General features: G+C 72.4%; 186 protein-coding genes (1 of these 186 running past the window's edge). 65 read left to right on the forward strand and 121 right to left on the reverse strand.

Features of this window, described 5'->3' with window-relative positions; genetic code table 11:
* Positions 1–117 carry the start of an FAD-dependent oxidoreductase gene (locus IF29_RS0124440; protein WP_030258827.1) on the reverse strand. The gene continues 1017 nt to the left of window position 1, outside the view, so only the first 117 of its 1134 coding nucleotides appear in the window; the start codon lies at positions 115–117; its stop codon lies beyond the left edge, outside the window.
* Positions 118–211: 94 nt separating this feature from the next.
* Here IF29_RS0124440 and IF29_RS0124445 point away from each other — a divergent pair, with 94 nt between their 5' ends.
* Together IF29_RS0124445 and IF29_RS0124450 are read left to right on the forward strand one after the other, a co-directional pair.
* Complete coding sequence (locus IF29_RS0124445; protein ID WP_030258829.1) at positions 212–820, forward strand: TetR/AcrR family transcriptional regulator; 609 nt, start codon at positions 212–214, stop codon at positions 818–820.
* Positions 821–864: 44 nt separating this feature from the next.
* The gene (locus tag IF29_RS0124450; protein ID WP_030258832.1) at positions 865–1494 is read left to right on the forward strand and encodes a TetR/AcrR family transcriptional regulator; all 630 of its coding nucleotides are present in this window, start codon (positions 865–867) and stop codon (positions 1492–1494) included.
* Between the two features lies 1 nt (position 1495).
* Here IF29_RS0124450 and IF29_RS0124455 read toward each other — a convergent pair whose 3' ends face one another.
* Positions 1496–2749 carry an MFS transporter gene (locus tag IF29_RS0124455; RefSeq protein ID WP_084714873.1) on the reverse strand — a complete coding sequence of 418 codons (1254 nt, stop codon included), beginning with the start codon at positions 2747–2749 and terminating at the stop codon, positions 1496–1498.
* 244 nt (positions 2750–2993) lie between these two features.
* Here IF29_RS0124455 and IF29_RS0124460 point away from each other — a divergent pair, with 244 nt between their 5' ends.
* A complete protein-coding gene (locus IF29_RS0124460) occupies positions 2994–3380 on the forward strand; it encodes a hypothetical protein (RefSeq protein ID WP_030258839.1) in 387 nt (128 codons plus the stop codon).
* Between the two features lie 56 nt (positions 3381–3436).
* On the opposite strand, the gene hemQ is transcribed toward IF29_RS0124460, so the two are convergent.
* Together hemQ and hemG are read right to left on the reverse strand one after the other, a co-directional pair.
* Positions 3437–4141, reverse strand: coding sequence for a hydrogen peroxide-dependent heme synthase (gene hemQ / locus IF29_RS0124465; RefSeq protein ID WP_030258842.1), 705 nt, complete (start codon positions 4139–4141; stop codon positions 3437–3439).
* Positions 4138–5571, reverse strand: coding sequence for a protoporphyrinogen oxidase (gene hemG, locus IF29_RS0124470; protein ID WP_030258845.1), 1434 nt, complete (start codon positions 5569–5571; stop codon positions 4138–4140). Before hemG ends, hemQ begins: the two co-directional genes overlap by 4 nt.
* Positions 5572–5717: 146 nt before the next feature.
* Here hemG and IF29_RS0124475 point away from each other — a divergent pair, with 146 nt between their 5' ends.
* Positions 5718–6803 (forward strand): DUF4349 domain-containing protein, encoded by a 1086-nt coding sequence (locus tag IF29_RS0124475; RefSeq protein ID WP_198037547.1) that lies wholly within the window; start codon positions 5718–5720, stop codon positions 6801–6803.
* 124 nt (positions 6804–6927) lie between these two features.
* On the opposite strand, the gene hemE is transcribed toward IF29_RS0124475, so the two are convergent.
* A complete protein-coding gene (gene hemE, locus IF29_RS0124480; RefSeq protein WP_030258849.1) occupies positions 6928–7992 on the reverse strand; it encodes a uroporphyrinogen decarboxylase in 1065 nt (354 codons plus the stop codon).
* A gap of 115 nt (positions 7993–8107) precedes the next feature.
* Here hemE and IF29_RS0124485 point away from each other — a divergent pair, with 115 nt between their 5' ends.
* From IF29_RS0124485 to IF29_RS0124520, 8 genes are all read left to right on the forward strand, one after another.
* Complete coding sequence (locus IF29_RS0124485; protein WP_030258851.1) at positions 8108–8758, forward strand: DUF3000 domain-containing protein; 651 nt, start codon at positions 8108–8110, stop codon at positions 8756–8758.
* Between the two features lie 230 nt (positions 8759–8988).
* Positions 8989–9714: a response regulator transcription factor gene (locus IF29_RS0124490; protein ID WP_030258853.1), complete on the forward strand. Its 726-nt coding sequence runs from the start codon at positions 8989–8991 to the stop codon at positions 9712–9714.
* Between the two features lie 129 nt (positions 9715–9843).
* Positions 9844–11178 carry a ribonuclease D gene (locus IF29_RS0124495; protein ID WP_051725873.1) on the forward strand — a complete coding sequence of 445 codons (1335 nt, stop codon included), beginning with the start codon at positions 9844–9846 and terminating at the stop codon, positions 11176–11178.
* Positions 11179–11402: 224 nt separating this feature from the next.
* The gene (locus tag IF29_RS0124500) at positions 11403–12623 is read left to right on the forward strand and encodes a thiolase family protein (RefSeq protein WP_030258859.1); all 1221 of its coding nucleotides are present in this window, start codon (positions 11403–11405) and stop codon (positions 12621–12623) included.
* Positions 12623–14770, forward strand: a complete 2148-nt coding sequence (locus tag IF29_RS0124505) for a 3-hydroxyacyl-CoA dehydrogenase NAD-binding domain-containing protein (RefSeq protein ID WP_030258862.1) — start codon at positions 12623–12625, stop codon at positions 14768–14770. Before IF29_RS0124500 ends, IF29_RS0124505 begins: the two co-directional genes overlap by 1 nt.
* 153 nt (positions 14771–14923) lie before the next feature.
* Complete coding sequence (locus IF29_RS0124510; RefSeq protein ID WP_037596452.1) at positions 14924–16477, forward strand: phenylacetate--CoA ligase family protein; 1554 nt, start codon at positions 14924–14926, stop codon at positions 16475–16477.
* Positions 16478–16482: 5 nt separating this feature from the next.
* On the forward strand, positions 16483–16953 hold the full coding sequence (locus IF29_RS0124515) for a hypothetical protein (protein ID WP_051725875.1): 471 nt from the start codon (positions 16483–16485) through the stop codon (positions 16951–16953).
* The gene (locus IF29_RS0124520) at positions 16950–17906 is read left to right on the forward strand and encodes a nitroreductase family protein (protein WP_037596454.1); all 957 of its coding nucleotides are present in this window, start codon (positions 16950–16952) and stop codon (positions 17904–17906) included. Before IF29_RS0124515 ends, IF29_RS0124520 begins: the two co-directional genes overlap by 4 nt.
* Here IF29_RS0124520 and IF29_RS0124525 read toward each other — a convergent pair.
* Together IF29_RS0124525 and IF29_RS0124530 are read right to left on the reverse strand one after the other, a co-directional pair.
* Positions 17851–19170 carry an alpha-amylase family protein gene (locus tag IF29_RS0124525; RefSeq protein ID WP_030258871.1) on the reverse strand — a complete coding sequence of 440 codons (1320 nt, stop codon included), beginning with the start codon at positions 19168–19170 and terminating at the stop codon, positions 17851–17853. The two genes, IF29_RS0124520 and IF29_RS0124525, sit on opposite strands and share 56 nt — an antisense overlap.
* 13 nt (positions 19171–19183) lie before the next feature.
* Positions 19184–19663: a MarR family winged helix-turn-helix transcriptional regulator gene (locus IF29_RS0124530; RefSeq protein ID WP_051725878.1), complete on the reverse strand. Its 480-nt coding sequence runs from the start codon at positions 19661–19663 to the stop codon at positions 19184–19186.
* Positions 19664–19751: 88 nt separating this feature from the next.
* On the opposite strand from IF29_RS0124530, the gene IF29_RS48595 reads away from it, so the two are divergent.
* Positions 19752–21194 (forward strand): FUSC family protein, encoded by a 1443-nt coding sequence (locus tag IF29_RS48595; protein WP_157623911.1) that lies wholly within the window; start codon positions 19752–19754, stop codon positions 21192–21194.
* Between the two features lie 46 nt (positions 21195–21240).
* Here the strand turns inward: IF29_RS48595 and IF29_RS43825 are convergent, their stop codons facing one another.
* From IF29_RS43825 to IF29_RS0124580, 9 genes are all read right to left on the reverse strand, one after another.
* Positions 21241–22170, reverse strand: a complete 930-nt coding sequence (locus IF29_RS43825) for a thioredoxin domain-containing protein (protein WP_051725880.1) — start codon at positions 22168–22170, stop codon at positions 21241–21243.
* A gap of 159 nt (positions 22171–22329) precedes the next feature.
* Entirely contained in the window at positions 22330–23889 is a 1560-nt protein-coding gene (locus tag IF29_RS0124545) for an ArnT family glycosyltransferase (RefSeq protein ID WP_232242420.1), read from the reverse strand.
* A gap of 63 nt (positions 23890–23952) precedes the next feature.
* Entirely contained in the window at positions 23953–25857 is a 1905-nt protein-coding gene (dxs, locus tag IF29_RS0124550; protein WP_030258883.1) for a 1-deoxy-D-xylulose-5-phosphate synthase, read from the reverse strand.
* 289 nt (positions 25858–26146) lie between these two features.
* Positions 26147–27412 carry a sugar ABC transporter permease gene (locus IF29_RS0124555; protein WP_051725882.1) on the reverse strand — a complete coding sequence of 422 codons (1266 nt, stop codon included), beginning with the start codon at positions 27410–27412 and terminating at the stop codon, positions 26147–26149.
* Positions 27409–28188, reverse strand: coding sequence for an ATP-binding cassette domain-containing protein (locus tag IF29_RS0124560; RefSeq protein WP_030258887.1), 780 nt, complete (start codon positions 28186–28188; stop codon positions 27409–27411). Before IF29_RS0124560 ends, IF29_RS0124555 begins: the two co-directional genes overlap by 4 nt.
* 259 nt (positions 28189–28447) lie before the next feature.
* Positions 28448–29569 (reverse strand): sugar ABC transporter substrate-binding protein, encoded by a 1122-nt coding sequence (locus IF29_RS0124565; RefSeq protein WP_030258889.1) that lies wholly within the window; start codon positions 29567–29569, stop codon positions 28448–28450.
* Positions 29570–29690: 121 nt separating this feature from the next.
* A complete protein-coding gene (locus tag IF29_RS0124570) occupies positions 29691–30911 on the reverse strand; it encodes an ROK family transcriptional regulator (RefSeq protein ID WP_030258891.1) in 1221 nt (406 codons plus the stop codon).
* A gap of 215 nt (positions 30912–31126) precedes the next feature.
* On the reverse strand, positions 31127–32407 hold the full coding sequence (locus IF29_RS0124575; RefSeq protein ID WP_030258892.1) for an MFS transporter: 1281 nt from the start codon (positions 32405–32407) through the stop codon (positions 31127–31129).
* Positions 32408–32493: 86 nt separating this feature from the next.
* On the reverse strand, positions 32494–33873 hold the full coding sequence (locus tag IF29_RS0124580; protein ID WP_030258893.1) for a GH1 family beta-glucosidase: 1380 nt from the start codon (positions 33871–33873) through the stop codon (positions 32494–32496).
* A 107-nt stretch (positions 33874–33980) separates the two neighbouring features.
* On the opposite strand from IF29_RS0124580, the gene IF29_RS0124585 reads away from it, so the two are divergent.
* Positions 33981–34598 (forward strand): TetR/AcrR family transcriptional regulator, encoded by a 618-nt coding sequence (locus IF29_RS0124585; RefSeq protein WP_030258894.1) that lies wholly within the window; start codon positions 33981–33983, stop codon positions 34596–34598.
* A 66-nt stretch (positions 34599–34664) separates the two neighbouring features.
* Here IF29_RS0124585 and IF29_RS0124590 read toward each other — a convergent pair whose 3' ends face one another.
* Both IF29_RS0124590 and acnA read right to left on the reverse strand, forming a co-directional pair.
* The gene (locus IF29_RS0124590; RefSeq protein ID WP_030258895.1) at positions 34665–36005 is read right to left on the reverse strand and encodes a glycoside hydrolase family 18 protein; all 1341 of its coding nucleotides are present in this window, start codon (positions 36003–36005) and stop codon (positions 34665–34667) included.
* Between the two features lie 152 nt (positions 36006–36157).
* Positions 36158–38881 carry an aconitate hydratase AcnA gene (acnA, locus tag IF29_RS0124595; protein ID WP_030258897.1) on the reverse strand — a complete coding sequence of 908 codons (2724 nt, stop codon included), beginning with the start codon at positions 38879–38881 and terminating at the stop codon, positions 36158–36160.
* A 223-nt stretch (positions 38882–39104) separates the two neighbouring features.
* On the opposite strand from acnA, the gene IF29_RS46250 reads away from it, so the two are divergent.
* Positions 39105–39275 carry a hypothetical protein gene (locus tag IF29_RS46250; RefSeq protein WP_157623912.1) on the forward strand — a complete coding sequence of 57 codons (171 nt, stop codon included), beginning with the start codon at positions 39105–39107 and terminating at the stop codon, positions 39273–39275.
* 48 nt (positions 39276–39323) lie between these two features.
* On the opposite strand, the gene argF is transcribed toward IF29_RS46250, so the two are convergent.
* The 4 genes from argF to IF29_RS0124620 all read right to left on the reverse strand — a co-directional run bounded on the left by argF (position 39324) and on the right by IF29_RS0124620 (position 45112).
* Complete coding sequence (argF, locus tag IF29_RS0124605; protein ID WP_030258898.1) at positions 39324–40325, reverse strand: ornithine carbamoyltransferase; 1002 nt, start codon at positions 40323–40325, stop codon at positions 39324–39326.
* 110 nt (positions 40326–40435) lie between these two features.
* Positions 40436–40966, reverse strand: coding sequence for a GNAT family N-acetyltransferase (locus IF29_RS0124610; RefSeq protein WP_030258900.1), 531 nt, complete (start codon positions 40964–40966; stop codon positions 40436–40438).
* 67 nt (positions 40967–41033) lie between these two features.
* Positions 41034–43607: a polynucleotide kinase-phosphatase gene (locus IF29_RS0124615; protein ID WP_030258902.1), complete on the reverse strand. Its 2574-nt coding sequence runs from the start codon at positions 43605–43607 to the stop codon at positions 41034–41036.
* Entirely contained in the window at positions 43604–45112 is a 1509-nt protein-coding gene (locus tag IF29_RS0124620; RefSeq protein WP_030258903.1) for a 3' terminal RNA ribose 2'-O-methyltransferase Hen1, read from the reverse strand. Before IF29_RS0124620 ends, IF29_RS0124615 begins: the two co-directional genes overlap by 4 nt.
* 114 nt (positions 45113–45226) lie before the next feature.
* On the opposite strand from IF29_RS0124620, the gene IF29_RS0124625 reads away from it, so the two are divergent.
* The gene (locus tag IF29_RS0124625) at positions 45227–46270 is read left to right on the forward strand and encodes an NAD(P)-dependent oxidoreductase (RefSeq protein WP_030258905.1); all 1044 of its coding nucleotides are present in this window, start codon (positions 45227–45229) and stop codon (positions 46268–46270) included.
* A gap of 37 nt (positions 46271–46307) precedes the next feature.
* Here the strand turns inward: IF29_RS0124625 and IF29_RS0124630 are convergent, their stop codons facing one another.
* Both IF29_RS0124630 and IF29_RS0124635 read right to left on the reverse strand, forming a co-directional pair.
* Entirely contained in the window at positions 46308–47213 is a 906-nt protein-coding gene (locus tag IF29_RS0124630) for a GlxA family transcriptional regulator (RefSeq protein ID WP_030258907.1), read from the reverse strand.
* A gap of 6 nt (positions 47214–47219) precedes the next feature.
* The gene (locus IF29_RS0124635) at positions 47220–47780 is read right to left on the reverse strand and encodes a cysteine hydrolase family protein (protein WP_030258909.1); all 561 of its coding nucleotides are present in this window, start codon (positions 47778–47780) and stop codon (positions 47220–47222) included.
* A gap of 140 nt (positions 47781–47920) precedes the next feature.
* On the opposite strand from IF29_RS0124635, the gene dapD reads away from it, so the two are divergent.
* Positions 47921–48913: a 2,3,4,5-tetrahydropyridine-2,6-dicarboxylate N-succinyltransferase gene (dapD, locus tag IF29_RS0124640; RefSeq protein ID WP_030258912.1), complete on the forward strand. Its 993-nt coding sequence runs from the start codon at positions 47921–47923 to the stop codon at positions 48911–48913.
* A 296-nt stretch (positions 48914–49209) separates the two neighbouring features.
* Positions 49210–49395: a hypothetical protein gene (locus IF29_RS42350; protein ID WP_037596459.1), complete on the forward strand. Its 186-nt coding sequence runs from the start codon at positions 49210–49212 to the stop codon at positions 49393–49395.
* A 26-nt stretch (positions 49396–49421) separates the two neighbouring features.
* Here IF29_RS42350 and IF29_RS0124655 read toward each other — a convergent pair whose 3' ends face one another.
* The 8 genes from IF29_RS0124655 to IF29_RS0124690 form a co-directional block, all read right to left on the reverse strand.
* A complete protein-coding gene (locus IF29_RS0124655; RefSeq protein ID WP_030258914.1) occupies positions 49422–49955 on the reverse strand; it encodes a DUF6099 family protein in 534 nt (177 codons plus the stop codon).
* A gap of 149 nt (positions 49956–50104) precedes the next feature.
* Positions 50105–50458: a nucleotide pyrophosphohydrolase gene (locus IF29_RS0124660; RefSeq protein WP_030258916.1), complete on the reverse strand. Its 354-nt coding sequence runs from the start codon at positions 50456–50458 to the stop codon at positions 50105–50107.
* Positions 50451–51731 (reverse strand): AAA family ATPase, encoded by a 1281-nt coding sequence (locus IF29_RS0124665; RefSeq protein WP_051725890.1) that lies wholly within the window; start codon positions 51729–51731, stop codon positions 50451–50453. The genes IF29_RS0124660 and IF29_RS0124665 overlap by 8 nt, the downstream gene beginning before the upstream one ends.
* Before the next feature lie 7 nt (positions 51732–51738).
* Positions 51739–52584 carry a putative RNA methyltransferase gene (locus IF29_RS0124670; RefSeq protein ID WP_030258921.1) on the reverse strand — a complete coding sequence of 282 codons (846 nt, stop codon included), beginning with the start codon at positions 52582–52584 and terminating at the stop codon, positions 51739–51741.
* Positions 52585–52649: 65 nt separating this feature from the next.
* Positions 52650–53081 carry a hypothetical protein gene (locus IF29_RS0124675; RefSeq protein ID WP_030258924.1) on the reverse strand — a complete coding sequence of 144 codons (432 nt, stop codon included), beginning with the start codon at positions 53079–53081 and terminating at the stop codon, positions 52650–52652.
* Entirely contained in the window at positions 53078–53311 is a 234-nt protein-coding gene (locus IF29_RS0124680) for a toxin-antitoxin system HicB family antitoxin (protein ID WP_030258927.1), read from the reverse strand. The genes IF29_RS0124675 and IF29_RS0124680 overlap by 4 nt, the downstream gene beginning before the upstream one ends.
* A 97-nt stretch (positions 53312–53408) precedes the next feature.
* Complete coding sequence (locus IF29_RS0124685; RefSeq protein ID WP_037596463.1) at positions 53409–54770, reverse strand: class I SAM-dependent RNA methyltransferase; 1362 nt, start codon at positions 54768–54770, stop codon at positions 53409–53411.
* Positions 54767–56860, reverse strand: a complete 2094-nt coding sequence (locus IF29_RS0124690) for an APC family permease (protein WP_030258932.1) — start codon at positions 56858–56860, stop codon at positions 54767–54769. The genes IF29_RS0124685 and IF29_RS0124690 overlap by 4 nt, the downstream gene beginning before the upstream one ends.
* Positions 56861–57181: 321 nt before the next feature.
* Between IF29_RS0124690 and IF29_RS0124695 the strand changes: the two genes are divergently transcribed.
* Positions 57182–57844 carry a potassium channel family protein gene (locus tag IF29_RS0124695; protein ID WP_030258935.1) on the forward strand — a complete coding sequence of 221 codons (663 nt, stop codon included), beginning with the start codon at positions 57182–57184 and terminating at the stop codon, positions 57842–57844.
* A complete protein-coding gene (locus IF29_RS0124700; RefSeq protein ID WP_030258937.1) occupies positions 57844–58506 on the forward strand; it encodes a potassium channel family protein in 663 nt (220 codons plus the stop codon). Before IF29_RS0124695 ends, IF29_RS0124700 begins: the two co-directional genes overlap by 1 nt.
* 87 nt (positions 58507–58593) lie before the next feature.
* Here IF29_RS0124700 and IF29_RS0124705 read toward each other — a convergent pair whose 3' ends face one another.
* From IF29_RS0124705 to IF29_RS0124720, 4 genes are read right to left on the reverse strand one after another with little or no spacing between them, the layout of a single operon-like run.
* Positions 58594–59283: a DUF3159 domain-containing protein gene (locus IF29_RS0124705; protein WP_030258939.1), complete on the reverse strand. Its 690-nt coding sequence runs from the start codon at positions 59281–59283 to the stop codon at positions 58594–58596.
* 6 nt (positions 59284–59289) lie between these two features.
* Positions 59290–59688, reverse strand: a complete 399-nt coding sequence (locus IF29_RS0124710) for an OB-fold nucleic acid binding domain-containing protein (RefSeq protein ID WP_030258941.1) — start codon at positions 59686–59688, stop codon at positions 59290–59292.
* 35 nt (positions 59689–59723) lie between these two features.
* Positions 59724–60416: a response regulator gene (locus IF29_RS0124715; RefSeq protein ID WP_030258944.1), complete on the reverse strand. Its 693-nt coding sequence runs from the start codon at positions 60414–60416 to the stop codon at positions 59724–59726.
* The gene (locus IF29_RS0124720) at positions 60413–62965 is read right to left on the reverse strand and encodes a sensor histidine kinase (RefSeq protein ID WP_084714881.1); all 2553 of its coding nucleotides are present in this window, start codon (positions 62963–62965) and stop codon (positions 60413–60415) included. Before IF29_RS0124720 ends, IF29_RS0124715 begins: the two co-directional genes overlap by 4 nt.
* 214 nt (positions 62966–63179) lie before the next feature.
* On the opposite strand from IF29_RS0124720, the gene IF29_RS0124725 reads away from it, so the two are divergent.
* The 7 genes from IF29_RS0124725 to IF29_RS0124755 all read left to right on the forward strand — a co-directional run bounded on the left by IF29_RS0124725 (position 63180) and on the right by IF29_RS0124755 (position 71280).
* Entirely contained in the window at positions 63180–64598 is a 1419-nt protein-coding gene (locus tag IF29_RS0124725) for an amidase (protein WP_030258948.1), read from the forward strand.
* Between the two features lie 171 nt (positions 64599–64769).
* On the forward strand, positions 64770–65966 hold the full coding sequence (locus IF29_RS0124730; RefSeq protein ID WP_051725892.1) for an ROK family transcriptional regulator: 1197 nt from the start codon (positions 64770–64772) through the stop codon (positions 65964–65966).
* Positions 65967–66268: 302 nt separating this feature from the next.
* Positions 66269–67606, forward strand: a complete 1338-nt coding sequence (locus tag IF29_RS0124735; RefSeq protein ID WP_030258953.1) for an LLM class flavin-dependent oxidoreductase — start codon at positions 66269–66271, stop codon at positions 67604–67606.
* Positions 67607–67627: 21 nt separating this feature from the next.
* Complete coding sequence (locus IF29_RS0124740; protein ID WP_051725894.1) at positions 67628–68656, forward strand: ABC transporter substrate-binding protein; 1029 nt, start codon at positions 67628–67630, stop codon at positions 68654–68656.
* Between the two features lie 31 nt (positions 68657–68687).
* On the forward strand, positions 68688–69650 hold the full coding sequence (locus IF29_RS0124745; RefSeq protein WP_030258957.1) for a TauD/TfdA dioxygenase family protein: 963 nt from the start codon (positions 68688–68690) through the stop codon (positions 69648–69650).
* A 68-nt stretch (positions 69651–69718) separates the two neighbouring features.
* Positions 69719–70582, forward strand: coding sequence for an ABC transporter permease (locus tag IF29_RS0124750; RefSeq protein ID WP_030258959.1), 864 nt, complete (start codon positions 69719–69721; stop codon positions 70580–70582).
* 5 nt (positions 70583–70587) lie between these two features.
* The gene (locus tag IF29_RS0124755; protein WP_037596464.1) at positions 70588–71280 is read left to right on the forward strand and encodes an ABC transporter ATP-binding protein; all 693 of its coding nucleotides are present in this window, start codon (positions 70588–70590) and stop codon (positions 71278–71280) included.
* A gap of 53 nt (positions 71281–71333) precedes the next feature.
* Here the strand turns inward: IF29_RS0124755 and IF29_RS0124760 are convergent, their stop codons facing one another.
* The 7 genes from IF29_RS0124760 to IF29_RS0124790 form a co-directional block, all read right to left on the reverse strand.
* A complete protein-coding gene (locus IF29_RS0124760) occupies positions 71334–72062 on the reverse strand; it encodes an ABC transporter ATP-binding protein (protein WP_030258962.1) in 729 nt (242 codons plus the stop codon).
* The gene (locus IF29_RS0124765) at positions 72059–73075 is read right to left on the reverse strand and encodes an ABC transporter ATP-binding protein (protein WP_063757589.1); all 1017 of its coding nucleotides are present in this window, start codon (positions 73073–73075) and stop codon (positions 72059–72061) included. The genes IF29_RS0124760 and IF29_RS0124765 overlap by 4 nt, the downstream gene beginning before the upstream one ends.
* 34 nt (positions 73076–73109) lie before the next feature.
* Positions 73110–76010, reverse strand: a complete 2901-nt coding sequence (locus IF29_RS0124770; RefSeq protein WP_063757590.1) for a hypothetical protein — start codon at positions 76008–76010, stop codon at positions 73110–73112.
* On the reverse strand, positions 76007–79402 hold the full coding sequence (locus tag IF29_RS0124775) for an ABC transporter permease (protein ID WP_051725898.1): 3396 nt from the start codon (positions 79400–79402) through the stop codon (positions 76007–76009). The genes IF29_RS0124770 and IF29_RS0124775 overlap by 4 nt, the downstream gene beginning before the upstream one ends.
* A gap of 271 nt (positions 79403–79673) precedes the next feature.
* Entirely contained in the window at positions 79674–80459 is a 786-nt protein-coding gene (locus tag IF29_RS0124780) for a DUF3710 domain-containing protein (RefSeq protein ID WP_084714883.1), read from the reverse strand.
* A 2-nt stretch (positions 80460–80461) separates the two neighbouring features.
* Positions 80462–80974 carry a dUTP diphosphatase gene (dut, locus tag IF29_RS0124785; protein WP_030258975.1) on the reverse strand — a complete coding sequence of 171 codons (513 nt, stop codon included), beginning with the start codon at positions 80972–80974 and terminating at the stop codon, positions 80462–80464.
* Positions 80975–80976: 2 nt separating this feature from the next.
* Positions 80977–81567 (reverse strand): PaaI family thioesterase, encoded by a 591-nt coding sequence (locus IF29_RS0124790; protein ID WP_030258978.1) that lies wholly within the window; start codon positions 81565–81567, stop codon positions 80977–80979.
* A gap of 86 nt (positions 81568–81653) precedes the next feature.
* On the opposite strand from IF29_RS0124790, the gene IF29_RS0124795 reads away from it, so the two are divergent.
* A complete protein-coding gene (locus tag IF29_RS0124795) occupies positions 81654–82109 on the forward strand; it encodes a DUF3093 domain-containing protein (RefSeq protein WP_030258980.1) in 456 nt (151 codons plus the stop codon).
* 39 nt (positions 82110–82148) lie between these two features.
* On the opposite strand, the gene IF29_RS42355 is transcribed toward IF29_RS0124795, so the two are convergent.
* The 5 genes from IF29_RS42355 to IF29_RS0124820 form a co-directional block, all read right to left on the reverse strand.
* Positions 82149–83066 (reverse strand): hypothetical protein, encoded by a 918-nt coding sequence (locus IF29_RS42355; protein ID WP_051725900.1) that lies wholly within the window; start codon positions 83064–83066, stop codon positions 82149–82151.
* Positions 83067–83091: 25 nt separating this feature from the next.
* Positions 83092–83391, reverse strand: a complete 300-nt coding sequence (locus IF29_RS0124805) for a DUF4193 domain-containing protein (RefSeq protein ID WP_030258984.1) — start codon at positions 83389–83391, stop codon at positions 83092–83094.
* A gap of 421 nt (positions 83392–83812) precedes the next feature.
* The gene (locus IF29_RS0124810) at positions 83813–84790 is read right to left on the reverse strand and encodes an acyl-ACP desaturase (RefSeq protein ID WP_030258986.1); all 978 of its coding nucleotides are present in this window, start codon (positions 84788–84790) and stop codon (positions 83813–83815) included.
* 182 nt (positions 84791–84972) lie between these two features.
* Positions 84973–86271, reverse strand: a complete 1299-nt coding sequence (locus IF29_RS0124815) for a sensor histidine kinase (protein ID WP_051725903.1) — start codon at positions 86269–86271, stop codon at positions 84973–84975.
* Between the two features lie 3 nt (positions 86272–86274).
* Positions 86275–86928: a response regulator transcription factor gene (locus IF29_RS0124820; protein WP_030258991.1), complete on the reverse strand. Its 654-nt coding sequence runs from the start codon at positions 86926–86928 to the stop codon at positions 86275–86277.
* A gap of 378 nt (positions 86929–87306) precedes the next feature.
* Between IF29_RS0124820 and IF29_RS0124825 the strand changes: the two genes are divergently transcribed.
* Positions 87307–87489: a hypothetical protein gene (locus IF29_RS0124825; RefSeq protein WP_030258994.1), complete on the forward strand. Its 183-nt coding sequence runs from the start codon at positions 87307–87309 to the stop codon at positions 87487–87489.
* Positions 87490–87702: 213 nt separating this feature from the next.
* On the opposite strand, the gene IF29_RS0124830 is transcribed toward IF29_RS0124825, so the two are convergent.
* Both IF29_RS0124830 and IF29_RS0124835 read right to left on the reverse strand, forming a co-directional pair.
* The gene (locus IF29_RS0124830; protein WP_030258997.1) at positions 87703–88512 is read right to left on the reverse strand and encodes an inositol monophosphatase family protein; all 810 of its coding nucleotides are present in this window, start codon (positions 88510–88512) and stop codon (positions 87703–87705) included.
* A gap of 7 nt (positions 88513–88519) precedes the next feature.
* Positions 88520–89665: a ferrochelatase gene (locus IF29_RS0124835; RefSeq protein ID WP_030258999.1), complete on the reverse strand. Its 1146-nt coding sequence runs from the start codon at positions 89663–89665 to the stop codon at positions 88520–88522.
* 111 nt (positions 89666–89776) lie between these two features.
* Between IF29_RS0124835 and IF29_RS0124840 the strand changes: the two genes are divergently transcribed.
* Together IF29_RS0124840 and IF29_RS0124845 are read left to right on the forward strand one after the other, a co-directional pair.
* On the forward strand, positions 89777–91012 hold the full coding sequence (locus IF29_RS0124840; RefSeq protein ID WP_037596467.1) for an MFS transporter: 1236 nt from the start codon (positions 89777–89779) through the stop codon (positions 91010–91012).
* On the forward strand, positions 90975–92330 hold the full coding sequence (locus tag IF29_RS0124845; protein ID WP_030259004.1) for a D-arabinono-1,4-lactone oxidase: 1356 nt from the start codon (positions 90975–90977) through the stop codon (positions 92328–92330). Before IF29_RS0124840 ends, IF29_RS0124845 begins: the two co-directional genes overlap by 38 nt.
* Positions 92331–92353: 23 nt before the next feature.
* Here IF29_RS0124845 and IF29_RS46965 read toward each other — a convergent pair whose 3' ends face one another.
* Positions 92354–93157, reverse strand: coding sequence for a hypothetical protein (locus IF29_RS46965; RefSeq protein ID WP_030259006.1), 804 nt, complete (start codon positions 93155–93157; stop codon positions 92354–92356).
* A gap of 509 nt (positions 93158–93666) precedes the next feature.
* On the opposite strand from IF29_RS46965, the gene sepH reads away from it, so the two are divergent.
* Positions 93667–94734: a septation protein SepH gene (gene sepH, locus IF29_RS0124855; protein ID WP_030259008.1), complete on the forward strand. Its 1068-nt coding sequence runs from the start codon at positions 93667–93669 to the stop codon at positions 94732–94734.
* A 102-nt stretch (positions 94735–94836) separates the two neighbouring features.
* Here the strand turns inward: sepH and IF29_RS0124860 are convergent, their stop codons facing one another.
* The 5 genes from IF29_RS0124860 to IF29_RS0124880 all read right to left on the reverse strand — a co-directional run bounded on the left by IF29_RS0124860 (position 94837) and on the right by IF29_RS0124880 (position 101152).
* Complete coding sequence (locus IF29_RS0124860) at positions 94837–95688, reverse strand: sulfurtransferase (RefSeq protein ID WP_030259010.1); 852 nt, start codon at positions 95686–95688, stop codon at positions 94837–94839.
* A gap of 90 nt (positions 95689–95778) precedes the next feature.
* Positions 95779–96456, reverse strand: a complete 678-nt coding sequence (locus IF29_RS0124865) for a thymidine kinase (protein WP_030259013.1) — start codon at positions 96454–96456, stop codon at positions 95779–95781.
* A 46-nt stretch (positions 96457–96502) separates the two neighbouring features.
* Positions 96503–97669: an alkaline phosphatase family protein gene (locus tag IF29_RS0124870; RefSeq protein ID WP_030259015.1), complete on the reverse strand. Its 1167-nt coding sequence runs from the start codon at positions 97667–97669 to the stop codon at positions 96503–96505.
* Positions 97670–97732: 63 nt separating this feature from the next.
* Positions 97733–98323 carry a DUF5998 family protein gene (locus tag IF29_RS0124875; protein WP_030259018.1) on the reverse strand — a complete coding sequence of 197 codons (591 nt, stop codon included), beginning with the start codon at positions 98321–98323 and terminating at the stop codon, positions 97733–97735.
* A gap of 78 nt (positions 98324–98401) precedes the next feature.
* On the reverse strand, positions 98402–101152 hold the full coding sequence (locus IF29_RS0124880) for a bifunctional acetate--CoA ligase family protein/GNAT family N-acetyltransferase (RefSeq protein ID WP_030259020.1): 2751 nt from the start codon (positions 101150–101152) through the stop codon (positions 98402–98404).
* A 225-nt stretch (positions 101153–101377) separates the two neighbouring features.
* Between IF29_RS0124880 and IF29_RS0124885 the strand changes: the two genes are divergently transcribed.
* The 4 genes from IF29_RS0124885 to IF29_RS0124900 all read left to right on the forward strand — a co-directional run bounded on the left by IF29_RS0124885 (position 101378) and on the right by IF29_RS0124900 (position 106049).
* Positions 101378–101656: an HPr family phosphocarrier protein gene (locus IF29_RS0124885; RefSeq protein ID WP_030259022.1), complete on the forward strand. Its 279-nt coding sequence runs from the start codon at positions 101378–101380 to the stop codon at positions 101654–101656.
* A 184-nt stretch (positions 101657–101840) separates the two neighbouring features.
* The gene (locus IF29_RS0124890; RefSeq protein WP_051725906.1) at positions 101841–103625 is read left to right on the forward strand and encodes an AMP-binding protein; all 1785 of its coding nucleotides are present in this window, start codon (positions 101841–101843) and stop codon (positions 103623–103625) included.
* 244 nt (positions 103626–103869) lie between these two features.
* Positions 103870–105021, forward strand: coding sequence for an ATP-grasp domain-containing protein (locus tag IF29_RS0124895; RefSeq protein ID WP_051725907.1), 1152 nt, complete (start codon positions 103870–103872; stop codon positions 105019–105021).
* Entirely contained in the window at positions 105018–106049 is a 1032-nt protein-coding gene (locus tag IF29_RS0124900; protein ID WP_030259029.1) for a phosphotransferase family protein, read from the forward strand. The genes IF29_RS0124895 and IF29_RS0124900 overlap by 4 nt, the downstream gene beginning before the upstream one ends.
* A 40-nt stretch (positions 106050–106089) precedes the next feature.
* Here IF29_RS0124900 and IF29_RS0124905 read toward each other — a convergent pair whose 3' ends face one another.
* Complete coding sequence (locus IF29_RS0124905) at positions 106090–106728, reverse strand: MBL fold metallo-hydrolase (RefSeq protein WP_030259030.1); 639 nt, start codon at positions 106726–106728, stop codon at positions 106090–106092.
* Positions 106728–107813: an S-(hydroxymethyl)mycothiol dehydrogenase gene (locus IF29_RS0124910; RefSeq protein WP_030259033.1), complete on the reverse strand. Its 1086-nt coding sequence runs from the start codon at positions 107811–107813 to the stop codon at positions 106728–106730. The genes IF29_RS0124905 and IF29_RS0124910 overlap by 1 nt, the downstream gene beginning before the upstream one ends.
* 188 nt (positions 107814–108001) lie before the next feature.
* On the opposite strand from IF29_RS0124910, the gene IF29_RS0124915 reads away from it, so the two are divergent.
* Positions 108002–109525 (forward strand): M48 family metalloprotease, encoded by a 1524-nt coding sequence (locus IF29_RS0124915; protein WP_030259035.1) that lies wholly within the window; start codon positions 108002–108004, stop codon positions 109523–109525.
* On the opposite strand, the gene IF29_RS0124920 is transcribed toward IF29_RS0124915, so the two are convergent.
* The 3 genes from IF29_RS0124920 to IF29_RS0124930 form a co-directional block, all read right to left on the reverse strand.
* A complete protein-coding gene (locus IF29_RS0124920; protein ID WP_030259037.1) occupies positions 109515–110708 on the reverse strand; it encodes an RtcB family protein in 1194 nt (397 codons plus the stop codon). The genes IF29_RS0124915 and IF29_RS0124920 overlap by 11 nt on opposite strands.
* Before the next feature lie 334 nt (positions 110709–111042).
* Entirely contained in the window at positions 111043–112569 is a 1527-nt protein-coding gene (locus IF29_RS0124925) for an MFS transporter (RefSeq protein ID WP_030259039.1), read from the reverse strand.
* 118 nt (positions 112570–112687) lie between these two features.
* A complete protein-coding gene (locus IF29_RS0124930) occupies positions 112688–113359 on the reverse strand; it encodes a TetR/AcrR family transcriptional regulator (protein WP_030259042.1) in 672 nt (223 codons plus the stop codon).
* Positions 113360–113578: 219 nt separating this feature from the next.
* Between IF29_RS0124930 and IF29_RS0124935 the strand changes: the two genes are divergently transcribed.
* Positions 113579–114847: an MFS transporter gene (locus tag IF29_RS0124935; RefSeq protein ID WP_157623914.1), complete on the forward strand. Its 1269-nt coding sequence runs from the start codon at positions 113579–113581 to the stop codon at positions 114845–114847.
* A gap of 81 nt (positions 114848–114928) precedes the next feature.
* Here IF29_RS0124935 and IF29_RS0124940 read toward each other — a convergent pair whose 3' ends face one another.
* Both IF29_RS0124940 and IF29_RS0124945 read right to left on the reverse strand, forming a co-directional pair.
* On the reverse strand, positions 114929–116314 hold the full coding sequence (locus tag IF29_RS0124940) for a M16 family metallopeptidase (protein WP_030259047.1): 1386 nt from the start codon (positions 116312–116314) through the stop codon (positions 114929–114931).
* On the reverse strand, positions 116311–117678 hold the full coding sequence (locus IF29_RS0124945; RefSeq protein WP_030259049.1) for a M16 family metallopeptidase: 1368 nt from the start codon (positions 117676–117678) through the stop codon (positions 116311–116313). Before IF29_RS0124945 ends, IF29_RS0124940 begins: the two co-directional genes overlap by 4 nt.
* 242 nt (positions 117679–117920) lie before the next feature.
* Between IF29_RS0124945 and IF29_RS0124950 the strand changes: the two genes are divergently transcribed.
* The 3 genes from IF29_RS0124950 to IF29_RS47885 all read left to right on the forward strand — a co-directional run bounded on the left by IF29_RS0124950 (position 117921) and on the right by IF29_RS47885 (position 121779).
* On the forward strand, positions 117921–120377 hold the full coding sequence (locus IF29_RS0124950; protein ID WP_030259052.1) for a DNA gyrase/topoisomerase IV subunit A: 2457 nt from the start codon (positions 117921–117923) through the stop codon (positions 120375–120377).
* 334 nt (positions 120378–120711) lie between these two features.
* A complete protein-coding gene (locus IF29_RS0124955) occupies positions 120712–121398 on the forward strand; it encodes a DUF6082 family protein (protein WP_051725909.1) in 687 nt (228 codons plus the stop codon).
* 153 nt (positions 121399–121551) lie between these two features.
* On the forward strand, positions 121552–121779 hold the full coding sequence (locus tag IF29_RS47885) for a hypothetical protein (RefSeq protein WP_030259056.1): 228 nt from the start codon (positions 121552–121554) through the stop codon (positions 121777–121779).
* A gap of 3 nt (positions 121780–121782) precedes the next feature.
* On the opposite strand, the gene IF29_RS0124965 is transcribed toward IF29_RS47885, so the two are convergent.
* Positions 121783–123294: an IucA/IucC family protein gene (locus IF29_RS0124965; protein ID WP_030259058.1), complete on the reverse strand. Its 1512-nt coding sequence runs from the start codon at positions 123292–123294 to the stop codon at positions 121783–121785.
* 57 nt (positions 123295–123351) lie between these two features.
* On the opposite strand from IF29_RS0124965, the gene IF29_RS0124970 reads away from it, so the two are divergent.
* Positions 123352–124896 (forward strand): IucA/IucC family protein, encoded by a 1545-nt coding sequence (locus tag IF29_RS0124970; protein ID WP_030259061.1) that lies wholly within the window; start codon positions 123352–123354, stop codon positions 124894–124896.
* An 81-nt stretch (positions 124897–124977) separates the two neighbouring features.
* Positions 124978–125934 (forward strand): sucrase ferredoxin, encoded by a 957-nt coding sequence (locus IF29_RS0124975; RefSeq protein WP_037596476.1) that lies wholly within the window; start codon positions 124978–124980, stop codon positions 125932–125934.
* 109 nt (positions 125935–126043) lie between these two features.
* Here the strand turns inward: IF29_RS0124975 and IF29_RS0124980 are convergent, their stop codons facing one another.
* The 6 genes from IF29_RS0124980 to IF29_RS0125005 all read right to left on the reverse strand — a co-directional run bounded on the left by IF29_RS0124980 (position 126044) and on the right by IF29_RS0125005 (position 133251).
* Positions 126044–127669: a solute symporter family protein gene (locus IF29_RS0124980; protein ID WP_030259066.1), complete on the reverse strand. Its 1626-nt coding sequence runs from the start codon at positions 127667–127669 to the stop codon at positions 126044–126046.
* Between the two features lie 23 nt (positions 127670–127692).
* Entirely contained in the window at positions 127693–128388 is a 696-nt protein-coding gene (locus IF29_RS49065) for a DUF485 domain-containing protein (RefSeq protein ID WP_380524554.1), read from the reverse strand.
* A 129-nt stretch (positions 128389–128517) separates the two neighbouring features.
* Positions 128518–129246: a response regulator transcription factor gene (locus IF29_RS0124990; RefSeq protein WP_030259071.1), complete on the reverse strand. Its 729-nt coding sequence runs from the start codon at positions 129244–129246 to the stop codon at positions 128518–128520.
* A gap of 9 nt (positions 129247–129255) precedes the next feature.
* Positions 129256–130446, reverse strand: a complete 1191-nt coding sequence (locus IF29_RS0124995; protein ID WP_030259073.1) for a sensor histidine kinase — start codon at positions 130444–130446, stop codon at positions 129256–129258.
* A gap of 11 nt (positions 130447–130457) precedes the next feature.
* Positions 130458–130946 (reverse strand): DUF1453 family protein, encoded by a 489-nt coding sequence (locus IF29_RS0125000; RefSeq protein ID WP_030259076.1) that lies wholly within the window; start codon positions 130944–130946, stop codon positions 130458–130460.
* A 169-nt stretch (positions 130947–131115) separates the two neighbouring features.
* Entirely contained in the window at positions 131116–133251 is a 2136-nt protein-coding gene (locus IF29_RS0125005; protein WP_030259078.1) for a DNA gyrase/topoisomerase IV subunit B, read from the reverse strand.
* A gap of 611 nt (positions 133252–133862) precedes the next feature.
* Between IF29_RS0125005 and IF29_RS0125010 the strand changes: the two genes are divergently transcribed.
* Positions 133863–134093, forward strand: coding sequence for a DUF7455 domain-containing protein (locus tag IF29_RS0125010; protein WP_030259079.1), 231 nt, complete (start codon positions 133863–133865; stop codon positions 134091–134093).
* 163 nt (positions 134094–134256) lie between these two features.
* Here IF29_RS0125010 and IF29_RS0125015 read toward each other — a convergent pair whose 3' ends face one another.
* The 7 genes from IF29_RS0125015 to IF29_RS0125045 all read right to left on the reverse strand — a co-directional run bounded on the left by IF29_RS0125015 (position 134257) and on the right by IF29_RS0125045 (position 142281).
* Positions 134257–135078, reverse strand: a complete 822-nt coding sequence (locus tag IF29_RS0125015) for a S1 family peptidase (protein WP_030259082.1) — start codon at positions 135076–135078, stop codon at positions 134257–134259.
* 218 nt (positions 135079–135296) lie between these two features.
* Positions 135297–136778, reverse strand: a complete 1482-nt coding sequence (locus IF29_RS0125020; protein ID WP_030259083.1) for an RNA polymerase sigma factor — start codon at positions 136776–136778, stop codon at positions 135297–135299.
* A 349-nt stretch (positions 136779–137127) separates the two neighbouring features.
* Positions 137128–138090, reverse strand: coding sequence for a FadR/GntR family transcriptional regulator (locus IF29_RS0125025; protein ID WP_084714885.1), 963 nt, complete (start codon positions 138088–138090; stop codon positions 137128–137130).
* A 189-nt stretch (positions 138091–138279) separates the two neighbouring features.
* Complete coding sequence (locus IF29_RS0125030) at positions 138280–139035, reverse strand: hypothetical protein (protein ID WP_030259089.1); 756 nt, start codon at positions 139033–139035, stop codon at positions 138280–138282.
* Between the two features lie 4 nt (positions 139036–139039).
* On the reverse strand, positions 139040–140179 hold the full coding sequence (locus IF29_RS0125035) for an ATP-binding cassette domain-containing protein (RefSeq protein WP_051725911.1): 1140 nt from the start codon (positions 140177–140179) through the stop codon (positions 139040–139042).
* A 127-nt stretch (positions 140180–140306) separates the two neighbouring features.
* Positions 140307–141053, reverse strand: coding sequence for an NUDIX hydrolase (locus tag IF29_RS0125040; protein WP_030259093.1), 747 nt, complete (start codon positions 141051–141053; stop codon positions 140307–140309).
* A 19-nt stretch (positions 141054–141072) separates the two neighbouring features.
* On the reverse strand, positions 141073–142281 hold the full coding sequence (locus tag IF29_RS0125045; protein ID WP_051725913.1) for a DUF4192 domain-containing protein: 1209 nt from the start codon (positions 142279–142281) through the stop codon (positions 141073–141075).
* Positions 142282–142464: 183 nt separating this feature from the next.
* Here IF29_RS0125045 and IF29_RS0125050 point away from each other — a divergent pair, with 183 nt between their 5' ends.
* Both IF29_RS0125050 and IF29_RS0125055 read left to right on the forward strand, forming a co-directional pair.
* Entirely contained in the window at positions 142465–144657 is a 2193-nt protein-coding gene (locus tag IF29_RS0125050; protein ID WP_030259099.1) for a RecQ family ATP-dependent DNA helicase, read from the forward strand.
* 192 nt (positions 144658–144849) lie between these two features.
* Entirely contained in the window at positions 144850–145512 is a 663-nt protein-coding gene (locus tag IF29_RS0125055; RefSeq protein ID WP_051725914.1) for a hypothetical protein, read from the forward strand.
* 28 nt (positions 145513–145540) lie between these two features.
* Here IF29_RS0125055 and IF29_RS47890 read toward each other — a convergent pair whose 3' ends face one another.
* From IF29_RS47890 to IF29_RS0125070, 3 genes are all read right to left on the reverse strand, one after another.
* The gene (locus IF29_RS47890; RefSeq protein ID WP_232242422.1) at positions 145541–145918 is read right to left on the reverse strand and encodes a hypothetical protein; all 378 of its coding nucleotides are present in this window, start codon (positions 145916–145918) and stop codon (positions 145541–145543) included.
* Positions 145919–146375: 457 nt separating this feature from the next.
* On the reverse strand, positions 146376–147056 hold the full coding sequence (locus tag IF29_RS0125065) for a ribonuclease HII (protein ID WP_030259107.1): 681 nt from the start codon (positions 147054–147056) through the stop codon (positions 146376–146378).
* Between the two features lie 149 nt (positions 147057–147205).
* Entirely contained in the window at positions 147206–147754 is a 549-nt protein-coding gene (locus IF29_RS0125070) for a TetR/AcrR family transcriptional regulator (RefSeq protein ID WP_030259109.1), read from the reverse strand.
* 186 nt (positions 147755–147940) lie between these two features.
* Here IF29_RS0125070 and IF29_RS0125075 point away from each other — a divergent pair, with 186 nt between their 5' ends.
* Positions 147941–149527 carry an MFS transporter gene (locus tag IF29_RS0125075; RefSeq protein ID WP_051725918.1) on the forward strand — a complete coding sequence of 529 codons (1587 nt, stop codon included), beginning with the start codon at positions 147941–147943 and terminating at the stop codon, positions 149525–149527.
* Between the two features lie 140 nt (positions 149528–149667).
* Positions 149668–150597 carry a 4-hydroxy-tetrahydrodipicolinate synthase gene (gene dapA, locus IF29_RS0125080; RefSeq protein ID WP_157623915.1) on the forward strand — a complete coding sequence of 310 codons (930 nt, stop codon included), beginning with the start codon at positions 149668–149670 and terminating at the stop codon, positions 150595–150597.
* On the opposite strand, the gene IF29_RS0125085 is transcribed toward dapA, so the two are convergent.
* Positions 150561–151193: a histidine phosphatase family protein gene (locus IF29_RS0125085; protein ID WP_030259119.1), complete on the reverse strand. Its 633-nt coding sequence runs from the start codon at positions 151191–151193 to the stop codon at positions 150561–150563. The genes dapA and IF29_RS0125085 overlap by 37 nt on opposite strands.
* A gap of 100 nt (positions 151194–151293) precedes the next feature.
* Between IF29_RS0125085 and IF29_RS0125090 the strand changes: the two genes are divergently transcribed.
* Together IF29_RS0125090 and IF29_RS0125095 are read left to right on the forward strand one after the other, a co-directional pair.
* Positions 151294–151782, forward strand: coding sequence for a MarR family winged helix-turn-helix transcriptional regulator (locus tag IF29_RS0125090; protein ID WP_030259120.1), 489 nt, complete (start codon positions 151294–151296; stop codon positions 151780–151782).
* Positions 151783–151857: 75 nt separating this feature from the next.
* A complete protein-coding gene (locus tag IF29_RS0125095) occupies positions 151858–153327 on the forward strand; it encodes an MFS transporter (protein WP_037596484.1) in 1470 nt (489 codons plus the stop codon).
* 92 nt (positions 153328–153419) lie between these two features.
* Here IF29_RS0125095 and IF29_RS0125100 read toward each other — a convergent pair whose 3' ends face one another.
* Together IF29_RS0125100 and nrdR are read right to left on the reverse strand one after the other, a co-directional pair.
* Complete coding sequence (locus IF29_RS0125100; protein WP_030259126.1) at positions 153420–156326, reverse strand: vitamin B12-dependent ribonucleotide reductase; 2907 nt, start codon at positions 156324–156326, stop codon at positions 153420–153422.
* Positions 156327–156503: 177 nt separating this feature from the next.
* Complete coding sequence (gene nrdR / locus IF29_RS0125105; protein ID WP_030259129.1) at positions 156504–157004, reverse strand: transcriptional regulator NrdR; 501 nt, start codon at positions 157002–157004, stop codon at positions 156504–156506.
* Between the two features lie 680 nt (positions 157005–157684).
* On the opposite strand from nrdR, the gene lexA reads away from it, so the two are divergent.
* Positions 157685–158422, forward strand: a complete 738-nt coding sequence (gene lexA, locus IF29_RS0125110; protein WP_051725920.1) for a transcriptional repressor LexA — start codon at positions 157685–157687, stop codon at positions 158420–158422.
* A 65-nt stretch (positions 158423–158487) separates the two neighbouring features.
* Here the strand turns inward: lexA and IF29_RS0125115 are convergent, their stop codons facing one another.
* The 11 genes from IF29_RS0125115 to miaA all read right to left on the reverse strand — a co-directional run bounded on the left by IF29_RS0125115 (position 158488) and on the right by miaA (position 174683).
* Complete coding sequence (locus IF29_RS0125115; RefSeq protein WP_084714889.1) at positions 158488–160623, reverse strand: ATP-dependent DNA helicase; 2136 nt, start codon at positions 160621–160623, stop codon at positions 158488–158490.
* Between the two features lie 39 nt (positions 160624–160662).
* The gene (locus IF29_RS0125120; RefSeq protein ID WP_030259134.1) at positions 160663–162042 is read right to left on the reverse strand and encodes a lysine N(6)-hydroxylase/L-ornithine N(5)-oxygenase family protein; all 1380 of its coding nucleotides are present in this window, start codon (positions 162040–162042) and stop codon (positions 160663–160665) included.
* A 44-nt stretch (positions 162043–162086) separates the two neighbouring features.
* On the reverse strand, positions 162087–162836 hold the full coding sequence (locus tag IF29_RS0125125; RefSeq protein ID WP_380524540.1) for a GNAT family N-acetyltransferase: 750 nt from the start codon (positions 162834–162836) through the stop codon (positions 162087–162089).
* Positions 162833–164722: an IucA/IucC family protein gene (locus IF29_RS0125130; protein ID WP_063757591.1), complete on the reverse strand. Its 1890-nt coding sequence runs from the start codon at positions 164720–164722 to the stop codon at positions 162833–162835. The genes IF29_RS0125125 and IF29_RS0125130 overlap by 4 nt, the downstream gene beginning before the upstream one ends.
* Positions 164719–166239: a pyridoxal phosphate-dependent decarboxylase family protein gene (locus tag IF29_RS0125135; RefSeq protein ID WP_051725924.1), complete on the reverse strand. Its 1521-nt coding sequence runs from the start codon at positions 166237–166239 to the stop codon at positions 164719–164721. The genes IF29_RS0125130 and IF29_RS0125135 overlap by 4 nt, the downstream gene beginning before the upstream one ends.
* A complete protein-coding gene (locus IF29_RS0125140; RefSeq protein ID WP_051725960.1) occupies positions 166236–167636 on the reverse strand; it encodes a diaminobutyrate--2-oxoglutarate transaminase family protein in 1401 nt (466 codons plus the stop codon). The genes IF29_RS0125135 and IF29_RS0125140 overlap by 4 nt, the downstream gene beginning before the upstream one ends.
* Positions 167637–167908: 272 nt before the next feature.
* Entirely contained in the window at positions 167909–169456 is a 1548-nt protein-coding gene (gene hflX / locus IF29_RS0125145; protein ID WP_030259149.1) for a GTPase HflX, read from the reverse strand.
* A gap of 7 nt (positions 169457–169463) precedes the next feature.
* Positions 169464–171833, reverse strand: a complete 2370-nt coding sequence (locus IF29_RS0125150) for a RelA/SpoT family protein (protein WP_063757592.1) — start codon at positions 171831–171833, stop codon at positions 169464–169466.
* A gap of 195 nt (positions 171834–172028) precedes the next feature.
* Positions 172029–172934, reverse strand: a complete 906-nt coding sequence (gene dapF, locus IF29_RS0125155) for a diaminopimelate epimerase (protein ID WP_232242423.1) — start codon at positions 172932–172934, stop codon at positions 172029–172031.
* Between the two features lie 41 nt (positions 172935–172975).
* Positions 172976–173467 carry a hypothetical protein gene (locus IF29_RS0125160; protein WP_084714893.1) on the reverse strand — a complete coding sequence of 164 codons (492 nt, stop codon included), beginning with the start codon at positions 173465–173467 and terminating at the stop codon, positions 172976–172978.
* Positions 173468–173753: 286 nt separating this feature from the next.
* Entirely contained in the window at positions 173754–174683 is a 930-nt protein-coding gene (miaA, locus tag IF29_RS0125165; RefSeq protein ID WP_030259157.1) for a tRNA (adenosine(37)-N6)-dimethylallyltransferase MiaA, read from the reverse strand.
* 139 nt (positions 174684–174822) lie between these two features.
* Here miaA and IF29_RS0125170 point away from each other — a divergent pair, with 139 nt between their 5' ends.
* Positions 174823–175086 carry an antitoxin gene (locus tag IF29_RS0125170; RefSeq protein WP_030259163.1) on the forward strand — a complete coding sequence of 88 codons (264 nt, stop codon included), beginning with the start codon at positions 174823–174825 and terminating at the stop codon, positions 175084–175086.
* Here IF29_RS0125170 and IF29_RS0125175 read toward each other — a convergent pair whose 3' ends face one another.
* Complete coding sequence (locus IF29_RS0125175) at positions 175087–175782, reverse strand: class III extradiol dioxygenase subunit B-like domain-containing protein (protein ID WP_030259164.1); 696 nt, start codon at positions 175780–175782, stop codon at positions 175087–175089.
* Between the two features lie 33 nt (positions 175783–175815).
* Positions 175816–177303 (reverse strand): tRNA (N6-isopentenyl adenosine(37)-C2)-methylthiotransferase MiaB, encoded by a 1488-nt coding sequence (miaB, locus tag IF29_RS0125180; RefSeq protein WP_269665020.1) that lies wholly within the window; start codon positions 177301–177303, stop codon positions 175816–175818.
* A 101-nt stretch (positions 177304–177404) separates the two neighbouring features.
* On the opposite strand from miaB, the gene IF29_RS0125185 reads away from it, so the two are divergent.
* Positions 177405–178439: a TAXI family TRAP transporter solute-binding subunit gene (locus IF29_RS0125185; RefSeq protein ID WP_084714895.1), complete on the forward strand. Its 1035-nt coding sequence runs from the start codon at positions 177405–177407 to the stop codon at positions 178437–178439.
* An 8-nt stretch (positions 178440–178447) separates the two neighbouring features.
* On the opposite strand, the gene IF29_RS0125190 is transcribed toward IF29_RS0125185, so the two are convergent.
* Both IF29_RS0125190 and IF29_RS0125195 read right to left on the reverse strand, forming a co-directional pair.
* Positions 178448–179293, reverse strand: a complete 846-nt coding sequence (locus IF29_RS0125190) for a MerR family transcriptional regulator (RefSeq protein ID WP_051725929.1) — start codon at positions 179291–179293, stop codon at positions 178448–178450.
* Between the two features lie 53 nt (positions 179294–179346).
* Positions 179347–180303, reverse strand: coding sequence for an alpha/beta fold hydrolase (locus IF29_RS0125195; protein WP_063757593.1), 957 nt, complete (start codon positions 180301–180303; stop codon positions 179347–179349).
* A gap of 187 nt (positions 180304–180490) precedes the next feature.
* Here IF29_RS0125195 and IF29_RS0125200 point away from each other — a divergent pair, with 187 nt between their 5' ends.
* The gene (locus IF29_RS0125200) at positions 180491–181297 is read left to right on the forward strand and encodes a class I SAM-dependent methyltransferase (RefSeq protein WP_030259179.1); all 807 of its coding nucleotides are present in this window, start codon (positions 180491–180493) and stop codon (positions 181295–181297) included.
* A 35-nt stretch (positions 181298–181332) separates the two neighbouring features.
* Here the strand turns inward: IF29_RS0125200 and IF29_RS0125205 are convergent, their stop codons facing one another.
* Complete coding sequence (locus tag IF29_RS0125205; RefSeq protein ID WP_030259181.1) at positions 181333–182769, reverse strand: sensor histidine kinase; 1437 nt, start codon at positions 182767–182769, stop codon at positions 181333–181335.
* Complete coding sequence (locus IF29_RS0125210; RefSeq protein WP_030259183.1) at positions 182769–183524, reverse strand: response regulator transcription factor; 756 nt, start codon at positions 183522–183524, stop codon at positions 182769–182771. The genes IF29_RS0125205 and IF29_RS0125210 overlap by 1 nt, the downstream gene beginning before the upstream one ends.
* Positions 183525–183789: 265 nt before the next feature.
* Here IF29_RS0125210 and IF29_RS0125215 point away from each other — a divergent pair, with 265 nt between their 5' ends.
* The 4 genes from IF29_RS0125215 to IF29_RS0125235 all read left to right on the forward strand — a co-directional run bounded on the left by IF29_RS0125215 (position 183790) and on the right by IF29_RS0125235 (position 187769).
* On the forward strand, positions 183790–184533 hold the full coding sequence (locus tag IF29_RS0125215; protein ID WP_030259186.1) for an amino acid ABC transporter ATP-binding protein: 744 nt from the start codon (positions 183790–183792) through the stop codon (positions 184531–184533).
* Between the two features lie 193 nt (positions 184534–184726).
* Positions 184727–186349, forward strand: coding sequence for an FAD-dependent monooxygenase (locus IF29_RS0125220; RefSeq protein ID WP_051725931.1), 1623 nt, complete (start codon positions 184727–184729; stop codon positions 186347–186349).
* Positions 186350–186843: 494 nt separating this feature from the next.
* Positions 186844–187365, forward strand: a complete 522-nt coding sequence (locus IF29_RS0125230) for a cupin domain-containing protein (RefSeq protein WP_030259193.1) — start codon at positions 186844–186846, stop codon at positions 187363–187365.
* A 2-nt stretch (positions 187366–187367) separates the two neighbouring features.
* The gene (locus IF29_RS0125235) at positions 187368–187769 is read left to right on the forward strand and encodes a rhodanese-like domain-containing protein (RefSeq protein WP_380524531.1); all 402 of its coding nucleotides are present in this window, start codon (positions 187368–187370) and stop codon (positions 187767–187769) included.
* Between the two features lie 158 nt (positions 187770–187927).
* On the opposite strand, the gene rny is transcribed toward IF29_RS0125235, so the two are convergent.
* From rny to IF29_RS0125265, 6 genes are all read right to left on the reverse strand, one after another.
* A complete protein-coding gene (rny, locus tag IF29_RS0125240; RefSeq protein ID WP_030259198.1) occupies positions 187928–189352 on the reverse strand; it encodes a ribonuclease Y in 1425 nt (474 codons plus the stop codon).
* Positions 189353–189473: 121 nt separating this feature from the next.
* Entirely contained in the window at positions 189474–190145 is a 672-nt protein-coding gene (gene recX, locus IF29_RS0125245; protein WP_380524528.1) for a recombination regulator RecX, read from the reverse strand.
* Positions 190146–190147: 2 nt separating this feature from the next.
* Positions 190148–191338, reverse strand: coding sequence for a recombinase RecA (recA, locus tag IF29_RS0125250; protein WP_030259202.1), 1191 nt, complete (start codon positions 191336–191338; stop codon positions 190148–190150).
* Between the two features lie 126 nt (positions 191339–191464).
* Complete coding sequence (locus tag IF29_RS0125255; RefSeq protein ID WP_063757594.1) at positions 191465–192700, reverse strand: AI-2E family transporter; 1236 nt, start codon at positions 192698–192700, stop codon at positions 191465–191467.
* 30 nt (positions 192701–192730) lie between these two features.
* A complete protein-coding gene (locus tag IF29_RS0125260; protein WP_030259206.1) occupies positions 192731–192925 on the reverse strand; it encodes a DUF3046 domain-containing protein in 195 nt (64 codons plus the stop codon).
* A 30-nt stretch (positions 192926–192955) separates the two neighbouring features.
* Positions 192956–194503, reverse strand: coding sequence for a S8 family peptidase (locus IF29_RS0125265; RefSeq protein ID WP_084714898.1), 1548 nt, complete (start codon positions 194501–194503; stop codon positions 192956–192958).
* A gap of 206 nt (positions 194504–194709) precedes the next feature.
* On the opposite strand from IF29_RS0125265, the gene IF29_RS0125270 reads away from it, so the two are divergent.
* Positions 194710–199362, forward strand: a complete 4653-nt coding sequence (locus IF29_RS0125270) for an ATP-dependent helicase (RefSeq protein WP_084714900.1) — start codon at positions 194710–194712, stop codon at positions 199360–199362.
* On the opposite strand, the gene IF29_RS0125275 is transcribed toward IF29_RS0125270, so the two are convergent.
* From IF29_RS0125275 to IF29_RS0125315, 9 genes are all read right to left on the reverse strand, one after another.
* The gene (locus IF29_RS0125275; protein ID WP_157623917.1) at positions 199359–199649 is read right to left on the reverse strand and encodes a hypothetical protein; all 291 of its coding nucleotides are present in this window, start codon (positions 199647–199649) and stop codon (positions 199359–199361) included. The genes IF29_RS0125270 and IF29_RS0125275 overlap by 4 nt on opposite strands.
* A gap of 189 nt (positions 199650–199838) precedes the next feature.
* Positions 199839–200195 carry a helix-turn-helix domain-containing protein gene (locus IF29_RS0125280; RefSeq protein WP_030259216.1) on the reverse strand — a complete coding sequence of 119 codons (357 nt, stop codon included), beginning with the start codon at positions 200193–200195 and terminating at the stop codon, positions 199839–199841.
* Positions 200196–200387: 192 nt separating this feature from the next.
* The gene (locus IF29_RS0125285; protein ID WP_030259218.1) at positions 200388–200882 is read right to left on the reverse strand and encodes a CinA family protein; all 495 of its coding nucleotides are present in this window, start codon (positions 200880–200882) and stop codon (positions 200388–200390) included.
* Positions 200879–201487 (reverse strand): CDP-diacylglycerol--glycerol-3-phosphate 3-phosphatidyltransferase, encoded by a 609-nt coding sequence (pgsA, locus tag IF29_RS0125290; protein ID WP_051725936.1) that lies wholly within the window; start codon positions 201485–201487, stop codon positions 200879–200881. The genes IF29_RS0125285 and pgsA overlap by 4 nt, the downstream gene beginning before the upstream one ends.
* A gap of 68 nt (positions 201488–201555) precedes the next feature.
* Entirely contained in the window at positions 201556–203079 is a 1524-nt protein-coding gene (gene rimO / locus IF29_RS0125295; protein ID WP_030259222.1) for a 30S ribosomal protein S12 methylthiotransferase RimO, read from the reverse strand.
* Positions 203080–203183: 104 nt separating this feature from the next.
* Positions 203184–204104, reverse strand: a complete 921-nt coding sequence (locus tag IF29_RS0125300) for a RodZ domain-containing protein (RefSeq protein WP_030259229.1) — start codon at positions 204102–204104, stop codon at positions 203184–203186.
* Between the two features lie 220 nt (positions 204105–204324).
* Complete coding sequence (locus IF29_RS0125305; protein ID WP_030259231.1) at positions 204325–207153, reverse strand: FtsK/SpoIIIE family DNA translocase; 2829 nt, start codon at positions 207151–207153, stop codon at positions 204325–204327.
* Between the two features lie 144 nt (positions 207154–207297).
* Positions 207298–208029, reverse strand: coding sequence for a response regulator (locus tag IF29_RS0125310; RefSeq protein WP_030259232.1), 732 nt, complete (start codon positions 208027–208029; stop codon positions 207298–207300).
* A 458-nt stretch (positions 208030–208487) separates the two neighbouring features.
* Positions 208488–213203 carry a HAMP domain-containing protein gene (locus tag IF29_RS0125315; protein ID WP_084714902.1) on the reverse strand — a complete coding sequence of 1572 codons (4716 nt, stop codon included), beginning with the start codon at positions 213201–213203 and terminating at the stop codon, positions 208488–208490.
* Positions 213204–213449: 246 nt separating this feature from the next.
* Here IF29_RS0125315 and IF29_RS0125320 point away from each other — a divergent pair, with 246 nt between their 5' ends.
* The 3 genes from IF29_RS0125320 (at position 213450) to IF29_RS0125330 (ending at position 219503) form a co-directional block, all read left to right on the forward strand.
* On the forward strand, positions 213450–216122 hold the full coding sequence (locus IF29_RS0125320) for a SpoIIE family protein phosphatase (protein WP_030259237.1): 2673 nt from the start codon (positions 213450–213452) through the stop codon (positions 216120–216122).
* 96 nt (positions 216123–216218) lie between these two features.
* Entirely contained in the window at positions 216219–218675 is a 2457-nt protein-coding gene (locus tag IF29_RS46260; protein WP_051725939.1) for a cellulase family glycosylhydrolase, read from the forward strand.
* A gap of 246 nt (positions 218676–218921) precedes the next feature.
* On the forward strand, positions 218922–219503 hold the full coding sequence (locus IF29_RS0125330) for an acetate uptake transporter (RefSeq protein WP_030259242.1): 582 nt from the start codon (positions 218922–218924) through the stop codon (positions 219501–219503).
* 36 nt (positions 219504–219539) lie between these two features.
* On the opposite strand, the gene IF29_RS0125335 is transcribed toward IF29_RS0125330, so the two are convergent.
* Both IF29_RS0125335 and IF29_RS0125340 read right to left on the reverse strand, forming a co-directional pair.
* Positions 219540–220391 (reverse strand): phosphatase PAP2 family protein, encoded by an 852-nt coding sequence (locus IF29_RS0125335; protein ID WP_063757595.1) that lies wholly within the window; start codon positions 220389–220391, stop codon positions 219540–219542.
* A 161-nt stretch (positions 220392–220552) separates the two neighbouring features.
* Positions 220553–221137 carry a helix-turn-helix domain-containing protein gene (locus IF29_RS0125340; protein ID WP_084714904.1) on the reverse strand — a complete coding sequence of 195 codons (585 nt, stop codon included), beginning with the start codon at positions 221135–221137 and terminating at the stop codon, positions 220553–220555.
* Positions 221138–221201: 64 nt separating this feature from the next.
* Between IF29_RS0125340 and IF29_RS0125345 the strand changes: the two genes are divergently transcribed.
* The gene (locus IF29_RS0125345; RefSeq protein WP_051725942.1) at positions 221202–222389 is read left to right on the forward strand and encodes a benzoate/H(+) symporter BenE family transporter; all 1188 of its coding nucleotides are present in this window, start codon (positions 221202–221204) and stop codon (positions 222387–222389) included.
* On the opposite strand, the gene IF29_RS0125350 is transcribed toward IF29_RS0125345, so the two are convergent.
* The 4 genes from IF29_RS0125350 to IF29_RS0125365 form a co-directional block, all read right to left on the reverse strand.
* Positions 222338–223009 (reverse strand): VC0807 family protein, encoded by a 672-nt coding sequence (locus tag IF29_RS0125350; RefSeq protein WP_051725945.1) that lies wholly within the window; start codon positions 223007–223009, stop codon positions 222338–222340. The genes IF29_RS0125345 and IF29_RS0125350 overlap by 52 nt on opposite strands.
* On the reverse strand, positions 223006–223647 hold the full coding sequence (locus IF29_RS0125355; RefSeq protein WP_030259257.1) for a TetR/AcrR family transcriptional regulator: 642 nt from the start codon (positions 223645–223647) through the stop codon (positions 223006–223008). Before IF29_RS0125355 ends, IF29_RS0125350 begins: the two co-directional genes overlap by 4 nt.
* Positions 223648–223701: 54 nt before the next feature.
* Entirely contained in the window at positions 223702–225108 is a 1407-nt protein-coding gene (gene lpdA, locus IF29_RS0125360) for a dihydrolipoyl dehydrogenase (protein WP_030259260.1), read from the reverse strand.
* Positions 225109–225170: 62 nt separating this feature from the next.
* Complete coding sequence (locus IF29_RS0125365) at positions 225171–225587, reverse strand: DUF3224 domain-containing protein (RefSeq protein ID WP_063757596.1); 417 nt, start codon at positions 225585–225587, stop codon at positions 225171–225173.
* 179 nt (positions 225588–225766) lie between these two features.
* On the opposite strand from IF29_RS0125365, the gene IF29_RS0125370 reads away from it, so the two are divergent.
* Positions 225767–226573, forward strand: a complete 807-nt coding sequence (locus tag IF29_RS0125370) for a class I SAM-dependent methyltransferase (protein ID WP_030259265.1) — start codon at positions 225767–225769, stop codon at positions 226571–226573.
* A 108-nt stretch (positions 226574–226681) separates the two neighbouring features.
* Positions 226682–226942 carry an LLM class flavin-dependent oxidoreductase gene (locus tag IF29_RS0125375; protein WP_030259268.1) on the forward strand — a complete coding sequence of 87 codons (261 nt, stop codon included), beginning with the start codon at positions 226682–226684 and terminating at the stop codon, positions 226940–226942.
* The last annotated feature ends 116 nt before the right edge of the window (positions 226943–227058 follow it).

Genomic DNA, 227058 nt, shown 5'->3' on the forward strand with positions numbered 1-227058 from the left:
GTCCAGCAGCACGAAGTCGACGCCGGCCTCGGCCAGGGTGACGGCCAGCGCGAGCCCGGTGGGGCCGGCCCCGACGATGGCGACGGTGGTGCTTGCGGGAAGAGCTGTGGCGTTCATCCGAGCCTCCGACTGCTTGTGCCAACGTCTGTTGGCATTACTGTGCAGCAGCCCCGGCTTGAGTGTCAACAGTTGTTGGCCTACATTTGTTGGCATGACGTCCGACGAGGAACCCCCCACCGCGGCGAAGCGCTCGGACCGCACCAAGGCCACCATCCTGAGTGCGGCCCGCCGACGTTTCGCCGCCGACGGCTACGAGCGCACCACCATCCGCGCCGTCGCCGCCGACGCCGCCATCGACCCGTCCATGGTGATGCGCTACTTCGGCAGCAAGGAGCGGCTGTTCGACGCCGCCCTCACCATCGACCTGCGGCTGCCGGACCTCGGCGCCGTCGCCCCGCAGGACCTGGCCCGCACCCTGCTGCGCCACTTCCTGGACCGCTGGGAGAGCGACCCGGCCGACGACGCGCTGCTGGTGCTGCTGCGCTCGGCGGTGACCAACGAGCGGGCCGCGCTGCGGATGCACGAGATCTTCGCGACCCAGGTGGCCCCGGCCCTGGGCGCCGCGCTCGGCCCGCAGGCCGCCGCGGTGGCCCCGGTGCTCACCACGCAGTTGCTCGGGCTGGCCCTGACCCGTTATCTGGTCCGCCTCCCCGCGGTCACCGCGCTCACCCCGGAGCAGCTGGTCGACGCCCTGCTCCCGGCCGTGCAGGCCACGGTGCGGTCGGCCGGGTCGCGGCCGCCCGGTCCGACTACGCTCTGACCGGGGAAGTACCGGGATTCCGACGGAGAGTGAGGGAGCGTCCCATGGAGGAGGCCGTCGCCGGACGCGCCACCAGGGGCCGGCCGCGCAGCGAGCGCGCCAGGTCCGCCGTGCTGGAGGCGGCGGCAGAGCTGCTGGTGTCCGGTGGCATCGACGCGGTGACCATGGAGGCGATCGCGGCCCGGGCGCAGGTCAGCAAGGCCACCCTGTACAAGTGGTGGCCGTCGCGGGCGCACGTGATGCTGGAGAGCCTGTTCAGCCGGACCAGGCACACCACCGAGATCGACGAGTCCGCCCCGCTGGAGGAGGCGCTGGTCAGTCAGTTGTCTTTGGTCACACGGGAGTTCCGGGAGACCGAGACGGGTCCGCTGATGGCCGACCTGGTGGCCGCCGGTCAGGCCGACCCGGACATCCGGGCCGCGCTGGACGAGCAGTGGCTCCGCCCGCGGCGGCAGATCACCACCCGGCTGCTGCGGGCCGCGGTGGAGCGCGGTGAGCTGGATCCGGGGATCGACCTGGCGGCGGCGGTGGACCAGCTCTTCGCCCCGGTCTACTACCGGTTGCTGCTGGGCCACGAGCCGTTGCACGACGACCTGGCGGCGACGCTCACCGGGCAGTTGCTGAACGGGCTGCGGACCGGGCTGCGGACCGGGGCCGCCGCTCCGAAGGGGTGAGTCAGCCCCGGGAGCGCGCCTCGCGCAGCTGCCCCAGGGTGGAGACCACCCACACGGCCAGTCCGACCAGGGGCAGGGCGGCGCCGAGCAGGGTGACCCCGGTCCAGCCGTAGCTGTCGTGCACCGCACCCGAGACGCCGGTGGCCAGCGCGCCGCCGAGGAAGACCGAGGTCATGAAGACCGTGTTGATCCGGGCCCGGGCGTCGGCCCGGAGGCCGTAGATCTCCCGCTGGCTGAGGACCTGGTGGCTCTGGACCGCCAGGTCCAGCAGGACGCCGGCCAGGGCCAGCAGCACCAGGTTTCCGGCCCAGAGCCCGGCCAGCAGCATCGCCACCACGGCCAGGGCCAGCGCCAGTCCGCTGCCCAGCCGGCCGTGGCCGCGGTCGCCCAGCCACCCGGCCAGTGGAGCGGCGGCCGCCCCCGCCGCGCCGACCAGCGCGAACAGCCCGATCCCGACCTGGCCGAGGTGGTGACGGCCGATCAGCTCGAAGGACACCGAGGTCCAGAAGCAGCTGAAGGCGCCGAACATCAGCGCCTGGCAGAGCGCACGCCGCCGCAGCGCGGGCTCCTCGCGGACCAGCCGGCCTATGGACAGCATCAGCTGCGGGTAGGTGCTGGCGTGGTCGGGCTGCCGCTTGGGGAGCACCCGGAGCAGCAGCACCGACAGCGCCACCATGAGCACGGCGGACACCAGGTAGATGGTGCGCCAGCCCCAGGCGGCGGCGATCAGGCTGGAGACGGTGCGGGCCAGCAGGATGCCGAGCAGTAGTCCGGTCATCACGGTGCCGACGACCTTGCCGCGCTCCCGTTCGGGTGCCAGGTGGGCGGCGAGCGGAACCAGGATCTGGGCGACCACCGAGGTCATCCCGACCAGTACCGACATGGCCAGGAAGAACCCGAAGTCCGGCGAGAGCCCGGCCGCGAGCAGGGCGGCCGCGGTCACCAGCAGCGTGCGCGAGGCGAGCGCCCGGTTCTCCAGCAGGTCACCGAGCGGCAGCAGCAGGACCATGCCGAGCGCGTAGCCGAGCTGGGTGAGGGTGACCACCAGCGCGGTGCTGCCCTGGCTGACACCGAAGGCCGAGGCGATCGGGGCCAGCACCGGCTGCGCGTAGTAGATGTTGGCCACGGCCATCCCGCAGCCGATCGCGAGCACCAGGATCACCCGGCGCAACCGGGCGGGCGACAGCTCGGACGCCCCCTGGGCCGCGGGGGTGCCGGTGACCGGGGCCGGCCGGTCCTGCTGGGTGTCCCGCATGCGAACTCCTCCACGACGGCGTCCCGGTATTTACTGAACGCATCGTTCACTATACACCCGGGTCCGCGGCCCCTGGCAGCGAATGGGGCGAAGGGAGCAAGTCGCACGCCGCGCCGGAGGAAACCTCAAATCTAGCTCTGAGAATGGCGACCAGCCCTTCCCCCATCGACGGCCCGGGGAGATGCTCAGGGCCATGGAGCCGGGTGCGGGGGACCCGGCTCCTCCGCCTTTGTGGAGGTGCGGGGTGAGCCTTGACGTCTCGTTCACCGTCTCCGGTGCCGCTGTGGGGGCGGCCTCGTTGAATCTGGTGCGATGCGCGGTCCGGGGGCGGAGCCGGTCGAGGCCCGCACTCGCCGCCGCCAACCGGCTGATGGGGTGGGCCCTGCTGCTGACGCTCGCACTGGGGACCGTGGCGACGCTCGGCTGGGCCGACGACAGCATCCAGGGCACCCAGGGGCTGGACCGCAATCCGCCGGTGCTGGGCACGGCGGTCCTGTGCGCGGCCGGCACCGTCGTCATGATCGCCGCCAATGCGCTGGCCCGACGGGTCCCCGACCGGCCGTCGGTCGGCCGGGAACCCGCTGTTTCGGCGCGCCGGGACCGGTGGGGATCGGCCTCGGGCACCCGCTGACCGCGGGCCGCCCGGCTCGGTGATACTCCGTCAGTTGCCGGGCGCGCTTCGGCGGTTCAGGCCAGTCCGGCCAGCAGCTCGGCGACCGGCTTGCGGCGCCCGGTGAAGAAGGGCACCTCCTCGCGGACGTGCAGCCGGGTCTCCGAGGCACGCAGGTCGCGCATCAGGTCGACGATCCGGTAGAGGTCGTTCGCCTCGAACGCCAGCAGCCACTCGTAGTCGCCCAGTGCGAAGGAGGCGACCGTGTTGGCCCTGACGTCGGGGTAGCCGCGGGCCAGCATCCCGTGCTCCATCAGCAGCCGGCGGCGCTCGGCGTCCTCCAGCAGGTACCACTCGTAGGAGCGGACGAAGGGGTAGACGCAGACGTAGTCGCGCGGGGTCTCGTCGGCGAGGAACGCCGGGATGTGCGACTTGTTGAACTCGGCGGGGCGGTGCAGCGCCATGTTGGACCAGACCGGCTCCAGGGCGCGGCCGAGCCGGGTGCGGCGGAAGCGGTTGTACGCCTCCTGCAGGTCGTCGCTGTCCTCGGCGTGCCACCAGATCATCAGGTCGGCGTCGGCACGCAGCCCGGAGACGTCGTAGGTGCCGCGGACGGTGACGTCCTTCTCGGCGAGCTGCGCGAACAGCTCCTCGACCTCGGCCGCGTGGGCGCTGCGGTCGTCCGGCAGCACGTCCTTGAGCCGGAAGACCGACCACAGGGTGTACCGGATGACCTTGTTGAGGTCGCGTGCCTTCGGCTTGTTCTCACTGCTTTCCGTCATGCGCCCATTGTCCCTTCCCGGGCGAGCGCCCCCTGCACCAGGGTTGCCGCCCGCCAGCCGCCGGCGATGCAGGCGGGGATGCCGACGCCCTGGTAGGCCGCCCCGCACAGGGCCAGGCCCGGGAGTTCGGCGACCTGCTTCTCGATCAGGTCCACCCGGTCCAGGTGCCCGACCGGGTACTGCGGCAGCCCGGCGCGCCAGCGGGTGACCGTGCTCGCGAACGGGACGGCGGTGATCCCGGCTGCCTCGGCGAGGTCCCGCAGCGAGCGGGCGACCAGCTCGGAGTCGTCCAGGTCGAGGTCCTGCTCCTCGTTGTGGCGGCCGACCGAGGTGCGCAGCACGAAGGTGTCGGGGGCGGCCTCGGCCAACCAGCGCCACTTGTTGCTGGAGAAGGTGGACGCCTTGATCGAGCGCCCGTCCACCGGCGGCACCAGGAAGCCGCTGCCGGACAGCGCGCCCAGCTCGGAGCGGTGGAAGGCGAGGGTGACCAGTGCCATTCCGGCGTACTCGACGGCGGCCAGCCCGGCCGAGGCGGCTGGGGCCTCGACGGCCAGCAGCCGCGCCGCGGCCGGGGCCGGCACCGCGAGGACCACCGCGTCGGCCTCCAACAGCTCCTCCCCCACCTGCAGTTGCCATCCGTCGGGGGTACGGCGCAGCGAGCGCGCCTCGGCGCCGAGCCGCAGCTCGACCCCGGCGGCGCGGCAGGCCTCCGCGACCGCGACCGGGAGCCGGCCGATGCCGCCGTCGATGCCCTGGAAGACCGGGGCCGGGTTGGCCGGGGTGGCGGCCTGTAGCGCCCGCACGCCCTGGACCAGCGAACCGCCGCCCCGCGCGGTGGCCAGCAGCTGCGGGACCGCGGCGCGCAGCGACAGTGCGTCGGCGTGGCCGGCGTAGACCCCGCCGAGCAGCGGCTCGACCAGCCGGTCGACCACCTCGCGACCGAGCCGGTCGGCGATGTAGGCGCCCACCGCGACGTCGTCGCCGACCTCGGTGGCCGGGCGGTCGGGGTCCAGGTCCTCGCCGATCCTGGCCAGGCCCTCGGGCGAGACCACCCCGGAGGCAGCCAGCGCGTCCAGGTCCCCGGGCACGCCCATCACCTGTCCGGCGGGCATCGGGCGCAGCGCGCCGCGGGTCCAGATGGCGGCCTTGGCGGTGGCCGGCGGCTGCAGGGCGTCGCCCAGGCCGACCGCGCGGGCCAGGGCGACCGCCTCGGGGCGGCGGGCCAGCATCGACTCGGCGCCGAGGTCGACCGGGACCCCGGCCAGTTCGCCGGTCCTGAGCTTGCCGCCGAGGCGGTCGCCCGCCTCCAGCAGGGTGACCCGGGCGCTGCGGGGCGAGCCGTCGGCGCCGGACAGCCGCGCGGCGGCGGCGAGACCGGCGATGCCGCCGCCGACGACCACGACATGGGGCAGGGGGGCTGTGCTCTGCATGGACTTCACTCTCGCACATGCGCTCCGGTGCCCCGATCGTGACCTCGATGTGACGCCCGCACCGGGAACCTGTCGCCGGGTCGCCGGGTCCAATGGTGGAATCGGCCCGCCACGGGGCGGGCCTGCCAGAGGGGGAGGACCGGACCATGGGGCAGACGCGCACAGGACGGAACAGACGCCGGGGCACGGCGCTGGGAGCGGTGGTACTGGCCGGCGGGCTGGCGCTCGGGGCGTGCAGCGCGAGCAGCGGGACCAGCAACTCCGCTGCGGCCGGCAGCGCGGCGAACAACAAGGCAGCGGCAGCGGGAGCACCCCAGGCCCAGGCGGGGGCCGCCGGGAGCGGTTCGAGCTCGGGCAGCGGGAGTGGAAAGAGCACCGGCGGCACGTCCTCGGCGCAGTTGCAGGCCACTCAGGCCGCGCGGTCCATCATCTACACCGGTGAGATCCAGCTGCGCACCGAGGGGGTGGACGCGACCGCCGCTCGGGCGGAGGCGCTGGTGAAGTCGGCGGGCGGCTACGTCGACTCGGAGGTGACCGGCACCGTCGGCACCATCCCCTACGTCCCCTACGCGGTGTCCTCCGGCAGCGGCACCGGTTCGACGGCGCAGACGCTCTCCCCGCCCACCGACGCCAGCGGCGAGTCGGCCCAGCTGGTGCTGCGGGTTCCGGCCGTCTCCTACGACAGCGTCTTCGGCCAGTTGCAGACCCTGGGCACGGTGCTGGCCCAGCAGCGCACCGCGCAGGACGTCACCCAGCAGGTGGTGGACATCGACAGCCGGGTGAAGTCGGCGCAGGCCAGCGTGGACCGGGTGCGGGCGCTCTACGACAAGGCGCAGAGCATCGCCGACGTCACCACGCTGGAGCAGGACCTCACCCAGCGCGAGTCCGACCTGGAGTCGCTGGAGGCGCAGCAGCAGGCCCTGGAGTCGCAGGCGGCGATGTCGACGGTGACGCTGGAGCTCTACGCCAAGGCGACCGCGCCGGCTGCGCCGCACGGCAGGAGCGCGGGGGGCGCGGCGCTCTCGGCCCTGAAGAGCGGCTGGCACGCGCTCTACCTGACGTTCCGTTGGCTGCTGGTGGCGCTTGCGGCGGTGCTGCCGTTCCTGGTGCCGATCGGCCTGCTGATGTGGCTGGTGCAGGTGGTGGCGCGGCGGCGGCAGAACGCCCGGGACGCGGTTCGCGCCGAGCAGGAGCCGTCTGAGCTGGAGCCGGAGCACCAGGGGGGCTCGTGAGCGATTGCGGCTGCGGACCGTAGCTGGCTTGTCGCGCAGTTCCCCGCGCCCCTAGGGGTCTGCAACTGGCTCAGTTGCACATGCCCGGGGGCGCGGGGCCGCAGTCGAAGATCCGCCGGAGGCGCTAGCGCTGGGTGGCCTCGTGGACGTGGGCGACCAGGCGGGTGAGGGTGTCGGGGTCGGTGCTGGGCAGCACCCCGTGGCCGAGGTTGAAGACGTGGCCGCGTCCGCTCGCCTCGGCCGCCGCCAGCACCTCCTCGGTCTTGGCGCGGATCGCCGCCTCGGGGGCGAACAGCACCGTCGGGTCGAGGTTGCCCTGCAGCGCCTTGCCGGGGGCGACCCGGCGGGCGGCCTCGTCCAGCGGGACCCGCCAGTCGACGCCGACCACGTCCGCACCCGCGTCGCCCATCAGCCCGAGCAGCTCACCGGTGCCCACACCGAAGTGGATCCGGGGCACCCCGTAGCCGGCGACCGCGTCGAACACCTTGGCGCTGGCCGGCATCACCGAGCGCCGGTAGTCGTCCGGGGCCAGCGCGCCGACCCAGGAGTCGAACAGCTGCACCGCCGAGGCCCCGGCCTCGATCTGCACCTTGAGGAAGGCGGCGGTGATGTCGGCGAGCCGGTCCAGCAGCTCCTGCCACAGCTCCGGGTCGCCGTACATCAGCGCCTTGGTGTTCTCGTGGTTCTTCGACGGGCCGCCCTCGACCAGGTAGCTGGCCAGCGTGTAGGGGGCGCCGGCGAAGCCGATCAGCGGGGTGGCGCCGAGCTCGGCGGTGAGCAGGCCGATGGCCTCGGTGACGTAGCTGACGTCCCCGGGCTCCAGCGGCCGCAGCTGCTGCAGGTCGGCGCGGCTGCGGATCGGGTTGGCGATCACCGGGCCGATGCCGGGCTTGATGTCCAGGTCCACGCCGATGGCCTTGAGCGGCACCACGATGTCGCTGAAGTAGACCGCGGCGTCCACCTGGTGGCGGCGCACCGGCTGCAGGGTGATCTCCTTGACCAGCTCCGGCATCGTGCAGGAGTCCAGCATGGCGATGCCCTCGCGGACCTTCAGGTACTCGGGCAGCGACCGCCCGGCCTGGCGCATGAACCACACCGGGGTGTGCGGCACCTCCTCGCCCCGGCAGGCCCGCAGGAACGCGGAGTCCTTCACTGCATCGGAGTCTTGCACCGCACCGGACTTCGCCACTGTCTCACTCCCGCTGTCGCTCACGGCACAAATCCTCGCACGCGCGCGACCCGGTTCCGTGCCCGGCCCGTGGTGCCTCCCGCACGCGAAGGTGCCCGCGTCTTACTCTTCCGGCATGGCAGCGGTCAGCGGGCACCCAGCGAGTGAGGACGGAACCCCCGGCGTACCGCCGGTCTTCCGCGAGGCCGTGGAGGCGCTGCGCGGGACGCGGCTGCGCCCCGAGGTGGTCATCGGCGACACCCCGGCGCCGCGCAAGCTGGCCTCCTACGCCTACGCCCTGACGGCCACGGTGGAGGTGGACGGGGAGGAGCTGGCGGACGGGCGGCTGGTGCTGCTGCACGAGCCGGGCGGCCACGAGGCCTGGAACGGCGAGTTCCGGCTGGTGTCCATGGGCCGCGCCGAGCTGGAGCCGGAGATGGGCTCGGACCCGCTGCTGGGCGAGGTCGGCTGGTCCTGGCTGATGGACGCGCTGTCCCAGCAGGGCGCCCGCTGGACCGAGCCGAGCGGCACGGTCACCCGCTGCTCCTCGCAGTACTTCGGCGGCCTGGCCGAACGCGAGGGCTCCACCGAGATCGAGATCCGCGCCTCCTGGACCCCGCTGCCGCACGACCTCCCCGGCGGCGGCTTCGCCGAGCACCTGCGGGCCTGGTGCGAGCTGCTGTGCCAGTGCGCCGGCCTGCCCCCGGCGCTGCCGGCGGCTTCGGCGGGCCCGGCCGCGGCCACCGGCGGCGTGGTGCCGATGCCGATGCGCCGCCGCCCGCTCTGAAATTCGGGCAGACGTTCGGCGTGTCGACCGCTTTTGATCACTTTAGGGTGACTTACGCTCGGTCGAGTTGGTCAAAATGCACGAAGTGCCCGATTTGACGCTCACTCAATCGTGATCATTCGCTAAAGCCGGGCAACCATCATGCCGAAGCAGTCAGTGACCCTTTCCACCCGAGGACCCCACCCCATCTGCGACTGACCGGGTCTTCGAGCCATCCCTCAGGAGGCCTGGTGTCTGTTCTTCTCGAGCACCCCGCAAACCTGGTCGCCTATCGTCCGACCAAGCCCACCGCCATGGTGGTCGTCGCGGACCCCCGGGTCCGCAGCACGGTCACCCGGCACCTCTGGGCCCTGGGCGTTCGCGACGTGATCGAGGCTTCCTCACTCGCCGAGGCCCGCCCCCGGGTCGGCACCCCCCGAGACATCTGCATCGCCGACGTCCACCTCCCCGACGGGTCGGGGCTGGCGATCCTCGCCGAGACCCGCGCCGCGGGCTGGCCCAACGGCCTGGCCCTCTCCGCGGCCGACGACATCGGCGCCGTCCGCAGCGCGCTGGCCGGCGGGGTGAAGGGGTACGTCGTCACCGGCACCCGGGTCAACACCGGCCTGCCGCAGCGCCCGGGGATGGCCGGCGCCCCCGGCCTGGGCGGCCGTCCCGGCCTGCCCGGCCACCTGCGCCGTCCCGGAATGCCCGGCGGCGCTCCCGGCGGGACGCCCGGAGCCGCTCCCGGCACCCCCGGAACTCCCCCGCCGCCCGCCTACCGGGAGCTGTCCGGCCGCGAGGTGGAGGTGCTCCGGCTGGTCGCCGAGGGGCAGTCCAACAAGGCCATCGGCGTCGCCATGGGCCTGTCGGCACTCACCGTCAAGAGCCACCTCGCCCGGATCGCCCGCAAGCTCGGCACCGGCGACCGGGCCGGCATGGTCGCGGTCGCGCTGCGCACCGGAATCATCCACTAGTACGACCAGCGCCTCACCGTATGAGGGAACGTTCCTCCGCCCTCCTACGGTGAGGCGCAGCCGTGTGCGACCGTGTGCGACTGTGTGCGCGCAGGCGGACGGGAAGGCGCACGGGCGTAGGCTTGGCGCGTGACCGACGCCCGCGAAGCCACCACCGACAGCACAGACGACGCCACAGGCAGCCAGGCTGCCGGCGACGGGGCCGACACCCCGGAGGCCGGCGGTCCGGTTCCGCTGCTGGAACCTCGTGAGGGCATCCCCCCGGTGGTCGCCGACGCGGCCGCGCTCGCCGAGGTCGTGGCCCGCTTCGCGGCCGGGACCGGGCCGGTCGCCATCGACGCCGAGCGGGCCTCGGGCTACCGCTACGGACAGCGCGCCTACCTGGTGCAACTGCGCCGCCAGGGCGCCGGCAGCACCCTGATCGACCCGGTCGGCTGTCCCGACCTCTCCTCGCTGGGCGCGGCCCTGGCGGACACCGAGTGGGTGCTGCACGCCGCCACCCAGGACCTGCCCTGCCTGGCCGAGCTGGGCATGCGGCCGACCTCGCTGTTCGACACCGAGCTGGCCGGCCGGATCGCCGGCTTCCCCCGGGTCGGCCTGGGGCCGATGGTGGAGAGCGTGCTGGGCTTCACCCTGGAGAAGGGCCACTCCGCCGTCGACTGGTCCACCCGGCCGCTCCCCGAGCCGTGGCTGCGCTACGCGGCACTGGACGTCGAGGTGCTGGTGGACCTGCGGGACGCGCTGGAGGCGGAGCTGGACGCCCAGGGGAAGCTGGACTGGGCCAAGGAGGAGTTCGCCGCGATCGCCGCCGCCGGTCCCCCCGCGCCCAGGGTGGACCCCTGGCGCCGGACCTCCGGCGTGCACAAGGTGCGCCGCCGCCGGCAGCTGGCCGCCGTCAAGGAGCTGTGGCAGACCAGGGACCGGGTGGCCCGGGACCGTGACATCTCGCCGGGCCGGATCCTCTCCGACGCCGCCATCGTCACCGCGGCGCTCGCCATGCCGGCCAACATCCACGCGCTGCAGGCCCTGCCCGGCTTCGGCCCTCGGGTGCACCGCCGGGCGCTGGAGCAGTGGTTCGCCGCCGTGGAGACGGCCCGGGCGATCCCCGAGGCCCAGCTCCCGCCGCCGTCGGCCCCGCACGAGGGCCCGCCGCCGCCCCGCTCCTGGGCCGAGAAGGACCCGCTGGCCGCCGCCCGGCTCGCGGGCGCGCGCAGCGCGGTGGGAACGCTCGCCGAGTCGCTGAACCTCCCGCAGGAGAACCTGGTCTCGCCGGACCTGGTGCGCCGGGTCTCCTGGTCCCCGCCCTCCCCCGCCACCGCCGAGGCGGTGGCCACCGCGCTGCGCGGCCACGGCGCCCGCAGCTGGCAGTCGGAGCTGGTCGCGCCGGTGCTCGCCAAGGCGTTCGCGCAGGCCCGCACCCCCGCCCCGGTGCCCCCGGCGGCCTCCGCCAACGGGCAGGGCTGAGCCGGCCGCCGGGTCGACGCACAGCGCGGGAGCGCTCCAAACGGGCTGCGAAAGGGCGGCCGGAGGACTGCTCCGGGTTCGGTATGGGAAACGAAGTTACTAGCAGGTAGCATCTCTTCCAGGGACGTCGTCGACCCGTCACGGGCGGCGGCTGCCCCGCACCGGTCCAGCTGGGCCGCTACGTCATTTGGGCCCCCACATGGGGACTTGGGAGGAGAGCCACCGTGCCTCGTACCGCGAGGGACGTCGTCTTCGTCGACGGCGTCCGCACCCCGTTCGGCAAGGCCGGACCGAAGGGCATCTACGCGGAGACCCGCGCCGACGATCTGGTGATCAAGGCCATCCGCGAGCTGCTGCGACGCAACCCGAGCCTGGACCCGGCCCGCGTGGACGAGGTGGCCATCGCCGCCACCACGCAGATCGGCGACCAGGGCCTCACCCTGGGCCGCAGCGCGGCGCTGCTGGCCGGCCTGCCGAAGACGGTGCCCGGCTACTCCATCGACCGCATGTGCGCCGGCGCGATGACCGCCGCCACCTCGGTCGCCGGCGGCATCGCCTTCGGCGCCTACGACATCGCCATCGCCGGCGGCGTCGAGCACATGGGCCGCCACCCCATGGGCGAGGGCGTGGACCCCAACCCCCGCTTCCTGTCCGAGAAGGTCGTCGACGAGTCGGCGCTGTTCATGGGCATGACCGCGGAGAACCTGCACGACCGGTTCCCGCACCTGACCAAGGAGCGCTGCGACGCCTACGCCGTCCGCAGCCAGGAGAAGGCCGCCAAGGCCTACGCCAACAACGTCATCCAGCCCGACCTGGTCCCGGTCGCGGTGCGCCGCACCAATGAGGCGGCCGGTGAGACCGGCTGGGGCCTGGCCACGGTCGACGAGCCGATGCGCCCGGGCACCACCATGGAGATGCTGGCCGGTCTGAAGACCCCGTTCCGTCCGCACGGCCGGATCACCGCGGGCAACGCGGCCGGACTCAACGACGGCGCCACCGCCTCGCTGATCGCCGCCGAGGACGTGGCCCGCGAGCTGGGCCTGCCGGTCAAGATGCGGATGGTCTCCTACGCCTTCGTCGGCGTGGAGCCCGAGGTCATGGGCATCGGCCCGGTCCCGGCGACCGAGAAGGCGCTGCGCCAGGCCGGTCTGACCATCGCCGACATCGGCGCGTTCGAGATCAACGAGGCCTTCGCCATCCAGGTCCTCTCCATGCTGGACCACTTCGGCATCGCCGACGACGACGAGCGGGTCAACCCCTACGGCGGCGCGATCGCCTACGGCCACCCGCTGGCATCCTCCGGCGTCCGGCTGATGACCCAGCTGGCGCGCCGCTTCGAGGAGCGCCCCGACGTCCGCTACGGCCTGACCTCCATGTGCATCGGCATGGGCATGGGCGGAACGGTCATCTGGGAGAACCCGAACTTCACCGAGGGTGGCAAGTGATGAGCGACACCACCGCGCTGCTGAAGCGCGCCCACGAGCTGTTCCCGGACGAGGTCGTCACCTCGGCCCACGTCCGCCACCTCGACCTGCCGCTCGGCGCGGGCAAGTTCGCGCTGATCACCCTGGACAACGGCTTCGACCACACCAAGCCCACCACCTTCGGCCCCGGCTCGCTGGCCAAGCTGAGCGAGGCGCTGGACCAGGTCGAGCGCGAGGCCGCGGCCGGCGAGATCGCCGCCGTCGGCGTCACCGGCAAGCCGTTCATCTTCGCGGTCGGCGCCGACCTCAAGGGCGTCGAGGTGCTCAAGGAGCACAGCGACGCGCTGGCCATCGGCAAGGGCGGCCACGACGTCTTCAAGCGGATCGCCGCGCTGCCCGTGCCGACCTTCGCCTTCTACAACGGCGCGGCGATGGGCGGCGGCGTCGAGGTCGGCCTGCACTGCGACTACCGCACCGTCAGCACCGGCGTCCCGGCGTTCTCGCTGCCGGAGTGCTTCCTCGGCCTGGTCCCCGGCTGGGGCGGCTGCACCCTGCTGCCCAACCTGATCGGCCCGGCCAAGGCGATCACGGTCATCATCGAGAACTCGCTCTCGCAGAACCGCCAGCTCAAGGGCAAGCAGGTGTTCGACCTGGGCATCGCCGACGCGGTGTTCGCCCCGGCCGACTTCCTGGAGCAGTCACTGCTCTGGGCCGCCACCGTGCTCAAGGGCGAGACCGTCGTCGAGCGCCCGGAGATCGACCGCGGCGAGGCCTGGGACGCGGCGGTCGCGCACGGCCGCGCCATCGCCGACTCCAAGGTGCACGGCGCCGCGCCGGCCCCGTACCGGGCGCTGGACATCATCGCTGCGGCGAAGGATGCCACCCTCAAGGACGCTGCCAGTCTGCAGGCGGGCTTCGACGCCGAGGACGCGGCGCTGGCCGACCTGATCATGGGCGGCGAGCTGCGCAGCGGCATCTACGCCTTCAACCTGGTGCAGAAGCGCGGCAAGCGCCCGTTCGGCGCGCCGGACAAGTCGCTGGCCCGCCCGGTCACCAAGGTCGGCGTGGTCGGCGCGGGCCTGATGGCCTCGCAGCTGGCGCTGCTGTTCGCCCGTCAGCTCAAGGTGCCGGTGGTGCTCACCGACATCGACCAGGAGCGGGTCGACAAGGGCGTGGGCTACGTCCACGGCGAGATCGACAAGCTGCAGGCCAAGGGCCGGCTCAACCAGGACGGCGCCAACCGGCTCAAGGGCCTGGTCACCGGCTCGCTGGACAAGGCCGCCGCCTTCGGCGACGCGGACTTCGTGATCGAGGCGGTGTTCGAGGAGCTGGGCGTCAAGCAGCAGGTGTTCGCGGACGTCGAGGCCGTGGTCTCGCCGACCTGCATCCTGGCGACCAACACCTCCTCGCTGTCGGTCACCGAGATGGCCGCCAAGCTGGAGCACCCCGAGCGGGTCGTCGGCTTCCACTTCTTCAACCCGGTCGCGGTGCTGCCGCTGCTGGAGATCGTCCGGGGCGAGAGCACCGACGACGCCTCGCTGGCCACCGCGTTCGGCGTGGCCAAGAAGCTGAAGAAGACCGGCGTGCTGGTCAAGGACGCCCCGGCGTTCGTGGTCAACCGCATCCTCACCCGCTTCATGGGCGAGATCCAGACGGTCATCGACGAGGGCACCCCGATCGACACGATCGAGAAGGGCGTGGAGCCGCTGGGGCTCCCGATGTCGCCGATCGTGCTGATCGAGCTGGTCGGCCCGGCCATCGCGCTGCACGTCTCGGAGACGCTGCACGGGGCGTTCCCGGAGCGGTTCACCGTCTCCGAGAACCTGCGTCGGGTCGTCGCAGCCGGCAAGCGCGGGTTCTACACCTGGGCCTCCGGGCAGCAGGAGATCGACCCCGAGGTCGCAGCGCTGCTGCAGGTCGGCGACGTGGTGCTGACGCCCGAGCAGGTGCTCGACCGGGCGCTCACCGCGGTGGCGCAGGAGATCGCGCTGATGCTGGACGAGGGCGTGGTGGCCGAGGCGCAGGACATCGACCTGTGCCTGATCACCGGCGCGGGCTGGCCCTTCCACCTGGGCGGGATCACTCCCTACCTGGACCGGTCGGGCGTCTCCGAGCGGGTCAACGGCAAGCCGTTCCTGGCTCCCGGGATCGCCAGCGTTCCCGCGTAGTTGCTTTTAGGGGCGCGGGGAACTGCGCGACCAGCCCTCTACGAAGGTGCATGGTTGGCAGCGCAGTTCCCCGCGCCCCTGGCTGTGGTTACTCAGGGCGGATTGAGTATCCGTACGCTTACTCGGGCGCTGATGGATCGTCAACCTTGGTGCATGGGGACCTTTCTGCGCCAGTGGATGCTCCGCATCCTGAGTTTCGGGCTGACCGGGATGTACCGGGTGTACCGCTCGCACCCCGCGGTCTGGCGCGCGATGGCGCGCAACTACCGGCCGTGGATGGGCGACTTCGCCCGCCTGCACGCCTGGATGACCTGCCAGTTCGCCGCCTTGGACGTACCCGCCTACCAGGAGCACCTGGAGCGCGGGGGCTGGCGGTTCCGCTGGTTCTCACTGGCCTCGTACCCGCCCACCGACAAGGTGGGGTACGTCAAGGCGTACCCGGAGGACGCCCGCTGCTGGAAGGGCCGGGTCGAGGTCGCGGGCAGTGTGGTGGACGAGTCCTCGGGGTCGTCCGGGACCCCGTACAACTGGGTGCGCAGCCGGCGTGAGCTGAACACGGTGCACCGCAACGTGGCCGGGTACACCTCGCTGGTGTTCCCCTCCCGGCGGCTGTTCGTGATCAATGCCTACTCGATGGGCGCCTGGGCCACCGGCACCAACACCGGGATCGCGATGGCGCGGATCGCCACCGTCAAGAACACCGGTCCCGACCTCGACAAGATCGTCGACACCCTGCGCCACTTCGGCCCGCGCTACGACTACCTGGTCACCGCCTACCCCCCGTTCCTGAAGCACCTGCGGGACCGGCTGGCCGGGGAGACCTGGTTCGCCGGCTACCGGATGGCGGCCATGGTCGGCGGCGAGGGGATGACCGAGGCGCTGCGCGACTACGTCGGCGATGTGTTCGCCAAGGTCCGCTCCGGGTACGGGGCCTCGGACCTGACGATCGGCATGGGCGGCGAGACCACCTTCAGCGTCTGGCTGCGCCGTCGGATCCGCGAGGACGCCGCGTTCCGCGAGGCCTTCCTCACCACGGACGAGCAGCGGCTGCCCATGGTGTTCCAGTACAACCCGCTGGAGACCTATCTGGAGACCACCGGCGAGGGCCGCACCGGGGAGATCCTCTGCACCATCAACTCGACCGCCGTGATGGCCCCCAAGCTGCGCTACAACATCGGCGACGAGGGCACCCTGCTGAGCTTCCCCGAGGCCTGGGAGCGGATCGCCGCGCTCGCGGTCGACCGGCCCGAGCTGCTGGCCGAGGCCACCCGGACCCATCTGCGCGAGAAGATGCAGCTGCCGCTGCTGTTCCTCTACGGGCGGGCCGACTCGACCGTCTCCTACATGGGCGCCAACATCTACCCGCAGGACGTCGAGTACGGCCTCTACGAGGGCAACCCGCTGGCCGGTGCCGTCGAGGGCTTCGCGCTGGGGCTGGAGGAGGGCGCCGACCTGGAGTCCCGTCCCGTGGTCCACGTCCAGCTGCGGCCGGGGACGGCGGAGACGGAGCCGGAGCGGGAGCAGCTGGCCGAGGCCTGCCGGGCCGGGGTGCTGCGCCATCTCGCCTCCTGCAGCCGGGACTTCGCCCAGTCGATAGCCGAGGACGCCTCGGCGTCCGAGATCGCGGTATGCATCCACCCGCACGGCACCGGGCCCTTCGCGGGCAGCACCGGCATCAAGAACAGCTATCTGGTCAAGGAGGGTTGAGCCGGATGCGCAGTGACGACTTCTCGCTCGCGCCGGCGCCCGCACGGGCCGGTGCGATGTTCGTGGGGGCGACCCGCTACTCCGGCCCCAGGGCGATCCTCGCCCTCGGCCCCGGCTGGCTGCGGATGGTCCGCGAGATGAAGCGGATGAAGGGCTACGTCTGGCACAAGGTCTACTGGCGCGCGCCCTTCACCCTGGGCACCATCGCCTTCTTCACCGACCGCGACGAACTGCTGAAGTTCGCCCGCAGCAACGCCCATGCCCGGCTGATGTGCTGGCTCACCGACGAGGGAACCGGACGGGCGACCGCCGGGTGGATCCGGATCTACACGGCTGACGCGCACGGCTACACCAACGGCGTCTGGCGCGCCGAGGACGGTGCGCTCGGCCATGTCGACACCTTCGCGCCGCTCAGCACCGAGACCGAACGCGGCCTGCCCGCCCGACCGGTGAAGCACCTGTGGAAGCCGTCATGACCTGGGCCGAGGACCTCCACGCGCTGGCACCGCTGGCCGCCCGGGCGCCGAGCCCGCACAACGCCCAGCCCTGGACGGTCGGCTACGGCCAGGACTCGCTGACGATCGGCTGGGACCCGACCCGCTCGCTGCCGGTCGGCGACCCCACCCGCCGGGACCTCTACCTCTGCCTCGGCGGCTACGTCGAGACCTGGCTGATCGCCGCCACTGACGCCGGGCTCAACGCCCGCGCCGAGATCGAGGTCGACGAGGCGGCCCGCACCGTGGCCCGGCTGCTCCCCGCGGACTCCCCCCATGCCACCGACTTCACCGCCGCCGACATCGCCGGACGTGCCTGCGCCCGGGGCGGGCACCGGGCCGGGCGGCTCGACCCGGAGCAAATCGCCAGAGCCGGGCTCCAACTGACCACCACGGGGCTGACCGAGCTGCCCGCCCAGGAGTTGGCCGGGCTCGCGGTCCGGGCCGACCGCAGGCTCTGGTCCGCCCCCGGGGTCGCCGCCGAGCTGCGCGACTGGCTGCGGCTGACTCCACGTCACCCCCGGTACTACCAGGACGGGTTGACCTACCAGGCACTGGCGATGTCGCGGGCCGAGGCGGTCGGCCTGCGCGCCGTCCTGGCCGCGCGGGCCAGCCGGCCGCTGGCGCCGCTGCTGGCGTCCACCCAGTCCGGGCTGCTGCGCGGCGAGGGCAGCGTGCTGGTCCTCAGCGGCAGCCCGGAGACGGCGGAGTCCATGGTCGGGGCCGGACGCGAGCTGCTGCGGGTCTGGTACGCGCTGGCGGCCCAGGGCATTTCGGTGCATCCGCTCAGCCAGCTGATCGACTGCCCGGAGACCGAGCGCGAGCTGCGCCGCCGTGTCGGCGCCCGGCCGCTCGCGGTGTTCCGGGCCGGGCACCCGGTCAGCCCGCCTCCGCGATCGGCCCGGCTGCCGTCGCCACCAGCCAGCCGGCCGTAGGCAGTTCGGCCTCGCCCCGGTCAACGCTGCCGGGTCCGACGGCATGCCGCCAGTCGCCGTCGGGGAGCGGCAGCCGGACCGGGTCCTCCCCCAGGCTGAGCGCCACCGCGAGGCTCTGCCGCCCGTCGCTCAGGGTGTAGACCAGGGTGGTGTTGGTCAGCAGCCGGACCGTGCTGCGGGCCCGGGTCAGCCAGGGGTGGCGCCGGCGCAGGCCGATCAGCTGCTGGTGCAGCCGCTGGTGCGCGGCGCCGTACGGGGCCAAGCCGCTCGGCAGGGGCGGGAAGGCCGGACGGACCGCGTCGTCCCCGCCCACCCGCTCCTCCTTGACCCCGCGGAACGCCTGCTCGTCGCCCGAGTAGACGGACGGGTGGCCGCCGAGGGTGAGCAGCACGGCGAGGGTCGGTGCCAGGTGCCGTTCGTCGGCCAGCCTGCTGGCGATCCGGGTCACGTCGTGGTTGCCGAGGAAGGTCATCGGGACGAAGGCGTCCAGCAGCGCGTTGTGCCGGTCCAGCGCCCAGGCCAGCTCGTAGAGGTTGCGGTCGTTGCAGGAGCTCCACAGCGCCTTCCAGAGCTCGTACTGGGTGACCGAGTCCAGGCCGCCCTTGTCCACGAAGGCCGCGTAGTCCCCGTGGATCACCTCGCCGACGAACCAGACGTCCGGGAAGCGGGCCCTGACCCGGTCGGTGACGGTGCGCCAGAACGCCTGCGGGACGGTGTAGGCGGCGTCCAGGCGCCAGCCGGCGATGCCGAGCTCCAGCCAGTGGCACATCACCTCCACCACGTGGTCGGCGACGGCGGGTTCCTCGTGGTTGAGCGCGACCAGCCGGTGGTGCCCCTCGAAGGTGCGGTAGTCGCCGGTGGCCGGGTCGACGGTGAACCAGGTGGCGTACCGGGAGTCCCGGCCGCGGGCGTCCACGTCGGCGAAGGCCGGGAAGCCCCGGCCGACGTGGTTGAACACGCCGTCGAGGACGATCCGCACCCCGCGCTCCGCGGCCTGGTCGACCAGCCGGCGCAGATCCTCCTCGGTGCCCAGCCGGGTGTCGATCCGCAGATGGTCAACGGTGTCGTAACCGTGCGTCTCCGAGGCGAAGACCGGCCCGAGCGCCAGGCCGTTGCAGCCGAGCCCGACCAGGTGGTCCAGCCAGTCGGCGATGTGGGACAGGCGGTGCACCGGCGGCGCGTCGGGCGGCAGCGCCTGCGGTTCGGCCCCGGTGAAGCCCAGCGGATAGACCTGCCACCAGATGGCGTGCTCGGACCAGCGCATGGCGGGTTCCCCCTCAGTGGGTCGTGGTTCGGTGGGCGGCCTCGGTGGAGCCGGGACCGTCCTCGGCCAGACGGTCCATCAGTGATGCTGCCAGTCGAAGCACTTCACGCTCGGTAGGCGTGAGCCCGCCGAGCGCGGCGGCCAGCCAGCGGTCCCGCTCGGCCATGTCGCGCGCCAGCGCCTCGCGGCCCGCCCCGGTGAGGGCCAGCACGAACTGGCGGCGGTCGCGTTCGTCACGCGAACGGGTGATCAGACCAGTCTGCTCCAGTTCCGCGAAGACCCGGGTCAGCGACTGGGGCTGCTGGTGCTCCGCCGCGGCGAGCTCGCCGGGCGTGGCGGGGCCGCTGCGGCGCAGCCGCGCCAGGACGCTGAGCTTGTTGACGCTCAGCGCCTCGGGCGAGCGGCCGGCCCGCATCTGCCGGGCCAGCCCGGTCACCGCCTGCCGGATCTCCGCCGCTGCGGCGGCCAGTTCCTCTGGTTCTCCCGTTGCCATATTGCTACGCTATCACTTACTAATTGACTACCGCCTACTCCATAGATTGGCTCAACTAAGGGCCACAACCGGCAAGAGGTCCTACGGCATGCTGAGTAAATCCGCGCGTCATGAGCTCCGGGCGACCGCGGCGGCGATGGCCGCCGTGCTCGCGAGCTACGGCAGCACGCTGCTGCTGGAGCACCTCGCGGAGCTGCGGATCGACGTCGTGGTGCTGTCGGTGGTGCTGTCGCTGACCCTGAGCAGGACGCAGCGCGGGGCGCCCGCCGCCGACCGACTGCTGGGTCTGGTACTGCTTCCGGTCGCGGCCTTCGCCGCCGAGGGGGTCGGCACCCTGGTCGACCGGCATCCCGACGCCGGGGACGCGCTGTTCGTGCTCTGCGTCTGCGCCACCGTCTGGATCCGGCGCTTCGGGCCGCATGCGGCCAGGATCGGCACCGTGGCGGTGCTGCCGTTGGTCTCGATCCTGGTGCTCCAGGGCCCGGTGGGCGCGCCCGCCGGGGTCGCGCATGCAGGCTGGGTCGCCCTGGTGGCCCTGATCGCGGCGGGCTGGGTGCTGGTGGTGCAGGTCGGGGCGTGGCGGATCGGCCTGGGCGAGCGGGCCTGGCCGGCTCGGCGGCCCGAGCCGGCCCCGCAGACCGCCCCGCAACCGGCGCCCGGGACCGCCGGAGCGCGCCGGCTGCGGCCCAGCACCCGGATGGCGCTGCAGATGGCCACCGCGCTCGGCGCGGCCTTCATGGTGGGCCGGTACGCCTACCCCGCGCACTGGACCTGGGTGGTGCTCACCGCGTTCATCGTCTGCAGCGGCGCCCGGGGGCGCGCCGACGTGGTGCACAAGGGCGTGCTGCGCGGTGCCGGCGCCGCCCTGGGCACCCTGGTGGCGACCTGGATCGCCGGGGACTTCGGGCCCGGCGACCGCACCCCGGTGGTGCTGATCTTCGTCGTCCTGGCACTGGCGACCTGGCTGCGGAAGACCAGTTACGCGTTCTGGGCGGCCGGGGTCACCTCGGTGCTGTCGCTGCTCTACGGCTACTTCGGGGAGAGCGCGCCGGCGCTGCTGCGGACCCGGCTGCTGGAGATCCTGATCGGTGCCGTCCTCGGGATCGCGGCCTCCTGGCTGGTGCTGCCGGTGCGCACCTCCCAGGTGCTGCGCCGGCGCACCGCGGACGCGCTGGCCGCGCTGTCGGAGCTGCTGCGGACGCTGGCCGCCGAGGGGCCGCCGCAGCCGGGTCTGCTCGCCCGCCGGCAGGCGGGGTTCGAGCACAGCGTGGCCCAGCTGGACCAGCTCGCACCGGCGCTGGAGGCCAAGCGGTTCCTGGAGCGGCGCCTGCTCCCGGCGCCCTACCAGGCGGACGCCGTCGACGCGGTACGCCGGTGCCTGGCACCGACCCGCGCCCTGGTCGCCTTCGCCGCGGCGAGCGACCCGGCGCAGCCCGCGCAGCTGGCCGCCGCCTTCGGGGAGATCGACGGGGAGCTGCGGCGCCTCTCCGCCTTCTTCGGCCCGGTTCCGGCCGCACCGGCCGGCCGGTAGCGGCCCGGCGCGGCCGGTAAGGGCCGGACTTACCCGATTCCTTCCGTCAGGGAGCGCTCGGCGAGGCCGACGCGGAGGCCGGGACCGAGGGCGCCGCGCCGGCGGACGGGTCGGCGGAACCGGTACTGCTCGGGGCGGTCACCACCGCGGCTCCGCTGGGCAGCGGCGCGGCCTTGGCCGCGTTGATCACCGTGTCGATCAGCTGCTGCTGGGTGGCCTTGGCACCGTTGCCGATGAGCACCGTGGGAACGGCGGGCGAGGCCTCCCCGGAGGTGGTCATGGTCAGCACCGGGGCACCGCTGTACCCGGCGGCGGTGAAGTCCTTCTGCGAGTCCTCCACCCACACCTTGTGGTTGCCCTTGTCCACGCAGCTGCGGAACACGTCGGTGTCCAGCGCCTTGACCTTCCTGGCCAGCGAGATCAGCTTGGAGTTCGAGGCGTAGGCGTCGTCGGTCGGATCCGCCGGCTGGTTCTCCAGCAGCACCTTGCGGTACTTGCCGAAGTCGTCGACCGAGGTGTCGACGGCGCAGCCCAGCGCGTTGCCCGCCTGCAGCGAGCCGGTGCCGCCGTGGGCCGCGTCCGCCCCGGTGAGCTCCCGGTACTCGACGTTGGCCGCCCCGGAGCCGACCAGCTGGGCCAGCGTGGCGTCGTACTGCTGGGCGAAGGCCAGCGAGGCCGGGTCGCGCATGTCCTCGTAGACGGTCAGGGTGACCGCCGCGTGGCCCCAGACCGGCACCGCGAGGTTCTTCGTCCCGGTGGCCGTGGTCGGCGGGCTGAGCGTCTTGGCCTTGTGGTCACGGACCAGCGCGCCGACGAAGCCGGCGGCCACGAACACCGCGACCACGCCGATCCCGGCCACCACCCAGCGACCGGTCGAACTGCGCCGCACCGTGTCGCCGGTGCTGACCGCACCCACCTGGTCCTGCTTCGTCCCGTCGACCGGCGGGACCTTGCCCTTGCTTGCGGAGCGCTTCACTCAGCCCCTCCTCGGGGTGTCCAGGCGCGAAGGCTCAGTGGCCACGGTTTCACGTGGGGGTGCGGGGGGTCGCCCCCCGGAAGAATGCAGCACCGGATTTCTCTTTCCTCGCCGTCCAGCCGTGCACCCGACAGGATGCCATGGTTGTACGGGAGTACTTCACGCGGGGACGCGGCAGGTCTGGGCATCCTTGAGCCGGTAGATCACCGTGCTGCCGTCGGTGCCCACCCGCTGGTAGTGCGCCGCCAGCAGGGCCCGCATCGGGGCGATGTACTTGGGGGCGTACGGCGCGCCGGCGGAGTCGTCCACGACCACCTCGGGCAGCTGTTCGGACATCTCCGCGTCGAAGGTCTTCCAGGCGTTGGCCATGCCGTCGGCCACGCCCACGCTCTCCGGGTCCCGGCCGCCGGCGTAGTTGGTGAGCAGGCCCGCGGTGAGGTAGCGGGTGGCCGGCTTGCGGTCCGCCAGCCAGTACATCTCCGGGTGCATGCCCCAGACCAGTACCGAGTCCTGCGGCTTGGTGTCCTTGGTGACCTCGGCGGCCACCGACTCGGCGTGCTGCAGCGGCTGGTGCGGCCACAGGAAGCCGAGGGCGACGAACGCGGCGCTGGCCGCGAGCGAGTACACCAGCACCGGCTTCCAGCGGGCCGCCCCACGGGCCACGGCGCCGACGCCGAGCAGCACCAGCGGCGGGATCAGCTGCAGGTAGTAGTGGCCGAAGAAGTGGAACCCGGTGATCACGCCGGCCACCGAGGATCCGAACCAGATCCACAGGTCGGCGTCCTCGCGCACCCGGCGCCAGCGCCGGGCCAGCGGGACCAGCAGCCCCAGCGCGGCGACGGCCAGGATCGCGGCGTTGCCGAAGGCCCGGCCGAGCATGTTCAGCCAGGCGCCGTCCAGGGAGGCGTACTCACTGCTGCCGGTGATCACCCAGAAGGCGAAGTTCTTGACCCCGGTGGAGAGCGCGATCACCGTCACCGGCAGTCCGAAGCCGAAGGCCAGCGCCGCCAGCGAGGTGCGCGGCCGGGAGCCACCCGGCCTGCGGCTGTCCTGGCGCAGCAGCCACAGCACGGCGAACAGCACGGCCCCGCCGGTCTGCTTGGTCAGCGAGGCGGCCGCCACGGCGGCCCCGGCCGGGCCCCAGCGGCGGTTCTGAGCGAACCAGAAGGCCGCGGCGGTGGCCGGCAGCATGAAGACCTCGAAGGTCGCCGCCTGGCTGTCCTCCGGCGACAGCCCGATGGACACCAGCAGGTAGAGCGCCCCGGCCGCGGCGCCGGCCCGGTTGCCCCAGCGCTTGCGGGCGATGGCGGCCAGCAGCACCGCGGTGGCCAGGTGCGCGCCGATGGCGAGCACCCGCAGCGGCCACAGCGAGGTCGAGCCGAAGAGGGCGAAGGCGCCCTCGTAGAGCCAGGGCAGCAGCGGCGGCTTGCGGTCCACGACGGTGTCGTAGAGCACCCCGCCGCCGGCCAGCATCCTGGCCTGGGTGGCGAGGTAGCCCTCGTCCGGGCTCCAGACCGTGCGGGCGAAGGACGGCAGATGGGTGAGCACGGCCAGGGCCCCGTACAGGGGCACCAGCCGGGCCCAGTAGCCCGTGCGGATCGCTTCGCGCGCCTGCGCGGCCAGGGCGCCCGGCGAGAGGCGGCCCAGCGGCAGAGCGGCTGAGCCGCCGTTCATCCTCAGCTCGGACGAGCGGCGGCGGTCCGGCGGCTGATTCGACACAGGAGCCACGCTACCCGCTCGCTCCACGTTCACGCAGGCGGGTTTACGGGTCGCGGTCGGGGCTCACACCTCGACGGCGGCCGTGACCTTGGCGACCACGCCGGCGACCCGCTCGGCGATCGCGGGCCCGGTGAGCCCGATCTGCTCCAGGATCTCGTTGCGGGAGGCGTGGTCCAGGAACTCCTGCGGGATGCCGAAGTCGCGCAGCGGCACGTCCACCCCGGCGTCCCGCAGCGCCTGCGCGATGGTCGCGCCGACACCGCCGACCCGGCCGTTGTCCTCGACGGTGACCACCACGCGGTGCTCGGCGGCCAGCCCCGGCAGGGCCGGGTCGACCGGCTTGACCCAGCGCGGGTCGACCACGGTGCTGCTGATGCCCTGGGCGGCCAGCAGGTCGGCGGCCTCCAGGCAGGTCGCGGCCATCGCGCCGACCGAGACCAGCAGCACGTCGGCGCGGACCGGTCCGACCGGCTCGCCGCTGTCGCGCAGCACGTCCATGCCGCCGATCCGGCCCACCGCCGGGATCGCCGGGCCGACGGTGCCCTTGGAGTAGCGGACCACGGTGGGCGCGTCGGAGACCGCCACCGCCTCCCGCAGCTGGGCCCGGAGCTGGTCGGCGTCGCGCGGCGCGGCCAGCCGCAGGCCGGGGACGACCTGAAGGATCGACATGTCCCACATGCCGTTGTGGCTGGCGCCGTCGGTGCCGGTGACCCCGGCCCGGTCCAGTACGAAGGTGACCCCGCTGCGGTGCAGTGCCACGTCCATCAGGACCTGGTCGAAGCACCGGTTGAGGAAGGTCGCGTAGACCGCCACCACGGGGTGCAGCCCACCGGTGGCCAGGCCGGCCGCGCTGACCGCGGCGTGCTGCTCGGCGATGCCGACGTCGTAGGTCCGCTCCGGGAACTCCTTGGCGAACGGGGCCAGGCCGACCGGGTGCAGCATCGCCGCGGTGATCGCCACCAGGTCGCCGCGCTCGCGGCCGAGCGCCACCATCTCCTCGCCGAAGACCGAGGTCCAGTCCTGCCCGGCGGTCTTCACCGGGAGGCCGGTGTCGGGGTGGATCACCCCCACGGCGTGGAAGCGGTCCTCCTCGTTCTGCTCGGCGGCGCGGTAGCCGCGGCCCTTCTGGGTCAGGCAGTGCACGATGACCGGGCCGCCGAAGCCCTTGGCGCGCTTCAGCGCCGACTCCAGCGCCTGCTCGTCGTGGCCGTCGATCGGGCCGATGTACTTCAGGCCCAGGTCCTCGAACATGCCCTGCGGCGCGATGAAGTCCTTGAGGCCCTTCTTGGCGCCGTGCAGGGTCTCGAAGATCTGCTGGCCGACCACCGGGGTGCGCTGCAGCGCGTCCTTGCCCCAGGTGAGGAAGCGCTCGTAGCCCTGGGTGGTGCGCAGGGTGGCCAGGTGGTTGGCCATGCCGCCGATGGTGGGCGAGTAGGAGCGCTCGTTGTCGTTGACCACGATGATCAGCGGACGTTCCTGCGCCTCGGCGATGTTGTTCAGCGCCTCCCAGGCCATCCCGCCGGTCAGCGCGCCGTCGCCGATCACCGCGACCACGCTGCGGTCCGTCAGCCCCTGCAGCTCGTTGGCCTTGGCCAGGCCGTCGGCATAGCCGAGCACGGTGGAGGCGTGCGAGTTCTCGATCACGTCGTGCTCGGACTCGGCCCTGGACGGGTAGCCGGACAAGCCGCCCTTGACCCGCAGCCGGGAGAAGTCCTGACGGCCCGTGAGCAGCTTGTGGACGTAGCTCTGGTGACCGGTGTCAAAGAGGACCCGGTCCTTCGGGGAGTCGAACACCCGGTGCAGAGCCAGCGTCAGCTCGACCACGCCGAGGTTGGGGCCGAGGTGGCCGCCCGTCTTGGACACCTCCTCGACCAGGAAGCCCCGGATCTCCTCGGCCAGGACGCTGAGCTGCCCCGGGGTGAGTCGGTCCAGGTCGCGGGGTCCCCGAATGCGGGTCAGCAGGGCCACCCGTTCCTCCTTGCGTCGTCGACTCCGCCGTCGTTGGACAGCAGAGAGACATGAGTCTAGTAGGGACTGCTCCGAACGGGGGCACCTGAGGTGCCGGGTGCCGTAGCGGGGTCCCCGGGCCCGGACATGCGACTGCCCGGCACCGGAGCGGTACGGTGCCGGGCAGTCAGCGTGGCGCGGGGAGAGAGACCCCGCACCCGCGGCCACCGGCCCGGTCCGGAGCGGACCTCCCCCTCAGAGGTCCGTCCCGGAGCAGTGGGGCCGGTGGAGCAGTTGGAGCGGCGAAGCCTCAGGCGCGGCCGGAGGACTTCTGGGTGCGGCGCGACAGCGAGTCGACGACCACGGCGGCCAGCAGCACGCCACCGGTGATCATGTACTGCACCGACTGCGCCTCGCCGAGCATGAACAGGCCGGCGTTGATGGACTCGATGACCAGCATGCCGAGCAGGGCCGACCAGACCTTGCCGCGCCCGCCGAAGAGGCTGGTGCCGCCGATGACCGCGGCCGCGATGGCCATCATCAGGTTGTTGGGGTCGGAACCGCCCTGGTTGGCGGAGCTGATGGTGGCGGAGATCACCAGGCCGCCGAGGGCGGCGAAGAAACCGGAGATGGCGTAGACCGAGATCCGGATCGCGGCGACGTTGATACCGGCGCGGCGGCTGGCCTCGATGTTGCCACCGACCGCGAAGATCTTCCGGCCGTAGCTGGTGCGACGCAGCACGAAGTCGCAGATGATCAGCGCGGCGAGGAAGAACACCAGGTTGTTCGGGACACCCTTGTGCAGGTTCAGCACGTAGGCGGAGCCGAAGGCGGCGATCGCCAGCACGACCGTGCGCAGCACGATCTCACTGGTGGGGCGGAACGGGACCTTGGCGCTGCGGCGGCGGCCCTGCTCACCGAGGCTGCTGAAGAGCAGCGCGGCCACGCCGACACCGGCGAGGATGTAGGCGCCGGCGATGTCGCCGTTGAGGAAGAAGCTGTTGCCGCCGAAGAGGTGGATCAGACCGGTGTCCGGCAGGTTGATGGTGCCGGTGTCGCCGAGCAGCCACAGCATCAGGCCGTTCCAGCCCAGGAAGCCGGCCAGGGTGACCACGAAGGCCGGCACGCCGATCTTGGCGAAGACGAAGCCGTGGATCGCGCCGATGACGGCGCCGGTGGCCAGCGCCGCGATGGTGGCCAGCCAGAGGTTGACCCCGTGGGTGACCGAGAGCACCGCGAAGATGGCCGCGGACAGACCGCTGACCGAGCCGACCGACAGGTCGATCTCACCCAGCAGCAGCACGAACACCAGGCCGATGGAGAGCGTGCCGATGCCCACCATGTAGTAGGCGATGTACTCGAAGTTGGACGCGGAGAGGAAGTTGCCGTTGGACGCGGCGAAGGCGGCCCAGATCACGATCAGGCCGATGATCACGGGCAGCGAGCCGAGCTCACCACCACGGATCTTGCGCTTGAACTCGCTGATGTAGCCGGAGAAGCCCTGCTCGCGGACGAGCAGTCGCGGGTCGATGGCCTGCTCCACCGCGGGGGCCGGGGCGTCGATGTTGTTGCTCACTTGGTGGCCTCCGCCGTGCGGCTCTGGCGTCGGGTCACCGCGTTGTCGGTGGCACCGGTGATCGCGGCGATGATGGTTTCCTGGGTGGTCCCGTGGACCGGGAACGTCCCGTTGTTCTTCCCGAGGCGCAGCACGGCGACCCGGTCCGCGACCGCGCGGACGTCGACCATGTTGTGGCTGATCAGGATGACGCCGAGGCCGCGCTCACGCAGCCGCTCGACCAGGTCGAGGACCTGGGCGGTCTGCTCGACGCCGAGGGCGGCGGTGGGCTCGTCCAGGATGACGACCTTGGGGTCGCCGATCAGCGAACGGGCGATGGCCACCACCTGGCGCTGGCCGCCGGAGAGGCTGGCGACCGGGATGCGCACGCTGGGTATGCGGATGGACAGGGTGCTGAGCAGCTCCTGCGCCTTCTGCTCCATGGTGACCTCGTCCAGGGTCCCGCGGCGCTTCAACTCGCGGCCCAGGTAGAGGTTGTTGACGACGTCCAGGTTGTCGCAGAGCGCCAGGTCCTGGTAGACGGTGGCGACGCCGAGGTGCTGGGCGTCCTGCGGCCGGTTGATGGAGACCGACCTGCCCTCCCACTCGATGACGCCGTCGTCGATCGGGTGAACGCCCGCGATCGTCTTGACCAGGGTGGACTTACCGGCGCCGTTGTCACCGACCAGGGCGACCACCTCACCGGCGTGGACCTCCAGCTCGACGTCCGTCAGAACCTGGACGGCGCCGAAGCGCTTGGAGACCCCGCGCAACGCCAGTACGGGTGCGCTTGTCACGTAAACCAACTCCTTAACCACCCGGTGCCTCGGGTGGGTTGCCGCGCCGTCCCGGGCGCAGACGGGTATGCGAAACACGAACTTTCCGGGGCCCGGGACCCCGAAACCCCCGCGGACCGGATCCGGCAGCACGGGCTGATGGCCCGTCAACTGCCCATGGTCCCGCGCCGAGCCCCGCGCGGGAATCCTTCCGGCTGGTGGCCGGGGTCGGATGTCCCGCGCGGGGCGATCGGACTGGGTGCTGCTCGACTACTGCTGCTTACTGGATGCCGGCAGCGGTGCAGGCGGCCTTGTAGGCCGCGGTGCAGATGTCGCTGGCGGACCACAGGGCGTCCTTGACCACGGTCGACTCGACGTTGGCCTTGGTGACCAGCTGCGGGGTCAGCAGGTCCGAGGGGACGCTGTCGCCGGAGCCGCTGGTCTTGGTGGTGGTGGCGACCGAGGTGATGCTGGTGCCGTTCAGCAGGTCGACCGCGAGGGTGGCGGCGGCGTCGGCCTCGGGCTTGTACGCCTTGTAGACGGTGTAGGCCTGGGTGCCGGAGATGATCCGCTGGATCGCGTCGAGCTGGGCGTCCTGGCCACCGATCGGCAGGTTGGAGATGCCCGCGTTCTTCATCGAGGTGACGATACCGGCGGCCATGCCGTCGTTGGCCGAGTAGAAGCCGGCGATGTTCTTGGCGCCGATCTGGTTGATCGCGGCGGAGGCCTTCTGCGCGGCGACGTCAGCCTTCCACAGACCCGAGGCGTCGTAGGCGATGGTGACCTTGCCCTTGACCGCGGCCTGGAAGCCGGACTTGAAGTCGGCGGCGTTGGGGTCGGCCGAGTCGCCGTCGATCTCGACGATCTTGGCGGACGGGGTGGCCTTGGAGCCGAGGGCGTCCAGCAGGCCCTGGCCCTGAAGGGTACCGACGGCCACGTTGTCGAAGGAGACGTAGGCCGAGACCGGACCCTGGGCGAGGCGGTCGTACGCGATGACCTTGATGCCCTTGTCCACGGCCGCCTGGACCGAGGACTTGATCGCGGCCGAGTCCTGCGCGTCGATGATGAGGACCTTGACGCCGGCGTTGATCATGGTGGTGACCTGCTGCGCCTGGGTGGCGGCGCTGCCCGCGGCGTTGTTGTACTGCACCGTGGCGTTGGGAGCGAGCTCCTTGATCTTCGCCTCGATCAGCGGCTTGTCGAACTTCTCGTAGCGGGTGGTCTGGTTCTCCGGGAGAAGCAGACCGATGGTGCCGGTGCCGCTGGCGGCGGTGGAGCCGGTCGCGGCAGCCGAAGTGGTGGAGGAGCTGGAGCTGCTTCCGGCCTTGCCACAAGCAGCCATACCGAGCGCCATCGAGACTGCAGCAGTCGCGACGACAGTGCGGCGAAGAGAAGTGTTCATCGTGTGGGGTGCCTCCCTGACGCGGTCGCCACTTTGCGACCGAGGTGTGAGGGAGTCAACCTCCCTGGTGAGGCTGGCGTCAATAAGTAAATCCTCACCACCTGCAATCCGAACCTTTTCGTTATCTTCCTGAAGGCACGACCGCAACAGAACGGGCCGAATCCCTACCGTCGGTGGCCGGCAATGCCCCAGAGTCACCCATCTCCGACATGACCAGCGCCAATGCCCCGAGGACCTCGGCCCGGCCGCCCAACGTGCCCGGGACCACCGACAGCTGCCGCGCCGCGCTGGGGATGGCGTAGCGGGCCACGGACTCCCGGATCGGGTCCAGCACCAGGTCACCGGCCTCCGCCAGGTCGCCGCCGAGGATCACCCGACGCGGGTTCAGCAGGTTGCAGAGGTTGGCGACACCGGTGCCGATCTGCCGCCCCACGTCGGCCAGCACCCGGCGGCAGCCCAGGTCGCCGCGCTGAGCCAGCTGGACCACCTTGGAGAGGGTCAGATCGGTGCCGTGACTGCTGCTCAGCAGGTTCAGGACATGACGGGAGCCGACGAAGGTCTCCAGGCAGCCGCGGTTGCCGCAGCGGCACACCGGGCCGGACTCGTCCAGGGTGATGTGCCCGATCTCACCGGCCGTGCCGCCCGGTCCGCGGTAGATCTGACCCGAGATCACCAGGCCCGCGCCGACACCGCTGGCGACCTTGATGTAGGCCAGGTCGGACAGGCCCCGGCCGGCCCCCCAGACCAGCTCGCCGAGCGCGCCCAGGTTGGCGTCGTTGTCGACGTAGACGGGCATCCCCAGGCGGCTGGAGAGCTCGCGCCCGGGGGCGATGCCGGTCCAGCCCGGGAGGATCGCGGTGGAGCCCAGGGCCCCGGTCTCGCCGTCGATCGGCCCGGGCACGCCGAGGCCGACCCCGATCACCTTGTCGGGGCGGAAGCCGGTCTGCTCCAGCAGCCGGGCCACCAGTTGCTCGGCCCGGCCGAAACCCTGGTCCGCCGAGGCGTCGGTGTCCAGCGGCTCGCTCTCCTCGGCCAGCACCCGGTGGGCCAGGTTGCCCACCGCCACCCGGAGGTGCGAGTGGCCGAAGTCGACGCCCACCACGATCCCGGCGTCGGCGCTCAGCGAGACGCTGCGGGCCCGTCGGCCGCCGGAGGAGGTCGGGGTGACCACGACCGTGCCGACATCCTTCAGTTCCCGCACGATGTTGGACACAGTGGCGGCCGACAGGCCGGTGGTCCTGGCGATCTCGGCCTGGGTCAGTGAGCCGGCCATCCGGACCGCTCTCAGCACCCGTTCCAGATTGGCCCGATGCAGAGAGGACTGCGATCCTGGCGTGTCCACGGACATGTTCCACCCTCCCAGGACCTGGCGACCCGACCGTCCACCAGGGCCCGCCGCGACGTTGCGGCCAAGCTCAGTTACAACTTATGAAGCCTAAGCTCAGCCAATGGGGCGATGTCACGTCAAGACTGAAGGCCGATCGTTGCGAAACCTATGCCGCGATGGGGTGGGATTGGGATGGTTTGCCCAGCCGGATTCTTTGCTCTCGCTCAGGGTCAGTCGACCGAGCGGACGTTCCGCACCAGCACCCCGCCCAGCACCGTGACCACCGCCGTGGCCAGATAGAGCGCGGTGTAGCCGCCGAGCCAGGCCACGATCGGAGCGGCCAGGGCCGGCGCGAGCACCTGCGGACCCGAGTTGGCGACATTGATCACACCCAGGTCCTTGGCCCGGTCCAGGGCGGCCGGCAGCACCTGGGTCACCAGCGCCTGGTCCACCGCGAGGTAGACGCCGAATCCCGCGCCCAGGACCGCGGCGGCCGCCATCGCCGCCGTCCAGGTGTGGACGAAGGCGAGCAGCACCGCCGCCACCGCCATCACCGCGCAGCTGATCAGGACAAAGGGCTTGCGCCGTCCGCGCCGGTCGGAGATCCGGCCGACCGGGACCGCGGTCAGTGCGGCGAACAGCGTGTAGATCACGGTGAGGATCAGCACGCCGGTGCCGGGGTCGCCGTAGTGCACCGAGTCGGTCAGGTAGAAGAGCAGGTAGAGCGTCCCCAGGGCGTTCCCGAGGTTGATCAGGAAGCGGGTCAGCCAGGCCCAGGCGAAGTCCGGGTGGGCCCGGGGGCTGATCCACAGCCCGGCCAGGATCCCGCGCAGGTCCAGGGCGGGGCGCAGCGCGCGCGGCAGCACCGGCTCGGGGAAGCGCAGCACGAAGGGCAGTGCCAGCGCCACCGTGAGCAGCGCCAGGCTGCCGTAGCCGGACCAGACCCCGGTGAACAGCAGCGTGGTCAGCAGGGCCCCGAGGACCAGCCCGAAGGACTGCATGATCCCGGTCCAGCCGGAGACCTCGGCCCGCTGCTCGACCGGGACGGTGTCGGCGACCGGGGTGGTGACCCCGGCCAGCATCCCGTTCAGCCCCGCCTGCGCGAGGCACCAGCCGAGGGCCACGCCCAGCACCGAGTGCTGGGCGGCGGTGACGGCGAGTCCGGCCGCCCCGGCCAGGGCCCCGCCCACGATCCAGGGGCGGCGCCGCCCCCAGCGGCTCAGGGTGCGGTCCGACAGGGCACCGGCGAGCGGGTTGGCGACCACGGCGATCAGCGCCCCGGCCCCGGTGACCCAGGCCAGCGCCGTCGACTTGTGCGCCGGGTCGATGTGTTCGAGCTGCAGCGGCAGCAGGATCTGGATCGGCGTCATGAAGGCCATGAACACCGCCAGGGTGGACAGGCTCAGCGAAGCGGTCCAGGCCGGCCGGACCCGGACGACGGGTTCGCCGAGGCCGGCGGGGCCCGGGGCACCGGACCCGTCGAGCGGCGCGTCCACACTGAGCTCGGGCATCTGCACTCCCACCCACCGCGCATGGAACGTGAGTCGATCTCACATTTGTGCGGAGTGTAGTGGCGGGCCGGAGCGCTGGGAAGGTTTCAGCCGCTGCGGTGTCGGGAGATGCGGTGTTCGGCGATGCGGTCGCGGTACCAGGCGTAGGACGCCTTGGGCGTCCGCACCAGCGTCTCGAAGTCCACGTGGACCAGCCCGAAGCGCTGGTGGTAGCCCTCGGCCCATTCGAAGTTGTCCAGCAGCGACCAGGTGAAGTAGCCGCGGACGTCCACGCCCCGGGCGACGGCCTCGGCCACCGCGTCGATGTGGTCGCGCAGGTAGTCGATCCTGGCCCGGTCGTCGACCGCGCCGTCCAGCAGCTCGTCCGGCTGCGAGCAGCCGTTCTCGGTGATCCATAGCGGCGGCAGCGCGTCGCCGTAGCGCTCCGCGGTGCCCACCAGCAGTTCGGTCAGCCCGTCCGGCACCACCGGCCAGCCGAAGGCGGTGCGCCGGTACGGTCCGGCGGGCGCGACCGGCTCCACCGGCTCCGCCAGGTCGAAGGGCAGCAGGGCGTCCGGGGTCTCCGGCGCCTTGACCCAGGTCGGGTTGTAGTAGTTGAGGCCCAGGCCGTCGATCGGTGCGGCGATGGCCTCCAGGTCGCCGTCCCTGACCAGGCCGCCCCAACCGGGGTCGGTCAGACCGTAGCCGGACAGGTCGGGATAGCGGCCGAGCAGCAGCGGGTCGTTGAACAGCCGGTTGTGCAGGTTGTCGTAGGCCTCGGCGGCGGCGCGGTCCGCCTCGGTGTCGCCGGCCACCCGGACCGGTGTGCAGTTGTTGGCGATCAGCACCTCCTCGGCGCCGTACCGGCGCAGCTCGGCGACGGCCAGTCCGTGGCCCAGCAACTGGTGGTGCGCCACCGGGAGGGCGTCCAGCATCAGCGCGCGGCCCGGGGCGTGGATGCCGAAGGCGTAGCCGTACACCATGTGCACAAAGGGCTCGTTGAGGGTGATCCAGCGCCTGACCCGGTCGGCGAGGCGTTCGGCGACGACCGCCGCGTACTCGGCGAACCGGTATGCGGTGTCGCGGTTCAGCCAGCCGTTCTGCTGCTCCAGCGCCTGCGGCAGGTCCCAGTGGAACAGCGTGGGGGTGGGCGCGATCCCGGCCGCCAGCAGCTCGTCCACCAGTCGGTCGTAGAAGTCGAGACCGGCCTGGTTGACGGCGCCGGAACCGGTCGGCAGGATCCGCGGCCAGGAGACCGAGAAGCGGTAGGCGTCCAGGCCGAGGCCCTTCATCAGCGCCACGTCCTCGGGGAAGCGGTGGTAGTGGTCGCAGGCGGTGTCGCCGGTGTGGCCGTCGCGCACCGCGTCCGGGCGCCGGGTGAAGGTGTCCCAGACCGAATCGCCCTTGCCGTCCTCATGGGCGGCGCCCTCGATCTGGTAGGCGGCGGTGGAGGCACCCCAGGTGAACGAGGCGGGAAGCTGCGGCATGGGCGGTCCACTCCTTGCGGGGGGCGGTGGCTGGCGACGGGGTGAACATGAGCTTCACTCGCATTTCATGCTCGCCAACGCTACACCCGATCCGGCAGAGTGGGGGCATGCAGACCGCAGTACGCCGCCGCCCCGTCCAGCGCCGCAGCCTGGAGCGCTTCGAGCGGATCCTGGACTCCTGCGCCGAACTCCTGGACGAGGTCGGCTACACCGGCCTGACCACCAAGGAGGTGGCGCGCCGTGCACAGGTGCCGATCGGCACCCTGTACCAGTTCTTCCCCGGCGTCGAGGGTCTGCTCGGCGCGCTGGCCGAGCGCAATCTGGAGCACTTCACCGACCGGCTCTCCCGCCGGGTGGAGGCCGAGAAGCCCGCGCACGCGGGCACGCTGGTCGACCTCGCGGTGGAGGAGTACGTGGCCATGCACCGCGCCGTCCCCGGCTTCGGCGTGGTGGACTTCGGCGCCATCGGCATCACCGAGGACGAGCAGAACCTGCATCTGCTGGACGACGTGCTCGACAACAACTCGGCCGTGGCCGACCGGCTCTGGAGCTTCGCCGCCGACCTGCTGGGCACCGGCGCCGACCGTCCCGACCCGCGGCTCTCCCTCCGGGTCGCGCTGGAGTGCGCGGACGCCGTGCTCCGACTGGCCTTCCGCACCGATCCCGAGGGCGACCCGGCCCTGATCGCCGAGTGCAAGCGCCTGCTCCGCGGCTACCTCTCCTGACGCGGTGACAGACGGTGCCCGCCGCGCGGATCTCCGCACGGCGGGCACCCTTCAGTTGTTCAACCGTCAGAAGCCGGTGTTCAGCCCCTTGTTGAGGGCGGACATCAGGTCACCGGTGGCGGTGTCGTTGTCCAGCGACCAGGCCATCACTCCGCCGAGGCCGAGCCAGCGGGAGTAGGCGGCCTTGGACTCCAGCACCTGCGGGGTGTCGTAGCTGTAGAAGGACTGGGTGGCCGCGTCGTACTTGGTGCTGGCGCCGGTGACCCAGTTGTAGTGCAGCGTGCCCGGGGTGTTCACCAGGGTGTTGTACGGGATGCTGCCCAGGGTGCCGGTGGCCGGCTGGTACAGGCCGTTGTTCTTGGCGCCGACCCCGCTCCAGCCGTAGCCGTAGAAGGGCGTGCCGAGCACGATCTTCTTCGCCGGGACGCCGTGGCTGAGGTAGTCGCCCAGCACGCCGTCGATGCTGTAGTTGAGGTCGCCGGCCTTGGCCGGGTCGTTGGGGGCCTGGTGCAGGTTGGCGGCGTCGTTGGTCGGCCCGGTCGCCTCCCAGCTCCCGTGGAAGTCGTAGGCCATCAGGTTGAACCAGTCCACCGCCTTGGCGGCCTGGGGCAGTTCGAGCTGGGCGATCTTGGGACGGCCGGCCGCGGTGTCGGCGGTCAGCAGGTAGTGCTTCCCGGTCTGCTTGCCCAGCGCGTCCAGCTGCTTGCGGAACTCCTGCAGCAGCAGGGTGAAGTTGTGGCCGTCCTGCGGGCTGGCCTGGTTGCCGTCGTTGCCGCCGCCGCCCGGGTACTCCCAGTCGATGTCGATGCCGTCGAAGATGTTCGCCGCCGCGCCCTGACCGCCGTTGACACCGTCCAGCACCGGCAGGTCGCCCTTGATGAACTGGTCGATGCAGGAGGAGACCAGCTTGGCCCGGGACTCCGGGGTGGCCGCCGCGCTGGAGAAGTAGGCCGACCAGGTCCAGCCGCCCAGGGTGATCATCGGGTGCAGCTGCGGGTACTTGGCCTTGAGCTCGCGGAGCTGGTTGAAGTTGCCCTTCAGCGGCTGGTCGGCGGTGTCGGCGACGCCGTCGACCGCCTCGTCGGCGCCGACCGGGCGCTGGTAGTCGGCCCAGGCGTCGCCCTGTCCGGCCTGGTTGGCCTCGAAGCAGGTGCCGTCCGAACCGACGTTGCCGAAGGCGTAGTTGAGGGTGGTGAGCTTCGCGGCCTGGCCGCTGGTGTCGACCTTCTTGGCCGAGAAGCCGCTGTAGATGGACCACTGGGTGAAGAAGCCGACCCGCTGGCCCACCAGGGCCGGTGACGAGGAATGGGCGGAGGCGCTGGGGCCGGCGGCGAGAACGGTGCCGGTGGCCAGCGCGAGAACGGTGAGCAGCCCGGTGGCCTTGTGGCCGGAGACGGACAGACGCATGAGCGACCCTCTCAGGGGGTGAGCAGCGCAAAATTGGTCTGGACCAAGTGAAGAATAGGTATAGGCCAATAAACAGGCTCTGCACAAGGGGTGAGAGGAAACAGCAACGCCCCCACCGGAAGTCCGGTGGGGGCGCCGTCGGGCTGGTCTGGCTACTTGGCGATCAGCGACCGCAGCACGTACTGCAGGATGCCGCCGTTGCGGTAGTAGTCGGCCTCACCGGGGGTGTCGATGCGGACCTTGGCGTCGAACTCGACGTCGCCCGCCTTGACCTTCACGGTCTCCGGGATGCCGCCGTCGTTCAGCGCGGTCACGCCGGTGATGGAGAAGGTCTCCTCGCCGGTCAGGCCCAGGCTGTCGGCGTTGGCTCCCTCGGGGAACTGCAGCGGCAGCACGCCCATGCCGATCAGGTTGGAGCGGTGGATGCGCTCGTAGGACTCGGCGACGACGGCCTTGACGCCCAGCAGCGCGGTGCCCTTGGCGGCCCAGTCGCGGGACGAGCCCGAGCCGTACTCCTTGCCCGCCAGGATCACCAGCGGGACGCCGGCGGCCTGGTAGTTCTGCGCGGCGTCGTAGATGAACGACACCGGCGCACCCCCGTCACCTTCAGTGGACTGGGTGAAGTCGCGGGTGTAGCCGCCCTCGGTGCCGGGCGCGATCTGGTTGCGCAGCCGGATGTTGGCGAAGGTGCCGCGGATCATCACCTCGTGGTTGCCGCGGCGCGAGCCGTAGGAGTTGAAGTCGCGCTTCTCCACGCCGTGCTCGGTGAGGTACTGCGCGGCCGGGGTGCCCGGCTTGATGTTGCCGGCCGGGGAGATGTGGTCGGTGGTGACCGAGTCGCCCAGCTTGGCCAGCACCCGGGCGCCGGCGATGTCGGTGACCGGGCTGGGCTCGTGCGCCATGCCCTCGAAGTAGGGGGGCTTGCGGACGTAGGTGGACTCGCTGTCCCACTCGAAGGTGTTGCCGGTCGGGATGGGCAGCGACTGCCAGCGCTGGTCGCCCGCGAAGACGTCCGCGTAGTCCTTGGTGAACATGGCCTGGTCGATCGACGAGGCCACGACCTCGGCGATCTCCTTCTCCGACGGCCAGATGTCGGCGAGGTAGACCGGCTTGCCGTCGGCGTCGGTGCCCAGCGCGTCCCGGGTGATGTCGACGTTCATGTTGCCGGCGATGGCGTAGGCGACCACCAGCGGCGGCGAGGCCAGGTAGTTCATCTTGACGTCGGGGTTGATCCGGCCCTCGAAGTTGCGGTTGCCGGAGAGCACCGAGACGGCGGCCAGGTCGTGCTCGTTGACGGCGGCCGAGACCTCGTCGGGCAGCGGGCCGGAGTTGCCGATGCAGGTGACGCAGCCGTAGCCGACCAGGTTGAAGCCCAGCTTCTCCATGTAGGGGAGCAGGCCGGCCTTCTCGTAGTAGTCCATGACGACCTTGGACCCGGGGGCCAGCGTGGTCTTCACCCAGGGCTTGGCGTGCAGGCCCTTCTCCACGGCCTTCTTCGCGAGCAGGGCGGCGCCCAGCATCACCGAGGGGTTGGAGGTGTTGGTGCAGGAGGTGATCGAGGCGATCACCACCGCGCCGTTGTCGATCTCGTAGCTGGTGCCGTCGGGGGCGGTGACCAGGGTGGGCTTGTGGATGCCGTTGGTGACCGCCGGGGAGTCGGAGGCCGGGAAGGACTCCTTGCCCGACTCGTCGTCCACCGCGATGTAGTCGCGCACCGCGTGGCGGAACCGCTCGGCCGCCTCGGCGAGGATGACCCGGTCCTGCGGCCGCTTCGGGCCGGCGATGGAGGGGACCACGGTCGCCAGGTCCAGCTCCAGGTACTCGGAGTAGACCGGCTCGACCGAGGGGTCGTGCCACAGGCCCTGGGCCTTGGCGTAGGCCTCGACCAGGGCGAGCTGCTGCTCGCTGCGGCCGGTGAGCTTGAGGTAGGAGATGGTCTCGGCGTCGATCGGGAAGATGGCGCAGGTGGAGCCGAACTCCGGCGACATGTTGCCGATGGTGGCGCGGTTGGCGAGCGGGATGGAGCCGACGCCCTCGCCGTAGAACTCGACGAACTTGCCGACTACACCGTGCTTGCGCAGCATCTCGGTGATGGTGAGCACCAGGTCGGTGGCGGTGGCACCGGCCGGGAGCGCGCCGTTGAGCTTGAAGCCGACCACGCGCGGGATCAGCATGGAGACCGGCTGGCCCAGCATCGCGGCCTCGGCCTCGATGCCGCCGACGCCCCAGCCCAGCACGCCCAGGCCGTTGACCATGGTGGTGTGCGAGTCGGTGCCGACGCAGGTGTCGGGGTAGGCCTGGCCGTTGCGGACCATGATGGTGCGGGCCAGGTGCTCGATGTTGACCTGGTGCACGATGCCGGTGCCCGGCGGGACGACCTTGAACTCGTCGAACGCGGTCTGGCCCCAGCGCAGGAACTGGTAGCGCTCCTTGTTGCGGCCGTACTCGATCTCGACGTTCTGCGCGAAGGAGTCCTTGGTGCCGAACTTGTCGGCGATGACGGAGTGGTCGATGACCAGCTCGGCCGGGGCCAGCGGGTTGATCTTCGCCGGGTCGCCGCCGAGTTCCTTGACGGCCTCACGCATGGTCGCCAGGTCGACGACGCAGGGCACGCCGGTGAAGTCCTGCATGATCACGCGGGCGGGCGTGAACTGGATCTCCTGGCTGGGCTGCGCGGTCGCGTCCCAGTCGCCCAGCGCGCGGATGTGGTCGGCGGTGATGTTCGCGCCGTCCTCCGTGCGGAGCAGGTTCTCCAGGAGCACCTTCAGGCTGTAGGGAAGGCGCTCGGAGCCCTCGACCTTGTCCAGCTTGAAGATCTCGTACGACTCGTCGCCCACCTGCAGCGAGCTGCGGGCGTCGAAGCTGTTGGCGGACACGACTGTCTCCCTGGTGTCTCTGGTACTGGCTGTCTCTGCCTGCTGGCGTCAGCGCGGTCACGCTGAGGATATCTTGATGTCGAGATAACCATAGTGCATCCACACCGACGCGGCGAAGTAAGGACACCCTCACCCCAGGGCCCCTGAGCTGAGCGGAAGGCCGGGGCGTAACGTGACAACCGAGTGGTCCGGACGCACCGTGACGAGATCGTGAGGGACAGCCATGAGCAGTGTGTGGAACGGCATCGGCGACGCGCTGGGCACCATCATGAACGTGACCAGTGATGTGGCCCTGACCGGGTTCCTGATCGTGCTCGGGCTGCTCGTGGTCGCGGCGCCGCTGTACATGGTCTACGCCGTGCTGAGCAGCCTGCGGCCGGCGGCGCGGAAGTAGCCTCCGCGCCCCCGGTCCGGGCCACGGGCCACGGGCCACGGGCCGTACTCAGTCGCCCAGGGTGGCGACCAGGACCGCCTTGATGGTGTGCAGCCGGTTCTCGGCCTGGTCGAAGACCACCGAGTGCTCGGACTCGAACAGCTCGTCGGTGACCTCCAGCTCGGTCATACCGGTGCTGGCGTGCAGCTGCCGGGCGACCTCGGTCTCCAGGTCGTGGAAGGCCGGCAGGCAGTGCAGGAACTTCACCGCCGGATTGCCGGTGGCCCGGACGGTGTCCATGGAGACCTGGTACGGGGTCAGCAGTTCGATCCGCTCGGCCCAGACCTCCTTGGGCTCGCCCATGGAGACCCAGACGTCGGTGTAGAGGAAGTCCGCGCCGCGGACCCCCTCGGCCACGTCCGCGGTGAGGGTGATCCGCGCGCCGGTCCGCTCGGCCAGCGCCGCCGCCTCGGCCCGGACCTCGGCAGTCGGCCAGAGCCGCTCGGGGGCGACGATGCGGATGTCCATGCCGAGCAGCGCCCCGGTGACCAGCAGCGAGTTGCCCATGTTGTTGCGGGCGTCACCCAGGTAGGCCAGCGCGACCTCGGGCAGCGGCTTGGTGCTGTGCTCCTGCACGGTCAGGATGTCGGCGAGCATCTGGGTGGGGTGCCACTCGTCGGTCAGCCCGTTCCAGACCGGGACGCCGGCGTGGGCGGCCAGCTCCTCGACGACCTGCTGGCCGTGGCCCCGGTACTGGATCCCGTCGAACATCCGGCCGAGGACCCTGGCGGTGTCCTTCACCGACTCCTTGCTCCCCAGGTGGGAGCCGCTGGGGTCGAGGTAGGTGGTGTGCGCGCCCTGGTCGGCGGCGGCGACCTCGAAGGCGCAGCGGGTCCGGGTGGAGCCCTTCTCAAAGACCAGCGCGATGTTCCTGCCGCGCAGCCGGGGCTGCTCGGTGCCCGCGTACTTGGCCGCCTTCAGCTGGGCCGACAGATCGAGCAGGAAGCGGAACTCCTGGGGGGTGAAGTCCAGCTCCTTGAGGAAGTGCCGGTGCCGGAGATTGAAGGCCATCGCGGGCTCCTGGGTGACGGGGGCGGGGATCGATCCAGCAATTCTATACGTAAGTAGGCATGAATATGCGATCGACCCCGGTTCAGTCCAGGAGTTCAGTCCCAGGAGTCTCAGCCGAGGAGCAGTTCCATCTCCAGCTCCCAGGTCGAGGGGTCCAGCGGATAGGGCACGGTCACTCCGGTGCGGACGAAGCCGCGGCGCTCGTAGTAGGCGATCGCGCGGGCGTTGTCCTCGTGCACCTCCAGCAGCAGGCGTGGCACCCCGGCCTGCCGGCGGACCTGACCGCGGGCCCAGGCGATCACGGTGTCCAACAGGGCGTCGGTCACGCCCAGCTTGCCGCCGCGGTGCTCCGGGTGCACCCAGACGCCGACCAGCCAGGCGGTGTCCGGGGTGTCCTCGGGGACGTAGGCGTTCATCCCGCCGACCCAGTCGCCGGTGGCCTGCTCCACCGCGGCGTAGGAGGTGCTGCCGGGCCGGGTGCCGCGGCCGGCGCGCTGGACCCACTCCTCGGGCGTGCGGCCCAGCGCCTGCTCGTAGGTCTCCAGGTACGCCATCGGGGCGTCCTGGAGCATGGCCAGCCGCATGGTCCGGACCCGGTCGGCGTCCTCGGGCCGGACCAGGTGGATGCGGTACTCGGGCATGGGCACTCCTTGTGCTTCTTGTGCTTCTTGTGCTTCTTGCGGATGGTGAGGAGGTGGTCCGAGGCGCTCAGAGCCGGGGGTCGACCGGCTCCGACTCCAGGGCCAGGACGGCGAAGACGGCCTCGTGGACCCGCCACAGCGGCTCGCTCGCGGCGAGGCGGTCCAGCGCCTCCAGGCCGAGCGCGTACTCGCGCAGGGCGAGCGAGCGCTTGTGGCCGAGGGCGCGTGAGCGCAGCCGGTCCAGATGGGCCGGCAGCGTGTAGTCGGGACCGTAGATGATCCGCAGGTACTCGCGGCCCCTGACCTTGACCCCCGGCTGCGCCAGCCGTCCGCCCTCGGGGCGCACCAGCGAGGCCAGCGGCTTGACCACCATGCCCTCTCCCCCGGCCGCCGTCAGCTCCTCCCACCAGCGCACGGCTTCGGCCACCGACTGCTCGTCGGCGGTGTCGACCGCCAGCCGACCGGTGCGCCTGAGCAGACCGGAGTCGTCGGCGTCGACCAGGGCGTCGATCCAGGCGAGGTGCTGGTCGTGCGGACGGGTCGCCAGGTTGGCGCCCTCGGCGGCGAGGATCTGGAACGGGGCCAGCTTGATCCCGTCCAGGCCCTGCACCGGCCAGCAGTACTGCCGGTACGCCTCGGTGAAGGCGGCGGCGTCGGCCCGGCGGGCCAACTGGCGGGCCGTCAGCTCGTCGGTGGCCACGCCCCCGACGCCGCGGGCCCGGGCGGCCTCCAGCGCGGCGAGGGCCGCCGGCAGGGCCGCCCCGGCCGCCGCACCCACCGCCGCGTACTGGCGCTTGAGCAGGCCGAGCGCCTTGAGCGACCAGGGCATCAGCTCGGCGTCCAGCAGCAGCCAGTCGCTGTCGAGCTGTTCGAACAGTCCGGACCTGACCGCGGCCGAGCGCAGTCGGTCCAGGACCGCCGAGGTCAGCGCCTCGTCGTCGAGGAAGGCCCGCCCGGTGCGGGTCCAGACCGCTCCGCCGGTGGAGACGCCGAAGCGCTTCTCCAGCGCGGTGCCCTCCGCGTCGCGGCCCAGCAGCACCACGGCCCGCGAGCCCATGTGCTTCTCCTCGCAGACCACCTGGCGCACCCCGTCGGCGAGGAAGCCGGCGAAGGCGTCCTCGGGGTGCTCCAGGTAGCCGTCGCGGCGGGAGGTCGCGACCGGGGCCATGGTCGGCGGCAGGTAGGCGAGCAGCCTGGGGTCCAGCGCGAAGCGGCTCATCACCTCCAGCGCCGCGGCGGCGTTCTCCTCCTTGACGGCGACCCGGCCGTGGTGCGCCGTCTCCACGATCCGGTGGCCCTGGACGTCGGTGAGCGCCAGTGGACGGCCCTCCCTGCTGCCGGGGGCGTCGGTGGTCAGCGGGCGGACCGGCTCGTACCAGACCTGCTCGGCCTCGACCTCGACCAGCTCGCGCTCGGGGTAGCGCAGCGCGGTCATGCTGCCGCCGAAGACGGCGCCGGTGTCCAGGCAGATGGTGTTGTTGACGAAGCTCGCGGTGGGCGTGGGGGTGTGGCCGTAGACGACCAGGGCGCGGCCCCGGTACTCCTCGGCCCAGGGGTAGCGCACCGGCAGCCCGTACTCGTCGGTCTCGCCGGTGGTGTCGCCGTAGAGGGCGTGCGAGCGCACCCGGCCCGAGGTGCGGCCGTGGTACCGCTCCGGCAGCCCGGCGTGGCAGACCACCAGCCTGCCGTCGTCCAGCAGGTAGTGGCTGACCAGACCGTCGATGAAGGAGCGGACCTCGGCGACGAACCCGGCCGGCTCGGCGGCCAGCTGGTCCAGCGACTCCTGCAGGCCGTGACTGACCGTCACCTGGCGTCCGGCCAGCGCCCGGCCAAGCTTGTTCTCGTGGTTCCCCGGCACGCACAGCGCGTGGCCGGCCGCGACCATGCCCATGACCAGGCGCAGCACCCCGGGGGTGTCCGGGCCGCGGTCGACCAGGTCGCCGACGAACACCGCGGTACGGCCCTGCGGGTGCACGGCGTCCACGGCGCGCCCCTCGGCGTCACGGGCGACCTGGTAGCCCAGCCGGCCGAGCAGGGTGACCAGCTCGGAACGGCAGCCGTGGATGTCGCCGACGATGTCGAACGGCCCGCTGAGGTGCCGCAGGTCGTTGTAGCGCTTCTCCAGGACGATCTCGGCGGCCTCCACCTCGGCCACCCCGCGCAGCAGGTGGACCTTGCGGAAGCCCTCGCGCTCCAGGAACTTCAGCGAGCGCCGCAGCTCCCGCTGCTGACGGGGGATCACATGCGGGCTGAAGGCGGCGCGGTCCGGGCGCAGCGCGTTGCGCTCGGCGCAGACGCTCTCGGGGACGTCCAGCACGATGGCGACCGGCAGCACGTCGTACTCGCGGGCCAGGTTCACCAGGTGGCGCCGGGACTCGGGCTGCACGCTGGTGGCGTCCACCACCGTGAGCCGGCCCGCGGCCAGCCGCTTCCCGGCGATGTAGTGCAGCACGTCGAAGGCGTCCTTGGTGGCCGACTGGTCGTTGTCGTCGTCGGAGACCAGTCCGCGGCAGGTGTCCGAGGACAGCACCTCGGTGGGCCGGAAGTGCCGGGCGGCGAAGCTGGACTTGCCGGAACCGGTGCTGCCGACCAGGACCACCAGGGAGAGGTCGGGGACGGGGAGCTGACGCTTGTCGCTCATCGGTTCGCTGCTTCCTGCGGGCGGTCGGCGGGGGTGCGGGTGAAGGTGGCGAGCTGGGTCGGCGGACCGACCTCGGGGTCGTCGGGGCCCACCGGCGCGAAGGCGACGCCGTAGCCGTAGCTGTCGGCGACCTGCCGGGCCCAGGCCCGGAACTGGGCCCGGTCCCACTCGAAGCGGTGGTCCGGGTGGCGGACGTGACCGGCCGGCAGCGACTCCCAGCGGACGTTGTACTCGGCATTCGGAGTGGTCACCACGACCGTGCCTGGGCGTGCGGCGCCGAACACCGCGTACGCCAGCGCGGGCAGTCGCGGCGGATCGACGTGCTCGACCACCTCGGACAGGACGGCGGCGTCATAGCCGGTCAGCCTGGCGTCGGTGTAGGTCAGGGCGCCCTGGACCAGGCGGACCCGGGAGGCCTGGCGCTCGGACATCCGGTCCAGATGCAGCCGGCGCGCGGCGATGCCGAGGGCGCGCGAGGACACGTCCACGCCCAGTACCTCGGTGATCCGTGGCTCCTTGAGGAGAGCGCCGACCAGGCTTCCCTCGCCGCAGCCCAGGTCCACCACCCGGGTAGCCCCGGCGGCGCGCAGCGCCTCGAGGATGGCGGCGCGGCGCTGGACCGCGAGCGGGGTCGGCTTCTCCTCGACCGCCTGCTCGTCGGCCTCCTGCTCGGGGACGGCGTTGTCGATCTCCTCCAGCTCGCGGTCGTCCGCCTCGGCGAGACGGGCCAGCTCCAGCCGCTCCATCGCGCTGCGCGCCAGCGACCAGCGACGGGAGAAGTACCGACGGGTGATCAGGGACAGCTCGGGGTGGGTCCCCAGCCAGCCCTCCCCGACCCGGAGCAGCTTGTCGACCTCGTCCGGGGAGACCCAGTAGTGCTTGGAGTCGTCCAGCACCGGCAGCAGCACGTAGAGCTGGTTGAGGGCGTCGGCGAGCCGCCGGGTGCCGGTCAGCTCCAGGCTCACGTAGTGGGAGTCGCCCCAGTCGGGGAAGGCCGGGTCGAGCGGGATCGGCTCGGACCGCACCTGCCAGCCCAGCGGCTCGAACAGCCGGCGCACCAGCTCGGCGCCGCCGTCCTTGCCGGCTTTGGCGGGCAGCACCGGCACGGTGACGGTCAGCGGCAGCGCGGCGGCCGCCAGCTCCGGGCGCTGGTCGCAGCGGCCCTGCCGGGCGCTCTTGAACACCGTGCCGAGTGCCACCGCGAGCAGCGACGAGGCCGCGTAGGGGCGGTCGTTGACGTACTGCGCCAGCGCGCCACTCCCAGAAGTCGCCGTGGGGGAACCGCCCCGGCCCTTGCCACGGCCGCGCCGAACCAGACCCACCGGGTCGACCTCCAGCAGCAGCGCGGCGGTGCAGCGCTCGGCCCCGGCCTCGGGGTAGAAGACGTGCGCGAGGCCGTGCGAGGTGGGGAACGACTGGGCCTTGTCCGGGTGCTTGTGCAGCAGGAAGCCCAGGTCGGAGGCGGGTCGTTCGGGGGTGCCGGTGGTACTGATCGTCAGGAACACACGATCGAGTATCGCCGTAACCCCATGATCGCCCCACTGGGTTTTCGGTGCGCGGGTCCAGCAGAATGAGCCGCGCACAGCCTGCCCGGCCCCCGACGAGTCAGGATCACCACCATGCCCAGCAGCGACGCCGCCAAGCCCGTCGTCATCCTCCAGGCATCCCCGCACCCGGTCTCACGGATCTTCACCCCGGAGGCGCTGCACGCCCTGCACGAGCGGTACACCGTGGTCGACCTGGAGGGCGCCGGGCCCGGCTCCGCCGGCGAGGTCCTGGACCGGGCCCTGCCGGAGGCCTTCGCGGTCGTCGGCCAGCCCGACCTGCCCGCTGAACGCCTGGCCCGCGCACCGAAGTTGCGCGCGGTGCTGAATATCGAGGGCAACTTCTACCCCAATGTCGACTACCAGGCCTGCTTCGACCGGGGCATCCACGTCCTGGGCTGCGGCCCGGCCTACGCGCAGGCCGTCGCCGAGCACGCGCTGGGCCTCGCCCTCGACCTGGCCCGCGGCATCAGCCGGGAGGACCGGGCCTTCCGCGAGGGACGTGAGAACTACGTCGCCAGCGGCAACGCCGACGCCGTGCTGCTGCGCAACGCCGATGTGGGCTTCCTCGGCTTCGGCAACCTGGGCCGGGCGCTGCGCACCGTGCTCACCGGATTCGCGCCCACCATCAGGGTGTACGACCCCTGGCTGCCGGCCGCGGTGCTGCGCGAGCACGGGGTGCTGCCGACCGGGCTGGCCGAGACCGTCGCCAGGAGCACCTTCCTCTTCGTCCTCGCCACCGTGACCGAGGAAAGCCGGCATCTGCTGGACGCCGAGCTGCTGGCGACCGTCCCGCAGGGTGCCCGGTTGGTGCTGGTCAGCCGGGCACCCGTGGTGGACTACGACGCGCTGCTGGCCGGCGTCGCCGCCGGTCGGTTCCTGGCCGGGATCGACGTCTGGCCGGAGGAGCCGGTTCCGGCGGACCACAGCGTCCGGGCGCTGGAGGGCACGGTTCTCTCCGCGCACCGCGCGGGCGGTATCCCGGCCGCCTTCCTCAGCATCGGCGACATGGTGCTGGACGACCTCGACCTGATCGCCCGCGGCCTGCCGCCGGTCCGGATGCAGGCCGCAGCGCGGGAGCTGGTCGGCCGCTACCGCAACCGTCCGGTCACCGGCTGAGCAAGGGTCGTCGGGGCCGATCGTTCGGGCCGGTCGTTCAGGGCCTGGCGCGGAGGCGGCGGAGCATCCTGGGGTCCTCGAAGCCGACGGTGCGGGCGGCGTGGTCCACGGTGGAACCGTGCGAGATGAGGTGCTCGGCCCGCTCCAGGCGCAGCGTCTGCTGGTAGCGCAGCGGGGTGAGGCCGGTGGCGCGGGTGAAGAGACGGGTGAGGGTGCGGTCGCTGACACCGACCGCGGCCGCCAGGTCCGCCAGCGGGAGCCGGGAGTCGTAGCGGCTGTCGATGACGTCCTGGGCGCGGTGCACCGTGTCGTCCAGGTGCGAGCGGTGCCGCAGCATCGCGCTGTCCTGCTGCTCATGGCCGTTGCGGCGGGCGTAGACGACCATGTCCCTGGCGATCTGGCCTGCCGCGGCCGGGCCGTGGCGCTGGGCGACCAGATGGAGCGCCAGGTCGATACCGCTGGCGATGCCGGCGGAGGTCACCACCCGGTCGTCCACGGTGAACAGGACGTCGCGGACCACCGTCGCCCGGCGGTAGCGGGCGGCCAGCTGCTCCTGGAGGTCGTGGTGGGTGGTGCAGCGGCGGCCGTCCAGCAGTCCGGCCCGGCCCAGTGCGTCCGCCCCGGCGCAGACGCTGGCCACGGTGCCGCCGGCGGCATGGTGCTCGCGCAGCCGTCGCAGCGTGTCCGGGCCGAGCGGGGAGTCCGGCCCCAGGGAGGGCGACCGCCAGCCGGGGACCAGCAGCAGGTCCTCCGGTCCCAGCTCCGGCCAGTCGGTGTCGGCCTGCAGCGGGACGCCCTGGGCGCTGGTCACCACCGGCTGCTCGGCGACGTACCCGAGGGTGTAGTCGTGGCCGAAGTCGGCGGCGGTGGAGAAGACCTGGGCGGGCCCGGCGAGATCGAGCAGGTGCACGCCGGGCACCAGCAGGAAGACGATACGGCTCATACCGCATCATCCCAGGTCGGCGGCCCGGGCCTCCAGCTCGTCGACAGTGGCGATGTCGGCGAAGCGGTCCGCCAGGACGAACACGGTGCGCTGGACCAGTTCCTCGGTGCTGAGGGTGACCCCGTCGCGGGTGATCGGGCTGGTGGAGGTGGCGTCCGGGACGAAGGTGACCCGGTAGCCCAGGTCACTGGCGACCCTGGTGGTGGTCTCCACGCACTGTTCGGTCCGGATGCCGCAGGTCACCAGCTCGGTGACGCCGCGCTCCATCAGCTGCTGCTGCAGATTGGTGGTGGTGAACGCATTGTGGGAGGTCTTGGTCACCGTCAGGTCGCCGTCCCGGTGGTCCAGCTCCTCCAGCAGCCGGACCTGGCCGAGGGCCGGGTCGAACACGGTGTCGGTGCCGGGTTCGGAGTGCAGCACCCAGACCACGGTGTCCCCGGCGGACCTGGCCAGCGAGACCAGCCGGTTGACCGGCTCGGCGATCTTCGGGTTGTGGCTCGCGGCCCACTCCTCGGCCCGGGCGCGGAAGGATTCCTGGACGTCGATGACAAGCAGTGCTCGGCTCATGGACCCCAGTCTGTCCTGGTCAGACGGGTGCGACCAGACCCGATCGGGTCCCGGGGCGGACCGATCCGGTCATGCCGGAGGCGCTGTCCGCACAGCGGTACGGTTGGGCGGCCAGGGGGGCGATTCGTTACCGTGACGGGGTGACGAACGAATCCGCTTCCCCCTCCCCCCGTGGTGCCGTGGCCGCAGGCCTGGCCACCGTCGCCGACGACGGCACGGTCCTGGACACCTGGTTCCCCGCCCCCTCGCTGACCGCGGACCCCGGACCGGCCGGCACCGTGCTGCTGTCCGCCGCCGAGGCCACCGCCGAACTCGGTGCGGGCGTGGCCGGCGCCCTGCGCAAGGACCCGCGCCGCGGCGTGGAGGTCGTCGCGGTTCGCACCGTGATCGCCTCCCTGGACGAGAAGCCGCTGGACACCCACGACGCCTACCTGCGCCTGCACCTGCTCAGCCACCGCCTGGTGCGGCCGCACGGGCAGAGCCTGGACGGGCTGTTCGCCCTGCTCCCCAACGTCGCCTGGACCAGCATCGGCCCGGTGCCGGTGGACCGGGTCGAGTCCACCCGGCTCGCGGTCCGCGCCGAGGGCGGCCAGCTCGCCGTCTACGGCATCGACAAGTTCCCCAGGATGACGGACTACGTGGCACCCAGCGGGGTGCGTATCGCCCACGCCGACCGGGTCCGACTGGGTGCCCACCTCGCGGTCGGCACCACCGTGATGCATGAGGGCTTCGTCAACTTCAACGCCGGCACCCTGGGCACCTCCATGGTGGAGGGACGGATCTCGGCCGGCGTGGTGGTCGGCGACCACAGCGACATCGGCGGCGGCTCATCGATCATGGGCACCCTCTCCGGCGGCGGCAAGCAGGTCGTGTCGGTCGGCGAGCGCTGCCTGCTGGGCGCCAACGCCGGGATCGGGATCTCGCTGGGCAACGACTGCGTGGTCGAGGCCGGCCTCTATGTCACCGCGGGGACCAGGGTCACCCTGCCGGACGGCAAGGTCGCCAAGGCGGTGGAGCTGTCCGGGCAGGACAACCTGCTGTTCCGCCGCAACTCGCAGAGCGGCACGGTCGAGGTCATCGCCCGCTCCGGCTCCTGGGGCGGCCTCAACGCCGAGCTGCACGCGCACAACTGACGCTCTGACGGACGCGCCGAGGGGGACGGCGGTCCCTCGAACCCCTGCTCGACGGGGTCGGTCAGGTCCGGCCCGGCACTGGCCCCGCATCCCCCGTGGGTGTGACGGTCAGTGACCGGGCCACCGCGCGGCTCGTTTGCCCGCTCGGGAACGGCAACTGCCCGCCGTCCTGTCCGCCGCACCCCAGGAGGGGCACGTCCACTCGGCCTCAACCGGCGGGTTCCGTCTCGGTGACGTTGACCACCTGCGGGTTGCGTGGGGGTTCGGGGGGTCGCTCCCCGAAGGATTGGAGCACCATGTCCGAGGCATCCGTCGTACCGGAGGGCCAGAGCGCCTCCTCCCCCACCGCTGCCCCCGCCGCTCCGCAGAGCCTGCTCGCGCAGATGGAGCAGCTGCTCGCCGCGCTCAACGCCGACCTGGTGCGCCTGGACGCCGACCTCCAGTCGCCACCCCCGCACGACGCACACAGCTACGAGCCCTAGCAGGGCCGACGCCTCCACCGCCGCCGTCATGACGCGCCGCCCTCCCCCGACTGCCAGTCGCCCACCGGCAGCAGCTCCCGGCAGGCCGGGTCGACGGCGCGCAGCAACTGCGCGGCCAGGTCCTGACACTCCGCGACGGCGTCCACCGAGTCGATGCAGCGCCAGTACAGCTCCTGCTCGCCGGCCCCGCAGGCGAGCACGATCAGTGCCTCGGCGGTCTCCTGGACCAACCGGCACAGCTCGCGGAGGGCCACTGCGGTATCGGTGAGCACGGTCAGCCGCTCCGCCCTGCCGGGGCCGCCCCCGTCGTCCGGGGGCCGCCCCACGCAGGTGGCCGCATGGCCCGCCGCCTCGGCCACGGCCCGGGCGATCCCGGACGCACCGCCGCCCCCGCAGCCGGCGCCGTCCAGCAGCTCACGCTCCATCAGTTCGAGCGCCAGCACCCGGGTCACGGCCTCGACCAGGGCGCAGGCCTGCCAGCACTCCGCCAGCACCTGCGGCACACTGCGCGCCTCGGTCAGACCGTGCCTGGTGGACTTGATCAGCCTCAGCGCGTCCATGGTCGCGACCCCCTGTTGCTCCTGACTGCTCCGACGGACTCTCCGTCAGGGCACCAGCCTGGAGCAGAAGGGGGACGACCCGACGCCGACGATCACCGGCTGTGGACAACTCGGGGGGTGTGCAGAACTCCGTCACCCCCGAGGGTGAGTCAGGAACCGTCCAGCGGCGGGGTGGCCCCGGCCGGGAAGCGCTGCTCGTTGCGCTCGATCTTCGCCGCCAGCGCCGCCAGTGGATCGACTCCCAGCGCCGAGCAGAACTGCAGCAGGTAGGCCAGCACATCGGCCACCTCGTCCTCGACCCGGTGCGCCCGTACCGGGTCCTCCATCACCGCGGCGGCCTGCTCCGGGGTAAGCCACTGGAAGATCTCCAGCAGTTCGGACGCCTCCACGCTGAGCGCGGCCACCAGGTTCTTCGGCGTGTGGTACGGCCCCCAGTCGCGCGCCGCGGCGAACTCGCGCAGCCGCTGCTGGAGCAGGGGGACGTCCGGGTGTCGATCAGTCATGCGCCCATTCTCCCCGCCCGCCGGCCCCCGCCTGCGCCCCTGTCCGCACGCCCGCCTGCGCCGCCGCCGGCACCCCCACCCGCGCCGACGCCGGGGCCGGGGCTGGCGACGGCTCCAGCACGCTGTAGCCGGTCTGCGGATCGCGGCGGCAGTGCAGCACCAGCGCCTCCGGGGCCGCGCCTGCCGCCCCGTCCCGCAGCGTCGCCAGCAGCCGGGCGTGGCCGTGCCGGACCACCTCCCCGGCGAGCCGCAGCAGCTCCGCCACCTGCCCCTCGGCCAGCCCGGCGTCCAGGTCCTCGGCGAGCACCGTGAGCAGCCGGTCCACCTGGGGGACGTCGGCCGAGCTCATCTGCAGCACCCCGGGACCGGTCAGCAGCACCGTCGCGAAGGCCAGGTAGCGCAGCAGGCCGCTGCTCATCGACTCGGCCCCGGTGACCGCGGTCTCCCCCTCCCACAGCGCCGCCCGCACCCGCGCGTCGTCGCTGCGCAGCACCCCCAGCTCGCGGACCGGGTAGGGGCTGCCGGTCCGGACGCTGCGCAGCAGCTTGCCGTACCTGATCCGGCACTCGGACTGGATCCGCGCCAGCACCGCGGACAGGTTCGCCGCCGTGCTCCGCAGCCTGGCGTCGTCCCCGGCCGGGACCCAGCCCCGCATCAGCGCCGGCACCGGGTCCACCGGGAAGACCTCACGCAGCGCCGTGAGCAGGTCCTCCACCGCCGTGAGCACCCGCTGCTCGCCCGGGGTGGCCCCGGCGATCCGCAGCGGCAGCTGGGCCGCCAGCAGGCTGCCCGCCGCCAGCGGGGCGCGGATGTCGCCCTGCCGTCCGTCGCTGTGCCAGATCGCGTTGATCCGGCCCCGCGCGCGGTCCTCCTCCCCGGTGGCCAGCAGCACCCGGGCCGGTGTCCCCGGCAGCGCCCCGGTGATCCGCTCGGCGACGATCCTGGGCTCGCCGTCGGTGCGCACCGCCACCTCCAGCGAGACGGTGCCGCTCCGGGCGGTCTCCACGCTGCAGCCGAGTCGGAACCCCTGCCGGCCGTGCGGCACGCAGCCGCGCAGCCCGCCCCGGACCGGCGCCAGCGCCTCGGCCAGATCCGCGCCGCCGGCCAGTCCGGACAGCGCGGCCAACCCGTCCAGCAGATTGGACTTCCCGCTCCCCGAAACACCCTGCACCAGGGTGACCGGGGCCAGCGGCAGCACGGTGCCGACATGGGACTTGAACGCCACCAGGCGCAGTTCGCCGATGGTGGCCCGGCGCGGGGAAGGCTCGCTCACACCGGGGTCAACGAGCGAGCGGCACTTTGGTGAACCTGCTCAGGGTGACCGACGCCGTCACCGGCACTGGTTCGGGCAGCGCCGCGATCCGTTCGGCCAGCGCGGCCGGGTCGGTGTGCCAGGCACTCGGGCCCATGCCGACCACGGTGCGCACCGCCTCGTGGTCCAGCAGCAGGGTGAAGTCGTGCTCGCTGCTGCCGCCGGACTCCAGGTACGGTCCCAGCGTCGCCGCCAGCCGCTCCTCCTTCCGCCCGTCCACTCCGAGCAGGCCCAACTCGCGTACCAGTTCCGACAGGTGACGTGGCGTCGGAGTGATCGTCAGCAGCGTTCCGCCGGGCCGGAGCACCCGGCGCAGCTCCGGTCCGTTGCGCGGGGCGAAGACATTGATCACCAGGTCGGCGGCGTCGTCCCGGATCGGCAGCGGACGCCAGGCGTCGCAGACCACGGCGCCGGCCCGGGGATGCGAGCGGGCGGCCCGGCGCAGCGCGAACTTGGAGATGTCCAGGGCGATCCCGTGCGCCTCGGGCAGCGCGTCGAGCACGGCGGCGAGGTAGTGGCCGGTGCCCGCACCGAGGTCGACCACGCAGCGGGCGTCAGCGGGTGCGGCCGCTGCCAGCGCTTCGGCGACCGGGGCGTAGTGCCCGGCACTGAGGAAGGCGTCGCGGGCGGCGACCATGGCGGCGGTGTCACCGGTGCCGGTGTGCGCGTCGCCGGGCAGCAGGCTGACATAGCCCTGTCTGGCGACGTCGAAGGTGTGCCGCTGCGGGCAGCGCAGCGCGCCGCCGCCGGGACCGGCCGCGAGACCCTGCCCGCAGTGCGGGCAGACCAGGTACTCCACAACGTCCTGCAGCACGCGTCCGTCTCCCTGCGGTTCCTGCCGTGTTCTTCCTGCAATGTCAACTGAAGCCGCAGGTCAGACTAGTCGTTCTGGTCGCCCTCGGGCTCCCCGTCGGACTCCCCCTCGGCATCCGGCAGCTGGTCGACGACCCAGCCTGCCAGCCGCTGGGACGCCCCGTCGACGCCGATCCGCCCCTCCCGCACACCGCGGGCCAGGCTGCGCATCTCCCGGGTGGTGGTGGCCACGTTGGCGCCGCCGGAGACCAGGTAGGCGAAGGCCACCGCGGTGCCGAAGAGCTCGTTGTTGCGTTCCAGCGCGGGCACCCGGATCAGCTGGTGCATCAGCGCCGCGGCCCGGTCCTCGGGCTCGGGGTAGACCAGTACGTCGAAGATCTCCGCCTGGTGCCGGGTCACCGCGGCGACGAGCGAGCCGTAGTCGGTGACCCGGGGGTCGCCCGGGGTGTACTGCTCGGCGACCATGAGCAGCCAGGACAGGTCGATCTCGACGTTCAACGGCGCTGACCCGTCCCTTCGTGCTCGCCGAACTCGGCGAGGAAGGCGGCCTCGTACTCCTTCATGAACTGCGCGGCGGCGTCCACGAAGGACCTGCCGGTCTCTCCCATGTCCTGCTGGACCAGCTTCTCGATGTACTGGTTCATGCTGATCCCCTCCTGTTCCGCCCTGGAGCGGGCGATCTCGGCCGTGGTGGCGTCCACCCGGACATTGAGCTGCTTCTTTGTCATACTTCCAAGCTAGCGCGATTCCGCTAGCACGCAAGGGTCATAAGAAGAGCACTACCCATAGGACGAACCGCTCAAGAGCGGAACAGGTCACGAGGAATCAGGAGGAAACGGGCTCCAGGATCGCCACGCACTCGAAGTGCTGGGTCATCGGGAACAGGTCGAAGGCCCGCAGACTGACCGGACGGTAGCCGACGGCGGCGAAGAAGCCCAGGTCACGGGCGAGGGCGGCCGGGTCGCAGGCGACGTAGGCGATCCGGCGGGGCGTGAGCCCGGCCAGGTGGCGCACGGTGTCACGGCCCGCGCCGGAGCGCGGCGGGTCGAGCACCACCAGGTCCGTCTCGGTGATGCCGGTGCGCGGCAGCAGCCGCTCCACCTTGTCGCACTCGATCCGCACCCGGCCCTCGCCGATCAGGTCGCCGAGGTTGTGCCGGGCGTCGATCACGGACTGCTTGGACGACTCGATGCCGAGCACCGCGCCGGTCTCCCCCAGCTGGTCGGCCAGGGCGCCGGCGAACAGGCCCACGCCGCAGTACAGGTCCAGGGCGTTCTCGCCCTCCTGCGGGTCCAGGCCCTCCAGCACGGCCGAGACCAGCAGGTCCGGGGCCTCCGGGTGGATCTGCCAGAAGCCGCCCTCACTGACCCGCCAGGTCCGGCCCGCCGCCCGCTCCCGCACGAACGACCGCCCGTGCACCCGGTGCAGCCCGCCGTGGTCGTCGATCCGCATCACCGACACCGGCCGGTCCAGCTCCACGATCGGCAGCCGGGCCCCGGCCCGCGGGGTCAGGATCACCTGGCGGTCCGACGACCCGGTCGCGGCGATCGCCTCGACCGTGGCCATGCCCTCCCAGTCGCGCGCCTCCACTCCCAGCTCGGTCACCCCGGCGGCGGCGATCAGGCAGCGGTCGACCGGCTGCACCCGGTGCGAGCGGTGCCGCCGCAGACCGGCCTCGCCGGTGTCCGGGTCGACCGCGTACTGGACCCGGGTGCGCCACTGCGGCACCGTGCCGGCCGGGAGCTTGCCGCCGACCGGCTCGATGCTGCCGTCCCAGCCGGCCCCGGCCGGGTCGAGCTTGGCCAGCTGGCGCAGCTGCTCGGTGAGCACCTGCACCTTGAGCTTGCGCTGCGCGCCCGGGGTCGCGTGCTGCCAGTCGCAGCCGCCGCACTTCCCGGGACCAGCGAACGGGCAGGGCGGCTCGACCCGGTCCTTGGAGGCCTGCAGCACCTCGACCGCGTCGGCGCGCAGGAAGCGTGAGGACTCCGTGCCGTCGGTGACCTCGGCCACCACCCGCTCGCCCGGCAGCGCGTGCCGGACGAACAGCACCCGGCCCTCGTGCCGGGCCACGCAGTGGCCGCCGTGGGCGACCGGGCCCACCTCGACCTCGTACCGCTGACCGACCAGGGACGGCGCCTCGGCTTCGGCGGCGGCGGTCTCGGATCGGGTCCTGCCAGGGGGTGTCACGCGCTGCTGTCCTTGCTGTCGGTCGTCCCAGCGCCGCCCGGGCCCGGCTCGGTGTCCGCGGCGGCGCCCGCGCGCTTCTGCACGCGGAGGAGGTCTCCACGACGGATCTGCCCGGGGGCGTTCCACTCCACCGGCTTGCGACGGCGCTCGGAGGACTCCAGCTGCCAGGGTACCGAGGTCACCATGACACCCGGCGTGAACAGCAGCCGGCCCTTGAGCCGCAGTGCGCTCTGGTTGTGCAGCAGCTGCTCGTACCAGTGGCCGACCACGTACTCCGGGATGTAGACGGTGACCACGGCGCGCGGGCTGTCCTTGCGCAGCTGCCGGACGTAGTCCACGACCGGACGGGTGACCTCGCGGTACGGCGAGTGCAGCACCTTCAGCGGGATCTCGATCCCGCGCCGCTCCCAGTCCGCCTTCAGCGCCGCGGTGTCCGCCGGGTCCACGTCCACGGTCACCGCCTCCAGGGTGGAGGTGTGCGCCGAGCGCGAGAGCTGCGCGTAGGCCAGCGCCCGCAGGGTGGGCTTGTGCAGCTTGGAGACCAGCACCACCGAGTGCACCTTGGACGGCAGCACCGTCTCGTCCGGGCGCTCCTCGGCCGCGACCAGCTCGGCGGAGACCCGGTCGTAGTGCTTCCTGATCGCCTTCATCATCACGAAGAAGACCACCATCAGCAGGCAGGACATCCAGGCGCCGGACAGGAACTTGGTGCCCAGGACGACCACCAGCACGCAGGCGGTGCAGGCCAGGCCGATGCTGTTGATCACCCGGCTGCGCATCATCCGGCGGCGCACGGCCGGGTCCGTCTCGGTCTTCAGCAGCCTGGTCCAGTGCCGGATCATGCCGGTCTGGCTCATGTTGAAGGAGACGAAGACACCGATGATGTAGAGCTGGATCAGCCGGTTGGGGTCGGCGCCGTAGCCGATGATGAAGACGATCGCGACGCCGGCCAGCATGATGATGCCGTTGGAGAACGCCAGCCGGTCCCCGCGGGTGTGCAACTGGCGCGGCAGGTACCGGTCCTGGGCCAGGATCGAGCCGAGCACCGGGAAGCCGTTGAACGCGGTGTTGGCGGCCAGCACCAGGATCAGCCCGGTGACGGCGGCGATGTAGTAGAAGCCCGGCGAGAAGTTGCTGAACACGGCCTGGCTGATCTGCGCAAGCGCGGTCTTCTGGTGGTAGTCGGACGGGGCGCCGATCAACTGGGCGGTGTTCTCGGACATCTTCAGGCCGGTCAGGTTGCCCATCCAGATGATGCCGATCAGCATCACCACGGCGATGACCGCCATCATCAGCAGGGTGGTCGCGGCGTTCTTGCTCTTGGGCTTCTGGAAGGCCGGCACGCCGTTGCTGATCGCCTCCACACCGGTCAGCGCGGCGCAGCCGGAGGAGAAGGTCTTCAGCAGCAGGAAGACCATCGCGAGTCCGGCCACGTTCTCGTGTCCATGGGCCGGAACCAGGTCGAACTTGTAGCTGGCGGCGTGCATCGAGTCGCTGAGGAAGAAGTGCCGGACGGCCGCGTAGGCCATCAGGCCCAGGATGCCGACCATGAACCCGTAGGTCGGGATGGCGAAGGCCGTCCCCGACTCGCGCACCCCGCGCAGGTTCATCCCCATCAGCACCACGACCAGGGTGACCGAGATCGCCACCTCGTGGCCGTGCAGCGAGGGCACCGCGGAGACCACGTTGGCGACGCCGGAGGTGGTCGACACCGCGACGGTGAGCACGTAGTCCACCATCAGCGCCGCGGCCACGGTCAGCCCCGCGTTGGCGCCCAGGTTCACCGTGGCGACCTCGTAGTCGCCGCCGCCGCTGGGGTAGGCGTGCACGTTCTGCCGGTACGAGGCGACGACGACCAGCATCACCAGCGCCACCACGCCGCCCACCCACCAGGAGAAGTGGATGGTGGTGATACCGGCGACGGCCAGCGCGAGGAAGATCTGCTCGGGGGCGTAGGCCACCGAGGACAGTGCGTCGGACGCGAAGACCGGCAGCGCGATCCGCTTCGGCAGCAGCGTCTCACCCAGCTTGTCGCTCTGGAGGGCGCGGCCGATCAGGATCCGCTTGGGTACGTCGGTGAGTTTGGACACGACGAGGATCGTAGAGCCTGTCCTTGACGCGCCCTTAACGCCCCTCCGGAAATCAGCAGAGCGTCACTCGCCGCTCACCGGAATGTTGCGGATCGGTATCGGGAAGGTGTGAGTTCCCTCGCCCCCCTTGCCCGGCGTCGACACCTGCCCGCCAGCCGCTTCCCAGCGGACTCCTAGATCCGGACCCCTTCCGGGGTGTAACGACCCGGGTTGCACGGGTACTGCGGTTGTGTCATCGGCGCGCGAGGGTGCGACCCTGGTGCGGGCACCGGTTAAGAAGGTGCCAGGATCGAGCCGGGACATCACTCCGGAAGGACGGGCGTGCACATCGTCATCATGGGCTGCGGTCGCGTGGGTTCTGCCCTCGCGCGCACCCTCGAGAAGCAGGGGCACTCGGTCGCTGTCGTCGACCAGGACCCCACGGCGTTCCGCCGTCTCGGTTCCGGGTTCACCGGCCAGCGGGTGACCGGGGTCGGCTTCGACCAGGACACGCTCCGGGAAGCCGGGATCGAGCAGGCCGGTGCCTTCGCGGCGGTCAGCAGCGGCGACAACTCCAACATCATCGCCGCGCGGGTGGCCCGGGAGAACTTCGGCGTGGAGAACGTCGCGGCCCGGATCTACGACCCGCGCCGCGCCGAGGTCTACCAGCGCCTCGGCATCTCCACCGTGGCCACGGTCCGCTGGACCGCCGACCAGATGCTGCGCCGGCTGCTGCCCAGTGGCTCCGAGCCCAACTGGCAGGACCCCAGCGGCGCCGTGCAGCTCGCCGAGGTCCCGGTGGCGTCCGGCTGGATCGGCCACCGCCTCAGCAAGCTGGAGCAGGCCGCGGCGGTGCGGGTGGCGTTCGTCAGCCGACTGGGCGTGGGCACGCTGCCGACGCCCGAGATGGTGCTGCAGGAGGGCGACCTCGTGCACATGATGATGCGCATCGCAGATCTCGAGGCCGTCGAGGCCGTGTTCGCGAAGGGCCCGGAGGAGCACTGATGCGGGTAGCCATTGCCGGGGCCGGTGCGGTGGGACGATCCATCGCGGGCGAGCTGCTGGAGAACGGCCACGAGGTCCTCCTCGTGGACAAGAACCCCAAGTCCATCTCGGTGGAGCGGGTACCGCAGGCCGAGTGGCTGCTCGCGGACGCCTGCGAGATCACCGCGCTGGACGAGGCGGCGTTGCAGCGCTGCAACGTGGTCATCGCCGCGACCGGGGACGACAAGGTCAACCTGGTCGTCTCACTGCTGGCGAAGACCGAGTACGGCGTGCCGCGGGTGGTCGCGCGGGTGAACAACCCCAAGAACGAGTGGCTGTTCAACGAGGCCTGGGGGGTGGACGTGGCCGTCTCGACCCCGCGACTGATGTCGGCGCTGGTCGAGGAGGCGGTGAGCGTCGGCGACCTGGTCCGGCTGATGCGGTTCAGCCAGGGCGACGCCAACCTGGTGGAGATCACGCTCTCGGGGACGGCTACCGCGGTCGGACTGCGCGTCAGTGATGTGGAGTGGCCGCAGGACACTGCGCTGGTCACCATCATCCGCGAGGGCCGGGTTCTGGTTCCCAGCGGTAGCGACAGTCTTGAGGGTGGGGACGAGCTGCTGTTCGTGGCCACGGCGGAGCGGGAGCGGGAGTTGGAAGAGCTGCTGTCCAAGGAGAGCTGACGCTTCCACTCGGGGCGCGGGGTTGCTGTTCGGTCGGCGTGCACGTGTGTGCGTGGTCGGCCGCGCAGTTCCTCGCGCCCCTGGCGGTTACACGCGTTCGTGGTCGGGTTCTTCTTCTTTTTCTTCCTCTTCGGAGGCGACCTTGATGGGCGGCGGGGCCTTGGAGAGGATCAGCCAGGAGAGGTAGATGGCGACCAGCCAGGGCGGGACGCCCAGGCCGATCTTGGCGACGCCGAGCCAGGTGACGTTGCCGGCCCAGTAGAGCGGGAACAGGATCGCCGCTCGGATGGCGAAGAGCGCGACCCAGACCCAGGTGGCCTTGGTGTAGGCGGCGAGGCGGCCCGGGTTCTGGGTGCGCCAGGTCATGTTCTCGCCCAGGATCGGGCCGAGCATCACGCCGAGCAGCGGCCAGCGCACCAGGGCCGAGACGGCGTAGAGCACGCCCAGCAGCACGCCGTAGATCATGGACGGCAGGTAGAAGTCCTGGGCCTTGCCGGACTTCATGGCGATGAACGCGCCGATGGCCACGCCCAGCACCCCGCCGAAGGCGTGCTTCAGGGTCTCCCTGCGGACCAGCCGGACCACGGCGAGCAGTACCGTCACGCCGACCGCCGACCAGGCGGAGACGCCCAGCTGCTTGGTGATCGTGTACAGCAGCACGAAGACGAAGCCGGGGACGGTCATGTCGACCATGCCGCGGACCCCGCCGAAGGCGTCGATCAGCGAGGTGTCGACCTCGGTGGAATCCTTGCTGGCCAGCTTGTGACTGGGGCTCACGCGGTGCTACTCCGATCCGACAGGGCGCAGCTCGTACCGCGGGTTGAAGAGCACCCGGCGGCCTCGCGCATGACTGATCCGGCCGTGGGCCACCAGGCGGCGGCCGGGCTCTATCCCCGCGATGGAGCGGCGGCCCAGCCAGACCACGTCCAGCGCGTCGGTGCCGTCGAAGAGCTCCGCCTCCAGGGCGGGAACGCCGGCCCTGGGGCGCAGGGTCACCGCGCGCAGCGTGCCCGTCACCGTGACCTGCTGGCGGTCCTGGCAGGAGGCGATGGGCATGCAGCCGGCCTCCTCGGCGTCCTGGCGCAGCTCCTCGGCCTGGAGCTCCTCGCTGCTCGCGGCCAGCCGGTTGAGCATCCGGCGCAGACGCCCCTGCTGCCGGTCGGTTCGGATGTCACCACTCATAGCCGAAGAGTACCGCTCCGTACCACCGCGCAGGCCTACTGCTCGAAGCGGTAGCCCATGCCCGGCTCGGTGATGAAGTGCCGCGGGTGCGCCGGATCGACCTCCAGCTTGCGGCGGAGCTGCGCCATGTAGACGCGGAGGTAGTTGGTCTCGGTGCCGTAGGCCGGTCCCCAGACCTCCTGCAGCAGCTGCTTCTGGCTGACCAGCCGGCCGGCGTTGCGCACCAGCACCTCCAGCAGGTGCCATTCGGTCGGGGTGAGCCGGACGTCGGCGCCCTCGCGCTGGACCCGCTTGGCGACCAGGTCGACGGTGAAGGACTCGGTGCTGACCACCGCCTCGTCGGGGTCGGTGCCGACCGGGGCGGCCCGGCGGACCGCGGCGCGCAGCCGGGCCAGCAGTTCGTCCATGCCGAAGGGCTTGGTGACGTAGTCGTCGGCGCCGGCGTCCAGGGCCTCGACCTTCTCGTCGGAGGCGTGCCGGGCCGAGAGGACGATCACCGGGATCTTGGTCCAGCCGCGCAGCCCGCGGATGACCGTGGTGCCGTCCATGTCCGGCAGCCCGAGGTCGAGCAGCACCACGTCGGGGTGGCGGGCCGCCGCCAGCTCCAGCGCTGAGGCTCCGTCGTGGGCGGCGTCGACCTCGTAGCCGCGCGCCCTGAGGTTGATCACCAGCGCGCGGACGATCTGCGGCTCGTCGTCGACCACCAGGACCCTGGTCGCACCTGTCATTCCGGGCTGCCTTTCCCCTGCTGCTGCGTCGAGTACTGCTGAGCGGTGTGGTCGCACTGTTCGGTACGGAGGGTGAACACCATGGTGAGGCCGCCGCCCGGGGTGTCCTCGGCGGTGAGGCTGCCGCCCATGGACTCGACGAAGCCCCGGGCCACGGCGAGCCCCAGGCCGACCCCGGCGCCCCTGGGGGCGTCACCGTAGCGCTGGAAGGGCTCGAAGACCTTGTCCTTGGCCTCGTCGGGGATGCCGGGACCGTGGTCGGCGACCCGCACCTCCAGCCGGTCCGGCTCCCCGGCCAGCCGCAGCACGCTGCCGGAGACGAGGACCCGGCCCTCGCTCTGGTACTTCACGGCGTTCTCGACCACGTTCGCCAGCGCCCGTTCCAGCAGTCCGGGGTCGCCCTCCACCATCGGCAGGTCCTCGGGAACGTCCAGCCGCACCGTGCCGTCCGGGACGCCGCGCAGCGCCATCGGCACCACCTCGTCCAGGTCGAACTCGCGGACCAGCGGGACCACGCTGCCGGTCTGCAGCCGGCTCATGTCCAGCAGGTTGCCGATCAGGTGGTCCAGCCGGTCGGCGCCCTCCTCGATGCCGGCCAGCAGCTCCGCCTCGTCCTCGGCGCTCCACTGCAGGTCCTCGGTGCGCAGTGAGGAGACCGAGGCCTTGATGCCGGCCAGTGGCGTGCGCAGGTCGTGCGAGACGGCGGCCAGCAGCGCGGTGCGGATCCGGTTGCCCTCGGCCAGCCGCCGGGCCTCGGCGGCCTGCTCGCTCAGCCGGCGGCGCTCCAGCACCTCGGCCGCCTGGGCGGCGAAGGCGCCCAGCACCCGGCGGTCCCCGGCCGGGAGCACCCGTCCGGACAGCGCCAGCGCCAGCCGCTCGCCGACCGGGACGTCCACGTCGGCGTCCTCGGGGCGGTTCACCGGCGCGGGCCCGACCGAGCCGGCGCAGGTCCACGGGCCGAAGTCGTCCGCGCGTTCCAGCAGCGCCACCGACTCCATCTGGAAGGTCTCCTTGACCCGCTCCAGCAGCGCCGGCAGCGCCTTCTCGCCGCTCAGCACGCTGCCGGCGAGAAAGCTCAGGGTCTCCGCCTCGGCCCGGCTGCGGGCCGCCTCGGCGGTGCGGGAGGCGGCCAGGTCCACCACGTAGGCCACCGACAGGGCCACCGCCAGGAAGACCGCGATGGCGACGATGTTCTGCGGGTCGGCCACGGTCAGGGTGTGCAGCGGCGGGGTGAAGTACCAGTTGATCAGCAGCGAGCCGACCACCGCCGAGGCCAGCGCCGGGAACAGTCCGCCGGTGAGCGCGGCGGCCACGGTGAGGCCCAGGTAGAGCAGCATGTCGGTGCTGCCGGAGCGGGTGCCGCCGAGGATCCAGGTGAGCAGCAGCGGTCCGCCGACGCCCAGCACCCAGCCCACCGCGGTACGGGCCGGGCCCAGCCGGGCGATCCGGCGGATCGGGCGCACCCGGCCGCGGGCCACGTGCTCGTGGGTGACGATGTGCACGTCCACGTCGCCGGCCTCACGGGCGACGGTGGCGCCGACCCCCGGCCCCAGCACCCACTGCCAGGTCTTGCGCCGGCTGCTGCCCAGCACGATCTGGGTGGCGTTGACGCCCCGGGCGAAGTCCAGCAGCGCCTCGGCGGCGTTGTCGCCCAGTACCGAGTGGAAGCTGCCGCCGAGGTCCTCGACCAGGGCCCGCTGCACCGTCAGCTCCTGCGGCGAGGCACCGGTCAGCCCGTCGCTCTTGGCGACGTACACGGCCAGGATCTCGCTGCCGGAGCCCTTGGCCGCGATCCGGGCGGCCCGGCGGATCAGGGTCCGCCCCTCGGGGCCGCCGGTGAGGCCGACCACGATCCGCTCCCGGGCCTGCCAGGTGTCGCTGATCCTGTTCTCGGCCCGGTAGCGCTGCAGGTACTCGTCGACCCGGTCGGCGGTCCACAGCAGTGCCAGTTCCCGAAGCGCCGTCAGATTGCCCGGTCTGAAGTAGTTGGAGAGCGCCGCGTCGACCTTCTCCGGGGCGTAGACGTTGCCGTGCGCCAGCCGGCGCCGCAGCGCCTCGGGGGCCATGTCGACCAGCTCGATCTGCTCGGCCCGGCGCACCACCTCGTCCGGCACCGACTCCTGCTGGCGCACGCCGGTGATCCCCGCGACGACGTCCGCGAGCGACTCCAGGTGCTGGATGTTGACGGTGGAGATGACGTCGATGCCGGCGGCCAGCAGCTCCTGGACGTCCTGCCAGCGCTTGGCGTTGCGGCAGCCGGGGACGTTGGTGTGCGCCAGCTCGTCCACCAGGGCGACGGCGGGACGGCGGGCCAGCACCGCGTCCACGTCCATCTCGGAGAAGGACGCCCCCCGGTACTCCATGGAGCGGCGCGGCACCACCTCCAGACCGGCGACCAGCTCGGCGGTGTGGGCGCGGCCGTGGTCCTCGACGAAGCCGACCACCACGTCGGTGCCGCGGTCCCGGCGCCGGTGCGCCTCACCCAGCATGGCGCAGGTCTTGCCCACTCCGGGGGCAGCCCCCAGATAGATCCGCAGCCTGCCGCGCATACCTGTCCTCTGACGTCGTGCTTCCCCGTTGAGCGTACGCGAGTCGCGAGGCTGTTCCCCTGCTCAGCGCCGTCCGAAAGCTGCTTTAGCGACATCTTGACGAGTCCACCGGGGGCTGTTCGGGGTCACCCGCCGGTGCGAGGATCGGCACGCAGAGGCCGCGCCACGACCGGACGCGGCACCCGTCCGAGGCACCCGTCCGAGGGGAACCGCAATGACGCAGCTCCACGACCTGACAGCGCTGGAACAGGGCGAGTTGATCGCGACCGGGAAGCTCTCCCCGGTCGAGCTCACCGACCACTACCTGGAGCGGATCGACCGGCTGAACGCTTCCCTCGGCGCCTACATCACGGTCACCCCGGAGCTGGCCCGCGGCCAGGCGGCCGAGGCCGAGGCGGCGGTCCGGGACCGGGACGGCGCACCGCTCTCCCCGCTGCACGGGGTCCCGGTCCCGGTGAAGGACCTCAACTTCGTCGCCGGGGTCCGGGCCACCCAGGGCTCCGCCGCCAGCGCGGAGCAGATCGCGGTGGTCGACGACCACATCGTCACCAAGCTGCGCCGGGCCGGTACGGTGCTGCTCGGCAAGACCAACACCCCCGAGTTCGGGCTGCCCTGCTACACCGAGAACCAGGTCGCCCCGCCCGCGCGCACCCCCTGGGACCTGGAGTACTCGGCAGGCGGCTCCAGCGGCGGCGCCGCGGCGGCGGTGGCGGCCGGTCTCGCCCCGCTGGCCCAGGGCAGCGACGGCGGCGGCTCGATACGCATCCCGGCCTCGGTCTGCGGCCTCTTCGGGATCAAGCCCAGCCGGGGCCGGGTCAGCAGCGGCCCGACCCTCTACGACATCAGCGGCCTCAGCACCAACGGCCCGATCGCCCGCACCGTCGCGGACGCCGCCGCGCTGCTGGACGTCCTCTCCGGACCGATGCCCGGCGACTGCTACACCGCCCCGGCCCTCGGTCCCGGCGAGACCTTCGCCTCCTTTGCCCAGCGCGAGCCCGCGAGCCTGCGGGTGGCCGTGCTCACCGCCCCGCCGGTCCCGGGGCTGACCGTCCATCAGGACTGCATCGACGCCACCGAGAGCGCCGCCGAACTGCTGGCCTCGCTGGGCCACCGCACCGAACCGCTGGAACTGCCCGCCGACGACACCCTGCGCCGGGTGTTCGAGCAGGTCTGGGCGGTGATGGCGACCCAGCAGCCGGTCGCGGACGAGTCGCTGCTGATGCCGCTGACCCGCTACCTGCGCGAGGAGGGCCGCCAGGTCTCCGGCCCGGACTTCGCCACCGCGCTCTACACCTTCCGCGCCGTCGGCGCGCTGGTCGCCGGCCTGCAGGAGGAGTACGACGTCATCCTCACGCCGACGCTGGCCCAGCCCCCGGCCCTGATCGGCGCCCTGCGCGACGACGAGGACCCGTCCCAGGAGTTCGACAACCTCTCCGCGTTCACCCCGTTCACCCCTCTCTACAACGCCACCGGCCAGCCGTCGGTCAGCCTCCCGCTGCACTGGAACGAGGCCGGCCTCCCGATCGGCGTCATGCTCGGCGGCCGCTACGGCGACGAGGCGACCCTGATCTCGCTCTCCGCGCAGCTGGAGCGGATGCGCCCGTGGGCCCACCGCAAGCCGGCACTCTGGTAGGCCCGCCTGCCGGATCGGCTCGGGCGGGCCGGTGTCGCAGAAATGCCACACGGCTGCAACATGCGTCCATTGACCCTCCCGAACGGCGTTGCGACGATGCGCCTATGACCTCCTCGACCTGTCCCGGCGGCCGCTAGCCGATCCGTACCCCGCCGACCGAGGACTCCGCCGATGCCGCTCGCGCTGATCGCCACACCCGCGCCGCCGCCCGTGCCCGACCGACCCGACGGAGCGGCCGCCGTGCTCCGCGCCGCCCTGCGCCGCGGGCCGCTGGCCCGCACCACGATCAGCAGGGAGACCGGGCTGAGCCCGGCGGCCGTCTCCCGGCACGCCGCCGAACTGATGGCGCTCGGCCTGGTGTACGAGCCCCGGGAGCCGCCCTCGGCGCCGCGCCCGGGGCGGCCCCGGATCCCGCTGGACGTCGACACCGGGCGCCATCTCGCCGCCGGGGTGCACATCGCGATCCCGCAGCTGACCTTCTCGCTCACCGATCTGCGCGGCCGGGTCGTCGCCCAGGAGCGCGCCCCGCGCCGGGCCACCCCGGCCGCGGTGCTGCAGGACATCGCCGCGCTGCTGCCCGGCTTCCTGCGCCGGCACGCCGGCGGACGCTCGGTGCTGGGGCTCGGCGTGGTCACCGGCGGCTGGGTGGACCCGGAGTCCGGGGTCCTGGTCGAGAACTCCGCGCTGGGCTGGCGGGACGTACCGCTGCGGCAGGCCCTGCTGTCCGCCACCCGGCTGCCGATCCACGTGGAGAGCCACGCCCGCGCGCTGGCCCAGGCCGAACTGCTCTTCGGCGCGGGACAGCAGGGAGACCTGGTGCACCTGTTCGTGGGCAATGTGGTGGACGCGGCCATCGCCGCCGGCGGGGTGCTGCTGCGGGGGCGGCGCAACGGCGCCGGCGGCATCGCCCATCTGCCGGTGCCCGGCTCCACGACGCCCTGCCCCTGCGGCGGGACCGGATGCCTGCAGGCCACCGTCTCCGACCGGACCATGGCCGAACGCGCGGTCGCCGAGGGGATCGTGCCGCGGCCCGAACTGACCCTGCTGCTGGCCGCGGCGGCGGCCGGGGACGTCCGCGCCCTGGACCTGTGCCGGGCCCGGCTGCGGCAGATCGCCCCGGCGGTGGCACTGCTGCTGGACATGATCAGCCCGGACCTGCTGGTGCTCACCGAGGCGGTCACCCTCTACCTGCCGGAACTGCTCGACGTGCTGCACCAGGAGGTGGCGGCACGGACCCGGCAGCCGGTGGAGCAGCTGGTCCGCCCCAGCTCCTTCGGTCCCGGCGCGCTCGCGGTGGCCGCCGGGACACCGGTGCTGGCCGCCGTGCACCAGGACCCGATGGCACTGCGAACGGCCAGGTCGGCATGAGGCCCCGGGTTATTTCCAGCGCGTCAGAAACCGTTGCCGCCAAACCGGCCAGGCCGCAGACTCGGGGTATGGACGCACAGCGCAGGGCGACGATCCGGGAGGCCGCAGGCCGGCACCCGGTGAACGCCTTCCGCCTGCACCACTTCGCCGGACTCGGCTGTTAGTACAGCGCTCCGCCGCTCACCGTCCCGTCCTCCCCGTGACCGTTCCGGGGTCTGACGGCACGTCACCTTCGCACACCCATCCGAACCGAGCACCGTGCACACCGCTGCGCGCTGCCCTACGTCCCGGAGTGCTTCAGCATGCCTTCCGACCGCAGGCAACTGCACCTCAACCTCTTCCTGATGGGCGTCGGCCACCACGAGGCCGCCTGGCGCCATCCCCGCACCGACCCGGCCGGGCTGTCCTCGCTGGCGCACTACCAGCGGCTCGCGGCTACCGCCGAGACCGCCGCCTTCGACTCGGTCTTCCTGGCCGACGGGGTCGAGGGGCCGGACCCGGCCCGGGCCAACGCCTGGATCAGCCACTTCGAGCCGTTCACGCTGCTCTCCGCGCTCGCGGTGAGCACCGAGCGGATCGGCCTGATCGGCACGGTCTCCACCGGCTTCACCGAGCCCTACAACCTGGCCCGGCAGTTCGCCAGCCTGGACCACCTCAGCCAGGGCCGGGCCGGCTGGAACATCGTCACCTCGGCCGGGGACCGGGCCGCCCGCAACTTCAACCGCACCGCCAACCAGGAGCACGCGGTCCGCTACCAGCGGGCGGACGAGTACCTGGAGGTGGTGCGGGCGCTCTGGGACAGCTGGGAGGACGACGCCCTGCTGCTGGACCGGGAGAACGGGCTGGTCACCGACTCGGCCAAGCTGCACGAGATCAACCACAGCGGCGAGCACTTCCAGGTGCTGGGGCCGCTGAACATCCCGCGCGGACCGCAGGGTCATCCGCTGCTGGTCCAGGCGGGCAGTTCGGAGGACGGACGCGGCTTCGCGGCCCGGCACGCCGAGGCGGTGTTCACCGCGCAGCAGACCCTCGCCGAGGGCCAGGGCTTCTACGCCGACCTCAAGGCCCGCGCCGCCGCCCTGGGCCGTGATCCGGCCGGCATCGTGGTGCTGCCCGGCATCGTGCCGGTGCTCGGCTCCACCGAGGCCGAGGCCAAGGCGCTGGACCAGGAACTGGACGACCTGATCGATCCGACCCGGGCCATCGGCACGCTGTCCACCCTGCTCGGGGTGGACCTGAGCGACCACCCGCTGGACGCCCCGCTACCGCCGCTGCCCCCGGTCGCTGCCATCAACGGCGCCAAGAGCCGCTTCGAACTGGTCCGCGACCTGGCCGAGCGGGACGGGCTGACCCTGCGTCAACTCGTGGGCCGGCTGGGCGGCGGACGCGGGCACCAGGTGCTGGCGGGCACGCCGGAGCAGGTCGCCGACCACATCGAGCTCTGGTTCGGGCAGGGCGCGGCGGACGGCTTCAACATCATGCCGCCGATCCTGCCCGACGGCCTGGACCTCTTCGCCGAGCACGTCGTACCGCTGCTGCGCGAACGCGGGCTGTTCCGCACCGAGTACACCGGCCGGACCCTGCGCGAGCACTACGGGCTGCCGAGGCCCGCCAACCAGTACACCTCCGTCGCCGTCTGACCCTCACCCCAAGGACATCCCATGCGCAAGAGAACCGCCCTCGTCCTGCCCGCCCTCGCGGCTCTGCTGCTCCCGCTGGCCACCGCGTGCGGCGGGGCGGCCTCGGCCAGCACCGACACCGCGGGCAAGTCCGGCTCCGGCCAGGTCACCCTGCGCTTCGGCGACCAGGGCAAGACCCTGCTCACCCTGCTGCAGACCTCCGGCGAGCTGAACGGACTGCCCGGCTACAAGGTGCAGTTCGACCAGTTCAACAGCGGACCGCTGGTCAACCAGGCGCTGTCCGCCGGTGTCGTCGACGTCGGCATCATGGGCGACACCCCGGCGATCTTCGCCGCGGCGGCCAAGCTGCCGGTGGACGTGGTGGCCGCCAGCCACACCGTCGGCCCCGGCTACACCCTGCTCGCCCGGGCCGGTTCCGGCATCAAGACCCTGGCCGACCTCAAGGGCCGCAAGGTCGCCTACTCCAAGGGCACCGCCAACCAGGGCTTCCTGATCCAGGCGCTGGCCACGGCGAACCTCAAGCAGCAGGACATCACCGCGGTCGACGTGCCGCTGCAGAACGTCGGCAACCTGCTGCAGTCGGGCACCGTCGACGCCGCCACCGTCGCCGCCCAGGACCTGGTCAACTACACCAGCACCCATCCGGACGCAGTGAAGCTGATCAACGGTCAGCAGGTGTCCTCCGGCTACGCCTTCTACCTGGCCACCCAGAAGGCCCTGGCCGACCCGGCCGAACGCGCCGCGGTCAAGGACCTGGTGGGCCGGATCATCAAGGCCTACAGCTGGGCCAGGACCCACCCCGACCAGTGGATCGACGCCTACTACGTCAAGGTCAACAAGCAGACCCCGGCGATCGGGAAGCTGGTCTGGCAGAACTCGGGCGAGACGAAGTTCGCCGTGCTGGACCAGACCGTCATCAGCGCCCAGCAGCGGCAGGCCGACCTCTTCCTGGCCAACCAGCAGGTCCCCGGGAAGGTCGACGTGACCAGCGAGTTCCCGGCGGACGTCGAGCAGGAGTTCAGCACCGTCGTCGCCCCCAACCAGCAGTAGCAGCCACGCCTTTCACCTGGAGGGAACCACCATGACCGTGTCCGTCCGCACGCTCACCGTCCGCCCCGTCGCGGGGCACATCGGCGCCGACATCGACGGCGTCGACCTGGCCCTGCCCCTCTCCGAGGAGGAGGTGCAGCAGGTCAGGGCGGCGCTGCAGCGCCACAAGGTGGTGTTCTTCCGCGGCCAGGAGCTGGACCACGCCGCGCAGATCGCCTTCGCCCGGCAGTTCGGCGAGCTGACCTACGCCCACCCGCACGACGACACCCCGCCCGAGGACCACCCGGAGATCTTCACCATCGACCCGACCCGGTTCGAGGAGCGCTACGGCAAGGGCTTCCGCGAGGAGTACCGCAAGCGCCAGTACAGCTACTTCGACGGCTGGCACACCGACGTCACCGCCGCGGTGAACCCGCCGGCCGGGTCGATCCTGCGGGCCGAGCGGGTCCCGGAGTTCGGCGGCGACACCACCTGGACCAACCTGGTCGCCGCCTACCAGGGGCTGTCCGCCCCGCTGCGCGCCTTCGTCGACACCCTGCGCGCCGAGCACCGCTACGGCGGCAGCAGCAAGGTCGCCGGGGACAGCGAGTACGCCAAGCGGATCAACGAGAACCTGCTGGTCGCGGTGCACTCGGTGGTCCGGGTGCACCCGGAGACCGGGGAGCGGGCGCTGTTCGTCAACCCCGGCTTCACCAGCCACATCGTGGACGTCACGCCCGGCGAGAGCAAGCAGATCCTGGACCTGCTCTACGGCGAGATCACCCGGCCCGAGTACACCGTCCGCTTCCGCTGGGAGCCCGGCCACGTCGCCTTCTGGGACAACCGGGCCACCGCGCACCTCGCACCGCGCGACCTAGAGCACCTGGAGGTGGAGCGGCGGCTGCACCGGGTGACGCTGATCGGCGACGTCCCGGTCGGCCCGGACGGGCGCAGCTCCGAGCTGGTCTCCGGGCGCCCGTTCACCGCCGACCACCGCGTGGTCACCGCCGCCTGACCGAGCACCACCCGTACCTGCCGCCCCACGAGAAACGCCGCCCGAAGTCCTAGGAGAGGGACCAGACCATGGCGACCACCGTCACCGCACCACCCGTACCGAAGAGCCCGCCGGACTCGCCGGTACTGATCGACGCCGCGACGCTGAGCCGTCCGAACCGCACCTGGGTGCCGCTGCCGCGCTGGCTGCGGCGGCTGGCCGGTCCCGCCCTGGTGGTCGCCGTCTGGCAGTTGCTGGGCGCGACCGGCAACATCAACCCGAGGGTGCTGGCGACGCCGGCCCAGGTCGCCCAGGCGGCCTGGGAGCTGGCCAAGGACGGCGAGCTGGCGAGCAATCTGCTGGCCTCGCTGCAACGGGTCGGCAGCGGGCTGCTGATCGGGGTCGGCCTGGGGGTGCTGCTGGCGGTGCTGGCCGGGCTGTTCCGGCTGGGCGAGGAGCTGATCGACTCCACCATGCAGGTGGTCCGGGCGCTGCCGGTGCTGGGGCTGCTGCCGCTGGTGATCATCTGGTTCGGCGTCGGCGAGGAGCCCAAGATCGCCCTGGTGGCCTTCGCCGCGGCCTGCCCGGTCTACATCAACACCTATGCCGGCATCCGGGGTGTGGACAACCGGCTGGTGGAGTCCGGGCGGGTGGTCGGCCTCAACCGGCTGGGGCTGATCCGCCACGTCATCCTGCCCGGGGCGGTGCCCGGCTTCCTGGTCGGCCTGCGGTTCGCGCTCACCAGCGCCTGGCTGGTGATCATCGTCGCCGAGCAGCTCAACGCGACCAGCGGCATCGGCTACCTGATGAACCAGGCCCAGGCCTGGTACCGCACCGACATCATCGTCCTCGGACTGCTGATCTACGGCGTGCTCGGCCTGCTCGCCGACTCGCTCGTCCGCCTGCTGGAGCGCCGCCTGCTGGTCTGGCGCCGCGGATTCAACGGAGCCTGACCACCATGACGACAGCAACCACCACCGAGGCCGCACTGGCCGTCCGGGCGACCGGGGTGCACCGCTCCTTCGACGGACGCGAGGTACTGTCCGGGATCGACCTGACGCTGCACCAGGGCGAGTTCCTGGCACTGCTGGGCCGCAGCGGCTCGGGCAAGAGCACGCTGCTGCGGGCGATGGCCGGGCTCGACCCGGACTTCACCGGCGAGCTGCTGGTGCCCGAGCGGAGGTCGGTGGTCTTCCAGGACCACCGGCTGCAGCCGTGGAAGCGGGTGCTCGACAATGTCGTGCTCGGGCTGCCGCGGGCCGGTGCGAAGGAGGCCGGCCTCAATGCACTGGCCGAGGTCGGCCTGACCGAGCGGGCCCGGGACTGGCCGATCACGCTCTCCGGCGGGGAGGCCCAGCGGGCGGCGCTGGCACGGGCCCTGGTCCGGGACCCGGCACTGCTGCTGCTGGACGAGCCGTTCGGGGCGTTGGACGCACTGACCCGGCTGAAGATGCACGCGCTGCTGCGGGAGCTGTGCCGGAAACACCGGCCCGCGGTGCTGCTCGTCACCCATGACGTGGACGAGGCGATTGCGCTGGCGGATCGGGTGATCGTGCTCACCGACGGGCGGCTCGGTCCTTCGCACGAGGTGGGGGTTGGGGAGCTGCGAGGGGTGCTGCTCAAGGAGTTGGGGGTGGTGGAGGCCGGATGAAAGGTGCGGGGGCTGCGTGGCTGGGCGCGCAGTTCCCCGCGCCCCTGTTGGGCCTACTCGTCGTTGGTTATCTGACCGTCTCTCAGGTCCAGTACTCGGTCGGCGAGTTCCATCAGTTGGGGGTCGTGGGTGGCCACCAGGGCGGTGACGCCCTCGCTGCGGACCACGGCGCGCAGGAGTTGCATGATGGCGCGGCCGGTGTCGGAGTCGAGTTGGCCGGTGGGCTCGTCGGCGATGATCAGGGCCGGCTGGTTGGCCAGGGCGCGGGCGATGGCGACGCGCTGCTGCTGGCCGCCTGAGAGCTCGCCCGGGCGCTGGTTGACGTGGTCGCCGAGGCCGACCAGGGCCAGCAGCTCCTGCACCCGCTCCTCGCGCTCCCGGGGCGGGGTGCGCCGCAGCCGCATGGGAACGCCGACGTTCTCCGACGCGGTCAGGATGGGGATCAGGCCGAAGGACTGGAAGACGAAGCCGATCCGGTCCCGCCGCAGGGTCAGCAGCCCGTCCTCGCCCAGCTCGGCCAGGTCGTGGCCGTCCACCAGGATCCGGCCCGAGCTGGGCCGGTCCAGGCCGCCGACCAGGTTCAGCAGGGTGGTCTTGCCGGAGCCCGAGCGCCCCTTGAGCGCGGTCAGCTCGCCCCGCCGCGCGGTGAAGGAGACCCCGCGCAGGGCGTGGACCGCGGTGGCGCCGCTGCCGAAGGACTTGTGCAGGTCATGGACCTCCACCATCGGCGCTCCGGGCTCCGCCACGGCGGTGGCGCCCTCGGGCTCGGTGCTGCTGGTCATGCGTCGTCCCCCTCTGTCTCGGCCTGGACCTCGTCGGCGTCGGCCTTCGCCCGCTGCGCGGCCGCATCGGGCCATACTCCGATGTGATCGGTCTCCAGCGCCAGTCTCACCCGCTTGCGCATGTGCAGGCGCTCGGTGAACTCGCTCGGCAGCTGCAGTCGCCCGTTGCGGTCCAGGACCGCGTACTCCTCGGCGGTCAGCTCCTGCGCGCCGTCGTCGTCGGTGGTGATCCGGCGCAGCACCTCGGTGGAGGTGCGGCCGTTGCGGATCCGCACGGTGCGCTGGACCTGCTCGGACACCAGCGCGTCATGGGTGACCACGACCACCGTCACGCCCAGCTCCTCGTTGGCCTGGCGCAGCGCGGCGAAGATCTCCTCGCTGGTCGCGGTGTCCAGCTCGCCGGTGGGCTCGTCGGCGAACAGCACCCGGGGCCGGTTGGCGTTGGCGACCGCGATGGCGACCCGCTGCTGCTCACCGCCGGACAGCTCGCCGGGGCCGCGGTCGGCGCAGTAGCCGACCCCCATCAGGTCCAGCAGCTCGCCGGCCCGGTTGCGGCGCTCGGACCGCTTCACCCCGGCGTAGGTCATCGGCAGCATGACGTTCTCGGCCGCGGTCAGGTAGGGCAGCAGATTGCGGGAGGTCTGCTGCCAGACGAAGCCGACCGTGCCGCGCCGGTAGGCGAGCCGGTCCCGGCGCTTCATGGTGAGCAGATCGTGCCCGGCGACCTCGGCCGATCCCGCGGTGGGGACGTCCTGGCCAGAGAGGATGCCCAGCAGGGTCGACTTACCGGAACCGGAGGCGCCGATCACCGCGACCATCTCGCCGCGCGCCACGGCCAGGTCCAGGCCCTGCAGCGCCTGCACCTCGACGCCCTCGGTCTGGTAGATCCGGACCAGGTTCTCGCAGACGATCAGGCCCTCCTCCCGCTCCGGGCGGGCGGCCTCGGCCGCGCGGCGGCGCAGTTCCCCGAGGTCCGGGGCCCCGGCCCGGTCGGCCGCATGGTTGACACTCACTCTGCTCCCCCTGTCGATCGGCGTACGGTCATGATCAGGCCTCCCCGAGCCTCAGCACCCCGCCCAGGCGCCGCATGCGCAACACCGTACTCTCGACCACGGCGGCGCAGACGACCAGAGCCGCGAGGCCGGCCCCGAGCAGCGCGGTGAGCAGGTAGTCGGTATGCAGGGCCGGCGCCGCCGGCCCCCCGGTGAACTGACTGATACTCAGAGCCGGTCCCAGCAGCCGTGGTTCGAGCACCCCGACGAGGACGCCGCCGGCCGCGGCGGCCACCGCCAGCGGCACCAGCTGCAGCACCTGCAGCACCGCGGCCTGCCGTCCGGCCAGCCCCAGCGTGCGCAGGTAGGAGCTGGTGCGGCCGCGTTCGCGGGCGGTGAGGACCAGTTCCAGCGCCACCGCGAGCAGCCCGAACACCACGGCCAGCAGCGAGCAGACGGTGTAGACGTCGTCGACGATGCGCACCAGGCCGTCCCCGCGCAGGGTGCCCAGCACCTCCGCCCGGACCCGGACCTGCGCCTGCGGTCCGAGCGCGTCGGCGGCCGCGGCCGCCACGGCGGCCGGTGCCGCACCGGGGCGGGCGAACAGCAGCAGCGCGGTGCCGCCGGTCTGCTGGGCCGGCAGCAGCGGCTCCAGCGCGGTGGTGCCGACAATGACCGGCGTGTCCGCCGGGAGCCCGGCGACCAGCGGGCCGAGGACCGGGTCCTGCCGCAGCGCCGGAGTCAGCGCGCCGACCGGCTTCAGGTGCAGCGCGGTCCTGCTGCTGCCCAGCGCCGAGTCCACCACGGCCCGGAGGCTCTCGCCGTTCTCCGCGACGATCAGCCCCGGATCGGCCAGCACCGGCGCGGTGGCGCTCGCGGTGCCGGTGGCGACCGGCTTCCCGCCGTGCAGCACACCCAGGGCGCGGGCCAGCGGTCCGTCCGGGTCGGCGGCGGCCAGCTGCGCCGGGTCGACGGTGATCAGGGCCGTCTGCGGCAGGTTGGCACCGTCCTCGTCCCCGGTGAGCAGCACCGTGCGCAGGTACTCGGCCACCGTGGCGCGGACCGGCGAGGAGCCGCCGGCGGCCACCGGGGTCGGGGCGACGTCGCCCTGCTGGACCAGCGAGACGTCGGCCCCGGCGGTCCAGGCGGCGCCGACCGCCGCTCCGTCGTACACCGAGCGGGAAACCATGCCGCCGAAGACCGCGGTGCCCAGGGTGATCACCAGGACGAACAGCGCCAGGCTGGTGCCGCCGGCGTCACGGGCCGCTCCGCGCAGTCCGAGGAAGGCCACCACGCCGCCGCCGCGCCGGGAACGGCCCGCCAGCAGGCCCAGCACCAGCGGGTACAGCCGCACCAGAAGCAGCACGGCGACCAGCGCCACCAGCACCGGCACCAGGCTGAGCTGCACGTCGATCCCGGCCCCGCCGCCGCTGCCGCGCACCCGCAGGGCGACCACGCCGCCGACGCAGAGCACCAGCGCGGTGGCCTCCAGCACCAGCCGCCGGGTCCGCCGCGAGGCACGCCGGCGGACCTCCCTGGCCCGTCCCGGCTCCCTGACGGCGTACCAGGTCAGCAGCGGCACCAGCAGCAGCGCCGCCGCCGTCCCCAGCAGCGCCGCGACCGGCTGCGGGGATCCCGAGGTGCCGGTCGGAGCCGGCAGCAGGCCGAGCCGCCAGCCCAGCTCGCCGGCCAGCAGCAGCACCGGGGCGGTGACCAGGCTGCGCTGCAGCACCAGCCCGGTCGCCGAGGCGCCGCGCGAGCGCTGCAGCCGCAGGTGCACGGCGCGCCGCCGCAGCAGCAGCCGGACCGAGACCAGCACGGTGGCCAGTCCGACCGCCGCCAGCGAGGCCACCGCGAACCCGGCCAGTGCCCTGGTCTGGGCGTCCGCACCGGTGAAGGCGGTGAGCACCGGGGTGAGCCCGTCGTCGACGACGTACGACCCGGAGGGATGGGCGCCGATGGAGCAGGGGCTGTCGCCCGTGGCCGGCGAGTCGGTGCACAGCAGGTCGTTGAGGTCGATCGCCAGGTTCCTGGTGTCGGCGGCGAGGGCGGGGAGCTGCTTCACGGCGGCGTCGCCGAGCGCCACGCGGTACTCCCAGCCGACCGTGGGCAGCGGTATCCCCTGCTTCGCCAGCAGCTCCGGCGCGTCGGCGCCGACCAGGCCCTGGACGGCGATGTTCAGCGTCCCGGCCAGCTGCCCCGGGTACTCGAGCGGCTTGTCCAGGCCGGGCAACTGCCGCCAGAACTCGCTCTGCTCCTGCTCCGGCCGGTAGATCCCGACCAGCCGGACCAGCACCTCGTACCTGGGGCTGGACCGGGTGGCCTGGAACCAGAGCTCGACCTGCTGCCCCAGCCCCAGTCCGAGCAGCTTCGCCTCGCCGGTCGACAGCGCGATCCCCGGCAGCTCCCCGGCTGGGGTGCTGTCGGCCGGGGCCGCGCCCTGGACGTAGTGCAGATAGGCCGGGGCGTCGCTGATGTGATGCAGCGTCACGGACTCCTGGGTGACCCGGGGATCCACCGGCAGCGGCGAGTCGATCCCCAGCAGCTGGTAGTCCACCGTGGTCCGCACCGGACGCAGCGCCGTCCCCAGGGTGCGGCCCGCGGTGGAGACCACCGACTGTCCGCCCGACTCCAGCTGGGTGCGCAGCGCCGGGGGGTTCGGTGCTCCCAGGCCCGGCTGGGGCAGCTCCACCGGTGCGGACACGGTGAGCACAGCGCCGGCGTCGGCAGCGGCGGCCAGCCGCTGGCGCAGCGCCTGGTCCTCCTTGCCGCCCAGCTCCACCGGGCCGAGCGCGCACAGCCCGGTGAACACCGCGACCAGCACGGCCAGGCAGGCCAGCAGCGGGGCGTCCCCGCGCGCCTCGCGGCGCAGCAGCCGCAGCGAGGCGGGCCGGGCCGGACCGCGCCGGGGCGTGCCGTCCCCGGGCCCCTCGCGGCGCAGGCGCACGGCTCTCATGAGTCCTCCCCGGCTCGCAGCGTACGGACCAGGTCGACCCGGGCGAGCAGCCGGGACAGACCCATCACCACCAGGCAGATCACCACGGCCGTCGCCAGCGCGGTCAGCAGCACCGCTCCCCAGGGGACGGCCAGCCGCAGCGCCGGGAACGGTGCGTCCCCGTAGTCGTCCAGGGTCACCAGCGGCATGATCACGGCGGCCAGGCCCACCCCCAGCAGTGCTCCGGGCACGACCGCGAACAGGGTGACGCTGATCTGCTCGGCCCACAGCAGCACGGCCAGCCGACGGCTGCGGATGCCCATCGCCCGCAGCAGCGCGAACTCCCGCCTCCGCTCCCGGGTGGTGATCACCACATGGACGGTGAAACCGATCACCGCGAAGGCCGGTGCCAGCAGCCGGCACAGTTCCAGCACCGCGCGCATGCCCGAGCGGAACGGGTCGGCGCGCTGCAGCGCCGCCTCCTGGACGGTGGTCCGCGCGGTGCCGAGCCGTGGATCGGCGGCCACCGCGGCGGCCGTGGCCGTGCTGTCGGTGCTCGACAGCAGCCAGCTGTCGGGCGGTTCGGGGTCCACCCCGATGGCGAGTTCGACGGCTGTCACCGCGCGGTTGTCGGCCAGCAGGGCCGGCTGCAGGTGGTCCTGTCCCGGGATCGCCGGGATCCTGCCGACGACCACCGCTTTCAGGGTCGGCGGGTTCTCCAGTTCCCCGCCCAGGTCGAGGGTCAGCTGCTGCCCGACCGCGAGTCCCCGGCCCGCGACCACGGCGTCGTCGGCCAGCACCGGGATCGGAGCGATCCGCTTCGGGTCTATCGGGTCCACCTCCAGCACCGCCGGCGAGGTCGACGCGGTCAGCTCGCCCGGGGCCGCGGTGCTGATGACGGTGCGCAGCAGCGGACCGCCGGCGCTCGGCGCCGAGAGCGAGCACACCGCGGGGCTGAACGGATCCGGGCTGACGCTGCCGCCGGGCGCCGCGGGCGGCTGCGATCCGCAGTTCCCGGCGCTGCGGCCGGCCCCGGCCTCGGTCTCGTCCTGCCAGCTGCCGGCGGCCGGCAGCGAGTCGACCCAGGTGCCGCCGAGCCCCAACCGGTCGACGGTGAGCGTGACCGACGCGGCCCGCTGCTGACCGGCCGGCCGGACCGACAGGCCGACGAGACGCAGCGGGAAGGCGGTGCGGCTGCCGGCGGGGAGCGCCAGGGCCAGGGTGTGCCTGCTCCCGTCGGTCCCGGTCAGCGCGGCGGAGGTGCGGACCGGCTGTCCGTCCGCGTCCACCAGCAGCACTCCGAGCGTGGGCGGCGTCCAGCCGGCGGGCCGCGCACCGCCGACCTGGACCTGGACGTCCAGGTCCAGGTGGTCGCCGCGGCCGGACAGCAGCAGTCCGTAGTGCGGAACGCCCTTGGCCAGTGCGGCGATCCGGGCGGCGTAGTCGGGTCCGGCCAGGTCCTGACGGAGTGTCGGCAGCGGCGCGGCGCCCTGCCCGGGCAGTGCCGCGGCGTCGATGCCGACCAGGCTCAGCGCGGACGAGTCGCCGACGAAGCCGGTGGAGGTGACGGTCACCGGGTTCACCCCGGTGACCCCGGGGAGCTGCCGGTAGCGGCTGTGCAGCTGACCGGCCGGATACCCGACCAGGCCGTTGGTGGTGCCGACCGAGACGTCGGCCCCCACCGCGAACCGGGCCTGGTCCAGCGCCAGACCGCTCAGGCAGGCCAGCGCGGTGGTGGCGAGCGCGCCCACGGTCACCGCCATGCTCATCAGCACCACCGGACCCGCGTTGCGGTTGGAGCGCCGGCTCAACTGCCAGCCGGCCAGCGGCAGCACCAGCCCCCTCCGGAGCCGCCCGAACCGGTCCAGCGCACGCGAGGTCAGCGGCAGCAACCGGAGCAGCAGCACCGAGGCGGCGACCACGGCGACCACCGGGACCAGCACCAGCACCGGGTCCACCGTCCCGGCGACGGTCACCGTGGAGTGGTAGTGCACCAGTTGCAGGTAGCCCAGCACCGCGACCGCCAGCAGCGCCAGGTCGGCCCCGATCCGCTGCGCCGCCGCGGCCCGGTCGCTGCGGGCCCGGGCCCGGAGGGCGATGCCGCGCCCGGAGACCGTGCGCAGCACCGGCAGCAGCGCCGCCGCCGCGTGCACCAGCACGGTCAGCGCCACGGCGCCCCAGGGCGCCGCGCCGACGGTGCTCAGCGGTACCGCCCCGTCGACCAGACCGGCCCGGTGCATCCCGGAGAGCAGCGCGCCGGCCAGGAACGGCGCGGCCACCGCGGCGGGCAGCACCAGGGCGGCCCATTCGGCCGCGGCGCCGCCGAGCAGCCGCCCGGTACCGGCGCCGCGGGTCTGCTGCAGCACCAGCTCCGCGGTGCGGTGCGCGGCCAGCTGGCGGGCCGTCAGCGCCATGGTGGTGACCGCCAGCACCGCCAGCAGCGCGGTGGGCAGGTAGAGCGCCGAGCGGGCGACCACGGCGGGCCCGGCCAGGTTGCGGATGACGGTCGGCAGGTCGGTGCTGACCGTGGTGCGCTGCAGCGCCGGCGTCGCCCCGTGGTAGACCGACAGGGCGGCGTCGCTGCCGCTGAAGGTGTCCATCCGCTCGGCGAGGCCGGAGAGGGCGTCCATGGAGACCCCGGTCCTGGGGCCGATGGCCGGGACCGAGTCCCAGTGCGCGGTGACCGCCAGGTTGAACGCGCCCTGCTCGACGATCGCGGCCGGCGGGACCAGCACCAGGCTCTGGGACAGGCCGTTGCTGTCGGTGGGGTCCCCGGCGATGGCGGGCCAGAAGCCGGGGCTGGACGGCAGGGCCTGGTAGACGCCGGTGATCAGGATGTTCACCCGGACCAGCTGGGAGCTCTGCAGGGCCAGCGTCGCGCCGACGCGCAGGTGCATGGCCGAGGCCATCGCCTGGTTCACCACGGCCGGCACCGTCGTCGGGACCCCCGGGGCGGTGCGGCCGGGAGTCACCGCCGGCAGTCCGGTGAAGTCGGCCGTCGCGGCGTCGCCCGCGCCCTGCGGCCAACTGCCCTGCACCAGCCGGGCGTGCGCCGCCGCACCCTCGGTGGCGACGAAGCGCAGCCCCACCGGGGTCGCCGCGCCGCCACTGGGCGCGAGCGGCTGGACCGCGGCCAGGGACAGGCTGGTCGTGTGCGGCACCCCGGCGTAGGCGCGGTCCACGGCGGCGCGCACCGCCCGGTCTCCGGCCGCCATGCCGTCCGCCGAGAAGTCCGCGTCGACCTGCACCTGCGCGTTGGGCTGCGCGGCCAGCCTGACCGCCACCCCGGACTCCACCGCGAAGCCGGCCAGGGACGCCAGCGCCGCCAGTACCGTCCCCGCGAGCAGGACCGTCAGCGCGGCCGCGACCAGCACCAGGCCGTGCCGGGTCGACCGGCGTACCGGCGCAGGCATCCTGTGCCTCGGTCCCACGGTTCTGACAGCAACGGACACGCTGAGCCCCCGACGGCGCACGTCGTCTCGGGACGGCCGGACGGCAGGCCCCGCACACCCCCGGCCCGGCTTGGTCTAGACCAGAAGGATCTGCACAGCATGCAGCGCCCCCCGTGCGGAGATCAAGGGATCACTGGGAACCCGCAGGGATCCTTCCGCTTGCGGGCAGCAGAAAGCCGACAGGCCCCCGCAAAGGGGGCCTGTCGGCGTGCCGTGCTCAGCGGACCTCGGGTCAGCGGACCTCGGTGATCTCCGGGCCGCGCTCGAAGGGGTTCATCGGGTCGCCGCTGAAGCGGTTGGCCGGGGCCGACTGCTGCTGCGGCATCCCGTCCGCCACCATCTGGGCGTCCTCGGGGAGTTTGAGCACGATCGGGTCACGCGGGGCCATCGGGGTCTCGCCGCGGACCACCACGGTCTCCCGGAACACCTGCTCCAGCACCCCGGCCGACTCCGGCTGGACCGCCGCCTGGCCCGAGATCACACCGCGCAGGAACCAGCGCGGACCGTCACAGCCGACGAAGCGGACCACCTGCACCCCCTGGGTGCCGTCCGGGAGCTGCACCGGGACCTGGGCCCGCAGGCCCCAGCCCAGCGGGCCCTCCTCCTCGTCCACGACGCCGCCCTGCTGGGTGATGCCGGACGCGATCTCCTGGCGGACCTCGCCCCAGATCCCCTCGGACCTCGGCGCGGCGAAGGCCTGCAACTGGATGGCGCTGCTGCCGAGGACCAGGGTCGCCGCGACGATGGAGTCGCCGGCCACCTCCACCCTCAGCTCCATGCCATCGACCCCGGGCACCAGCAGGCCGCCCAGGTCGACACGGCCCTCGGCCGCGTCCTCCACCTCGGTGGAGTCCCAGGGGCCGTCGGGGCGCGGCGCGGGCGGCAGGCCCACCCGGGCATCCTCGGCGTCGTCCTCCTCCACGGAGTCCACACCTGCGACGTCCTCGCTGTCCCCGAGGGCCTCTTCGCCCTCGATCTGGTCGACAGCGTCCTCGCTCTTGGCGCGACGACGGAACACGGTCACTGTCCTTCCCGGTCGGGTACCGAAGAGATTTCCTGCCCGGCCGCGGGAATGCTAACCGCGGCATGGCCGCCCGTCGACCCGAAGCCACCGATGGCACGTGCCGATCCCGGCAGTTCCTCCACCTCGTGGAAACGGACCTTCTCGACCCGCTGGACGACCAGCTGGGCGATCCGGTCCCCGCGGCGGAAGACCACCCGCTCGCGCGGGTCGAGATTGACGACGATCACCTTGATCTCACCACGGTACCCGGCATCGACTGTTCCCGGGGCATTCACCAGCGCCAGACCGCAGCGGGCCGCCAGGCCCGAACGCGGATGCACGAAGGCCGCATATCCGTCCGGCAGCGCGATGGCCACCCCGGTGGGCAGCACCGCCCGTTCCCCGGGGGCCAGCTCGGCGTCGACTGTGGTCCGCAGATCGGCCCCGGCGTCGCCCGGATGGGCGTACGCGGGAGCGGGCAGCTCGGGGTCCAGCAGGCGCAGCAGGACGTCTACAGGGGGGTGGGTCATGACTACGGATTCACCTCGAAGGCACGGGCGCGCTTGAAGACATCGGGGTTGTCCATGACCGCCTTGATGTCCTCAGGACGGCCATGGGTGACGAAGTGGTCCAGCTGGACCTGGACGAACAGGGCCCGCGCGGATATCGCGAGCGGCCCGTCGGGGCCGTCCAGCCGTCCCTCGCCCCGGCAGTAGATCTTGCGCCCGACCACCGCGTCGACCCAGACGTGGATGGACAGGGTGGCGCCCACCGGTACCGGGCGGACGAAGTCGGTCTCCAGCCTGGCGGTCACCGAGGCGGTGTGCAGCAGCCAGTTCAGCGTGCCCAGCGCCTCGTCCATCGCGGTCACCAGCACCCCGCCGTGGGCCAGCCCGGGGCCGCCCTGGTGCGCCGGGGCGACGGTGAACTCGGCCAGCACCTCGACCCCCTCCCCGGCCCTGGCGGCCAGGCGCAGCCCGGACGGCTGCTGCGGGCCGCAGCCGAAGCAGTGCTCGTAGTGCGGGTCGATCAGGACGCCGGGCGCGGGCGCCTCGGGGTGCCTGACCGGCGGCGCGGCACCGGGCGGCGGCGTCAGGGAGGGACGGGAGGTGTGCTGGCTCACGCCCGCGACCCTACAGAACAACCCCGGCGGAACGGGAACCGAGGCCCTCTGCAAGATCGCCTGCGGTCGCGGCCCACAATGGAGCCATGTACGACGAACGCCTCACGGCTCCGCTCTCCATGTGGTTGTTCCCCGCGGGCAGCGGCATCTCCTTCGGGCTGGTCTTCTACCTCTTCGGCATCGTGCCCGGGCTGCTCGGCCTGGTCGCCGGGACGGCCGCGGCCGCGGTGCTGCTGAGCTCCTACGGCTCGGCCCGGATCCGGGTGGTGCAGGGCCTGCTGGTGGCCGGCGACGCCCGGATCCCGGTGGAGGCCCTGGGCACGGCGCATCCGCTGGACCGCGACGAGGCGCTGGCCTGGCGCACCCGCAAGGCCAACGCCCGCGCGTTCATGCTGCTGCGCTCCTACATCCCGACGGCGCTGCGGGTCGAGGTCACCGACCCGAACGACCCGACCCCCTACCTCTACCTGTCGACCCGCGACCCGGAAGGGCTGGCCGCCGCCCTGGACGCGGCCAAGCAGGAGGTCCTGAAGGCGGCCTGACGGAGGTTCAGCCCTTCGGAGGTTCAGTCCTTCAGAGGTTCAGTCCTTCGACAGCCGCGGCCGGGAGAGCGCTGCCTCCCAGTAGCCGCTCTCGGCCGGCGGCCGTCCGCGCAGGTCCTTGCGGATCTCCAGGGCGAGCTTGGCGGTGTCCCTGCGGTTCAGCGTCGCCCCCGCCAGCGCACCCACCATCAGCGGCGCCACCGACGGCAGCTTGCGCAGCCCGGTGCGGGTGAGCCGCTTGCGCAGCTGCCGGCGCAGCTCGGCGCCGGTGCCCAGGACCACCAGACTGCCCGGCTTGGACAGGTCGAGTCCGCGCCGCTGCGACCAGACGGCCAGATAGGCGCCGACGCGCTGGGAGGCGTTGCCGCCCGGCGGCTGCCCGTAGACCTGGTAGAGCTCGGCGATCATCTTGACCTCGACGGCGGCCACGGCCAGCAGCTCGGTGGCGATCTCCACCGCCATCGCGGGCGGCACCGGGAGCATGGCCACGGCGCCGACGCCGGCACCCACGGAGGCGGACGCCTTCACGGCTCCGGAGGTGATGCTGTCGGCGAGGTCCTCGGCGTTCCGCGCGCCCGGGTGCTGGGCGCGCAGCGTGGCGAGGTCACGCACGGGAATGCGGGGAGCGGCGTCCACCAGCCGGTCCACCAGGTGCAGCGCACCGCTCTTGGTCCCGGAACCCACCAGTGAGCTGCCCCTGGTCCAACCGGCCGTCAGGGTGCCCTTGAGGGAGTCCGCGAGCGAGGCCATGCGTCGGCCCCGCTCGCCCTGGGGGACGGCCTCCGCCGGAGCGGATCCGTCCCACATCTCCAGCTCGGCGGCGATCCGGGCGAGCTCGTCCTCGCTCCCGTCGTCGCCACCGCCGACCGCCGGGGCTACCGCATCCCCGGCGGTTCGATCGGTACTGCTGCCGTCACTGCTCGGCTTGCTGCTGTTTCGCTGTCGGAACGGCCTCATGAAGACCTCCCTACCCCAAAACGCGTCAGGCCGCGCAGTCCCGGCAGATGGGGTTGCCGTTCTTCTCGCTCGCCAGCTGGCTGCGGTGGTGCACCAGGAAGCAGCTCATGCAGGTGAACTCGTCGGCCTGACGGGGCAGCACCCGGACGGAGAGCTCCTCGTTGCTGAGGTCCGCGCCGGGCAGCTCGAGACCTTCGGCCGCTTCGAACTCGTCGACGTCGACCGAGCTGGTCGACTTCTCGTTCCTGCGGGCCTTCAGTTCCTCGATGCTGTCCTCGTTGAGGTCGTCATCGGTCTTGCGTGGGGTGTCGTAGTCAGTTGCCATGGTGTCGCGGGCCCCCTTTGGGTGTCTGCGGGTATCTCCAGCGCAGGTAACGCGCGGGAAGCCGGACTTGTGCCCGACCCGAGGGCGAGATTTTGCCTTACTTCAAGGCCCGTTACTCAATCGACACCCGACTCGCCCCCCAAAGAGGTGATCCGAGGGCTGTTCGAGCACCTGGGACGGCCGGGCCGGAATACCGTCCCCTTGAGCACTTACCGTGATCATGACCAGCGGAAACCTTGCCGGAGCTGCGGACCTCCGGGCACGCTGCGTCACCGGCGCGGAAATCGTGACGGAGAGCGATCGTCCGGAACCCGCCGCCGAATGGCTTGAATTGTGATGTTCATCACAGTTCTGAAAAGTCCGGACTTACCCGTACAACCTCACCGCCCCAGGGGACCCTTTCCGGCCCCCTCGGCGCCGCTCAGCCGCGCTTCTCGGCAGCGGCCGCACGGCGGGCCAGCAGGGCCGCACGGCGCTCGTCGAAGCGGCTGGCCATGCCGTCCAGGCCGTCCAGGTAGATGCCGAGCTCCTGCTGGGCCGCCAGGCCCTCCGGGCCCAGTCCGGAGACCTCCATGACCTTGAGGTGACGCAGCACCGGCTGCAGCACGTCGTCGTGGTGGATCCGCAGGTTGTAGATCCCGCCGATGGCCATCTGCGCCGCCGCCCGCTCGAAGCCGGGCATCCCGTGGCCGGGCATCCGGAAGCCGGTCACCACGTCGGCGACGGCCCGCATGGCCTGGTCCGGGGCGATCTCCAGGGCGGCCTTGAGCAGGTTGCGATAGAAGACCATGTGCAGGTTCTCGTCGGTGGCGATCCGGGCCAGCATCCGGTCGCAGACCGGGTCGCCGGAGTTGTGCCCGGTGTTGCGGTGCGAGATCCGGGTGGCCAGCTCCTGGAAGGCGACGTAGGCCACGGAGTGCAGCATCGAGTGGTTGTTGTCGGACTCGAAGCCCTCGGCCATGTGCGTCATCCGGGCCCGCTCCAGCGCCACCGGGTCGACCGCGCGGGTGGTGAGCAGGTAGTCGCGCATCACGATGGCGTGCCGGCCCTCCTCGGCCGTCCACTGGTGCACCCAGGTGCCCCAGGCGCCGTCGCGCCCGAACATGGTGGCGATCTCGTGGTGGTAGCTGGGCAGGTTGTCCTCGGTGAGCAGGTTGACCACCAGCGAGATCCGGCCGATCTCGGTGACCGGGGACTGGTCCACGGCCCAGGCCTCGCCGCCCATGATCCCGTCGAAGTCGCGCCCCAGGCTCCACGGCACGTACTCGTGCGGCATCCACTCCTTGGCGACGCCGAGGTGGCGGTTGAGCTCGCGCTCGACCACCTCCTCCAGGGCGTGGAGCAGCTGGGCGTCGCTCCACGTGGCGGAACCGGCGGGGCGGGAGGGGGCGATGGTCACGGATTCCAACTCTCGGTACGGCGTACACCTACGCCTCCGTAGGTTACGCCACCGTAGGTTGAGTCGCCATCCGATGGCAAGGGGGGTCGGCGAGGTGTGAACTGCATAAGGAAAAGCCCCGCCGACCTGGAGAAAGATCGGCGGGACCGGGTGTACGGCCCGCTGCGGCCCTGGCGGCGCGGTCAGCTCCCGGGGATGCGGACCCGCATCAGCAGGCCGCCGTCGGGGCGCGGAGACGCCTCGATGGTGCCTCCGTGCGCCCGGACCACCGAGCGGACGATGCTGAGCCCCAGACCCACGCCCTTGTCGCTGCGGGTCCGCTCCTTGCTCTTCACCCGCCGGAACGGTTCGAAGATGTGCTCCAGCTCATATCCGGGGACGACCGGACCGGTGTTGGCGACTACGATCTCGCCGGCCCCGTCGGCGGTGCCGACCGACACCTCGACCCAGCCGTTCTCCGGCCGGTTGTAGCGCACCGCGTTCTGGATCAGGTTCAGCACGATCCGCTCCAGCAGCACCCCGTTGCCCGGCACCACCACCGGTTCGACGATGCTGGTCAGCCGCACGCCGCGGGTGTTGGCCTCGGCCCTGGTCTGCTCCAGCGCCTGCCGGGCCACCTCGGCCAGGTCCACCGGGCGGCGCTCGATCAGCTCGTTGTCGCTGCGGGCCAGCAGCAGCAGACCCTCCACCAGCTGCTCGCTGCGCTCGTTGGTGGCCAGCAGGGTCTTGCCGAGCTGCTGCAGGTCCGGTGAGGCCTGCGGGTCGGAGAGCTGCACCTCCAGCAGGGTGCGGTTGATCGCCAGCGGGGTGCGCAGCTCGTGCGAGGCGTTGGCGACGAACTTCCGCTGGGACTCGAACGAGCGGTCGAGCCGCTCCAGCATCTCGTCGAAGGTGTCCGCGAGCTCCTTGAGCTCGTCGTCCGGGCCGTCCAGCTCGATCCTGCGGTGCATGTCCGAACTGGCGACCTGGCGGGCGGTCCGGGTGATCCGGCCCAGCGGGCGCAGCACCCGTCCGGCCATGGCGTAGCCGAACACGACGGCCAGGATCAGCAGCGCGATCAGGGCGCTTATCGACTTGAGGATCAGCGTGTGCAGGGCGGTGCTGGTGTGCTGGTGCTGGAGCGAGGCTATGTAGCCGCTCAGGTCGGACCCGCTTATCGGGTTGCCGTTCAGCGTCACCGTGACATCGCCGCTGGTCTTGATGGTCGGCACCTGGGTGGCCAGATTGAACGCCTGGTCCACGAACAGGTACATCACCAGCACCAGGATCAGCCCGGCCAGCAGGAACATCCCGCCGTAGAACATGGTCAGCCGGATCCGCAGGGTGGGGCGGAACGGCAGCAGCGAGGGCTCCGGCTCCAGGACGGGCCAGCCGGCGGGTGCCTTCGGCGGCTGCGGGGCCGGCTTGGCGGACGCGGGGGCGGAGGTGGACGCCGAGGCGGACGCGGAGGTGGTGGCCGGGTCGGGGACGGGCTCGTTCATCGCTCAGACCCGGTAGCCGGAGCCGGGCACGGTGATGATCACCGCGGGCTCGCCGAGCTTGCGGCGCAGCGTCATCACGGTCACCCGGACCACGTTGGTGAACGGGTCGGTGTGCTCGTCCCAGGCCTTCTCCAGCAGCTGCTCGGCCGAGACGACGGCTCCGTTGGCCCGCATCAGCACCTCCAGCACCGCGAACTCCTTGGGCGCCAGGGCCACCGGCTTGCCGTCCCTGAGCACCTCGCGGCGGCCCGGGTCCAGCGAGATCCCCTCCCGCTCCAGGACCGGCGGCAGCGGCGTGGTGGCGCGCCGGCCGAGGGCGCGCACCCGGGCCACCAGTTCGCTGAAGGCGAACGGCTTGGGGAGGTAGTCGTCCGCGCCCAGCTCCAGGCCCTCGACCCGGTCGCTGATGTCGCCGGCCGCGGTCAGCATCAGCACCCGGGTCGGCTGGCCCTCCTCGACGATCTTCCTGAGCACGTCGTCGCCGTGCACCAGCGGCAGGTCGCGGTCCAGCACGACCACGTCGTAGTCGTTCACCGCCACCCGGTCCAGGGCCGCCTGGCCGTCGTAGACCACGTCCACGGCCATGGCCTCCCGCCGGAGGCCGGTGGCGACGGCATCGGCGAGCAACTGCTCGTCCTCGACCACAAGAACCCGCAACGCAGTGGTCCCTTCAAAGAGCACAACCGTGCGACGCCCCAGCCGGGACACCGCTCACACCGTTCCATCCTGCCTGGTACGGCGGTAAAGCAGCAGTAAGCGGGCCCCGAACGGGTCGGCCGACCCTCTCGTGGAGGAATCCACCGGAATCGGAGCCACCCGCTCCAGGGGTGGCAGACGGGCCGGAAAGATCACGGAAAACGGCCCGTAATTCCCAGGATCGGCGAGGTTTCCGGGAGTTCGGGCGTGGGGAGGACGGTCTGTACACCCGCGATCACGCTTGCGCCGCAACGCGAGCTCGCACCCGCCCGTCCGTGCGACCTTCCGCACCGGGCTCCGCCCGGGGTCGCCCGAACAAGAGCAAGGGGGTCTTGCCTCATGGACGCCTTCACCGCCGGCATCCTTCAGCGCATAAGGAACGCCGAGATGGACCTGCACCGCGCCCAGGAGTCGGGGGACGACTTCCTGGCCGAGGTCGAGCAGTCCGAGCTCGACGACCTGCACCGGCTCGCCGCGGAACACGGCATCTCGGTGGCCCAGCCCGAAGCGCACGCCGCCTGACGCTGCGCTTTCCCCTCACACCCCACCCACCACCCACCCTCGCCCACAGACCTCAGATGCCCCGGACAGCAGGACCCGTCCGGGGCGTTTTGGTGTCCGGCTGCGGCGTGTGCATGGCTTGGCGCGCAGTTCCCCGCGCCCCTGGATGGTGCAACTTGCCCACAGTGCGCCAGTTGCAGCCCCCTAGGGGCGCGGGGAACTGCGCGGCCAGCCCTAGTCGTGCCAGGCGCCGAGTTCCTCCAGAAGTTGCTGCAACGGCTCGAAGAGGCCGGACGGGGCCGCTACGGTGAGTTCGGTGGAGGCGGGGTCCCCCGGACGCCCCCCGGTCAGCGCCCCCGCCTCCGTGGCGATCAGGACCCCGGCCGCGTGGTCCCACGGGTTGAGCCCGCGCTCGAAGTAGCCGTCGAGCCGTCCCGCGGCGACGTCGCACAGGTCGATCGCGGCCGAGCCGGCCCGCCGGATGTCCCGCAGCCTGGGCACCAGCTCGCGGACCACCTCGGCCTGCCGGACCCGGCGCTCGCGCAGGTACCCGAAGCCCGTGCCGACCAGTGCCTGACCCATCTCCGGGGCTTCCCCGCAGCGCAGTTGACGGCCGTTCAGGAAGGCCCCGCCGCCCCGCACCGCCTGCACGGTCTCACCGCGCGGCGGCACCTCGACCACGCCGACCAGGGTCCGCCCGTCAAGCTCGGCGGCGATGCTGACCGACCAGGCGGGGAGGCCGTAGAGGTAGTTCACCGTCCCGTCCAGCGGGTCGATCACCCAGCGGACGCCGGTGCTGCCGGCGCGGGAGGCGCCCTCCTCGCCGAGCAGGCCGTCCTCGGGGCGGCGGTCCATGATCAGCTCGGTGATCAGCTTCTCGGCGGCGAGGTCCATCTCGGTGACCACGTCGACCGAGCTGGACTTGGTCGCGGCGACGCCCAGGTCGTCCGGGCGGCCGTCGCGCAGCAGCACCCCGGCCCGGCTCGCGGCCTCCAGGGCCAGGTCGAGGAGTTCGGCCTTCAGCTCGTCCATCAGGTCGTCCATGGTCAGGTCAGTCCGTCCAGTCGGCACCGGCCGCGGCCGGAAGGGGATTGCGGAACGCCGGGCAGCAGTCCGCAGGGCATACGTCGTGGCTCGGGCCCAGCGCGCCCAGCGCGCAGCGCGCCGGGCGCTCACCGCGTGCGCTCGCGGCGCGTTCCAGTACGAGGTCGCGCACGGCCGCGGCGAAGCGCGGGTCCGCGCCGACGGTGCGGGCCCGGGAGACCGGCAGTCCCAGCTCGGCGGCCTTCTCGGCGGCCTGGGTGTCGAGGTCGTAGACGACCTCCATGTGGTCCGAGACGAAGCCGATCGGCACCATCACCACCGCCGGGGCGCCTGCGGTCGCCTGTGACTCCAGGTGGTCGCAGATGTCGGGCTCCAGCCAGGGCGTCTGCGGGGAGCCGCTGCGGCTCTGGTAGACCAGCTCCCACTCCCGCCCGGCCACCCCGGTCTCCTTGGCCACCGCCTCGGCGACCAGCCGCGCCGTCTCCAGGTGCTGCGCCACATAGGCTCCGCCCGGCATCCCCCGCGCCGGATCGTCGGGGGCGCCCGAGGTGTCCGCCAGCGCATTGGGGATGGAGTGGGTGGTGAACGCCAGCCGCGCGCCGTCGCGCACGCCCTCCGGGAGCTCCGCCAGTGCGGCCAGGGTGTTGTCGATCATCGGTTCGACGAAGCCCGGGTGGTTGTAGAAGTTGCGCAGCTTGTCCAGCCGCAGCTCGGCGGCGCCCGGCGCGCCCTCCTCCCGCAGCCGGGTCAGCGCCGCGGCCAGGTTCTCCCGGTACTGGCGGCATCCCGAGTAGTTGGCGTAGGCGCTGGTGGCCAGCACCAGCACCCGGCGCCGGCCGTCGGCCGCCAGCTCGCGCAGGGTGTCCACCAGGTAGGGGGCCCAGTTCCGGTTGCCCCAGTAGACCGGCAGGTCGAGCCCCTGGCCGGCCAGGTCGGCGCGGAGCGCCGCCAGCAGTTCGCGGTTCTGCGCGTTGATCGGGCTGACCCCGCCGAAGAGGAAGTAGTGCTGCCCGACCTCGGCCAGCCGCTCGCGCGGGATGCCGCGGCCCCGGGTCACGTTCTCCAGGAACGGCACCACGTCCTCCGGTCCCTCCGGACCGCCGAAGGAGAGCAGCAGCAGGGCGTCATAGGGACTGGTACGTGCATCGGACATGGGTCCGATCCTGCCACTAGCGGCCCGGTGGTTATTCGATTGACCACCCCCGTAAGCTGTGTAAGTTCCTCATAACCCTTACGGGTCTTTCGCACAGTCAGTTGGAGCACCGTGCTGTCCACCTACCGCCGGATCTTCGACGCCCCCGGGAGCCTGGCCTTCTCCGCCGCCGGCTTCGTCTCCCGCATGCCGTTGTCGATGACCGGCATCGGCGTCGTCACCATGCTCTCGACCCTGCGCGGCGACTACGGTCTGGCCGGGGCGGTCTCGGCGACGCTGGCGCTGTCCGCCGCCGCCCTGGGGCCGCAGGTCTCGCGCCAGGTGGACCGGTACGGGCAGGCCCGGGTGATCCTCCCGGCCACCGGGATCACCGTGGCCGCCATGGGCGTGCTGCTGCTCTGCGCCCGGTTCGACGCGCCGGCCTGGACCCTGTTCGCGGCGGCAGTCCCGGCCGGCTGCATGCCGAGCATGGGGTCGCTGGTCCGGGCCCGCTGGGCGCTGATCTACCGGGGTTCGCCGAACCTGCACACCGCCTACGCCTTCGAGTCGGTGGTGGACGAGATCGTCTTCATCATCGGCCCGATCCTCTCGGTCGGGCTGTGCACCGCGATCTTCCCCGAGGCCGGGCCGCTGGTCGCGACGGTGCTGCTGCTGACCGGGGTACTGCTGTTCGCGGCCCAGCGCGGCACCGAGCCGCCGCTGCACCCGGTCTCGGTGCAGCGCTCCGGATCGGCGCTGCGCACCCCCGGGATGTGGGTGCTGGTGCTGACCTTCGTCGGTGTGGGGACCATCTTCGGCTCGGTGGACGTGGTCACCGTGGCCTTCGCCGACCACCTGCACCACAAGGCGCTCTCCAGCGTCGTGCTGGCGGTATACGCGCTCGGCTCCTGCGTCGCCGGCATCGTCTTCGGCGCGCTGAAACTGCACGGCCCCTTGTCCAGGAGGTTCCTGCTGGGGATCCTCACCATGGCGGTGAGTATGCTGCCCCTCCTATTCGTGAAGAACCTCGTGGCCCTGGCAGCGGCACTGTTCGTCGCCGGGCTGTCCATCTCCCCCACCATGGTCACCACCATGGGGCTGGTGGAACGGATCGTCCCCGCCTCCAAGCTCACCGAGGGGATGACCTGGACCACCACGGGCCTCGCCGTCGGCGTCGCCCTCGGCTCCTCGGCGGCCGGTTGGGTGGTGGACGGGGCGGGCGCGGCGGCCGGTTACTGGGTGACCGTGACGGCCGGCGGCTTCGCCGCAGCCACGGCGTTCCTCGGGTCACGCCGACTCAGGTCGGCACCGGAACAGCAGGAGCGTGCACATGTCGACGACGACCAGCGGCAGCCCCAACCCGGCTAGCCGGGCCGCCAGCAGCGCTGCCCCGGGCGCCTGGAGCAACTGGGCCGGCAACCAGACCGCCCGGCCCCGCCGCACCGTCTCCCCCGCCTCGGTCGAGGAGCTGGCCGCCGCCGTGCGCGCCGCGGCCGAGGACGGGCAGCCGGTCAAGGCCGTCGGCAGCGGACACTCCTTCACCGCCATCGCCGCCACCGACGGCGTCCTGGTGAGCCCGGAGCGGCTGACCAAGGTCCGGGAGATCGACCACAAGGGCGGTACCGTCACCGTCGAGTCGGGCCTGCCGCTGGAGAAGCTCAACGTGCTGCTGGAGCACGCCGGCCTGGCCCTGACCAACATGGGCGACATCATGGTGCAGACCGTCGCCGGCGCGACCAGCACCGGCACCCACGGCACCGGACGCGCCTCGGGCTCGCTGGCGGCCCAGATCAAGGCCCTGGAGATAGTCCTGGCCGACGGCACGGTGACCCGCTGCTCCCCGACCGAGAACGCGGAGCTGTTCGCCGGGGCCCGGCTCGGCCTGGGCGCGCTGGGCGTGGTCAGCGCGATCACCTTCGGGGTGGAGCCGGCCTTCCAACTCACCGCCTTCGAGCAGCCGATGTCCTTCAGCGAGGTGACCGGCCGCTTCGACGAGCTGGTGACCGACAACGAGCACTTCGAGTTCTACTGGTTCCCGCACACCGAGGGCTGCTCCACCAAGCGCAACAACCGCAGCGAGGGCCCCGCGGCTCCGCTGACCCCGTTCCGGAAGTGGCTGGACGACGAGTTCATCTCCAACACCGTCTGGGAGGGCGCCTGCCGGGTCGGCCGCCGCTTCCCCGGCACCATCCCGGGCATCGCGAGGATCGCCAGCAAGGCCTGGTCCGAGCGCACCTACACGGACGTCTCCTACAAGGTGTTCACCAGCCCGCGCCGGGTGCGCTTCGTGGAGATGGAGTACGCGGTGCCGCGCGAGGCCGCGACGACCGTGCTGCGCGAGCTGAAGGCACTGGTGGACCGCTCCGGCTGGAGGATCAGCTTCCCGGTCGAGGTCCGCGTCGCCCCCGCCGACGACCTGTGGATGTCGACCGCGAGCGAGCGCGACACCGCGTACATCGCGGTGCACCTCTACCGGGGGACGACCGACCCCGGCTACTTCACCGAGGTGGAGAAGATCATGACGGCGCACCAGGGCCGCCCGCACTGGGGCAAGCTGCACACCCGCGACGCCGAGTACCTGGCCGGGGTGTACCCGCACTTCGCCGAGTTCACCGCACTGCGCGACAAGGTCGACCCCGAGCGCCGCTTCGGCAACGACTACCTGCGCAGGGTGCTCGGCGCCTGACGCCGGGGCCCGGAGCCCGGGGGCTACGGCGTCGCGGTCGAGGACGCCGTGGCGCCGGCGCCGGCAGCCGGGTCGGCGGTGCCACTGGCAGCGGTCGACGGCGTGGACGACGCCGAGGCCGAGGCGGAGGGGGCGGTGCTGGCGCTCGCCGAGGCGGACGGGGTCGGCGTACTCGCGGCGGCCGAGCTGCTGGGAGTGGCGGACGGATCGGTGCCGGAGCCGGTACCGGTGCTGCCGCCGGACGGCGTCGCCGCTGCCGAGCCGCCCTGGCCGGGGGTCTGTGAGGGGCTCCCGCCGACGCCGTCGGACGACCCGGAACCGCCGGTGCCGCCCCACACGGTGGTGCCCACGGTCTGCCCGGTGGCGAACTCGGTGATCGCGATCGGGGTCATCGCCAGCACGAACACCAGGCCGCTGACCAGGGCGTAGAACTTCCAGGTCCGCTTCCTCGCGGGCTTCCCGCCCTTGTAGACGGTGACCGACTCGTTCTCCGCCGGCGGGGCGACCTGCGCCATCATCCGGGTGTGCTCGCCGCCGGGGTCGAACGGATCGAACTGCGCGGTCGCGGCGGCCCCGTCCTTGTCGAACGCCACCACGGCGTCCGCCCTGCGGGCCGCCGCCCACTCCTCCGGCGTCTGCGCCGCCTCGACCACGGCCGGCACCCGGCTGCGGATCTCCTCGCCGGTCCGGCGGAAGACGTGCTGGAAGACCGCGCTGCCGCAGGTGGCGCCGATGCTGACCACGGCAGCGCCGATGATCGTCCCGGCCACGCCCAGGCTGGACGCAAGGATCGCGGCGCCCACGGCGGCCAGCGCACTGGCCGCCACCTGTATGAGACTCAGATCGAGGGACTTTCGCCCCTTGCTTGCCTGCCTTTGGTCCTGCTCCTGCATTACGCCCCTTTTATGCGCCTTTCTCCAACTTGTACAAGGTACGACCGTTCGAAGGCACGAACAGGTTCCAGCCAGTGCGAAGGTGTGAAGATGATCACCGTCCGCCGGTCGGTCGACCGCCATCGGAGTGGCGACCCTTGAGAATCCCGTGATTCAGGGGAGACTTGGGCAGCGAGCCGCGACACCCGGGACTCACGAATGGAGTAGTGTTCGTGACACCCGACTGCGGGTCACCTCGGCGTGCCGTTCTTGGAATCGATCCCCTCGGGATCAACTCCGGGGGCGGAGGCGGCTTCCGGAGACATTCAGGAGCCAGAGGCTGAGAAAGATTACCGTGCCATACCGGTGAGTCGCGGATAGGGGCCGACGCACCGGGTAACTCTGCAATGTTGTGGTCGGCCGCCCGTCGGCAGGTCACACTCGTTACGGGAGCAGCGACGCAGGTGACGTCGGCAGGCACCACCCGGGAGGTAACCGTGCCCGAACTGCGTGTCGTAGCCGTCAGCAATGACGGCTCACGACTGGTGCTCAAGGCCGCCGACTCGACGGAATACTTCCTTCCGATTGACGAACGGCTGCGCGCCGCCGTGCGCGGCGACCGCCCGCGGCTGGGCCAGATCGACGTCGAGAGCCACCTCCGTCCGCGCGACATCCAGGCCCGGATAAGGGCCGGGGCCAGTGCCGAGGAGGTCGCCCAGCTCGCCGGGATCTCGGTGGAGCGGGTCCGTCGCTTCGAGGGTCCGGTGCTGGCCGAGCGCGCCTTCATGGCCGAGCGCGCCCGCAAGACCTCGGTGCGCCGCCAGGGCGAGAGCACCGGTCCCCAGCTCGGTGACGCGGTCGCCGAGCGGCTGCTGCTGCGCGGCGCCGAGAAGGACAGCCACAGCTGGGACTCCTGGCGCCGCGAGGACAACACCTGGGAGATCGCCCTGGTCTTCCGGGTCGGCGGCCAACCGCAGCAGGCCCGCTGGACCTACGACCCGCCGCGGCGGCTGGTGCAGCCGCTGGACGACGAGGCCCGCTCGCTGATCGGCGAGAGCCCGCAGCGGGTCGAGGAGGAACCGACCTTCCCGTTCAAGCCCAGGATCGCCCGACTCCCCGGAGCCGACCGCGGTATGGGCATGCGCCCGATGGCACCCGAGCGCCCGCCGATGCGGGCGCCGGAACGTCCGGAGCGGCCTCCGGTGGAGGCACCGCAGGCCCCGGCACCGGCCGTGGCGGAGGCCCGGGACTCGCTGACCAGCCTGCTGGACGTGGCCGCACCGCAGCCGGCGCCGCTGGCGGCCGAACCGGTCGAGCCTGCGGCGGAGGCGGCGGAACCCGCCGCGGCGGCGGGCGCGGGGGCCGCGTACGCGGACATCCTGATGCCCCGTGCGGCGGCGCCGCACCGTGATCGGCTGATCGGCAGCACGGACCGTCAGGCCGAGGCGGACGGCGTCCGCCCCGGCCGCAGGGCGGCTGTGCCGAGCTGGGACGAGATCGTCTTCGGCACCCGCCGCAAGAAGCAGGACTGACACGCTTTTGGTTTTTGCCTTTAGGGGCGCGGGGAACTGCGCGACCAGCCCTCTACGGAGGTGCATGGTTGGCAGCGCAGTTCCCCGCGCCCCTTCAGGTCGTCAGTTGCTGGTCTCGACGGGACGGTTGGGGTCCGAGGACCATTCGCTCCAGGAGCCCGGGTACAGGGCCGCGTCGATTCCGGCGAGGCTGAGGGCCAGGATTTCGTGGGCCGCGGTGACGCCGGAGCCGCAGTAGACGGCGATCCCGGCGCCGGGATCGACCCCCAGCGCGGCGAAGCGTTCGGTGAGCTCGGCCGCAGGCCGGAAGCGGCCGTCCGGGAGGAGGTTGTCCGTGGTCGGTGCGCTGATCGCGCCGGGGATGTGGCCCGCCCGCGGGTCGATCGGCTCGGTCTCGCCCCGGTAGCGCTCGCCCGCGCGGGCGTCGAGCAGCCGTCCGGTCCCGGCCAGCACCGCCGCTGCGTCCGCGTCCACGGTGGGCAGCGTGCCCGGCGCGGGGATGAAGTCACCCTTCTCGGCGGGCGGAGCCTCCTGCTGCAGCGGCAGGCCCGCGGCCGTCCACGCGGCCAGGCCGCCGTCCAGTACCCGGACCCTGCTGTGCCCGGCCCAGCGCAGCAGCCACCAGGCCCGGGCCGCCGAAGCCGAGGTCGCGGCGTCGTAGACGACCACCTCGCGGTCGGCGCTCACTCCGGCCGACCGCATGGCCGCACCCAGGACCCCGGGGTCCGGCAGCGGGTGGCGTCCGCCCGGGCCGGCCGGGGCGGCCAGCTCCGAGTCCAGTGCGATGAAGTGCGCCCCGGGAATGTGGCCGGCGGCGTAGTCCTCGGCGCCGGGCGGCGGGGTGCCGGGCTCCCAGCGGCCGAGCTGCCAGCGGACGTCAAGCAGCGCGGGCGGGTGCTCACCGGCGAGCGCGGCGGAGAGTTCGTCGGCGGTGATCAGTGTGGTGGACTCCATGGGGATCATTGTGTCCCGTGGGAGGGGCTGGAGTCGGCCAAAGGTCCGCAGTGTTCAGGACACCGTAAGGACGGTCCGGGGGTGGCGCATTCACGCCCCCGCATTCGAACAGACTGTGTCGGTGTTGCCGAAGGGCAGGACGTCCGGCGACAGCGTTCCGGCGCCCGAGGTCGCCGCGGTCACCCGGCGGATGTGGTGCCGTCGGCACAGCACCTCGTACCCGACCTCGTCGTCATTGGTGGTGACGTCCCCGACCACCACCTGGGCACCCTCTATCACCATCACCCCGCCCACCGTGCGGGCGTTGTGGGTGGCCCGGGAGCCGCACCAGCACAGGGCCTCGACCTGGAGCACCTCGACCCGGTCGGCGAGTTCGATCAGGCGCTGCGAGCCGGGAAAGAGCCTGGTGCGGAAGTCGGTGGTGATGCCGAAGGTGAAGACGTCCACGCCCAGGTCGTCGACGACCCGGGCCAGCTGGTCCACCTGATCGGTGGTGAAGAACTGTGCCTCGTCGCAGATCAGGTAGTCGCAGCGGCCGCCGGCCGACAGTTCGGCGACCACATGGGCGTGGAAGTCCAGGCCGTCGCCGACCTCCACCGCCTGGGTGGCCAGGCCGAGCCGGCTCGACAACGTCGCTGCGCCCGCGCGGTCGTTGCGGGTGAAGATCAGGCCCTGCCGGCCGCGCGCACCGTGGTTGTGGTCCATCTGCAGAGCGAGGGTCGACTTCCCGCAGTCCATCGTTCCGGAGAAGAAGACCAGCTCAGCCATGGGGTGGGAGAAACCTTTCAGTGATTCGGTACGGGGAGGGGGCGGTTCAGCGCCGGACTTCGAGCAGCGGGACCAGCTGTTCGGCCGGGGTCATCGAGCCGTGCAGACCGACCATCGCGGACTCCCCCGGCTCGCGGCGGGTGGCGATCACCGCGATGTCGGCACTGGCGGCGGCGACCACGTCGCCGATCCGCCCGTACACCCGCTCGTCGACCACCGGGCCGAACCAACCGGCGGCGATGGCCTGGTCGCGTCCGGCGATCCACATCCGGTCGCCGAGACGCTCGCGCCACACGGCGAGCAGGTCGGCCTCGGCGCCGGGGTGGGCGTAGAGGTGCCGGGCCCGGCCCTCGCCGCCGAGCAGCAGCAGGCCCGAACGCAGGTCGGGCTCCTCGTCCACGTCGACCCGGTCGGCCGGGGCGACGTCGAGCATGCCGTGGTCCGCGGTGACGTAGAGCGCCGAACGCGGCGGCAGCTGTTCGGCGAGCCGCTGGGCCAGCCGGTCCACGGCCATCAGCTGGCCGCGCCAGGCGTCGGAGTCCACGCCGTAGCGGTGGCCCATGCCGTCGAGCTCGCTGTAGTACGTGTAGACCAGGGTCCGGTCGGCGCTGCCCAGGCACTGGGCGGCCAGGTCCATCCGCTCCTCGCCGGGGAGCATGCCGTGGAAGGCGCCACCGGACAGGGCGACCTCGGTGAGCGGGGTGAACTCGAACTTCGGCGAGGACACCTGGAAGGTCGCCACACCGGCCCGCTCGGCCAGCCGGAACACCGGGGGGTGCGGCTGCCAGGTGCGCGGGCTGACATGCGGCTGCCAGCGCAGCTGGTTCATCAGCCGGCGCTCGCCGGGGATGCGCACCATGTATCCGGCCAGGCCGTGGACGCCCGGGGGCAGCCCGGTGCCGACCGAGGCCAGGCTGGTGGCGGTGGTGGCCGGGAAGCCGGTGGTCATCGGACGGCCGCTGCCGCCCAGGGAGCTGCCGAGCAGCGAGTTGAGGAACGGCGCCTCGGCGGGGTGGGCCCGCAGCTGCTCCCAGCCGAGTCCGTCCACCAGGAACACGCAGACCCGGTCGGCCGGGGCCAGCACCAGGCCGGTGTCCGGGGGGTCCGGGATGCCGAGGCCCTTGGCCAGGGCGGGCAGCAGGTCGCTGAGGGCGCCGCTGCCGTAGGCGGGGACGGGCGCGTCGGCGGGATCGAGTATCGCGGTGGAGGTCATCGGGTCTTTGCTGGGAGGCGGCGGCTGGACGGTGGTGCGCGGGGCGGGCACAGGAACGGCGGGTCAGCCGCCCGCGGCCACCGTGGCCTCGGAGAGGGCGTGCGCGAAGGTGAGCGCCTGGGAGACCGTCTCCGGACCGTCGCCCGCCTCGCTGACCCGCAGTGACAGGTCGTCGGCGGTCGAGGAGCCGGTGTAGCCGTGGTCGGCCTCGCAGTTGGGGTCGCCGCAGGCGGCGGGCTCCAGGTCGATCCGGGAGACGGCGCCCCAACCGATCGTCAGCACCACCTCGCGGGGCAGCTGGCCCCGGGTGTAGGTCTCCGGGTTGGCGACCACGCGGCTGACCACCACGGAGGAGATCCGGTCGATCCGGACGCTCTCGGTGGAGGTGGTCGCGTACGGCACCGGCGAGCTGTCGTCGGCGCCCTGCTCGTCGGTGTGGCTGACGATGAATCGGCTGTCGGTGAGGACCAGCACGGTGACGTGGCGACGGACCTCGTTGGCGTCGAAGGTCGTCTCCTGGTGCACCAGGAAGGCGGTGACGGGCTCGGCTCCGACCGCGGACTCGACGGCCTCGATGACGAGGGTCGGGTAGTAGCCGCTGCGCTCGATCGCGGAGCGCAGCCCCTGGGTGGTGGTCATACCGGTCTTCGCCATACCTCCATCCTGGCACGTACTGCTGACACTGTGCGCCACCGCGCCCGGTCTGTCGGTGCCCGCCGTACGAGCGGGCCGCTACTGGCCGAGGGCCCGCGGGCCGAGGTCGGTACGGGCAGGGAGGTGGGCCAGCCGGACCGAGGCGCCGAGGACGGCGAGACCGTGCGGGGCGACGACCACCGGCTCCAGGGTCAGCGCGGCGACCTCGGGCAGGTCGTCGACCAGCTGGGACACCCGCAGCAGCAGTTCCTCCAGGGCGTCGGTGTCGACCGGTTCGGCACCGCGCCAGCCGAACAGCAGCGGTGCCGCCTTGATCTCCCGGACCAGCCCGGCGACATCGCGGTCGGTGGCGGGGACGAGCCGGTGCGCCAGGTCGCCGAGGAGTTCGGAGGCGGCCCCGGCCAGACCGAAGGAGAGGATGGCGCCGACGGCGGGGTCCACGGTGGCGGAGACGGTGGTGTCCACCCCGCGCGCGGCCATCGGCTGCACCACCAGCCGGGCGTCCGGGCCCAGCAGCGCGGTGGTCTCCCGGTGGGCCCGGCGCAGCTCGGTCTCGTTGGCCAGGTCCAGCCGGACGCTGCCCAGGTCGGGGCGGTGCCGCAGACCGGGGGCGGTGGCCTTGAGGGCGACCGGGTAGCCGAGTTCGGCGGCTGCCGTGACAGCTGACTGCTCGTCGGCGGCCGGGCGGGCGCAGAGCACCCGGATGCCGTAGTGCGCCAGCAGCTCGGCCGAGGCCGTCTCGTCCAGCCGCACCTCGGAGGCGCTGCTCAGCGCGGTGGCGACCTGGCGTCGGGCCGGCGCCTCGGCGACTCCGTCCAGTTCGGGGATGCGGCCGGTGTCGGTGTTGGCCCGGCGCCAGGCGGAGTGGCGGACGGCGTGGGCCAGCGCGCGGACCGCGCGTTCGGGGCGGGGGTAGGCGGGGAGGCCGGGCCGCCCCAGCTCGGGCAGCGCCAGGTGGATCAGCAGCATCGGCTTGCCGGCGGCGGCGGCCCTGGTCGCGGCGGTGGCGAGGGCCTCGGCGACGGGGTCCAGGCCGGGCCCGCCCGCTCCTGGCCGGTCCGCCTCCAGCAGGCCCGAGCCGGGGAACCGGGGCAGCTCGGCGACGCCGATGGGCGGGATGACCACGGCGACCACGACATCGCTGTCGGGCCGGTCGACGGCGGCGGTCAGCCCCGCGGTGAAGTCCTCGGGGGTGGCGCTGGTGGTGAGGTCGACCGGCGGCAGCGGCCGCAGCCCGGCGCTGAGCGCCGCGTCATGGGTGAGCAGCCCGAGCGAGTCGGAGTTGCCGACGATCGCGATCCGGTCGCCGGCCGGCAGCGGCTGGTGGGCCAGCAGGTCGGCGGTGTCGTAGAGCTCGGTGATGGTGTCCACCCGGACCACCCCGGCCTGCTGGAACAGGGTGTCCACGGTGCTGTCGTCGATCCGGGTGACGGCGGCCGCATGGCCCGCCGGGACGCTTCCGGTGTGGCGGCCGCCCTTGATCACCACGATCGGCTTGTCGGCGGCGATCCGGCGGGCGATCCGGCTGAACTTGCGGGGGTTGCCGAAGGACTCCAGGTAGAGCAGGACGACCCGGGTGGCCTCGTCCTCCTCCCAGTACTGCAGCAGGTCGTTGCCGGAGACGTCGGCGCGGTTGCCTGCGGAGGCGAAAGAGGACAGGCCGAGGCCGCGCCGTTGGGCGGCCTCCAGCAGGGCGGCGCCGATGGCGCCGGACTGGCTGAAGACGCCGAGCGGGCCCCGGGCCGGGAGCTGCGGCGAGAGGGAGGCGTTGAGCCGGACCGCGGGGTCGGTGTTGAGCAGCCCGAAGGCGTTGGGACCGATCACCCGCATCCCGGCGGCCCGGGCCTGGCGGACCAGGTCGCGCTGCCGGGCCCGTCCGGTGACGCCGGTCTCGGCGTAGCCAGCGGTCACCACGACCAGACCCAGCACCCCGTGCGCCCCGCACTCGGCGACTACCGCCGGGACCTGGTCGGCGGGGACCGCGATCACCGCGAGGTCCACCGGGTCCGGCAGTTCGGCGAGGCTGCGACGGAGCGGGACGCCGTCCAGCTCGTCGGAGTCGGCGTTGCGGTTGACGGCCTGGACCCGTCCGGTGAAGCCGCTGCCGAGCAGGTTGCGCAGGACGCTGCGGCCGACGCCGCCCGGGCCCCGGCCCGCGCCGATGACCGCAACCGAGCCGGGGGCCAGCAGCCGCTGGACGGACTGGGCCTCGGCGCGGTGCTCGCGGGAGCGCATTACCGCGAGGGACTGCTCGGTGGGCTCCAGGTCCAGCTCGAAGTGCATCACCCCGTCGGCGAAGCTGCGGTGCTGGGTGTAGCCGGCGTCGGTGAAGACCTTGCCCATCTTGCGGTTGTCCGGCAGCACCTCGGCGATGAAGCGGCGGATGCCGCGCTCCCTGGCGACTGCGGCGATGTGCTCCAGCAGCGCGGAGGCGACGCCGCGGCCCTGGTGGGCGTCCTGGACCAGGAAGGCGACCTCGGCGTCGGTCCCGTCCTCGGCCGGGCGGCCGGTCCCGTCGATGCGGTCGAAGCGGACCGTGGCGATGATCTCGTCGCGGACCAGCACCGCCAGGCCGACCCGGTTGACGTAGTCGTGGTGGGTGAATCGGCGCACGTCGCGGTCGGAGAGCCGGGGGTAGGGCGCGAAGAAGCGGAAGTACTTGGAGCGGTCCGAGACCTCGGTGTAGAAGGCGACCAGCCGGCCCGCGTCGTCCGGGGTGAGCGGGCGGATCCGGGCGGTGCCGCCGTCACGCAGCACGATGTCCGCCTCCCAGTGGGCGGGGTAGGAGGGCGGCGCGTCCCCGGCCGGCGGGTCCTGCGTACTGGTCACGGGGTCAGGTTACGGGCTCCCCGGGCCGTCGGCCGCAGGATGCGCGGCGGGATGCGCGACGGCGGACCAGGCGGCAGGGTGGGGAGCAGCGGGGCCGTCCCGCCCGACCGGCGCAGGACCTTCGGCAGGGCCGGGACCTGCCGGGTTCATGCGAGAATGGTCTAGACAACTTGGACCACGAGATCCGGTTCGACCCGAGACTTGCCACCCGAAAGGCAGCGCATCATGGCTGAGCGCCACGTCACCATTGGCTGGGCCGAGGGCCTGCACGCCCGTCCCGCCTCCGTCTTCGTCCGTGCGGCCGGTGCCGTCGGCGTTCCGGTCACCATCTCCAAGGTCGGCGGCACCCCCGTCAACGCCGCCTCGATGCTGGCCCTGCTGGGCCTGGGCGCGCAGGGCGGCGAGGAGGTCGTGCTCGCCTCGGACGCCGAGGGCGCCGACGCCGCGCTGGACCGGATGGCCAAGCTGGTCAGCGAGGGCCTGGACGAGCTGCCCCCCGCCTGAACCGCTCCCGCCCCGGCCGGTCACGCGCCGGCGCCCGCCACGACCGGGGCCGGCCACCGGAAAGCCGCCTCCCCTCGCCCGGGGGGCGGCTTTCCCGCGTGGTGCCCTTGACCCCCGGGGTGCGCTGCTGCGAACGTGCCGCCGAGGGACCGCAGTGCGGCGGGCCCCGGGGAGGGAGTGCACCGTGGCGGACAGCGCCGACCAGGAGTTCGCCTACCAGGAGTTCGCGTACCAGGAGTTCAAGGCCGCGCGGGACCATCTGCTGCGGCACCGCGGCGACCTCGACGGAGCCCGGGACTTCCCCCGTCCCCGCGCGGAGCACTTCAACTGGGCCCTGGACTGGTTCGACCGCGAGGCGGCCGGGAACGACGCCGTCGCCCTCCGGGTGGTCGACCTGGACACCGACGGCGGCGTGCTGCGCGAGACCGCGCTGGGCTTCGCCGAGCTGAGCCGCCGTTCGGACCAGGTGGCCGGCTGGCTCGCCGCCCAGGGCGTCGGCCGCGGCGACCGGGTCCTGCTGCTGCTCGGCAACCGGGTCGCGCTGTGGGAGACCATGCTCGCCGCGATCAAACTCGGCGCCGTGGTCATCCCGGCCAGCACCCTGCTCTCCCCCGAGGACCTCGCCGACCGGGTGGCCCGCGGCGCGGTGCGCTTCGTCGTCGCCGAGGCGGCGCTGGTCGGCGGATTCGCCGCGGTCGACGGCCTGGGCACCGACTGGACCGGGATCACGGTCGACGGACCGGCCGAGCACTGGCTGCGCTACGAGGACGCCTACGCCCACGAGGGCGAGTTCCGGCCGTCCGGGGCCACCCGGGCCGACGACCCGCTGCTGCTCTACTTCACCTCCGGCACCACCAGCAGTCCCAAGCTGGTGCAGCACACCCACCGCTCGTATCCGGTGGGTCACCTCTCCACGATGTACTGGATCGGGCTGCGCCCCGGCGACGTCCACCTCAACGTCTCCTCCCCCGGCTGGGCCAAGCACGCCTGGAGCAACTTCTTCGCGCCGTGGAACGCCGGGGCCGAGATCCTGATCGTCAATCAGCCGCGCTTCGCCGCGCGCCCCCTGCTGGACGCCATGGCACGGCTCGGGGTCACCTCCTTCTGCGCGCCGCCCACGGTGTGGCGGATGCTAGTGTTGGAGGACCTGACGCGGTGGAAGGTGCCGCTGCGCGAGCTGGTCGGGGCCGGCGAGCCGCTGAACCCGGAGATCATCGAACGGGTCCGGGACGCCTGGGGCGTGCTGCTGCGGGACGGCTTCGGCCAGACCGAGACCACCGCGCAGGTGGGCAACCCGCCCGGGATCGAGGTCCGCCCCGGCTCGATGGGACTGCCGCTGCCCGGCTACGAGATCGCCCTGGTCGACCCGCTGACCGGCGTGGTCGTCACCGAGCCCGGTGCCGAGGGCGAGATCTGCCTGCCGCTGGCGAGCGAGCCGCTCGGCCTGATGACGGGCTACCAGGACGACCCGGAGCGGCAGGCCGAGGCCACCGCCGGCGGTTTCTACCACACCGGGGACGTGGCCTTCCGCGAGGCCGACGGCTACGTCACCTACGTCGGCCGAACTGACGACGTGTTCAAGTCGAGCGATTACCGGATCTCGCCGTTCGAGTTGGAGAGCGTGCTGATCGAGCACCCCGCGGTGGCCGAGGCCGCCGTGGTCCCCTCGCCCGACCCGGTGCGGCTGTCGGTGCCCAAGGCCTACCTGGTGACCGCCCCCGGCCACGAACCGGACGCGGAGACCGCGCGCTCCGTCCTGGAGTTCGCCAGGGCCCGGCTGGCCCCCTACAAGCGGGTCCGGCGGCTGGAGTTCGCGGCGCTGCCGAAGACGGTCTCCGGCAAGATCCGCAGGGTCGAACTGCGCGGGCGCGAGCACGATCTGCACGGCGGCCCGGAGGCCCCGGCGCGCGGTCCCGGCCGCGGCACCACCGAGTTCTGGGAGGAGGATTTCCCCCGGGAACAGCCCTGACCTCCGCCCTGTTGTGTTAACAACCGGTGACACAGCGGACGATGACGAATCTGCCACTCGCGCAACCACCCCCCGGCATGGTCTGATACGCCCACGACCCACGCGGCACAGACATTCCATGCCCCTGATGCACGTTCGGTCGCACCCGACCACGGCCATGGCCCCCGCCCTCACGGGCGCTGTGAACCTGTGTCACCACGAAGCCCTTCCACGTCCTGCCGGCCTTCGTCCTGGAGACACCGATTTGAACCACCCGCTGCGCATCTGGCTGAACCGGACCTACGCCGAGAACGCTTTCTTCATCGGCCTGTTGAGAGAGAACCGCGACGACGTCGAGCTGGAGATCCATGCCAGCCACGTCGACGCGGACTCGCCGGTGCTGAGGGCCGCCGACATCTCCTCACTGGAACCGGAACGGCTGTCACCCGCGGCGTACGTGGAGTTCGCCCTGGACTACTGCACCCGGCACGGCATCCAGCTGTTCCTGCCCCGGCTGCACCAGCACGCCGTCGCGACCCGGCGCGAGGACTTCGCCGCCGTGGGCACCACCGTGCTGAGCCCGCCGAGCGAGGCCATCGAGCTGTTCGACGACAAGGCGACGGCGTACGGCAAGCTGGCGGCGGCCGGTCTGCCGGTGCCGCCCTGGTGGCGGGTGCACGACGCGGACGAGCTGATGGCGGCCGTGGAGGAGATAGAGGCCGACGGCGGAAAGCCCTGCCTCAAGCCGGTGAGCGGCGCCGGCGGCGAGGGCTTCCGGGTGCTGTCGCGCAACCCCTTCTCGCTGGACCGGCTCGCCGGCGCGCCCAGCTGGTACGTGCCGCTGGAGCTGGTGGTCAAGGCGCTGGACGACGCGCCGCAGGAACGCCCGGTGGACTGGCTGGTGATGCCGCACCTGGCCGGCCCCGAGGTGTCGGTGGACTGCCTGGCCGACCGTGACGGCCGGCTGCGCAGCGCGGTCGGCCGCAGCAAGGAGGGCCGCCGGCGCGGGTTCACCCTGGACCCGGCCTACCTGGAACCCACCGAACTGCTGGTGGAGACCTTCGGGCTGGCCTATCTGACCAATGTTCAGTTCCGGCACCACAACGGCGTCCCGATGCTGCTGGACATCAACACCCGGCCCTCCGGCGGCCTGCACCAGCTGTCCCGGTGCGGGGTGAACTTCCCCTGGGCGGCGATGCAGCTGGCGCTGGGCCAGGAGCCGACCAACATCTCCGTCGGCCCGTCATCACTGGGCGAGGACTACACCCTGATATCGACGCCCTACCCGGCGCTGGCCCGGCAGCTGCCGATCCCGGCCCCGCGGCTCCCCTACGCCGAGGAGGCCACCGGTCAGGGACCGCGACCGGCCCAGGGCCCGGTCACCCAGGTCACCGGGATCATCGCGGAATCGGTGTGAGCAGCCCCACCCAACGCCGGCTGACACCGGAGCGGGCGGCGGACCTGGTGCGGCGCTCGCTCGGTCCGGACCGCCGGGTGACCGGGGCGTCCCCGCTGAGCGGCGGCGGCTTCGCCGCGGTCTGGCGGGTCGACCTGGACGACGGCAGCGCCGTGGTGCTCAAGACCGCACCTCCGGCCGGTGCGGTGCTGCTCCGCTACGAACAGGGGCTGCTGGCCGCGGAGGCGGAGTACTTCCGGCTGGTGCGGCACCAACTGGCCGGTGCCCCGGTCCCGGAGGTGCTGCACCTGGGCACCGACCGGGACCACTGCGACGGCGACTGGCTGGTGATGTCGCTGCTGCCGGGCACACCGCTCAGCGTGCTCCGCGACGGACCGGTCGCCGACGGCGCCGTCCGCTACGAACTGGGCCGGGTCCTGGCCCGGTTGCACACCCTGGACGGCCCCTTCTTCGGCTACCCCGGCGAGGGCCGCCGCTCCGCACCGACCTGGCGGGCCGCGTTCCTCGGGATCATCGACGACCTGCTCGACGATGCGGACCGGCTGGGCTCCGAACTCCCGGTGCCGGCGGCCGGGATCCGACGGACCATCAGCGCGGCCTCCGGCGTCCTGGACGAGGTGAAGCGGCCCACCCCGGTCCACTTCGACCTGTGGGACGGCAATGTCCTCGCCGAACCACGCCTGGACGGCACCGGCCTGCGGCTGTCCGGACTGGTGGACGGGGAGCGCTGGCTCTACGGCGACCCGCTGGTGGACTTCGTCTCACCGGTGCTCTTCGGCGCCATCGAGGAGGAGGACGGCCACCCGCTGCTGCGCGGCTACGCCTCGGTCGCCTCGGTCGCCGCGGAGCAGGGCGACTGGACCTGGGAGCCGGGGGCCGTGGCCCGGGTCCGGCTCTACCGGGCCTGGCTCTACCTGGTGATGAACGTGGAGATACCGACCCGGGGGCCGATGGCGTCCGAACACCGCACCGGCCTGGCCGGGCTACTGAAGAAGGCGCTGGACGCGGTCGCCGAATCCTCGGGCTGACACCGCGTCCAACGGCACGTTCTCCGGCGTTGCGGCGCCGTCAGTGCCCTCGGGCGATCCACTCCCCCAGCGACGGGGCCTCGGCGCCGATGGTGGTGCTGTCGCCGTGGCCGGTGCGGACCACCGTCTGCGGCGGCAGCGTCAGCAGCCGGTCCCGGATCGAGTCGATGATGGTCGGGAAGTGCGAGTAGGAGCGTCCGGTGGCACCCGGGCCGCCGTGGAACAGGGTGTCCCCGGAGAACAGCGTGCCCAGCTCCTCGCCGTACAGGCAGACCGCGCCGGGACTGTGGCCGGGGGTGTGCAGCACGGTGAGGGCGGTGCCGGCCACCTCGATCCGCTGTCCGTCCGTCAGGGTGCCGTCCGGAGCGCGGTCCGGATGCGTCTGCTTCCACAGCGGGAGGTCGTCCGGGTGCAGCAGGATCGGCGCACCGGTGCGCGCCGCCAGGGCCGGAGCGGCGTCGACGTGGTCGTTGTGGGCATGGCTGCAGACGATCGCCAGCAGCCGCCGCTGCCCCAGCGCCGCGGCGATGGCCTCGGCGTCGTGCGCCGCGTCGATCACCACCGCCTCGCTGTCGTCGCCGACGATCCAGACGTTGTTGTCGACCTCCCAACTGCCGCCGTCGAGGTCGAAGGTGCCGGAGGTGACCAGGTGCTCGATCCTGGCGGTGCGGCCGGCCATCAGAAGACCACCACCGAGCGCAGCACCTCGCCCTTCTGCATCCGGGCGAACGCCTCCTCCACGCCGTCCAGCGGGATCGTCTCGGAGACGAAGGCGTCCAGGTCCAGCCGTCCCTGCAGATAGAGGTCGATCAGCATCGGGAAGTCCCGGCTGGGCAGGCAGTCGCCGTACCAGGAGGACTTCAGCGAGCCGCCGCGGCCGAAGACGTCCAGCAGCGGCAGCTCCAGCGTCATCTCCGGGGTGGGCACCCCGACCAGGACCACCGTGCCGGCCAGGTCCCGGGCGTAGAAGGCCTGCTTGTAGGTCTCCGGACGGCCGACCGCCTCGATGACCACATCGGCGCCGTTGCCGCCGGTCAGCTCGCGGACCGCCTCCACCGGGTCCGTGCTGCGGGAGTTGACGGAGTGGGTGGCGCCCAGCCGCAGCGCCGTGGCCAGCTTGTTGTCGTCGATGTCCACCGCGATGATCCGCGCCGCCCCCGCCAGCCGGGCGCCCATCACCGCCGCGTTGCCGACCCCGCCGCAGCCGATGACCGCGACGGTGTCCCCGCGCGACACGTTCCCGGTGTTCATCGCCGCGCCCAGACCTGCCATCACCCCGCAGCCCAGCAGCCCGGCCGCGGCCGGCGAGGCGGCCGGATCCACCTTGGTGCACTGGCCGGCCGCGACCAGGGTCTTCTCCACGAAGGCCCCGATCCCCAGGGCCGGGGACAGCTCCGTGCCGTCCTCCAGCGTCATCTTCTGCCCGGCGTTGTGCGTGTTGAAGCAGTACTGCGGCCGCCCGCGCCGACAGGCACGGCACTGGCCGCAGACCGCACGCCAGTTGAGGATCACGAAATCCCCGGGCGCCACCTCGGTGACGCCCGCGCCCACGGTCTCCACGATCCCGGCGGCCTCATGCCCCAGCAGGAACGGGAAGTCGTCGTTGATGCCCCCCTCGCGGTAGTGCAGATCGGTGTGGCACACACCGCAGGCCTGCACCCGCACCACGGCCTCGCCCGGCCCTGGGTCGGGCACGACCACGGTCTCGATCCGGACCGGTGCGCCCTTGCCCGGGGCGATCACTCCGCGTACACGCTGGGGCATGGTGCTGACTCCCTCTGTCGTCTTCGGCAGTACCGCTGCAGGGTGCGGCCGGAAGAACCCGCCAGGATGGGTCCTCCCGGCCGCACCCCCACCCTGCCCGATACACCTGTCAACGCACCATCGCTGCGGCTCGTTACAATGCCCCGCGCCGTTGCTGGTGACGGCGCCCGACCGAAAGGGGCCGCAGCGTGCGCGCATCGCTACCCGCCGTCAGGGCACTCGCGCTGCTCCTCTGCTTCTACCTGATCACCGTCGGTGCACTGGCCGCGATCGTGGGCCTGGACATCGGACTGACCGCCGCGTCGAACCACCAGGGCGGCCTGGCTCTGGTGGAGACCTGGGGAGTCAGCCTGGTACTGGCGTATCCGCTGGTCCGCGGCCTGCTCGTGGGACTCTCCGGCAGTCGCACGCGCCGGTCCGGAGTACGGGTCCGACCCGGGGACCAGCCACGGCTCTGGCAGCGGGTCGAACGGACGGCGCAGGCGATGGGCGTCCGACCGCCCGCCGAGATCTGGCTGGTCGACCACCCCCAGGCCGCGGTGTCACAGGACTCCCGGCTGCTGGGCCTCGTCCCGGGACGGCGGCGGATGGTCCTCGGGCTGCCCCTGCTGCACGGTCTGACCGCCTCCGAACTCGACGCGGTGGTCGCCCACGAGCTGGGCCACTTCGCCCACGGCGACACCCGGCTGAGCGCGCTGACCACCCGAAACCGCGCGGGCCTGCAGCAGGTCCTCAGCCGATACAGCAGCGAGGACGGCGGCCCGGGCCAGTGGCTCAACGGGGTCTTCGCCGGCTACGCCCGCTTCTGCCTGCGCAGCAGCCAGGCCACCGCCCGCCGACAGGAACTCGCCGCCGACACCGCGGCCGCACGGTTCGCGGGCCCGGACGCCCTGATCGGCACGCTGCGGGCGACGGTGACCATGACCCGGGCGCACCACGGCTACCTGAGCGGATTCCGGGACATCGGCAGGGAGCTGGGACTGGCTCCGCAGGCGGACCAGGTCTACCCGGGTTTCCAGGCCTTTCTGCAGAGCGGCTCCTGGCGGCAGGAGCAGGACCGGCTGACGGACGATCCGCCCGGGGCACGGCAGTCGCCCTACGACTCCCACCCGCCCATGGCCGAACGCATCGAGCGGCTGCGGCAGCTGCCCGCGCGCGATGCGTGCGCTGCGGACCCCACCCCCGCCCACACCCTGCTGGACCGCCCCACCGAGACCTGCGCCATGGTCGTCGCCTCCCGCCCCGGCGCGGCCGACCAGCGCGAGGTCGACTGGGACACCCTGGCGGCCGCCGCCGGCCGCGCCGAGCTGGACCGGGAGACCGCGGGCCTCCGCGACGCCGCCAGAGCCATCCTGCGACGCCGACCGGACCAGCTGCCGGCGCTCCTCGACGCCGTCGACGAGGGGCGCTGGAAGGAGATCGCCGACTGGATGCCCCGCGAGGGCATGTCCCGCACCGTCAGCTCCGACGCCGGCCGCTCGATGACCGAGTCCGCCGCAGCCGACGCCCTCTACTCCTGGGCCCTGACCACCCTGGTCGACCAGGGCCGGGGCCGCTGGCTGCTCAACTGGGACCAGGGCCACCACCTCGACCTCGACCCCGGCCTGGACGCAACCCTCGGCCCCGCCCTGGACACCGCCCTCGATCCCGGAGCCCGGGACACCACACCCCTCCGCCGGCTCCTCCGTCTCGACCAGCAGGTCAGCCCTTGACGCAGACGACCTGCTTGAGCTGGGCGACGACCTCGACCAGGTCGGTCTGCTGGGCCATCACCTTCTCGATCGGCTTGTACGCGCCCGGGATCTCGTCCACGACGCCGGAGTCCTTGCGGCACTCCACGCCCCGGGTCTGCTCCTCCAGGTCCCGCACGCCGAACTTCCGCTTGGCCGCCGACCGGCTCATCTTCCGGCCTGCGCCGTGCGAGGCCGAGTTGAAGGCGCTGTCGTTGCCCAGGCCCTTGACGATGTAGGACCCCGTTCCCATCGAGCCCGGGATGATGCCGAAGTCCCCCGAGCCGGCCCGGATCGCTCCCTTACGGGTGACCAGCAGGTCCTGGCCGTCGTACCGCTCCTCGCTGACGTAGTTGTGGTGGCAGCTGATCACCTGGTCGAAGGCGACCTTCGCCTTGGGGAACTCCTTGCGGACGACGTCCTGGAACAGCGCCATCATCACCGCACGGTTGTGCTTGGCGTACTCCTGTGCCCAGAACAGGTCCTCGCGGTAGGCCCGCATCTGCGGTGTGTCCGCGATGAAGACCGCGAGGTCGCGGTCGACCAGGCCCTGGTTGTGGGGCAGGCCGTGGGCGATGCCCATGTGGTGCTCCGCCAGTTCCTTGCCGATGTTGCGCGAGCCGGAGTGCAGCATCAGCCAGACCGCGCCGGACTTGTCCGTGCAGACCTCGATGAAGTGGTTGCCCGACCCGAGCGTGCCCATCTGCTGCATCGCCCGCTCTCGACGCCACTTGACCGCGTCCGCGACGCCGTCGAAGCGGGTCCAGAAGTCGTCCCAGCCGCTGGTCGGGAAGGCGTGCAGCTTGCGCGGGTCGACCGGGTCGGAGTGCAGGCCGCGGCCGACCGGGATGGTCCGCTCGATGGCCGAGCGCAGCCGGCCGAGGTTGTCGGGCAGGTCGCGGGCGGTGAGCGAGGTCTTGACCGCGCTCATCCCGCAGCCGATGTCGACGCCGACCGCGGCCGGGCAGACCGCGCCCTTCATGGCGATGACGGAGCCCACGGTGGCGCCCTTGCCGAGGTGCACGTCCGGCATCACGGCGAGGCCGGCGATCCAGGGCAGCGAGGAGATGTTCCGCAGCTGCTGCATGGCCTGGCCCTCGACGGTGGCCGGGTCCGTCCACATCCGGATCGGGACCCGGACGCCCGGTACTTCGGTGTACGACATGCTTGATCGACCTCCGCGGTCGGGGAGAGTTGAGACTACGTCAGAAGTGCGTCCGGACACGGACGCAGAGATGTACCGGCTAGCGCCTGGTACAGGCAGTGGAGGGGCGTCGCCCGGGGGAGGAGCAGGCGCTGAAACGCCCGCGGATCGACTCGACCCACATGGTGACCGCCTCCTCCCCACTGCCCACGGACCGGCGGTGGTGCCGGTCGCATGCACCATCTAGCCATGGCCGACCGCGGCGGCGCAAAGGGATATCGGGGCAGGCGGGAACGCAGCGGCCCCCGCCTCGAAGGAACGAGGCGGGGGCCGCTGCGTGGTTACTGAGTGTGCGTCAGTGCGCGATCACCGGGATGGAGGCCTCGCCGATCTCCTCGCCCGCGCCACCGGCCGGCGGGGCGACGGCGTCGCGCCCGGCGGTCACCAGGGTGGCGACGATGGCGGCCGAGACGAGCAGGATGCCGACGGCGAACCAGATCGCCATCACGTAGCCGTGCACCTGCGCCTGGGCGATCAGCCCCGGGGTGGTCGCGTGGTGCGACTTCCCCCAGCTGGTGGTGGCGTTGACGGCGATGGTGCTCAGCAGCGCCGTACCGATGGAGCCGCCGATCTGCTGCGAGGTGTTGATCATCGCCGAGGCGACGCCGGCGTCGCGCGGGGCGATCCGGTAGGTGGCCAGGCTCATGGCGGGCATGAACGCGGTACCCATGCCCAGACCCAGCAGCAGGAAGCCGGGGAGCAGCGTCCCGGCGTAGGAGCTGTTGACCGAGAGCTGGGTGAGGATCAGCATGCCGATGGCCGCGACCACGAAGCCGGGGCCCATCAGCAGCCGGGCCGGGACCCGGTTCATCAGGCGGGCGCCGATCTGGGTCGACCCGATGATCATGCCCGCGATCATCGGCAGGAACGCCACGCCGGTCATGACCGGCGAGTAGTTCTTGACCAGCTGCAGGTAGTACGTGAGGAAGAGGAACAGGCCGAACATGCCGATCACGGCCAGGCCCAGCGAGAGGTAGACGCCACCGCGGTTGCGGTCGGTGATGACCCGGAGCGGCAGCAGCGGTGCCTTGACCTTGCCCTCGACCACGACGAAGGCGGCGAGCAGCACGGCGGAGGCGATGAACATGCCGATGGTGATCGGGGCGCCCCAGCCGTCGCCGGGGGTGGAGGCCTTGGTGAAGCCGTACACCAGGGCGACCAGACCGGTGGTGGCGAGCAGCACGCCGGGGATGTCGAGGCGGTCGCGGTTGCGGCCCTCCTCGCGCTCGTGGATGTACAGGGCCGCGCCGACTGCCGCGACGATCGCGAAGGCGATGTTCACGAACAGGGCCCAGCGCCAGTTGACGTACTGGGTGAGCACACCGCCGAGGATCAGACCGACGGCGCCACCGGCGCCGGCGATGGCACCGAAGATGCCGAACGCCTGTGCGCGCTCCTTGGCCTCGGTGAAGGTGACCGCCAGCAGCGACAGGGCCGCGGGGGCCAGCAGTGCGCCGAAGACGCCCTGCAGGGCGCGGGCGCCGAGCAGCATGCCCTCGTTGACGGCGGCGCCGCCCAGGGCCGAGGCGGCGGCGAAGCCGATCAGGCCGAGGATGAAGGCGCGCTTGCGGCCCCAGAGGTCCGAGATGCGTCCGCCGAAGAGCAGCAGGCCACCGAAGGCGAGACTGTAGGCGGTGATCACCCACTGGCGGTTGGCGTCCGAGATGTGCAGGGACGCCTGGGCGTGCGGCAGGGCGATGTTCACGACGGTGGCGTCGAGCACCACCATCAGCTGGGCGATGGCTATGAAGGCGAGCGCCTTCCAGCGCTGTGGATCGGGTTCGAGCGCGACGGGCTGAGCCGTCTGATCTGTCTTGGACATGACTTTTCCCATGGCTGTGTAGGCATGTGTGAACTAGGGCCGGCACGCGGTGGTCGCGTGCCCGAGATCCGCCGCCGAGGTGCCGGCGGTTGTTGGTGCGATTCGGCTCAGCGAGTGGTCATTGCTGCGGGCCCGTCGGCACGGCGCACTGGCCGCGGAGGTCCTGCAGGGTGGCGGGCTGTCCCGGGAGGACGGAGCGCTGCGGTGCGCGCAGTCCGTCCAGGACCAGCTGGATGTACCGGTGGACGAATTGGACGTGCAGGAGGGGTGTCGTTCCCGGGAGCGGCCGGGCGATCTGCGAGGCCAGGATCATGACGTCGCCGGGGGCGACGTCGGTACGCAGCGTGCCGTCCGCCTGGGCTTCGTCGAAGAGCCGTTCGACCACGTTGTCGAGGCGGTTGCGGGCGGCCAGCAGCTCGGGGTCGTCGACGTCCATCCACTCCGAGAACATCGGGCAGAGGGCGCCGACCTTCCATTCCACCGCACCGTGGACGATCGCCTCGAGTGCCGCGAAGGCGTCGGGGGCCTCGGCGGCGATCGTCTCCGCCTCCTTGGCCATGGTGCCGAAGACGGACAGGACGACACTGCGGGCGAGTTCGCGCCGGTCGGGGAAGTGCCGGTAGAGCGTGGCATTGCCGATGCCTGCCCTGCGGGCGATCTCGTCCAGCGGCACGTCCGCCCCGAACTCGACGAACGCCTCCTGCGCCGCGGCGACGATGCGCTCGCGGTTGCGGGTGGCGTCCGCACGCAGGCGCGGGGTGCCGGGCTTGACGGCGGTCTGGCTGACCATGGTGGCGCTCCTCTACCTGCTCCGGGTCCTGGCGGACGACGGTCAACAACCGGGGATTTCCTCCCCGCTTCATTCAGTCAATCAGCTAAACGGGGAGGAGCTCCCCGGAAATCCCGCTATCGGGTGTGACCTGAGTCACATTCACAGCTGTCTCATATATCGATCGCTGGGTCCGCCAGTCGGACGGTAGGGTGCAGCCGACTCGGGAGGTCCAGACCAGTGACGGCAGAGGCGGCGGCAGCGGCGACGGAAGAGGCCACGGCGCAGGCGGGGACGCCCGAAGGGGTGGGCGGCGCGCTGACCCGGATCGGACGGGTGCTGCGGCGCCGTGACTTCCGCTGGTGGTTCGGCAGCCAGGTGCTCGGCGCCTCGGGAGCGGCGACCCAGGCCGTCGCCCTCTCCTGGGTGGTGCTGCAGAACACCGGCAACGCCTTCTGGCTCAGTGTGGTGACCGTGTGCACCTGGGGACCGATGCTGGCGCTCAGCCCCTGGGCCGGCGCCCTGGTCGACCGCCACGACCGCCGCCAGGTCCTGCTGGTGACGCAGTCACTGCTGCTGGTCAGCAGCCTGACCCTGGGCGTGCTGGCCGCCACCACCCGGTTGCCGCTGTGGCTGATGCTGGGCATGTCGCTGCTGGCCGGATCGGTCGGCGCGGTGGACGGCCCGGCCCGGCAGGTCTACATCGTGGACCTGGTCGGCCGGGAGGGGGTCGCCAGCGCGATCGGGCTGTGGGAGGTCGTGATCAACTCCTCCCGGGTGCTGGGACCGGCCTTCGGCGGCCTGCTGCTGGCCACCAGCGGTGCGGCCGGCTGCTTCCTGGCCAACGCCCTGACCTTCCTCGGCCCGCTCTTCGTGCTGTGGCGGCTGCAGCCCCAGTCCCACGAGAAGCTGGTGCGACCGCCGAAGCAGCCCCGGGCGATCCGCTCCGGCCTGCGCTACGCCTGGCGCACCCCGGTGGTCCGGGCCTGCCTGCCGATGGCCGCCGCCAGCGGCATGCTGTTCACCATGGGCATCGCGCTCACCCCGCTGGCCACCAGGTCACTGCACCTGGGCGGCGGCGGATACGGGGCGCTGATGGCCATGTTCGGGGTCGGCGCGCTGCCCGGGGCCCTGCTGGCGGCAGGCACCAGCGCCCCCAGCGGCGCCCGGGTGCGGACGCTCTGCGTGGCCACCGGGGTGTGCGTGCTGCTGGTCGCCTGGTCCCCCACCCTGGTGCTGACCTTCGCCGCGATGGCGCTGACCGGCTTCGCCTCGATCTGGTTCATCGCCACCGCCAACACCCTGGTGCAGCTGCGCACCGAACCGGGGATGCTGGGCCGCGTGATGGGCCTGTGGAGCATGGCGCTGCCGGGAACCACCACCCTGACCGGCTTCCTGATCTCCGGCATCGGCGAGAGCCTCGGCGCCCGGGCCGGCTTCTCCTGCTCGGGCGTGGCCCTGCTGCTCTCCGCCCTGCTCGGCTGGCGCGCCCTCGCCGACCGCGGCTGAGCCGGACCCGCCGCCGCGGTTCGGCGGCGGGTCCGGACCGGCTCGCGGACCGACCGGCCTCGCGAGCCCGCCGGCTGCGGGTCAGCTGTGCACGACGGTGACCTCGCCCAGGCCGAGGTCCTTGAGCGGCCCGGCGATTGACGCCGCGTCACCCACGAGTACGGTGACCAGCCGGTCCGGCGGGAAGGCCGCCACCACGGCGGCGGTGGCCTCGGCCGTGGTGGTCTCCGCGAGACGGCGGTAGACCTGCGCCTGGTAGTCGTCGGGCAGGCCCTGCTCCACCTGGTCGGCCAGGGTGGAGCAGACCGCCGAGGCGGTCTCGTAGCGCAGCGGGGCGACGCCGACCAGGTTCTGCACGGCGACGTCGCGCTCCTCGTCGGTGAGCCCCTCGGCGGCGAGGGTGCGCAGGATGGTCCAGGTGTCGGCGAGCGCGGGGACCGTGGAGTCGGTGTCCACCGAGCCCGAGATCGCCAGCATGGCCCGGCCGGTGCCGTCCGCCGCCGAGCGCAGCGGCTGGGCGAAGGACCGCACCCCGTAGGTGTAGCCCTTCTCCTCGCGCAGGACCCGGTCCAGCCGCGAGGTGAGGGTGCCGCCGAGGCAGTAGGTGCCGATGGTCTGCGCCGCCCACGAGGGGTCGTGCCGGTCCGGGCCGATCCGGCCGATCAGCAGCTGGGTCTGCACCGATCCGGGCCGGTCCACGATGATCACCCGGCCGCTGTCGTCCGCGGTGACCGGCTGCGGGAGCGAGGGGGTGCCGGCGTCGCCGGTCCAGGCGCCGAGGGTCTCGGCGAGGACCGCGTCGAAGTCGACGGCCGCGAAGTCGCCGACGATGACGGCGGTCGCGGTGGCCGGGCGGACGTGCGCGGCGTAGAAGGCCGCGACGGCGTCCCGGTCGATGCCCTTGACGGTGTCCGCGGTGCCGGCGCGCGGCCGGGAGATCCGGTCCGCCGCGTCGAACAGGCTTCCGTACAGCGCGAAGGCGGCCCGGCGGCCGGGGTTGGCCAGCTCGTGCACGATCTCGTCCAGGCGGTTGGCGACCACCCGCTCGATCTCGTCGGCCGGCAGCGCGGGGGCACGGACCGCCTCGGCGAGCAGGGTGAGGCCGCGCTCCAGGCGGGAGGCCGGGACCTCCAGCGAGAGCCGCAGGCTGGTGTGGTCGGCGTGGGCGTCCAGGGTGGCCCCGGCGCGCTCCAGCTCACCGGCGAACTCCTCGGCGCTGAGGCTCTCGGTGCCCTCGGAGAACGAGCGGGCGAGGATGGTGGCGACGCCGTCGAGGCCGGCCGGCTCCGCCGACAGCGGGGCGTCCAGCAGCAGGTCGACGGCGACCAGCTGCTGTCCCGGCCGGTCGCAGCGCAGCACGGTCAGGCCGTTGGGCAGGGTGCTGCGGGTCGGCGCGGGGAACGCCCAGGGGGTGGCCTCGCCCGGCTCGGGGCGCGGGTGGAACGTCATGGTGGGCGCGATGGTCATGCGGTCACGTCCTCGGCGGCGTCGTTCTCGGTGGAGTCGCTGTCGGTGGAGTCGCTGTCGGCGAGTTCGTCCTCGGCCGGTTCGTAGGTCAGCACGGCCCGGTTCTCCGGCGTCAGATACCGGGCGGCGACGGCCCGGACCTCCTCGGCGGTGATGTCCAGGACCTTGGCCAACGCGGTGTTCAGCAGCTTGGGGTCGCCGAACAGCACCGCGTAGCGGCACAGTTCGTCGGCGCGTCCGTGGACCGTGTCCAGGCTGTCCAGCCACTCGCGCTCGACCTGCGCCTGGGCGCGCTCCAGTTCCTGCGGCGTCGGGCCCTCGGCCGCGAAGCGGGCGAGCTCCTCGTCCACGGCCGCCTCGACGTCCGCGATGGAGGCCTCGCCGGAGGTCTTGGCGTCCAGCCAGCCCAGCGAGGGGGCGCCGGACAGCCGCAGCAGTCCGAAGCCGGCGGTGACGGCGGTGCGGTCGCGGCGGACCAGCCGGTTGTACAGCCGGCTGGACTCGCCGGAGCCGAGCACGGTCAGCGCGAGGTCGGCGGCGTCGGCCTCGCGGGTGCCGTCCAGCGGCAGCAGGTAGGCGGCCATCAGCGCCTGCGAGGGCACCTCCTCGACCAGGTGCTGGCGCAGCACCGCTCCGGGCTCCCGGCTGACGGTGCGTCCGTCGCGCGGCGGGCGCTTGCCGTCGTGCGCGGGGATGCTGCCGAAGTACTTCTCGATCCAGGCGAGAGTCTGCTCCGGGTCGATGTCGCCCACCACGGACAGCACCGCGTTGTTCGGCGCGTAGTACGTCCTGAAGAAGTCCTGGGCGTCGGTCAGCGTGGCCGCGTCCAGATCCGCCATCGAGCCGATGGGGGTGTGGTGGTAGGGGTGGCCGTCCGGGAAGGCCATGCCGACCAGGCGTTCGAAGGCGGTTCCGTAGGGCACGTTGTCGTAGCGCTGGCGGCGCTCGTTCTTGACCACCGCGCGCTGGTTGTCCAGTCCGGTCAGGTCCAGCGCGGAGAGCAGCGAGCCCATCCGGTCGGCCTCCAGCCACAGGGCCAGCTCCACCTGGTGCGCGGGCATGGTCTCGAAGTAGTTGGTGCGCTCGAAGCTGGTGGTGCCGTTGAGAGAGCCGCCGGCGCCCTGGACCAGCTCGAAGTGGCCGTTGCCGGGGACGGACGCGGAGCCCTGGAACATCAGGTGCTCGAACAGGTGCGCAAGTCCGGTGCGGCCGGCGACCTCGTGCCTGGAGCCGACGTCGTACCAGAGGCACACGGCGGCGACCGGGGTGAGATGGTCCTCGGAGAGCACCACCCGTAGCCCGTTGGCCAGGGTGTGTTCCATGATGACGAATCCGTCGGTGGTGCTGGGGGCCGTGTTGGCCATCCGCTCCTCGTCCTTCCGGTCGCTGTCTTGCTCGGGGGGTCCATTGTGGTCCAACGCGGGCGGGCTCCGAAGTGTGCTCGTGTTCGCTGCGAGCGTGGCGGGTGCGGAGCACGACGCCGGCCCCCGAACGATCGGAGCCGCTGCGAGCGTGGCCTCTGCGCGGCGCTGTCGGCACCAGGGTCCACAATGGGGTCTGCCCGTACCGGAACAGAACTAGCAATTGGCAAGGGAGCCCCGCCGCGATGGCCCGCCGCAGTTCGCAGACCCCACCGCCCGAGGATTTCGAGGAGCGGATCCTCGACATCGATGTCGTGGACGAGATGCAGGGCTCCTTCCTGGAGTACGCCTACTCCGTGATCTACTCGCGCGCCCTTCCCGACGCGCGGGACGGACTCAAGCCCGTGCACCGCCGGGTGCTCTACCAGGCCAACGAGATGGGCCTGCGCCCGGACCGCTCCCATGTGAAGAGCGCCCGCGTGGTCGGCGAGGTGATGGGCCGGCTGCACCCGCACGGTGACGCCTCCATCTACGACACCCTGGTGCGGATGGCCCAGCCGTTCTCCATGCGGCTGCCGCTGATCGACGGTCACGGCAACTTCGGCTCGCTCGGCAACGACGACCCGCCGGCCGCGATGCGCTACACCGAGTCCCGGCTGACCGCCGCCTCGATGGCGATGGTGGAGTCGATCGACGAGGACACCGTCGACTTCAGCCCCAACTACGACGGCAGCGAGCAGGAGCCCGGCGTCCTCCCGTCGGCCTTCCCCAACCTGCTGGTGAACGGTGCGACCGGGATCGCGGTCGGCATGGCGACCAACATGCCGCCGCACAACCTCGGCGAGGTGGTGGCCGCAGCCAGGCATCTGATCCGGTATCCGAACGCCGACCTGGACGCGCTGATGCGCTTCATCCCCGGCCCCGACCTGCCCACCGGCGGCCGGATCGTCGGGCTGAGCGGCATCAGGGACGCCTACGAGAGCGGCCGCGGCACCTTCAAGATCCGGGCCAAGGTCACCGTCGAGGACGTCACCCCGCGCCGCAAGGGCCTGGTGGTGACCGAGCTCCCGTACAACGTGGGGCCCGAGAAGGTCATCGCCAAGATCAAGGACCTGGTCAACGCCAAGAAGCTCCAGGGCGTCTCCGACATCAAGGACCTGACGGACCGCTCGCACGGCCTGCGGCTGGTCATCGAGGTCAAGAACGGCTTCGTCCCCGAGGCGCTGCTGGAGCAGCTCTACCGGCTCACGCCGATGGAGGAGTCCTTCGGCATCAACAACGTGGCGCTGGTGGACGGGCAGCCGCTGACGCTGGGCCTGAAGGAGCTGCTGGAGGTCTACGTCGACCACCGCTTCGAGGTGGTCCGACGCCGCTCCGACTTCCGCCGCCGCAAGCGCCAGGAGCGGCTGCACCTGGTCGAGGGCCTGCTGGTGGCGCTGCTGGACATCGACGAGGTCATCGCGATCATCCGGGCCAGCGACAACACCGCGATGGCCAAGGAGCGCCTGATGGAGCGCTTCTCGCTGTCCGAGACGCAGACCGTCTACATCCTGGACACCCCGCTGCGCCGGCTCACCCGCTTCGACCAGGTCGAGCTGGAGGCGGAGCAGGACAAGCTGCACAACGAGATCCAGGCGCTGACCGAGATCCTGGAGTCGGACACGGTGCTGCGCAAGGTCGTCTCCGACGAGCTGGCGGCGGTGGCGAAGAAGTTCGGCACCGAGCGGCGCACCGTACTGCTGGAAGCGGGCGCCGTGCCGACGGCGGCGGTGCCGCTGGAGGTCGCCGACGACCCGTGCCGGGTGCTGCTGTCCTCGACCGGGCTGCTGGCCCGGACCGCCGACGCGGTGCAGACGGTCGACTCCGAGAGCGGCCGGGCCAGGCACGACGTGATCGTCTCGGCGGTGGCCGCCACCGCACGGGCCGACATCGGCGCGGTCACCACGGCCGGACGGGTGCTGCGGCTGCCGGTGATCGACCTGCCGTCGCTGCCGCCCAGCTCCACCACGCCGACGCTGTCCGGCGGCGCCCCGGTGTCGGAGTTCCTCAAGCTGGACGCGGGCGAGCGGGTGCTGGCGCTGACCACGCTGGACGAGTCCTCGCCCGGCCTGGCGCTCGGCACCGAGCAGGGCGTGGTCAAGCGGGTGGTTCCGGACTGGCCGGAGAACAAGGACGAGTTCGAGGTGATCGGCCTCAAGGACGGCGACCGGCTGGTCGGCGCGGTGGAGCTGCGCACCGGCGAGGAGGACCTGGTGTTCATCAGCTCCGACGCGCAGCTGCTGCGGTTCCAGGCCTCGCAGGTCCGGCCGCAGGGGCGGCCGGCCGGCGGCATGGCCGGGATCAAGCTCGCCGACGGCGCGACGGTGCTCTCGTTCACGGCGGTGGACCCGTCCGGCGAGGGCGTGGTGGTGACGGTCGCGGGTTCCTCCTCGGACACCCTGGAGGGGCTGGGCGGCCTGGGCACCGCCAAGGCGACGCCCTTCGACCAGTACCCGCGCAAGGGGCGGGCCACCGGCGGGGTGCGCTGCCAGCGGTTCCTGAAGGGCGAGGACAAGCTGGTGCTCGCCTGGGCCGGCGCGACCCCCGCCCGCGCCGCCACCGCCAACGGCTCCCCCGCCGAACTCCCCGGCCGCGACCCCCGCCGCGACGGCTCGGGGGTCCCGCTGGCCAAGGAGATCTCCGCGGTCGCCGGCCCGGCGTAGGCCGCGCAGGGGCGCACCGGAGGGCGTACAGAGGCACGAACGAGGGGTGCGTCAGGGATTTCACCGTCCCTGAGGCACCCCTCCGACGCACCGTCACCGGGGGTACCTGGCCGGGCCCGAGCGCCGCCGAACTGCGCGGTAACCGCAGTTTCCGGCGCTCCCCCACGGGCATCCCAACCTATGAAGGCAGCCGGGTCGTACCCACCACCCGAACGCCCATGGCCGACCGGCCAGCGTTGCTCGGCAGTCATGCGTACATCCACCCAGGCGCTGTCGCGAGTCCCTTGTTGTCGAACCTGACTCCGGCACGCCCTGGCACGGATCGGGGGTCCCCGTGGACAGCGGCGAGGAAACGCGAGGAACAGTCTGGCGGTACCTACTCGGAACTCTTGCCGGCCTGGCCGCTCTGGCCGTTGTCGTGGTGTCCTGCGTCGCGCTCAGCGGCTGGATGAACCGCTCCGTGGAGACCGTCTGGGGCGGCAACCGCGCCGTACAACTCGGCACGGTGGGCCAGTACTTCGACGCGGGCAGCGCGGTGTTCTCCGGGCTGGCGCTACTCCTGGTCATCGGCACGACGGTGATGCAGCGCAAGGAGCTCGCGATGCAGCGGGACGCACTGAGCAAGTCCCACTGGGAGCTCCGGCGCTCGGCCGAGGCCGACCTGCGGCGACTCCACATGGAGTTGATCAAGATGGCGATCGACGACCCGGCGCTTGCGGATGTCTGGGGAGACTACCGCCCAGGAATTCCACCAGAACGGAAACGTCAGTATCTATACGCCAATCTGATCTTCTCTCACATGTACTTGAACCATAAACTGGCGGTCGCCGATGACGTCGAGATGCTGGCCCACCTCCGAGTGATCACCAAGAGTGAGATCTTCCGGGAATACTGGGCTGAGACCATAGGGAGCCGGGCCCCGCTGAGCGATGAATCAGCAGAGCGGATCTTTGGTCGTCTTGTGGACCAAGCCATCGCAGAGCCATGGCCGGATGAAGCCGAGGGCCCACAGGCCATCTGACGGAACATCACACCCAATCGTTGGCATAACGATCATTCGCTTTGACATGTGTAACGGTATGTTGGTAACTACTCATGCGTGCCATTTGATTCCCTCGGGCCGAGCGCGCCCCACCGTCCCAGACACACCCCGGCCGAGGCCACCCCCGTAGTCATGCGAAGGGTCGGCGCCAGCCCACGCGAGCGGGGCAGTATGAACGGAGGGAACTGTCCAGATATCTTCGAACTGTCGGACGGCCGATTCGCTGTCATCGGCACGGAGATGACCGCAGAGCTTGACAGCTTGCTACCCCAGGACGCCTCACGTGCCGACTACGAGAAGATCGTCGTCATCAGTCGGGACACCCTTCTGCGCGCAAAGGCGGATATTCCCGATATGTAAGCCCTAACCCCGCAGGGGGTTCGGCAGGGGGGTGTAGGTGGAGTCGCCCCCGTCTGCGTCGGTCCAGCGTAGGAGCAGGTTGGTTTTGGCCGGGACGGACGGGGCGGCGAGCAGGGTGCGGACTTCGGGGTGGTCGGTGAAGCGTTGGAAGACCTCGCGGGCCTGCGGCCACAGCTCGTCGGCGACCGCAGGGCACTGCTCCGCCACCGCTCCGGCGATCTCCAGCAGATGGTTCGTCACCAGGCAGTAGACCAGCCGCTCCCAGCCGTACCCCCCGTCCACGCCGGGTGTGGGGACGTCAGTCCCCATGCTCGCCAGCAGTTCGGCATGCCGCTCCCGCAGCAGCTTCACCCCCTCGTGGTCCCGGAAGACCGCACGGCTCGGCATCCCGTCCGCGTCCATCGCCACCAGCACGTTCTGCAGATGGCACTCCAGCACCACCCCGTGCTGGAAGAACGCGTGCAGCACCGGCGGGACCACCCGCTCCACGTACCGCCGCCACCACTCGACAGCCCGAGGCATCGCCGCGGGCAGCGGACTGCCGTCGAACCCCTCGCTGAGCCCCGCCGACAGCAGCGGCCGCGCCCCCGCGCCGAACCCCTCCCGGACCAGTACCGCGTAGGCCTCGTAAGCGTCCTCGCCGCCGACCCCCGCGGTGCGGTACCCGCTGTCGGCCAGCATGGACGCCCCGGCCGGGGCGTCGGCGAAGGCCTTGGCGACCGCCTCGTCCACCGCTACCAGCCAGCGCAGATCGCGCAGCCACAGCCGGCGGATGTCATTGGTGATCCGCACGTCCAGGCTGAACTTCAGTGACAGGTCGGCCTCCGGCAGATACACCGTGCGCACCGACGAAGTCGCCCAGGCTCGCTCCGCGGTCACGCCGAGGTCGATCAACCGGCCGTCTCCCACAGCCATGTGATCACCGATCAGCCGCAGTTGCCAGGGGTGGGCCGGCAGCACCCGGTACCCCTTCGGTGCCCGGTCGCCCCAGAGCACGTCCAGGACGCCGGTGTCGCCCTCGCCCGCCAGCAGGTCCTCGCGCACCCCGAGCAGCCTCAGCGGGAACTCCGCACAGGCCTCCGGCGCATACGGCAGCCAGGCCTCCGGCGGCCCACCGCCCCGGGTCTTGGCCGCCGGGTGGTAGCGGTGTCCGGCGACCAGCGCCTGCTCGGAGCGCAGATACAGGTCGTCGGCGGGCCGCGCCACCGCGCGGGCGGCCAGCAGCGCGGCCACCACCTCCCTGCTGTCGCGGATCTCCGCGCCGAGCGCGGTGTTCCGTACCCCGGTCCGCGCCTCCAGTTCCCGCTCGGCCACCGCGATCAGACCGGCGAGGTCCAGCGGCTGCCAGCCCTCCGGGGTCCGCAGTTCGGGGTCGGAGGGCCACCGGCCGGGTGCGACCCGCATCACCGCGCCGCTCGCCGGCAGCAGCAGCGCCCCGCCGTCGACACTCCGGGCCAACTCCCTGACCAGGCAGTTCAACAACCCGGTCCGGGCCACCAGATCAGCCGTCCCCATACGTTCACCCCTTCAAGAGCTGCGCCCCCGTCCTGAGCTGGGGTATGACCTAGTCTCATGCATTCCGAACCAGGTTCGTTGGAAACCTCCTTCGCCGCCGAGCTGCGCGCGGTCCGCCCCGGGCTCGTCGCACCGTACCGGGAGGCGCTGCCCGGTGCGCGGGCCGCGGTACTGGCGCGGTTGTGGCGCTCGCTGTGCTTCGAGGAACTGCCCGGCCTGGACCGGCGCCGGCTGCGCGGACCCGAGGTGCGGCCCTACGACAGCGGAGCGCCCAAGGACGAGCTGACGGTCTGGGCCGACGGCACGGAGTACTCCCGTCCGGCGGCACTGCTCGCGGCGCTGGGCGTCCCGGGCAGCGCCGGGCTGGTCGCCGAACTGGAGCACAGCACGGCCTCGCTCGCCCTGTCCCGGGCGGGCGCGGCCGCGTCCGGCCCCGTCGAACCGTCCGACCGCAGCGCCGGTGCGCTGCTGCTCGCCGCGGAGCAGAGCGTCGTCGACGGCCATCCGTACCACCCCTGCTGCCGCAGCCGACCGGGTCTCACCGTCGCCGACCAGCTGGCGTTCGCGCCCGAGCACCACCCCGTGGTCGGCCTGCGGCTGCTCGCGCTCCCCGCCGCGGACTGCACCGTCGTCGGGGACTGGCCGGACCGGCTGCGGGACGCCGGGGGGCGGCTGCTGCTGCCGGTCCACCCCTGGCAGGCCCGGGAACTGCTGCCGGGCCTCGGCCTGGAGGTCGAACCCGGCGCCGGGCTCCCGGCCCACCCGCTGCTGTCACTGCGGACCCTCGCCCCGGCGGACGGCGGCCCGCACATCAAGACCGCCCTGTCGCTGCGGATGACCTCGTCGGTCCGGGACATCTCCGGCGGCTCGGTGCTCGACAGCGCCCGGCTGTCCGCCCTGCTGGAGGACGTGACCGGACGCCTGGACGGACAGTTGGTGATCTCCCGCAACCTGGCCGCGGCGGGCGTCCTGGTCGACGGAGCGCTGAGCCCGGCCCTGGCCGCACTCCTGCGGGAGTCGCCCGAACTGGCGGCCGGGCCCGGCGAGCGGGTGGTGCCGCTGGCCGCGCTGACCCCACCGGCGCACCGGCCGGCGGACTGGCTGCGCTCGCTCGCCCGGCTGCTCTGGCCGCCGCTGCTGCGGCTGCTCTCCTGGGGGGTCGCCCTGGAGGCGCACGGGCAGAACCTGCTGGTGGTTCTGGACCCCGAGGACCGCCCACTGCGCCTGGTCTACCGGGACCTCGCGGACATCCGCCTCAGCCCGCGACGGCTGGCCGGCATCGGGGTGGGCACCGACGGCCTGGGGACCCGCATCCTGGACGACGATCCGCTGGCGCTGCGCCGCAAGCTCTACGGCTCCGTGCTCGGCGGCAGCCTCAGCGCCCTGGTGTCGGCCTTCGGCGGCGGCGACCGCAGCTCGGAGGCGGCGCTGTGGTCCGCGGTGGCCGAGGAGGCCGAGCGGGCTGCCGACGTCCTGTCCCCGGAGGACCGGCGCGCGCTCCTGGAGCAGCCGCTCCAGGTGAAGGCCCTCTGCCGGATGCGCCTGACCTGCGGCCCCACCGGCGACCAGTGGACCGCACTGCCCAACCCCCTGGTGGTATGACCGGCGGCAATCGGGCGGCAATCTGCGCCGTAAGAGTTCTTAAGGCGAGAATCCGACGTTGGTAAGGCTACCCTTGCCAATGTGAGCACCTGCACCTCCCTCTCCAGGGAACTGACTGAGCCCCTGAGCGGCACGGCCGCCATCGGGACCACCTGGCTGCTGCTCGAGCAGCCGGGTCCCTGGGGTGCGCGGGCGCTGACGGAAAGCCATCTGCCCCCCGGACTCGGGCAGGCGCTGGAGGCGCGGGCCGAGGGAACCGGACTGCGGATCGCGCTGATCCGCCGCCCCGGCCGGCACGCCGACGCCCCGCCGACGCCCTCCCGCCAGGTCTTCCTGGCACACACCCGTCCGGGCCACTCCTGGATCCGCTCCCTGGACATCGAGGACCCGGCCGAACTGCTCGCGCTGGACTTCGCCGCCCTCGCCGCGGGCGACCACGGCGGCATCGGCAGCGCCTACCAGGGCGAGCCGCTCGCCCTGGTGTGCACCAACGGACGGCGGGACCGCTGCTGCGCCCTGCTCGGCCGTCCGCTCGCCGCCGAACTCGCAGCCGGCGGCCACGCCCAGGTCTGGGAGGTCACCCACCTCGGCGGCCACCGCTTCTCGCCCACCGTGCTGGTGCTGCCCTACGGGTACCTCTACGGCCGGATGTCCGCCCACCAGACGAAGGAGATCCTGGAGGCCACCAAGGACGGCCGGATGGTGCCGGAGTGGTGCCGCGGCCGCTCCTTCTGGGACCGTCCCGGCCAGGCCGCCGAGCTGGCGGTCCGCGAGGCGATCGGCGAGGACGCAGCCGAAGCCCTGACGGTCGCTCAGCACCGGTTGGCCGAGGACCTCTGGTCCGTTTCGGTGGCCCATGCGAACGGCTGGCGCTGGCACGTCGAGGTCCGCCGGACCGAGGCCGGGCCCGCCCGCGCGGAGAGCTGCCTGGCGTTCCCGACCCGTCCCGACCGCTTCGAGGCGGTGCTCATCACCGCGATCCCCCAGTCGGTTCCCGGTCACGACCGATCCGAACCGGCCACCGGACCAGCCCGCTAGGGGCTACGCTGGAAAACGCCCCCGGGTGCGCCTCCCCCGTCGCACCCGGGGGTCTTGCTGTCCCCCGCGCGAGCCCCGTCCGGGCCCGTCGTCCCGGCGTCCGGACCGCTCAGACCGCGCCGGCGCCGGTCAGCGCCCGTACCTCCAGCTCCGCGTAGCCGTCCGGATCGGCGCTGCTGCCCGAGGTGACCGTGCCCAGCCAGCCGAAGAGGAATCCGCACGGGATCGAGACGATCCCGGGGTTCTGCAGCGGGAACCAGTGGAAGTCGACCCCGGGGAAGATCGCCGCCGGGCTGCCGGAGACCACCGGTGAGAAGACCACCAGCACCAGGGCCGGCACCAGCCCGCCGTAGATGGCCCAGGTCGCGCCGCGGGTGGTGAAGCGCCGCCAGAAGAGGTTGAAGAGCAGCGCCGGGAGGTTGGCCGAGGCCGCCACCGCGAAGGCGATGCCGACCAGGAAGGCCACGTTCAGCTTCTGCGCGAACAGACTCAGCACGATGGCCACCACACCGATCACCACCGCGGCGATCCTGGCCACGACCACCTCCTGGTGCTCCGTGGGCTGCTCCTCGTCCTGGTGCCGGAAGGCCCTGGCCCACAGGTCATGGGCGAAGGAGGCGGACGAGGCCAGGGTGAGGCCGGCCACCACGGCCAGGATGGTGGCGAAGGCCACCGCCGAGGTCAGCGCGAAGAGCACCGCGCCGCCGTTGCTGCCGCTCCCGCCGCCCAGCACCTCGGACAGCAGCGGCACCGCCGTGTTGCCCGCCTCGTTGGACGACCGGATCGTCGAGGCCCCGACCAGGGCCGAGGCGCCGAGGCCGAGCACGATGGTCATCAGGTAGAACGAGCCCACCAGGCCGATCGCCCACATCGCCGAACGCCGCGCGGCCCGCGCCGTCGGAACGGTGTAGAACCTGGCCAGGATGTGCGGCAGACCGCCGGTGCCGAGCACCAGGGCGATGCCCAGGCTGACGAAGTCGAGCCGGTTGGTGGCGCTCCCGCCGTACTTCAGCCCGGGCGAGAGGTAGGCGTCGCCGAAGCCGCTGCCCGAGGCCGCCGACCTGGCCAGCGAGCCCAGGTCGCCGTGGAAGCGGACCACCACCAGCACGCAGAGCAGCAGCGTGCCCGAGAGCAGCAGCACGCACTTGACGATCTGGATCCAGGTGGTCGCCTTCATCCCGCCGACCGTCACGTACACCACCATCAGCGCGCCGACCCCGACGATGGTCCAGCCCCTGGCCTGGCCCGAGTCCAGCCCCAGCAGCAGCGACACCAGGCTGCCGGCCCCCACCATCTGCGCCAGCAGGTAGAACAGCGTCACCACGATCGAGGAGATCCCGGACGCCGCACGCACCGGCCGCTGCCGCATCCGCATCGCCAGCACGTCACCGATGGTGTAGCGGCCGCAGTTGCGGACCAGCTCGGCGACCAGCATCAGCACGACCAGCCAGGCCACCAGGAACCCGATGGTGTACAGCAGCCCGTCGTAGCCGTAGAGCGCGATCAGACCGGTGACGCCCAGGAACGAGGCGGCCGACATGTAGTCGCCGGAGATGGCGAAACCGTTCTGCAGAGGACTGAAGTCGCGGCCCCCCGCGTAGAAGTCCTCGGCCGCCCGACTGCGCCGACCGGCCCAGGCGGTGATGCCCAGGGTGACCACGACGACACCGACGAACAGGCCGATGGCCAGCGTGTGGTGACTGCCCCCGGCGGTCGCCGCAGCGGCGGTGTCCATGGACTGCTCCCCTCCTGAGGACCTCATCGGAGCCGGTCCTGGGTCTCCCAGCGCAGGCCGAGCGCCAATCGGTCCCGCCGGTCGCGGGCGTGCCGGGCATAGAGCCAGGTGATCAGGAAGGTCGAAGCGAACTGCAGCAGTCCGAGCGCCCAGGCGACCGTGAACGGGCCTGCGATCTGACGGTCCATCACTCCGGGCAGGGTCACCGCGGCGACGATGTAGACCAGGTACCAGGCCAGGAAGGCCGCACAGGCCGGGAACACGAAGCGGCGGTACTCACGGCGGACCTCCCGGAACTCCTCGCCCGCCTGGACGTGCCGGTAGACCTCGGCAGCCCGGGGCGCGGGTTCAGCCACCCCCTCAGCCACCCCCCTGGCCACCTCCGTGTCGACCGGGGCCGCCGGCCCCGCCACGCCCGGCTCGGGGGCCGTCCGCGCAACCCGCTCCGGGCCCGCCCGCCCGGGCCCGGGCTGCCCCGGTACCACCTCGGCCTGCTGGGGCTCGGCCTCCTGTGTCTGGCCCTGCTCCGGCTGGGCCTGCTGCGGCTGGGCCTGCTGCGGCTGGACTGCCTCCGTCCGGGCCGCCACGGCCCGGGGCCGCGACGCCGGCGCCGCCCACCAGTCGAAACCGGCGGCACCGCCCCGCCGACCGTCCTGGTCTCCAGCCGGCGCCTCGGCGGCCTGCGCCTCCGGCGGCGTTTCCGGTTCCCGGTGTCTCAACAACTGTGCTCCCGCGTCGATGGAGTGACGGGTCCCCCGGATTCCCCTCCCGTCTCCCCCAGCATGCTGAGCGCCGGGCGCCGCCGTGGTCCGGTGTGCGGACGTTCACCCCATCAGGTGATGCGACCGCTAACCGTGCGAGAGACCGTGCCGGTAGGCGTAACCGACCGCCTGGGCCCGGTCCCTGACCCCGGTCTTGGCGAAGAGGTTGTTGATATGGGTCTTGACGGTGGCCATGCTGACGAACAGTCGGGCGGCGATCTCGGCGTTGGAGAGCCCGTCGGCGATCAGGCCCAGCACCTCCGCCTCACGCGCGGTCAGCCCGTCCGGCAGCGTCGGCGCGACGGCGGCAGGGAGCGCCGGAGCCGGATCCGCAGCAGCCGCGCCGGACGGGGCGGGCGAGGCGGACGGAGCGGACGGAGCGGACGGAGCCGCGAAGCGCTCCAGCAGCCGACGCTGGATCTGCGGCGAGAGCCCGGCCGCTCCGGCCCGTACGTCGTTGATCGCCCGGGCGATCTCCTCGGCCCCGGCGTCCTTGGTCAGATAGCCGCGGGCGCCCGCCTGCAGGGCCGGGAACAGCGAGTCGTCGTCCGCGTAGGTGGTCAGCACGACCACCTCGGTGGCGGGATGCGCGGCCCGGATCCGGCGGGTCGCCTCCACCCCGTCGCACCGGGGCATCCGCAGGTCCATCAGCACCACGTCGGGCAGTTGCGCGGCGGCCAGCGCCACCGCCTCCTCGCCGTCACCTGCCGCTCCCACCACCTCGATCCCGGGGAGCAGCCCGAGCAGCATCACGATCCCCTCGCGCACGACCTTCTGATCGTCCGCCACCAGTACCCGCACCACAGCGTCGCTCATCGCTCCACCCTAGGCGGCGGGCACCCTCAGCAGGACCTTGAACCCCTCGCCGTCCGGTCCGGCCTGCAGGGATCCGCCGAGCAGTTCGGCCCGCTCGCGCATCCCCAGCAGCCCCAGCCCGCTTCCGCTGCGGGTCAGTTCGGCGCCGTCCGGGCCGTCCTCCCGGCGGGCCGCCGCCCCGTTCCGCACCTCCAGCTCGACACTGCCCTTCAGGTACGACAGCCGGATCGCGCAGGGAGCCCCCGGAGCGTGCTTGCGGATGTTGGTGAGCGCCTCCTGCGCGGTGCGCCGCACCGCCACACCGGCCTCGGCGCCGAGCGGACGGGCCAGTCCCTCGATCTCCACGGTCGCCCCGTCGGCCTCCGCCAGCGTCTTCAGGAACTCCGACACCGGCGCGAACTCACCGCGCAGCGCCGACAGCGCCTGCTTGGTCTCGGCCAGCCCGTCCTGCGCCATCCGCCGCGCGGCGACGATCCGTTCGCGCAGCTGCGCCCGGTCGGCGCCGGCGTCCAGCATCACCCGGGCCGCCTCCAGGTGGACCAGCTGCGCCGACAGGCTGTGCGCCAGCACGTCGTGGATCTCCCTGGCGATCCTGGCCCGCTCGGCCAGTGCCGCCGACTCCGCCTCGGCGACCCGCGCCGCCCGCTCCTGCGCCAGCAGCCGCTGGGTGTTGGCCCTGGCCTCCCAGTCCATCCTGGTGACGTAGCCGAGCACGCCCAGACCGGTGATGACGGCGGCATTGCCGTAGCCCTGCACCGAGGCGGACGCCAGCAGCAGGAACAGCAGGGTGCCCAGGGACACCGCCGGGACCGCCACGATCAGCGGGAGCCGCTGCAGCGAACCGAGGGCGATCACGCACATCAGCAGGACGCCGAGGGCCTCGCCCCCGTTGGTCACCGCGAACAGTGCCTGGACGAAGACCACCGCCACCCAGAGCAGTGCCGGGGTCAGCCGCTGCTCCCGGCTGCGGCGCAGGAAGCGCCAGAAGGCCAGCACCCCCACGGCGGCGATCGCGGCCACCGCCCAGGTGTGCGCCGCGTCGCGGTGCTCCTGGGCGAAGGTCACCCACAGCACCGCGCCGAGCCCCACGCACCGGCCCCCGTAGGCGAACCAGAGCCGGGCACGGGTCCGGCCCTCCCGGTCGACCGCCTCCCGGGAGGGCCATTCGGTCCAGTTGTCCACGCCGTGTCCGTCCGTCATCCGTCGGGCCGTCAGCCCACCGCAGGGACACCGTACGACGGGCCCGTCTCGCGTGCCCTCCAGCTGACCACGGCGGTGCGCACCAGCAGCACGGCGGCCAGCGAGAGCAGCAGCACGCCCTGCCCCTCGGCCACGCCCATCGCGCTGCCGACCGCGTAGAGCGCGATCCTGGCGACGATCATGCCGACCCAGGCGAACCCGGTGGCGACGGTGCCCTTGGCCCAGACCGTACCGGAGGCGTCCCGCCAGACCCGGGTGGTGAAGCCCCAGGCGAAGCCCATCGCCACCTCCAGCAGGATGCTGACCACCAGCAGCGCCACCGAGGCGGTGCGGTGGGCGTGGTCGATCAGGCTGTGGTCCCTGAGGGCCAGGACGGCGAGGACCGCGGGGACGACCAGCATCCTCCGGCTGTCGCTGGCGATCCGCCGGGCCCGGAACTGACGGACGACGACATAGATCACGACCACGACGGTCAGGGCGACGTTCGCGGTGCTTCCCATGATCTGCTCCGGTTTCGAGGGGTTCCGAGGGGTGCTGAAGACACTCTCGAAGGTACGGATCGGCGCAGCTCAGAGCCTCGGAGCAGGGGTGGAAGCGGGGATGGAGAAGGCCCTCCACCCCAGGGTGGAGGGCCTGCCCGGGACCTGCCCGGGACCTGCCCGGACGGGGTCAGACGTCGATGCGGGAGCGGTCCAGCAGTGCCGCCGAGTCCACGATGAACTGCTTGCGGGGGGCCACGTCATTGCCCATCAGCAGGTCGAAGACCTTCTCCGCGGCGTCCAAGTCGCCGACGTTGATCCGCCGCAGGGTGCGGTGCCGCGGGTCCAGCGTGGTCTCCGCCAGTTGGTCGGCGTCCATCTCGCCGAGGCCCTTGTAGCGCTGCACCGGCTCCTTCCAGCGCTGCCCCTTGCGCTGGAGCTCCAGCAGGGTGTTCCGCAGCTCGCTGTCGGAGTAGGTGTAGAGGTACTTCTCCTGGCCCTTGCGGGGGTTGGTCAGCTCGATCCGGTGCAGCGGCGGCACGGCCGAGAACACCCGCCCGGCCTCGACCATCGGCCGCATGTACCGCTGGAACAGCGTGAGCAGCAGGATCCGGATGTGGGCGCCGTCGACGTCGGCGTCGGCGAGCAGCACGATCTTGCCGTAGCGGGCCTGGTCGATGTCGAAGGTCCGGCCCGAGCCCGCTCCTATCACCTGGATGATCGCCGCGCACTCGGCGTTCTTCAGCATGTCCGAGACGGACGCCTTCTGGACGTTGAGGATCTTGCCGCGGATCGGCAGCAGCGCCTGGAACTCGGAGTTGCGGGCCAGCTTGGCGGTGCCGAGCGCGGAGTCCCCCTCGACGATGAACAGCTCGCTGCGGTCGACGTCGTCGCTGCGGCAGTCGGCCAGCTTGGCCGGCAGCGAGCTGGTCTCCAGCGCGGTCTTGCGGCGCTGGGCCTCCTTGTGCTGCCGGGCGGCGACCCGGGTGCGGGCGGCCGCGACCACCTTGTCCATCACGGCTCGGGCCTGGGCCTTGTCGTCGCGCCTGGTGGAGGTGAGGAACGCCTTGAGCTCCTTGGCCACCACCGCGGCCACGATCCTGGTCGCGGCGGAGGTGCCGAGCACCTCCTTGGTCTGGCCCTCGAACTGCGGCTCGGCCAGCCGGACGGTGATGACCGCGGTCAGGCCCTCGGTCGCGTCGTCCTTGGTGATGTCGTCCTCGGCGACCCGCAACAGCTTGGCGGCGCGCAGCGCCTCACCGAGGGTCTTGGTGAGCGAGCGTTCGAATCCGGCGACATGGGTGCCGCCCTTGGGGGTGGCGATGATGTTGACGAAGGAGCGCTGGGTGGTGTCGTAGCCGGTGCCCCAGCGCAGCGCGATGTCCACCCCCAGCTCCCGGGTGACCTCGGTCGGGGTCATGTGGCCGAGGTCGTCCAGGACCGGCACGGTCTCCTTGAAGCTGCCGGTGCCCTGCAGCCGCAGGGTGTCGCAGACGGCCTTGTCCGGAGCCAGGAAGTCGCAGAACTCGGCGATGCCGCCGTCGAAGCGGAAGGTCTGCTCGTCGGTGGGCGCCCCGTCCAGGGCCCGGTCGTCGCGCACCACGATGGTCAGCCCGGGGACCAGGAACGCGGTCTGCCGGGCCCGGGCGTGCAGGTTGTCCAGCGAGAGCCTGGCGTCCTTGAGGAAGATCTGCCGGTCGGCCCAGTAGCGGACCCGGGTGCCGGTGCGGCCGCGCGGCGCCTTCCTGGCTTTGGCCAGGGCGCCGTTCGCCCCCGAGGCGGCGGTGAATCCGGCGTCCGGGCCCTCGCCCGCGAAGGTCCCGGGGGTGCCGCGGCGGAAGCTGATGGCGTGGGTGTGGCCGCTGCGGTCCACCTCCACGTCCAGGCGCGCGGAGAGCGCGTTCACCACCGAGGCGCCGACACCGTGCAGACCTCCGGAGGCCGCGTAGGAGCCGCCGCCGAACTTCCCGCCGGCGTGCAGCTTGGTCATCACCACCTCGACCCCGGAGAGGCCGGTCTTCGGCTCGACGTCGACCGGGATGCCGCGGCCGTTGTCGCGCACCTCGACCGAGTTGTCGGCGTGCAGGAACACCTCGATCCGGTCGCAGTGGCCGGCCAGCGCCTCGTCGACCGCGTTGTCGATGATCTCCCAGAGGCAGTGCATCAGGCCGCGGCTGTCGGTGGACCCGATGTACATGCCGGGCCGCTTGCGGACCGCCTCCAGGCCTTCGAGGACGAGGAGGTGCCGCGCGGTGTAGGAACCGTCGCTGGCGGAGCTCCCGCCGGCGCTGAGGGCGGCGGTCGGCACGGTTGTTTCGGCGGTCACGCGCTACTACTCCGGTCTCTCGATGCGGTGGCGCTTCGCTCGTCGCGGCCACCTGCGGGCTTCACAGGCTCGGGGGCGGGCCCCCGAGTCGTTGGACTCCTCAATGGTCGGTCCGGTCAATGGCCGGTCCGGCGCTACGCGGAGCGCGAACACGGGCCCTTTTCCTGGCCCCCCTGCGGGAGGCCGGTGCACCATGGCGTCAATGCTGCCGGGATGCAGGCTACCGGTGTGTGGGCTGGGGCTTCTGCTCCGACCTGCTCGCCGCTTATGCTACGCGCACCCCGTAGGGTAAGTCGGACAAGCGTTCGATATCCCGCACGAGTGACGTGCATGCCATAGTCGGCAGCAGGCATGAACCAAGGGAGCGCGGGGCACGTCCTCTCCAACAAGAGAAAATCCCCGAGGCTCCAAGGGGAGAAGCGGCAGCGACACAGCGGTCACCGCCGTCTCCCCTCCTCCGCTCCTTCAGGCGGGGGATCCCCTTCCCGGCTCAACGGCCGGGCCGACCCGCACCCGAGCGTCACAAAAGAAAAGCCGCAAGCGGGAACGTTTTCGGCCTGGTTGGATGTTGACCCTGGTACGACAGCTCGTCGAGCTAGAGAAGAGGCGACGTGACTACAGTTCTGACCCCCGCGAGCCCGCTGACCGCAGCTGACCGTTGCGACCGGTGCGGTGCCCAGGCCTACCTGCGCGTCGTGCTGGCATCCGGCGGCGAGCTGCTCTTCTGCGCTCACCACGGCCGCAAGTTCGAGCCGGAGTTGAAGAAGATCGCAGCCGAGATACAGGACGAGACCGGCCGGCTGACGGCCGCACCGTCGTCCTCGGGTGAAGAGGATCACTGAGGCGCTCCACCGGGCTGCGCTGAAGGCAGCCCCGACGACGAGCTGAACAGCGACGAAGAGCCGGGCCCCGACCGAGAGGTCGGGGCCCGGCTCTCTGCGTCCGCCGCGCTGCCGGCACGCAAGGTGACGCATATCACACCCTGTCAGCTCACAGTGCGTCAGGTCACAGCTGGCCCCGCACCGCGTCGGCCATCGCGGCGACCCTGGTGTACACCCCCGGGTGGCCCGCCTCGGCGCAGCCCGTCCCCCAGGACACCAGGCCCACCAGCCGCCCGGCGACCACCAGCGGGCCCCCGCTGTCGCCCTGGCAGGCGTCACGGCCGCCCCGGGACTGGTCCCCCGCGCACACCATGCTGCTCGCCCGGAAGGCGCCGTCGGGGTAGTCCCGGGCGCAGGTGGAGTCGGCGATCATCGGCACCTGGACCGAGTGCAGCGTCATCGGGTACTGCCCGTTGCCCCTGGTGTCGCCCCAGCCGTAGACGGTGGCCGCCGTCCCCGGCTGGTAGGGCGCCGTGGCGCCCTGGTCCACCAGCGGGAGCACCGCGCGGCCCGGCTGGGGCACCGCGAGAGTGAGCACGGCCACGTCCCACATGTTGCTGCGCATCGAGTAGTCGGGGTCGATCCACACCTGCGAGACCGGCACCTCGGAGCCGGCCGAGGTGGACAGGTCGCTGCGGCCGACGATGACCCTGAGGTCGGGCCGGTTCGCCGGACGCATGGTCGACTCGTCGTACAGGCAGTGCGCCGCGGTGACCACCTTGGTCGGGGAGACCAGCGTCCCTCCGCAGAACTGCCCGGAGCGGTAGTCGCCGTAGACCGACCTGCTGCCCAGGGCCACCATCCAGGGCTCCTGCTGGGTGCTGGCCCCGGTGCCGCCGATGATCCGCAACTGCCCCTGCGCCAGGGCCGGGGTACTGGTCGCCACCGGTACCGGCAGCGCGGCCAGCAGGACCAGCAGGACCCTGCGCCCCCTCCGCCGCGCCACTGCCCCCGCCGCCCCGGCCGCCTCCGCCGTACGCCTCTTGCCCGCCACCCGTCGCCCTTCGCCGCTTCCGCACCCCTGCGCACATGCGCATGGCTGCGACCCAGCGTATGCGCCCGGTCACGCTCGGCATCCGGTCGGCGCGCACAAAGGCGGCGGGCACATCCCTTCGAGGGATGACGCCCGCCGCCGGTGCCTGCTTCCTGCCGGGTGCGGCTCCGCTAGTCCAGGTAGTCGCGCAGGACCTGGGAGCGGGAGGGGTGGCGCAGCTTGGACATGGTCTTGGACTCGATCTGGCGGATCCGCTCGCGGGTCACGCCGGCCGGGACGACCGCCTCGGAGTCCTCGATCAGGTCGCCGAACTCGCTGTCGCCGTCCTCACCGAGGGGGGTGTGCAGCGAGATCGGCTCGCGGCCGTACTTCTGCACCTCGACGACCTTCTCCGGGGTCATGTCGAGTTCCTTGGCCAGCTCCTCCGGGGTGGGCTCGCGGCCCAGGTCCTGGAGCATCTGCCGCTGGACGCGGGCCAGCTTGTTGATGACCTCGACCATGTGCACCGGGATCCGGATGGTGCGGGCCTGGTCGGCCATGGCGCGGGTGATCGCCTGCCGGATCCACCAGGTCGCGTAGGTGGAAAACTTGTAGCCCTTGGTGTAGTCGAACTTCTCGACCGCGCGGATCAGACCCAGGTTGCCCTCCTGGATCAGGTCCAGGAACAGCATGCCGCGGCCGGTGTAGCGCTTGGCCAGCGAGACCACCAGCCGGAGGTTGGCCTCCAGCAGGTGGTTCTTGGCGCGGCGGCCGTCCTCGGCGATGATCTCCAGCTCGCGCTTGAGCTTGGGGGCCAGCTTGTCGGCGGCGGCCAGCTTGTCCTCGGCGAAGAGGCCTGCCTCGATCCGCTTGGCCAGCTCGACCTCCTGCTCGGCGTTGAGCAGCGGGACCTTGCCGATCTGCTTGAGGTAGTCCTTGACCGGGTCGGCGGTGGCGCCGGCCACGGCGACCTGCTGGGCCGGGGCGTCGTCCTCGTCGTCGTCGGAGAGCGTGAAGCCCTGCGACTCCTCCTCGCCCTCGACCGGTTCGCCCTCGGCCTTGGCCGGTGCCGCGTCCTCGGCGGCCTCGTCCTCGGCGCCGAGGTCCTCGTCGGACTTGGTCTTGCCCGCGGCGGTCTTCTTGGCTGCGGTCTTCTTCGCCGGGGCGGCCTTCTTGGCGACGGCCTTCTTCGCCGGGGCCGCCTTCTTGGCCGGAGCGGCGGTCTCCAGCACCGGCGCCGCCTCGTCGAGGTCGTCGGCCGGCCCCGCCGGGACCACCACGGCGGCGGGCTGGGGCGCGGTCACGGCGGCGGCACGCGGTGCCGCCGCCCGGGTCGTGGGAGCGGGAGCCGCAGGCGCCGTACGCGTCGGCACGGCCCTGGTCGCGGTCGCCTTCGTCGCTGTGCTCTTCGCCGCGACGCTCTTGCGGGGGCGCTTGGGGGCGGACGACTCCGCCGCGCTCACCATCAGCGTCACACCCTCCTCATCGAGGACCTGGTTGAGGCTGCGCATGACGTTCTTCCACTTGGTGACCGGGATCTGGTCCACCTCGAAGGCGTGGCGCACGTCATCGCCGGCGATCTGCCCCTGTGCCTTACCCCGCTCGATGAGTGCCATCAGCGCGGTGGACTCGGCGATTTCGGGGGGGAGCGAACGGGATGTGCTGGCCGACACGAACAACCTCTCGGACGTGAGTGAACAGAAACCGACCCGTGAGGGCGGATTCTGGTAACTGCTGGACGTGAAATCTGGAGCTGAACCGGGTTCGGCGCCCGGCACACGAAGTGCCGCCGCCTCCGTAGACATCGCTGCCCGCGGAGAAGTGTTACGCCTCGCTTTGGTGGTGCAGGTCACAGTCGCCCGAGGACGCTGCTGCCCGGAACCTACCCAGGACAACCCGGGGAGATGGCGGGATCATTCCTGTGGTCGCCCGATCCGGTGAAGGTTACGCGGAACTCGGCCGCGGGACGCAGCAGGCCGCCGCCCGGATCCGGGCGGCGGCCTGCTGGCGGGGACGGCGGGCTCAGTGCTCGCGGGGCGCCGGAACCACGTGGTCGACCTCCGGATGGACCGTCAGAAGCGCACGCATGGCCGCTTCCGCCGCCGTGCCGTCACCCGTGCCGAGCGCCTCGACCAGACGGGTGTGCAGCCCGACCGACGGCTCGGACGGGCGCTCGCACGCGGTGACCGGGCTTCCGGACACGGTGAGCGCGGAGCCGACGATCCCGGCCAGGTGCTCCAGCATCCGGTTCCCGGCCAGCTCCAGCAGCAGGGCGTGGAACTCGCTGTCGGCACGGCTGAAGGTGACCTGGTCGCCCTGGGCGACGGCGTGGCCCATGATCTCGGTCATGTCCACCATCCGCTGGTGGACCTCGTCCCGGCCGTGCCCCGCCGCGAGCCTGGCGGCCAGCGGCTCGATCGCCCAGCGCAGTTCGAACAGTTCGCGGCGCTGGTCGTCGCGCTGCGGACCGTAGGCGCGCCACTCGATGATGTCGGGGTCGAGCAGGTTCCAGTCGGCGACCGGGCGGACCCGGGTGCCGACGTTCGGACGGGCACTGACCAGGCCCTTGGCCTCCAGCACCCGCAGCGACTCGCGGACCACGGTGCGGGAGACCTCGAAACGCTGGCCGATCTCCTCGGGGACCAGGGGGCGGTCCGCGCCCAGGTCACCGGAGACGATCATCTGCCCGAGCTGCTGGACCAGCTGCCCGTGCAGTCCCCGGCCCCGGCCGCCGGCGACCCGGCGGCCGGGCCGGCCGAGGTCGGACTCGGCGCTGTCCCAGTGCAGTGAGGGGCCAGGAGCCCCGCGCTCGGGAAAGGCCCGCTCGGCGGTGCGTTCGCCGACGGGGAAGCGGTCCAGCTCGCCGACGCCGGAGCGGGACGGCTCGGACAGGCGGGTGGTGGTCATGGGGGGATGCGCAACGGTACTCACGTCTCCTTTGTCGGCGATGGCGGCCCACGCCTTGAGGACTTTCGTGAAAAGCACACGAAAGGGTGATCGCCTGTCACCAGACAATTGACGCTTTATCTGCATCTTCTGCGCAAAACAGGCAGAGTCTGGCGAGGATGGAGCCCTGACGATCACTCAGCGTCAGCACACCTGGTCGAGCGGTCGCGCGGATCCCCCCGTTCCCCGCCGTCCCTGGACCCCCGCCGTCCCTAGCCGCCGCCGTCCCTAGACCCCGCGGCGGCGGGGCAGCACGGCGAGGTAGCCGAGCAGGAGCAGCAGGACCGGACCGGCGGCCAGCAGCAGCAGACCCCGCGGCGACAGCGAGGCGGTGCTGTGCAGCCCGCTGAGCGGCCCGGAGAGCCAGGCGTGGCCGGTGTCCACCGGGAACAGCCGGTGCCAGTGTGCGGCCCGCAGCCGGTCCCCGGTCAGACTGCCGTCGCGCAGCAGCCGCACCGTCGGCTCCACCAGGACCGGCAGGGTCAGCAGCACCAGCACCCCCGCGGCGGCGCTGCGCAGCAGAGCCGCCGCGAGCAGCCCGATCCAGCCCGCCGTCACCGCGAGCGCGGCGAAGCCCACCAGAGCCGGCGCCGGCGTCGGCGGCCGGTGCAGTACGACGGCGTACACCCCGGCGTCGACCGCCAGGGTCGCCGCGACCAGCAGCACCGAGTAGACGGCGGAGACCAGCAGCTTGGCCAGCAGCAGGCCGAGGCGGCGGCGGACGGGCAGCAGCAGGGGCTGCAGCACCGGGTAGCGCACCTCGTGCCCGTACGACAGTGCGCCGACCACACCGGCGCCCAGGGCGGCGATCGGCAGCGGCAGCAGCGGGACCCCGGCGGTGAGCACCCGCACCGGGTCCGCCAGCGAGGGCTGGCGGACCGTCAGCGCGGCCACGGCGGCGTCGGCGAGCAGCACGGCCGCCAGGACCAGCCAGGTGGACCGGATCCCGGTGAGCCGTCGGCGCTCATAGGTCAGTGCGTGCACGTGCTCACTCGCTTCGCTGGTCGGACGCGGGGGGCTCGTCCCGGTACAGCGGACCGCTGACCGAGGCGAGGCCGGCCGGGACCCGGGACCGGGTCGCGGTGTCCGCCGTCGGTACCGGCACCGAGGCGGAGACCGCGCTCCCCGGGGTCAGCACGACGACGGTCTCGCCGGGCTGCGCCGGCGCGGCCGAGGGCGGGGGCAGTGCGCTCGCGCCCGCCGACGAGGACTGCGGGACGGCCACCGGCGCGGGCGCGACCCCGGGCCCGGAACTGGAGCCGGCGCCGGAGCCGGCTGCGCGGTCGGCGAGCTCGTGCAGCAGGATGCCGTGCCGGTAGGCGAGTTCACCGATCTGGGTACGGGAGGCGCCGACCACGGCGATGCCCGCACCGCCCTCCCTGCGCACCTGGGCGCCGGACTCGGTCAGCAGGTCGGCGAGCCGGCCCACCTGGGGACCGCGTACTGACACCTCGTCACGCAGCCGGCTGCCGACGAAGTCGGCCTTGGCCTGGTCCGCCATGAGCCTGCCGCCGTCCAGGGTGACCACCCGGTCCGCCAGCGCCGCGGCCTCGCGCGGGTCCCGCACCGTGGCCAGGACCGTGCCACCGCCGGCGGCGAAGGCCCGCAGGAAGGCGTGGAACCATTCGGTGTTCTTGGGCGAGAGCCCGTGGGTGGGCTCGTCCAGCAGCAGCGTGCCGGGATCGCCGAGCAGCGCTTCGGCCAGGGCGAGCCGACGGCTCATACCCGGCGAGAAGGTGCGCAGCCGGTGTCCGGCCGCCGGGGCGAGCCTGGTCTGCTCCAGCAGCTGGTCGGCGCGGCGGGCCGGGACCCCGACAGCGGCGGCGACCATGCGCAGGTGCCCGCGGGCCTCCCGGCCCGGATGCCCGGTGTGCCGCCCCGGATCACCGAGGACCGCGCCGACCTCCCGCTCCGGACGCCGGATCCGCCGGTAGGGACGGCCGTCGAAGAGCGCGACGCCCTGGCCGCGGTCCAGTCCGAGGGCCAGCCGCAGCGCCGTGGTGCGACCCGAGCCCTCTGCTCCGAGCAGGACGGTGACCTGCCCCTCGCGCGCGTCGAAGGAGAGGTCGAGCAGGGCCGGGGGACGCCCCCTGCGCCAGCTCTTGGTCAGTCCGATCGCCTGGAACACAGGGCCTCACCTCGCGATGCCGGTGCGCAGCCTTCCTCCGCCCGTTGCCAGCACGATAGACCGACTTAGTTACTTTGCGTGGTATTGGCGCTACGGCATGTAGGCGTCAGCCCCCGGGTGTCAGGCCTCAGGCGTCGGGCCTCAGCATGGGCGGGTTCAGCACCGTCGCGTCCCCGGCCCGGAACAGCTGGGCCGGGCGGCCGCCCTGACGGGTGGTGGTACCGCCGGCCGGCACCAGGAACCCGGGCGTCCCGGTGACCTTCCGGTGGAAGTTGCGCGGATCGAGCGAGACCCCCCAGACCGACTCGTAGACCTGCCGCAGCTCCCCGACGGTGAACTCGGCCGGACAGAAGGCCGTGGCCAGCGCGGAGTACTCGATCTTCGAGCGGGCCCGCTCGACGCCGTCGGCCAGGATCCGGGTGTGGTCGAAGGCCAGCAGCAGGCCGTCGTCCTTGCCGCGCCCCAGGAGCTCCTCGACCGGTGCCCAGCGGGCGCTGCGGACGTCCCCGCCGGGGCGCGGGGTGGGCAGGTCGGGGGCGAGGGCCAGATGGGCGACGCTGACCACGCGCATCCGCGGGTCGCGCTGCGGGTCGCCGTAGGTCGCCAGCTGCTCCAGATGGGCCCCCTCCCCGGGCTCCTGGCCCACCGCGCCGTGCGTGCGCAGCCCGGTCTCCTCGGCCAGTTCGCGGGCGGCCGCCTCGATCAGCCCTTCGTCGGGGCGCACGAAGCCACCGGGCAGTGCCCAGAAGCCCTGGAACGGCGGCTCGCCGCGGCGCACCATCAGGGCGCACAGTGCATGATCGCGAACGGTCAATACGACCAGGTCAACAGTGACCGCGAACGGGGGGAAGGCCGACGGATCGTAACGCGACATGGGCGCGATCATAGTCGTCTCACTGACGATAAACACCCCCGGACGGTGGAGCCGCGCAACCCGTCCCCCGGCCGGTCCTGACCCGTCTGCGCTCGCCGGGGGCCCGTCCGGGACGGCGTCCGGCCCCGCGCCGCTGCCGGGCGCGGCGCTCCGCGCGGAGGGTGGCGCAGAGCGACTGCGGCTGGGCCCCGGTGTTGACCGCCTCGTAGAGCAGCCGGGCGAAGGTGTAGTCCTCGTCGGTCTCCAGCGCCCGTCGCAGTGCGATCCTGGCGGTGACCTGGTCCCCGGTGACCCAGGCGGTCCAGGCCAGCAGCGAGAGCGGGGCGGCCGCGTGGTCGTCGAAGGGCCCGGTGCAGCGGCGGGCCAGGAACCGCCACAGCCGCTGGGCGTGCTCCACCTCGGGCGGATCGAGCCACTCCGCGGCCCGGTCCCTGGCCAGCCGGTCCTGCAGGCCGAGGATCAGCCGGGCGGCCTCCTCCGGCGGGAGGTCGACGGCGCCGCCGCCGAACCGCAGCACCGCGGCGTCCACCAGTTCCGCGGTGCGCGCCCTGACCGCCTCCCGGCCGCCGTCCTCCGACAGTTCGGCCACCAGGGCCGGAACGACCCGCTCGAAGGCCCGCAACTGGTCCTCCGCGCCGGAGGCACCGACCGGGGCGAGCTCCTGCTCCAACTCCTTGAGGCTGCCGCGCACGCTGATACCGGCGTAGGCGGCCGCCGCGGCCACCGCCGGCGTCCGGCCCGGCCGTTCGACCGGCGTGCCCTCCTCGGGGCAGCAGACCGGGTTGCCGCAGGCGTAGGACCACCAGCGCCCCGCCGAGACACAGAGGGACTCGTGCAGCGGGATGCCCACCGCGCGGAACGCCTCGGCGAGTTCGGTCGCCAGCGGCGCCAGCGCGTCGCGGACGGCGCGGCCGTCCTGCCCCGGTTCGGGATCGCGGCAGAGGTAGAGGATCACCGCGTCGGGACGCCGGTCGCGGTGCTCGGAGAGCGCCACCAGGTAGCGGGCCACCTCCGCCGCGGCGCCGGGCCAGGACGGCGGCGGGGGCAGGTCGATCCGCACCGTGCCGCCCTGCCTGCGCCGCGGGCCCTGCAGCCCCAGCGCGACCACGCTGTCGCTGGGGAAGAAGCCGAGCAGGAAGGGCAGGACGTCGACCATGTCGGCGGGGGTCCGCATGGTCACCACGGGATGGTCGAGGGGAGTCGTCGGGGGCTGCGCGTGCTCGTTCATGGGTCGAGCATGTCCGGTCCGCGGTCCCGGCCCGGGAGGTCCGGCGCTCGCTGTGGACAACCCGGGGGATGTGGAGAACCCGGCCACCCGCAGGTGTGAAGCAGAAACGTCCCTGCGCTCCGCGAGCACCCGGACTCCCCACGCCGTTCGCGGTTTGTCGGACCCAGCGGCTATCAATGAGCCATGGACCAGACCCCCGACACCCAACCTCTCACCGACCGTGCGGCGGTCCGCGAGCGGGCCGACGCCGTGCTCCGCGAGCTGGCCGGCGGCGACGCCCGGCTGCGCGAGGACCAGTGGCGCGCCATCGAGGCGCTGGTGGTGGACCACCGCAGGGCCCTGGTGGTGCAGCGCACCGGCTGGGGGAAGTCCGCCGTCTACTTCGTGGCCACCGCCCTGCTCCGAGCGGCCGGCGCCGGCCCGACCGTGATCGTCTCCCCGCTGCTGGCGCTGATGCGCAATCAGATCGACTCGGCCGCCCGGGCCGGGATCACCGCACGCACCATCAACTCCGCCAACGCCGACGAGTGGGAGACGGTCCAGGCCGAGGTCGCCGCGGGCGCCGTGGACGTCCTCCTGGTCAGCCCCGAACGGCTGAACAACCCCGACTTCCGGGACCAGGTGCTGCCCCGCCTCGCCGCCTCCACCGGGCTGCTGGTGGTCGACGAGGCGCACTGCATCTCGGACTGGGGGCACGACTTCCGCCCCGACTACCGGCGGCTGCGCACCATGCTCGCCGAGCTCTCCCCCGGCGTCCCGGTGCTGGCCACCACCGCGACCGCGAACGCCCGGGTCTCCGCCGACGTGGCCGAGCAGCTCGGCACCGGCGGTGGCGAGGCGCTGGTGCTCAGGGGCCCCCTGGACCGGGAGAGCCTGGCCCTGTCTGTGCTGCCGCTCGGCGACCCGGCGCACCGGCTCGCCTGGCTCGCGGACCACCTCCCCGAGTTGCCGGGCTCCGGCATCGTCTACACCCTGACCGTGGCCGCCGCCGAGGAGGTCACCGCCTTCCTGCGGCAGCGCGGTTTCCCGGTCGCCTCCTACTCCGGGCGCACCGAGGACGTCGACCGCCGCAGCGCCGAGGCGGATCTGCTGGCCAACCGGGTGAAGGCGCTGGTCGCCACCTCCGCCCTGGGCATGGGCTTCGACAAGCCGGACCTCGGCTTCGTGGTGCACCTGGGCTCCCCGCAGTCCCCCATCGCCTACTACCAGCAGGTCGGCCGGGCCGGGCGCGGTATCAAGCGCGCCGAGGCCCTGCTGCTGCCGGGCCCCGAGGACCAGGCGATCTGGCGCTACTTCGCCGGCCTGGCCTTCCCGCCCGAGGAGCAGGTCCGGGCCACCCTGGCGGCCCTGGCCGGCCACACCGGCCCGGACGGCGAGCCGCTCCCGCTGTCCACCCCGGCCCTGGAGGCCAGGGTCGACCTGCGCCGCAACCGGCTGGAGACCATGCTCAAGGTCCTGGACGTGGACGGCGCCGTGAAGCGGGTGCGCGGCGGCTGGATCTCCACCGGCCGCCCCTGGTCCTACGACAGCGAGCGCTACGCCAGGGTCGCCGAGACCCGCCGGGCCGAGCAGCAGTCGATGCTGGACTACGCGTCGACCACCGGCTGCCGGATGGACTTCCTGCGCCGCCAGCTCGACGACGGGGAGTCCGAGCCCTGCGGCCGCTGCGACAACTGCGCCGGAGCCCGCTTCCCGCTGGAGTCCTCCGCCGAGGCTCTGGACGCGGCCCGGGCCTCGCTCGGGCGGCCGGGCATCGAGCTGGAGCCCAGGCGGCAGTGGCCGACCGGGTTGGCAGCCGCCGGGATCGGCCTCAAGGGCAGGATCGCCCCCGGCGAGCAGGCCGCGCCCGGGCGTGCCCTGGGCCGGCTGTCGGACATCGGCTGGGGCACCCGGCTCCGCGGCCTGCTGGCCCCGGGAGCACCGGACGCCCCGGTCCCGGCCGACGTGCTGGACGCGGTGGTCACCGTCCTGGCCGACTGGGCCCGTGGCCCCGGCGGCTGGGCCGGTCCTGACGCGGCCGCGGCCCGTCCCTCTGGAGTGGTGACGCTGGCCTCCCGCAGCCGTCCGCAGCTGGTGGAGAGCCTGGGCGCGGGCATCGCCAGGGTCGGCAGGCTGCCGCTGCTCGGCCGGGTCGAGTACACCCCCGGCGAACACCCGCGCGGCTCGCGCAGCAACAGCGCGCAGCGGCTCAGGACCCTGCACGGCTCCTTCGAACTACCCGAACAGCTCAGTACCGCCCTGGCGGCCCTGGAGGGTCCGGTCCTGCTGGTGGACGACTTCACGGACAGCGGCTGGACCCTGGCCGTGGCCGCCGGAATGCTGCGCCGGGCCGGTGCTCCGGGGGTGCTCCCGCTGGTGCTGGCGCAGCAGGCGTGAGCCTGCGGACGCGGTCGTGCCTACCAGCACATCATCGCAACGGTGCGGATAATGAAAAGAACTGACAGAAGATTGCCGCAGGATCGGCTGAACACGGACACTTCCGACACAGTGCCCGTTGCCGCATCCGACCCCGGGACGTGAGAATTGGACCGACCGGCACATGGGGCACGGGGAGGGAGGGCCTTGAGTATGGACTCCGGCAATCGCAGGCCCTCCGGCAGAAGCCCGGCCCGCATCACCCTGCACGCGGTGTCCCTGCCCGGCGCCTCGACCCGGGTCATCGACCAGGAGAGCTGGGTCCAGACCACTCCCCCGCTGCTGCGCGCCCCGCGCGAGCTCGTCAACGACCTGCACCGGGTGCACCGTCCGCAGCCGGGCACGGCCGTGCTCGGGGTGCTGGCGCAGGACGGCCGGATGGTCGCCGGGGCCTCGTTCTCGGCCCGGGTCGGGTACGGGGACGGCTGGCAGTACCGCAACAGCATCCTGGCGCAGCTGCGCGGCATCGTGCCGCACGACCTGCGACTGCCCCGCCCGGTCCGCACCGCGGTGCTGATGCTCTGCCGGCGCGGCACCCCCGAGTGGACCGAGACGGACGGCGCCTGGATGTGGGCGCTGCGGGACGCCAGCGGGCTGCACGGTCTCCGCTGCGGCGCCTACGTCACCCTCACCGACGCCGGCTGGCAGGTGATCGGGGACGACCGCGGCGGCCGCCATCCGCACGCGGGCTCCTGGGCCGAGGAGGCGGTGCCGCCGGTCCGCGCCATCAGCGCGCTGCCGCCGCACCACGGCGCGATCCAGCCGCTGCGGGTCCTGGAGGCAGCGCCCGAGCAGGCCAGAGCCGCCGTCCACTGACAGGCGGACGGCTGCGGGCCCGAAGGCGTCAGCCCTGCTGCTGCGCCGGGATCAGACCCGGGTCGCCGCAGAGCACCACCAGTCGGGTCGCCCGGTCCAGGGCCGCGGCCAGCGCCTGCCTGGCGACAGCGGGCGAGCCCCCGTTCACCGCGAGTACGACGACCTCGCGGCGGACCGGACGGCACTGCGCCGCATCGGCGTAGAAGACGTCATTGCCCTCCTCCAGCTGCGCCCAGTAGCGCTCGGCACCGAAGGACTGCTCGTGCTGCTGCCACGGGTGCGGCTCACCCGTCGTCAGCACCAGGACCTCACCGGGCCGTCGGCCGGAGTCCAGCAGCAGGTCGACCGAGTCGTCGGCACGCGACAGCGCGCCCTCCGAACCGGCCGGAACGGACTGGATCTCCACGGTGGGCGACGCCGGCGCGACCGGCGCAGCCGGAGCGGCGGAGTGCGGGTGCAGCGGGGCAGCCGGGCGGCGTGGGACAGGACCCGGCTTGGGCACGCGCGGCGGCCCGGGTCGCGGGACCGGACGCGCGGCAGCGGCAGGACTGTGTACGGCTGGGTTCGCAGGCGGTGTCACAGAAGGCATGGTGCGGGCTGTCGCGTCCGTCTCGTCGTTGGATGGAACACGAGGGCCCGGGGCGGTCTTGTGGATCTCCAGCTCCTCGGCAGAATCTGGCGGCACTCCGGATGGCGTCGCACAGCGCCCCAGAGCTTACTCGGTGCCGTCGAACAGCCGGTAGGGGGCCCGCCCGTCCCTCGGGGACAGTCTGTGAACTCCGTGGGGACGCCCCGGGAACCGCACAAGAACTTGTCGATCCGCCGTCAGGAAAGCCCGGTGACCCACCGTCAGAAGCCTGCCGTCAGAAGCCCAGCGACAGCTGCTCCGAGTCGTCCTGGAGGCGCGAGGTCCGCAGGTGCCGCCAGGCCGGGAGGTCGTCCAGGTACGACCAGGAGAGGCGGTGGTGCGGGGTGGGGCCGTGCTCGGCCAGCGCCGCCCGGTGCACCGGGGAGGGGTAGCCGGCGTTGTCCCCGAAGGCGAACGCGGGGAAGTGGGCGCCGAGCTCGGCCATCATGCCGTCCCGTTGGACCTTGGCCAGCACCGAGGCGGCGGCGACCGCGACACAGGACTGGTCGCCCTTGATCACCGTGCGCACCCGCCAGGGTCCGCCCAGGTAGTCGTGCTTCCCGTCCAGGATCACCGCGTCGGGCCGCACCGGCAGGGCCTCCAGCGCGCGGATCGCGGCCAGCCGCAGCGCGGCGGTCATGCCCAGTTCGTCGCACTCCAGCGGCGAGGCGTGGCCCAGCGCATGGGCGGTGACCCACTCGGCCAGCACCGGAGCCAGTTCGTTCCGGCGCCGGGCGGTCAGCAGCTTGGAGTCGGTCAGCCCCTGCGGCGGCCGGCGCAGCCCGGTGACGGCGGCGCACACGGTGACCGGACCGGCCCAGGCGCCGCGGCCGACCTCGTCCACCCCGGCCACCACCTCCGCCCCCGCCCTGCGCAGGGTGCGTTCGACACGGTGGTCCGGTGGCTCCACGGGCATCTGCGGTCTCTCCGAGTTCTTCCGGATCCGGGCGGTGCGGCGGCGGCCTGTCAGTGGCCTGGTGCACAGTGGTAGGTGCACCGTTCCAGTGTCCCAGTCGCGGCGGAGTGCTCCGCCCGGCCGGAAAGGAGCGCACCGTGCGAGCCGACTCAGGCCCGGACCAGGGGCAGCAGCACCTCGTCGACCAGGGCGACCACGTCCGCGTCGGTCGGCGGGCCCTGCATCTTGGCCCGGTACAGCATCAGCGCCGGGGCGACATCCGCCACCAGCGGGGTCACCGCCTCGGGGCGGACCTCCCCGCGCCCGGTTCCGCGCCGCAGCACCTCCAGCACCGCCGCCTTGCCCGGATCCATCACGCATTCGTGCATCAGGCCCAGGAACGGCCGTGCCCGCTCCTGGTCGAGTTCGCCCATGATCACCCGGACCGCGCTGCCGGGGAGCGACAGCATCGCCGACCTGGCGCTGCGCATCAGCTCCAGCAGATCGCCGCGCAGGCTCCCGGTGTCCGGCACCGGGCCGACCGGGGGCAGCATCGCCCGCATCGCGCTGAGCACCAGTTCCTCCTTGGACGCCCAGCGGCGGTAGACGGCGGCCTTGCCGGTCTGCGCCCCGGCGGCCACGGCCTCCATGCTCAGGCGGGCGTAGCCGGAGGCCACCAGTTCGTCCAGGGTCGCCTGGAAGATCGCCTGTTCGAGCACTCTGCCGCGCCTGCGCGAAGAGCGAGGACCGACGCCCCCGGTCGCCCCTGCCGTCACCAAGGAAGCCGCCTCCAGAAAATCATTAGTGAACGGTTGCGTTCACAACTGTTGCGTACGCAACGCCGACACCACTACCGTCGATTCTAGTGAACGACTGCGTTCACTCCAGGTCCACAGGGGGAAACCGTGGCCATTCCCAGCACGATCACCCGCTCGTCACCACCCCGGGCACGCCGCGGCCAGCACCCGGGCATCGCCCTCGCCGTCATCGCCACCACCCAGTTGATGGTCATCCTCGACGCCACCATCGTGAACATCGCGCTGCCCCACATCGCGACCGCGCTGAAGCTCTCGACCACCAATCTTTCCTGGGTCATCAACGCCTACACCCTTACCTTCGGCGGGCTGCTGCTGCTGGGCGGCCGCATCGGCGACATCATGGGGCGCCGGCGCACCCTGATGGCCGGCGTGCTGCTGTTCAGCTTCGCCTCGCTGCTCGGCGGCCTGGCCACAGCTCCGTGGATGCTGCTGGCCGCACGGGCGCTCCAGGGCATGGGCGGCGCCATCGCCTCGCCCACCGCACTGGCCCTGATCACCACCAACTTCAAGGAGGGGCCCGAGCGCAACCGCGCCTTCGGGGTCTTCTCGGCGGTGGCCGGGGCCGGCGGCGCCATCGGCCTGCTGGCCGGTGGCATGCTCACCACCTGGCTCTCCTGGCGCTGGGTGCTCTTCGTGAACGTGCCGATCGGCATCGCGATCGCCCTGCTCGCCCCGCTCTACATCAACGACTCCGAACGCCGCCCCGGCCGCTTCGACCTGCCCGGTGCGCTGAGCTCCACCGTCGGCATGGTCTCGCTGGTCTACGGCTTCATCCGGGCGTCCCAGGACGGCTGGTCCGACCCCTGGACCCTGGGCGCCTTCGGCCTGGCCGTGGTGCTGCTCGCGGCGTTCCTGCTGATCGAGTCCCGCACCGCGCAGCCGATCACCCCGCTGCGGATGTTCCGCAACCGCAACCGCTCCGGCAGCTACGGCATCATGCTCTGCCTGGCCGCGGCGATGTTCAGCATCTTCTTCTTCGTCACCCTGTTCGTGCAGGACGTCCTCCTCTACAGCCCGCTGCGGGCGGGCCTGGCCTTCCTGCCGATCAGCTTCGCCATCGTCACCGCGGCACAGATCTCGGCCCGGCTGCAGATCAAGCTCGGCCCCAAACCCTTCTTCATCCTGGGCTCGCTGCTGGTCACCGCGGGCATCTCCTGGCTCACCCAGATCGACGTCGGCACCAGCTACGTCAGCGGGATCCTCGGCCCCACCCTGCTGTTCGGCCTGGGCATGGGGTGCATCTTCGTCCCCATCATGCTGACGGCCGTCGCAGGCGTGGCACCCGCGGAGACCGGGGCCGCGACCGGAATGCTCAACGCCACCCAGCAGGTGGGCGGCTCACTGGGGCTGTCCATCCTGGTGACGGTGTTCGGAACGGCCAGCCGCAACGAGGGCAAGCACCAGGCCGCGCAGTTCCTGGCGCACGCCACTCCGCAGCAGCTCGCTGCCTTCAAGCAGAGCGGGCAGTTGCCCAAGCACTACTCCGACCTGGTGCTCACCCACGGCATCTCCACCGCCTTCGAGATGGGCCTGGTCTTCGCCCTGCTGGCCGCCGTGATCTCGGTGTTCGTCATCAAGAAGCCACCGGCGCCGGCGACTCCGGGCGGCCCCGGGCTGCACGACGCGGCACCGGCCGGCGAACCGGCGAAGGAGGCGGACGAGGAGGCGGCCTGAGCCACCGTCAACCACCGGTTGCCCTGCTCCCAGCACCGACTGTTAACGCTTGCTCAACGGTCGGCGGTAGAACAATTTGCTGGTGGAACCGAATCATGGACCGGCACCCTGGGATCACCCCCTCCCCCAGGAGCTGAGCCGTGACCCTCCCCTTCGGCAGTACCGCCGCCGCGATGATCACTCCGTTCCACCCCGACGGAAGCCTGGACGCCGACGGCGCCCAGGCCCTCGCCGTCCACCTGGTCGACCGGGGCTGCGACGCACTGGTCCTCAGCGGCACCACCGGGGAGTCCCCCACCACCAGCGACGCCGAGAAGGACGCCCTGCTGCGGGCGGTCCTGGAGGCGGTCGGCGACCGCGCCCGGATCACCACGGGCGTCGGCAACAGCGACACCCGCCACAGCATCGAGCTGGCCCAGGCTGCCGAACGCGCCGGAGCGCACGGCCTGCTGACGGTCACCCCCTACTACAACCGTCCGGGCCAGGAGGGCATCCGCCGTCACCTGGCCGCCGTCGCGGACGCCACCGCACTGCCCGTCATGCTCTACGACCACCCCGGACGCACCGGCAGCCGGCTGGACCGGGAGACCCTGCTGCGGCTGGCCGAGCACCCGCGCATCACCGCGGTGAAGGACTCCACCGCGGACCTGGCCGCCTGCGCCCACATGATGGCCCGCACCGACCTGCACTACTACTCCGGGATCGACGAACTCAACCTCCCGCTCTACGCCCTGGGCGCCGTCGGCGCCGTGAGCACCGTCGCGAACCTCGCCCCGGGCGAGACCCGGGCGGTGCTCCGGGCCCATCGCGACGGCGACCCGGCCGCCGCGCTCCGGCTGGACCGCCGGCTCCGTCCACTGGTGGAGGCGGTGATGGACCTGGCCCCCGGCACCGTCACCACCAAGGCCCTGCTCAACCACCTGGGCCTGCCCGCGGGCCCGGTCCGCCTTCCGCTGCTGGACGCCGAACCGGCCCTGACCGCCGTCCTGCTGGAGGCGCTGACCGGTGCCCTGGGCGACGGGACCGACCCTGCTCAGATCCAGCGGTCGAAGGGCCGGTCCAGGGTGTAGCGGCCGTCCGGGCCCAGCAGCAGGGTCCGGTACTCCCCGTTGTCCGGATTGGAGAGCGCCTCGAACTCCTCCACCGACCAGTGGAACCAGCGCATGCAGAACAGCCGCATCATCAGGCCGTGCGTCACCAGCAGCACATTCGGCGGATAGTCGGGGCGCTCGAAATTGCGGTGCAGGGTCTCGAAGAAGGCGCCGACCCGGTCGTAGACATCGGCGCCCGATTCGCCCTGGGTGAAGCGGTAGAAGAAATGCCCGTAGGCGTCCCGCGCCTTGCGCTGCCGGCGGATGTCCTCGGCGTCCTGGAGATTGCCCCAGTCCTGCTCCCGCAGTCTCGGCTCCTCCATCACCCGGGTCCGCGAGGGATTCATCCCCAGCAGTGCATAGGTCTGCCGATTGCGCAGATAGGGGGAGACATAGGCCTGCACCGGATCGATGCCGAACTGCCCCCGCAACTCCGCCCCCACCGCCCGCGACTGCTCCCGCCCTTTCGCGGTCAGTTCCAGCGCATGGTCGGGTACCCGCTCGTAGATCGTCTCATCGACGTTCCCCTGCGACTCCCCGTGCCTGACCAGCACAATGCGCTGTGGACGTGCCATACGACCACCCTAACCGGCCCTTTCGGGGCGGGCGCGGCGCCCTTGACAAAAGTTCTCTTCTGGATAATCCGCCACAGATCGAATTGCTACCCTGGTGGGCATGACCTCCATGACGCCCACCCGCACCGAGCCGGACCTGTCGTTCCTGCTGGACCACAGCAGCCATGTGCTGCGGACGCAGATGTCGGCGGCGCTCGCCGAGATCGGGCTGACCGCCCGGATGCACTGCGTGCTGATCCACGCCCTGGAGGAGGAGCGCACCCAGGCCCAGCTCGCGGAGATCGGCGACATGGACAAGACCACCATGGTGGTCACCGTGGACGCCCTGGAGGAGGCCGGCCTGGCCGAGCGCCGACCGTCGAGCCAGGACCGCCGGGCGCGGATCATCGCGGTGACCGCGAGGGGCGCCCAGGTCGCCGAGGAGAGCCAGCGGATCGTCGACGACGTCCACCAGCGGGCCCTCGGCTCGCTGCCGACCGATGCCCGCGAGGCCCTGCTGAATGCACTGAACCTGCTGGTCGGCGACTATCTGGCAACGGCGGCCGCAGCCCCGCGGTCGGCTCGCCGGGCACGGCAGCGCGAGAAGTAGGGCTGAAACAGATCGTCTATAACAAAACAATCTGCTAGCGTCTCTTCTGTCGCCCCTTCGGACAGGAGAGTCCGCATGTCTGCCACAGCCCGCACCGCCGCACCCCGCACCCGTCCCCTCGCACGTCCCCTAGCGCTCGCCGTCATCGCCACCGGCCTGCTCATGGTCGTGCTCGACGGATCCATCGTGACCGTGGCCATGCCGGCCATCCAGAACGACCTCGGCTTCTCCGCCACCGGACTCAGCTGGGTCGTCAACGCCTACCTGATCGCCTTCGGCAGCCTGCTGCTGCTCGCCGGACGGCTCGGTGACCTGATCGGCCGCAAGCGGATGTTCCTCGCCGGAACCGCCCTGTTCACCGCGGCCTCGGTACTGGCCGGAACCGCCACCACCCCGGCCCTGCTGATCGCGGCCCGCTTCCTCCAGGGCGTCGGCAGCGCCATGGCCTCCGCCGTCGGCCTGGGCATCCTGGTGACCCTGTTCACCGAGCCCGGGGAGCGCGCCAGGGCCATCGCCGTGTTCAGCTTCACCGGCGCGGCCGGCGCCTCGATCGGCCAGGTCCTCGGCGGCGTCCTCACCGACGCCCTGGACTGGCACTGGATCTTCTTCATCAACCTGCCGATCGGTCTGGCGACCCTGGCCGTCGCCGCGGTGGTCCTGCCCGCCGACCGCGGCCTCGGCCTGCGGGCCGGAGCCGACGCCGTCGGCGCGGTGCTGGTCACCGCCGGGCTGATGCTCGGGATCTACACCGTCGTCAAGGTCGAGGAGTACGGCTGGACCTCGGCCCGCACGCTGGGTCTCGGCGCGCTGGCCGCCGCCCTGCTCGCGGCGTTCGCCGTCCGGCAGGCGACGGCCCGTAATCCGCTGGTCCCGCTGCGGCTGTTCCGCTCCCGTACGGTCACCGGCGCCAACCTGGTCCAGATGCTGATGGTCGCCGCGCTGTTCTCGTTCCAGGTGCTGGTCGCCCTCTACCTGCAGCATGTGCTCGGCTACAGCGCCACCCGGACCGGCCTGGCCATGCTCCCGGCCGCCGCCGTCATCGGCGCGGTGTCACTGGGCGTCTCCGCCCGGCTCAACGCCCGCTTCGGCGAGCGCCGGGTGCTGCTCACCGGGTTGCTGCTGCTGGTCGGCGTGCTCGGACTGCTCGCCCGGATCCCGGTCCACGCCCACTACGCGACCGATCTGCTGCCGGTGATGCTGCTCGCCGCCGGCTTCGGACTCGCCCTCCCCGCGCTCACCACGCTGGGCATGTCCGGCGCGAAGAGCGACGACGCCGGGCTCGCCTCGGGGTTGTTCAACACCACCCAGCAGATCGGCATGGCCCTAGGCGTCGCCGTCCTCAGCACCCTCGCCGCCGGACGCACCGGCCGGCTGCTGGCCCACGGCAGCACTCCGGCCGCCGCCCTGACCGGTGGCTACCACCTGGCCTTCGCCGTCGGAGCGGGGCTGCTGGTCGCCGCCTTCGCGGTGGCCGCCGCACTGCTCCGCCGCCCCGCCGAGCAGCCGCAGCCGACCCGGCCCGCCGCCACGACCGTCTCCGTCTGACACCGAATCAGGCTGCGCCGGCTCCTGAGACAGTGCGTCCCCCGAAGCGAACCGCTTCGGGGGACGCACTGTCTCGGGCTGTTGCCCCGTTGTCAGCTGCAGCCGCTGGTGGAGCCGCAGCCCTCGCAGAGGTAGCAGCTGCCGGCGCGGCGCATCTTGGTGCCGCAGGAGAAGCAGAGCGGAGCGTCGGAGTTGATGCCCTGCTGGAGCTCCAGCAGCTCGGTGGAGTTGTGCACCACCGGGGTCGGCAGCGGCTGGGCCGCCGCCGGAGCCGCCGGGGCGGCGGGGGCGGACGGGACCGCCTGCGGCCTGGTGACGGCCCGCGGGGCGGACTGGGACAGGCCCTCGACGTCCACATCCTCGTCGGCCGGCTCGTAGGAGCCGGTCTCCAGGTGGCGGGTGCGCTCCTCGACCGAGTGGATGCCGAGCGCGGACCGGGTCTCGAAGGGCAGGAAGTCCAGCGCCAGGCGGCGGAAGATGTAGTCGACGATCGACTGGGCCATCCGCACGTCCGGGTCGTCGGTCAGACCGGCCGGCTCGAACCGCATGTTGGTGAACTTGGAGACGTAGGTCTCCAGCGGGACGCCGTACTGCATGCCGACCGAGACCGCGATGGAGAAGGCGTCCATCATGCCCGCGAGGGTCGAGCCCTGCTTGGACATCTTCAGGAAGACCTCGCCCAGGCCGTCGTCCGGGTAGGAGTTGGCCGTCATGTAGCCCTCGGCGCCGCCGACCGTGAAGGAGGTGGTGATGCCGGGACGGCCCTTGGGCAGGCGCTTGCGGACCGGGCGGTACTCGACCACCTTCTCCACGGCGGCGGGGGCGGAGGGCTTCGCCTCGGCCTTGCCGTCGTTCTTGGACTTGGCCGACAGCGGCTGGCCGACCTTGCAGTTGTCGCGGTAGATCGCCAGCGCCTTGACGCCCAGCTTCCACGCCTCGAAGTAGATCTCCTCGACCTCTTCGACGGTGGCGCTCTCGGGCATGTTGACCGTCTTGGAGATCGCACCGGAGATCCACGGCTGGATCGCGGACATCATCCGGACGTGGCCCATCGCCGAGATGACCCGCTCGCCCATGGCGCAGTCGAAGATCGAGTAGTGCTCGGACCTCAGTCCGGGCGCCCCGACGATGTTGCCGTGGTCGGCGATGTGCGCGACGACGGCCTCGACCTGCTCCGGCTGGTAGCCGAGGCGCTTGAGGGCGCGCGGCACGGTGTTGTTGACGATCTGCATGGAGCCGCCGCCGACCAGCTTCTTGAACTTGACCAGGGCGAGGTCGGGCTCGACGCCGGTGGTGTCGCAGTCCATCATCAGGCCGATGGTGCCGGTGGGCGCCAGCACGCTCGCCTGGGCGTTGCGGAAACCGTTCTTCGCACCGAGACGCAGCACGTCCTGCCAGGTCTCCGTGGCCGCGGCCCAGATCGGACCGTCCAGCTCGTCACCGCGCGGGGCGGCGGCGTTGGCGTCGGCGTGCTGGCGCATCACCCGCTGGTGCGGCTCGGCGTTGCGGGCGTAACCGTCGTAGGGGCCGACGATGCCGGCCAGCTCGGCGCCGCGCTTGTAGGCGGTGCCGGTCATCAGCGAGGTGATGGAGCCGGCCAGGGCGCGGCCGCCGTCGGAGTCGTAGGCGTGGCCGGTCGCCATCAGCAGCGCGCCGAGGTTGGCGTAGCCGATGCCGAGCTGGCGGTAGGCGCGGGTGGTCTCGCCGATCTTCTGGGTCGGGAAGTCGGCGAAGCAGATGGAGATGTCCATCGCGGTGATGACCAGCTCGACCACCTTGGCGAAGGTGACCGCGTCGAAGCTGTCGTCGTCGCGGAGGAACTTCATCAGGTTCAGCGAGGCCAGGTTGCAGCTGGAGTTGTCCAGGTGCATGTACTCGGAGCAGGGGTTGGACGCGTTGATCCGGCCGGACTCCGGGCAGGTGTGCCAGTGGTTGATGGTGCTGTCGTACTGGATGCCGGGGTCGGCGCAGGCCCAGGCGGCCTCGGCCATCTTGCGGAACAGGCCCTTGGCGTCGACAGTCTCGATGACCTCGCCGGTGAGCCGGGCCCGCAGGCCGTACTCGGAGCCGTTCTCCACCGCGGTCATGAACTCGTCGTTGACCCGGATCGAGTTGTTGGCGTTCTGGTACTGGACCGAGGTGATGTCGTCCCCGCCCAGGTCCATGTCGAAGCCCGCGTCGCGGAGGGCGCGGATCTTCTCCTCCTCCTTGACCTTGGTCTCGATGAAGGCCTCGACGTCGGGGTGGTCCACGTCCAGCACGACCATCTTGGCCGCACGGCGGGTCGCACCGCCGGACTTGATCGTGCCGGCCGAGGCGTCGGCGCCGCGCATGAAGGAGACCGGTCCTGAGGCGTTGCCGCCGGAGGTCAGCAGTTCCTTGGAGGAGCGGATCCGGGAGAGGTTCAGGCCGGCTCCGGAGCCGCCCTTGAAGATCATCCCCTCTTCCTTGTACCAGTCCAGGATCGAGTCCATGGAGTCGTCGACGGAGAGGATGAAGCAGGCGCTGACCTGCTGCGGCTGCTGGGTGCCGACATTGAACCAGACCGGCGAGTTGAAGCTGAACACCTGGTGGAGGAGGGCGTGGGTCAGCTCGTGCTCAAAGATCTCGGCGTCGGCCGGGGAGGCGAAGTAGCCGTTCTTCTCACCGGCGGCGCGGTAGGTCAGCACCACCCGGTCGATGATCTGCTTGAGGCTCCACTCGCGCTGCTCGGTGCCGAGCGCACCGCGGAAGTACTTGCTGGTGACGATGTTGGTGGCGTTGACCGACCAGAAGTCGGGGAACTCCACGCCGCGCTGCTCGAAGTTGACCGAGCCGTCGCGCCAGTTGGTCATGACGACGTCGCGCCGCTCCCACTCGACCTCGTCGTAGGGGTGCACGCCGGGGGTCGTGTAGATGCGCTCGATGCGGAGACCCGCGCCGGCCTTCGGGCCGGTGGCCTTGCCGCCCTTGGCCGCACCGCCCTTGCCTGCCCGGGTACCGCTGGTGGTGTCCGTCATTGCCGCCTCCTCCTGGGCAAAACGCCCTGGGCGCCCCGCTGCTTCCCGGGGACCCGTCGTATCCGCAAAATCCGCAAATCAATTCCGCGCAGGCAGAAGCGCCCCCTCGGGCGTCCCTGGTGCGTTGGCGTGTGGTGCGTGCCGTTGTCGTGCGTGCTCAGGCTGCTGGAACGGTGCCTACTGCGACGCGGTGGCGGGAGCGGGCACGGCAGTGCCCTCCTCCGCCGCTGGAGGCCGGTCCACGCGGAGCTCCGCGATGGCGGCCTCGAAGTCCTCGAGTGATTCGTAGGCCCGGTACACCGAGGCGAACCTCAGGTACGCCACCACGTCCAGCTCCTTGAGCGGGCCGAGTATGGCCAGGCCGACGTCATGGGTGGAGAGCTCGGCGCTGCCGGTCGCCCGGACGCACTCCTCCACCCGCTGGCCGAGCAGGGCGAGCGCGTCCTCGCTGACGGGGCGCCCCTGGCAGGCCTTGCGCACGCCGCTGACCACCTTCTCGCGGCTGAACGGCTCGGTGACCCCGCTGCGCTTGACCACCATCAGCGCCGCGGTCTCCACCGTGGTGAAACGGCGGTTGCAGTCCGGGCACTGGCGGCGGCGGCGGATCGAGGTGCCGTCGTCGGTGGTGCGCGAGTCGACCACCCGGCTGTCCGGGTGCCGGCAGAAGGGGCAGTGCACGGTGCTGGTGTCCCTTCTGTCGTCGGCGTGCCGGAACGGCCGTCCCGACCGTGCGGCCGGGCGGGTTCCAGGCTGATTCTAGGCGATGGCCCAGGCGGGGCTCCACGGGGGGAACCACTACCTGTGGCCGTCGAGGACCTATGTAACCACTAGATCTGGTGCTCGCGCCAAGCCTTCGCGCACCGCGTGTCGTAGCCCGCAGCTCACGCCCAGCGATCACCGCAGGTCAGAACGGAGGGGCTGGTGGAGCGCCTGGGGAACTCTCACCCGGTTGGCCCGCGAGGGACGAAAAGTGCGGGAAGGGACCGCTGCGCCGGGATTCATGAGATCCTGCTGCTCGAACAAACGATCGCATCATCAGCCGTGCCAGCGCCTTGTACACCGCCAACCTTGATCACGTCAGGCGACCCAGGAATAATTCACTCGAACGTGTGTTTGGCGCAACCTTTCGATCGGTCATACCGTTGGCCTATTCAAAGGGAGAACGTCCGTCGAGAGGGGCCGCCGTGACCACCGCAAAAAGTAGCACCGTCCCGGTGCAGGAAAGCTCCCAGCACTCCAGCACCGCGCCCACCAGCCAGACCCAGACCCGTAGCCGGGAAGACATCGGGAATACCGTCTCGGGACTCCTTCCGAACCAGGCATCCGGTCCTTCCGCACCCCACTCCTCGGGACACTCCTTGGACGCTCTTGAGAATGCCGCGGCCGACAGCGCCGCCGACGAGACCCTCGCGGGTGAAAGCCCCGCGCGCTCCCTTCCCGGCCGCCCGCCCGGAATCCGCACCGACGAGGCCGGGCTGACCGAAAGGCAGCGCCGCGTCATCGAGGTCATCAGGGATTCCGTGCAGCGGCGCGGATATCCGCCGAGCATGCGGGAGATCGGCCAGTCCGTGGGCCTCTCCAGCACCTCCTCGGTCGCCCACCAGCTGATGGCGCTGGAGCGCAAGGGATTCCTGCGGCGCGACCCGCACCGTCCGCGCGCCTACGAAGTACGCGGCATGGATGTGGTCCGTCCGGTCCCGGAAAGCACCACCGGACGCCCGGCGACCTCGTACGTCCCACTGATCGGCCGGATCGCCGCCGGTGGGCCGATCCTCGCCGAGCAGTCGGTGGAGGACGTCTTCCCGCTGCCCCGGCAACTGGTCGGCGACGGCGAGCTGTTCGTGCTCAAGGTGAGCGGCGACTCGATGGTCGAGGCCGCGATCATGGACGGCGACTGGGTCACCGTACGACGCCAGCCGGTGGCGGAGAACGGCGACATCGTCGCGGCGATGATCGACGGCGAGGCCACGGTGAAGCGCCTCAAGCGCGAGGACGGCCACATCTGGCTGATGCCCCACAACGCCGCCTACGAGCCGATCCCCGGCGACAGCGCGACCATCCTCGGCAAGGTGGTGGCGGTGCTCCGCCGGCTCTGACCCGGCGGCACACACGGTCTTGCGGCGGTCCCCGGAGGAGGGTGACCGCCGCAAGTCCTTTCGCGCTACCGGGCCTTCACCGGCCGGGGCGGCGCGGCGGCGGCGTTGATGGCGGCCAGCGAGCGGCGGACCTGGTTGCGGTCCGTGGTGTACCAGAAGTCCGGCATCGAGGAGCGGAAGAAGCCCCCGTAACGGGCCGTCGCCAGACGTGAGTCGAGCACCGCGACCACGCCGCGGTCCTCCGCCGCCCGGATCAGCCGGCCGGCGCCCTGGGCCATCAGCAGCGCGGCATGGGTGGCCGCCACCGCCATGAAGCCGTTGCCGCCGTGCTCCTCGACCGCCTTCTGCCGGGCGCTCATCAGCGGATCATCGGGCCGCGGGAAGGGAATGCGGTCCATCACCACCAACTGGCAGGCGGAGCCGGGGACGTCGACCCCCTGCCAGAGCGAGAGGGTGCCGAAGAGGCAGCTCTCGGTGGAGGCCGAGAAAGTGCGGATCAGTTCGCCCAGGGTGTCCTCGCCCTGGAGCAGGATCTCGCCGGGCACGCGCTCCCGCAGCGCCTCGGCCGCCGCCTTGGCGGCCCGCATCGAGGAGAACAGGCCCAGGGTGCGGCCCCCGGCGGCCTCGATCAGCTCGGCGAGCTCGTCCAGCATCGCCGGACGGTCGGGCTCGCGGCCCGGCGGCGGCAGATGCCGCGCGACGTAGAGGATGCCCTGCTTGGGATAGTCGAAGGGCGAGCCGACGTCCATGGCCCGCCAGGCGGGGGTGGACTCCGCCAGCGGCTCGCCGACGTCGTCACGGCCCGCTCCGCCGGCGGGGGCCTTCCCGTCCTCGCCGAGCCTGCCCTCCGAGCCGAGGCCCAGCGAGAGCCCGACGCCGTTGAAGTCGCCGCCCAGCTTCAGCGTGGCCGAGGTGAGGACGACCGAACGCTCCTTGTAGAGGTTCTCCCGCAGCAGCCCGGAGACGCTCAGCGGGGCGACCCGCAGCGAGGAGGTGCCGGCGCCGAAGCGGTCGTTGTTCTCGATCCACAGCACGTCGTACTCGGAGCCCTCCAGCATCCGGTCGGTGGTGTCGTGGATGGTCTCCACCGAGGCCAGCGCCTGCTTGCGGACCGCGTCCTCGTCGCTGACGCCCTTGTCGCGCACCTCGCCGATGGAGGTGATGACGGCCCGCGACGCCTCGCGGATGGCGGCGACGGCGTAGCCGATGTTCTCCGGCAACTCCTCGACCCGGCCCGGCTGGGCGATCTCCATCAGCCCGTGGAAGTTCTCCGCGGCGGCCTGGAGCTGGTCCACCGCCTTCTCGTTGGCGAGTTTGGCCGCCCGCTTCACCGCACGGTTGACCGCGCCGGTGGTCAGCTCGGCGGTGGCGATACCGGTGACCCGGGAGACCAGTTCATGGGCCTCGTCGACGATCAGCAGCTCGTGCTCGGGGAGGACCGGCGCGCCCTCCAGCGCGTCGATGGCGAGCAGCGCGTGGTTGGTGACCACCACGTCGGCGAGCTTGGCACGTTCGCGCGCGGACTCCGCGAAGCACTCGCCGCCGTAGGGACAACGGGTGGCGCCCAGGCACTCCTTGGAGCTGACCGCCATCTGCGCCCAAGCCCGGTCGGAGACACCGGGTGACATGTCGTCACGGTCGCCGGTCTCGGTCTCGTCGGCCCAGTCCCGGAGCCGCATGATGTCCTGGCCGAGCTTGCTGGTCGGGCCGCCCAGCACCTCGGCCGGGTCGAACAGCCCCTCGCCGTCATCACTGGGCGCGCCCTCGTGCACCCGGTGCAGGCAGAGGTAGTTGGAGCGGCCCTTGAGCATCGCGAACTGGGGACGGCGGCGCAGCAGCGGCTGCAGCGCGTCCACGGTGCGCGGCAGGTCGCGCTCCACCAGCTGCCGCTGCAGGGCCAGGGTGGCGGTGGCCACCACCACCCGGTCGCCGTGGGCGAGGGCGGGGACGAGGTAGGCGAGCGACTTTCCGGTGCCGGTGCCGGCCTGCACCAGCAGGTGCTCGCCGCCGTCGACGGCGGCGGCGACCGCCTCCGCCATGGCGATCTGCCCGGGGCGCTCCACGCCGCCGACGGCGGTGACGGCGGCGTGCAGGAGTTCCCCGATCCGGCCGGACCCGGCGGGGGTTTCCGCCTCGCCTGCCGGGGAGGCCGATGGGTTGTCGTCGGTGGCGCCCTCGCCGGGCGTGGGAAGTTCAGTCATGGCTCGCCCAGCCTAGAGGTCGGCACTGACATGCGGGCATCACACAGTGGCGGGCGCGGACCCGGACGCGGCTTCGGACGCTGATTCCGCTGACGGGGCCGAGGGCCGCGGCACCCCGAAGGTGGTCCAGGCGGTACGCCCGGGAAGGCGGTGCACGGTGCGGTCGGCGACGGCGTTGAGGATGGTGGCGGCCCGGTGCGCACCGAGGCCCAGGTCGGGCGTGCCCACCCCGTGCGTGTGGAGTTCGGCGTTCTGCACGTAGATGCCGCCGGTGACCTCGGCGTCCAGGCCGATCCGGTGCTCCAGGTCCACCACCAGGCGCCCCTGGTCGTCCCGGAGGACGAGTTCGCCCAGCGGGTCGAGCAGGGCCGGGCGGCGGGCGGCGTGACCGGTGGCCAGGATCACCGAGTCGGTGCGCCGGGTGTAGCCGATCCCGGTCTGCACGTGCCGGCAGTGCAGTTCCAGGCCGCCGCTGGACGCACGACGGGCCGCCTCGACCTCGGTGCCCGGCAGGATCTCGACGTCGGCCGGGGCCGCGCCGAGGGTGCGGTCGTAGAGGGCCGAGTGGATGTCGGCCAGGGTCTCCGCGCTGGCCGCCTTGTAGAGCTGCCACTGGGCCGGCACCAGGGCGTCCTTGGTGCGGGCCGGCAGGGCGTGGAAGTAGCGGGTGTAGTCGGGGGTGAAGTGCTCCAGGCCCATTTTGGAGTACTCCATCGGGGCGATGGCCCGGCTGCGGGTGATCCAGCGCAGCTGCCGTCCGGGTGCCTGACCGCGGCTGCGGAGCAGGTCCAGGAAGACCTCGGCGCCGGACTGGCCGGAGCCGACGACGGTGACGTCGGTGCTGTCCGCCAGCGTGTCCCGCACGGACAGGTAGTCCTCGGCATGGTGCGCGACGCCGGCGCCCTGGAGTTCCGCGAACGCCGCGGGGACTACGGGTTCGGTGCCGATGCCCAGGACGATGTTGCGGGTCGCCACCGACTCGCCGTCCGGCAGCCCGATCCGGAACAGCCGGCTGTCCGCGTCCCAGGTGACCGCGTGCACCGGGCTGGAGAAGCGGCAGTTGGGCAGGCGGCCGGCGGCCCAGCGGCAGTAGTGCTCGTACTCGCGGCGGCTCAGATGGGATCGCTCGGCGAAGTAGAAGGGGAACAGCCGGTCGTGCTCGTGCAGGTAGGCGAGGAAGGTCCAGCGGCTGGTGGGATCGACCAGGGAGACCAGGTCGGCGAGGAAGGGCACCTGCATGGTCGCCCCCTCCACCATGAGGCCGGGGTGCCAGCTGAACTCGGCCTTGGCGTCCAGGAAGAGCGTCCGGAGCTCGGCGACACCGTCGGCCAGGGCGGCCAACGAGAGGTTGAAGGGGCCCAGGCCGACACCGACCAGGTCGTAGGGCGCGGCGGAGCTGGCGACTTCGGTGGTGTCCACGGCGGAGGTGCTTTCGTCAGGGGAACGGGTTCGGTGACGGGTGGTCAGACACGGTCGCGGACCATCAGGGCGGCCCGCTTGGCGGGCAGGTCGAGGTCCTGGTGGTGGCGGAATCCCGCCTTGAGGAAGGCCCGCACGGAGGGGATGTTGCGGACATCGGGCTCGGCCACCACCCGCGCGGCCGAGTGGCGCTCCCTCAGCGCGCGCTCCGCGACGGCCCGCAGCAGCCGGGGGCCGACGCCGCGGCCCCGGCATTCGGGCGGCCCGAGCAGCAGGTGCACCCCGGTGTCGTGGGGCCGGGCCGGGTAGTGCCGGGCGATCGGGTCGAGATCGGCCCGGTAGAGCTCCCAGTAGCTCATCGGGGTGCCGTCCAGCAGCCCGAGGCAGGGGGCGCTGCGGCCGTCGCCGTCGAGTTGGGTGCTGATGTGCTGCTCCGTCAGCTCGGCCGGTCCGGAGAGTTCCCAGAAGGCGGCGACCACCGGGTCGTTCATCCAACCGGCGACCAGGGACAGGTCTCTCGGCAGCCGTACCGGGTGCAGCCGGAACTGGCCGACCGGGGTGTCCATCACGCCCCAGCGGCCGACCCCGTCGAGCAGGTCGGCGGCGGGCAGCCGGGGCCGCGGCGGGCGCGCCGGCGCCTGCGCCGGGACGGCGCCGCGCGACGGGAGGAGGGAGTCCGGGGGGAGCGAGTGCGGGGCGAGGTGGTGCGGGGTGAGCACCTGGTGCCAGGGCACCGGACGCCCCGGTCCCGAGCCCGGTCCTGACCCCGGTGCGGGGATCGGCGGCCGGCTCACCGGGACGCCCCCGGGGCCGGTGCGGAGCCGGCGCCGGGGCCGGCGGCGACCTGGCCCGGGCCGGCGGCCGTCACCAGCGGGTTGTCGACGGTGACGTACACCGACTGTGTCTCCACCGGGCCGACCAGCTCGTCCAGGCCGTTCAGCCGGGTGCGCAGATTGGCCTTGCAGCGCAGGGTCGGGGCGTCGAGGAGTCGGGCGGGCAGGCCGGACCCGGTGGCGGCCGCGGCGGAGCCGGCCAGGAATCGGCGCAGTGCGGCCAGCAGCAGACGCTCGTCCGCGAGCCGTTGCGACCCGAACGCGCCGACCAGGCCCAGCAGATGGTTGATGCCGAGGTAGTAGCCGAAGCGCTCGTCGGCGACGGCGTCCGGGACGAAAGTGTCGCTCCGGGTGCCGATTCCGGGCAGCCGGGCGTCCAGGGCGGCCGCGCGCGACTCCCGGAAGTAGTAGCCCTGGTTGTCCCGGTAGCGGCCGCCGACCGGCCAGCCGTGGGCGTCCAACTCCACCAGGCTGTTCTGCTGGTGCGCCTCCAGCGCGATCCCGGCCTGCCCGTCCAGCCAGAGCAGCGGCAGCACCACGACGTCGAGGTAGCGCAGGAACCACTCGGTGGCCACGGTGGCGGTGGGGCGGCCGCTGCGGGCTGCGAGCCGGTGCAGCAGGTCGCACAGGCGGGAGGCTGCCGGAATGCCGCCCTCGGTGCGGCTCGGGCGTTCGGCGACCAGGCCGGCCACGCACAGCACCCGGTCCGCGGCGCCGAAGGGGTTCTGCCGGATCACGGTGTCCAGACCTCCGGCTCCCTCGGTACCCGCCGCCCCGGCCAGGTCCGCGCCGATCCAGGCCGGATCGCGGACGATGTCGAAGCCGGGGTGGGCGGCCCGCCACTCCTCGCCGAGTCCGCCGGCGAGCAGCCGGTGCACCTCCACGCCCCGGTGCAGTTCCTTGCGCAGGTTCTCCCGGCGGGAGTTGGTGATCCGCAGCCCCAGCGACAGCTTCAGCATGAACGGGGCGCCGGGCCGGTGCAGCGTGCGCAGCGAGGAGGTGGGGTACCAGAGCGGCCCGGACGGCCCCAGGTCGTGCAGCCGTCCCTCGCCGAGCAGCCGGTGGACGTCCTGCCGGTGCGTCAGTTCCCGGGCCTGCCAAGGGTGCAGCGGAAGCGCGACGGTTCCGGGCGGCAGCGGCCGGGCGTCCGGTCCGCGCAGCGCGGCGGTGATCGCCGCGGCCGGGGAGGGCAGCGCCGAGTCCGAGGCGGCCAGCTCCTGGTCGACGGCGAACCAGTGCAGCCGGTGCGCACCGCGCAGTTCGGGCGAGAAGGCGGCGGCCTCGGACTCGCCCAGACCCTCGCGGCTCTTGGGGGTGGGATGCAGTGGATGCCCCAGCAGCAGGGCCTGCTCACCGTCCAGGAACGGGCTGGTGCCGGGCGGCGGCTCCGGGGCACGCCGGTGTTCGGCGATGAACGCGGCGGTGCGGCGGACCGAGTCCACGACGCGTCCGGCGAGGTCGGCGACATGGCGCGGGGCGACGGGTTCGCCGCCGGAGCCGCCTCGGGCCAGCAGCGCCGCGACGGTGACCGCGTCGACCGGATGGCCGCCCTCCCGGCCGCCGGCCCCCGCGACCAGGACCGCGCGGCCGAAGCGGTGCCAGCCGCAGGGCGACCAGTAGCGGACCGGGACCACCAGGTGCAGCCCGTCGCCCAGGGCCACAGTGAGCAGGTCGCCCGGTGGACCGGTGATGCCGGTCTCCCGTACCCAGCAGCGCAGCAGGCTCTCGGTGGCCGCGCAGTCGGCGGCCACCGCCGGATCCGGGTGCAGCAGCGGATCGGTGTCCGCCGCCGGGTCCGGTCCGGCCTGGCCCTGCGCGGGGACTCCGCCACGGGCAGCAGTGCTCACGAGTTGGTCTCCCGTTGTTCGTCGGCGTCCGGCGGTTCGCTGTCGGCGCCTGCGGCGAGGACGAGTTCGATCAGTCGGTCCAGCTCGGCCGTGCTGGTGCCGGGGTTCAGCAGGGTGAGCTTGAGCCGCACCGAGCCCGGCCCGCTGCCGAGTTCGGTGCGGCCGACGACGGCGCTGCCCTGTTCGAGCAGGCGTCGGCGGAGCGCGGCGTTCACCCGGTCCGTCTCCGCGCCCGCTGCGGCGCCCCGCTGCGGCAGGTACCGGAACAGCACCGTGGTGAGCACCGGCTCCGCGGTCAGCTCCAGTCGCGGTTCGGCGGCGATCCGCTCCGCCGCGTACCCGGCGAGGTCGTGGCAGCGGTCGACCAGCGCGCCGAGACCGGCCCGGCCGAGGGTGCGCAGGGTGACGGCGACCTTGAAGGCGTCCGCCCTGCGGGTGGTCCGCAGCGAACGGCCCAGCAGCGAGGTGTAACCGGCGTCTTCGTCGTCCTCCGGATTGAGGTAGGCGGCACGCTGCTCCAGCGGTGCGAACATGGCCGCCTCGCGTACCAGCAGCACCCCGGCGGCGATCGGCTGCCAGCCGAGTTTGTGCAGGTCCAGCCCGATGGTGTCGGCCTCCGACAGCCCGTCCAGCAGCGGTGCCAGCCGCCGCGAGAACAGCGCTCCGCCCCCGTAGGCGGCGTCGACGTGCAGCCGAACCCGGTGCCGGCGGGCGACGGCCGCGACCGCGGCGAGCGGGTCGACGGCCCCCAGGTCGGTAGTCCCGGCCGTGGCCACGACGCAGCAGGGCACCCGTCCGGCGGCCCGGGCGTCGGCGAGGGCCCAGTCCAGCACCCGGGGGTCCATCCGGCCGTCCGGCGCGGTCTGCACCGGGACGACGGCGTCCCGGTCCAGGCCCAGCAGCGCGGCGCCCCTGGCGATGGAGAAGTGGGCGGCCTGCGAGCAGTGCACGGTGAGCCGTCCGGAGGCGAACTGCTCCCTGGGGAAGGCGTCCCGGGCCAGCAGCAGCGCCATCAGATTGGACTCGGTTCCGCCGCCGGTCAGCACGCCCGCCGCGGCCTCCGGCCGAGCGAAGCCGACCAGTCCGGCGAGCGCCCGGACCACGGCGAGCTCCACGGACGTGCTGCCGGGGGCCTGGTCCCAGGAGTCCAGCGAGGGATTGACCGCGGCCGTCGCCAGCTCCGCCGCGACCGCGACGGCCAGCGGCGGCACATGCAGATGGGCCGCGCAGGCGGGGTCGGCAGGATCGGCGGCGGTGGCGGCCAGCGCTTCGACCAGTGCTCCCAGCGCGCCCGGATCGCCTTGCTCGGGAAGGAGCGCCGACGGCGCCAACAGCGCCCGCAGCCCCTCCGCCACGGCCGCGGGGCCGCCGGGCGGCAGCGGGCCGCCCCGGCGCGCTGCACCCCGGCGCAGCGCCGCGAGCACCTCCGCGACCAGCGGCTGGAGCGCATCCGGGCCCGCGGTTCCGCCCGCGAGAGCGGATCCCGGTGGGCGGTCGAACGGCTCCGCCTCGGTCACCGGTACTCCCCCGCCCGGGCCGGCGGAAGGCCGCGGTGCGCCGCCGAGGCGGCGTGGACGGCCTCGCCCAGGCGCTCCAGCACGGTCTCCGCCTGCTCGTCGGTCATGGTCAGCGGTGGCAGCAGCCGCAGCACGCTGTCATGGCGACCGCCCAGTTCCACGATCAGCCCGCGCCGCAGCGCCTCCTGCCGCACCGCCGCGGCCAGTCCCGGCGCGGCCGGACGCGCACCGAGCGGGTCGGCGTCCGCCTCCGGGTCGACGATCTCCACCCCCAGCATCAGCCCTCGGCCGCGGACATCGCCCATGGCCGGCAGCAGGCAGTGCAGCGCGCGCAACCGGGCCAGCATCCGCTCGCCGAGGGCCGCGGCCCGCTCCGCCAGCCTCTCCTCCCGTACGAAGCGCAGCGTCGCGGCGCCGGCCGCCATGGCGAGCTGATTGCCCCGGAAGGTGCCCGCGTGCGCGCCGGGCGCCCAGACGTCGAGCTCACCCCGGTAGACGACGGCGGCCAGCGGAAGGCTGCCGCCGACCGCCTTGGACACCACCATGACGTCGGGGACCACGCCGGAGTGCTGCACCGCCCAGAACGCCCCGGTCCGGCCCACGCCGGTCTGCACCTCGTCGACGATCAGCGGAATGCCGTGGGCGGCGCTGATCCGGCGCATCTCGCGCAGCCATCCGTCCGGGGCGGGAAGCACACCCCCCTCCCCCTGGACCGGTTCGACGATCATCCCGGCGGCCGGCTCCACCCCGCCCTTGGGGTCCGCCAGCAGCGACTCGGTCCAGCGCGCCGCGATCCGCGCAGCCTCCGGACCACCCAGCCCGAACGGGCAGCGGTAGTCGTAGGGGAACGGCAGCCGTACCGGGCGCCCCGCCGCGCCGCCGAGCCCGGCCGCGCGGTCTCCGCCGGCGGCCAGTGCCCCCGCGGTCATGCCGTGGTAAGCCCCGGTGAAGGCGAGCAGGCCGCTGCGCCCGGTGGCGGTTCGGACCAGCTTGAGGGCCGCCTCGACCGCGTCCGTGCCGGCCGGCCCGCAGAACTGGATCCTGGCGTCGCGGGCGAACTCCTCCGGCAGCGAGGCGAAGAGCTCGGTGGTGAACGCGTCCTTGACCGGCGTCGCCAGGTCCAGCACGTGCAGCGGAGCGCCGGAGTCCAGCAGCTCGCGGATCGCCTGCAGCGCCACCGGGTGGTTGTGGCCCAGGGCGAGGCTCCCGGCTCCGGAGAGGCAGTCCAGATAGCGTCTGCCGTCCGCCCCCTCCACCGTCATGCCCTGCGCCCGCACCGGGACGATCGGCAGCGAACGGGCGTAGGTACGGGCCGCGGACTCGCGGGCGGCCTGACGGCCGAGGATCGCCTCGGGATCGACGGCGGAAGCGGCGACGGCTGGGCCCGGGGTCGGCAGGGCCCCGGCTGGTGGCAGGACGGTCGGCGGCACGGCCTCGGTTCCTCCTGGCTGGTCAGGGCGGTCCGCAGGGCCCGGCGCCGCCCCCGGAGGGACCGCTCCGCGCGCTGGGATGGGCACCCCCTCGGGTGACGCCCCTTTGGTCTAACGAGCCAGCACCCTCCCAATCACGCGCGATCTCAGCCACGATCGCGGATCCGCCCGGAAACGGCGACGGGCGGCCGCTCCCCGTGGGGGGAACGGCCGCCCGTCGCAGGGCGGCTGAGACCGGGTCAGCTCGCCTGGGCAGCCAGGCTGTAGCGCTCCAGCTCGGCCGCCAGGTCCGGCAGCACCCGGGCCTTGAGCAGGGTGCCCTCACCGGTGTGCTCCTCGGAGAGCACCTCGCCGTCCTGGTGCACCCGGGAGACCAGGTCGCCGCGGGTGTAGGGGACCAGGGTGGTCACCTCGACCGCGGGCCGCGGCAGCTCGTTCTCGATCAGCCGCAGCAGCTCCTCCATGCCCTCGCCGGTGCGGGCCGACACCACGATGGCGTGCGGCTCGCGACGCAGCAGTCGCGCCAGGACCTCGGGGTCCGCCGCGTCCGCCTTGTTGATCACGACGATCTCGGGAACGTTCTGGGCGTCCACCTCGACGATGACCTCGCGCACCGCGGCCAGCTGGGACTCCGGCTCCGGGTGCGAGCCGTCGACCACGTGCAGGATCAGGTCGGCGTCGCCGACCTCCTCCATGGTGGAGCGGAACGCCTCGACCAGGTGGTGCGGCAGGTGCCGGACGAATCCGACCGTGTCGGCCAGGGTGTAGATCCGGCCGCCCGGCGTCTCGGCCCGGCGGACCGTCGGGTCCAGGGTCGCGAACAGCGAGTTCTCCACCAGCACACCGGCCCCGGTGAGCCGGTTGAGCAGCGAGGACTTGCCGGCGTTGGTGTAGCCGGCGATGGCCACCGAGGGAACCTGGTTCCGGCGCCGCTCCTGCCGCTTGGTCTCGCGGCCCTTCTTCATGTCGGCGATCTCCCTGCGGAGCTTCGCCATCCGCTCGCGGATCCGTCGCCGGTCCGTCTCGATCTTCGTCTCACCCGGGCCGCGGGTGGCCATACCGCCACCGCCGCCGGCCGAGGAGCCGCCGCCACCACCCATCTGCCGGGAGAGCGAGGCGCCCCAGCCGCGCAGCCGCGGCAGCATGTACTGCATCTGCGCCAGCGAGACCTGGGCCTTGCCCTCACGGGACTTGGCGTGCTGCGCGAAGATGTCCAGGATCAGGGCGGTACGGTCGACCACCTTGACCTTGACCACGTCCTCCAGGTGGATCAGCTGGCCCGGGCTGAGCTCACCGTCACAGACCACGGTGTCGGCGCCGGTGGACTCGACGATCTCCCGCAGCTCACGGGCCTTGCCGGAGCCGATGTAGGTGGCCGGGTCGGGCCGGTCGCGGCGCTGGATCACGCCGTCCAGGACCTCGGAACCGGCGGTCTCAGCGAGTGCGGCGAGCTCCGCCAGGGAGTTCTCCGCCTCCTCCACCGTGCCGTCGGTCCATACGCCGACCAGGACCACCCGCTCCAGGCGGAGCTGGCGGTACTCGACCTCGGTGACGTCCTGGAGCTCGGTGGAGAGCCCGGAGACCCGGCGCAGCGACGCACGGTCGCCGCGGTCGAACTGGTCGCCGTCGTAGTCGTTGCTGCGGCCTGCGCCGCCGAGGGCCTCGTCGAATCCCGCGAGGTCCTCGTCCATCAGTGCGTCCGCCCTACGGGTGGCCCGGTCCTGCAGAGGATTCTGCCGGGGGTCCTGCTGGGAGGCAGCGTCGCGGGTTTCGTACGTGGAGGTCATTGCATCCTTAGCGGAAGGGATCAGGTCCAGGAAGCGGGAGAGCCGCCTCCTCATCGGAGAACGTCCCAGCGCCGCTGCGGATTCCCGACGACGACGATGGTCGCACGCCCTCTCCGGGGCCGTCACCCGGATTTGCCGTCTGCGGGACCGCCCGGTACACGTCGTAGACGCCGGCCACCCTGAGCATGGCCTTCATCAGCCCCGGCAGCAGCCCGGCGTCGGGAAGCGTGACCGTGTACCGGTGCCGGACCCGGAGCTCCTGGGGCGGTTCCACCGAGGCCGAGACGATGTCCGCGCCGACCGCGGAGATCGCGGCGGTGAGGTCGGCCAGCAGCCGCGGCCGCCCCAGCGCGTCGGCCTGGACGGTGACCATGTAGCCGACCGGTGCCGCGCCCTGTCCGCCGGCGTCCTGGGCCCAGGCGACCTCCACCGGCGTGCGCCCCCCGCCGGCCATGCCGCTGCCGGTGGGGCAGCCGCTGCGGTGCACCGCGATGCCGCCCTTGACCGCGAAGCCGAGCAGTTGGTCGGGCGGGACCGGGGTGCAGCACCGGGCCAGCCGCACCGCCGCACCCGGCCTCCCCGCGGCGATCACCAGGGCCCGGTCCCGCGGGTCGGGACCGGGGGCGGACGGGAGCTCGACGCCGAGCCGCTCCAGCGGTGCCCCGGCCTCCGACCCGTCCGGCTCGACCTGCGGTTGAGGGTGCTCGGCGAGCCAGCGTTCGATGGCGATCCGGGCGGACGCCGTCCGCGCGTGGCCCAGCCACTCCGGGGAGGGGCCGCCCGGCTCCCCCGCTCCGACCGGGGCGTCCTCGGTCAGCACGTCCACGACGTCGCCGTCGTGCAGCTCGGTGGAGAGCGCGGCGAGCCTGCCGCCCAGCCGCACCCCGATACATCGGTGGCCGACCTCCTCGCCGAGTGCGTAGGCCGCGTCCACGCAGCTGGAGCCGACCGGCAGGTGCAGTGTCCGGCCGTCCTCGGTGACCACGGTGAGCTCTCCGTCGCCGGAGAGATCGGCGGTGAGGGCGGACCAGAAGGTGTCGGCGTCCGGGGTCTCCCGCTGCCACTCCAGCAGCCGGCTGAGCCAGCCGGGCCTGGCTGGGTCGGTGCGGTCCAGCTCGTCCCTGCCGCCGGCCGCCTCCTCCGCGTGCGCCTCGTCCGCGCGGGCGCCGGGGCTGCCCAGCGCGACCACCCCGAACTCGGCGACCTGGTGCATCCGCGCGGTGCGCACCAGTACCTCGACGACGTCCTCGCCGGCCCCGCCCGGCGCGGTGGCGACGGCGGTGTGCAGCGACTGGTAGAGGTTGAACTTGGGCGCGGCGATGAAGTCCTTGAACTCCCCCGGCAGCGGTGACCAGCAGGTGTGCAGCTCGCCGAGGACGGCGTAGCAGTCGGCGTTCTCCTCCACCACGACCAGGACCCGGGCGAAGTCGCAGGGCGCGAGCTCGCCGCGGCGCAGCCGGCTGCGGTGCACCGAGACGGCGTGCCGGGGGCGTACCGACACCTCGGCCTGGATCCTGGCCTCGCGCAGCTGGCGCCGCAGCGCGCCGGCGAAGTCCGCCAGCGGGTCGAGCCCCTCCTGCTGAGCGGTCTCCCTGGCCGCGATCAGCGCCCGGGTCTCCGCGTACTCCTCGGGGTGCAGGGTGGCCAGGACGATGTCCTCCAGCTCGGTCTTGACGACCTGGATGCCGAGCCGCTCGGCCAGCGGGATCAGCACGTCCCTGGTGACCTTGGCGATCCTGATCCGGCTGGCCGGCTTCATGTGCCGGATGGTGCGCATGTTGTGCAGCCGGTCGGCCAGCTTGATGACCATCACCCGGACGTCCTCGCCGGTGGCCAGCAGCATCTTGCGGAAGGTCTCCGCCTCGGCGGCGGCGCCGAAGTCCACCTTCTCCAGCTTGGTGACGCCGTCGACCAGGTAGGCGACCTCCTGGCCGAAGCCCTCCCTGACCTGATCGAGCGTCACCGCGGTGTCCTCGACCGTGTCGTGGAGCAGCGAGGCGACCAGCGTCGTGGTCTCGGCGCCGAGTTGGGCCAGGATCATGGTGACCGCGAGCGGATGGGTGATGTACGGCTCGCCGCTCTTGCGGGTCTGCCCGCGGTGCGAGGCCTCGGCCAGCTGGTAGGCCCGGTCGAGCAGAGCGAAGTCCGCCTGCGGGTGCTGGGCCCGGTGCGCCCGTATCACCGGCTCCAGGGCGTCGGCGAACTGCGGCCGCCCGCCGCCGACGAGAAGCGCCGCGAAGCCGGCCCGGCCCAGCCCGGAACGCGCCCTGGCCCGACGCAGGCCACCGCTGCCCGCCTCGCCGCCCTGGTTCGGCGGAGAGACGGTTCTGCGACCGCCCAGGGGAACGGCTGGGAGATCACCGGCATCGACGTTCATGCACACCTCCGGCAGCGATCACCGGAGCGGCTCGGCACCCCGATGGTCCATGCTAGCGATTGCAACACGCGCAGCGATGCCGCGTGTTCCCAACGTCACCTTGATCACCCGTTCGGGGGATTTGAACCGGCGCGGAATTGGCAAGGTTCTAAGGTTGCCCGAAAACCGCCCCGGCGCAGGCCGGCTGAGGCCGGATCAGGACTTTAGCCAGTCGGCGGACAGCTCGCCCTCCGCGACGATCACCGCGGGCCCGGTCATCTCGACGACGCCGTCCACCCGTTCGGTGATCACCAGCCGGCCGCCGGGGACGTCCACGGTGTAGGTGACCGGCTGCCCGGTCACCGCCGGGTCGGCGCCGTCCCTGCGTGCGGCGGCGACCATGACCGCGCAGGCGCCGGTGCCGCAGGAGCGGGTCTCCCCGGAGCCGCGCTCGTGCACCCGCATGGCGACGTGGCGCGGCCCGCGGTCCACCACGAACTCCACGTTGACACCGGTCGGGTAGGCCGAGGCGGGCTCGACGGACGGGGTCGCGTACAGGTTCCCGGCCTGCGCGAGGTCGTCCACGAAGGCCACCGCGTGCGGATTGCCCATGTTGACGTTGAGCGCGGGCCAGTCGTACTCCCCCACCGACACCGTGACGGACCCGGGCCCGGGCAGTTCGGCCCGTCCCATCCGCACGGTGACCTCGCCGGGCGCGCCGGGCCGGTCGGCCGCGACGTGGACCTGGCGTACGCCCGCACGGGTGGCCACCGCCAGCTCGCCGCTCTTGGCCAGGCCGGCCAGTACCAGGTAGCGGGCGAAGACCCGGACGCCGTTGCCGCACATCTCGGCCACGCTGCCGTCGGAGTTGCGGTAGTCCATGAACCACTCCGCCTCGGCGGCCATCGGCAGCGCCTCGGGGTGGGCGGCCGAGCGCACCACCCGCAGCACCCCGTCCGCGCCGATCCCGGCCCGCCGGTCGCACAGCCGGGCGACCAGGGCGGGCGGCAGGTCGAGGACGCCGTCCGGGTCGGGCAGGATGACGAAGTCGTTCTCGGTCCCATGGCCCTTGAGGAACCTGGGGCCGCTGACGACTCGCCGACTGTTCAAGATCTCGCTCACCCCTCCATCGTAGGGGGAGCCGCCCCGGGCCGGACTCCCGCTCAGGCGCCGATGCGGGCGACCCGCCACCAGCCCAGCGCCAGCGCCAGCGCCACCAACGCGGCGTAGGCGAGCAGGGCGCGCCAGCCGGCCCGGCGCCCCGAACCCTGCCGGGGCAGGCCCGGCCAGGCGTAGCCGGCCCGGCGGGCGGCCATGCCGCCCCATCCGGCCGAGGCGGTGGTCAGCAGCAGCCCGAGCATGCCCACGAACCGGCCGGCGTCCCCGGACTGGAAGGCCAGCGGAAAGGCGAAGAGCAGCGAGCCGAGGATGGCAAGGGCGGCGATGGGGATGATCTGCCAGAGCCGGAGCAGGCCCGCGGGACGCAGTTCCCGGCCTTCGAGCGCGGCCTCGGCGACACTGTCGGCCGGCGGCAGCGGTGTCAGTTCCGACCGCGGCCGCTTGGAGAGGTCGATCAGCGCCGGGTGCGGCAGGGGCGGTCCGTCGATACCGAAGGGGTCGTCCGGAAGACGATGGGTTTCGGGGCCGGTATCCATCGACACGCGGCCTCCCTGGCGATTGGTGCCGGTGGTGATCCACGACGGCGGAATGTCTCCCTCAGAGCTCGATGATGGCACGTGGGCACCGGCCGACCATGCTCTCCAGGGCCGGATCGGTGATCCGTGGCCATGACGTGATCAGCCCGTAACCGCCAGCCCCCGCAAGGCTCCACGCGTACACCCGGATGTGCGCCGGGGGCGCGCGATCCGCCGCTTCCACGCCTCTGGGCAGCGACTCTTGCTGTGCGGCGGCTGTCAGCGGCCACCCGTCGGGCGCCCGGCCTCAGCCTCCGGCCACCAGCTCCAGCGAACGGCGCAGCAGCTCCGAGCCGTCGGCCGCGTCCTCCGGGCCGAGCCAGTGCACCCGGGGGTCCCGGCGGAACCAGGACTCCTGCCGCCGGGCGAAGCGCTTGGTGGCCCGCACGGTCTCCTCGCGCGCCTCCCGCTCGCCGCACTCCCCGTCCAGTTGGGCCAGTGCCTGCCGGTACCCGAGGGCCCTGGAGGCGGTACGGCCCTCGCGCAGCCCGGCCGCCGAGAGCTTCTCCACCTCGGCGACGAGTCCGGACTCCCACATCCGGTCGACCCGCAGGGCGATCCGCCGGTCCAGTTCCGGCCGCGGCACCAGCACGCCGATCTGCACCGCGTCGTAGACCGAGTCATGGCCCGGCAGATTGGCGGTGAAGGGCTTCCCGGTGATCTCCACGACCTCCAGGGCCCGGACGATGCGCCGCCCGTTGGAGGGCAGGATGGCCTGTGCCGCGGGCGGGTCCAACTCGGCCAGCCTGCGGTGCAGTTCGCCCGGTCCGACCAGGTCCAGCTGCTGCTCCAGCCGGGCCCGCACCACCGGGTCGGTGCCCGGGAACTCGAGTTCGTCGATGGCGGCGCGGACGTACAGTCCCGAGCCGCCGACCAGTACCGGGGTACGCCCCTGGGCGAGCAGCGCGTCGATGGTCGCCCGCGCCATCCGCTGGTACTCGGCCACGCTGGCGGCGACCGTCACGTCCCAGACGTCCAGCAGGTGGTGCGGGACGCCCTGGCGCTCCTCGACGGTGAGCTTGGCGGTGCCGATGTCCATGCCCCGGTACAGCTGCATGGAGTCGGTGTTGACCACCTCGCCGCCGAGCTCCCTGGCCAGGGCCACGCCGAGGTCCGACTTGCCTGCGGCGGTGGCGCCGACGACGGCGATGACACGGGGTGCGCGGGGGTTGTTCACCCGACAAGTCTCCCAAACGCACGCATGCACCCGCTCCACAGCTGCACCGTGCGGTGATCGACAGTACGGTGTGCCTAAGTACGGGCGTTTTGTCCAGGTAATCGGCCAGGCCGCCCCGGCCCGCTACGCAGGAGCAATCATGGGTCTCTCGGACACTCTGAAAGGCGCGCTCGGTCAGGCCAAGGAGAAGGCCACCGAGTTCGCCGAGAAGCACAACTCGACCATCGACTCCGGCCTGGACAAGGTCGGCGAGATGGCCGACAAGGCCACCAAGGGCAAGTACAGCGACAAGATCACCACGGGCCGCGACAAGGCCAAGGAGGCCCTGGACAAGGTCCACCACGAGCCGGGCACCACGGTCCAGGGCGAGACCGTGGAGCGCGAGGACCCGCCTGCGTCCTGATCAGGTCCAGGCGGCGACGAAGTAGCCCACGCCGTACGGAGCGTCCTCGTAGAGCAGCTCGGCGTCGAGCGAACCGGCCGCGGCACCCGCGAGCACCTGCCAGGGTGCCCGGCCGGAGGCCATGAGCTCGTACGCCAGCTCGTCGTCCAGGGTGGACAGCGCGCCGTCGGCGTCCGCCGTGGCCAGCCCGCGGGACACCACCGCGTCGAAGCCCTCGGCCCGGTCGTCCAGGTAGCCGGGGGCCTTCAGCGAGCGGCGGGCGCTGCCCTCGCCGACGACCAGCAGGCCCACCCGTCCGGCCGACTGCGCCAGCCTGACCCCGTTGGCGGCGCACAGGTCCGGTTCCAGGTAGTCGGGCACGGCCAGGCCGCGGGCCCGTCCGGCCCAGCCCGCGCGCTGCAGCAGCCAGGCCCCCACGGTGAGCGAGGCGGGCAGCGGCTCCGGGGCGCCGCCGTCGCCGAGCACCACCGAGACGTCGACCCCGTACGGCTGGAAGGAGCCGGTGCCGCCGTCGTCGAAGCTGCTGTGCTCGGCATCGGGACCGACCACCCAGACCACCTCGGGCTCCGCCGCGAGCACCGCGCCGAGCGCGGTGTCGCAGGCGGTGCGCAGTCCGTCCAGCTCGGGTGCGGCGCCCGAGGCGACCTCGGGGACCAGCAGCGGCGGACAGGGGCAGACGGCGGCGGCGACCAGCATGGGTCCGACCCTACCGTCGTCCGGCCGTGCGGTTCAGCGGCAGCTCGGGGCCTCGGCCAGCGGCAGCGGTGCCGGGACGCCGACGGACGGCAACCCCAGCATCACCCCGGCGGGCGCCGGCGGAGCCGCCTGCCGCCGCTCCCAGGCGTCACCCGCACGGGTGCGCCGCACGGACAGCGGCGCGCCCTCGGCCAGCAGGTGGTGCGGAGCGGCGTAGGTGATCTCCACCTGCACCATGTCCCCGGGCCGGACGCCCTCCTCGGGGCGGGTGAAGTGGACCAGGCGGCTGTCGGGGGCACGGCCGGAGAGCCGGTCGGTGTGCTGGTCCTTGCGGCCCTCGCCCTCCGCGACCAGCACCTCCAGCACCTTGCCGACCTGCTTCTTGTTCTCCTCCCAGGAGATCTCCTCCTGGAGCGCGACCAGGCGCAGGTAGCGCTCCTGGACGACCTCCTTGGGGACCTGCCCCTCCATGTCGGCCGCGGGGGTGCCGGGCCGCTTGGAGTACTGGAAGGTGAACGCCTGGGCGAAGCGGGCCTCGCGGACCACGTGCATGGTCTGCTCGAAGTCCTCCTCGGTCTCGCCGGGGAAGCCCACGATGATGTCGGTGGAGATGGCCGCGTCGGGCATGGCCGCGCGCACCTTCTCGATGATCCCGAGGTAGCGCTCCTGCCGGTAGGACCGCTTCATGGCCCGCAGCACGCTGTCCGAGCCGGACTGCAGCGGCATGTGCAGCTGGTGCATCACGTTCGGCGTCTCCGCCATGGCCGCGATCACGTCGTCGGTGAAGTCCTTGGGGTGCGGGGAGGTGAAGCGGACCCGCTCCAGCCCGTCGATCCCGCCGCAGGCGCGCAGCAGCTTGGAGAACGCCTGCCGGTCGCCGATGTCCTGCCCGTAGGCGTTGACGTTCTGCCCGAGCAGGGTGACCTCGACCACGCCCTCCGCGACCAGCGCCTCGACCTCGGCCAGGATGTCGCCGGTCCGGCGGTCCTTCTCCTTGCCGCGCAGCGCCGGGACGATGCAGAAGGTGCAGGTGTTGTTGCAGCCGACCGAGATCGACACCCAGGCGGCGTAGGCCGACTCGCGCCGGGTGGGCAGCGTGGAGGGGAACACCTCCAGCGACTCCAGGATCTCGACCTGGGCCTCCTCCTGGACCCGGGCGCGTTCCAGCAGCGCGGGCAGGTGGCCGATGTTGTGGGTGCCGAAGACCACGTCGACCCAGGGGGCGCGCTTGACGATGGTCTCCCGGTCCTTCTGCGCCAGGCAGCCGCCGACCGCGATCTGCATCCCCGGCCGGACCGCCTTGACCGACGCCAGCTGCCCCAGGTTGCCGTAGAGGTGGTTGTCGGCCTTCTCGCGCACCGCGCAGGTGTTGAACACCACGACGTCGGCGCTGTCGCCCGACGGCGCCTTGGCGTAGCCGGCGTCCTCGAGCAGGCCGGCCAGCCGCTCGGAGTCATGGACGTTCATCTGACATCCGTGCGTGCGGATCTCATAGGTCTTGGAAGCTTCTGCGGTACCCACGCCCACAAGGGTACGGGCAGGGCGGGGCGACCAGATCCCGAGCGGCTCCCGACCAGGTTCCGCGCTTCCCGAAGGGGGGTACGACTGGCAGGATCACCCGCATGGCGGATACCTGGCGGCTCCACGACCTCCTCTCCCGAGGGGTGCGCTCGCCCGCCGTCCGGGTGCTGACCGTCATGGTGGCACTGGCCGCCGCCGCCCTCGGCTACTGGCTGGCGGCACCGCACGGGGTGGCCTACCCCAGGGGCGTGTACGGGATGGCGACCGGATCCAGCGGCGGCGTGTACGAGAAGTACGGCCAGCTACTGAAGCCCAATGTGGACCGGGACCTGCCCGGGGTGCGGCTGCGCCTGGACTCCTCGGCCGGCGGCCCCGACAACCTGGCCAGGATCGCGAGCGGACGGGACGACTTCGGCATCGCGACGGCCGACGCGGTGGCCCACTACACCGGTCCGAACGCCGGCGAGCTGCGGGCGATGGGACGGCTCTACGACGACTACGTCCAGCTGGTGGTACCGACGGACTCCAGCATCAGGAGCGTCTCCGACCTGCGCGGCAAGAAGGTGGCGATCGGCCAGGCGAACTCCGGGGTGGCGCTGATCGCCTCGCGGATCTTCCAGGTGTCCGGGCTGGATCCGGCCAAGGGGGACCTGACCACGGTGCCGCTGGGCATCGACGAGGCGCCGACCCAGCTCTCCCAGGGCCGGATCGACGCGTTCTTCTGGTCGGGCGGCATCCCCACCTCGGGGGTCGCCGATCTCACCGACAGCTTCCACGTCCGCCTGGTACCGCTGGGCGCCCTGGCCACCGCGCTGGACACGCTGGCCACCCAGGAGGACCCGAAGGCGCGGAACAGCCAGATCTACCGCAGCTCGACCATGCCGGCCAGTGCCTACCAGCACACCGATCCGGATGTCGCGGTCCCGACCATCGCTGTCGCCAACCTCATGGTGACCCGGGCCGACGTCCCGCTCGGGCTGGTCCAGCGGGTGACCGCCGCGGTCATCGACAGCAGGGACTCCATCGGGAAGCAGGTCCACTCCGCGCAACTGGTGGACATCCGCTCGGCGATCTACACCGATCCGCTGCCGCTGGCGGAGGGCGCCCGCAGGTACTACGTGTCGGCCAAGCCCTGAGTCCGGTCCTACCCGTCGGTGTCAGGGACGCCGCCGCCCTGGCCGCCGCGATCGGTGCTGCCGCCCAACTCGTGCTGCACCATCTCGCGCAGCGGTCCGCTCACCGCGGCGTCCAGCAGCCGGGTGGCCTCCACCCGCATGGCCCTGGCCAGCTCGGCGTCGACCACCGACTGGGCCAGCGGCCGCAGCCGGCGCACCGTGCCGATCGCCTCGGCCGCCTCGGCGTCGCCCAGTTGGTGTCCCGCGTAGCGGACGAAGACGTGGACGGCGCTGAACTCGACGAAGCGGCGCGCGAGATGGTCGATGTCGCCGCGGAGCTCCTCCAGGTGGGCGACGATCGCGGGCAGCGGGACGCCCAGCTCGTGCAGTTCCACCGCGACGGCGAGCAGCCCAGGGCTGGGCACCAGGAACCGGTCCGCCTCGGCCGGGTCCACCAGCGGCGGTTCCGGTTCGAGCACCCCGAGCCGGACCGCGTCGGCTATCGCCTGCTGGTCCTCCACCCCGTGGAAGGAGGCCACCAGTGCCTCCCGGCTGATCCGCTCGGCGGCCTCGTCCGTCCAGGGTGCGGTGACCTCGGCGACCAGGCCGAGGACGCCGCCCAGGCCGCGGCCGCTCTCCCAGGCGTCCAGGAGTTCCTTGATGCCGGCCAGGGTGTGCCCGCGGTCCAGCAGTTGGGCGATCAGCCGCAGCCGTTCCAGGTGCTCGTGCTGGTAGACGTTGGCGCGTCCGCGCCGGTCCGCCGGGGGGAGCAGGCCGCGGTCCTGGTAGGCGCGCACATTGCGGACGGTGGTTCCCGCCGCCCGGGCGAGGTCGTCGATCCGGTACTCCGCGCGCCGTTTGGGCACCGTCGTCACGTCGTGCTCCTCCACTCCCCCGGCCGGGCCCGGCCCAGACCTGCATCGGCCCGCTAGCGCGGAACCGAGCGTACCGCCGGTTTCGGCGGCCGTGTGGGCCAGGGGACGAGGCCGGAGCGCACTTCGTCGACGAAGTCGGCGATCAGTTCGGCCAGCTGGTCCGGCCGGGTCAGCGGGAGCCAGTGGCCCGCACGGACGGTGCGCCGACGGAGTACCGGAGCCCACTGTTCGAGATCGTCGTAGAGATGCGGCGACAGATAGGGATCACGCAGCGGGACGATCAACTGGACCGGGACGGTGGCGATCCGGTCCTGTCGCGGCCGCCGCGTCAGGGGGCGGACATTGGCCCGGTAGAGCCAGGTGCCGTTGGCCGCGTCCGCACCCAGGGTGTCCGAGGGGCGGTCGTCGGCCACCGGCAGCCGCTCCATGGCCCGGCGCAGCGCGGGCCAGCACCGCCCCAGCGGACCGCGCCAGAGCAGTTCGGGCAGCCGGGGCAGCTGGAACGCGTAGATGTACCAGGAGCGCATCCCCTGTCCGGCCGCCTGGACCAGGTGACGGAGGGTGGGACGGCGCAGCCGGGCCCGCAGCCACAGGGCGAAGTGGTCCAGGCAGGGACCGGAGATGCTGGTGAACGAGGCGAGGCCGCCGCACAGCCGGGGCGAGGTGGCGAACTCCCAGCCCTGGACCGAGCCCCAGTCGTGGCCGACCAGGTGGACCGGGCCGTACGGAGCCAGGGCGTCGAGGACCGCGAGGAAGTCGTCCTCCAGCCGTTCCAGCAGGTAGTTCTCGGCCCGTGGAGCTGGCGCGGTGGACCGTCCGGCACCGCGGACGTCGTAGGCGACGACGTGGTAGCGGTCCGCGAGCCGGCTCATCACCGGCTCCCAGACCCGCTTGCAGTCGGGGTAGCCGTGCAGGAAGACCAGCGTGGGCCTGGTGGCGTCGCCGGCCTCGACGACGTCCAGCTCCACCTCGCCCGAGGACACTCGGTGCCCGACGGCTCCGGGGATCATCGCCGCTCCCTTCCGCCGTGCGGTCGTCTGCCACGCGCCAATGTGCCAGTGGGTGCTGGCGTGGTCAAGGACTGCGCCGGGCCAATTCACCGTCTCGATATACGAGACGAATCTTCTCAGCCAGAGAGACAGTGCCTAGAGTCCCGGACATCGGAAGTTCCACTGACGCACCGACAGGGAGACGACCATGAGCAGCAAGGCCACCTACACCCACGGCTTCCACCCCTCCGTGCTGCGCTCGCACAGCTGGCGCACCGCGGCCAACTCCGCGGCCTACCTGGTACCGGAACTGAAACCGGGTCAGGAGCTGCTGGACGTCGGCTGCGGCCCGGGCACCATCACCGCCGACCTGGCCGGGTTGGTGGCTCCGGGCCGGGTCACCGCCGTGGACAGCTCCGCCGAGGTGGTGGCGCAGGCCGAGCGGACGGCGGCGGAGGCCGGGGTCGAGGGCATCGCCTTCGCGACCGCTGACATCCATCAACTGCCCTATCCGGACGACTCCTTCGACGTGGTCCACGCCCACCAGGTGCTGCAGCACGTGGCCGACCCGGTCCAGGCGCTGCGGGAGATGCGCCGGGTCTGCCGCCCGGGCGGGGTGGTCGCGGCGCGCGACTCCGACTACGCCGCCTTCACCTGGTTCCCGGCCCGCCCCGAGCTGGACGAGTGGAACGCGCTGTACCACCGCGTCGCCCGGAGCAACGGCGGGGAGCCCGAGGCGGGGCGGATGCTGCGGTCCTGGGCACGGGCGGCCGGCTTCGAGCGGATCCAGTCCGGATCCGGCACCTGGTGCTACGCCTCCGACGAGGAACGTGCCTGGTGGGGCGGGATGTGGGCGGAGCGGATCAGCTCGTCGGCGATCGCCGCCCAGGCGCTGGCCGAGGGCTTCGCCACCGAGGCGGACCTGCAGCGGATCTCGGCCGGATGGAGCGGCTGGGCCGCCGACCCGGACGGCTGGTTCAGCGTGCTGCACGGTGAACTGCTGTGCCGCGTCTGACCGTTCGGCAGGTCAACCGCGGAGGCGGCAGTCGGTCAGGCCCGCCGCCCCGCTGACCCTCCGGACCCTCCGGCGGAGGGGACGGTGAGGGTGACGGTCAGCCCGCAGGGCTCGTTGGGGGTGAACTCCAGCGAGCCCCCCGAGGCCGCGAGCAGGGTCCTGGCGATGGAGAGGCCGAGACCGGAGCCGTCCACGTTCTGGTGGCGCGGGCTGCGCCAGAAGCGGTCGCCGATCCGGCCCAGCTCCTCCTCGGTCAGCCCGGGCCCGGCGTCCGACACCGCCACCGCGACCCGTCCCGGTGCACTCCGCTCCAGCACGGCTACCCGCACCCGCTCCCCGGCCGGGGTGAACTTGAGGGCGTTGTCGATCACCGCGTCCAGCGCACTGCCGTACCCGACCGGGTCGGCCAGGCCCAGCAGCGGTCCCGCCGGCTCCACCAGGTCCAGACCGACCCCGCGCTCGGCGGCCAGCGCCGTCCAGCCCTCGACCCGTACCGCGGCGAGCGCGGACAGGTCCGTCGGCTCGGCGCCGTGGCCCGCGTTCTCGGCGACGGCCAGCCCCAGCAGGTCGTCCAGGACCGAGGCCAGCCTGCGCCCCTCGACCCGGACCCCGGCCAGCTCGTCCTCGTGGCCGTCCGGCAGTTCCATCCCCATCGCCTCGACCCGCAGCATCAGCGCCGCGAGCGGGTTGCGCAGCTGGTGCGAGGCGTCGGCGACGAAGGCCCGCTGCTGGTCCAGCACCTGCTCGACATGGTCGGCCATCTCGTTGAAGGCCCGGGCCAGCCGCCGCAGCTCGGGCGGGCCGCCGGCCGGGGCGACCCGGGAGGCGAGCCGTCCGGTGGCGATGTCATGGGTCACCTTGTCCAGGTCCTGGACCGGACGCAGCACCCAGCCGGTGAGCAGCACCGCCGCCGCGACGGCCACCAGCACGGCGCCCGCCTCACCCCCGGCCAGCAGCAGCCAGCGGCGCAGGATCCGGGCGTCCAGCGCCCCGGTCGGGGACTCGGTGACCACCACGGCGACCACGTCCCCGTCCCACACCACCGGCGAGGCGACCACCAGTTCGCGGTGCGACTGCCAGGGCCAGGCCTGCGCCGGGTCATGGCTGCGGCGCCCGTCCAGCGCCTCGGCGAAGGCCTGGGCCGAGGCGCCGTGCGCGGCGTCGGTCCAGTCGGACGGGTCGGCGGTGACCGGGTTGCCGTCGAGCCCGAACACCCCGGCCCTGATGCCGTACACGTCGTAGTACCGGCGCAGCTCCGTGATCAGCGTGTTCAGCTGCTCCTGCGCGGCCGGGGTGCCGGACTGGCCGATCGGGTTCTGGGCCAGGGCGGCGAAGCGCGCGGTGTCGTCGATCCGGTCCACCACCAGGCGCTGCTGCTCGGCCGCGGCCTCGCTGATGGCCAGCGGTAGACCGAGGGCGACCAGCACGCAGGCCATCAGGGCGAGCAGGATGCCGAGCAGGCGGGTGCGCATCAACCAGCGGCCGGAGCGGCCGACGGGCCCGGCCGCCGCTCACCGGCGGGCTCGACGACCAGCCGGTAGCCGACCCCGCGCACCGTCTCGATCAGCGAGGGGACGGCGAGCTTCTGCCGCAGCGAGGCGACATGGACCTCCAGGGTCCGCGAGGTCCCCTCCCAGCTGCTGCGCCAGACCTCGCTGATGATCTGCTCGCGGCGGATCACCACCCCGGGGCTCTGCGCCAGCAGCGCCAGCAGGTCGTACTCCTTGCGGGTCAGCGGCACGTCCCGGTCGTGGACCAGGGCCTTGCGGGCGGCGGGGTCCAGCCGCAGACCGCAGGAGCGGCTGATCCGCTCGGCGGCCGTCTCGGCGGGGCGGGCCTGGTCGGCGACGGGCTGCGGGGCGGCGCCGCGCCGGGCCACCGCGTGGATCCGGGCCAGCAGCTCCCCCATGTCGTAGGGCTTCACCACGTAGTCGTCGGCGCCGAGGTTCAGTCCGTGGATCCGGGAGTTGATGTCCGAACGGGCCGTGACCATGATCACCGGGATGCCGCCGCGGCGGCGGATCTGACCGCAGACGTCGAAACCGTCCCGGTCGGGCAGCCCCAGGTCCAGCAGCACCACCCGGTAGGGGCCGCGTCCGTCCGGAACCAGGGCGTCCAGCGCCTCGTTGCCGGTCCTGGCGTGGCGCACCTCGAAACCGTGCTTGGTCAGCACGGCCACCAGCGCTGCGGCCACATGGTCGTCGTCCTCGACAAGGAGCAGGCGCACGGTCGACTCCTCTGCGGTGCGGGCCTCGGGGGCCGGTCGGGGGCGGTACCGGGAGGTCCGGTGCCGGGCACTCCCGTGTGCAGTACCCCATCCCGGTTGTGCCCTCCCGGTCAAGAGGATGTCCCCGGGAGCACACGGACCGTTACCGAGCTGCGATGAACCTCACCGGTGGCGCTACCTCAAATCCCCCTCAGATGTTTCGCTTCCCCCCTGCGAGCAGGCATATCGTCTGAGGTGATCACCAGTTGGCGAGGGGGGCACCGACGTGCGCGACGGCGTGCAGCAGGAGGGCGCGAGCCTGGTCACCCTGCGCGGCGTCAGCAAGCGCCAGGGACTGGTGCAGGTCCTGCACGAGATCGACCTGGACCTGTGCGCCGGGGAGGTCGTCGCCGTGCTCGGCCCGCTCGGCGCCGGGAAGTCCACCCTGTTCCGGGCGATCAACGGGGCCGAACGGATCGACTCGGGAAGCATCTGCGTCGAGGGCCGCAAGCTGCTCCCCCGCCGGCGCCCGCTGCTCTGGACCCGCCGACCCGCCCGGGACCCCGACGAACTCTTCGCCTATCGGACCGTGCTGCAGAACGTCGCCCTGGGACAGGCCTGGCTGCGCCGGCTGACCCAGGCCGAGGCCGCCCGGCGGGCCCAGGTCCTGCTGGAACGGGTCGGAGCGGGCGACTGCGCGGCCAGCTACCCCTGGGAACTGACCAGCGGCCAGCGCCAGCTGGTGTCGATAGCCCGGGCCCTGGCGGTCAACCCCCGACTGCTGCTGCTGGACGAGCCCTGCGGCACCGGCGCCCCCACGGTGCTGCGCGAACTGGCCGCCGAGGGCATGGCGGCGCTGCTCGCCACCAGCGACCCCGCCTTCGCCCGCGCCGCCGCCGACCGGATCCTCTTCATGGCCGGCGGCCGCATCATCGAACGGGCCACCCCCGAGGAGTTCTTCACCACTCCGCGCACCGCCCGGGCCCGTGACTTCCTGGCGGGTGGGGCGAACGGGGGCGCGCAGCGCTGACGTGCCCGCCGGGGCGGGCGCGGCGCGGGCGCGGGTCGACCGCGCCACGAACCGGCGTACCCCCGAAGCTGCTTGACGCCGCACCAGGCGATCTGTTGCAGTGACTCCAGGACCGGTCCTGCCCGCACCGAGAAGTCCGGCGACCGCCGGCACCCAAGGCTGCGGGCGGCCCCGTCGGAGTCGAGAGGCAGCCGTGGACCCCGTGATCATCGTCGGCGCCGGCCCGGTCGGGCTGGCGCTGGCTCTGGCGCTCGCGCGCCACCAGGTGCCCACCGTGGTGCTGGACGACGGCGCCGGGGTGTCCCCCGAGGGGGCGCGCTCGACCGTACTGCGCGCCGACACCACCGAGTTCCTGGCCAGGATCGGCTACGGCCGGGTCGCCGCCGACGGCCGCGCCTGGACCTCCTGGCGCACCCTGCGGCGCAACCGCGAGCTGCTGCACCTGCCGCTGCCCGACGACGAGCTGCTGCACCTGGCCCAGCACCGGCTGGAGCGCGGGCTGCGCGACGCCGTCTCGGCCACCCCGCTGATCGAGCTGGTCCACGAATCCCCGGTCAGCGAGATCGAACAGGACGAGGACGGGGTCAGCGTGCACGCCCGGCGCACCTGGTGGCGCGGCAGCCACCTGGTGGGCTGCGACGGACCACGCTCCACCATGCGCAAGCAGCTGCAGCTGCGCTTTCCCGGCCGCACCGCCGCCGACCACTACGCCGTCGCCACCGTCCGGGTCGACCTCCCGTTCCCCGGCGAGGCCCGGCTGCACCGGGATCCGCACAGCGACCGGGCCCAGGTCAGCCGCGAGGTGACGGCCCGCCCGCTGCCGGACGGCGTCTGGCGGCTCGACTGGCGGCTGCCGGTCGGGCACGGACCGCTCGCCCCCGACGCCCTGGTCGAGCAGCTCCAGGCCACCCTGGCCGGCTGGCACGAGGGCACCGTCCCCGGGTACGAGCTGGTCACCACCGCCGACTACACGGTGCAGCAGCGGTTGGCCACCCGCTTCCAGGTCGGTCGGGTGTTCCTGGCCGGGGACGCGGCGCACCTGCTCGGCGCGCTGGGGATGCAGAACCTGGACGAGGGTCTGCGCGACGCCGACAACCTGGCCTGGAAGCTCGCCCTGGTCTGGCACAACTGCGCCACCGAGCGGCTGCTGACGACCTATCAGCAGGAGCGGCGGAGTTCGGTGATCGCCCGGCTGCGGGCCGTGGACCAGGCCATGCCGCTGCTGGAGCCCGCCACCCCGTTGCTGGAGGCCCGGCGCAGCGTGCTCTCCGGCTCGCTGCGCCGCAATGCCACCCTGCTGTCCGACGGAACCCTGGGCCGCGGCCGGCTGGGCGCGGCCCCGGCCTACCCCGAGCGGAACCGTCCCTCACTGACCCCCGCGCTCTCGCCGACCAGCCCCGGGGTACTCGTCCCGGACGTGCCGGTGGTGACCCCGGACGGCTCCACCGACCGGCTGCGGGCCAGGCTGGGCCGGGGGTTCCTGGTGGTCCTGGTCGCGCCGGGCACCGGGGTCTGGGCGGTCGAGCACTGGCTCGGCGCCGGTCTGATGCCGCAGCTCAGCGAGGCCACCAGGGCACTGCCGCTGCCCGCCGAACTGCTGGTCACCGAGGACTACCCGTCCGCGCCGCCGCACACCGTGCTGCTGATCCGCCCGGACGGCCATCTGGTCGCCGCGCTCCGCGGCTGCCGTCCGGACGACCTGTGGGCGCTCGCCGACCGGGCCCGCGGCGGCTCCGCGGACCTGCCGACCCCGCGGTCCGCCGGTGCGGCACGGCCGGCCGACGCGCGCGTCGCGGGCGACCGGGCCAGGGCCTGAGCGGGTACGACGGGGCAGGATCCGGCGGGATTCCACAGCAGATCCACAGCCGTCTGACGCTTGATCAGTATTGACGATCACCCTGCTCCGTGCTTCACTGACGCCCATGCGGCAGCAGTGCAGGTGGCTTCGGCCACTCGGAGTTTCGGCGGAGAGCCCGGGTGTCGCCCCCCGGGACGTCGGAGTGCTGTCCCTCACCGGTGCGACCAGCGTCCGTCTGGTCCGGCGCGCCCACCTGGACCTGGTCCGGTACGTAGGCGCCCTCTGTACGGCCGGCTAGCAGCCGTCCTGCCCCGGTAGATCCACCGCACCTGTCGCGGCCGCCTCGCCGCACCCTCGCGCACGCCCCGGTTCCCGGGGTTGCTGCGCCGTACCCACGCACCCGTAGCAGCGCGCTCCGTCGGCACCCCCTGCCGCCGTGAGCGCGTCCAGTGCGCAGCGCCGCGCACCGCTTCCGCGTATCCGGCCGCCTTTTCAGACCCCAGGATGCCCCCATGTCGACCACCCGTACCCGCACGGAAACGCCGGCCCCCACCCTCACCGAACTGCTGGCCTTCGCCAGAGCGACCGCCGCGGATCCGGAGGTGCTGGCGCAGCTGCCGCTCGACCCCGAGCAGCGCACCTGGGTCCGCATCGAGGGTCCGCACGGCAGCGAGGCCTGGCTGATCGGCTGGCCGCCCGGGTCGGAGACCGGCTGGCACGACCACGGCGGATCCAGCGGCGCGTTCGTCACCGCCGACGGCGAGCTCAGCGAGCTGTCGCTGGGGCTGCCCATCCCCACCGACGGCTGGCGCAGCCTGGAACTGCAGGAGGGGGTCGACCGGCAGCGCAGCCTGCCCGAGGGCCGGGGCCGCTCCTTCGGCCCGCACCATGTGCACCAGGTGATCAACCCCTCGGACGAGCGGCACGCCGTCTCGGTGCACTGCTACTACCCGCCGCTGCCCAAGCTGCGACGCTATGAGCGCAGCGGCGACGTGCTGCGGCTGAGGCTGGTCGAGATCCCCGAGGAGTGGTGACCGTGGCGGTCGGCATCGACGAACTGCTCGAACGCGAGCGCGAGAAGCTGGACCGGCTGAGCCCCGAGCAGGCCGCCGCGGCGGTGGCCGAGTCCGGGGCGGTGCTGGTGGACATCCGCTACGCGGCGCTCCGGGACCGGGACGGCACCGTGCCCGGTGCGCTGGTGGTGGAGCGCAATGAGCTGGAGTGGCGGCTGGACCCGCTGTGCGACTACCGGCTGCCGGAGGCCACCGGGCACGATCTGCAGGTCATCGTGGTCTGCAACGAGGGTTACGCCTCCAGCCTGGCCGCGCGCTCGCTCCAGGCGCTGGGGCTGAGCCGGGCCACCGACCTGATCGGCGGGTTCCAGGCCTGGGCGGCGGCGGGGCTGCCGGTGACGGCGCCGGACGCGGTGGGCGAGTAGGGGGTTCTGACGGCGGTCGGCTGCGGACCGTAGTGGGCTTGTCGCGCAGTTCCCCGCGCCCCTGATTAGTGCAACTTTCTCGCAGTGGGTCAGTTGCAGCCCCCTTAGGGGCGCGGGGAACTGCGCGACCAGCCATCTACGGCCTGCAGCCGAAGGCCCTACCGGGCGAACTCCGTGGCCCGGCTCTCCCTGATCACGGTGATCCGGATCTGCCCGGGGTAGGTCAGCTCCTCCTCCACCTGCTTGGCCACGTCACGGGCGATGACCTGCGCCTGGAGGTCGTCCACGGCCTCCGGCAGCACCATCACCCTGACCTCGCGCCCGGCCTGCATGGCGAAGACCTTGTGCACGCCCTCGTGCCGGCGGGCGATCTGCTCCAGCCGCTCCAGCCTGCGGGCGTAAAGCTCCAGCGACTCCCGGCGCGCGCCGGGCCGCCCGCCGGAGCAGGCGTCCGCCGCCTGGGTCAGCACCGCCTCGACGGTCTGCGGGTCGACCTCGTTGTGGTGCGCCTCTATCGCATGGACGACCTCGTCGGCCTCGCCGTAGCGGCGGGCCAGCTCGGCGCCGATCAACGCATGGCTGCCCTCCACCTCGTGGGTGACCGCCTTGCCCACGTCGTGGAGCAGCGTGCAGCGCTTCACCAGTGCCGGGTCCACCCGCAGCTCGGCTGCCATCATCCCGGCGATGTGGGCGGACTCGACGAGATGGCCCAGCACGTTCTGCCCGTAGGAGGTGCGGTAGCGGAGCCGGCCCAGCAGCCGCAGCAGTTCCGGGTGCATCTCACCGACACCGATCTCGGCGAGCGCGTCCTCGGCCGCGCGCTCGCACTGCCGCTCCACCGCGGCCAGGCTGCGCTCGTACTCCTCCTCGATCCGCAGCGGCTGGATCCTGCCGTCGGCCACCAGTGCCTCCAGCGTCAGCCGGCCGACCTCCCTGCGCACCGGGTCGAAGCAGGACAGCAGCACCGATGCGGGGGTGTCGTCGATCACCAGGCTGACGCCGGTGACGGACTCGAAGGAGCGGATGTTGCGGCCCTCGCGGCCGATGATCCGGCCCTTCATCTCGTCCCCCGGCAGCCGCACCGTGGTGACCACCGACTCGGCGGTCTGCTGGGCGGCCACCCGTTGGACGGCGGTGGCGACGATCTCCCGGGCCCGGGCCTCGCCCTCGGCTCGCGCCCTGCGCTCGATCTCGCGGACCGTCCGGACCGCCTCCCGCTTGGCCTGTTCCTCGGCCGCGTGCACGATCTCGGCCCTGGCCTGGGCACCGCTCAGACCGGCGACCCGCTCCAGGGCCAGCCGCCGTTCGGCCTCCGCCATGGCCGCCTCGGCCCGCAGCTCCTCACGCTGCCGGGCGAGAACGGCCTGGATCTCGGCCGCGTCGACCGCGCAGTTGTGCAGGCGCCGCTGCTCCTCGTCCAGCCGGCGTTCGCGCTCGGCACTGCGGAGTTCCCGGCGTTCCCACTCGATGCGCAGCCTGGCCGCTTCCTCGCGCTCCTCGCGACTGCGGCGGCGGTGGGTGAAGGCGGCATACAACAGCGCCGCCAGGGCCAGACCGGCCAATACGACAAGCGCGATCTCCATGGGCCCTCCCTCACTGAAGGTGAGGCTACGGGTAGGTTACGAAACGGTCAAGATAGCGATCAGATCTGACCATTCGTCACCAGCCCGTTCACACAACCTCCTTGCCCCGTCCTCCGAGCGTTCACGCCAATGGATCCCCCTCTTCCTGCTCCAGCTCCAACTCCTGCTCCCGGTCCAATGCGGCACGGACGACCCGCAGCGCCAGCCCCTCCGAGTAGCCGCGCCGGGCGAGCATCCCGGCCAGGCGTCGGATCCGGACCTGCCGCTCCAGGCCGCGGGTCGAACGCAGCTTGCGCTCGACCAGCCCCCGCGCCGTGTCCGCCTCGCGTTCCGGATCGAGCTGGGCGACGGCCTCGGCCACCACTCCGTTGTCCACACCCCGACTGCGCAGCTCCATCGCCAGGGCCCGGCGGGCCAGGCCCCGGCCGCGGTGCCGCGACTCCACCCAGGCGCCGGCGAAGGCGCTGTCGTCGATCAGCCCGACCTCCTCGTAGCGGTCGAGCACCTGCTCGGCGATGTCGTCCGGGATCTCCCGCTTGCGCATCGCGTCCGCGAGCTGCTTCCGGGTCTTCGACGATCCGGTGAGCAGCCGCAGGCAGATCGCCTTCGCCTGCGCGACCGGGTCCTTGGGCTCCCCGGGGGCTCCCTCGGGGGCCTGCTCCTCGGGCTGCTCATCGGCCGGCAGGAACGCAGGCAGGGGCTCGGTGTCGGCGGGGAGGAGGTCGAACTCCTCCCCACCGACACCGTTGACCGACCAGTCGAGCGGCCCCCAGGCCTCGCGTTCCGGCGGCACGGTCAGGACTTGGCCGCGGCGGTCACCGGCTCGGCCGGCGTCGCGGGAGCGGCGGCCGGGGCGGCGGGCTCAGGGACCACGGGGGTCGCCGCGGCAGCGGCTGCCTTCTCCGCCCTGGCCTTGCTGGCCCGGGTGGTCACCGACTTCACCACCGGGGTGATCTCCTTCACCGCGGGCTCGGCGGAGCCCTCGACCTTGCGCGGGCCGACGCCCAGCTTCTCCTTGATCTTGTTCTCGATCTCGTCGGCCAGCTCGGGGTTGTCCCGGAGGAAGTTGCGGGCGTTCTCCTTGCCCTGCCCCAGCTGGTCGCCCTCGTAGGTGTACCAGGCACCGGCCTTGCGCACGAAGCCCTGCTCCACACCCATGTCGATCAGGCCGCCCTCGCGGCTGATGCCCTGGCCGTAGATGATGTCGAACTCGGCCTGCTTGAACGGCGAGGCGACCTTGTTCTTGACGACCTTGACCCGGGTGCGGTTGCCGACCGCCTCGGTGCCGTCCTTCAGGGTCTCGATCCGGCGGATGTCCAGCCGCACCGAGGCGTAGAACTTCAGCGCCCGGCCACCGGTGGTGGTCTCCGGGGAGCCGAACATCACGCCGACCTTCTCCCGGAGCTGGTTGATGAAGATCGCGGTGGTCTTGGACTGGCTCAGCGCACCGGTGATCTTGCGCAGCGCCTGGCTCATCAGCCGGGCCTGCAGACCGACGTGCGAGTCGCCCATCTCGCCCTCGATCTCGGCGCGGGGCACCAGCGCCGCCACCGAGTCGATGACGATCAGGTCGACCGCGCCGGAACGGATCAGCATGTCCGTGATCTCCAGCGCCTGCTCACCGGTGTCCGGCTGGGAGACCAGCAGCGCGTCGGTGTCCACGCCGAGCTTCTTGGCGTAGTCGGGGTCGAGCGCGTGCTCGGCGTCGATGAAGGCGACGATGCCGCCGGCCTTCTGGGCGTTGGCCACCGCGTGCAGGGTGAGGGTGGTCTTGCCGGAGGACTCCGGTCCGTACACCTCGACCACCCGGCCGCGCGGCAGGCCGCCGACGCCGAGGGCGATGTCCAGCGCGATCGAGCCGGTCGGGATGACCTCGATCGGGGCCCGCGTCTCGTCGCCGAGGCGCATCACCGAGCCCTTGCCGAACTGCCGTTCAATCTGGGCGAGCGCGGTCTCGAGGGCCCGCTCGCGGTCATTCGCTGCCATGGATTCCGTCCTGGGGGTCTGTGCTGAGCGCTTCATCACCAAAGACGCTAGCGCGCACCACTGACAATCGGCCGCCGTGCGGATCCGACCCTGTGGACAACTCGCCGTTCCCCAGTATAGGGAACATCAGTTCGATTCACCCGCATTACCCTCATCCGACCCATCCTGCCCACCGCGACCACCCTCCTGAGCTGGGCTTTCCCCAACTGCACCGGCGCGCCGCGCACCTCCGCGCGCCCTCCCCGTAGTCGGCACCACCACCTCGTAACGGCGAATGTAGGTGCCGAGGAATCCCTGCAGCGTGGCCGTCACCGGGATCGCGATCAGCGCGCCGACCGCCCCCAGCAGCGCCGCCCCGGCGATGACCGAGCCGAAGGCCACCGCCGGATGGATCTCCACCGTGCGCGCGGTGATCCTCGGTTGCAGCAGGTAGTTCTCGACCTGCTGGTAGACCACCACGAAGATCAGGATCCAGACGGCGTCCATCGGGTCCACGGTCAGCCCGACCAGCATCGGCAGCGCCCCGGCCAGATAGGTGCCGATGGTGGGGATGAACTGCGAGATCACCCCGACCCACACCGCCAGCGCCCCCGCGTACGGGATGCCCAGCAGCTTCAGCATCACGTAGTGGGACAGCGCCGAGACCACGGCCAGCAGCGCCCGCGAGTAGAGGTAGCCGCCGGTCTTCTCGATGCCGATCTCCCAGGCCCGCAGCACCTCGGCCTGCCGGGCCGGCGGCAGCATCGAGCACAGGGCGCGCCGCATCCTGGGGCCGTCGGCGGTGAAGTAGAAGGTGAACAGGGCGATGGTGAAGAGCTGGAACAGCCCGCCCAGCAGCGAGCTGGACACCCCCCAGATGTTGTTGGCGGCCTTCTGGGCGTACTGCTCGATGCTGCCCGCGTTGTTCAGCAGCGTCTGCTGCAGCTTGTCCATCGAGAAGTCGCTGTGGAAGGTGCTGTTGACCCACTCGATCAGCGAGTCCAGCAGGTGCGGCAACTGCGCCGCGACCTGGCCCACCTGGTCGACCAGCAGGGTCACCAGCGCGGCGACGAAGCCCAGCGCCAGCACCACGGTGACCAGGAACACCAGGAAGGTCGCCAGCCCCCGCCGCATCCCGCGGGCCGCCATCCGGTCCACCGCCGGCTCCATGGCCAGCGAGAAGACGAAGGAGACCAGCAGGGTCGACAGGAACCCGGTCAGCTGCAGGAAGGCCCAGCTGGCCAGCTCGAACAGGGCGACCAGCAGCAGGCCGACCACCATCGCCCGGGGCAGCCAGCGCGGCATACCGCGCAGGAGGTGCTCACGGGCTATCGGGTCGGATGCGGACCGCTGGTCCTGGGAGATGTCATCGGTGGCTGCCACCGGGCCAGTCTGTCCCAGAATCCGCCGGGTTCAGCGCAGCGAGGCCGGTACGTCCATGACCGTGCAGACCACCCGCCAGACGTCCTTGGCCTCCCAGCCCGCGTCCAGGGCCTGGTGCACCGTGCGGCCGCCCAGTTCGGTCATCACGTGGTCCCGCGCGAAGCTGTCCGCGTACCCCGCCCCGAAGTGGGCGTCCATCCTCTTCCAGAACTCCGTCAAGCGCATGGCGTCCAGTATCGGACATCGTCCACCGGCCTAGCGGGTCGGCAGTTCGACCAGCCCGTAGCCGTAGTAGGCCGCCCCGGGGCAGCCGCTGCCGCCCACGTTCCCGGACGGGCACTGCACCGGCAGCGCCGCCTGCTCCAGCAGCCGGACCAGTTCGGCGCTGCTGTCCCCGGGGTGCCGGGCCGCCTCCACCGCCGCGGCGGCGCTGACGTGGGCGGCGGCCATGGAGGTGCCGGCCAGGGCGGCGTAGCCGCCGCCGGGCCAGTCGGACACCACGGACTGGTCGGGTCCGCCGTCCGGGTCCCCGCCCGGCGCCGCCAGCTGCACCCGGCCCTCGCCCCAGTTGGAGTAGCCGGCGAGGCTGCCGTCGGCGTCCACCGCGGTCACGTCCACCACTCCGGGCAGGCCGCCGGGGAGGCGGATGCACTCGGCGCCGAGGTGGCGGTCGGGCTGCGGGGCGCCGTCGGCCCGGTCGTTCGGGCTGCGGTCGTCGGTGCGGGGGGCGCCCAGGTCCTGGGCGTCGTTGCCGGCCGAGGCGACCACCACGGCGCCGCGGCGCTGGGCGTAGGCCACCGCCCGGCCGACGGCGGCGGTGATGGCGGCCTGGTCCGGGTCCTCGGGGCAGTTGTACTTCCACGGGTCGGAGAAGTAGCTGTCGTTGATCACCCGGGCGCCGTGGTCGGCCGCCCAGAGGAAGCCGCAGACCATGTTCTCGCCGTAGTACTGCCCGGCCGGGCCCAGCAGCCGCACGGCGGCGATCCGCACGCCCGGGGCCACCCCGGCCACGCCGTCGCCGGGCCGGTCGGCGGCGATGATGCCGCTGACGTGGGTGCCGTGGCCGCTCTCCCCCACCTGGGGGTCGGGCCGCCAGGCGCCGGGGGCGCTGTCGGGGCTGCCGGTGGCGCAGGACGCCGAGGCGCTGGGGTCGACGGCCTGGCGCAGGTCCGGATGGGTGTCGTCGACCCCGGAGTCGAGCACCGCGACCACGGTGCCGCGCAGCGCCGCCGCCGACGGGAGCGGGCCGCCCGCCATCATCCGCTGGTTCCACTGCGGCTGGCCGTGCGGGTCTGGCGCGGGCGGGGTGTCGTCCTGGTGCACGGCGTCTTGATGTAGCGAGTCTTGATGTAGCGAGTCTTGATGCAGCGAGTCCTGGGCGGACGGGCCCGGCCCGGAGGCGCCGGTGGCGACCGATCCGGAGGATCCGGACGATCCGGCGCCCGAATCCGCGAACGGAGCGGTCCGGCTCGCACCGGCGACCAGCACGCCGGGCTCCCGGCGCACCCGCGCCGCGAAGTCGGCGTCGCCGGCGTACGCCAGCACCGTACCGATCTGGGGGTACTCGGCGACCACCCGGCCACCGCCGTCGCGCACGGCACGCTCCAGCGCGGGCAGCGCGCCGGGGCCGCTCTGACGGCCCACCACCAGGTAGCTGAGCGAGAGCCTGGTGCCGGCCGAGTCGTAGGGGACCGCGCCGCCGAGCAGCACCCCGGCCAGCGCCAGGACGGCGGCGCAGCGGGCGAGCCCGGCGGTGCGACCCGCGCCGCGGCCCGCTCCCCATTCCTCGCTCACTGCACGCACGCGGCCTCCAGATCGAGAAAGCCCTGGTCGTCACGGTGGGACCAGGGATATTCATACGATATGAGTGGATATCCGATCGCGCTCGCCCTGTTCGGCCGCCCGGCCGCAGCCCGGCCCCCGCCACCGCCTCGCCCTCTTCGGCGCCGCGCTGTCGGTGCCGCAGTGTGAGTGCCGCAGTGTCAGTGCCGCGGTGCAGGATGGTGTGCATGGCCGGAACCGACCTCCCCCGCCCCGCCGGCGCCAGCCCCGACGGGGCGTCCGACCCGCTGGCCGGCTTCGGCGCGCCCGCGCGCGAGTGGTTCCGCGGCGCCTTCACCGCGCCGACCGCCGCCCAGGCCGGGGCCTGGCGCGCCATCGGCGAGGGCTCCGACGTGCTGGTGGTGGCCCCGACCGGCTCCGGCAAGACCCTCGCGGCGTTCCTCTCCGCCCTGGACCGGCTCTCGCTCACCCCGCCGCCTGCCGAGAACCGCAAGCGCTGCCGGGTGCTCTACGTGTCACCGCTCAAGGCGCTGGCCGTCGACGTCCAGCGCAACCTCCGCGCCCCGCTGGCGGGCCTGCGCCAGGCCGCCCAGCGGCTGGGCCTGCCCGAGCCGGAGATCGAGGTCGGCATCCGCTCGGGCGACACCCCGGCGGCCGAGCGGCGGCGCTTCGCCACCCACCCCCCGGACATCCTGATCACCACCCCTGAGTCGCTCTTCCTGATCCTCACCTCGGCCGCCCGGGAGGCGCTGCGCGGTGTCGAGACGGTGATCCTGGACGAGGTCCACGCCGTCGCCGGGACCAAGCGCGGCGCGCACCTGGCGCTCACCCTGGAGCGCCTGGACCAGCTGCTGCCCGCCCCGGCCCGGCGGATCGGCCTGTCCGCCACGGTGCGCCCGGTCGACGAGGTGGCCCGCTTCCTCAGCCCGCAGCGCAGGGTGACGATCGTTCAGCCGCCCTCCGAGAAGCGTTTCGACCTCTCCGTGGTCGTCCCGGTCGAGGATCTGGGCGAGCTCTCCGGCGGCAGACCGGACGCCGAACAGCCCGAGAAGAACGCCTCCATCTGGCCCCATGTCGAGGAGCGGATCACCGACCTGGTCCAGGAGCACCGCTCCACCATCGTCTTCGCCAACTCCCGCCGGCTCGCCGAACGCCTCTGCGGGCGGCTCAACGAGATCGCCTTCGAGCGGACCACCGGAGACTCGCTGGCCGACGTGCACGCCCCGGCGCAGTTGATGGCGCAGTCCGGGGTGAACAAGGCCGCTCCCCCGGTGCTGGCCAGGGCGCACCACGGCTCCGTCTCCAAGGAGCAGCGAGCCGACGTCGAGGAGCAGCTGAAGTCCGGCCGGCTCCCGGCCGTGGTCGCCACCTCCAGCCTGGAGCTGGGCATCGACATGGGCGCGGTCGACCTGGTGGTCCAGGTCGAGTCGCCGCCCTCGGTCGCCTCCGGACTGCAGCGGGTCGGCCGGGCCGGGCACCAGGTCGGCGCGGTCTCGACCGGGGTGGTCTTCCCCAAGTACCGGGGCGACCTGGTGCAGGCCGCCGTGGTGGTGGAGCGGATGCGCAGCGGCGCCATCGAGTCGCTGCGGATCCCGCGCAACCCGCTGGACGTGCTGGCCCAGCAGATCGTCGCGATCACCGCGATGGACGGCTGGGATGTGGACGAGCTGCTGGGCCTGGTCCGCCGGGCCGCCCCGTTCGCCGCGCTGCCCCAGTCCGCCTTCGAGGCCGTGCTGGACATGCTGGCGGGGCGCTACCCCTCCGACGCCTTCGCCGAGCTGCGCCCCCGGATCGTCTGGGACCGCGTCGCCGGGACCGTCACCGGACGGCCCGGCGCCCAGCGGCTGGCGGTCACCTCCGGCGGCACCATCCCCGACCGCGGCCTGTTCGCGGTCTTCCTGGCCGGACAGGACCCCAAGAAGGGCGGTGGCCGGGTCGGGGAACTGGACGAGGAGATGGTCTACGAGTCCCGGGTCGGCGACGTCTTCACCCTGGGCACCTCCTCCTGGCGGATCGAGGACATCACCCACGACCGGGTGCTGGTCTCGCCCGCCCCCGGCGTCCCCGGCAAGCTGCCGTTCTGGCACGGCGACTCGCTGGGCCGCCCGCTGGAGCTGGGCCGGGCGCTGGGCGCCTTCCTGCGCGAGCTCGGCGGGCTGGACCCCGAGGCCGCCACCGCCAGACTGCACGGCGCCGGCCTGGACGACTGGGCGGCGTCCAACCTGCTCTCCTACCTGGCCGAGCAGCGCCAGGCCACCGGACACCTGCCCGACGACCGCACGATCGTGGTGGAACGCTTCCGGGACGAGCTGGGCGACTGGCGGATCGTGGTCCACTCCCCCTTCGGCGCCCAGGTGCACGCCCCCTGGGCACTGGCGCTGGGCGCCAGGCTGGCCGAGAAGCACGGCCTGGACGCCCAGGTCATGCACGCCGACGACGGCATCGTGCTGCGGTTGCCGGACGCCGACCTGATGGACTTCCCCGATCCCGACGCACCCCTGGCCCCGGTCGGGACGGCCGCCGACGAGGCCCCGATCGGCGCCGAGGCGACCGTCTTCGACCCGGGCCAGATCGAACAGACCGTCACCGACCAGGTCGGCGGCTCGGCCCTGTTCGCCTCCCGCTTCCGCGAGTGCGCGGCCCGCGCCCTGCTGCTGCCCCGGCGCAGCCCCGGCCGCCGCACCCCGCTCTGGCAGCAGCGCCAGCGCTCGGCCCAACTGCTGCAGGTGGCCAGCGAGTTCGGCTCCTTCCCGATCGTCCTGGAGGCGGTCCGCGAGTGCCTGCAGGACGTCTTCGACGTGCCCGGGCTGGTCGAGCTGATGGGCGACATCGAGTCGCGCCGGGTCAGGATGGTCGAGGTCACCACCCCGGAGCCGTCGCCGTTCGCCCGCTCACTGCTGTTCGGCTACGTCGCCCAGTTCCTCTACGAGGGCGACTCCCCGCTCGCCGAGCGCCGCGCCGCCGCGCTGGCCCTGGACTCCCGACTGCTCGCCGAGCTGCTGGGCCAGGCCGAGCTGCGGGAACTGCTCGACCCGGCGGTGCTGGCCGAGCTGGAGTCCGAGCTGCAGCGGCTCACCCCGGAGCGGCGGATCAAGGACGCCGAGGGCCTGGCCGACGCGCTGCGGCTGCTGGGGCCGCTCTCCGCCGCCGAGCTCGCCGACCGCGGCTGCGCCGCCGACTGGCCGGCAGAGCTCGAAGCCGCCCGCCGGATCATCACCGTCAGGATCGCCGGGGAGCAGCGCTGGGCCGCGATCGAGGACGCCGGACGGCTCCGCGACGCCCTGGGCACGCCGCTGCCCGTCGGCGTCCCCGAGGCCTTCACCGAGCCGGTCAAGGACCCCCTCGGGGACCTGCTGGCCCGGCACGCCCGCACCCACGGTCCTTTCACCGTCCATGACGCCGCCGCCCGCTTCGGGCTGGGACCGGCGGTCGTCCAGGGCACCCTGCAGCGGCTGGCCGCGCACGGCCGGATGGTCCAGGGCGAGTTCCGCCCGGGCGGCTCCGGTGCGGAGTGGTGCGACGCCGAGGTGCTGCGGCGGCTGCGGCGGCGCTCGCTGGCCGCGCTCCGGCACGAGGTCGAACCGGTGCCACCGCGCGCCCTGGCCGCCTTCCTGCCGCAGTGGCAGCACCTGGGCGCGCACCGGCTGCGCGGCGTCGACGGCCTGCTGCGGGCGGTCGAGCAGTTGCAGGGCACGCCGGTGCCGGCCTCGGCGCTGGAGCGGATGGTGCTGCCGTCCCGGGTCGCCGACTACAGCCCGGCGCTGCTGGACGAGCTCACCGCCGCCGGCGAGGTGCTCTGGTGCGGCGCCGGCGCGCTCCCCGGCAAGGACGGCTGGATCACCCTCGCCCCGGCCGACACCGCGCCGCTGCTGCTCCCCGCCGCGCTGCCGCTGGAGCAGACACCGCTGCACCGCGCCCTGCTGGCGGCGCTGGCTCCGGGCTACGGCCTGTTCTTCCGGCAGATCGCCGACCAGGTCCAGCAGCAGGGCCTGACGGCCACCCCGGTGGAGCTGGCCACCGCGCTCTGGGACCTGGCCTGGGCCGGGTACCTCAGCAATGACACGCTGGCACCGCTGCGCGCGCTACTGGGCTCGGGGCGCACGGCCGGCGCCACCGCCCACCGCACCCCCCGCGCGGCTCCGCGCCCCCGCTACGGCAGCGCGCGCCCCGCCGCCCGCAGCGCCTCCCTGCCGACCACGGCCGGACGCTGGTCGCTGCTGCCGGTACCGCTCGCCGATCCGACCCAGCGCACCCACGCCCTGGCCCAGACGCTGCTGGACCGCCACGGGGTGGTCACCCGCGGCGCGGTCCAGGCCGAGCGCGCACCGGGGGGTTTCGCCGGGGTGTACCGGGTGCTGACCGCCTTCGAGGAGAACGGCCGGACCAGGCGCGGCTACGTCGTCGAGGGCCTGGGCGCGGCCCAGTTCGCCACCGACGGCGCCATCGACCGGCTGCGCGCCGTCGCGGCCAGGCTCTCCGGGAACGGCGGCCCCGACGACGGCGCGGCCGGCGCGGTGGTCCTCGCCGCCGCCGACCCGGCCAATGCCTACGGGGCCGCCCTGCCCTGGCCGGAGGCCCCCACCGGGCAGTCCCCCGGTCACAAACCGGGACGCAAGGCCGGCGCCCTGGTGGTGCTGCTGGACGGCGAGCTGACCGTCTACCTGGAGCGCGGCGGCAAGTCCATGCTCACCTGGGCACCGGACGAGAGCACCCTGCGGCTGGCCGCCGACGCGCTCACCCGCGCCCTGCACGCCGGCGCGCTGCCGACGCTCACCATCGAACGCATCAACGGCGAGGACGCGCTCACCTCCGTGCTGAGCGCCCCCCTGGAAGCCGCCGGATTCCACCCCACCCCGCGCGGCCTCCGACTCCGGGCCTAGCCGGGGCCCGGCTCCGCCTCGGCCGCATCCACCGCCGTCGCCTCCGCACCCGCCGCCTGCCCCGGGCGCACGGGGCGCCGACGGATCGGACGGGGGCGGAAGCGGGCGCTGTGCACCGGCAGCAGGCTCAGCGTCCAGCCCCCGGCGAACATCAGCCCGACGCCGCTGCGGGCGCTGAACACCCCGCCGAGCAGGGCGCCCCAGCAGGCCAGGGTGAGCAGCGCGGTCAGCCCCCACACCAGCGGGCTCCGGCGCGGGAGTCCACCGGCTATCGAGGGCCGTCTCATTCAGCACCGCCTTGGAGAGCCCGCCGAGAAGCGGCGGGGCAGAAATTCCATCCTAGTCAGATACCGACAAATCGGGCAGATCGCAGAAGAGTGATGGCAGTGTGACGCAGCGCACAGAACGGCGCGCGACCAAAACAGTGCGCCGGTGACTCCGGATGGGAGTCACCGGCGCATCAGTGCCGGGGGTCGTCAGGCTGCGACGACATCCATTGCGCTGGACTTGGGAACCAGCGACGGCATTCGATCGGGCGCACCGGCGGGTACCGGCACCGGCTCGACCAGGACCGGTCGCACCGGCTCGCCGGCGGCCAGCTCGGCGAGCGAGAGCTCGTCGCTCACCTCACGCATGACCTCGGACATACGCACGTCCAAGGCGTCGCAGATGGCGGAGAGCAGCTCGGAGGAGGCCTCCTTCTGACCGCGTTCCACCTCGGACAGGTAGCCGAGCGAAACCCGGGCGGCGGCAGAGACCTCGCGCAGGGTGCGGCCCTGGCGCTGGCGCTGCCGACGCAGCACGTCACCCAACAGACGACGGAGCAGGATCATCGGTGGCTCCCTCCTTGGACCGCGGCTCGAGACGTCACTGCCCCACCGTACCGCTTGGCCCGCGTCGCGTGCGGGGAGCCCGGTCGTGTTCACTCTGAGCTGTATCCATGGCCCCTCCCCTGCTGTTCGCGGTATGGACGTCCGCCGTTTTCGGTCCGTCACTTGTTCCTATTCCCGGTGGGACCACCCTCGCTAACCCTCCGGAGCATCGCTGTTGCCGGATCGCAGTGCCTCGCCCAGCAGCCCGAGCGCGGCCTCCACGGTTCTGCGTCGGATTGTGGCACGCCCCTGTGACAACACGAGTGAAGAGCCGAATACTCCCCCCGGCCCCGCGACCGCTAGGTGTACGGTCCCCACCGGGTGCCCGTCCTGGGGGTCGGGACCGGCGACCCCGGTGGTGGCGACCCCGTAGTCCGCCGCCATCAGCCGCCGTACGCCCTCGGCCATCTGCACCGCCACGGTGGGGTCCACAGCACCCTTCGCGGCGAGCAGGTCCGGGTCCACCCCGAGCACCGAGCCCTTGAGCTCGGTGGCGTAGGCGGTGACCGAGCCCCGGAAGGCCCGGGAGGCCCCGGGGACCGCGACCAGCTCGGCCGCCAGCAGACCGCCGGTGAGCGATTCGGCCACGGCCACCGTCGCCCCGGCCGCCACCAGCGCCGCCAGTACCTCCTCGGCCCCGTCGCTCACGAGGCGGCCGCCCGCTCCCGGGCCAGCCCGGCCCGGCGCAGCACCACGGCCTGGCGGACGTAGTCGACGCCGGTGGCCACAGTCAGGATCACCGCGAGCCCCATCAGCCAGGCCCGGGCGCTCGCCAGCGGCCCGGTCAGCACCAGCACGTACATGCCCACGGCGATGCCCTGGGTGAGGGTCTTCAGCTTGCCGCCGCGACTGGCCGGGATCACCCCGTGCCGGATCACCCAGAACCGCATCAGGGTGATCCCGATCTCGCGGAACAGGATGACGATCGTCACCCACCAGGGCAGATCGCCCAGCGCGGACAGCGCGACCAGCGCCGTACCCATGATCGCCTTGTCCGCGATCGGGTCCGCGATCTTGCCGAAGTCGCTGACCAGGCCCATCCGCCTGGCCAGCTCACCGTCGAAGAGGTCGGTGATCATGGCGATGGCGAAGGACGCCCAGGCCACCGATCGCCATTTGGGGTCGTGGCCGCCGCCGGCCAGCAGCAGCGCGGCGAAGACCGGGACGATCAGCAGCCGCAGCATGGTCAGCATGTTGGGGATGTTCCACAGGCCGGGCCGGTCCTCGGAGTCGTCCAGGACCTCCACGTCCACCTGCGCAGCCTTCTCGGTGCCGTCACCAGCCGTAGCGCGGCCTCTGACTCCCCCCTCGGCGCCTCCGATCACGCGCCCACCCCGGCAGCCGTCCCCAGCACCTCGGCGATCAGGTCCACGCCCTCGCTGGCCACGACCTTGGCCGTGAGCAGGTCGCCGACCTTCACCCCGTCCAGGTCGCCGGTCAGCGAGGTGATGCCGTCGGTCTCCGGGGCCTGGTGCTCGGCGCGGCCGATCACCGAGCCGTCCCCGTCACCGTCCTCGTCGATCGACTCGACCAGGACCGTCACCGTGCTGCCGATCCGTTCCTCGGCGCGCTGCGCGGTCATCTCCTCGGCCAGCCGGCTGATCTTCGCCAGCCGCTCGGCGACCACGTCCTCGGGGAGCTTGCCGTCGTAGTCGGCCGCCTCGGTGCCGTCCTCGTCGGAGTAGCCGAAGACCCCGATGGCGTCCAGCCGGGCGTGGGTGAGGAAGCGTTCCAGCTCGGCCAGGTCGGCCTCGGTCTCGCCGGGGAAGCCGACGATGAAGTTGGAGCGGGCGCCCGCCTCCGGTGCCTTGGCCCGGATCTGGTCCAGCAGCGCGAGGAAGCGGTCGGTGTCGCCGAAGCGGCGCATCCGGCGCAGCACATTGGCCGCCGAGTGCTGGAAGGAGAGGTCGAAGTAGGGCACCACGCCGGGGGTGGCGGTCAGCGCGTCGACCAGGCCGGGACGCATCTCGGCGGGCTGCAGGTAGCTGACCCGCACCCGCTGCAGCCCCTCGATCGCGGCCAGCTCCGGCAGCAGCGTCTCCAGCAGCCGGATGTCGCCCAGGTCCTTGCCGTAGGAGGTGTTGTTCTCGCTGACCAGCATGATCTCGCGGACCCCCTGCTCGGCGAGCCAGCGGGCCTCGTTGAGCACGTCCGAGGGACGGCGGGAGAGGAAGGAGCCGCGGAAGGCCGGAATGGCGCAGAAGGAGCAGCGGCGGTCGCAGCCCGAGGCCAGCTTCACCGAGGCCACCGGGCTGTCGTCGAGCCGGCGGCGGAGCACCCGCGGCCCGGAGACCGGGGCCAGGCCCTCCGGGAGGTCGGCGATCGGCGTCTCCTCGACCGGGGCGACGGCGGCGGCCGGCGCCTCCGCACCGTGGCCGGGCAGCGCGACCGCCCCGCCCTCGGCGGCGGCCTGCCGCTCGACCGGGCTCAGCGGCAGCAGCTTGCGGCGGTCCCTGGGGACGTGCGAGGTGTGCTTGCCGCCGGAGAGGATGGTCTGCAGCCGGTCGGTGATGTCGGCGTAGTCGTCGAAGCCGAGCACGGCGTCGGCCTCCGGCAGCGCCTCGGCCAGCTCCTTGCCGTAGCGCTCGGCCATGCAGCCGACGGCGACGACCGCCTGGGTGCGGCCGTGGCCCTTGAGGTCGTTCGCCTCCAGCAGGGCGTCCACCGAGTCCTTCTTCGCCGCCTCGACGAAGCCGCAGGTGTTCACCACCGCGACGTCGGCGTCCGCGGCGTCGAGGACCAGCTCCCAGCCGTCGGCCTCCAGGCGCCCGGCGAGTTCCTCGGAATCCACCTCGTTGCGGGCGCATCCGAGCGTGACAAGGGCGACTGTGCGGCGTTGGGACATGACGCCAAGATTACCGAGGTTTTCAGGCCGGTGACGCGAAGGGCCCACAGGGACGTCGTCGATCTTGTCCCGTGGGCCCTCGTCCGCCACCGCGCTCGGCCAGGTCACCCGGCCTGCGGGTCGCCCGGGGTGTACGTCGCCTTGACCACCTGGCCGTCGTCGCCGGCGGTGCCGAGGTCCTTGCCGTTCACCCAGAGGTGCGCCGCGCCGCCGTCGCCGTAGACCACTTTGAGGCTCTTCGGGTCGGTGAAGACCTTGGAGTCGCCCTTGGCCAGATCACCCTGGAAGAGCTGGTCGCCCTTGCTGTTCTTCACCAGCAGCCAGCTGTCCCCGGACTCCGCGCTCACCTTGAGGGTGACCCGGCCGGCCGGGGCCGCCGCCACCGGGCTGGGCTTGACCGGCGCCGGCTTCTTCGGCGCCACCGTGGCCGAGGGGTGCGCCGAGGGCACCACCGCGGCCTCCGCCGTGGGGGTCTTGTCCTTGCCGGCCGCCAGGTTGAAACCGATCACCGCGACGACCACGACGATCGCCGCGACCATCGCGCCGGTCCAGTTGGGGCGGCGCCGCTCGGCGCGGATCTTCTGCGGTTCGAAGGCGGCGACCGGACGGGCCGCCGAGGGCGCACCGCCATGGGCCGCGTCGTAGCGGGCGACCAGCGCCTCGCCGTCCGCGCCGACCGCCCGGGAGATCGCGCGGATGTGCCCGCGGGCGTAGAAGTCGCCGCCGCAGCGGTCGAAGTCGTCCTCCTCCACCGCCTGGATCAGCGGCACCCGGACCCGGGTCTCGGCGCTGACCTCCTCGACGGTGAGCTCGGCCGCGAGACGTGCCGAACCGAGCACCTGACCGATCGTCGGCTCGGCGCTCGCGGACGGGCCCTTGGGCTTGCTCTGGCCGGCCTGCGGTGCGGAACTCTTCGCCGTGCTGTTCTTCGAGCTGTTGTTCGCCGCGGCGGGACCGGACGGCTTCGCGGCCTTGGGTCGCGCGGCTCGGCCGGGGTCTCCGGAAGGGGACTTGCCGATGGTCACAATGGCGCCTTTCGAGCGTTGGCCACCTGCTGTGCTGTCAGTCTATGGGGCGACCCCGAGAGGTCATCAACCCGGATACGGCCGAAAGAGGAGACGGCCGTCCGGATGACGCGGAGCGACCCGGCAGCGGTGGTGACGGTCGGTCAGGGGCGCGGGACCCGCGGCCCTCCGACACCCCGACCAACGGCGGCCGGGGCACCGGCGATGCGCCCTGGGGCGATCATTCCCCCCGGAGGGTGAGCAGAATCGCGTCGAGCTCGTCGGGCTGGACCAGGACGTCGCGCGCCTTGGAGCCCTCGCTGGGACCGACGATGTTGCGGGACTCCATCAGGTCCATCAGCCGGCCGGCCTTGGCGAAACCGACCCGCAGCTTGCGCTGCAGCATCGAGGTCGAGCCGAACTGGGAGGTGACCACCAGCTCGGCGGCCTGAACCAGCAGGTCCATGTCGTCGCCGATCTCCTCGTCGATCTCCTTCCTGGGGGCGCTGCCCACCGTGACGTCGTCGCGGTACTCGGCCTGGGTCTGCGCCTTGCAGTGGTCGACGACGAGGGCGATCTCCTCCTCGGTCACGAAGGCGCCCTGCATCCGGGTCGGCTTGCCCGCGCCCATCGGCAGGAACAGCGCGTCGCCCTTGCCGATCAGCTTCTCCGCGCCGGGCTGGTCCAGGATGACCCGGCTGTCGGCCAGCGAGGAGGTCGCGAAGGCCAGCCGGGACGGGACGTTCGCCTTGATCAGACCGGTGACCACGTCCACCGAGGGGCGCTGGGTGGCCAGCACCAGGTGGATGCCGGCGGCGCGGGCCAGCTGGGTGATCCGGACGATGGAGTCCTCGACGTCGCGCGGGGCCACCATCATCAGGTCGGCCAGCTCGTCCACGATCACCAGCAGGTACGGATAGGGCTCCAGCACCCGCTCGCTGCCCAGCGGCGGCTGCACCTTGCCGCTGCGCACCGCCTTGTTGAAGTCGTCGACGTGCCGGAAGCCGAAGGCGGCCAGGTCGTCGTAGCGCAGGTCCATCTCGCGGACCACCCACTGCAGCGCCTCGGCGGCCTTCTTGGGGTTGGTGATGATCGGGGTGATCAGGTGCGGCACGCCCTCGTAGGCGGTCAGCTCGACCCGCTTGGGGTCGACCAGGACCAGCCGGACCTCCTCCGGGGTGGCCCGCATCAGGATCGAGGTGATCAGGCAGTTGATGCAGGAGGACTTGCCCGCGCCGGTGGCGCCGGCCACCAGGATGTGCGGCATCTTCGCCAGGTTGGCGACGCTGGTCTGCCCCTCGACGTCCTTGCCCATGCCCACGATCATCGGGTGCGGGTCCCCGGTGGCGATCGGCGAGCGCAGCAGGTCCCCGAGGTTGACCATCTCCCGGTCGGTGTTGGGGATCTCGATGCCGACGGCGGACTTGCCCGGGATCGGGCTGATGATCCGGACGTCGGGACTGGCGACCGCGTAGGAGATGTTGCGGGCCAGGCTGGTGATCCGCTCGACCTTCACCGCCAGGCCCAGTTCGACCTCGTAGCGGGTGACCGTCGGGCCCCGGGTGAAGCCGGTGACCTTGGCGTCCACCTTGAACTCGGCGAAGACCGCGGTGAGCGCGGCCACCACGTCGTCGTTGGCCTTGCTGCGGGCCTTGCCCGGGCCGCCCCGGGTGAGCAGGTCCGGCGAGGGCAGCTGGTAGGTGGTGTCGGCCGGCAGGCGCAGCTGCTCGGAGCGCAGCGGCGGGATGGTGCCGCCCTCGGCGGCGGGCGGCTCGCCGGCCGGGGAGCCCTCGGGCCCGGCCGGGTTGTCGGCCGGGTTGTCGGCGGAGTCCTCGCGCCGCGCGGGCGGGACCTCGGCCGGCTCCTCGCCCTTGGTGAGCGGGACGGCAGGCCCGGCGTCGCTCGGAGGCGTCCGGTCCTTCACCCGGTTCAGCACGTCCGCCAGCGAGGAGGACGGCTGCACCCCGTTCACCAGCACGCCGTTGAGCAGCGCACCGTCCAGGTCGGCCGCCGCGGCGGCGGCCACGTCGATCGCGTCCAGGCCGCCGGGCAGGCCCTGCGGCTCCGGCGCGGCGCCCTGGCGCCGGCGGGGTCGGCGGCGGCGCGGCAGCGCGCCCTCCTGCTCCAGCCGCTCGCGCTTGGCCAGCAGCGCGGCGCGCTCGGCGGGCGTCCCGGGCTCGCCGGAGAACTCGCCGTCCTCGGGGCCGCCCTCGTAGTCGGTGACGAAGCCCAGGCCGTCCAGGTCGCCGTCGGAACGGTCGCCGTGGTTCGGGGCGAGCGGCTCCACCAGGGACAGCCGCTCGGCCAGCAGCCGGAGCCGCTGCGGGATCTGGTTCACCGGCGTGGCGGTGACCACCAGCAGTCCGAAGAAGGCCACGATCAGCAGCAGCGGTACGGCCAGCACCGGTCCGGCCGCCGCCATCAGCGGACGCGAGGCGGCCATGCCGATCAGGCCGCCGGAGTTCCTGATGTGGGTGGCCCCCGCGCTCATCCCGGGCGCACCGCAGCCGATGTGCACCAGGCCGAGGACGCCGAGGCTGAGCGCGCCCAGGCCGATGACGATGCGTCCGTTCGCCTCGGGCCGCTCCGGATGGCGCATCAGTCGGACCGCGACGCCGGCCAGCAGTATCGGCACCACCACGGACAGCCGTCCGAAGGCGCCCTTGACGATGTTGGTGACCGCGATGCCGAGCCACCCCTGCGGATCCGACCAGGAGCCGGCCGCGATCAGCAGGCCCAGCGCGACCAGCAGCAGGGCCAGGCCGTCCTTGCGGTGCGCCGGGTGCAGCCCCTTGGCGCCGTCGCCGACGCCGCGGGCCATCGCGCCCACCCCGTGCGCCATCCCCAGCCAGGTGCCGCGCACCGCGCGGTAGGGCAGTGGCTTCGGCGGGGCCGGGGGCTTGGCGGGGGCGGCGGCCTTCTTCGCAGCCGCGGTCTTCTTGGCGGGGGACGGCTTCTTCGCCGCCGCCTTCTTCGCGGGTGCGGCCTTCTTGGCAGGTCCGGCGGCGGCCTTCCGCGCCGCCCCCGCGCCTGGGGAACGCGAGCTGCTTCCGGACATGCGTGTGGCCATGCGGCTCAGGTTACCGGTGGTGGGTCCGGTGCAACATGTGCAGCGTCCGGTTGCCCGGGGTGTGTCGCGTGTCGGAAGAGATGACGATCGGTCAGCCGCAGCCGCAGTGCGGCGCGCCCGTCGGCCGGTCGGTCCGGCGGGGCGTCAGCTCCCGGCGCCGGCAGTGCTGCTGCCCGCTCCGGGGGTGCCCGGCTCCAGTGCGTCCAGCGCCCGGCGCAGGCCGGAGAGCTTGCGCTCCAGGTGCGTCGCGGTGGCGACCGCCGCCGGGTCCGCCGACTCGTCCAGTTGCTTGGTCAGTGCCTCCGCCTGCTCCTCGACCGCGGCGAGCCGGGCCGAGAGCTCGGCCAGCAGGCCGCCGCCGGGGGCGCCACGGCGGACCGCCTCGGAGCCGGATCCGGCCCCGCTGCCGTTGCTGCCACTGCCGTTGGCGGTGGGCGCGCCGCCGTCCAACTGCAGGCGCAGCAGCGCCGCCTGCTCCTTGAGCTGGCAGTTCTTCATGTAGAGCTCGACGAAGACGGAGACCTTGGCGCGCAGCACCCAGGGGTCGAACGGCTTGGAGATGTAGTCCACCGCGCCGGCCGCATAGCCCCGGAAGGTGTGGTGCGGGCCGTGGTTGATCGCGGTGAGGAAGATGATCGGGATGTCGCGGGTGCGCTCGCGCCGCTTGATGTGGGCGGCGGTCTCGAAACCGTCCATGCCCGGCATCTGGACGTCCAGCAGAATCACCGCGAAGTCGTCGGTGAGCAGCGCCTTGAGCGCTTCCTCCCCGGAGGACGCCCGGACCAGGGTCTGGTCCAGCGCCGAGAGGATCGCCTCCAGCGCCAGCAGGTTCTCCGGCCGGTCGTCGACCAGGAGGATCTTGGCCTTCTGCACCATGGCCCGCCCTCCTCGCCCCGGGGCCACCCCGGTGGACGTCTCGCGGCTCCTGGTGCCGCTGCCGTTCGTGCTCGTCACGGTCATGCTAGCCGCACCTCACTGCCCGCCACCCATGCCACCGTCAATCCGCGCCTCAGGAGTGTCCAGGTACGGTCCCTGGTGACCCAGCCGATACCTCTGGCAACGCGGAGTGACCCTAGCCGGTTCCCTTCGGACGCTGCCACCACCCCTACGAGTGGGGGCAGATCCGACGCCTGCGCGTCCGAGGGGCGCCGGAGGCACACCGATGCCGCGGTGTCCCTCGTCTGCCCCCGGTCCCGCAGTCGAATCTGCGCGGGCCGTGGCGGTTCCGTGCCGGTTCCGTGCCGCAGACGAACAGCCCTGCCCACGGCGGTGCGCCTGGACGGATGCTCGCTGTCGCGGGCACCCGCTGGACACCGGCCCCGAATCGGCCCCCGCTACCTCCTGGCGCGCAGCCAGTGCTCCATGACCGCGAGCAGATGGTCGGTGTCCACCGGCTTGGTGACGTGGTCCGAGGCCCCTGCGGCCAGACTCTTCTCCTTGTCGCCCTTCATCGCCTTGGCGGTGAGCGCGATGATCGGCAGGCCGGTGAACTGGGGCATCCTGCGGATCGCCTCGGTGGTGGCGTAGCCGTCCATCTCCGGCATCATGATGTCCATCAGCACCACCGCCACGTCCTCGTGCTGCTCCAGCACCTCGATGCCCTCGCGGCCGTTCTCCGCGTAGAGGACCGTCAGGCCGTACTGCTCCAGCACGCTGGTGAGCGCGAAGACGTTGCGGATGTCGTCGTCGACGATCAGCACCTTCTCGCCCTCGAAGTAGCCGCCGAAGGGACCGGACGGCAGGAAGCCGTCCACCGGTACCGGCAGTTCCTCCGACTGGTCCGCGGCCTCGTCCCGGCACTCCTCCGGCACGACCGGGCCCTGGCCGTTGGACTCCTGGCCGTTGGATCCCTGCCCGTTCTGCCACGCCGGCGACGAGGGACGGGCCGGCTCCACCGCCGGGCGCGGCAGCGCGGCCGCCAGCGCCGCGGCCTCGCGACGGCGCTCCTGGGCCGCCTCGCGGACCTCGTCGGCCCAGAGCTGGGCCGGGCTGGTGCCCGGCGCCAGGTGCCGTCCCCAGACGTCGGACGGATGCGCGTCCACGGCCCCGGGGGTGTCCTGTCCGGAGTCCAACGGGAGGAACAGCGTGAAGGTGCTGCCGCGCTCCAACTCGCTGTCGGCGTGGATCTCGCCGCCGAGCAGCCGGGCGATCTCCCGGCTGATGGACAGTCCGAGGCCGGTGCCGCCGTACTTGCGGCTGGTGGTGCCGTCCGCCTGCTTGAAGGCCTCGAAGATCTCGCGGAGCTTGTTCTGCGGGATGCCGATGCCGGTGTCGGTGACCGAGAAGGCGATCAGCGGCTCGTCGGGGTCGCTGATGGCGCCGGTCTCCAGCAGCTGCTCCTGGATGTGCTGCGGGATCGGATGCTGTCCGGTGGCGCTGCCGGCGGGCTGGATCAGCAGCTCGACGGCGCCGGAGTCGGTGAACTTCACCGCGTTGGACAGCAGGTTGCGCAGCACCTGCTGGAGCCGCTGCTCGTCGGTGTGCAGGGTCACCGGCAGTTCCGCCGAGACCCGTACCGCGAAGTCCAGCCCCTTGTCCGCGGTGAGCGGACGGAACGTCGCCTCGACGTAGTCGACCAGCTGGACCAGCGCGATCCGGGCCGGGCGGACGTCCATCTTCCCGGCCTCGACCTTGGACAGGTCCAGGATGTCGTTGATCAGCTGGAGCAGGTCGGAACCCGCGCCGTGGATGGTCTCGGCGAACTCGACCTGCTTGGGGCTGAGGTTGCCCTCGGCGTTGTCGGTGAGCAGTTTGGCCAGGATCAGCAGCGAGTTGAGCGGGGTGCGCAGCTCGTGCGACATGTTGGCCAGGAACTCGGACTTGTAGCGCGAGGAGAGTGCGAGCTGCTCCGCGCGCTCCTCCAGAACCTGCCGCGCCTCCTCGATCTCCGAGTTCTTGATCTCGATGTCGCGGTTCTGGGTGGCCAGCAGCTCGGCCTTCTCCTCCAACTCGGCATTGGAGCGCTGCAGTTCCTCCTGCCGGGCCTCCAACTCGGCCGACCGCATCGAGAGTTCGGCGGTGAGCCGCTGGGACTCCAGCAGCAGCCCCTCGGTCTTGGTGTTGACCGAGATGGTGTTGACGGTGACCCCGATCATCTCGGCGATCTGGTCCAGGAAGTCCAGGCTGACCTTGTTGAAGGCGTTGAACGAGGCCAGTTCGATGATGCCCAGCAGCCGGCCCTCGAACAGCACCGGCATCACGATGACGTTGACCGGCGCGGCCTCGCCCAGGCCGGAGGCGATCTTGAGGTAGCCGGGCGGGGCCGAGGTGAGCAGGATCGGCCGCTTCTCCACCGCTGCCTGCCCGATCAGCGACTCGCCGGGCTTGAAGGTGGTCGGCATGGCCCGGCGCTGGTAGCCGTAGGAGCCGATCAGACGCAGGATCAGGTCGCCGTCGTCCTCGTCCTCCGGGACCAGCTCCGGCGGCCGGCTGCCCGGCTGGGCCAGGAAGAAGGCGCCGTGCTGGGCCGAGACCACCGGGGTGAGCTCGCTCATGATCAGCGAGGCCACCGCCTCCAGGTCGCGGCGGCCCTGCATCAGGCCGGAGATCCTGGCGAGGTTGGTCTTCAGCCAGTCCTGCTCCTGGTTGGTGCGGGTGGTCTCGCGCAGGTTGGCGATCATCTGGTTGATGTTGTCCTTGAGCTCGTCGAGCTCTCCGGACGCGTCCACGTCGATCCGCAGGCTGAGGTCGCCCCTGGTCACCGCGGTGGCGACCTGGGCGATGGCGCGCACCTGCCGGGTCAGGTTCCCGGCCAGCTCGTTCACCGACTCGGTGAGGTCCTGCCAGGTGCCGGCCACGCCGGGCACCCGGGCCTGGCCGCCCAGCCGTCCGTCGGTGCCCACCTCGCGGGCGACGCGGGTGACCTCGTCGGCGAACGCCGACAGCTGGTCCACCATGGTGTTGATGGTGGTCTTGAGCTCCAGGATCTCGCCGCGGGCGTCCACGTCGATCTTCTTGGACAGGTCGCCCTTGGCCACCGCGGTGGTCACCAGGGCGATGTTGCGGACCTGCCCGGTCAGGTTGCTGGCCATCTGGTTGACGTTGTCGGTCAGGTCCTTCCAGATGCCGGCCACACCGGCCACCCGGGCCTGCCCGCCCAGGGTCCCGTCGGTGCCCACCTCGCGGGCCACGCGGGTGACCTCGTCGGCGAACGCCGACAGCTGGTCCACCATGGTGTTCATGGTGTCGGCCAGCCCCGCGACCTCGCCCTGGGCCTCGATGGTGATCTTCTTGGACAGGTCGCCGCCGGCCACCGCCTTGGCCACCAGGGCGATGTTGCGGACCTGCCCGGTCAGGTTGCTGGCCATGTAGTTGACGTTGTCGGCCAGGTCGCTCCAGATCCCGGAGACGCCCTTGACCCGGGCCTGGCCGCCCAGGATGCCCTCGGTGCCCACCTCGCGGGCCACCCGGGTCACCTCGTCGGCGAACACCGAGAGCTGGTCGACCATGGTGTTGACGGTGGTGACCAGCTCCAGGATCTCGCCGCGGGCCGAGACGGTGATCTTCTTGGACAGGTCGCCCTTGGCCACGGCCGTGGTGACCTGGGCGATGTTGCGGACCTGCCCGGTCAGGTTGTTGGCCATGAAGTTGACGTTGTCGGTCAGGTCCTTCCAGGTCCCGGAGACCCCGGGGACGGTGGCCTGGCCGCCCAGCGTCCCCTCGGTGCCGACCTCGCGGGCCACCCGGGTCACCTCGTCGGCGAACGCCGACAGCTGGTCGACCATGGTGTTCAGGGTGGTCTTCAGCTCCAGGATCTCGCCGCGGGCGTCGACCGTGATCTTCTGCGACAGGTCGCCCTTGGCCACCGCGGTCGCCACCTGGGCGATGTTGCGGACCTGGCCGGTCAGGTTCCCGGCCATGGAGTTGACGTTCTCGGTGAGGTCCCGCCAGACCCCGGCGGCGCCCGGGACCATCGCCTGGCCGCCCAGGATGCCGTCGGTGCCCACCTCGCGGGCCACCCGGGTCACCTGCTCGGCGAAGCCGGAGAGCTGGTCGACCATGGTGTTGATGGTGTTCTTCAACTCCATGATCTCGCCGCGGGCGTCGACCTCGATGGTCTGCGACAGGTCGCCGCGGGCCACCGCCGTGGTCACCTGGGCGATGTTGCGGACCTGCACGGTCAGGTTGGTCGCCATCAGGTTGACGTTGTCGGTCAGGTCCTTCCAGGTCCCGGCCACGCCCGGGACGGTGGCCTGCCCGCCCAGCCGCCCCTCGGTGCCGACCTCGCGGGCCACCCTGGTGACCTCGGAGGCGAACGAGGAGAGCTGGTCCACCATCGTGTTGACGGTGTTCTTCAACTCCAGCATCTCGCCCGCGACATGGACGGTGACCTTGTTGGACAGGTCGCCCTTGGCGACCGCCGTGGTGACCAGGGCGATGTCGCGCACCTGCGCGGTCAGCCGACTGGCCATCATGTTCACCGAGTCGGTGAGGTCCTTCCAACTGCCGGACACCCCGCGGACCCGGGCCTGGCCGCCGAGCTTTCCCTCGGTGCCGACCTCGATGGCCACCCGGGTCACCTCGTCGGTGAACTCCGACAGCGAGGCCACCAGGCCGTTGACGGTGCGGCCGACCTTGAGGAACTCGCCGCGCAGCGGATGGGTGCCGCCGTCGGGGCCGATGGCGCGCAGCTCCATCCGCTGGTCCAGGTCGCCCTCGGCGATGGAGCCGAGCACCCGGCCGACCTCGGCCATCGGCCGGGCCAGGTCGTCGATCAGGGCGTTGCAGTTGTCCACCGCCGCGCCCCAGGCGCCCTCGCCGGCGCCGACTTCGAGCCGTTCGGAGAGCCGGCCCTCGCGTCCGACCGCCCGGCGGACCCGGGCGAGCTCGCCGGTCAGGTGCTGGTTGCGCTCGGCGATCTCGTTGAAGACCGCGGCGACCTCCGCCATCACCGAGTCGCCGGGAACGGTCATCCTTCTGCGGAAGTTGCCGTCGCGCATGGCCGTCAGCGCGGCGAGCAGCTTGCGCAGGTCCGCCGCGTCGGCGCCCCGGTTCCGGCGGCTCCTGCCGCCACGGGCCGCTGCCGTTGCTGTCGCCCTGCCAGATTCCACCGGGGTCCCTCCAGAGTTGCCGACCGGCACCGTGCCACACCTCACATCCGCCGGGCCCGGTACGTTGTCCGGGGCGGGTGCGGGCGAAGACGCCTGTCCTGTACCCACAATCTAGCGACCATCGGGGGTTGCGTGAGGGGTGGCGCGGGGTATCGGCTTGCCGATCGGGCACGGAGCGACAGTCAAAAAAAGTAACCTTGCGGCCTGAGGGCCGTTGTCCCCAGCACAGAGCAGAGGAGTCACCTCGTGGTCACCGCGCGGGCAGCCGCCACGTTCGAGCCGGTAGGCCGCTCCGTGGCGTCCGCGCGCGGATTCGTCCGCGACACCCTGCAGGGGTGGGGCTTCTCCGAGGTCGTGGACGACGCGGTGGTGCTGGTCAGCGAACTGGTGACCAATGCCGTGGTGCACGCAGGGACGGCGGCCGAGGTGACCTGTCTGCGGGACGAGGCGGGCATCAGGATCGAGGTCGCCGACCGCTATCCCAAGCGCACCGTGCCGCTCTACGACGGCACCTACACCAACGGCGCGGGCGCCCCTGGCGAGGATCCGGCGTTCGAGGTCGGCCCGGCGGAACTGGAGCGCGAGGGAGGGCGCGGTCTGCTGCTGTGCGCCGCCCTTGCGACCCGCTGGGGGGTTGACTACACGCCGACCCGCAAGCGGGTCTGGTTCCGGCTCGACCTCCCGGCCCGGGCCGCCGGCACCCGCTTCGCCGGACCGCAGGTGCCGGACCGGCTGCTGCCCGCAGCCGACTCCGCGGTACTGGTCGCCGTGGTGCGGGTGGACTCCGAGGGCGTGGTGACCGGCTGGAACCAGGACGCCGAGCAGCTGTTCTCGCTGCCCGCGGCCGAGGTGCTGGGCAAGCCGCTCAGCGGTTTCGCGGCCTGGCCGCAGACCCCCGGCACCGGCCTCGGCCTGGAGGAGGCGCTGCGGCTCTCCCGCTGGGAGGGCAGCTACGGGGTGCGCTGCGGCGACGGCCGGACCATCCCGGTGTACGGATCGCATCTGCGGGTCCGCGACAGCGAGGGCGTGGCCTCCACGGTCTGCCTGCTGGTCCGCGACCTGGAGCGGGCCGTGCTGCAGTCCCCGTTCCGCGGCCAGCCGCTGGACGGCATCGCCGGCGGCGCCCAGCACGACAGCGCCGGCAGTCCGACCTCCTTCGACGCCTTCATCGGCTCCCCCGCCCCCGACGACCTGGACGGACTGCTGCAGCGGACCGTCGAGCGGGCCAGGGACATGCTGGACGGCGACGCCGCCTACCTGCTGCTGGCCACCGACGACGAGACCGAGCTGGAGGTACGGGCCAGCTGCGGCCTGCCGTCCGGACGGCAGCGTTTCGCCCGGGTGCCGGTCGAGGCCTGCGCGGGACGCTACGGCTCGGCCCGGCTGCCCGCCGTCCACGACGACCTCACCGACCAGCAGGGCGCGGTCCCGCTGCTGACCGGGACCGGGCTGCGCTCGGTGGTGACCGTGCCGCTGAAGGTCGAGGGCCGGCTCACCGGTTCGCTGGGCGTCGCGGCCCAGGCCACCGGGCAGTACCGCAACGAGGACGCGCTGCGGCTGCAGTTCGCCGCCGACCGGATCGCCCTGGCGGTGGAGAGCGCCCGGCTGACCGAGCTGGAACGGCTGCGCAGGGGCTCGCTGTCGTTCCTGGTGGAGGCGTCGGACCTGCTCGCGGGGACGCTGGAACGGGACCAGACGCTGGCGCTGATGGCCCAGATGACCGTGCCGACGCTGGCCGCCTGGTGCGCCGTCTACACCATCTCCGAGCACTCCTCGCCGGAGCTGGCGTTCGTGCTGCACGAGGACGAGGACCAGATCGACGGGCTGCGGGAGCTGCTGGCCCGGATCCCCCCGCCCGAACCGCTGAACCTGCCCGGTGCCCGCGACTGGCGCGCCCCCGCCGAGGAGGCCCACGACGCCGCGATGCGGGTCTCGCTGCGTAGCCTGGGCCGCGGCGGCACCACCCGGCCCACCCCCGGTTCCGGCCCGGCCACGGCGCTGGCGACGGCGGCGACGGTGGGCGGGGAGACCGTGGTGCTGCCGCTGGTGGCGCGGAACCGGGTGATCGGGATGCTGACCCTGGGCAAGGCCGCCGACGAGAAGTTCCGCCGGGAGATCCTTGAACTCGCCGAGGACCTCTCCCGCAGGGCCGCGCTGGCGCTGGACAACGCCCGGCTGTACTCCGAGCGCACCGCGATCAGCAGGGCGCTGCAGCGCAGCCTGCTGCCGCCGGACCTGCCGAAGATCCCCGGGGTCGAGGTCGAGGTCATCTACCGCGCCGCGGGCGAGGGCAACGAGGTCGGCGGCGACTTCTACGACGTCTTCACCATCCGCGAGGGCACGTACGGCTTCGCCATCGGGGACGTCTGCGGCACCGGACCCGAGGCCGCCTCGGTGACCGGACTGGCCCGGCACTCGCTGCGGCTGCTGGCCCGGGAGGGGCTGTCCGCACCCGAGGTGCTGAAGCGGCTGAACGCGGCGATCCTGGACGAGGGCGCCCGCAGTCGCTTCCTGACGCTGCTGTACGGGGAGATGACGCCCCGTCAGGACGGCACCGTCGAGCTCAGGTCGGTCTGCGCCGGCCATCCGCTGCCGCTGCGGCTGAAGCAGGACGGGACGGTCTCGGCCGCGGCCGAGCCGCAGCCGCTGCTCGGCGTCATCGAGGACCTGGAACTGGTCGAGGAAACCTTCGTCCTCGACCCGGGCGACGTGCTGCTGTGCGTCACCGACGGCATCACCGAGCGCCGCGAGGGCTCCCGGATGCTGGGCGACGACGGGCTGGCCGAGGTGCTGTCCGGCTGCACCGGTCTGACGGCGGGCGCGGTGGCGGCCCGGGTGCTGCGGGCGGTGGAACGGTTCGCCCCGGAGCCCGCCTCCGACGACATGGCCATCCTGGCACTGCGGGTACCCACTCCCTGACAGCGCGTACCAGCCGGCCGACGGCGCGTACCAGCAGGTTGGGTGGGGTTTGTGTGACCCCTGGTGCGGGCGGGGGCGCTTCCCTACGATCATGCGGTGCCCCGATCCGACCGCCCCGCCGTCTCCCGGTCCCGCCGTGCCACGGCCGGCGTCTGCGCCGCCCTGGTACTGCTCGGAGCGTGCGCGGCCGAAGCCCTGCTCGACCCGACCGGGCTGCTCGCCCTGGTGCCCCGGGCCCAGCTGGAGATCGGCCCGGTGCACGGTCCGTGGTCCCTCACCGGGCTGGTGGTGTTCCTGCCGGTGGCTGCCGCCGTCACCGGCTGGACGGCCGCCGTCACCGTCGGCGAGGGCGCCGGGCGGTGGCGGACCCTGCTGCGCGTCTGGGGCACCACCGCACTGGCCGCCGGACTGGCCCGGGGACTGCAACTGCTGGTCGAGGTACCGACCCGGGAGGGCGCCCGGGTGGCGCTGTGGACCTCCGGACTCACGGCCGAGCAGGCCCTGCTGGTGGGCTGGCTGCCGGGGCTGGCCGCACTGCTCTTCGCCCGCGCCGGGGCCAGGAACACCGGCTTCGGCTGGCGCTGGTCGCTGACCGGCACCGCACTGCCGCTCGCCCTGATCGGACCGCTGGTGGGGACGATGCTCTGGGAGGGCTCCCCGGTCGGGGCGTTCTACGGGGAACGGCTGACACTGCGGTCGCTCCCGCTGGGCCCGGGCCGGTTCGCGGTGGAACTGGTGGTCGCCGCCGTGGTCTCGGCCGTGCTGCTGGTGCGCTCGTCCCGGCACTTCGGCTATGCGCGGCCGACCCGGCTGCTGCTCGGCGGCTGGCTGGCGGCGATGGGCGGCGGCGCGGCGGCCGGGCTGGTGCAGACCGCCCTGGCGCTGCCGACCGGCTGGCTGGTCGCACCGCAACTGGCGGTGCGGGTCGGCGCCGGGCTCTCGCTGGGCCTGGCGTTCGGCTGGGGCGTGCTGCCGACGCTGCTGCTGCTCAGCCGGGCGCTGGACGTGATGGCCCGCAGGCGGGTGGTGACGGTCCTCACCTCGGCGGTGGTGCTCGCGCTGGCGTCCTGGAGCCTGTCCGTGGTGACCCCCGCCGAGGCGACCACCACACCGGTCCTCACCGCCGCCGCGGCGGCCACCGCGGGTCAGCCGCTGCCTGCCCTGACCGTACGTCAGGCGAAGGGGACCACGCCCGCCCGGATCGTGGACGCCGAAGGTCGGCAGGTCCTGCTGCGCGGCGTCAACGTCAACCAGCTCGTCGACTACGCACCCGGCAGCTCGGGCAGGCCGACCGTGCAGCCGCTCACCGACGCCGACTTCGCCGCGATGGCGGCGATGGGCTTCGACGTGGTCCGGCTGAGCGTCTCCTGGTCGCTGCTGGAACCGCAGCGCGGCCACTGGGACACCGGCTACCTGAAACGCATCCAGCAGGCCGTGGCGATGGCCGCGGCACACGGGATGTACACCGACATCGACATGCACCAGGACGCCTGGAGCCGCTACATCGGCGCTCCGGCCGGGACGGTCTGCCCGTCCGGCACCGATCCGCTGCTCGGCTACGACGGCGCGCCGCAGTGGGCCACGCTGACCGACGGCGCTTCACCGTGCCAGTTCACCGGACGCGACATCGCGCCTGCGGTGGCCGCGGCTTTCACCAACTTCTACCACGATGTCGACGGCATCCAGGGCGAGTTGGTGCGCACCTGGAGCCTGCTGGCGCGGACCTTCAAGGACGATCCGGCGGTGGCGGGCTACGGCCTGCTCAACGAGCCCGGCTTCGGCGACGACGCCCCGGTGACCTCGTCGGTGCTGCTGGGCGCCTACTACCAGCGGGCGGTGAAGGAGATCCGCGCCCAGGAGTCGGGCGGCTTCCCGCACCTGGTGTTCATCGAGCCGAGCGTGCTCTGGTCGGGGCTGGGCTTCGACGCCGCACCGCCGCAGGGCTTCTCCGACGACCCGTACCTGGTCTTCGCCCCGCACCTCTACAACGAGTCGATCACCATGGACCAGGGCAGCGGGATCACCCTGGTCTCGATCGAGCAGGGCTTCACCCTGGCCGGGCAGCAGGCGGACGCCTACGGAATGCCGCTGTGGATCGGCGAGTGGGGCTGGTTCGGGGACGGCTCCACCGACACCGCGAAGCAGGAACGTTTCGTCCAGGCCGCCGACGCCCAGCAGCTGGGCGACGCCGTCTGGGTCTGGAAGCAGGCCTGCGGTGATCCGCAGAGCGATCCCGCGGCGGCGACCGCGGGGAACGTGGTACGGGTCGACTGCGCCACCGGAAAGGTCCTGCCGGTGGCGGCGTCGGTCACCGCGATCCTGGACCGGCCCTATCCACGCGCCGCACCAGGGCAGTTGACGCAGCTCCGGGTGGACGGCGGCAGCCTGCTGCTGGCCGGCAGCGGCAGGGGCTCCCTCGACGTGTGGTTCCCGGGGAGCGCGAAGCCCGCCGTGCAGCCCGTCGGGGTGACCGGCGTGGAGGTCACCAGGGCGAGCGGTGGCTGGCGGGTGACCGGGCGGACCGCGGGGAGCTACGGACTGACGGTGCGTTGACCCGACCGCGGCGGTTCCCGGTCCCCCTAGCAGCCGCTCGGATGCGCTGTCCGGCGTTCTCCGATAAATGCTTGATTACGTTGGGTTGATTGACCGTCACATACGGGTACTGATCGACTGTCAGGAAAACTCCGATCGACCTCGTCAGCGCGGTATCGAGCGAGGCGGGCAACGGCGCCCGACTACGCAGCGCGCACAGCAGGCACGCCCTCCAACCCACCCTGGTACCAGTCGAAAGGAGCCCCCGTGAGCAACGAAGCCGCGGTGGCACAGAACCGCACCGCCTCCCCCGCGCCCGCCTCCCTCGGATCGGCAGCCGCTCCGCTCGGCTACCTCGCCCTCGGCCTCACCCTCCTCGCCTTCGGCCTGCTCAGCACCGGCGTCCTCAACGGCGCCGGCGTCAAGGACGCCGGCAGCCTGGCGCTGTTCGTCGGCGGTGTCACCCTCTTCGTCTCCGGCCTGCTGGAGTTCCGCGGCGGCAGCGCGGCCACCGGCACCGCGTTCCTCGCGCTCGGTGCCTTCTGGGTCACCTGGGCCCAGGCCGCACCGGCAGGAAAGGACGCGACCGGACTCTTCCTGCTGCTCTGGGCCCTGCTGGCACTGACCCTGACCCTCGCCCACTGGTCCGGCGGCGACCTGGTGCGCGGGGTCTACGCCCTGTTCACCGTCGCCCTGGTCCTGCTCGCCGTCAGCACGCTGGGCGGAAACGAAACGGTGGGGAAGGCCGCCGGCTGGGTGGCGGCCGCGGCCGGACTGCTCGCCTGGTACAGCGCGACCTCGGCACTCGCCGGCGGAGCCTGGGGCCGGGTGTCCCTCCCGGTCCGCTGACCGCACGGCGCGCACCGGGGGGCGCAGCAGCCGGCCTCAGCCCACCGGCTCGCTGACGGTACGGGGGTCGGCCACCTTTCGGGGCGGTCGGCCCTCGCCGTCGCCGTCCCGGCGGCCCAGCAGCCGTCGCGCCAGCCACTGCACCAGGTAGGAGAGCAGCAACAGGACCACCGCGGCCACTCCGTCGAGCCAGAAGTGGTTGGCCGTCACCACCACCACGGCCACGGTGATCACCGGGTGGGCGACGATCAGCCAGCGCCAGCGGCTGGGGCTGATCCGCACCACGGCGACCGCGACCATGACGCACCAGGCGACGTGCACCGAGGGCATGGCGGAGTAGGAGTCCGCCTGCAGCCCGGCGACCGTGGTCCCGTACACCGACTGCCCGTAGACCAGGGCCGTGTCCACCATCCCGCCGCCCGGCAGCAGCCGCGGCGGCGCCACCGGTACCAGCTGCACCGCCAGCGAGGCGGCGGTGACCAGGATCAGGGTCGTCCGCACCCAGGTGTAGGACTCCCGATGACGCAGGAACACCCAGGCCAGCAGGGCGACCATGGCGCCGAAGTGCATGGTCGCGTAGTAGTAGTTGGCCCCCTGGACCAGCCAGGGGTGCGGAAGCACCCAGTGCTGCAGGGTGTACTCGCTGGGCAGACCGATCGTCCGCTCGGTGTTCCAGATCCACTCGCCGCGCGTCACCGCGTCCTGCGTGCCCATGACGCTGAGCTGGCCGGCGAACTGCCAGAGCGCGAACAGGCCGATCACCGTCGCGGCCTCACGCAGCACCAGCCCGGCGCCGACCCGGCCCGAGCGGCGCGTCAGCACGGACGCCGCGTACACCGCGGCACCGACCGCCCCGGCGGACTGCCAGGACAGGGTGAGGTTCTGCATGGTGGGTGCCCTTTCCCCGTTGCTGCCTCACCGTAGCCGCCGCCACCGACAGCTCGCAGGTCGGGGTGGTCCGCGCGGGGTGCTGCCGCCGTCCCCGGGGTGTCGCCCGGACGTCACCCGGGAGTCGACCGGACGCCACTCCGGCATGGCCGGCGCTTCGCTCAACCGGTGGTGAGCGGGTGTCGGATCAGCAGGCTGGCCTCGACCGGGACGTCGCCGATCGCGGCGTAGCTGTGCGGGCCGTCGGACACCCAGGACGCGTGCTCTCCCGTGGCCACCACCTGCGGCGCGGCGACCGGCCCCACCCTGGCCGTCCCGGAGAACACGGTGAGGTACTCGACCACACCCGGCGCATGGGCCGGGGAGACTTGGACCGCGCCGGGCCGGATGGTCAACCGGTAGAGCTCGGTGCTGACCGCGCCGTCGCGGAACACCTCGAGCAGCTTCGCGCTCACCGCCTCGCCCTCGACCGTGGGGGCCGCCTCCGGCGCGGAGAGCAGCGCGGCGAGCGGCACGCCCAGCTGACCGGCGATGGCGTAGAGGGTCTCGGCCGTCGGGTTGCGCGTCCCGGTCTCCAGACCGGAGAGCGTGGCCTTGCCGATACCGGCCCGACGGGCCAACTCCGAGAGGCTCAGGCCGCGTTCGCCCCTGAGCCGACGGATGAGCAGCCCGGTCCCGGCGGCGGCCTCCGCCGTCCACCGGTTTCCCTGCGCGTCCTGCTCCTCGGCAGCGCTCCGCTCGACCATGGCGCCCAGTATCCCGGATGGCCTATCGTTCCATAAACGGAACGCCAGGGGACGAGGGAGATCGATGAAGCGCGTGGAGGACCTGGGCAGGCCGTTGAGCGCGGGCCTGGTCACCGCCGTGGTGGGCTTCGCCAGCTCGTTCGTGGTGGTCCTGACCGGGCTGCGCAGCGTCGGGGCCGATCGGGACCAGGCCGAGTCCGGGCTGCTGCTGCTCTGCGTGGCGATGGGCGGCCTGGCCGTCGTGCTGGGGCTGCGCTACCGGCAGCCGCTGAGTTTCGCCTGGTCCACACCCGGGGCCGCGCTGCTCATCAGCGCCGGGCTCCAGACCGGCGGCTATCCCGCGGCCGTAGGCGCGTTCCTGATCAGCGGACTGCTGATCGCCCTCACCGGGCTGTGGGCCCCGCTGGGGCGCCTGATCGCCGCGATACCCGGGCCGCTGGCGACCGCGCTGCTGGCCGGCGTGCTGCTGCCGCTGTGCCTGGCACCGGTCCATGCGGCCGTCAAGCTCCCCGCCCTCGCCCTGCCGGTCATCGCCGTCTGGGCCCTGCTCACCAGGTTCGCCCGGCGCTGGGCCACTCCGGGCGCGCTGGTCGCCACCGTCGTCGTGCTGGTGCTGCGCCCGGCCGGTCTGTCCATGGCAGGAGCGGGGCTGCTGCCGTCACTCACCTTCACCGCACCGGCCTTCCACCTCGGCGCCGTGGCCGGGATCGCGCTGCCGCTGTACGTGATCACCATGGCCGCGCAGAACGTACCCGGCCTGGCCGTGCTGACCCACTTCGGCTACCGGCCGCCGTTCCGGACCGCGCTGCTGGGCAGCGGGCTGGCGACGGCAGCCGGAGCCGTCGGCGGCGCCTACATGGTGAATCTCGCCGCCATCACCGCGGCCCTGGCCGCCGGACCCGACGCCCATCCGGACCGGTCGCGCCGCTGGATCGCCTCGGTGACCGCCGGCGCGCTCTACATCGTGCTCGGCCTCAGCGCCGGCGTGTCCACGGCGCTGCTGGTCGCCGCTCCCCCGCTGCTGATCGAGACGGTCGCCGGGCTCGCCCTGCTGGGCACCCTCGGCTCGGCCCTGGGTGCGGCGGTCGCCGAGGAGAAGGGACGCGAGGCGGCCGTGGTCACCTTCGTGGTCACCGCGTCCGGAGTCTCCGCGCTCGGCATCGGATCCCCGTTCTGGGGTCTGGTCGCCGGGCTGGCCTTCTACGCACTGGGACTGGAACGGGTGATCCGCCACAGGCCGGCCACCTCGTAGTACACGCCGTTGACGACCTGCAGCAGCACCAGGGTGACCGGCCACAGCAGCCCGCCGAGACCGGGCACGACGTCCACCGGCAGCGTGTAGGCCATCAGCACCCGCACCGCGCCGTCCAGGATCATGGCCACGCCCCAGATCGCGGTCGAGACCCGCCAGATCCGCCGGAACCGTGCGGAGTCCTGCCAGAGCACGTCCCAGGAGGTGCCGTCGGAGCGGAACCTGCCCTCCAGCAGCGGCCGCGCCCCCACGAAGGCCAGCGGGCGGCTCGTCCGCACCGTCCAGAGGAACCACAGCCCGGCAACGCCGGTCACCCAGCCGTCCTTGGCCAGCATGAACCGGGTGCTGCCGCTGACCAGCGACGCCGCCAGGGCCAGCAGCATCACGGCGGCGACATAGGCGGCCATACCGTCCAGCCGGCGTTCGCGACGGTACTGGAGCAGGGCGCTGAGGAGCGGGACCAGCGTGGAGACGATCAGCGCGGCGTAGGTGCTCAGCCCGGCGGCCCGCAGACCGTAGAAGGCACCGATGGGGAGCGCCACGTCGGCCAGCAGGACCAGGACCGTGCGCCGTCCGCTGGGGCCGGTGGGGCGGGCGGGTGCGGCGGCGGACGGCGTCATGGCAACCTCCTGGTGGCCAGCCCGACCCAGGTGGTGATCTCCCGCACGCACTCGTCGACGGTCAGCCCCGCCGGCTGGAACATCCGGGCGATCGCCGCGTCGATCCCGGACTTGATCGTCAGCCCCATCAGCCGGACGTCGAACTCGCGGAACTCGCCGCTCTGCTGACCAGCAGTCAGAATCGGCTCGAGTTCGGTGAGGTTGGCCTCGGCCGAGGCCTCGGGTCCGTAGCGCAGCCCGCCCTCGTCGTCCCGGGCGTTCATCGAGATCTCGTAGAGGGCCCGTACCTGACCGGGGTAGGCGGCGATCCAGCGGAGCTGGGCCTCGATCCGGGCGTGCAGCCGGCCGGTCGCGGTCGTCTCGGCCGCCACCTGTTCGCCGATCGCCCGCTGGGCCCCGGTCCCCACCTCGACCAGGACCTGCTCCATGAGCTCGTCGCGGCTGCCGAAGTGGTACGAGATCAACCGGGTGCTGGAGAGACCGGCCTGCTGGGCGATCCGGCTGAAGGTCGCCCGGGCGTAGCCCTCCTCGGCGATGACCTCGATCGTCGCCGCCACGATCTGCGCCCTGCGCGCCGTCGCGGCCAGGGACCGCGACGGTGGCGCATCCTGCCCGGAGCCGCCACTCGTTACTCGCACGAGTCAAAAATTACTCGCGCGAGTAACAGGTGGCAAGGCGAACGGGCCGAGCCGTCACATATTGATCATGTGCCCGGCGAGACCGTGGATCGCCTCCTTGACCGCCTCGCCCAGCGTCGGGTGGGCGTGGACATTGCGTGCGACCTCGTGCACCGTCAGGTCCCACTGCTGCGCCAGCGTCAGCTCCGGGAGCAGCTCGGTCACCTCGGGCCCGATCAGGTGCGCGCCCAGCAGCTCGCCGTACTTCCCGTCGCTGATCACCTTGACGAAGCCGACCGGGTCCCCGAGACCGTGCGCCTTGCCGTTGGCCGTGAAGGGGAACTTCACCACCTTGACGTCGTACCCCTGCTCACGCGCCTGCGCCTCGGTCCAGCCGAAGCTGGCGATCTGCGGCTGGCAGTAGGTCGCCCGCGGCACCATGACGAAGTCGATCTCCATGGTCTCCGCACCGGCGATCGTCTCGGCCGCGATCACGGCCATCGTCTCGGCGGCGTGCGCCAGCATCAGCTTGGCGGTGACATCACCGATCGCGTAGATGTGCGGCACGTTGGTGCGACCACGCCCGTCCACGTCGATGGCACCGCGCTCGGTCAGCCCGACACCGGTGCTCTCCAGGCCGTATCCGGTCACCCGCGGCGCGAAGCCAATCGCCTGCAGGACCTTGTCCGCCTCCAGGACCTGCTGCTGCCCGTTCTTGCTGACGGTGACCCGCACCTTGGCAGCGGGGTCGCTGTCGTCGATCGACTCCACCCGGGTGGAGGTCAGCACGTCGATGCCCAGACGGCGGTAGCGCTTGGCCAGCTCGGCCGAGACCTCGGCGTCCTCCAGCGGCACCATCCGGTCGAGGAACTCGACGATGGTCACCTTCACGCCGTAGTTGTGCAGCACATAGGCGAACTCGACCCCGATGGCGCCGGCACCCGCGATCACGATGCTCTCGGGGAGGGCGTCGGTGAGGATCTGCTCCTCGTAGGTGACGACCCGGTCGCTCAACGAGGTGCCCGGCAGCAGACGCGTGGTCGCACCCGCGGCGATGATGCAGTGGTCGAAGGTCACCGTCTCGGTGCCACCCGCCCGCAGGGCCACCTGCAGGGTGTGGTCGTCGGTGAAGGTGCCGCGGCCGTCGTACTCGGTGATGCCGTTCTTCTTCATCAGGTAGTGCACGCCGGCGACCCGCCCCTCGGCGACCTTGCGGCTGCGGAGGTACGCCTCGCGGTAGTCGAAGGTGACGGTGCCCTCGACCTTGATGCCGAAGGTCTTGGCCTCCTGCGTGAAGATGTGCGCCAGCTCGGCGTTCCGCAGCAGCGCCTTGGAGGGGATGCAGCCCACGTTGAGGCATACGCCGCCCCAGTACTTCTCCTCGATGACCGCCACCCGCTTGCCCAGCTGGGCCGAGCGGACAGCGGCGGTGTAGCCGCCGGGGCCGGCACCGAGAACCACGACGTCAAAATGTGTACTCATAGTCCACAGCCTAGGCAGCCCGGAGGGAACAGAGACGGCATTCCGGGCAGGCGTGCCGACTCTCACACGACGCGCGACGCAGCCTCGCCGGCGTCCTCGCCGCCGAGCTCGTACACCAGGGCGAACCCGTGGCCCGGCAGGATCTCGGCGGTGCCGGACAGGCCCACCAGATCACCGGTCCCGGAACCCGGCAGGATCGTCAGCCGCATGGTGTTGTCGTCGCCGTTGGCCATCGCCGAGTGCAGCAGGCAGAAGCTTCCCTTCAACCCGTCGAACCCGACCTCCAGCCGCTCCACCGCGACGTACGCCGAGACGTCCTCCCCAACACCGAGCATCACCGCCTCCAGCGCGCTGCTCCCGGACAGCTCACCGGTGAACGTCTTCGCAGCCTGGGTACGCTGCAACTGCGCCCCGTGCCAGTCCCCCGGCTGCCCCTCCCAGCTGTCGATGGTGAACGCGCTGGTCACTCGCCTGGACATGGAAACTCCCGCTCCTCGACGGCCAACGGCCGGCCGAACCTGCTGAGGCCGAATCAAAGCCTGCGGGAAACCCTAGTCCGGGCCGGCTGCCGCGACCGAGAGGATCGATCATGTCGCCGGAGATCCCCACCGTGGAAACCCAGCTGCAGACATCCGATCCCTCGGCGTAGCGTCGTCCAATGACCGATCTCCGTACCGTGCGGACCTTCTACGACGAACTCGCCGACGACTACCACTTCCTGTACGGCGACTGGGATGCGAGTGTGCAGCGCCAAGGCGTCGCGCTGGACCGGATACTCCGTGCCGAACTGGGCGACCAACCGCGGCAGATCTGGGACTGCGCCTGCGGAATCGGCACCCAGGCGATCGGCCTGGCGACGCAGGGACATCAAGTGGTCGGCACCGACCTCAGCCCGAGCGCCGCCGCGCGGGCCGGCGCGGAAGCCCGCTCACGCGGCCTCACTCTGCCGACCGCAGCCGCGGACATGCGCCACCTGCCGGTGACCCCGGGCGGATTCGACGCCGTCGTCTGCGCGGACAACGCGCTGGCGCACCTGCTCAGCCGAGACGACATCGCCGCCGCTCTGCGCACCATGCGAACCGCGTTGCGCGAGGACGGCCTGCTGCTCCTCAGCATGCGGGGCTACGACCAGATCCGCACCGACCACCCTTCAGCGACACCGCCCCAGGTCGCCCACACCGCCAGGGGACGCATCATCAGTTTCCAGCTCTGGCACTGGCACGAGGACGGAGAGCGGTACGACCTGGAGCACATCCAACTGCACCCAGCAGCCGGCCCCAACGGCCCGGGGGCCGAGGACTGGACGGTGCGTACCCGCCGCACCACCTCCTGGGCGCTGACCCGGGACGAGGTCGCCGCAGCGGTTGCGGATGCCGGCTTCCGGGACATCACCTGGCGACTCCCGGAAGACACCGGCTTCTTCCAACCTCTGCTCGTCGCCCGAGCACCGCGGAACGGGGGCTGAGCGCTGTCGTTGGAGGAATGAACGGGCGCAGTAGGGCAGTTGGAGCGTGGCGACAGCACGGCCGGGCTGACGCCCAGTCACTACCGAACCAACGCGGAAGGCCGTCCCATGCCCCTGCTTCGCCTCGGCGTCTCACTTCAGCCGCGCTGGCCGATCGACGACGGAGCCGGCGTGCTCCATGCCGCACGCCGCGCGGAGGAGCTGGGCTTCGACCATGTCGCAGTCGGAAACCGCCTCCTGGACAGCGGGTTCGGCCTCGACAACGACCCGCTCGTGCTGTTGGCGGCTGTCGCGGGCACAACGACACGCCTGCGGCTGCTCACGGCGGGGTCTGTTTTGCTGCCGAGCCCCCGTCCTGTGGCCGGGTGATCGGTGTGTGTTCGCTCCCGGTGATCCACCACCACTTCCATGGGGCTCGTTGGTGTGTTGGTGGCTGGGGTGGCTCGCTCCGCTCGCGGCCAACTACGAGGAGCCGGGGCGGCGGG

The sequence above is a fragment of the Streptacidiphilus jeojiense genome, from assembly GCF_000719095.1.
GTDB classification, from domain to species: domain Bacteria; phylum Actinomycetota; class Actinomycetes; order Streptomycetales; family Streptomycetaceae; genus Streptacidiphilus; species Streptacidiphilus jeojiensis.

Bases quoted from the DNA above. Each gene is read 5' to 3' on its own strand.
- hflX (WP_030259149.1), bottom strand. From the start codon at position 169,456: ATGACCTCCACGTACGAAACCCGCGACGCTGCCTCCCAGCAGGACCCC.
- IF29_RS0124920 (WP_030259037.1), bottom strand. From the start codon at position 110,708: ATGTCGTACACCGAAGTACCGGGCGTCCGGGTCCCGATCCGGATGTGG.
- IF29_RS0124980 (WP_030259066.1), bottom strand. From the start codon at position 127,669: ATGGACACCGCCGCTGCGGCGACCGCCGGGGGCAGTCACCACACGCTG.
- IF29_RS0124575 (WP_030258892.1), bottom strand. From the start codon at position 32,407: ATGCCCGAGCTCAGTGTGGACGCGCCGCTCGACGGGTCCGGTGCCCCG.
- IF29_RS42355 (WP_051725900.1), bottom strand. From the start codon at position 83,066: ATGAGGCCGTTCCGACAGCGAAACAGCAGCAAGCCGAGCAGTGACGGC.
- IF29_RS0124660 (WP_030258916.1), bottom strand. From the start codon at position 50,458: ATGACTGATCGACACCCGGACGTCCCCCTGCTCCAGCAGCGGCTGCGC.
- IF29_RS0124445 (WP_030258829.1), top strand. From the start codon at position 212: ATGACGTCCGACGAGGAACCCCCCACCGCGGCGAAGCGCTCGGACCGC.
- IF29_RS0124680 (WP_030258927.1), bottom strand. From the start codon at position 53,311: ATGACAAAGAAGCAGCTCAATGTCCGGGTGGACGCCACCACGGCCGAG.
- IF29_RS0124615 (WP_030258902.1), bottom strand. From the start codon at position 43,607: ATGAGCGACAAGCGTCAGCTCCCCGTCCCCGACCTCTCCCTGGTGGTC.
- IF29_RS0125085 (WP_030259119.1), bottom strand. From the start codon at position 151,193: ATGGCACGTCCACAGCGCATTGTGCTGGTCAGGCACGGGGAGTCGCAG.
- IF29_RS0124885 (WP_030259022.1), top strand. From the start codon at position 101,378: ATGGCTGAGCGCCACGTCACCATTGGCTGGGCCGAGGGCCTGCACGCC.
- IF29_RS0124875 (WP_030259018.1), bottom strand. From the start codon at position 98,323: ATGGCGAAGACCGGTATGACCACCACCCAGGGGCTGCGCTCCGCGATC.
- IF29_RS0124930 (WP_030259042.1), bottom strand. From the start codon at position 113,359: ATGGTCAGCCAGACCGCCGTCAAGCCCGGCACCCCGCGCCTGCGTGCG.
- IF29_RS0124845 (WP_030259004.1), top strand. From the start codon at position 90,975: ATGTCGACGACGACCAGCGGCAGCCCCAACCCGGCTAGCCGGGCCGCC.
- IF29_RS0124565 (WP_030258889.1), bottom strand. From the start codon at position 29,569: ATGAACACTTCTCTTCGCCGCACTGTCGTCGCGACTGCTGCAGTCTCG.
- IF29_RS0125230 (WP_030259193.1), top strand. From the start codon at position 186,844: ATGTCGACCACCCGTACCCGCACGGAAACGCCGGCCCCCACCCTCACC.
- rimO (WP_030259222.1), bottom strand. From the start codon at position 203,079: ATGTCCCAACGCCGCACAGTCGCCCTTGTCACGCTCGGATGCGCCCGC.
- rny (WP_030259198.1), bottom strand. From the start codon at position 189,352: ATGGAGATCGCGCTTGTCGTATTGGCCGGTCTGGCCCTGGCGGCGCTG.
- IF29_RS0124965 (WP_030259058.1), bottom strand. From the start codon at position 123,294: ATGGGGACGGCTGATCTGGTGGCCCGGACCGGGTTGTTGAACTGCCTG.
- IF29_RS0124485 (WP_030258851.1), top strand. From the start codon at position 8,108: ATGGCAGCGGTCAGCGGGCACCCAGCGAGTGAGGACGGAACCCCCGGC.
- IF29_RS0124630 (WP_030258907.1), bottom strand. From the start codon at position 47,213: ATGAGCCGTATCGTCTTCCTGCTGGTGCCCGGCGTGCACCTGCTCGAT.
- IF29_RS0124450 (WP_030258832.1), top strand. From the start codon at position 865: ATGGAGGAGGCCGTCGCCGGACGCGCCACCAGGGGCCGGCCGCGCAGC.
- IF29_RS42350 (WP_037596459.1), top strand. From the start codon at position 49,210: ATGTCCGAGGCATCCGTCGTACCGGAGGGCCAGAGCGCCTCCTCCCCC.
- IF29_RS0124755 (WP_037596464.1), top strand. From the start codon at position 70,588: ATGACGACAGCAACCACCACCGAGGCCGCACTGGCCGTCCGGGCGACC.
- IF29_RS0125185 (WP_084714895.1), top strand. From the start codon at position 177,405: ATGGCGGATACCTGGCGGCTCCACGACCTCCTCTCCCGAGGGGTGCGC.
- IF29_RS0124725 (WP_030258948.1), top strand. From the start codon at position 63,180: ATGACGCAGCTCCACGACCTGACAGCGCTGGAACAGGGCGAGTTGATC.
- IF29_RS0124835 (WP_030258999.1), bottom strand. From the start codon at position 89,665: ATGTCCGATGCACGTACCAGTCCCTATGACGCCCTGCTGCTGCTCTCC.
- IF29_RS0125150 (WP_063757592.1), bottom strand. From the start codon at position 171,833: ATGAACGTCGATGCCGGTGATCTCCCAGCCGTTCCCCTGGGCGGTCGC.
- IF29_RS0125175 (WP_030259164.1), bottom strand. From the start codon at position 175,782: ATGCTGGTCGCCGCCGCCGTCTGCCCCTGTCCGCCGCTGCTGGTCCCC.
- IF29_RS0125270 (WP_084714900.1), top strand. From the start codon at position 194,710: ATGGCCGGAACCGACCTCCCCCGCCCCGCCGGCGCCAGCCCCGACGGG.
- IF29_RS0124760 (WP_030258962.1), bottom strand. From the start codon at position 72,062: ATGACCAGCAGCACCGAGCCCGAGGGCGCCACCGCCGTGGCGGAGCCC.
- IF29_RS0124720 (WP_084714881.1), bottom strand. From the start codon at position 62,965: ATGCGCGGCAGGCTGCGGATCTATCTGGGGGCTGCCCCCGGAGTGGGC.
- IF29_RS0125160 (WP_084714893.1), bottom strand. From the start codon at position 173,467: ATGGATACCGGCCCCGAAACCCATCGTCTTCCGGACGACCCCTTCGGT.
- IF29_RS0124750 (WP_030258959.1), top strand. From the start codon at position 69,719: ATGGCGACCACCGTCACCGCACCACCCGTACCGAAGAGCCCGCCGGAC.
- IF29_RS0124805 (WP_030258984.1), bottom strand. From the start codon at position 83,391: ATGGCAACTGACTACGACACCCCACGCAAGACCGATGACGACCTCAAC.
- IF29_RS47885 (WP_030259056.1), top strand. From the start codon at position 121,552: ATGCGAAGGGTCGGCGCCAGCCCACGCGAGCGGGGCAGTATGAACGGA.
- IF29_RS0125090 (WP_030259120.1), top strand. From the start codon at position 151,294: ATGACCTCCATGACGCCCACCCGCACCGAGCCGGACCTGTCGTTCCTG.
- IF29_RS0124735 (WP_030258953.1), top strand. From the start codon at position 66,269: ATGCCTTCCGACCGCAGGCAACTGCACCTCAACCTCTTCCTGATGGGC.
- IF29_RS0124455 (WP_084714873.1), bottom strand. From the start codon at position 2,749: ATGCGGGACACCCAGCAGGACCGGCCGGCCCCGGTCACCGGCACCCCC.
- IF29_RS0125375 (WP_030259268.1), top strand. From the start codon at position 226,682: ATGCCCCTGCTTCGCCTCGGCGTCTCACTTCAGCCGCGCTGGCCGATC.
- IF29_RS0124710 (WP_030258941.1), bottom strand. From the start codon at position 59,688: ATGAGTGGTGACATCCGAACCGACCGGCAGCAGGGGCGTCTGCGCCGG.
- IF29_RS0124655 (WP_030258914.1), bottom strand. From the start codon at position 49,955: ATGGACGCGCTGAGGCTGATCAAGTCCACCAGGCACGGTCTGACCGAG.
- recA (WP_030259202.1), bottom strand. From the start codon at position 191,338: ATGGCAGCGAATGACCGCGAGCGGGCCCTCGAGACCGCGCTCGCCCAG.
- IF29_RS0125350 (WP_051725945.1), bottom strand. From the start codon at position 223,009: ATGACGCCGTCCGCCGCCGCACCCGCCCGCCCCACCGGCCCCAGCGGA.
- IF29_RS0124590 (WP_030258895.1), bottom strand. From the start codon at position 36,005: ATGCGTCTGTCCGTCTCCGGCCACAAGGCCACCGGGCTGCTCACCGTT.
- IF29_RS0124770 (WP_063757590.1), bottom strand. From the start codon at position 76,010: ATGAGAGCCGTGCGCCTGCGCCGCGAGGGGCCCGGGGACGGCACGCCC.
- IF29_RS0124530 (WP_051725878.1), bottom strand. From the start codon at position 19,663: ATGGCAACGGGAGAACCAGAGGAACTGGCCGCCGCAGCGGCGGAGATC.
- IF29_RS0125055 (WP_051725914.1), top strand. From the start codon at position 144,850: ATGGACTCCGGCAATCGCAGGCCCTCCGGCAGAAGCCCGGCCCGCATC.
- IF29_RS0124775 (WP_051725898.1), bottom strand. From the start codon at position 79,402: ATGCCTGCGCCGGTACGCCGGTCGACCCGGCACGGCCTGGTGCTGGTC.
- IF29_RS0124995 (WP_030259073.1), bottom strand. From the start codon at position 130,446: ATGACGGACGGACACGGCGTGGACAACTGGACCGAATGGCCCTCCCGG.
- IF29_RS0124870 (WP_030259015.1), bottom strand. From the start codon at position 97,669: ATGACCTCCACCGCGATACTCGATCCCGCCGACGCGCCCGTCCCCGCC.
- IF29_RS0124815 (WP_051725903.1), bottom strand. From the start codon at position 86,271: ATGAACGAGCCCGTCCCCGACCCGGCCACCACCTCCGCGTCCGCCTCG.
- IF29_RS0125260 (WP_030259206.1), bottom strand. From the start codon at position 192,925: ATGCGCTTGACGGAGTTCTGGAAGAGGATGGACGCCCACTTCGGGGCG.
- IF29_RS0124990 (WP_030259071.1), bottom strand. From the start codon at position 129,246: ATGAGCGACGCTGTGGTGCGGGTACTGGTGGCGGACGATCAGAAGGTC.
- IF29_RS0125370 (WP_030259265.1), top strand. From the start codon at position 225,767: ATGACCGATCTCCGTACCGTGCGGACCTTCTACGACGAACTCGCCGAC.
- IF29_RS0125305 (WP_030259231.1), bottom strand. From the start codon at position 207,153: ATGGCCACACGCATGTCCGGAAGCAGCTCGCGTTCCCCAGGCGCGGGG.
- argF (WP_030258898.1), bottom strand. From the start codon at position 40,325: ATGGCCTTCAATCTCCGGCACCGGCACTTCCTCAAGGAGCTGGACTTC.
- IF29_RS0124475 (WP_198037547.1), top strand. From the start codon at position 5,718: ATGGGGCAGACGCGCACAGGACGGAACAGACGCCGGGGCACGGCGCTG.
- IF29_RS0124625 (WP_030258905.1), top strand. From the start codon at position 45,227: ATGCCCAGCAGCGACGCCGCCAAGCCCGTCGTCATCCTCCAGGCATCC.
- IF29_RS0124520 (WP_037596454.1), top strand. From the start codon at position 16,950: ATGACCTGGGCCGAGGACCTCCACGCGCTGGCACCGCTGGCCGCCCGG.
- IF29_RS0124910 (WP_030259033.1), bottom strand. From the start codon at position 107,813: ATGCCCCAGCGTGTACGCGGAGTGATCGCCCCGGGCAAGGGCGCACCG.
- IF29_RS0125335 (WP_063757595.1), bottom strand. From the start codon at position 220,391: ATGCAGAACCTCACCCTGTCCTGGCAGTCCGCCGGGGCGGTCGGTGCC.
- IF29_RS0125045 (WP_051725913.1), bottom strand. From the start codon at position 142,281: ATGAACGAGCACGCGCAGCCCCCGACGACTCCCCTCGACCATCCCGTG.
- IF29_RS0125095 (WP_037596484.1), top strand. From the start codon at position 151,858: ATGTCTGCCACAGCCCGCACCGCCGCACCCCGCACCCGTCCCCTCGCA.
- IF29_RS0125200 (WP_030259179.1), top strand. From the start codon at position 180,491: ATGAGCAGCAAGGCCACCTACACCCACGGCTTCCACCCCTCCGTGCTG.
- IF29_RS48595 (WP_157623911.1), top strand. From the start codon at position 19,752: ATGCTGAGTAAATCCGCGCGTCATGAGCTCCGGGCGACCGCGGCGGCG.
- IF29_RS0125170 (WP_030259163.1), top strand. From the start codon at position 174,823: ATGGGTCTCTCGGACACTCTGAAAGGCGCGCTCGGTCAGGCCAAGGAG.
- IF29_RS0124860 (WP_030259010.1), bottom strand. From the start codon at position 95,688: ATGGAGTCCACCACACTGATCACCGCCGACGAACTCTCCGCCGCGCTC.
- IF29_RS0124745 (WP_030258957.1), top strand. From the start codon at position 68,688: ATGACCGTGTCCGTCCGCACGCTCACCGTCCGCCCCGTCGCGGGGCAC.
- IF29_RS0125040 (WP_030259093.1), bottom strand. From the start codon at position 141,053: ATGTCGCGTTACGATCCGTCGGCCTTCCCCCCGTTCGCGGTCACTGTT.
- IF29_RS0125000 (WP_030259076.1), bottom strand. From the start codon at position 130,946: ATGGGAAGCACCGCGAACGTCGCCCTGACCGTCGTGGTCGTGATCTAT.
- IF29_RS0125340 (WP_084714904.1), bottom strand. From the start codon at position 221,137: ATGGTCGAGCGGAGCGCTGCCGAGGAGCAGGACGCGCAGGGAAACCGG.
- IF29_RS0124865 (WP_030259013.1), bottom strand. From the start codon at position 96,456: ATGGCTGAGCTGGTCTTCTTCTCCGGAACGATGGACTGCGGGAAGTCG.
- IF29_RS0124580 (WP_030258893.1), bottom strand. From the start codon at position 33,873: ATGCCGCAGCTTCCCGCCTCGTTCACCTGGGGTGCCTCCACCGCCGCC.
- IF29_RS0125115 (WP_084714889.1), bottom strand. From the start codon at position 160,623: ATGACTGAACTTCCCACGCCCGGCGAGGGCGCCACCGACGACAACCCA.
- dut (WP_030258975.1), bottom strand. From the start codon at position 80,974: ATGACCCACCCCCCTGTAGACGTCCTGCTGCGCCTGCTGGACCCCGAG.
- IF29_RS0124510 (WP_037596452.1), top strand. From the start codon at position 14,924: ATGGGGACCTTTCTGCGCCAGTGGATGCTCCGCATCCTGAGTTTCGGG.
- IF29_RS0124730 (WP_051725892.1), top strand. From the start codon at position 64,770: ATGCCGCTCGCGCTGATCGCCACACCCGCGCCGCCGCCCGTGCCCGAC.
- IF29_RS0124635 (WP_030258909.1), bottom strand. From the start codon at position 47,780: ATGAGCCGAGCACTGCTTGTCATCGACGTCCAGGAATCCTTCCGCGCC.
- IF29_RS0124585 (WP_030258894.1), top strand. From the start codon at position 33,981: ATGCAGACCGCAGTACGCCGCCGCCCCGTCCAGCGCCGCAGCCTGGAG.
- IF29_RS0125205 (WP_030259181.1), bottom strand. From the start codon at position 182,769: ATGCGCACCCGCCTGCTCGGCATCCTGCTCGCCCTGATGGCCTGCGTG.
- IF29_RS0125345 (WP_051725942.1), top strand. From the start codon at position 221,202: ATGAAGCGCGTGGAGGACCTGGGCAGGCCGTTGAGCGCGGGCCTGGTC.
- IF29_RS0125365 (WP_063757596.1), bottom strand. From the start codon at position 225,587: ATGTCCAGGCGAGTGACCAGCGCGTTCACCATCGACAGCTGGGAGGGG.
- IF29_RS0125280 (WP_030259216.1), bottom strand. From the start codon at position 200,195: ATGATCCTGCTCCGTCGTCTGTTGGGTGACGTGCTGCGTCGGCAGCGC.
- IF29_RS0125310 (WP_030259232.1), bottom strand. From the start codon at position 208,029: ATGGTGCAGAAGGCCAAGATCCTCCTGGTCGACGACCGGCCGGAGAAC.
- IF29_RS0124505 (WP_030258862.1), top strand. From the start codon at position 12,623: ATGAGCGACACCACCGCGCTGCTGAAGCGCGCCCACGAGCTGTTCCCG.
- IF29_RS0125275 (WP_157623917.1), bottom strand. From the start codon at position 199,649: ATGAGACGGCCCTCGATAGCCGGTGGACTCCCGCGCCGGAGCCCGCTG.
- hemQ (WP_030258842.1), bottom strand. From the start codon at position 4,141: ATGACGGAAAGCAGTGAGAACAAGCCGAAGGCACGCGACCTCAACAAG.
- IF29_RS0124700 (WP_030258937.1), top strand. From the start codon at position 57,844: ATGCGGGTAGCCATTGCCGGGGCCGGTGCGGTGGGACGATCCATCGCG.
- IF29_RS0124905 (WP_030259030.1), bottom strand. From the start codon at position 106,728: ATGGCCGGCCGCACCGCCAGGATCGAGCACCTGGTCACCTCCGGCACC.
- IF29_RS0124525 (WP_030258871.1), bottom strand. From the start codon at position 19,170: ATGCGCTGGTCCGAGCACGCCATCTGGTGGCAGGTCTATCCGCTGGGC.
- IF29_RS0125195 (WP_063757593.1), bottom strand. From the start codon at position 180,303: ATGATCCCCGGAGCCGTCGGGCACCGAGTGTCCTCGGGCGAGGTGGAG.
- IF29_RS0124970 (WP_030259061.1), top strand. From the start codon at position 123,352: ATGCATTCCGAACCAGGTTCGTTGGAAACCTCCTTCGCCGCCGAGCTG.
- hemG (WP_030258845.1), bottom strand. From the start codon at position 5,571: ATGCAGAGCACAGCCCCCCTGCCCCATGTCGTGGTCGTCGGCGGCGGC.
- IF29_RS46250 (WP_157623912.1), top strand. From the start codon at position 39,105: ATGAGCAGTGTGTGGAACGGCATCGGCGACGCGCTGGGCACCATCATG.
- IF29_RS0124950 (WP_030259052.1), top strand. From the start codon at position 117,921: ATGGCCCGCCGCAGTTCGCAGACCCCACCGCCCGAGGATTTCGAGGAG.
- IF29_RS0124715 (WP_030258944.1), bottom strand. From the start codon at position 60,416: ATGACAGGTGCGACCAGGGTCCTGGTGGTCGACGACGAGCCGCAGATC.
- IF29_RS0124610 (WP_030258900.1), bottom strand. From the start codon at position 40,966: ATGCCCGAGTACCGCATCCACCTGGTCCGGCCCGAGGACGCCGACCGG.
- IF29_RS0124515 (WP_051725875.1), top strand. From the start codon at position 16,483: ATGCGCAGTGACGACTTCTCGCTCGCGCCGGCGCCCGCACGGGCCGGT.
- IF29_RS0125065 (WP_030259107.1), bottom strand. From the start codon at position 147,056: ATGCCCGTGGAGCCACCGGACCACCGTGTCGAACGCACCCTGCGCAGG.
- IF29_RS0124925 (WP_030259039.1), bottom strand. From the start codon at position 112,569: ATGTCCAAGACAGATCAGACGGCTCAGCCCGTCGCGCTCGAACCCGAT.
- IF29_RS0124945 (WP_030259049.1), bottom strand. From the start codon at position 117,678: ATGGCCAACACGGCCCCCAGCACCACCGACGGATTCGTCATCATGGAA.
- IF29_RS0125100 (WP_030259126.1), bottom strand. From the start codon at position 156,326: ATGACGGACACCACCAGCGGTACCCGGGCAGGCAAGGGCGGTGCGGCC.
- IF29_RS0124830 (WP_030258997.1), bottom strand. From the start codon at position 88,512: ATGGACGACCTGATGGACGAGCTGAAGGCCGAACTCCTCGACCTGGCC.
- IF29_RS0124740 (WP_051725894.1), top strand. From the start codon at position 67,628: ATGCGCAAGAGAACCGCCCTCGTCCTGCCCGCCCTCGCGGCTCTGCTG.
- IF29_RS0125050 (WP_030259099.1), top strand. From the start codon at position 142,465: ATGGACCAGACCCCCGACACCCAACCTCTCACCGACCGTGCGGCGGTC.
- IF29_RS0124940 (WP_030259047.1), bottom strand. From the start codon at position 116,314: ATGACCATCGCGCCCACCATGACGTTCCACCCGCGCCCCGAGCCGGGC.
- IF29_RS0124825 (WP_030258994.1), top strand. From the start codon at position 87,307: ATGGACGCCTTCACCGCCGGCATCCTTCAGCGCATAAGGAACGCCGAG.
- IF29_RS0124795 (WP_030258980.1), top strand. From the start codon at position 81,654: ATGTACGACGAACGCCTCACGGCTCCGCTCTCCATGTGGTTGTTCCCC.
- lpdA (WP_030259260.1), bottom strand. From the start codon at position 225,108: ATGAGTACACATTTTGACGTCGTGGTTCTCGGTGCCGGCCCCGGCGGC.